This is a genomic window from Niabella yanshanensis (assembly GCF_034424215.1).
GTDB classification, from domain to species: Bacteria; Bacteroidota; Bacteroidia; order Chitinophagales; family Chitinophagaceae; genus Niabella; species Niabella yanshanensis.
Genome location: NZ_CP139960.1, coordinates 4267687 through 4498372 on the forward strand (window position 1 = coordinate 4267687; position 230686 = coordinate 4498372).

203 protein-coding genes, 1 tRNA gene and 1 pseudogene (2 of these 205 running past the window's edge) are annotated in these 230686 nt (G+C 43.1%); 101 read left to right on the plus strand and 104 right to left on the minus strand.

From position 1 onward, the window contains the following. A protein-coding gene (locus U0035_RS17760) for a hypothetical protein (RefSeq protein WP_114791696.1) crosses the window boundary here: on the plus strand, positions 1 to 150 show its 3' portion. It extends 54 nt beyond the left edge of the window; the window shows 150 of its 204 coding nt (coding positions 55–204); its start codon lies off the left edge, out of view; it ends in the stop codon at positions 148 to 150. A gap of 89 nt (positions 151 to 239) precedes the next feature. Here U0035_RS17760 and U0035_RS17765 read toward each other — a convergent pair whose 3' ends face one another. After that, a complete protein-coding gene (locus U0035_RS17765) occupies positions 240 to 1442 on the minus strand; it encodes an NAD(P)/FAD-dependent oxidoreductase (protein WP_114791695.1) in 1203 nt (400 codons plus the stop codon). A gap of 108 nt (positions 1443 to 1550) precedes the next feature. On the opposite strand from U0035_RS17765, the gene U0035_RS17770 reads away from it, so the two are divergent. After that, positions 1551 to 2576 carry a ligase-associated DNA damage response exonuclease gene (locus U0035_RS17770; RefSeq protein ID WP_114791694.1) on the plus strand — a complete coding sequence of 342 codons (1026 nt, stop codon included), beginning with the start codon at positions 1551 to 1553 and terminating at the stop codon, positions 2574 to 2576. After that, positions 2576 to 4165, plus strand: coding sequence for an ATP-dependent DNA ligase (locus tag U0035_RS17775; protein ID WP_114791693.1), 1590 nt, complete (start codon positions 2576 to 2578; stop codon positions 4163 to 4165). The genes U0035_RS17770 and U0035_RS17775 overlap by 1 nt, the downstream gene beginning before the upstream one ends. 238 nt (positions 4166 to 4403) lie before the next feature. Here the strand turns inward: U0035_RS17775 and U0035_RS23020 are convergent, their stop codons facing one another. Further along, positions 4404 to 4700: a transposase gene (locus U0035_RS23020; RefSeq protein ID WP_211316476.1), complete on the minus strand. Its 297-nt coding sequence runs from the start codon at positions 4698 to 4700 to the stop codon at positions 4404 to 4406. A gap of 404 nt (positions 4701 to 5104) precedes the next feature. On the opposite strand from U0035_RS23020, the gene U0035_RS17780 reads away from it, so the two are divergent. The 4 genes from U0035_RS17780 (at position 5105) to U0035_RS17795 (ending at position 9382) form a co-directional block, all read left to right on the plus strand. Next, positions 5105 to 7573: a ligase-associated DNA damage response DEXH box helicase gene (locus tag U0035_RS17780; RefSeq protein ID WP_114791692.1), complete on the plus strand. Its 2469-nt coding sequence runs from the start codon at positions 5105 to 5107 to the stop codon at positions 7571 to 7573. A 70-nt stretch (positions 7574 to 7643) separates the two neighbouring features. After that, positions 7644 to 8279 (plus strand): ligase-associated DNA damage response endonuclease PdeM, encoded by a 636-nt coding sequence (pdeM, locus tag U0035_RS17785; protein WP_114791691.1) that lies wholly within the window; start codon positions 7644 to 7646, stop codon positions 8277 to 8279. Positions 8280 to 8327: 48 nt separating this feature from the next. Continuing rightward, positions 8328 to 8495 carry a hypothetical protein gene (locus U0035_RS17790; protein WP_162817924.1) on the plus strand — a complete coding sequence of 56 codons (168 nt, stop codon included), beginning with the start codon at positions 8328 to 8330 and terminating at the stop codon, positions 8493 to 8495. An 86-nt stretch (positions 8496 to 8581) separates the two neighbouring features. Continuing rightward, complete coding sequence (locus U0035_RS17795; RefSeq protein WP_114791690.1) at positions 8582 to 9382, plus strand: M48 family metalloprotease; 801 nt, start codon at positions 8582 to 8584, stop codon at positions 9380 to 9382. A gap of 54 nt (positions 9383 to 9436) precedes the next feature. Here U0035_RS17795 and U0035_RS17800 read toward each other — a convergent pair whose 3' ends face one another. After that, positions 9437 to 9784 carry a hypothetical protein gene (locus U0035_RS17800; protein ID WP_114791689.1) on the minus strand — a complete coding sequence of 116 codons (348 nt, stop codon included), beginning with the start codon at positions 9782 to 9784 and terminating at the stop codon, positions 9437 to 9439. A gap of 177 nt (positions 9785 to 9961) precedes the next feature. Between U0035_RS17800 and U0035_RS17805 the strand changes: the two genes are divergently transcribed. After that, the gene (locus U0035_RS17805) at positions 9962 to 11260 is read left to right on the plus strand and encodes an HAD-IB family phosphatase (RefSeq protein ID WP_114791688.1); all 1299 of its coding nucleotides are present in this window, start codon (positions 9962 to 9964) and stop codon (positions 11258 to 11260) included. Between the two features lie 24 nt (positions 11261 to 11284). On the opposite strand, the gene U0035_RS17810 is transcribed toward U0035_RS17805, so the two are convergent. After that, positions 11285 to 11941, minus strand: coding sequence for a metal-dependent transcriptional regulator (locus U0035_RS17810; protein WP_114791687.1), 657 nt, complete (start codon positions 11939 to 11941; stop codon positions 11285 to 11287). Positions 11942 to 12040: 99 nt separating this feature from the next. Here U0035_RS17810 and U0035_RS17815 point away from each other — a divergent pair, with 99 nt between their 5' ends. Further along, a complete protein-coding gene (locus U0035_RS17815; RefSeq protein ID WP_245957758.1) occupies positions 12041 to 14332 on the plus strand; it encodes a TonB-dependent receptor in 2292 nt (763 codons plus the stop codon). A gap of 3 nt (positions 14333 to 14335) precedes the next feature. Continuing rightward, positions 14336 to 14812, plus strand: coding sequence for a thioredoxin family protein (locus tag U0035_RS17820; RefSeq protein ID WP_114791685.1), 477 nt, complete (start codon positions 14336 to 14338; stop codon positions 14810 to 14812). A gap of 18 nt (positions 14813 to 14830) precedes the next feature. Here U0035_RS17820 and U0035_RS17825 read toward each other — a convergent pair whose 3' ends face one another. The 4 genes from U0035_RS17825 to U0035_RS17840 all read right to left on the minus strand — a co-directional run bounded on the left by U0035_RS17825 (position 14831) and on the right by U0035_RS17840 (position 22109). Continuing rightward, positions 14831 to 17494: a glycoside hydrolase family 3 N-terminal domain-containing protein gene (locus U0035_RS17825; protein ID WP_114791684.1), complete on the minus strand. Its 2664-nt coding sequence runs from the start codon at positions 17492 to 17494 to the stop codon at positions 14831 to 14833. A 118-nt stretch (positions 17495 to 17612) separates the two neighbouring features. Next, positions 17613 to 20018, minus strand: a complete 2406-nt coding sequence (lon, locus tag U0035_RS17830) for an endopeptidase La (protein ID WP_114791683.1) — start codon at positions 20016 to 20018, stop codon at positions 17613 to 17615. Positions 20019 to 20207: 189 nt separating this feature from the next. Next, complete coding sequence (locus tag U0035_RS17835; protein ID WP_114791682.1) at positions 20208 to 20792, minus strand: porin family protein; 585 nt, start codon at positions 20790 to 20792, stop codon at positions 20208 to 20210. A 60-nt stretch (positions 20793 to 20852) separates the two neighbouring features. Next, complete coding sequence (locus U0035_RS17840) at positions 20853 to 22109, minus strand: metallophosphoesterase (RefSeq protein WP_114791681.1); 1257 nt, start codon at positions 22107 to 22109, stop codon at positions 20853 to 20855. A 295-nt stretch (positions 22110 to 22404) separates the two neighbouring features. Between U0035_RS17840 and U0035_RS17845 the strand changes: the two genes are divergently transcribed. The 6 genes from U0035_RS17845 (at position 22405) to U0035_RS17870 (ending at position 27778) form a co-directional block, all read left to right on the plus strand. Further along, complete coding sequence (locus U0035_RS17845; RefSeq protein WP_114791680.1) at positions 22405 to 23205, plus strand: ParA family protein; 801 nt, start codon at positions 22405 to 22407, stop codon at positions 23203 to 23205. A 77-nt stretch (positions 23206 to 23282) separates the two neighbouring features. Then, positions 23283 to 24200: a ParB/RepB/Spo0J family partition protein gene (locus tag U0035_RS17850; RefSeq protein ID WP_114791679.1), complete on the plus strand. Its 918-nt coding sequence runs from the start codon at positions 23283 to 23285 to the stop codon at positions 24198 to 24200. Between the two features lie 41 nt (positions 24201 to 24241). Then, positions 24242 to 24937: a DUF5683 domain-containing protein gene (locus U0035_RS17855; RefSeq protein ID WP_114791678.1), complete on the plus strand. Its 696-nt coding sequence runs from the start codon at positions 24242 to 24244 to the stop codon at positions 24935 to 24937. Positions 24938 to 24965: 28 nt separating this feature from the next. Next, on the plus strand, positions 24966 to 25682 hold the full coding sequence (gene dapB, locus U0035_RS17860) for a 4-hydroxy-tetrahydrodipicolinate reductase (protein WP_114791677.1): 717 nt from the start codon (positions 24966 to 24968) through the stop codon (positions 25680 to 25682). Positions 25683 to 25835: 153 nt separating this feature from the next. Beyond that, positions 25836 to 26432, plus strand: a complete 597-nt coding sequence (locus tag U0035_RS17865; protein ID WP_114791676.1) for a DUF5683 domain-containing protein — start codon at positions 25836 to 25838, stop codon at positions 26430 to 26432. 20 nt (positions 26433 to 26452) lie between these two features. Further along, complete coding sequence (locus tag U0035_RS17870; RefSeq protein ID WP_114791675.1) at positions 26453 to 27778, plus strand: MutS-related protein; 1326 nt, start codon at positions 26453 to 26455, stop codon at positions 27776 to 27778. Here U0035_RS17870 and U0035_RS17875 read toward each other — a convergent pair. Continuing rightward, complete coding sequence (locus tag U0035_RS17875) at positions 27741 to 28793, minus strand: Mrp/NBP35 family ATP-binding protein (RefSeq protein WP_114791674.1); 1053 nt, start codon at positions 28791 to 28793, stop codon at positions 27741 to 27743. The genes U0035_RS17870 and U0035_RS17875 overlap by 38 nt on opposite strands. Before the next feature lie 101 nt (positions 28794 to 28894). Here U0035_RS17875 and U0035_RS17880 point away from each other — a divergent pair, with 101 nt between their 5' ends. Next, the gene (locus U0035_RS17880) at positions 28895 to 29527 is read left to right on the plus strand and encodes a carboxypeptidase-like regulatory domain-containing protein (RefSeq protein ID WP_245957757.1); all 633 of its coding nucleotides are present in this window, start codon (positions 28895 to 28897) and stop codon (positions 29525 to 29527) included. Positions 29528 to 29669: 142 nt separating this feature from the next. Here the strand turns inward: U0035_RS17880 and ruvA are convergent, their stop codons facing one another. Continuing rightward, entirely contained in the window at positions 29670 to 30257 is a 588-nt protein-coding gene (gene ruvA, locus U0035_RS17885) for a Holliday junction branch migration protein RuvA (RefSeq protein ID WP_114791672.1), read from the minus strand. Between the two features lie 101 nt (positions 30258 to 30358). Between ruvA and U0035_RS17890 the strand changes: the two genes are divergently transcribed. After that, on the plus strand, positions 30359 to 31351 hold the full coding sequence (locus U0035_RS17890) for a beta-ketoacyl-ACP synthase III (RefSeq protein ID WP_114791671.1): 993 nt from the start codon (positions 30359 to 30361) through the stop codon (positions 31349 to 31351). 72 nt (positions 31352 to 31423) lie between these two features. Beyond that, entirely contained in the window at positions 31424 to 31879 is a 456-nt protein-coding gene (locus U0035_RS17895; protein WP_114791670.1) for a GNAT family N-acetyltransferase, read from the plus strand. Between the two features lie 58 nt (positions 31880 to 31937). On the opposite strand, the gene U0035_RS17900 is transcribed toward U0035_RS17895, so the two are convergent. Beyond that, positions 31938 to 33017, minus strand: a complete 1080-nt coding sequence (locus U0035_RS17900; RefSeq protein WP_114791669.1) for an outer membrane beta-barrel protein — start codon at positions 33015 to 33017, stop codon at positions 31938 to 31940. 315 nt (positions 33018 to 33332) lie between these two features. On the opposite strand from U0035_RS17900, the gene efp reads away from it, so the two are divergent. The 4 genes from efp to accC all read left to right on the plus strand — a co-directional run bounded on the left by efp (position 33333) and on the right by accC (position 36418). Further along, complete coding sequence (gene efp, locus U0035_RS17905) at positions 33333 to 33899, plus strand: elongation factor P (RefSeq protein ID WP_114791668.1); 567 nt, start codon at positions 33333 to 33335, stop codon at positions 33897 to 33899. A gap of 187 nt (positions 33900 to 34086) precedes the next feature. Further along, positions 34087 to 34578: an acetyl-CoA carboxylase biotin carboxyl carrier protein gene (accB, locus tag U0035_RS17910; RefSeq protein WP_114791667.1), complete on the plus strand. Its 492-nt coding sequence runs from the start codon at positions 34087 to 34089 to the stop codon at positions 34576 to 34578. A 50-nt stretch (positions 34579 to 34628) separates the two neighbouring features. Continuing rightward, positions 34629 to 35018 carry a four helix bundle protein gene (locus U0035_RS17915; protein WP_114791666.1) on the plus strand — a complete coding sequence of 130 codons (390 nt, stop codon included), beginning with the start codon at positions 34629 to 34631 and terminating at the stop codon, positions 35016 to 35018. Between the two features lie 59 nt (positions 35019 to 35077). After that, positions 35078 to 36418: an acetyl-CoA carboxylase biotin carboxylase subunit gene (accC, locus tag U0035_RS17920; RefSeq protein WP_114791665.1), complete on the plus strand. Its 1341-nt coding sequence runs from the start codon at positions 35078 to 35080 to the stop codon at positions 36416 to 36418. An 87-nt stretch (positions 36419 to 36505) separates the two neighbouring features. Here accC and U0035_RS17925 read toward each other — a convergent pair whose 3' ends face one another. The 5 genes from U0035_RS17925 to U0035_RS17945 all read right to left on the minus strand — a co-directional run bounded on the left by U0035_RS17925 (position 36506) and on the right by U0035_RS17945 (position 40371). After that, the gene (locus tag U0035_RS17925; protein ID WP_114791664.1) at positions 36506 to 37390 is read right to left on the minus strand and encodes a DUF6263 family protein; all 885 of its coding nucleotides are present in this window, start codon (positions 37388 to 37390) and stop codon (positions 36506 to 36508) included. 7 nt (positions 37391 to 37397) lie between these two features. Next, positions 37398 to 38228 carry a DUF2911 domain-containing protein gene (locus U0035_RS17930; protein ID WP_114791663.1) on the minus strand — a complete coding sequence of 277 codons (831 nt, stop codon included), beginning with the start codon at positions 38226 to 38228 and terminating at the stop codon, positions 37398 to 37400. Between the two features lie 110 nt (positions 38229 to 38338). Beyond that, on the minus strand, positions 38339 to 39238 hold the full coding sequence (xerD, locus tag U0035_RS17935; protein WP_114791662.1) for a site-specific tyrosine recombinase XerD: 900 nt from the start codon (positions 39236 to 39238) through the stop codon (positions 38339 to 38341). 3 nt (positions 39239 to 39241) lie between these two features. After that, positions 39242 to 39910 (minus strand): hypothetical protein, encoded by a 669-nt coding sequence (locus tag U0035_RS17940; protein WP_245957756.1) that lies wholly within the window; start codon positions 39908 to 39910, stop codon positions 39242 to 39244. Between the two features lie 104 nt (positions 39911 to 40014). Continuing rightward, entirely contained in the window at positions 40015 to 40371 is a 357-nt protein-coding gene (locus U0035_RS17945; protein WP_114791661.1) for a YraN family protein, read from the minus strand. Between the two features lie 35 nt (positions 40372 to 40406). On the opposite strand from U0035_RS17945, the gene manA reads away from it, so the two are divergent. Next, a complete protein-coding gene (gene manA, locus U0035_RS17950; RefSeq protein WP_114791660.1) occupies positions 40407 to 41612 on the plus strand; it encodes a mannose-6-phosphate isomerase, class I in 1206 nt (401 codons plus the stop codon). On the opposite strand, the gene U0035_RS17955 is transcribed toward manA, so the two are convergent. Further along, complete coding sequence (locus U0035_RS17955) at positions 41593 to 41925, minus strand: hypothetical protein (protein ID WP_162817923.1); 333 nt, start codon at positions 41923 to 41925, stop codon at positions 41593 to 41595. The genes manA and U0035_RS17955 overlap by 20 nt on opposite strands. Positions 41926 to 42016: 91 nt before the next feature. Here U0035_RS17955 and nth point away from each other — a divergent pair, with 91 nt between their 5' ends. Further along, a complete protein-coding gene (nth, locus tag U0035_RS17960) occupies positions 42017 to 42664 on the plus strand; it encodes an endonuclease III (RefSeq protein ID WP_114791658.1) in 648 nt (215 codons plus the stop codon). A 176-nt stretch (positions 42665 to 42840) separates the two neighbouring features. Here nth and U0035_RS17965 read toward each other — a convergent pair whose 3' ends face one another. Together U0035_RS17965 and U0035_RS17970 are read right to left on the minus strand one after the other, a co-directional pair. Then, positions 42841 to 43140 (minus strand): hypothetical protein, encoded by a 300-nt coding sequence (locus U0035_RS17965; RefSeq protein ID WP_114791657.1) that lies wholly within the window; start codon positions 43138 to 43140, stop codon positions 42841 to 42843. A gap of 189 nt (positions 43141 to 43329) precedes the next feature. Beyond that, positions 43330 to 43962 carry an outer membrane beta-barrel protein gene (locus U0035_RS17970; protein WP_114791656.1) on the minus strand — a complete coding sequence of 211 codons (633 nt, stop codon included), beginning with the start codon at positions 43960 to 43962 and terminating at the stop codon, positions 43330 to 43332. A gap of 166 nt (positions 43963 to 44128) precedes the next feature. Here U0035_RS17970 and U0035_RS17975 point away from each other — a divergent pair, with 166 nt between their 5' ends. From U0035_RS17975 to U0035_RS17985, 3 genes are read left to right on the plus strand one after another with little or no spacing between them, the layout of a single operon-like run. Beyond that, a complete protein-coding gene (locus U0035_RS17975) occupies positions 44129 to 44887 on the plus strand; it encodes an N-formylglutamate amidohydrolase (RefSeq protein ID WP_114791655.1) in 759 nt (252 codons plus the stop codon). A 22-nt stretch (positions 44888 to 44909) separates the two neighbouring features. After that, positions 44910 to 46757 (plus strand): peptidase MATCAP family protein, encoded by a 1848-nt coding sequence (locus tag U0035_RS17980; RefSeq protein WP_114791654.1) that lies wholly within the window; start codon positions 44910 to 44912, stop codon positions 46755 to 46757. Positions 46758 to 46766: 9 nt separating this feature from the next. Next, positions 46767 to 47753: a glutathione synthetase gene (locus tag U0035_RS17985; RefSeq protein WP_114791653.1), complete on the plus strand. Its 987-nt coding sequence runs from the start codon at positions 46767 to 46769 to the stop codon at positions 47751 to 47753. Here the strand turns inward: U0035_RS17985 and U0035_RS17990 are convergent. From U0035_RS17990 to U0035_RS18000, 3 genes are all read right to left on the minus strand, one after another. Then, entirely contained in the window at positions 47750 to 48658 is a 909-nt protein-coding gene (locus U0035_RS17990; RefSeq protein WP_114791652.1) for a ferredoxin family protein, read from the minus strand. The genes U0035_RS17985 and U0035_RS17990 overlap by 4 nt on opposite strands. 11 nt (positions 48659 to 48669) lie before the next feature. Further along, positions 48670 to 49851 carry a cupin domain-containing protein gene (locus U0035_RS17995; protein ID WP_114791651.1) on the minus strand — a complete coding sequence of 394 codons (1182 nt, stop codon included), beginning with the start codon at positions 49849 to 49851 and terminating at the stop codon, positions 48670 to 48672. A 109-nt stretch (positions 49852 to 49960) separates the two neighbouring features. After that, a complete protein-coding gene (locus U0035_RS18000) occupies positions 49961 to 50197 on the minus strand; it encodes a hypothetical protein (protein WP_162817922.1) in 237 nt (78 codons plus the stop codon). A gap of 376 nt (positions 50198 to 50573) precedes the next feature. On the opposite strand from U0035_RS18000, the gene U0035_RS18005 reads away from it, so the two are divergent. Further along, the gene (locus U0035_RS18005; RefSeq protein WP_211316470.1) at positions 50574 to 51494 is read left to right on the plus strand and encodes a sugar phosphate isomerase/epimerase family protein; all 921 of its coding nucleotides are present in this window, start codon (positions 50574 to 50576) and stop codon (positions 51492 to 51494) included. A gap of 66 nt (positions 51495 to 51560) precedes the next feature. Here U0035_RS18005 and U0035_RS18010 read toward each other — a convergent pair whose 3' ends face one another. Continuing rightward, a complete protein-coding gene (locus U0035_RS18010) occupies positions 51561 to 52022 on the minus strand; it encodes a DUF983 domain-containing protein (protein ID WP_114791649.1) in 462 nt (153 codons plus the stop codon). A gap of 8 nt (positions 52023 to 52030) precedes the next feature. Continuing rightward, on the minus strand, positions 52031 to 53323 hold the full coding sequence (locus tag U0035_RS18015; protein ID WP_114791648.1) for a UDP-N-acetylmuramoyl-tripeptide--D-alanyl-D-alanine ligase: 1293 nt from the start codon (positions 53321 to 53323) through the stop codon (positions 52031 to 52033). A gap of 86 nt (positions 53324 to 53409) precedes the next feature. On the opposite strand from U0035_RS18015, the gene ispF reads away from it, so the two are divergent. The 10 genes from ispF (at position 53410) to U0035_RS18065 (ending at position 64775) form a co-directional block, all read left to right on the plus strand. Next, complete coding sequence (gene ispF, locus U0035_RS18020; RefSeq protein ID WP_114791647.1) at positions 53410 to 53889, plus strand: 2-C-methyl-D-erythritol 2,4-cyclodiphosphate synthase; 480 nt, start codon at positions 53410 to 53412, stop codon at positions 53887 to 53889. Position 53890: 1 nt separating this feature from the next. Further along, entirely contained in the window at positions 53891 to 54394 is a 504-nt protein-coding gene (locus U0035_RS18025; RefSeq protein WP_114791646.1) for a hypothetical protein, read from the plus strand. A gap of 84 nt (positions 54395 to 54478) precedes the next feature. Then, entirely contained in the window at positions 54479 to 54922 is a 444-nt protein-coding gene (gene dut, locus U0035_RS18030; RefSeq protein ID WP_114791645.1) for a dUTP diphosphatase, read from the plus strand. 33 nt (positions 54923 to 54955) lie between these two features. Continuing rightward, complete coding sequence (gene lolB1, locus U0035_RS18035; protein WP_114791644.1) at positions 54956 to 55744, plus strand: lipoprotein insertase outer membrane protein LolB1; 789 nt, start codon at positions 54956 to 54958, stop codon at positions 55742 to 55744. 116 nt (positions 55745 to 55860) lie between these two features. Continuing rightward, on the plus strand, positions 55861 to 57369 hold the full coding sequence (locus U0035_RS18040) for a murein hydrolase activator EnvC family protein (protein WP_162817921.1): 1509 nt from the start codon (positions 55861 to 55863) through the stop codon (positions 57367 to 57369). A 66-nt stretch (positions 57370 to 57435) separates the two neighbouring features. Further along, a complete protein-coding gene (locus U0035_RS18045) occupies positions 57436 to 58473 on the plus strand; it encodes a flavin reductase family protein (protein ID WP_114791642.1) in 1038 nt (345 codons plus the stop codon). A 152-nt stretch (positions 58474 to 58625) separates the two neighbouring features. Then, entirely contained in the window at positions 58626 to 60872 is a 2247-nt protein-coding gene (locus U0035_RS18050; RefSeq protein ID WP_114791641.1) for a Tex family protein, read from the plus strand. A 233-nt stretch (positions 60873 to 61105) separates the two neighbouring features. Next, positions 61106 to 63391 carry a TonB-dependent receptor gene (locus U0035_RS18055; RefSeq protein ID WP_162817920.1) on the plus strand — a complete coding sequence of 762 codons (2286 nt, stop codon included), beginning with the start codon at positions 61106 to 61108 and terminating at the stop codon, positions 63389 to 63391. Positions 63392 to 63507: 116 nt separating this feature from the next. Then, complete coding sequence (locus U0035_RS18060; RefSeq protein ID WP_114791639.1) at positions 63508 to 63855, plus strand: HesB/IscA family protein; 348 nt, start codon at positions 63508 to 63510, stop codon at positions 63853 to 63855. 14 nt (positions 63856 to 63869) lie between these two features. Continuing rightward, positions 63870 to 64775 carry a class I SAM-dependent methyltransferase gene (locus U0035_RS18065; protein WP_114791638.1) on the plus strand — a complete coding sequence of 302 codons (906 nt, stop codon included), beginning with the start codon at positions 63870 to 63872 and terminating at the stop codon, positions 64773 to 64775. A 17-nt stretch (positions 64776 to 64792) separates the two neighbouring features. On the opposite strand, the gene U0035_RS18070 is transcribed toward U0035_RS18065, so the two are convergent. Next, positions 64793 to 65623 (minus strand): glutaminyl-peptide cyclotransferase, encoded by an 831-nt coding sequence (locus U0035_RS18070; protein ID WP_114791637.1) that lies wholly within the window; start codon positions 65621 to 65623, stop codon positions 64793 to 64795. A 166-nt stretch (positions 65624 to 65789) separates the two neighbouring features. Here U0035_RS18070 and U0035_RS18075 point away from each other — a divergent pair, with 166 nt between their 5' ends. The 5 genes from U0035_RS18075 (at position 65790) to U0035_RS18095 (ending at position 71780) form a co-directional block, all read left to right on the plus strand. Beyond that, positions 65790 to 66260, plus strand: coding sequence for an Lrp/AsnC family transcriptional regulator (locus tag U0035_RS18075; RefSeq protein ID WP_114791636.1), 471 nt, complete (start codon positions 65790 to 65792; stop codon positions 66258 to 66260). A gap of 2 nt (positions 66261 to 66262) precedes the next feature. After that, the gene (locus tag U0035_RS18080) at positions 66263 to 67204 is read left to right on the plus strand and encodes an EamA family transporter (protein ID WP_114791635.1); all 942 of its coding nucleotides are present in this window, start codon (positions 66263 to 66265) and stop codon (positions 67202 to 67204) included. A 55-nt stretch (positions 67205 to 67259) separates the two neighbouring features. After that, positions 67260 to 68279, plus strand: a complete 1020-nt coding sequence (locus U0035_RS18085; RefSeq protein ID WP_114791634.1) for an LLM class flavin-dependent oxidoreductase — start codon at positions 67260 to 67262, stop codon at positions 68277 to 68279. 116 nt (positions 68280 to 68395) lie between these two features. Next, a complete protein-coding gene (locus tag U0035_RS18090) occupies positions 68396 to 70120 on the plus strand; it encodes a phospho-sugar mutase (protein ID WP_114791633.1) in 1725 nt (574 codons plus the stop codon). Positions 70121 to 70685: 565 nt separating this feature from the next. After that, entirely contained in the window at positions 70686 to 71780 is a 1095-nt protein-coding gene (locus U0035_RS18095; RefSeq protein WP_114791632.1) for a DUF3810 domain-containing protein, read from the plus strand. Positions 71781 to 71789: 9 nt separating this feature from the next. On the opposite strand, the gene U0035_RS18100 is transcribed toward U0035_RS18095, so the two are convergent. Then, positions 71790 to 72272, minus strand: coding sequence for a hypothetical protein (locus U0035_RS18100; protein ID WP_114791631.1), 483 nt, complete (start codon positions 72270 to 72272; stop codon positions 71790 to 71792). Positions 72273 to 72355: 83 nt separating this feature from the next. Continuing rightward, on the minus strand, positions 72356 to 72985 hold the full coding sequence (locus tag U0035_RS18105) for a hypothetical protein (protein ID WP_114791630.1): 630 nt from the start codon (positions 72983 to 72985) through the stop codon (positions 72356 to 72358). 205 nt (positions 72986 to 73190) lie between these two features. Here U0035_RS18105 and rpsA point away from each other — a divergent pair, with 205 nt between their 5' ends. Further along, entirely contained in the window at positions 73191 to 75137 is a 1947-nt protein-coding gene (rpsA, locus tag U0035_RS18110) for a 30S ribosomal protein S1 (protein WP_114791629.1), read from the plus strand. Positions 75138 to 75223: 86 nt separating this feature from the next. Continuing rightward, complete coding sequence (locus U0035_RS18115) at positions 75224 to 76228, plus strand: alpha/beta fold hydrolase (RefSeq protein ID WP_211316469.1); 1005 nt, start codon at positions 75224 to 75226, stop codon at positions 76226 to 76228. Here the strand turns inward: U0035_RS18115 and U0035_RS18120 are convergent. The 4 genes from U0035_RS18120 to U0035_RS18135 all read right to left on the minus strand — a co-directional run bounded on the left by U0035_RS18120 (position 76214) and on the right by U0035_RS18135 (position 81945). Next, positions 76214 to 76669, minus strand: a complete 456-nt coding sequence (locus U0035_RS18120; RefSeq protein ID WP_114791628.1) for an RES family NAD+ phosphorylase — start codon at positions 76667 to 76669, stop codon at positions 76214 to 76216. The genes U0035_RS18115 and U0035_RS18120 overlap by 15 nt on opposite strands. A gap of 56 nt (positions 76670 to 76725) precedes the next feature. After that, positions 76726 to 77259: an Xre family toxin-antitoxin system antitoxin gene (locus U0035_RS18125; protein ID WP_114791627.1), complete on the minus strand. Its 534-nt coding sequence runs from the start codon at positions 77257 to 77259 to the stop codon at positions 76726 to 76728. 610 nt (positions 77260 to 77869) lie between these two features. Further along, positions 77870 to 80578, minus strand: a complete 2709-nt coding sequence (locus U0035_RS18130; RefSeq protein WP_114791625.1) for a TonB-dependent receptor — start codon at positions 80576 to 80578, stop codon at positions 77870 to 77872. 245 nt (positions 80579 to 80823) lie between these two features. Then, complete coding sequence (locus tag U0035_RS18135; protein ID WP_114791624.1) at positions 80824 to 81945, minus strand: M42 family metallopeptidase; 1122 nt, start codon at positions 81943 to 81945, stop codon at positions 80824 to 80826. Between the two features lie 138 nt (positions 81946 to 82083). On the opposite strand from U0035_RS18135, the gene U0035_RS18140 reads away from it, so the two are divergent. Next, positions 82084 to 82896 (plus strand): DUF6515 family protein, encoded by an 813-nt coding sequence (locus U0035_RS18140; RefSeq protein ID WP_114791623.1) that lies wholly within the window; start codon positions 82084 to 82086, stop codon positions 82894 to 82896. Positions 82897 to 82973: 77 nt separating this feature from the next. Here U0035_RS18140 and U0035_RS18145 read toward each other — a convergent pair whose 3' ends face one another. The 6 genes from U0035_RS18145 to ilvA all read right to left on the minus strand — a co-directional run bounded on the left by U0035_RS18145 (position 82974) and on the right by ilvA (position 93157). Beyond that, positions 82974 to 83591, minus strand: a complete 618-nt coding sequence (locus tag U0035_RS18145; protein WP_114791622.1) for a hypothetical protein — start codon at positions 83589 to 83591, stop codon at positions 82974 to 82976. A gap of 178 nt (positions 83592 to 83769) precedes the next feature. Then, a complete protein-coding gene (locus U0035_RS18150) occupies positions 83770 to 85275 on the minus strand; it encodes a glutamate synthase subunit beta (protein ID WP_114791621.1) in 1506 nt (501 codons plus the stop codon). Positions 85276 to 85365: 90 nt separating this feature from the next. Next, positions 85366 to 89880 carry a glutamate synthase large subunit gene (gene gltB, locus U0035_RS18155; RefSeq protein WP_114791620.1) on the minus strand — a complete coding sequence of 1505 codons (4515 nt, stop codon included), beginning with the start codon at positions 89878 to 89880 and terminating at the stop codon, positions 85366 to 85368. Between the two features lie 455 nt (positions 89881 to 90335). Further along, positions 90336 to 91172: an SUMF1/EgtB/PvdO family nonheme iron enzyme gene (locus U0035_RS18160; RefSeq protein ID WP_114791619.1), complete on the minus strand. Its 837-nt coding sequence runs from the start codon at positions 91170 to 91172 to the stop codon at positions 90336 to 90338. After that, the gene (locus U0035_RS18165; protein WP_114791618.1) at positions 91156 to 91893 is read right to left on the minus strand and encodes a hypothetical protein; all 738 of its coding nucleotides are present in this window, start codon (positions 91891 to 91893) and stop codon (positions 91156 to 91158) included. Before U0035_RS18165 ends, U0035_RS18160 begins: the two co-directional genes overlap by 17 nt. Positions 91894 to 91903: 10 nt before the next feature. Further along, positions 91904 to 93157: a threonine ammonia-lyase IlvA gene (ilvA, locus tag U0035_RS18170; protein WP_114791617.1), complete on the minus strand. Its 1254-nt coding sequence runs from the start codon at positions 93155 to 93157 to the stop codon at positions 91904 to 91906. A gap of 126 nt (positions 93158 to 93283) precedes the next feature. On the opposite strand from ilvA, the gene U0035_RS18175 reads away from it, so the two are divergent. After that, positions 93284 to 94432: a methionine aminotransferase gene (locus U0035_RS18175; RefSeq protein ID WP_114791616.1), complete on the plus strand. Its 1149-nt coding sequence runs from the start codon at positions 93284 to 93286 to the stop codon at positions 94430 to 94432. 413 nt (positions 94433 to 94845) lie between these two features. Here the strand turns inward: U0035_RS18175 and U0035_RS18180 are convergent, their stop codons facing one another. The 9 genes from U0035_RS18180 to U0035_RS18220 all read right to left on the minus strand — a co-directional run bounded on the left by U0035_RS18180 (position 94846) and on the right by U0035_RS18220 (position 105011). Continuing rightward, on the minus strand, positions 94846 to 96273 hold the full coding sequence (locus U0035_RS18180; protein WP_211316468.1) for an ATP-binding cassette domain-containing protein: 1428 nt from the start codon (positions 96271 to 96273) through the stop codon (positions 94846 to 94848). Between the two features lie 101 nt (positions 96274 to 96374). Further along, on the minus strand, positions 96375 to 97856 hold the full coding sequence (gene ilvC / locus U0035_RS18185) for a ketol-acid reductoisomerase (RefSeq protein WP_114791614.1): 1482 nt from the start codon (positions 97854 to 97856) through the stop codon (positions 96375 to 96377). 51 nt (positions 97857 to 97907) lie between these two features. Then, positions 97908 to 98384 carry a DinB family protein gene (locus U0035_RS18190; protein ID WP_114791613.1) on the minus strand — a complete coding sequence of 159 codons (477 nt, stop codon included), beginning with the start codon at positions 98382 to 98384 and terminating at the stop codon, positions 97908 to 97910. A 9-nt stretch (positions 98385 to 98393) separates the two neighbouring features. Next, positions 98394 to 98981, minus strand: coding sequence for an acetolactate synthase small subunit (gene ilvN, locus U0035_RS18195; protein ID WP_114791612.1), 588 nt, complete (start codon positions 98979 to 98981; stop codon positions 98394 to 98396). 59 nt (positions 98982 to 99040) lie between these two features. Further along, positions 99041 to 99634 (minus strand): O-methyltransferase, encoded by a 594-nt coding sequence (locus tag U0035_RS18200; protein ID WP_114791611.1) that lies wholly within the window; start codon positions 99632 to 99634, stop codon positions 99041 to 99043. A 19-nt stretch (positions 99635 to 99653) separates the two neighbouring features. Continuing rightward, positions 99654 to 101396, minus strand: coding sequence for a biosynthetic-type acetolactate synthase large subunit (gene ilvB, locus U0035_RS18205; RefSeq protein WP_114791610.1), 1743 nt, complete (start codon positions 101394 to 101396; stop codon positions 99654 to 99656). A gap of 74 nt (positions 101397 to 101470) precedes the next feature. Beyond that, positions 101471 to 101965 carry a DinB family protein gene (locus U0035_RS18210; protein ID WP_114791609.1) on the minus strand — a complete coding sequence of 165 codons (495 nt, stop codon included), beginning with the start codon at positions 101963 to 101965 and terminating at the stop codon, positions 101471 to 101473. Between the two features lie 143 nt (positions 101966 to 102108). Further along, on the minus strand, positions 102109 to 103791 hold the full coding sequence (ilvD, locus tag U0035_RS18215) for a dihydroxy-acid dehydratase (RefSeq protein WP_114791608.1): 1683 nt from the start codon (positions 103789 to 103791) through the stop codon (positions 102109 to 102111). 65 nt (positions 103792 to 103856) lie between these two features. After that, the gene (locus U0035_RS18220) at positions 103857 to 105011 is read right to left on the minus strand and encodes a 2-isopropylmalate synthase (protein ID WP_114791607.1); all 1155 of its coding nucleotides are present in this window, start codon (positions 105009 to 105011) and stop codon (positions 103857 to 103859) included. Positions 105012 to 105206: 195 nt separating this feature from the next. Between U0035_RS18220 and U0035_RS18225 the strand changes: the two genes are divergently transcribed. The 4 genes from U0035_RS18225 to U0035_RS18240 all read left to right on the plus strand — a co-directional run bounded on the left by U0035_RS18225 (position 105207) and on the right by U0035_RS18240 (position 110082). Further along, positions 105207 to 106754: a hypothetical protein gene (locus U0035_RS18225; RefSeq protein WP_114791606.1), complete on the plus strand. Its 1548-nt coding sequence runs from the start codon at positions 105207 to 105209 to the stop codon at positions 106752 to 106754. A 142-nt stretch (positions 106755 to 106896) separates the two neighbouring features. After that, positions 106897 to 108090, plus strand: coding sequence for a tryptophan synthase subunit beta (gene trpB / locus U0035_RS18230; RefSeq protein WP_114791605.1), 1194 nt, complete (start codon positions 106897 to 106899; stop codon positions 108088 to 108090). Positions 108091 to 108117: 27 nt separating this feature from the next. Then, entirely contained in the window at positions 108118 to 108885 is a 768-nt protein-coding gene (gene trpA, locus U0035_RS18235; protein WP_114791604.1) for a tryptophan synthase subunit alpha, read from the plus strand. 120 nt (positions 108886 to 109005) lie between these two features. Continuing rightward, positions 109006 to 110082 (plus strand): TlpA disulfide reductase family protein, encoded by a 1077-nt coding sequence (locus U0035_RS18240; RefSeq protein WP_114791603.1) that lies wholly within the window; start codon positions 109006 to 109008, stop codon positions 110080 to 110082. A 56-nt stretch (positions 110083 to 110138) separates the two neighbouring features. Here the strand turns inward: U0035_RS18240 and U0035_RS18245 are convergent, their stop codons facing one another. From U0035_RS18245 to U0035_RS18295, 11 genes are all read right to left on the minus strand, one after another. Continuing rightward, positions 110139 to 111446, minus strand: coding sequence for a DEAD/DEAH box helicase (locus U0035_RS18245; RefSeq protein ID WP_114791602.1), 1308 nt, complete (start codon positions 111444 to 111446; stop codon positions 110139 to 110141). A 182-nt stretch (positions 111447 to 111628) separates the two neighbouring features. Next, positions 111629 to 112915: an amidohydrolase gene (locus tag U0035_RS18250; protein WP_114791601.1), complete on the minus strand. Its 1287-nt coding sequence runs from the start codon at positions 112913 to 112915 to the stop codon at positions 111629 to 111631. A gap of 29 nt (positions 112916 to 112944) precedes the next feature. Beyond that, positions 112945 to 115806 carry a S9 family peptidase gene (locus tag U0035_RS18255; protein WP_114791600.1) on the minus strand — a complete coding sequence of 954 codons (2862 nt, stop codon included), beginning with the start codon at positions 115804 to 115806 and terminating at the stop codon, positions 112945 to 112947. Positions 115807 to 115978: 172 nt separating this feature from the next. Beyond that, positions 115979 to 117415 (minus strand): efflux transporter outer membrane subunit, encoded by a 1437-nt coding sequence (locus tag U0035_RS18260; protein WP_114791599.1) that lies wholly within the window; start codon positions 117413 to 117415, stop codon positions 115979 to 115981. Positions 117416 to 117508: 93 nt separating this feature from the next. Continuing rightward, positions 117509 to 120670 carry an efflux RND transporter permease subunit gene (locus U0035_RS18265; protein WP_114791598.1) on the minus strand — a complete coding sequence of 1054 codons (3162 nt, stop codon included), beginning with the start codon at positions 120668 to 120670 and terminating at the stop codon, positions 117509 to 117511. A gap of 120 nt (positions 120671 to 120790) precedes the next feature. Then, a complete protein-coding gene (locus U0035_RS18270; protein ID WP_114791597.1) occupies positions 120791 to 121966 on the minus strand; it encodes an efflux RND transporter periplasmic adaptor subunit in 1176 nt (391 codons plus the stop codon). A gap of 211 nt (positions 121967 to 122177) precedes the next feature. Next, positions 122178 to 122774 carry a TetR/AcrR family transcriptional regulator gene (locus tag U0035_RS18275; protein WP_114791596.1) on the minus strand — a complete coding sequence of 199 codons (597 nt, stop codon included), beginning with the start codon at positions 122772 to 122774 and terminating at the stop codon, positions 122178 to 122180. 253 nt (positions 122775 to 123027) lie between these two features. Then, positions 123028 to 123918, minus strand: coding sequence for an ACP S-malonyltransferase (gene fabD, locus U0035_RS18280; protein WP_114791595.1), 891 nt, complete (start codon positions 123916 to 123918; stop codon positions 123028 to 123030). A 57-nt stretch (positions 123919 to 123975) separates the two neighbouring features. Further along, complete coding sequence (gene folE, locus U0035_RS18285; RefSeq protein ID WP_114791594.1) at positions 123976 to 124572, minus strand: GTP cyclohydrolase I FolE; 597 nt, start codon at positions 124570 to 124572, stop codon at positions 123976 to 123978. A gap of 33 nt (positions 124573 to 124605) precedes the next feature. After that, positions 124606 to 125019, minus strand: a complete 414-nt coding sequence (locus U0035_RS18290) for a 6-pyruvoyl trahydropterin synthase family protein (RefSeq protein WP_114791593.1) — start codon at positions 125017 to 125019, stop codon at positions 124606 to 124608. 61 nt (positions 125020 to 125080) lie between these two features. Further along, positions 125081 to 125491 carry a 6-pyruvoyl trahydropterin synthase family protein gene (locus U0035_RS18295; protein ID WP_114791592.1) on the minus strand — a complete coding sequence of 137 codons (411 nt, stop codon included), beginning with the start codon at positions 125489 to 125491 and terminating at the stop codon, positions 125081 to 125083. A 160-nt stretch (positions 125492 to 125651) separates the two neighbouring features. On the opposite strand from U0035_RS18295, the gene U0035_RS18300 reads away from it, so the two are divergent. The 5 genes from U0035_RS18300 (at position 125652) to U0035_RS18320 (ending at position 130209) form a co-directional block, all read left to right on the plus strand. Next, positions 125652 to 126791, plus strand: coding sequence for a helix-turn-helix domain-containing protein (locus U0035_RS18300; RefSeq protein ID WP_211316467.1), 1140 nt, complete (start codon positions 125652 to 125654; stop codon positions 126789 to 126791). 149 nt (positions 126792 to 126940) lie between these two features. Beyond that, positions 126941 to 127954, plus strand: a complete 1014-nt coding sequence (locus tag U0035_RS18305; RefSeq protein WP_114791591.1) for an alpha/beta fold hydrolase — start codon at positions 126941 to 126943, stop codon at positions 127952 to 127954. A gap of 15 nt (positions 127955 to 127969) precedes the next feature. After that, entirely contained in the window at positions 127970 to 128653 is a 684-nt protein-coding gene (locus U0035_RS18310; RefSeq protein ID WP_114791590.1) for a hypothetical protein, read from the plus strand. Between the two features lie 45 nt (positions 128654 to 128698). Continuing rightward, positions 128699 to 129358: a futalosine hydrolase gene (gene mqnB / locus U0035_RS18315; RefSeq protein WP_114791589.1), complete on the plus strand. Its 660-nt coding sequence runs from the start codon at positions 128699 to 128701 to the stop codon at positions 129356 to 129358. 44 nt (positions 129359 to 129402) lie between these two features. After that, a complete protein-coding gene (locus U0035_RS18320; protein ID WP_114791588.1) occupies positions 129403 to 130209 on the plus strand; it encodes a 1,4-dihydroxy-6-naphtoate synthase in 807 nt (268 codons plus the stop codon). Between the two features lie 7 nt (positions 130210 to 130216). Here the strand turns inward: U0035_RS18320 and U0035_RS18325 are convergent, their stop codons facing one another. From U0035_RS18325 to U0035_RS18365, 9 genes are all read right to left on the minus strand, one after another. Next, positions 130217 to 131524, minus strand: coding sequence for a cryptochrome/photolyase family protein (locus tag U0035_RS18325; protein WP_114791587.1), 1308 nt, complete (start codon positions 131522 to 131524; stop codon positions 130217 to 130219). A gap of 141 nt (positions 131525 to 131665) precedes the next feature. Next, on the minus strand, positions 131666 to 132496 hold the full coding sequence (locus tag U0035_RS18330) for an aminotransferase class IV (RefSeq protein WP_162817919.1): 831 nt from the start codon (positions 132494 to 132496) through the stop codon (positions 131666 to 131668). A gap of 30 nt (positions 132497 to 132526) precedes the next feature. Further along, the gene (locus U0035_RS18335) at positions 132527 to 132910 is read right to left on the minus strand and encodes a DUF4296 domain-containing protein (RefSeq protein WP_114791585.1); all 384 of its coding nucleotides are present in this window, start codon (positions 132908 to 132910) and stop codon (positions 132527 to 132529) included. A 1-nt stretch (position 132911) separates the two neighbouring features. After that, positions 132912 to 134123, minus strand: a complete 1212-nt coding sequence (coaBC, locus tag U0035_RS18340) for a bifunctional phosphopantothenoylcysteine decarboxylase/phosphopantothenate--cysteine ligase CoaBC (protein WP_114791584.1) — start codon at positions 134121 to 134123, stop codon at positions 132912 to 132914. Between the two features lie 140 nt (positions 134124 to 134263). Then, positions 134264 to 134605, minus strand: a complete 342-nt coding sequence (locus U0035_RS18345) for a DNA-directed RNA polymerase subunit omega (protein WP_114791583.1) — start codon at positions 134603 to 134605, stop codon at positions 134264 to 134266. After that, positions 134580 to 135398: an outer membrane protein assembly factor BamD gene (locus U0035_RS18350; RefSeq protein ID WP_114791762.1), complete on the minus strand. Its 819-nt coding sequence runs from the start codon at positions 135396 to 135398 to the stop codon at positions 134580 to 134582. Before U0035_RS18350 ends, U0035_RS18345 begins: the two co-directional genes overlap by 26 nt. Before the next feature lie 145 nt (positions 135399 to 135543). Beyond that, complete coding sequence (locus U0035_RS18355; protein WP_245957755.1) at positions 135544 to 136218, minus strand: uroporphyrinogen-III synthase; 675 nt, start codon at positions 136216 to 136218, stop codon at positions 135544 to 135546. 161 nt (positions 136219 to 136379) lie between these two features. Continuing rightward, positions 136380 to 137261 (minus strand): DUF4271 domain-containing protein, encoded by an 882-nt coding sequence (locus U0035_RS18360; protein ID WP_114791581.1) that lies wholly within the window; start codon positions 137259 to 137261, stop codon positions 136380 to 136382. 35 nt (positions 137262 to 137296) lie between these two features. Next, the gene (locus tag U0035_RS18365; protein ID WP_114791580.1) at positions 137297 to 139102 is read right to left on the minus strand and encodes a POTRA domain-containing protein; all 1806 of its coding nucleotides are present in this window, start codon (positions 139100 to 139102) and stop codon (positions 137297 to 137299) included. Positions 139103 to 139209: 107 nt separating this feature from the next. On the opposite strand from U0035_RS18365, the gene hemW reads away from it, so the two are divergent. Beyond that, complete coding sequence (gene hemW, locus U0035_RS18370; RefSeq protein WP_114791579.1) at positions 139210 to 140334, plus strand: radical SAM family heme chaperone HemW; 1125 nt, start codon at positions 139210 to 139212, stop codon at positions 140332 to 140334. Positions 140335 to 140354: 20 nt separating this feature from the next. Here hemW and U0035_RS18375 read toward each other — a convergent pair whose 3' ends face one another. The 11 genes from U0035_RS18375 to U0035_RS18425 form a co-directional block, all read right to left on the minus strand. After that, entirely contained in the window at positions 140355 to 141395 is a 1041-nt protein-coding gene (locus tag U0035_RS18375) for an NAD(P)H-dependent glycerol-3-phosphate dehydrogenase (RefSeq protein ID WP_114791578.1), read from the minus strand. Positions 141396 to 141471: 76 nt separating this feature from the next. After that, positions 141472 to 142230 carry an SDR family NAD(P)-dependent oxidoreductase gene (locus U0035_RS18380; RefSeq protein ID WP_114791761.1) on the minus strand — a complete coding sequence of 253 codons (759 nt, stop codon included), beginning with the start codon at positions 142228 to 142230 and terminating at the stop codon, positions 141472 to 141474. Positions 142231 to 142252: 22 nt separating this feature from the next. Further along, a complete protein-coding gene (locus tag U0035_RS18385) occupies positions 142253 to 143047 on the minus strand; it encodes an alpha/beta fold hydrolase (protein WP_114791577.1) in 795 nt (264 codons plus the stop codon). Positions 143048 to 143143: 96 nt separating this feature from the next. Continuing rightward, positions 143144 to 144733: an apolipoprotein N-acyltransferase gene (gene lnt, locus U0035_RS18390; RefSeq protein WP_114791576.1), complete on the minus strand. Its 1590-nt coding sequence runs from the start codon at positions 144731 to 144733 to the stop codon at positions 143144 to 143146. A gap of 101 nt (positions 144734 to 144834) precedes the next feature. Then, complete coding sequence (locus tag U0035_RS18395; RefSeq protein WP_162817918.1) at positions 144835 to 146025, minus strand: TlpA family protein disulfide reductase; 1191 nt, start codon at positions 146023 to 146025, stop codon at positions 144835 to 144837. A gap of 232 nt (positions 146026 to 146257) precedes the next feature. Further along, entirely contained in the window at positions 146258 to 148066 is a 1809-nt protein-coding gene (locus U0035_RS18400; protein WP_114791574.1) for an ABC transporter ATP-binding protein, read from the minus strand. 260 nt (positions 148067 to 148326) lie between these two features. Beyond that, the gene (locus tag U0035_RS18405) at positions 148327 to 149073 is read right to left on the minus strand and encodes an AAA family ATPase (protein ID WP_114791573.1); all 747 of its coding nucleotides are present in this window, start codon (positions 149071 to 149073) and stop codon (positions 148327 to 148329) included. A gap of 1 nt (position 149074) precedes the next feature. After that, positions 149075 to 150121 (minus strand): hypothetical protein, encoded by a 1047-nt coding sequence (locus U0035_RS18410; RefSeq protein ID WP_114791572.1) that lies wholly within the window; start codon positions 150119 to 150121, stop codon positions 149075 to 149077. Then, the gene (locus U0035_RS18415; RefSeq protein ID WP_114791571.1) at positions 150036 to 151583 is read right to left on the minus strand and encodes a YifB family Mg chelatase-like AAA ATPase; all 1548 of its coding nucleotides are present in this window, start codon (positions 151581 to 151583) and stop codon (positions 150036 to 150038) included. The genes U0035_RS18410 and U0035_RS18415 overlap by 86 nt, the downstream gene beginning before the upstream one ends. Positions 151584 to 151655: 72 nt before the next feature. Then, positions 151656 to 151841 carry a Uma2 family endonuclease gene (locus U0035_RS18420; protein WP_114791570.1) on the minus strand — a complete coding sequence of 62 codons (186 nt, stop codon included), beginning with the start codon at positions 151839 to 151841 and terminating at the stop codon, positions 151656 to 151658. Between the two features lie 172 nt (positions 151842 to 152013). Further along, the gene (locus U0035_RS18425) at positions 152014 to 152553 is read right to left on the minus strand and encodes a YceI family protein (RefSeq protein WP_114791569.1); all 540 of its coding nucleotides are present in this window, start codon (positions 152551 to 152553) and stop codon (positions 152014 to 152016) included. Positions 152554 to 152633: 80 nt separating this feature from the next. Between U0035_RS18425 and U0035_RS18430 the strand changes: the two genes are divergently transcribed. The 4 genes from U0035_RS18430 to U0035_RS18445 all read left to right on the plus strand — a co-directional run bounded on the left by U0035_RS18430 (position 152634) and on the right by U0035_RS18445 (position 156476). Continuing rightward, positions 152634 to 153497 (plus strand): UbiA family prenyltransferase, encoded by an 864-nt coding sequence (locus U0035_RS18430; protein WP_162817916.1) that lies wholly within the window; start codon positions 152634 to 152636, stop codon positions 153495 to 153497. A 78-nt stretch (positions 153498 to 153575) separates the two neighbouring features. Then, on the plus strand, positions 153576 to 154670 hold the full coding sequence (locus U0035_RS18435; RefSeq protein WP_114791567.1) for a type III polyketide synthase: 1095 nt from the start codon (positions 153576 to 153578) through the stop codon (positions 154668 to 154670). Beyond that, on the plus strand, positions 154663 to 155346 hold the full coding sequence (locus tag U0035_RS18440; protein WP_114791566.1) for a methyltransferase domain-containing protein: 684 nt from the start codon (positions 154663 to 154665) through the stop codon (positions 155344 to 155346). Before U0035_RS18435 ends, U0035_RS18440 begins: the two co-directional genes overlap by 8 nt. Beyond that, positions 155343 to 156476: an NAD(P)/FAD-dependent oxidoreductase gene (locus U0035_RS18445; RefSeq protein ID WP_114791565.1), complete on the plus strand. Its 1134-nt coding sequence runs from the start codon at positions 155343 to 155345 to the stop codon at positions 156474 to 156476. Before U0035_RS18440 ends, U0035_RS18445 begins: the two co-directional genes overlap by 4 nt. A gap of 128 nt (positions 156477 to 156604) precedes the next feature. Here U0035_RS18445 and U0035_RS18450 read toward each other — a convergent pair whose 3' ends face one another. The 5 genes from U0035_RS18450 to U0035_RS18470 form a co-directional block, all read right to left on the minus strand. Continuing rightward, positions 156605 to 156970, minus strand: a complete 366-nt coding sequence (locus tag U0035_RS18450) for a CoA-binding protein (RefSeq protein ID WP_114791564.1) — start codon at positions 156968 to 156970, stop codon at positions 156605 to 156607. A 132-nt stretch (positions 156971 to 157102) separates the two neighbouring features. Next, entirely contained in the window at positions 157103 to 158764 is a 1662-nt protein-coding gene (locus U0035_RS18455; protein WP_114791563.1) for a pyruvate dehydrogenase complex dihydrolipoamide acetyltransferase, read from the minus strand. Between the two features lie 204 nt (positions 158765 to 158968). Continuing rightward, on the minus strand, positions 158969 to 160771 hold the full coding sequence (locus U0035_RS18460; RefSeq protein ID WP_114791562.1) for a DNA polymerase III subunit gamma/tau: 1803 nt from the start codon (positions 160769 to 160771) through the stop codon (positions 158969 to 158971). A 213-nt stretch (positions 160772 to 160984) separates the two neighbouring features. Then, positions 160985 to 162868 (minus strand): RagB/SusD family nutrient uptake outer membrane protein, encoded by a 1884-nt coding sequence (locus tag U0035_RS18465; protein WP_114791561.1) that lies wholly within the window; start codon positions 162866 to 162868, stop codon positions 160985 to 160987. Positions 162869 to 162902: 34 nt separating this feature from the next. After that, complete coding sequence (locus U0035_RS18470) at positions 162903 to 166118, minus strand: SusC/RagA family TonB-linked outer membrane protein (protein WP_114791560.1); 3216 nt, start codon at positions 166116 to 166118, stop codon at positions 162903 to 162905. Positions 166119 to 166331: 213 nt separating this feature from the next. Here U0035_RS18470 and U0035_RS18475 point away from each other — a divergent pair, with 213 nt between their 5' ends. Continuing rightward, complete coding sequence (locus U0035_RS18475) at positions 166332 to 166712, plus strand: hypothetical protein (RefSeq protein WP_114791559.1); 381 nt, start codon at positions 166332 to 166334, stop codon at positions 166710 to 166712. A gap of 64 nt (positions 166713 to 166776) precedes the next feature. On the opposite strand, the gene U0035_RS18480 is transcribed toward U0035_RS18475, so the two are convergent. The 7 genes from U0035_RS18480 to U0035_RS18510 form a co-directional block, all read right to left on the minus strand. Further along, positions 166777 to 167175, minus strand: a complete 399-nt coding sequence (locus U0035_RS18480) for a hypothetical protein (protein WP_114791558.1) — start codon at positions 167173 to 167175, stop codon at positions 166777 to 166779. A 46-nt stretch (positions 167176 to 167221) separates the two neighbouring features. After that, the gene (locus U0035_RS18485; RefSeq protein WP_114791557.1) at positions 167222 to 168130 is read right to left on the minus strand and encodes a ferritin-like domain-containing protein; all 909 of its coding nucleotides are present in this window, start codon (positions 168128 to 168130) and stop codon (positions 167222 to 167224) included. A gap of 18 nt (positions 168131 to 168148) precedes the next feature. Continuing rightward, complete coding sequence (locus U0035_RS18490; RefSeq protein ID WP_114791556.1) at positions 168149 to 168874, minus strand: ferritin-like domain-containing protein; 726 nt, start codon at positions 168872 to 168874, stop codon at positions 168149 to 168151. 337 nt (positions 168875 to 169211) lie between these two features. Beyond that, positions 169212 to 170024: an anti-sigma factor gene (locus U0035_RS18495; protein ID WP_114791555.1), complete on the minus strand. Its 813-nt coding sequence runs from the start codon at positions 170022 to 170024 to the stop codon at positions 169212 to 169214. Beyond that, a complete protein-coding gene (locus U0035_RS18500; RefSeq protein ID WP_245957754.1) occupies positions 170021 to 170566 on the minus strand; it encodes an RNA polymerase sigma factor in 546 nt (181 codons plus the stop codon). The genes U0035_RS18495 and U0035_RS18500 overlap by 4 nt, the downstream gene beginning before the upstream one ends. Before the next feature lie 86 nt (positions 170567 to 170652). Then, positions 170653 to 171849: a hypothetical protein gene (locus U0035_RS18505; protein WP_114791553.1), complete on the minus strand. Its 1197-nt coding sequence runs from the start codon at positions 171847 to 171849 to the stop codon at positions 170653 to 170655. A 24-nt stretch (positions 171850 to 171873) separates the two neighbouring features. Beyond that, positions 171874 to 173685, minus strand: coding sequence for a L,D-transpeptidase family protein (locus U0035_RS18510; RefSeq protein ID WP_245957753.1), 1812 nt, complete (start codon positions 173683 to 173685; stop codon positions 171874 to 171876). A gap of 229 nt (positions 173686 to 173914) precedes the next feature. Here U0035_RS18510 and atpD point away from each other — a divergent pair, with 229 nt between their 5' ends. The 5 genes and pseudogenes from atpD to U0035_RS18530 all read left to right on the plus strand — a co-directional run bounded on the left by atpD (position 173915) and on the right by U0035_RS18530 (position 177670). Next, a complete protein-coding gene (atpD, locus tag U0035_RS18515) occupies positions 173915 to 175402 on the plus strand; it encodes a F0F1 ATP synthase subunit beta (protein ID WP_114791551.1) in 1488 nt (495 codons plus the stop codon). A 108-nt stretch (positions 175403 to 175510) separates the two neighbouring features. Further along, entirely contained in the window at positions 175511 to 175648 is a 138-nt protein-coding gene (locus U0035_RS18520; protein ID WP_211316466.1) for a four helix bundle protein, read from the plus strand. Between the two features lie 19 nt (positions 175649 to 175667). Then, positions 175668 to 175826 (plus strand): annotated as a pseudogene (locus U0035_RS23025) (four helix bundle protein); the annotation flags it as partial. 40 nt (positions 175827 to 175866) lie between these two features. Beyond that, positions 175867 to 176124, plus strand: coding sequence for an ATP synthase F1 subunit epsilon (gene atpC / locus U0035_RS18525; protein WP_114791550.1), 258 nt, complete (start codon positions 175867 to 175869; stop codon positions 176122 to 176124). Between the two features lie 76 nt (positions 176125 to 176200). Beyond that, complete coding sequence (locus U0035_RS18530; protein WP_162817915.1) at positions 176201 to 177670, plus strand: TlpA family protein disulfide reductase; 1470 nt, start codon at positions 176201 to 176203, stop codon at positions 177668 to 177670. Between the two features lie 915 nt (positions 177671 to 178585). Here U0035_RS18530 and U0035_RS18535 read toward each other — a convergent pair. The 3 genes from U0035_RS18535 to U0035_RS18545 all read right to left on the minus strand — a co-directional run bounded on the left by U0035_RS18535 (position 178586) and on the right by U0035_RS18545 (position 180547). Beyond that, on the minus strand, positions 178586 to 179101 hold the full coding sequence (locus U0035_RS18535) for an RDD family protein (RefSeq protein WP_114791548.1): 516 nt from the start codon (positions 179099 to 179101) through the stop codon (positions 178586 to 178588). A 141-nt stretch (positions 179102 to 179242) separates the two neighbouring features. Further along, positions 179243 to 179965, minus strand: a complete 723-nt coding sequence (locus U0035_RS18540) for a DUF4197 domain-containing protein (RefSeq protein WP_114791547.1) — start codon at positions 179963 to 179965, stop codon at positions 179243 to 179245. Positions 179966 to 179995: 30 nt separating this feature from the next. After that, positions 179996 to 180547, minus strand: a complete 552-nt coding sequence (locus U0035_RS18545) for a YqgE/AlgH family protein (protein WP_170138311.1) — start codon at positions 180545 to 180547, stop codon at positions 179996 to 179998. A gap of 122 nt (positions 180548 to 180669) precedes the next feature. Here U0035_RS18545 and U0035_RS18550 point away from each other — a divergent pair, with 122 nt between their 5' ends. Next, positions 180670 to 182013, plus strand: coding sequence for a sensor histidine kinase (locus tag U0035_RS18550; RefSeq protein WP_170138310.1), 1344 nt, complete (start codon positions 180670 to 180672; stop codon positions 182011 to 182013). Here the strand turns inward: U0035_RS18550 and dcd are convergent. Continuing rightward, entirely contained in the window at positions 182010 to 182546 is a 537-nt protein-coding gene (gene dcd, locus U0035_RS18555) for a dCTP deaminase (protein WP_114791545.1), read from the minus strand. The two genes, U0035_RS18550 and dcd, sit on opposite strands and share 4 nt — an antisense overlap. A gap of 84 nt (positions 182547 to 182630) precedes the next feature. On the opposite strand from dcd, the gene U0035_RS18560 reads away from it, so the two are divergent. Then, complete coding sequence (locus tag U0035_RS18560; RefSeq protein ID WP_114791544.1) at positions 182631 to 183242, plus strand: 4'-phosphopantetheinyl transferase family protein; 612 nt, start codon at positions 182631 to 182633, stop codon at positions 183240 to 183242. A gap of 19 nt (positions 183243 to 183261) precedes the next feature. On the opposite strand, the gene U0035_RS18565 is transcribed toward U0035_RS18560, so the two are convergent. The 6 genes from U0035_RS18565 to cobA form a co-directional block, all read right to left on the minus strand. Further along, positions 183262 to 184482 carry a DUF2130 domain-containing protein gene (locus U0035_RS18565; protein ID WP_114791543.1) on the minus strand — a complete coding sequence of 407 codons (1221 nt, stop codon included), beginning with the start codon at positions 184480 to 184482 and terminating at the stop codon, positions 183262 to 183264. A 114-nt stretch (positions 184483 to 184596) separates the two neighbouring features. Continuing rightward, positions 184597 to 184899: a hypothetical protein gene (locus U0035_RS18570; RefSeq protein ID WP_114791542.1), complete on the minus strand. Its 303-nt coding sequence runs from the start codon at positions 184897 to 184899 to the stop codon at positions 184597 to 184599. Between the two features lie 296 nt (positions 184900 to 185195). After that, on the minus strand, positions 185196 to 185615 hold the full coding sequence (locus U0035_RS18575) for an SH3 domain-containing protein (RefSeq protein WP_114791541.1): 420 nt from the start codon (positions 185613 to 185615) through the stop codon (positions 185196 to 185198). Positions 185616 to 185711: 96 nt separating this feature from the next. Beyond that, positions 185712 to 186203 carry a BON domain-containing protein gene (locus tag U0035_RS18580; RefSeq protein WP_114791759.1) on the minus strand — a complete coding sequence of 164 codons (492 nt, stop codon included), beginning with the start codon at positions 186201 to 186203 and terminating at the stop codon, positions 185712 to 185714. Between the two features lie 108 nt (positions 186204 to 186311). After that, complete coding sequence (locus U0035_RS18585) at positions 186312 to 186941, minus strand: Crp/Fnr family transcriptional regulator (RefSeq protein WP_162817914.1); 630 nt, start codon at positions 186939 to 186941, stop codon at positions 186312 to 186314. A gap of 79 nt (positions 186942 to 187020) precedes the next feature. After that, complete coding sequence (cobA, locus tag U0035_RS18590) at positions 187021 to 187785, minus strand: uroporphyrinogen-III C-methyltransferase (protein WP_114791539.1); 765 nt, start codon at positions 187783 to 187785, stop codon at positions 187021 to 187023. Between the two features lie 195 nt (positions 187786 to 187980). Here cobA and nirB point away from each other — a divergent pair, with 195 nt between their 5' ends. Genes nirB through U0035_RS18620 form a run of 6 tightly spaced genes read left to right on the plus strand, consistent with a single transcriptional unit; the run spans position 187981 to position 197830 of the window. Then, positions 187981 to 190476: a nitrite reductase large subunit NirB gene (nirB, locus tag U0035_RS18595; RefSeq protein WP_114791538.1), complete on the plus strand. Its 2496-nt coding sequence runs from the start codon at positions 187981 to 187983 to the stop codon at positions 190474 to 190476. A gap of 56 nt (positions 190477 to 190532) precedes the next feature. Next, entirely contained in the window at positions 190533 to 190931 is a 399-nt protein-coding gene (gene nirD / locus U0035_RS18600) for a nitrite reductase small subunit NirD (RefSeq protein WP_114791537.1), read from the plus strand. A gap of 11 nt (positions 190932 to 190942) precedes the next feature. Continuing rightward, the gene (locus U0035_RS18605) at positions 190943 to 191350 is read left to right on the plus strand and encodes a hypothetical protein (RefSeq protein ID WP_114791536.1); all 408 of its coding nucleotides are present in this window, start codon (positions 190943 to 190945) and stop codon (positions 191348 to 191350) included. Between the two features lie 49 nt (positions 191351 to 191399). Further along, positions 191400 to 192698 carry a NarK family nitrate/nitrite MFS transporter gene (locus U0035_RS18610; RefSeq protein WP_114791535.1) on the plus strand — a complete coding sequence of 433 codons (1299 nt, stop codon included), beginning with the start codon at positions 191400 to 191402 and terminating at the stop codon, positions 192696 to 192698. 57 nt (positions 192699 to 192755) lie between these two features. Next, on the plus strand, positions 192756 to 196346 hold the full coding sequence (locus tag U0035_RS18615; protein ID WP_114791534.1) for a nitrate reductase: 3591 nt from the start codon (positions 192756 to 192758) through the stop codon (positions 196344 to 196346). Beyond that, positions 196346 to 197830: a rubredoxin gene (locus U0035_RS18620; protein ID WP_114791533.1), complete on the plus strand. Its 1485-nt coding sequence runs from the start codon at positions 196346 to 196348 to the stop codon at positions 197828 to 197830. The genes U0035_RS18615 and U0035_RS18620 overlap by 1 nt, the downstream gene beginning before the upstream one ends. A gap of 54 nt (positions 197831 to 197884) precedes the next feature. Here the strand turns inward: U0035_RS18620 and mobA are convergent, their stop codons facing one another. Beyond that, a complete protein-coding gene (gene mobA, locus U0035_RS18625; RefSeq protein WP_162817913.1) occupies positions 197885 to 198490 on the minus strand; it encodes a molybdenum cofactor guanylyltransferase in 606 nt (201 codons plus the stop codon). A 61-nt stretch (positions 198491 to 198551) separates the two neighbouring features. Between mobA and U0035_RS18630 the strand changes: the two genes are divergently transcribed. From U0035_RS18630 to moaCB, 9 genes are all read left to right on the plus strand, one after another. After that, positions 198552 to 199370, plus strand: coding sequence for an MOSC domain-containing protein (locus U0035_RS18630; protein WP_114791531.1), 819 nt, complete (start codon positions 198552 to 198554; stop codon positions 199368 to 199370). A 2-nt stretch (positions 199371 to 199372) separates the two neighbouring features. Continuing rightward, entirely contained in the window at positions 199373 to 200353 is a 981-nt protein-coding gene (gene moaA, locus U0035_RS18635; RefSeq protein ID WP_114791530.1) for a GTP 3',8-cyclase MoaA, read from the plus strand. A 32-nt stretch (positions 200354 to 200385) separates the two neighbouring features. Then, on the plus strand, positions 200386 to 201564 hold the full coding sequence (locus U0035_RS18640; RefSeq protein ID WP_114791529.1) for a molybdopterin molybdotransferase MoeA: 1179 nt from the start codon (positions 200386 to 200388) through the stop codon (positions 201562 to 201564). A gap of 7 nt (positions 201565 to 201571) precedes the next feature. Continuing rightward, positions 201572 to 202303 (plus strand): sulfite exporter TauE/SafE family protein, encoded by a 732-nt coding sequence (locus tag U0035_RS18645; protein WP_114791528.1) that lies wholly within the window; start codon positions 201572 to 201574, stop codon positions 202301 to 202303. Between the two features lie 18 nt (positions 202304 to 202321). Continuing rightward, complete coding sequence (locus tag U0035_RS18650) at positions 202322 to 202798, plus strand: molybdopterin-binding protein (RefSeq protein WP_114791527.1); 477 nt, start codon at positions 202322 to 202324, stop codon at positions 202796 to 202798. 46 nt (positions 202799 to 202844) lie between these two features. Continuing rightward, the gene (locus tag U0035_RS18655; protein WP_162817912.1) at positions 202845 to 203075 is read left to right on the plus strand and encodes a MoaD/ThiS family protein; all 231 of its coding nucleotides are present in this window, start codon (positions 202845 to 202847) and stop codon (positions 203073 to 203075) included. A gap of 3 nt (positions 203076 to 203078) precedes the next feature. Then, positions 203079 to 204200, plus strand: coding sequence for a HesA/MoeB/ThiF family protein (gene moeB / locus U0035_RS18660; protein WP_114791525.1), 1122 nt, complete (start codon positions 203079 to 203081; stop codon positions 204198 to 204200). Beyond that, positions 204197 to 204640, plus strand: coding sequence for a molybdenum cofactor biosynthesis protein MoaE (locus tag U0035_RS18665; protein ID WP_114791524.1), 444 nt, complete (start codon positions 204197 to 204199; stop codon positions 204638 to 204640). The genes moeB and U0035_RS18665 overlap by 4 nt, the downstream gene beginning before the upstream one ends. Before the next feature lie 138 nt (positions 204641 to 204778). Then, on the plus strand, positions 204779 to 205696 hold the full coding sequence (moaCB, locus tag U0035_RS18670; RefSeq protein ID WP_114791523.1) for a bifunctional molybdenum cofactor biosynthesis protein MoaC/MoaB: 918 nt from the start codon (positions 204779 to 204781) through the stop codon (positions 205694 to 205696). A gap of 2 nt (positions 205697 to 205698) precedes the next feature. Here moaCB and U0035_RS18675 read toward each other — a convergent pair whose 3' ends face one another. After that, positions 205699 to 207672: an ABC-F family ATP-binding cassette domain-containing protein gene (locus U0035_RS18675; protein ID WP_114791522.1), complete on the minus strand. Its 1974-nt coding sequence runs from the start codon at positions 207670 to 207672 to the stop codon at positions 205699 to 205701. A gap of 173 nt (positions 207673 to 207845) precedes the next feature. Here U0035_RS18675 and U0035_RS18680 point away from each other — a divergent pair, with 173 nt between their 5' ends. The 13 genes from U0035_RS18680 (at position 207846) to U0035_RS18735 (ending at position 222382) form a co-directional block, all read left to right on the plus strand. Further along, positions 207846 to 208469, plus strand: coding sequence for a DUF3347 domain-containing protein (locus U0035_RS18680; RefSeq protein ID WP_114791521.1), 624 nt, complete (start codon positions 207846 to 207848; stop codon positions 208467 to 208469). 6 nt (positions 208470 to 208475) lie between these two features. Further along, positions 208476 to 208548 (plus strand) — tRNA-Lys (locus U0035_RS18685). A 313-nt stretch (positions 208549 to 208861) separates the two neighbouring features. Further along, a complete protein-coding gene (locus U0035_RS18690; RefSeq protein WP_114791520.1) occupies positions 208862 to 209377 on the plus strand; it encodes a GNAT family N-acetyltransferase in 516 nt (171 codons plus the stop codon). Positions 209378 to 209575: 198 nt separating this feature from the next. Further along, complete coding sequence (locus U0035_RS18695; RefSeq protein ID WP_114791519.1) at positions 209576 to 210253, plus strand: aspartyl/asparaginyl beta-hydroxylase domain-containing protein; 678 nt, start codon at positions 209576 to 209578, stop codon at positions 210251 to 210253. Positions 210254 to 210666: 413 nt separating this feature from the next. Beyond that, a complete protein-coding gene (locus tag U0035_RS18700; protein WP_114791518.1) occupies positions 210667 to 211779 on the plus strand; it encodes an acyltransferase family protein in 1113 nt (370 codons plus the stop codon). Between the two features lie 81 nt (positions 211780 to 211860). Further along, complete coding sequence (locus U0035_RS18705) at positions 211861 to 213216, plus strand: sigma-54-dependent transcriptional regulator (protein WP_114791517.1); 1356 nt, start codon at positions 211861 to 211863, stop codon at positions 213214 to 213216. A gap of 708 nt (positions 213217 to 213924) precedes the next feature. Then, positions 213925 to 213987: a potassium-transporting ATPase subunit F gene (locus U0035_RS23030; protein WP_407674079.1), complete on the plus strand. Its 63-nt coding sequence runs from the start codon at positions 213925 to 213927 to the stop codon at positions 213985 to 213987. 57 nt (positions 213988 to 214044) lie between these two features. Beyond that, positions 214045 to 215745 carry a potassium-transporting ATPase subunit KdpA gene (gene kdpA / locus U0035_RS18710; protein ID WP_114791515.1) on the plus strand — a complete coding sequence of 567 codons (1701 nt, stop codon included), beginning with the start codon at positions 214045 to 214047 and terminating at the stop codon, positions 215743 to 215745. Positions 215746 to 215754: 9 nt separating this feature from the next. After that, positions 215755 to 217791 (plus strand): potassium-transporting ATPase subunit KdpB, encoded by a 2037-nt coding sequence (kdpB, locus tag U0035_RS18715; RefSeq protein WP_114791514.1) that lies wholly within the window; start codon positions 215755 to 215757, stop codon positions 217789 to 217791. Positions 217792 to 217813: 22 nt separating this feature from the next. Beyond that, positions 217814 to 218374, plus strand: coding sequence for a K(+)-transporting ATPase subunit C (locus tag U0035_RS18720; RefSeq protein WP_114791513.1), 561 nt, complete (start codon positions 217814 to 217816; stop codon positions 218372 to 218374). A 19-nt stretch (positions 218375 to 218393) separates the two neighbouring features. Then, a complete protein-coding gene (locus U0035_RS18725; protein ID WP_114791512.1) occupies positions 218394 to 219470 on the plus strand; it encodes a porin in 1077 nt (358 codons plus the stop codon). After that, complete coding sequence (locus tag U0035_RS18730) at positions 219470 to 220594, plus strand: sensor protein KdpD (protein WP_114791511.1); 1125 nt, start codon at positions 219470 to 219472, stop codon at positions 220592 to 220594. The genes U0035_RS18725 and U0035_RS18730 overlap by 1 nt, the downstream gene beginning before the upstream one ends. Positions 220595 to 220639: 45 nt before the next feature. After that, positions 220640 to 222382: a sensor histidine kinase gene (locus tag U0035_RS18735; protein ID WP_114791510.1), complete on the plus strand. Its 1743-nt coding sequence runs from the start codon at positions 220640 to 220642 to the stop codon at positions 222380 to 222382. 536 nt (positions 222383 to 222918) lie between these two features. Here U0035_RS18735 and U0035_RS18740 read toward each other — a convergent pair. From U0035_RS18740 to U0035_RS18750, 3 genes are all read right to left on the minus strand, one after another. Continuing rightward, entirely contained in the window at positions 222919 to 224064 is a 1146-nt protein-coding gene (locus tag U0035_RS18740) for a PepSY-associated TM helix domain-containing protein (RefSeq protein WP_114791509.1), read from the minus strand. Positions 224065 to 224195: 131 nt separating this feature from the next. Beyond that, a complete protein-coding gene (locus tag U0035_RS18745; RefSeq protein WP_114791508.1) occupies positions 224196 to 226625 on the minus strand; it encodes a TonB-dependent receptor in 2430 nt (809 codons plus the stop codon). A gap of 118 nt (positions 226626 to 226743) precedes the next feature. Then, entirely contained in the window at positions 226744 to 227994 is a 1251-nt protein-coding gene (locus tag U0035_RS18750) for an ROK family transcriptional regulator (protein ID WP_114791507.1), read from the minus strand. Positions 227995 to 228219: 225 nt separating this feature from the next. Between U0035_RS18750 and U0035_RS18755 the strand changes: the two genes are divergently transcribed. The 3 genes from U0035_RS18755 to U0035_RS18765 form a co-directional block, all read left to right on the plus strand. After that, positions 228220 to 229581, plus strand: a complete 1362-nt coding sequence (locus tag U0035_RS18755; protein WP_114791506.1) for a Gfo/Idh/MocA family protein — start codon at positions 228220 to 228222, stop codon at positions 229579 to 229581. 67 nt (positions 229582 to 229648) lie between these two features. Then, positions 229649 to 230380 (plus strand): 3-keto-disaccharide hydrolase, encoded by a 732-nt coding sequence (locus U0035_RS18760; protein ID WP_211316464.1) that lies wholly within the window; start codon positions 229649 to 229651, stop codon positions 230378 to 230380. An 83-nt stretch (positions 230381 to 230463) separates the two neighbouring features. Further along, on the plus strand, positions 230464 to 230686 hold the 5' end (the start) of the coding sequence (locus U0035_RS18765; protein WP_114791505.1) for an SIMPL domain-containing protein. 542 nt of this gene lie beyond the right edge of the window; 223 of the gene's 765 nt are visible here — the first part of the coding sequence; it begins with the start codon at positions 230464 to 230466; its stop codon lies off the right edge, out of view.

Below are 230686 nucleotides of genomic sequence, written 5' to 3' on the forward strand. Positions count from 1 at the left end.
AGTGCCTTTCCTATCAGGTTCACCGGAGATGCAATTCAATACTTATCCGCATCAATGTCCATTAATCTTAACGACTGGAAGTGGCATGAAGAAGAGATCAACGGTCAGAAACATTGTATAATTACAGACCGGTTGTTATCAGATATGTGATAGTGCTCTTATTGGGCCAGTCAGCAAAATGTAATGCTGAATGGAAGTGCGGTTGCAATATTGTTGTAACCGCTTTTTTGCATTTTGAACTATCTTTTAAAGCGATAATAGTAAGATAGTTCGTTGGGCTTATCAGCAAGCATATCTTTTATAATTTGTCTGCCCTGTATGGAAAAGGTAATGCCGTTTCCTCCGAAGCCCAAAACGAACAAAGCATTTTCGAAATCGGGATGGGGACCTATATAGGGTAAACCATCTTTAGTAGATCCGAAAAGACCGGCCCACATAATATCTTCTATGAAATGAATGCCGGGCATCAGCTCCAGCAGCTGCTTCATCAATTCTTTCGATTTCTTTTCCTTGTTTTCTTGCATATAAGTAGCAGAAGTAAACCTGCTGTCGCCGCCACCTACCAGCAGGCGTCCATCATCCGTAGTGCGCATGTATAAATAAGGTGTGCGCGTGTTCCAGAGCAATATATTATTCACTTCTTTGTTGATCTTTATTTTCTCCTCGCTAACACAGGCATAAGTGCTGTGGAGGTCTGCAATACGCTCGTCGAACATATTCACTGTTTCGTACCCCGTACAATAAATTATTTTCTTTGCCTTTACGCGGCATCCATTTTCAAGAGAAATAGTGACGCCCCTATTTTTATGATCGATTTTTTTGATGTCTACCTGGTCGTACACTAGGAGGCCGCGCCGGGTATTGATGCTGATCAGCTCGTGAGCCAGTTTGTAGGCGTCCACACTGGCGGCTACTGATGATAAAATGCCGCCAAAGGACTGTAAGCCATATTTCCTTTTTATTGCCGATGCAGTTAGCCATTTAACGCCTAGCTTATTTTGGTCTCTTGCTTCAAACTCTTTGTATAAGTGTGGGCTGGCAGCTTTGGTGTGAGCCAGGTATAGCGACTGTTTTTTCCGGAAGCCGCAATTGATCTTTTCTTTACTGATCAACTCTTCTAATTCCCTTATCGCTGCTATTCCTGCCTTATAACATTTTACTGCAGCATCAGTACCAATCTTATCTTCCAGTTTATATAAAGGTACATCAATTTCATATTGAAGCATAGAAGTAGTAGCTGACGTACTTCCCAGCGCGATATCATTTTTATCGATCAGGATCGTTTTATAACCTTCCCTTACCAGCATGTCTGCAATCAGGGCGCCGGTGATACCGCCGCCTAATACCACGATGTCGGTAGACAGGTTTTGTTGTACAGAAGGGTAGGTATAAATAAGCCCGTTTTTCAGGAGCCAGAAAGACTCATAAGTTCGTAATCGCATATATGATTTAAATTGTGCTAATAATTAAACAATTATCAATCCAGATTTTTATATAATTGTTATTGGTTTTCAGGAACGATATTTGAAAAGATTAAGCAAAGCAATCATTTGAGCCTCCTGCAATTTACAAACAAAGGAATTTATTGTCAGCAAGGGAACTTCTATATCGATCCCTGGCAGCCGGTAGATTATGCACTGATCACACATGCACATGGTGATCATGCCCGGTGGGGTAGTATGCATTACCTGGCTCACGAGGTATCCAAACCCATCATGCTGGCCAGGTTGGGCGCCGATATCAGTATTGAAACCTTACCTTATGGAACCACTAAAATGATCAATGGCGTTAAAGTGAGCCTGCATCCGGCGGGTCATATTGTAGGTTCGGCCCAGATAAGAATGGAATATAACGGCTTTGTAAGTGTGATATCCGGTGACTACAAAGTGGAGAATGATCATATTTCCACACCTTTGGAAATTGTAAAATGCAATGAGTTCGTAACAGAAAGTACGTTCGGATTGCCTATCTATAACTGGCTCAGCCAGCAGCAGATATTTAACAATATCAAAAACTGGATATCCGGAAATCAGCGCAACCAGCGTACCAGTATTTTTATTGCCTACAGTTTAGGTAAGGCGCAGCGACTGATGAAAGGCCTGGAAGGTATTGCACCTATATTGGTTCATCGTTCAATAGACCGGTTGAATAGAGCTATTGAAAGTGCGGGGATACAACTGCCGAAAACCAGCTTATGGTATGCGGACATGCCAAAGGTTGATGTACAGGGAAATATTGTGATACTGCCTCCTTCACTTTTAGGTACCAATGTTATCAAAAGAATTCCTAATGGTGCCATTGCTATTTGTTCGGGTTGGATGCAGGTGCGTGGCAGCAGGCGATGGCAGAGTGCTGATGCAGGCTTTGCTGTAAGCGATCATGCCGATTGGCGGGGTTTGCTGAACACGATTAAAGCTACCGGAGCGGAGCAGGTATTTGTTACCCATGGCTATACTGCAACCTTTTCAAAGTATTTGAATGAGATCGGTATTAGTGCTAAAGAAGTAATAACCCAATATGGTAATGATGAAGAAGCAGAGGTCACAGGCCCTGAAACAAAAGAGGAGGGTAGGTGATGAAAAATTTTGCAGCACTGATACAATCCCTGGAGATCAGCAACAAAACCAATGATAAGATTGATGCGATTGTTGACTACCTGAAAATAGCTCCCGATAATGATAAGCTATGGCTAATTGCTTTATTTACAGCCAGGCGACCCAAGCGTCCCGTAAAGTCAACATTGATTCGCGAGTGGGCGCTGGAAATTTCAGGATTGCCGGAATGGCTGTTCCTGGAATGTTACAGCAATGTGGGCGACCTGGGAGAAACCATTAGTTTGATATTGCCCCAACCACAAAGCCGCATTGACAAAACGATTTCGCAATGGATGCGCGAGCTGTTGGAACTGGGTACAAAAACAGATGAAGAAAAGAAAGCTTATGTTTTGGAAGCTTGGAATGGACTGGACTATAACCAGCGGTTTATTTTTAATAAGCTGATCGGAGGTGGTTTCAGGATCGGGGTATCTTATAAACTTTTGGTTAATGCACTTTCGAAGTTTAGTGGCACCGATGAAAGTACCATGATGCATAGTATTATGGGCAAATGGGATCCGCTGGAAACGGAGTTTGAGGACTTGATCGGTGGCGTGCATGTTAACGCAGACAATTCAAAGCCTTACCCTTTTTGCCTCGCTTATCCCATTGATAAGCCGGTGGAAGAATTGGGCAACCCTGAAGACTGGCAGGCCGAATGGAAATGGGATGGCATTCGCGGCCAGATCATCAAACGGAATAACGAATTTTTTGTATGGAGCCGGGGAGAGGAGTTAGTAACAGAACAGTTTCCTGAATTACAGTTGCTGGCTCCCCATTTACCGGATGGCACTGTAATAGATGGTGAGATATTGGCGGTAAAGGACGGGCAGGTACTTAATTTTAACCAACTGCAAAAAAGATTGAACCGTAAGACCATCTCTAAAAAATTGCTGGAGGACATACCGGCAGGATTTTATGCCTATGATCTTTTAGAACACGTGGGAGAAGACATTCGTGAAAAAGTATTTGCTGAGCGCAGGCAGTTACTGGAAGAAGTAATGGAAAAAATACCTTTTGGATATGTATTATTGTCCCCGGTGGTGAGTTTTGATCAATGGGGGCAGCTGGCCGCTATACGTGAGGAAGCCAGGGATGTGAATAGTGAAGGTATTATGCTAAAGGCCAGAAACTCGATATACCATTCAGGTCGTAAAAAGGGCGATTGGTGGAAATGGAAGATCAATCCCCTGTCGATAGATGCCGTATTGATCTATGGACAGAAAGGTAGTGGCCGCCGCAGCGCTTTCTATACGGATTATACATTTGCGATCAGGTCGGGTGATCAGCTGGTTACAATTGCTAAAGCATACTCCGGTCTTACGGATAAGGAAATTAAAGAGGTAGATAAGTTTATAAAAGCGAATTCTCTGGAAAAATTTGGCCCGGTACGAACGGTAAAGCCAGAACTGGTTTTTGAAATAGGATTTGAAGGCATTGCTGAAAGTAATCGCCACAAGTCGGGTGTGGCCCTTCGATTTCCCCGTATTCTTAGGTGGCGTAAAGACAAAAAAGTGGATGAGATCAATACGATTGATGATCTGAAAGAAATGTTGACGAAATATGGTTAGGGTGAATGTAATGCGAATTTTGAGTCTTGTTTGGATATAACCTCTCCGATCATCTTGTCGCCGCTTCGAATGAAAAATCTTCCAATTGAATGAGGACTAGCCTTGTTTACCCAGCATAGGGTCTTTTGACAAAGAGAGACAAGGCCACAGGCCTGAATCATTTTGTAACAGCGGAATTTATTCCGGTGATAAAGCATAGCCTCCAATCCGAGTGCCATGGGCACGGTACATGCTTATCCTATTTTAGCTCATGAAAAATATATTGTGTATCATAGCTAATTTTAAATTTTTCAAGTAACTCAAGGTACTCCTCTCTAAATGTTTTGTGCTGATGGTGTTCTTGCTGATTTTGCACGTATCTGAATATTATGTCAACATCCCGCTGGCTATAGGAAAATACGCCATAACCTTCCTGCCACTCAAACCTTTGTTTTGTAAGCGCATGATCATTGATATATTTTGATGACTTGGCTTTCACTATTTTCATCAGTTCTGAAATGGATACTACAGGCTTCAGCCCGAAAAAACAATGCATGTGATCTGCAACTCCGTTGACAAAAATGGTTTTTACATCCTGTTTCGTTTATTAGATTTCCTATCACAGCTTGTATGCTGGTTCGCCATTTATCGTCAAGCATAGCGCTCCGATGTTTAACAGCGAAAACTGTCTCGAGGTAGATTTGGTAATAAGTGTTTGCCATAGGTTTTATATTTTGGCATAAAAGTGTAGTTTTTAGAATGCTTCGAGCTTACGGCTCTCAACCGTAATTTTTGCTTTTTTTTCAACGGACTAAAGTCCATTGTTAAAACAATAGTTCGAGCCTTTGGCTCTGCGGATTGAAATTATAGCATTTCAAAAGGAACCCGTTGCAAAAAAATATTGATAAGTAAGAGCCCGGGTTGTAAATTCGGTAGTTTAAAAGTTCGTCAATCGCAGATATGGTGAAGCGCATTCAATCCACCCCCGGCTACCAGATCGTTGAAGACTGGTTTACATCTTTAGAGAACCGGCCATTCAGTTTCCAGCAGGAAAGCTGGCAGCGCTTTCACGAGGGTAAATCCGGACTTGTGATCGCCCCAACCGGTTTTGGTAAAACTTTTTCTGTTTTCTTTTCAGTAGTGATACACTATCTCAATCATCCCAAAGAATATGGCGATGGGCTGAAGCTGATATGGATCACACCTTTGCGTTCGCTGGCAAAAGACCTGGGCAGGGCAATGTCAGAAGCTTTAGGACAACTGGGGCTGGATTGGGAGGTAGGCGTAAGAAACGGTGATACCTCAACAGCCGAAAGGCAGAGGCAGGTAAAGCGAATGCCCGATGTATTGATTATTACGCCGGAAAGTCTTCATTTACTATTCGCTCAAAAAGACAATACCCGTTACTTCAAATACCTGAAATGTATCGCGGTAGATGAATGGCACGAATTGCTGGGCAGTAAACGGGGGGTGTTAACCGAGCTGGCGATATCGAGGTTGAAGCATATTGTACCTGAACTTCGTATCTGGGGCATCAGTGCTACTATCGGCAACATAGAGGAAGCCCTGCAAGTGCTGATCCCATATGACGATACACCTAAAACCATTGTTAGGTCAAAAGAAAAAAAGAAGACGGAGATTATATCTATCATTCCTGACGAAATAGAAGTGCTGCCCTGGGCCGGGCACCTGGGTACCAAGATGGCTGCGCAACTCATCCCTATTATCAATGAAAGCCGTACCACGCTGATCTTTACCAATACCCGCGGGCAAAGCGAGTTGTGGTACCAGGTTATGCTTTCTGTAGCACCCGATCTGGCCGGCCAGCTGGCCATTCATCATGGTTCTATTGATATGGAATTGCGCAACTGGATTGAAGATATGCTGCATACTGCACAACTGAAAGCAGTGATCTGTACGTCTTCCCTCGACCTGGGCGTTGACTTTAAGCCGGTGGATACGGTGATACAGATTGGATCTCCCAAAGGGGTGGCCCGCTTTTTACAGCGTGCAGGACGCAGTGGACACTCACCTTTTGAAACATCGAAAATATATTTCCTACCCACCCACTCACTGGAGTTGGTGGAAGCGGCAGCTTTGAAAGAAGCGGCTTTAAAAGGTGTGATTGAAAGCCGGCAGCCGTTGGTGCAAACATTCGATGTATTGGTGCAATACCTGGTAACGCTGGCTGTTGGAGAAGGTTTCTTAGAAGAGCATGTATATCAGCAGGTGAAGCAAACCTTTGCTTTTAGTTATATGGAAAGGGAGGAATGGTTATGGGCATTGCGTTTTATTACGCAGGGCGGAGATGTATTAACGGCATATGAAGACTTTCAAAAAGTAATTATAGAAGACGGTATTTATAAAGTAAAGAACCGGCGCATAGCCATGATGCACCGCATGAACCTGGGCGTTATTGTGAGCGATCCGATGCTGAAGGTCAAGTTTCTAAGTGGAGGCTATATCGGGATGGTGGAGGAGTACTTTGTGTCGAAGCTCAATCCGGGCGATAAATTCGGGCTGGCGGGTAAAATACTGGAATTCACGATGATCAAAGACATGACGGTGCTGGTGAAAAAGAGCACTGCTAAACGTGCGATCACACCGAGCTGGCTGGGAGGCAGGCTGCCACTGAGTTCTAACCTGAGTGCTTTTTTACGCCATAAATTCAGCGAGGCATTACACCCCGGCGCCAAAGAATTAGAGCTTCGAAAACTACACCCTCTTTTTGTACAGCAAGAGGCTCACTCTCATATTCCAAAAGAAAGTGAGTTTTTGATAGAGCTGATCCAGACACGCGACGGTCATCATCTGTTCATGTATCCTTTTGAAGGGAGATTGGTGCATGAAGTGATGAGTGCCTTGGTAGCCTATCGCATCAGCCGCATTCAGCCCATCAGCTTTTCTATGGCCATGAATGATTATGGCTTTGAACTGCTAAGTGATCAGCCCATCCCGATGGATAAGATTGATATGAATCAGGTTCTGTCTGCTGAGCATCTTACCGAAGACATTGCCCGTAGTATTAATGCCGCTGAAATGGCAGGACGTAAATTCAGGGATATTGCAGTTATTGCCGGGCTGGTGATGAAAAACTACGCCGGGAAATATAAGACAGATAAAAACCTTCAATCTTCCTCCGGCCTTATTTTCAGGATATTTGAACAGTATGATGCTCAGAACCTTTTAATGCGACAGGCTTTTGAAGAGGTTTTTTACCAACAGCTGGAAGAACCCCGTTTAGCAGCAGCCCTGCAACGCATTCAACAAAGTAAGATCATTATTGTTAATGCTAAAGCCTTCACGCCCCTGAGCTTTCCGATAAAAGTAGATAGCTTGCGGCAGGATTTAAGTAGTGAAGAGCTGGACGCCAAAGTAAAGAAGATGCAGGATGAAGTGCTGCGGAAGGTGGATGGGAGAGGGGAATAGTGAATGGGAAATGTGAGTCGCAAATATTTAAAATAGATTATAAAATAGTGCTGGTTAGTTGTTGATATAAATGGAAATTGTTGTTCAAAATGAAATATTGATATTGTCTGCTTTACGGGCTATATACTGGCCGCGTAAAAAAGCGCTGATCCTGTCAGATATGCATCTGGGCAAGACCGGCTATTTCCGTTCAAAAGGTATTCCCATTCCTTCTACGGTGCTGGCTAATGATCTGCAGAGACTGTCGTTGCTGATCGACACCTATAGTCCGGAAACTATAGTTGTCGCGGGCGATATGTTTCACCATGATTATAATGCAGATATTGATTATTTTCATACCTGGAGACAGTTGTATAATAGCATAGCTTTTATTTTGGTGCCTGGTAATCATGATAAGCTGCTGAATATAGATTACCAGGCATTGAGCATCCAACTGACAGAGAAGAAGCATTGGCTGGAGCCTTTTACCATTATACATGAGCCGGTTGAACGCTCCGAAACCTTTATGATTAGCGGCCACATACATCCCGGCTATACCATGGCTGGTCGCGCCCGCCAAACTTTACGGCTTCCTTGTTTTATTATAGGCCAACGGCAAATAATTCTACCTGCTTTTAGTCTTTTTACCGGATTATATACGGGGCACCAGACCATCGATACGAATAGCTACTATTTGATTGGAAATGATACGATATTCAAAGTATAGCTTTCGTTTCGGCATGATTTTTTAAGCCATTGCTTAAACGATAAGTATATGTCGAAAACAACAAAAAAGTCTACGGATCCTATTGATTCTCCAAAAGAAGTTAAAGAAAGTAAAGATCCAAAAATCGACCAGGACGTTCCGGGCTTTCCCAGTCATCCTTCCAGTAAAGAGGATTTAAAAAAGAAAGATCCGGCTAATAAAACGAATAAAAAATAACGCAAATGTAATTGGGATGGAAGTGGGCAAATCTTTAATTTCGTGGCCAATATTTAAATCTTAAATCCTAAAAAGCATTTTTACTTATGAAAAGAATAGGGCTTTCTTTAATGGCCATCTCTATGTTGGTGGGTGCCGCTAACGCACAGTTAAAAGTTAACACAAAGGCTATCGGGGCGGTTGGGAAAGGTGTAAAAGCAGCTGCGTACAGTGATGCAGATGCAGCGCGTGATGCGGCTGCCGGCGTGAAATGGATGGATGAGCACAATCCTGTAGCGGATGCGAATGATCCGTATACAGTTCGTTTAAACAAAATTTTCGGTAAGCACAAATCTGAAGACGGGTTAAATCTAAACTACAAAGTTTACAAGGTGGTTGATATTAATGCTTTTGCATGTGCAGATGGTAGTGTCAGGGTTTTTTCGTCTTTAATGGACATCATGAGCGATGATGAGTTGCTGGCTGTAATTGGGCATGAAATCGGCCATGTTAGAAACCATGACTCTAAAGATGCGATGAAAGCTGCTTTAACAAGGTCAGCGGTTGCTGATGCTGCCGGTTCTCAATCGGGTGTGGCAGCTTCTCTGACGGATAGCCAGCTGGGCGCCTTAGCCGAAGCAATGATGGACAGTAAACATAGCCGTAAACAGGAAACTGATGCCGATACTTACAGCTACGATTTTATGAAAAAGCATGGTTATAATGTAATGGGCGCTTATAACGCATTTATGACTTTGGCCAGTTTGAGTGAGGGTGGTGCACAGGCATCTAAATTTCAAAAAATGATGAACTCTCACCCGGATAGTAAGCAACGCGCCGAAGAGGTGAAAAAAAGAGCCCAAAAAGACGGGCTTTGGAAAGAGGCTGATATCAAGAAAATAAAATAATCGATATTGTGATGATTGGTAAAAAAGCCAGTGATTTAAATCGCTGGCTTTTTTTTATGCGAATAACTCCTGGTCTTCCCTGTCTTCAGTTGGAATTTTTTTGATGAAATCGTCAAATTCCGGTCCCTCATGGTCGCTGTAGGCGCCGTATGCATCCAGTATGTAGCTGATCTTTCCCTGGGTGTCTTCAACTATATAAAGCACCGAATTATCGCCCGGATCGGAGTCTCCTTCAAACCTGAATGTCTGAAACAGGAGTAAATCCTCCGGCTGATAGATCTTGCCTAATTTTTCAGAAGCCATTTGTTTGTCATGATTTAATTTGATTTCGCTTTCCACACCCTTTTGTCTTAATTTTTCCAATACCTGGCTCAAGGTGGTCATTTCAGTTGGCTGTTGCATTTTGATTAGGTTTTAAAGAGTTATAAAGTGCTACGTTGTATGCGGTGCATAAATTAAGCCAAACTGCACCCGTTCTGCCACGCCAAAATCCTTGTATAGGAGTTCTTAATTCTGCTTACTTTTGCGCTTCTTTTGAATACCGGTCATTTTCATACAAACTGAACTATAGCGCTCTTTATGAAGCAAAAGAATTATTATATTATAGATTTCGACAGCACTTTTACACAGGTAGAGGCATTGGACGAGTTGGTTAGGATTTCTTTAAAGGATAATCCTGATAAAGAAAAAATCTTCAAAAAAATCGAAGAATATACCAACCTGGCCATGGAAGGGCAGCTTTCCTTTTCCGAAAGCCTGGCAGAAAGGGTAAAATTACTGGGCGCCAATAAAGAGCATCTAAAAAAACTGGTAACACATTTGAAAAAGAAAGTGTCTAAATCATTCTCGCGAAATGCACCTTTCTTTAAAAAACATGCAGATGATGTGCTGATCGTTTCCGGGGGGTTTAAAGAGTTTATCACCCCGGTAGTTAAAAAGTTTAATATAAAAAAGGAAAACATCTACGCTAATACCTTTTTATTCGACAGCGAGGGTACTATTATTGGCTACGATACAGCTAATCCTTTAAGCCAGGAAGGAGGGAAGGTAAAGCTGATGAAGGAATTGAAACTGGAAGGAAATCTTTATGGTATTGGCGACGGCTATTCAGACTTTCAATTGAAAGAAAGCGGGCATGTTAAAAAGTTCTTTGCTTACACCGAGAACATTTCCCGTAACAGTGTTACTTCAAAGGCCGATTACATCACACCCAGCTTCGATGAGTTTTTATACCTCAATAAATTACCCGGCTCTATCTCTTATCCTAAGAACAGGATCATTGCCATTGTAGCAGGCAGTGTTCCGGAGGAAAGCGTTGAGCTGCTCAGGCAGGAAGGGTTTACCGTGGTAGCAGAACAGGAGGCAGATGAAAAAACGATTCAGAAAGCAGGGATTCTGCTGGTAGCTGACAAAATTATATTAGACAGCAAGCAAATCAAAAAAGCCACACGTCTTAAAGTGATCGGCTATTTTGGTCATGCACAAACGGAATTGCCGGTATCGTTTTGCACCGAAAAGGGTATTGTTATTTTTGATGCATCTAAAACATCTGCAAAGGGAGCCAATGCTATTTCCCAAAGAATCATAGATTTTATCAACAGGGGATCTGTTCAGCATAGTATTAATTTTCCTTCTCTTCAACTGACTGCGGTAACAAAAACGCATCGCATTATTCACATTCATAAGAATGTACCGGGTGTTATGGCGCATATCAATACAGTACTCGCCGAGCATGCTATTAATATTGATGCGCAATATTTAATGACGAACCCAACCATCGGGTATGTCATCATTGACATCAATAAAGAATACGATAAGCAGCTGCTGAAAGAGCTGAAAGCCATTGAGCATACGATCCAGTTCAGGGTATTGTATTAATAGCCCGTACATCTCCGCTGCAGTTTAGATAACAATAATGTTATCTGAAAATTTCTGGCTTACAGATTTTGTTTCGCCGTTGATTTCGATGGTCATCATGCCGTCGAATGCCTCTCTGGCAATCACTTTGATCTTATTGTTGATGCCCAGGCCCAGGCTTACCACGTATTGGAGGAAGGAAGTTGAATTGTCTTTTACCGCAACCATTTTACAGGAACTGCCAGGCTCTGCTTTGGAAAGGGTTTTCTTGGATTGTTTCTGAAAGACCCCTTTTTCGTTGGGGATGGGATCGCCATGCGGATCATACTCGGGGTATTGAAGAAACTGGTCGAGCCTGTTGATCAGTTTTTTAGAGCGGATGTGCTCCAGCTCTTCTGCTACCTCATGCACTTCATCCCAGCTGAATTCCAGCTTTTCATATAAAAAGGTTTCCCATAACCGGTGCTTCCTGATCACATCAACGGCCAGTTCACGGCCGGTTTTGGTTAGTTTAATTTTCCCGTATTTTTCATAGTTGACCAGCTTTTTGCCCTTCAGCTTCTTCAACATTTCGTTCACAGACGCGGGTTTAACGGACAGGGCTGCAGCCAGTTCATTAGTGCCCGCTTCCTCTGTGGTATTGTCCAGCCCGATCTTAAAAATCGTCTTTAAATAATTTTCTTCTGTATATGAAAAGTCCATTCTTCAATTTTTAGGTTCGATGCCAAAGGTAGAATAATATTTTAAAATAAATTTGTTAGGCATGCCTAACTATTATAGTTTTGCATGGTAAACTTAATCATGAGCATGAAAGATGGATTTGTTCTGATTGCACTACTTTGCTGCTGGCCCTCCCAGCTGATAGCACAATCGGCATCAATAAAAGGAAAGGTGGTTAGCAATGGTAGCGCAGAGTCCTGGGTAAATGTATTCCTGGAGAATACCAACCTGGCAACGGCTACAGATAGTTTGGGCAATTTTAAATTGGACAGTATTCATCCCGGTCAATATAAACTGATTACAAGTCATCTCAGTTATGAGCCCTACATCAAAGAAGTTACAGTTGATGAAGGTCAATCTCTTACAATCAATATAGATCTCAGTGCCCTGGCTAAATCAGGTACATTAAAAGATGTGGTGATCTCCGGGACCATGAAAGCGGTGAGCCGGCTCGAAAGCCCTGTACCGGTAGAAGTATACACGCCGGCCTATTTTAAAAAGAATCCAACGCCCAGTATATTCGATGCGTTGCAGAATATCAATGGCGTAAGGCCGCAACTCAATTGTAATATTTGTAATACCGGGGATATCCATATCAACGGTTTAGAGGGGCCATACACCATGGTGTTGATCGATGGTATGCCAATTGTAAGCTCCCTGGGATCAGTGTACGGCCTTTCGGGTATTCCAAATTCCCTGGTGGAAAGGATTGAGATAGTTAAAGGCCCCGCTTCTTCTCTATATGGGAGCGAGGCCGTTGGCGGGTTGATCAATATTATTACACAAAAACCACAGAATGCGCCGCGGCTCAGTGCAGACCTGATGTCCACCACCTGGGGCGAGTATAATGCCGACCTGGGATTTTCGTTGAAAGCAGGTAAGAAGGCAAGCGTGCTTACGGGCATTAATTATTTTAATTTTCAAAACAGGATAGACCGTAACCACGACCACTTTACCGATGTTACCTTGCAACACCGTATATCCGTTTTCCAGAAATGGAATTTTGAAAGAAAAGAAAATCGCCTGTTCAGTGTTGCGGGAAGATACATGTACGAGGATCGTTGGGGCGGTGATACGCGATGGGATAAGCGATACCGGGGCGGGGATGAGATCTATGGAGAAAGCATTTATACCAATCGCGCCGAACTGCTGGGGAATTACCAGCTTCCTGTGAAAGAAAAGCTGTATTTTTCTTTTTCGCTTATTAACCACGACCAGGATAGCCGCTACGGAACCACTTCTTATATCGCCAATCAGAAAATTGCTTTTGGTCAGCTGGTGTGGGACAAAAAAATGGGTATACACGATTGGCTGGCTGGTACCGCCCTCCGGTATACTTACTATGATGATAATACACCAGGTACAGCCAATGCGAGCGGCAGGAACCAGCCGGAGAAGACCTGGCTGCCGGGTGTTTTTTTACAGGACGAAATGACGTTAGCTCCAAAACATAAGCTGCTCCTTGGTTTTCGTTATGATCATAATAATATTCATGGAAGCATTTATACGCCCAGGATAGCTTATAAATGGTCTGTTAACGATAATAACATAATAAGGCTGAATGCAGGAACGGGCTTCCGCGTAGTGAATTTATTTACCGAAGATCATGCAGCGCTTACCGGTGCAAGGGATGTGATAGTGGAAGATGACTTAAAGCCTGAAAGATCCTATAATGCCAATCTGAATTTTGTGAAGAAGCTGCATTTCAATTCAGGTACCTTCATTGGTTTGGATGCAACTGCTTTCTATACCTGGTTTACCAATCGTATTGTGCCGGATTATGAGTCCAATGTTAACCAGATTATTTATAGTAACCTGAATGGTCATGCAGTAAGTAAAGGCATCAGCCTGAATACGGATATTAATTTCATCAATGGCCTGAAGTTTATTATAGGAGGAACTTTGATGGAGAACACGCTAACGGAGAATGGAAAAACAGAGCAGCAGATACTTACTGAAAAGTTCACGGGTACCTGGGCTGTTTCCTATAAGATACGCCCCTTGCATCTTTCTATTGACTATACCGGGAATATATATAGTCCCATGCGCTTACCCCTGTTGGGAGATCTGGATCCCAGAAACCCCGAATCTCCCTGGTGGAGCATTCAGAATATCCAGTTCACCTACGACGGGTTTAAAAAGCTGGAACTATATGCGGGTGTAAAGAACCTGCTGAACTGGACACCGGCTAAAAGCACACCCTTTCTGATAGCCAGGTCCAATGACCCCTTTGATAAGAATGTAGTGTTTAATGATAACGGACAGGTGGTGGCTACGCCTGATAACCCTTACACTTTAACCTTTGATCCATCTTATGTATATGCTCCCAACCAGGGCATCAGGGGCTTTTTAGGAGTGAGGTTTAAACTGTAATAAATGAAGTGGTTAAAATACATACTCATCACCATTGCCGGCATACTATTGCTTTCACACATTAGCAAAGCGCAAGTAAAAGCTTACTCGTTTGAACAAGTGGAGACGCTTCAGAAAAATGAGAAACGGAATGTGGTTGTGTTTATTTATACGAATTGGTGTCAATACTGCCAGGCAATGAAAAGTACTACGCTGGAGAATGGCCAGGTTCGTAAAATGCTAAACGATCAGTTTTATTATCTTGCATTGAACGCTGAAGAAAAAAAAGATATCCGGTTCAATAACAAGCTGTTTAAGTATAAGCCCAATGGAGCGAATACAGGCGCCCACGAACTAGCCGAGGCCCTGGGCAATATCGACGGGAAGCTGGCATACCCGGCTTTAGTAGTATTAAACAGCAGGTACGAAATTGTTTTCCAGTATAGCGGCTTTTTACATACAAAAGCAATGCGTGCCGTGCTGGACAATACATTACAATAAATGCATTGTTACAATAGCTTACTTTACTTCGAATGCTTCTCTTAGTCGTATATCTTTTGACGAAGCGCCGATCATAATGCGGAATGAACCCGGTTCAATCACAGGTCTTAAGTCCTTATCCAGCATGGATAAATGTTCAGGACATACAACGAATGATAGTTGCCGGCTTTGGCCTCCTTTTAAATGTATGCGCTGAAATCCTTTTAGTTCCATAACGGGGCGGGCCACAGAAGCTAATTCGTCGCGCAGGTATAGCTGAACAACCTCGTCGCCATCCCTTGTGCCGGTATTTTTTACAGTGAGTTGAATGCGGATACTATCTGATGGTTTGATCTGCTTTTTATCCAACACCAGGTTGCTGTATTCGAATTGGGTATAGCTGAGTCCAAAACCAAATGGAAACAGGGGTTGTCCTGAAAGATTATTGTAATCATCACCCCGTCCTGTTGGCTTATGGTTGTAAACTAGCGGTAGTTGCGCTTCATGCACCGGAAAAGTAATGGGTAATCGTCCTGCCGGATTGTAATCTCCAAAGAGCACATCGGCAACGGCTCTTCCACCTTCTTCACCCCCATACCAGGTATGGCCAATGGCTTTTACTTGATCGGCCCATGGTTGCATAGTAATGGCGCTTCCGCCTACCAATAACACTACAACCGGTTTGCCGATAGCCGCTATTGCCTGTATTAAGGCTTCCTGTTTGCCGGGCAAACTAAGCATCGCCCTGTCCAGGAACTCGCCTTCGGTAATGCCTGCTACAATAACGGCCACATCTGCTTTTTGCGCTGCCGCCACCGCATCCTTTATTTTTTGCGAGGTATTATCCGGCTTGCCCTCATCCCATGCCAGCCGGATGCCTCCATTGCCATTGGTTTCATAAAATTCTACTTTAATAGTATATTTTTTACCGGCCTCGAAGCTGTAATTTTTTAATGTAGTATGATAAGATAGCTTTTGCCATTGATCTACCAGCAGCTGGTCATTAATATAAAGCCGGTAACCATCGTTGCCTTCAATGCCTATTTTATAATTACCTGTTCTTGGAGCTGTTAAAGTACCGGTCCAGCGCGCCGCATAAAAGTCGCGATTCAGTTTCGCATCAGGAGCATACAGTGTCCATAAAAAGTCAATTGCAGCATCGGTTCTTACCACGCTGGGTTTTCCTGACATATCTCGTCCTGAAAAATATTCCGCTTTCAGGCCCGGCTTTCCATTATTAGATAAATATTGTCCTGAAATCACCCGGTAGCTGCTATCCTGTCGGTCAACACCTTCTGCATAATATACCTGTGTCTTATTACCCAGTTTCTCTTTAATTGCGTCCAGCATGTTGATCTTTTTAAAGCCTTCCCCTGCATAGCCTCCCAGCCGGGCTTCTATGGCATCGGTTCCAATAATTGCCAGTGATTGTATGTTTTTAGATAGCGGCAATACGCGCTGTTCGTTTTTAAGTAATACAAACGATTTACGGGCCGCTTCCAAAGCGGTTGCCTTACCCTGCCGAAGCAGCTGCAGATTATTGGATGTTTCGGGTATATAGGGGTTTTCAAAAAGTCCCAGCTCAAACTTGGCGCGCAATACCCGTGATACCGCATCGTCTATACGGGACTGGTCGATCTTACCATTTAAAAAGGCGGGCATGAATAATTTATGATGTTCGTAGTCGGTTTGAAAGATCACGTCCAGTCCGCCGTTAATAGCATGAGCGCCGCTTTCTTCATAATCTTTGGCTGTATAATGCAATACGGCTTCACCACCCACCGCATTGGCATCTGAAATAACAAATCCTTTAAAGCCCCATTTTTTTTTAAGTTTATCAATCAATAGCCAATGATTAGATGAGGCTGCGGTTCCGTCAAGCGAATTATAAGCTGTCATTATAGACCGGGCGCCCGCTTTCTTAATAGCGTCAATAAAAGGGGGAAAGTGGATCTCACGCAGGAAACGCTCATTAAAATGGATGGGGTAACTATCCCGGCCTCCATCGCCTACATTGGCCACGAAGTGCTTGGGCGTGGTGATGATACCTTTTTGCTCAAAGGCGCTCATAAAAGCCACACCCATGGCGCTGGTAAGATAGGGGTCCTCGCCATAAGTTTCTTCCGTGCGTCCCCAGCGAACATCGGAGGCTATGTTTACTACAGGCGACAATATTTGCCGGATACCTCTTTCTTTTACCTGGCTGGCAATATCAGATGCTACACGGTGTACCATTGCTGTGTCCCAGGTGGCAGCAAGGGCTATTGCCTGGGGAAAAGCGGTAGACTGGCTTCTTACCAAACCATGTAGTGCTTCATCAAATGCAATCATAGGAATGCCCAGCCGGGTTTGCTCAACGAAATATTTTTGAATGCTGTTGATTTTCCGGATCACCTTAGTGGCATCTTCCTGTGTATTGTAGCTAAGCAATTGGCCAGCTGCATCGCCTTTTGCTTTGGCACTTACCTGGAAGCCGAATAAACCGTTTTTATATTGATTTGGGCCTGCATCATCCAGGTCGCCCGGAATCATGAAGAGCTGCCAGAATTTCTCTTCCGGCGTCATGCGTGCTAAAAGATCGGCAACCCTTTTTTCAACGGGTTGGGTGTTGTCTTTGTATATATATTGCTGGCCATGTACACTAACAATACATGCGAATAGTAAGAGGCAGGAACAGGTAAGCCGGTAACTCGTAATGCTCATAAATAAAATCTTATCTCGCAATGTAAAGAGTATATTTTAGAATTGTATGCGCCGGCCTGCAGTTTTAAAAAGTACGGTAATATGCATGAAAAAGGCCGGCTTGAAGGCCGGCCCAGATTTATTTGTTTTGCAGCGCTATGGTAAGCACTTCCTCCATCTTGTCTACGTAATGAAATTTTAATCCTTTAATAAAAGATGCTTCTACCTCCGCTACATCTTTTTCGTTTTGTGCGCACAGGATAATTTCTTTAAGTCCGGCGCGTTTAGCCGCCAGTATCTTTTCCTTGATACCACCAACCGGCAATACCTGCCCGCGTAAAGTTATTTCTCCGGTCATGGCCAGGAAGGGCTTGATTTTTTTGCCTGTCAGCGCCGACGCAATAGCGGTCATCATGGTAATACCTGCGCTGGGGCCATCCTTCGGAGTTGCTCCTTCCGGAACATGTATATGTATGCTTTTTTTGCCGAAAACAGCAGGATCTATATTATATTGAGCTGCATGCGACTTCAGGTAGCTTAAAGCGGTAGTAGCGCTTTCTTTCATCACGTTTCCCAGGTTACCTGTTAAGCTAAGATCTCCCTTGCCATCGCTCAGGCTGGCTTCAATAAACAGAATATCTCCACCCACATAGGTCCACGCCAGTCCCACGGCTACACCGGGAGTATTTACTGCCTTGTACAGATCGCTGCTATATTTGGGCTTGCCGAGTATCTGTTGCAGTTCCTCCGCCGACAGGGAGGTGTTCAATACTTCTTCCATGGCTATTTTTTTCGCCCTGTTACGCATAATGCTGGCTATCATTCTGTCCAGTTCACGTACGCCGCTTTCCCGTGTATAGTCTGCAATCAGGCGTTCTAATACTTTATCGCCAATTTTGAAGCTGCTTTTAGGGATGCCATGCATTTCTTTCTGCTTGGGCACCAGGTGGCGCTTGGCAATTTCTATTTTTTCTTCAATGGCATAGCCACTCAGGTTAATGATCTCTAATCTGTCTCTTAAAGCAGGCTGAATATTTTGCAGGTTATTAGCAGTGGCAATAAACAATACCTTACTCAGGTCATATTCCAGTTCCAGGTAATTATCATAAAAAGTATTGTTCTGTTCCGGATCTAAAACTTCCAGTAAAGCGCTGCTGGGGTCTCCCCTGAAATCGTTACCCACTTTGTCAATTTCATCCAATACAATCACCGGGTTGCTGCTCTTGGCCTTGCGTAAAGATTGCAGTATACGGCCCGGCATAGCGCCAATATAGGTTTTACGATGCCCGCGTATTTCACTCTCATCATGCAGGCCACCCAGGCTTAAACGGATGTATTTACGTCCCAGTGCGCTGGCGATACTTTTGCCCAAAGAAGTTTTTCCAATACCGGGAGGACCAAAAAAGCATAGTATCGGGCTCTTCATGTCTCCTTTCAACTTTAAAACAGCCAGGTATTCCAATATCCGCTCTTTGATCTTTGCCATACCATAGTGATCATTGTCCAGGGTTTTCTGCGCATTTTTCAGATCATACTGGTCATCGGTATATTCGTTCCACGGCAGGTCCAGCATCAGGTCCACATGGTTGTACACTACTGAATAGTCGGGTGTGCTGGGGTGCATTCTTTCCAGCTTCTCGATCCCTTTCTTGAAAGCTTCTTTAGCAGTAGCAGGCCAGTTCTTAAGTTCTGCCTTTTTCTGCATTTCTTTTATTTCCTGGGAGTTGGAATCACCGCCTAATTCTTCTTTAATACTTTTAAGTTGCTGTTGAAGGAAATATTCGCGCTGTTGTTTATCAAGCTCCGTGCGGGTTTTGTTAGTTACTTTGTTTTTCAGTTCTACAAACTGCAGCTCTTTTTGCAACAGTTCCATCAGGTTTACAGCACGCTGCTTGATATCTGTTAGTTCCAGGAGCTTTTGCTTCTCCTGAATAGAGGTATTGAGGTTGCTGCTTACAAAGTGGATCAGGAAAACAGGGCTTTCAATGTTCTTAAGGATCAACGTTGCTTCGGAAGGCAGGTTGGGCGACTGCTGAATGATATTGGTAGCAATATCTTTTATATTGGATATATAGGCTTCAAAATCCCCGTCAGTAGGTACTTCGTTCTCGGTTACCCGGCTGGTCCTGGCTTTGAAATAGGGGTCTTCAGTAGTAATCTCGTCGATCGAAAACTTACTGCGGCCCTGTATAATAACAGTAGTGCCGCCATCAGGCATTTTGATCAGTTTAATGATTTTTGCGATCGACCCTATTTTTTCCAGGTCATCAATTCCCGGCTCCTCGATATTCGAATCTTTCTGGGCTACCACGCCTACCAGTTTATCACCCTTGTAGGCATCATTTACAGCCTGGATGCTTTTGTCACGTCCAACCGTGATGGGTAAAACTACTCCCGGAAATAAAACGGTATTTCTAAGCGGTAGTATAGCTATTTCGTCAGGAATAATATCCTGGCTGTCGTCATTTTCATTTTCATTAAGCGGAAGTATCGGCATAAAATCCATATCATCTTCAGGCTTCAAAAACACTTTGCTAAAATCCATAATATTTATTTTTGAGACAAACTGTCATATAATAGCTTTATAACCATACCGGTTAAGCTCATATATGAAAGGGTATATTAAGCGGCAATATTAATGCCATGCCGCTTAATACCGAAAACTTGTCGCAGAAAAAAAAAGATTGGCGAAATGTTATAAAAGGAAGACCCGAAGGTAATGGACTGCTACTGCTTAAAAAGCTACTCCCACGCTTAGCTGGAGCGCCTGGTTTTTCCATTGGTCCTGATTGGTTACCTGGCTTACGTCGCTGAGCCCTATTACATAGCGGGCCGCTACTCTAAACGCGCTGATATGAAGGCTGGCGCCGCCCACCATGGAGAAATCGCCTTTTTTAAAGGCGTCCTTACCGTTATCGAGCAACTTTTTATCTTTATTCATGATAATGCCAAATTGCGGACCCGCTTCAATATGTAAAGGGCCAAACAGGCGCATATTAACCAAAATAGGGATAGACAGGTAGTTGAGCTTGGCTTTTAACTGGTCGTTTTTAAAGTTAGGAAGGGTATTCGTAAATGAGGTGTCGGTAGTAGCCGTTGTTTGCGAAAACAGCACCTCAGGGTTAATGCTGAATTTGTCGCCCAGGCCAATTTCGGCAAATCCACCCGCAAGGTAGCTATAGTTAAACTCTTCCTTAAAGCTTTTACCGGTAATTTTTCCGGCGTTAACACCCGCTTTTACACCAATATGAAACTGGGCCTTAACGGACAGGGTGGAGAATAAGGCTACTACAGCAATGATAAAGACACGGTTGGTCATTTGTTTTTAGTTTAGAGGGTGAGGTTTTAAAAAAACAAATGTAAGTTTTTTCGTGCTTGTCTACGCCAGTTCGATTACCGTAATTTCCGGAAGGATACCCACCCTGCCAGGATACCCTATGAAGCCGAATCCACGGTTCACATAAAGTTTTTGTTGCTGCTGTTCATATAAGCCGGCCCAATGTTTATATACATATTGTACCGGGCTCCACCTGAAACCGGGAATTTCAACGCCAAATTGCATGCCGTGGGTATGACCGCTTAAGGTGAGGTCGACATCGGTGAATTTTGTACTTACTTCGGTATCCCAATGTGAGGGGTCGTGGCTCATCAGTATCTTGAATGGGTAATTGCCTGCCCCCTGCATGGCTTTGGCAAGGCTTCCATAGCTGTGGAAACTGCCCCGGCCGCTGATGTTTTGTACTCCAACCAGGCCAATGGTAGCATTGTCCTTTTCCAGGGGCAGGTGCTCATCCAATAACAGCCGCCAACCCATATCCGCGTGTATCTTTTTCAGTGCATCCAGGTTTTCAGCTTTCTCGGTTTGCGTTTTCCATTGTACATAGTCGCCATAATCGTGATTCCCCAATACCGAGTAAACGCCCATTGGAGCTTTGAGGCGGCCAAATATTTTCTGGTATTCACCCACTTCATCACTTTTGTTATTTACCAGGTCTCCGGTAAATAATATCAGGTCGGGGTTCTGGCTCAAAATAAGATCAATGCCTTTGTTTACTGCCTTATAATTGGTGAAGCTGCCTGTATGGATATCGGAAATGTGCACAATTTTTAAACCCTTAAAAGCAGCGGGGAGGTTGGCAAAGGGGATTTTTATATTCTTTACCTGGTAATTGTATTTGTTGCTCAGGCCATAAATAAAAGAAGAAAACATGGTACCGCCGGAGATAATGCCCAGCCAGGTCAGGAATGACGATCTGGATATACGGTCACCGGTTGTACCTGCAATCTCACTAATTTCATTGTTAGGGGAAAATATTTTGCCGGCGATCCATTGCACCGCCCTGCGCAGGTCGTCTACAAAGAAGAATAATGCTCCTATTAATTTGCCCAGGAACAACGCAAATACCAACACAAAAAGAATGCTTCTCAGCGCCTTATGTTGCTCGCTGGCCTGGAAATAGGGTAGCACGAATATTAGTAAAATGAGCGCAATTGCTGAAAAAGCCCAATAAGCCACCGTAAAAATAAACCGGCCTTTGGTGCTGGAAACAAACAGTGACCGAACAGAAAAGAACACGTACAAATCGATCAGTATCATGGCAACTATAAGTATCCACCAGAAAGGCCCATTGCGCATATTGAATATATTATTTTGTCATCAAACGTACATCAAATTTTTTATTCATGAATTACACATAAGATGAACAAAAAATAGGTGGAATTTCTTCCCGGCCAGCAGGCTTACAGGAGAAAATCGCAGAATTATATACTGGTAGACGTTTTAAGAAGGAAATCCCTTTAAATAATAACGAAGAAGTACGATCCGGAGGACACAATCTAATTAACAGTTGACCCAAAAAGTTTACATTTGCGTTTCGCCGCGATCGGTGAGTTTTTTCACTTTATTAATCTTTATTCGCGGGTAAGAAATTATGGCAAAAATAATTGGAGTTGCAAACCAAAAAGGTGGTGTAGGTAAAACCACAACTGCTATAAACCTGGCTGCCAGTTTTGCAGTGCTGGAATATAGAACGTTGCTGGTAGATGCTGATCCACAGGCAAATAGCACCACGGGGGTGGGTTTTGATCTGCAAAATATAACGCAGAGCCTCTACGACTGTATGGCCAATCAAACCCCGGCTCAAAACGTTATACTGAAAAGCGACATTCCCAACCTGGATCTGATTCCTTCGCATATTGACCTGGTGGGAGCTGAAATAGAAATGATCAATTATCCCAACAGGGAAACGGTGCTGAAGGAAATTCTGGCGGCGGTACAGGATAATTATGATTTTATCGTGATCGATTGCTCTCCGTCCTTAGGCTTAATCACCGTAAATGCTTTAACTGCTGCCCAGTCGGTGGTAGTGCCGGTTCAATGTGAGTTTTTTGCCCTGGAGGGACTAGGAAAGTTATTGAATACTATTAAGATCGTACAAAGCCGCCTTAATATGGATCTGAAGATTGAGGGGATATTGATGACTATGTATGATGCCCGTCTGCGTTTATGCAACCAGGTGGTGAACGAGGTACGCCGGCATTTTGATGAATTAGTGTTTAGCACGATTATTCATCGGAATTCCAAACTGAGCGAGGCGCCCAGCTTTGGCAAGCCGGTAATTTTGTACGATGGCAATAGTAAGGGCTCGGTTAACTACTTAAACCTGGCTAAAGAGATCTTACAAAAGAATAACCTTACAAAAATTCCAAACGAGGAGAAAATATTAGAATAAGTTAACAAGTTGAAGGGTTGATAAGTTGAAAAGGATAAACCTGTGAACTTTTAAACCTGTCAACATATCAACTAAAAATGGCTACACAAAAATCGAATAAAGACGCACTAGGAAAAGGTATCCGTTCGCTGCTGGGCAGTATTGACGCGGAGTTGAAAAGTGGTACCGGGGATCTAAAAAAAACAGTAGTAGAGGCAGCAACTAATATTTCCAAGATACCTGTGTCGGAAATAGAGACGAATCCTAAGCAACCGCGTACTGATTTTGATGAGCAGGCATTACAGGAGTTGGCTCAATCGATCAGGATCCATGACATCATTCAGCCGCTTACCGTTTCCAAAATGGCAAACGGCAAATACAGGTTGATTGCGGGTGAGCGCCGCCTGCGTGCTTCAAAAATAGCGGGGTTAAAAGAAGTGCCGGCTTATATAAGGCAGGCCAATGATGCCGAGTTGCTGGAGCTGGCCCTGCTGGAGAATTTACAACGCGAAGATCTCAATGCGGTAGAAGTAGCTTTAAGCTACAAACGTATGATGGACGAGCTGGAATACACGCAGGACCAGGTTGCGGAGAGAATGGGTAAGGACCGGAGCACGGTTGCCAATTTTATCAGGTTGCTGAAGCTGCCGCCCGATATTCAGCTGGCAGTGAGAAGCAGCGTCATTTCAATGGGCCATGCACGTGCGTTGATCAATGTAGATACAGTAGACAGGCAGTTATTCATATATAAAGAAATTAAAGAAAAAGGATTGTCTGTAAGGCAAACCGAAGAGCTCGTAAGAAACCTTTATAAAGAAAGCGGCGCAGCGAAGAAGCCGGCCAAAAGCAGCTTGTCAGCCCCGTTTCAGCGTATTGAGGATAAACTGGCAACTCAGTTTGATACGCGTGTAAAGTTGAAACATAGCTCCAAGGGCAACGGGCAGATTACCTTTGATTATTATTCCGTAGAAGAGCTCAATAAGCTGTTGCAAAACTTTAACGTGTCTATCGACTAACTTTAACGTGTCAATAGATTAATCTGTATTTTATTTGCACCATGCATGTAGTTACAAAACTTTTTCTTTCTGCTTTATTATACACACTATTGCAGGTGGGTGGTGCCCATGCGCAAACTGTTGATACCACAGTTGCACGTCAGTTAATGGCTGCAAAGGACTCTGTACCAAAGCCCACTATTAAAAACCCCGCTTTCAGGGAAACAGATAGCGCCAAGCTAAGAGACCCCAATGCCCGCATCCCGAGGGTAGCGGCAATCAGGTCTGCTATTCTGCCAGGCTGGGGGCAGATCTATAATAAGAAGCTCTGGTATGTAAAAGTACCGGTTATCTATGCCGCGTTGGGTATTACCGGTGGCATATTCGTTAACAATATAACCTGGTATAACCGTACCAAATATGCATACCGGGTCGCCATCAACATACAGCAGGGGAAAGATTCATTGACAGGTGCTGCATATGGCAAGGTGTATGAAAGCCTGAAGCGCGTTTTTTTTGAGGGAAGCCAGGGCATTCAGCCGGAGTATTTACGTACTAACAGGGACTATTTCAGGAAAAATGTGGACTATGCAGCCATCTATTTTGTTATTGCATGGGGCCTAAATGTGGTGGAAGCTGCAGTGGGGGCTCATTTGAGCAGCTTTGATGTATCTCCCGACCTGACGTTTAAAATACACCCCGGCTACAGTGAAATGGCGCAAACAGCAGGCATTAGTTTGGTATTAAAAGTTAAATAAACCCGGCTATAAAATATTAATTGAAATTATGAAGATTGCATTGATCGGCTATGGTAAAATGGGGAAAGCCATTGAAGCCATTGCACTGGAAAGAGGACATGAGATTGTTTTAAAGATAGATGAGAGTAATATCGCAGATTTTAATCAGGAAAATATAGCGAAGGCAGATGTTGCCATTGAGTTCACCGGACCGCATACCGCTTATGAAAATATCAGGAAGTCAATTGAGTTGGGAGTGCCTCTTGTAAGCGGGTCCACCGGTTGGCTGGATCAAATGCCGGAGATTGAACAATTATGTTCAGATGCCAACGGGGCCTTTATCTATGCCAGTAATTTTAGTGTGGGGGTGAATTTATTTTTTGAGCTGAATAAAAAGCTGGCAGCATTAATGCATCCTCATAAAGAATATAATGTGTCTTTAGAGGAAATACATCACACTCAAAAACGGGATGCGCCCAGCGGAACCGCCATTACATTAGCCGAGGGAGTAATGGAGACCTACCAGGCAATGACGAAGTGGGTAAATGATGTAACGCCTCAACCCGGTGAACTGTTGATTGTTAGTAAAAGGATTGATCCTGATCCCGGTACGCATACGATCCGTTATTCTTCAGAGATCGATGATATCACCATTACGCATTCAGCTCATAGCCGAAAAGGATTTGCTCTCGGTGCCGTAGTAGCAGCAGAATTCCTGAAAGATAAAAAAGGAATTTTTACGATGAAAGAGGTGTTGGGTTTGTAAAACATATATTGGCAGAATTGGAAACGCGCTACTTTGTAGGGCGTTTTTATTTTTATTGAAATGATGTTAAGCATAAGACAGTGTTTTGTTAAAGAGCATGGAGGTAAGGCCACTTTAACTTAGCATAAAGTATTTGTACATTTTATTTGTTACATGTACACAAAAACAAGACTAACCCTTACCGTTGTAGCATTGCTACTTCTACCGTATTTGCTAATAGCTCAACACAAAGACAGCGGGTTTAAAACCAAAAAAGAACGCATACCGCATAAGGCGGCCATTCGCTCGGCCATTTTGCCCGGCTGGGGACAGGTGTATAATAGAAAAGCATGGAAGGTGCCGGTTGTTTACAGCGCATTGGGTTTCACCGGCGGTTTGTTGATCTCTTATCTTAACTGGTACAAAAAATTTCAGACAGGCGTTAGGGTTGGTAATTATTTAATGAGTGATGGCAGTTATCGCAAAGATTCAACCGGTTATTTCGCATTGGATCGGGTAGTAAAGTTATATCTGGGTAATGGGCAGGGACTTGAAACGTTAAAAAGTATTCGGGATGATTCAAGGAAGAATATGGTTTATTCGGGTATATACTTTCTAGTTGCCTGGGGGTTGAATGTCGTAGATGCAACGGTTGATGCCCATTTAAGTCGTTTTGATGTATCAGACGATCTTACATTCGGTATACGACCTTCTATTGATATAGCTTCGCGTACTGCAGGTTTGAGTGTAGTGCTGAAAACAAATAACTGATCTATCCAAAACCAAGACTAATGAATGCAATAGAAGATTTAAGCATAGAAAAAGAAATTTTGCCTTTGTTCGATTTTACTGTAAATCATTTTGCAAAAGAACAACTACACGAACTTTTCCGGAAACCGCTGAATTCTGTTGTCAGTATACTGGAGCGGCAAGATATTGTAAAAGGATTTATGACTAATGAGGGCGTGTTAGCCAACTACTCTTACTCGAAGTCGGATTTTTATGAAGTATATGAATTTCTGCATAGCCAGGATAAAGCAGGTCATGCTAATGTACTTTTGCTTAGGATAGGTTTTTCTAAACGAGATACGGGCCGCGCGCGGTCAGCATTGATTCAGCTGGTTACATTGTTCAGAGAAATTGAAGTGTACTATGTAAAGAAGTTGGATACAAAACCTTTCCCCGAAGCTTATAAGACAGAACTTAGAAAACTATATGATTTTTTTACTTCATTTAATCTGAACTATTATGAAGGGCGGATAAAGGAAGACTCTTTTGAGAAAAAAGATCAGAAAGCTTTAGCCCGGATTATTGGGGAGAAGCAGAAGAATGGTGAGATAGAACGCTTTTTTAAACACTTTGCCGTTTTCGAGGCGTATGTATCAATTAGTAAATCTGTATTGAAATATGGATTTTGTTTCCCTGTTTTTGAAGAGCGGGGCCTGGTACTTAAAGGTGTTTATCACCCTCTTTTGATAAACCCTGTGAAGAATGATTTTTCTGGAAAGAATAACGTTTTGTTGCTAACGGGTCCTAATATGTCAGGGAAATCTACCTTTTTAAAAGCAATTGGTATTTGTGTTTACCTGGCACATGTCGGTATGGCTGTTCCTGCAACTGCAGTGCAAACGCCGTTCTACAATTTGATTACGGTCTCTATCAATCATTACGACGATATGATGAATGGTTACAGCCATTTTATGCTGGAAATAGTAAGATTGAAGGAGGTCGTAGAAAAGGCAATCGCAGGTGTAAGATGTTTTGCCATTTTCGACGAACTTTTTAAAGGCACCAATATCGAAGATGCTATTGAGGTTAGTAAAGCTACAATCAATGGACTAGCCCGGTTTAAACCTTCTTCATTCTTAATTTCAACTCATTTACACCAGCTTAAAGATGTAGAGGCTATAGCGGAAAACAACATTGATACCTGCTATGTTGATTGCGCAGTAAACAATGGAATTCCTGTTTTCACCTATCAGGTAAAACCAGGCTGGTCTGATCTTAAAATTGGCCAGCTTCTTTTTGCAAAAGAAGGACTGTACGATCTTTTGCAAACAACTACTACTAAAAATGTTGTCAGGCGCGGCTTTCTACCTCGCTCGCCAAATCCCTGAAAGCTTTTTTACTCACTTCATCATCACTTACCATTACCGGGATGCCGATATCCCCGCCTTCGCGGATACTTTGCACCAGAGGTATTTCTCCCAGGAAGGGCAATTCGTATTGTTCGGCCAGCTTTTGAGCACCCTTTTTGCCGAAAATGTAATATTTATTATCAGGTAGTTCGGCCGGTGTGAAGTAGCTCATGTTTTCTACCAGTCCCAGTATTCTTGCATTTAATTGGGCCTGGCCGAACATGGCAATACCTTTTTTAGCATCCGCAAGCGCTACATCCTGCGGGGTGCTTACAATCACAACGCCCGAAACTTTGATCATTTGAAGCAGGGTAAGGTGTATGTCTCCGGTGCCTGGAGGCATGTCTACGATCAGGTAATCCAGGTTCCCCCAGTCGACGTCGGTAACAAACTGGCGGATAGCGCTGCTGGCCATGGGGCCGCGCCACACCACGGCCTTGCTTTCATCTACTAATAATCCAATGCTCAGGAGCCGGATACCAAATCGTTCCAGCGGAACAATGACTCCTTTGCCATTTACATCTTTCATTAAGGGACGCTCTCCGCGTACGCCAAACATAATGGGAACGCTGGGGCCATAAATATCTGCATCCATGAGGCCTACTTTGGCGCCGGATTCTGCCAGTGCCAGTGCCAGGTTGGCGGATACCGTGCTTTTGCCTACACCGCCCTTACCACTTATCACCGCAATTACCTTTTTTACGCCCGAAAGGGGCGCGTTTTGCTCCTGCTCATAAACGGTATCTGCCACAGGCTTATTTTGAAATGCTACTTTTATGATCGCGTCTTTATTAACCTGTTCTTTAATAGCTTTAATGGCTTCACTCTTAAGCTTTAACCTGAGGTCCGCATCGTTGGTGTCAACAATAAGGCTAAATGAAATATAATACTTTTCGATAGTCAGATCCTGTACAATACCTGCGCTTACAATATCTTTTTCATTGCCAGTATGATATACTGTTTTTAACGCATCCAATACTTTTTCCTTCGTCATTATTAAAGCTTATGTTAAATTCAAATATAAATGCCAAAGTTAAACACCTATGCAGCCAAATTGTTGTCTTTATTAAAAATCATGTACTTAATTTTGGCGCAGTGAAGAAGATATTGTTTTTAGTTAGCTTTTTAATGGGGGTAACCGCGGCAAGCGCGCAATTTGAAAAAGCCCGTGATTCTGTGGTTCAGCTTTTTGGGGTGATCATGACTGCTGATAGCCTGGAAGCAATTCCTGCCGTGAGCGTAACCGTAAAAGGAACCAAAAGAGGAACCATCACTAATAATGAGGGCGTTTTTTCAATTGCAGTACTAAAAGGCGATGTGATCGAATTTTCGCACGTCAGCTTTCTGCCTGGTTCGGTCCATGTTCCCGATACTTTAAAAGGCAGCCAATATAGCATTGTAAAAACCCTGGTACAGGATACTGCATTTCTGCCTGTAGCAATTATCAGGCCCCGGCCAACACCGGAGCAGTTTGCCAGGGATTTCGTTAACGTCCCCATTGCGGAAGATGAATTGGAGATACTCCGGAAGGCCAATACCCCCGAAGCCAGAAGAGCGTATTTAGCCAAATTGCCGCAGGATGGCCGGGAAATGACCAACCGGCAATTGAATAACGTATTTCAACGCGCCCGTTACCAGGGACAGATACCGCCTATGAATATATTCAGCCCGGCAGCCTGGGCCGAATTTATCAACGCCTGGAAGCGGGGGGATTTTAAGCGGAAATAAGGTGAAGGGGAATAGTGAGTAGTTAATAGGCAGTGGATAATAGATAACTCCCGGCGGGAAATTATTATTATCCCGTATTCCCTATACATCTCGTATCTAATATCTGGTATCTAATATCTGGTATCTAATATCCCGCATCCCGTTACAATTCCTTCAATACTTTCTTGATCAGGTCTTCCAAAGCGAGTTCAGGTTCTGCCTGCAGTAGTTTCGACAGGTTTTGTTCTGCCTGTTGGCGGTTGATGCCCAGTGCCAGCAGCGCTTCGAGCGCATCTTGCTTTACAGAAGATACGGTTGATTTACCTGGTGTTATTACAATATCTGTATGCTGTTTGCCTATTTTGTCCTTGAGCTCTAAAACAGCTCTTTCCGCTGTTTTCTTGCCGATGCCTTTGATCCGCTCCAGTGCTTTACTGTCTTCATGTAAAATAGCGGAACTTACTTCTTCCGGCTTCATATAAGACAGGATCAGGCGAGCCGTATTGGCCCCGATACCCGAGACACTTATTAATAATAAAAATATGTCCTTTTCCTGTATATCGCTAAATCCGTAAAGGAGATGCGCATCTTCTTTTATAATAACATGTGTATACAATAAGCCTTTTTCCTGGTTTTGTATTTTCGAATAGGTATTAAGGCTGATGTTAACCTCGTATCCGATGCCGCCAATATCTACGATCGTGGCTGATGGTGTAATATTTACAAATGTTCCTTTTAAATAGCTGATCATTTGTCAAATATCAAATTTCAAATCATAAATCACAAATCATAAATTCCACTACCTTTGGCGTCCCCGAAGGAGTACTTCGGCAAAATATTTTTAAGAAAGCAATGGCGAACAAAATTACAGCGGCAATCACAGCGGTTAACGGCTATGTTCCAGAAGATAAACTAACAAATTTCGATCTTGAAAAAATAGTGGAGACCAACGATGAGTGGATACGTACCCGGACTGGTATCGAGGAAAGAAGGATATTGAAAGGTGAAGGAAAAGGGGTAAGTGAAATGATTGTGCCTGCTGTGAAGGGATTGCTGGAAAAGCGTGGCATTGATGCTACCGAAGTAGATTGTATTATCGTTGCAACCGTAACGCCGGATATGGTGTTCCCGGCAACAGCGAATCTCGTAGCTCATAAAGTAGGCGCAGTTAATGCTTTCGGGTATGATGTGTCTGCGGCATGTTCAGGTTTTTTGTACGCGCTTACGCAGGGGACGGCCCTGATTGAAAGCGGTCGTTACAAAAAAGTAATAGTTGTAGGCGCCGATAAAATGAGCGCCATTGTTGATTATACAGACAGAACTACCTGTATTATTTTCGGGGACGGTGCCGGCGCGGCCCTGTTAGAGCCCAACGAGGAAGGATTGGGTATAAAAGACAGCCTGTTGAAAAGTGACGGGAGCGGAGCTCAGTACTTAAGGATGAAGGCTGGTGGCAGCGCTTATCCTGCCAGCGCCGAAACAGTAGCCAACCGGGAGCATTACGCTTACCAGGAAGGGCAGACTGTATTTAAGTTTGCCGTAAAAGGAATGGCTGATGTAAGTGCAGAGCTTCTGGAAAGAAACAACTTAACCGGTAATGATATTGCCTGGCTGGTACCGCACCAGGCCAACCTGCGTATTATTGATGCGACAGCCAATCGTATTGGTTTGCCTAAAGAAAAGGTAATGATCAATATCCAAAAATATGGCAATACCACGGCAGCTACTATTCCTTTGTGCTTGTGGGAGTGGGAAAGCCGGTTGAAAAAAGGCGATAAGCTGGTACTTGCGGCCTTCGGTGGCGGATTTACCTGGGGTGCTACACTTATTGACTGGGCATATTAAAGCCAATGTTTGTAGTTTAAGGTTCCGGGTTATTTAATTATCACTCATTATTCATTACTTATTACTTACTCTTTGTCATCTGATATAAAAATACGCCCTGCGGAAGCGCCTGATTGTTCACGCATTTTAGAATTGGTGCGGGAGTTGGCCGAGTATGAAAAGGCTCCGGCGGAAGTTACGGTAAGCCTGGACCATTTTTCGGAAAGTGGGTTTGGAGCCAATCCTGTTTGGTGGGGCTTTGTAGCCGAATACGAGGGCAGGATAGTAGCCTTCGCTTTATATTATATAAGGTTTTCTACCTGGAAAGGCCAGGCTATGTACCTCGAGGATATATTGGTTACCGAAGAGATGAGAGGGAAAGGAATAGGAAAGCTGTTATTCGAGGCATTGATTGACGAAGCCCGTAAAAAAGGACTCAGGAGAATGTGCTGGCAGGTGTTGGACTGGAACGAGCCTGCTATCAATTTTTACAAAAAATATAATGCGTCATTTGACGGTGAATGGGTCAACTGCGCCATCGATATTTAAAAAGTAAAACCTCCTGCTCGCAGGAGGTTTTTTTCTATAAGCAGTGTAAAACAAAGTACTAGAATGAATATACTGCAGCCACCAGGACAGATGCAGCACTTTTGGTATCGCTACCATCATTTTTCTTAAATATAGGGTCTTTGGCGCTATCGATCCTGAACTCAGGAATAATAGCCAGACCGCTAACCGGTTTGATGTTAAACGATAAGGTAGCCTGTGTTATTGAAGTTCCCTTGGGATCTACATCTCCATAGGTTCCAAAAACAAGACCTTTATCTTTATCGTCAAAATATTCACCTCTTAGTGTGATGCCAAATTTTTCAGTTGGGTCAAGGTTTAAGTATAAAGCTGATCCCCACCATTTGCCCGAACCGCCGCCTACAGGGTCGATCATTTTAACGGTTCCATCATAACCAAGCGAAAACATATCACTGATCTTAGCTGTTGCCGTAAGGCCTATCTGGTTAATGTTGTTGCCTGCAGTGTCTTTGCCTCCCACATAGTTTAAAAATGCATTCACATGCTCCGATGTTTTGCTAAACTGTGCTATGGCATTCTTTTTTGCGAAGGAAGCCGATAGGAAGTCGGTTGGATTGGCAACACCGGCCATAAGCCCGAATCCGTTTCCTAACGTAAAGTCTGCTTTCAAACCCGTATGTGAAAAAGGCCCGTAGGAAAACATATAGCTCATGCTATAGTTACGGTTGAGTTGCGGGTCCAATACTTCATAGCCCAGGTGAGTTCCCCATTTACCTGCTGATATCCTGATATTATCTGTTGGATTATAAGTTACATAAGCTTGTTTAACAGCTTGTAAAATGCCCGACTCTGCGTACGAGAATTCGGTAGCCCGGGTGCCGAATCCAAGATCTACTACTACGCCGGCTTTTCCTTTGGTGTAGCTGGCTTTTAAAGAAGCCATTCCCAGTTCGATAGAATTTTGAGAATTGGTAAAGCTGGTCTTATTGTTAAACGCGCCTGCCGACTTAGCGTTGGCGAAATTGTAGCGATAGTAGGCATCAACCGATCCGTTAATTTGTAATTCGCCTTTGGGTTCTTCCGTTTCTGGTTCTGTTTGTGCAAAAATTGCAGTAGAGATGAAAAGAGCTTTGGTTGCTAAAAGAAGTTTTCCTTTCATTGACGCTAGTTTAAAGTTTGAAAAATGTTTAAAATGAATTCGTATAGTATTTATATTCAATTTGATATTGTTTGCGGATTTCGTACTTTGTTTTTACTAATTGCATACTTAATTTTCATATTAAATAAATACTAATTAATTGTAAACATAACAATAATTCTATTAAAATTTAAAAAACTGTTGAAATTATATAAATATAATTATATTTAATATGATGTCCAAGCTTGTTTCTTATATCTCTATACCTATATAAACTGCGATTAATTACAGAGGGCTATTGAAAAATGCTATATTTGCGCCCTAAAAAAAATTATAATGGCAAATACTGCAGATATCAGCCGTGGCATGATCATCAAACTGGACGGTAGCCTTTACTCGGTAGTTGAGTTTGGCGAAAACAAAACAGCTCGTGCAGCTGCAAAAGTTTGGGCAAAACTGAAAGGTGTAGACAATAGCAGAACAATCGAAAAAACCTGGAACTCCGGAGATAATATTTTCCCGGTTAGAGTGGAGAAAAGAGCGTATCAATATCTTTACCAGGACGAAACCGGATACAACTTTATGGACAACAGCACATTTGAGCAAATGAGTGTAGCTGAGAGCCTGATTGATGCACCGCAGTTTTTAAAAGAAGGCCAGGAGGTATCCATTGCTATTAACACTGAAACTGAACAGCCTGTAAGCGTGGAATTGCCTGATAAAATTGTTATGCTGGTAACTTACACAGAGCCCGGTTTAAAAGGGGATACCGCTACACGTACTTTAAAACCCGCAACAGTTGAAACTGGTGCTACCGTTAGCGTGCCTTTATTTGTGAACGAAGGAGAGCTGATAAGAGTAAACACCAAGACCGGCGAGTACGTAGAACGCGTAAAAGACTAATTGTAAGGATATTTAAAATGGCTCTGATCGGTACAGGTTGTGGGCCATTTTTAATTATGGCCCTACAGTGCCAAAAATTAGCAGAAATCTGCTGTTTAGTCTTATTGATTACTTACCTTAGATGTTCGTTTCGAGCGCTGTTACACAAAAAATTGTATTAACCCCCAAAGCTGTCAAATTGAAAAGTATGGACTTTAGGCAAATTCAGGAATTGATCAAGATGATCAATAAATCTAATATCGGAGAATTAAATATAGAGCAGAAAGATTTTAAATTAACAATCAAGCAAAAAGAGGAGGCAATTACACAGGTAGTATCAGCCCCTCCTTTTCCTGTTCAGAGTTTACCGGTTCAGGTAGCGCCTGCACAAATAACAGCACCCCAAACTCCGGCAGCAGCAGCTTCTGCTGAAAAAGTAAAAGCGGAGCCTTCAAGCAATAATACCATTGTTAAAAGCCCGATGATAGGAACCTTCTATCGCAGACCATCGCCTGATAAATCAAATTTCGTAGAAGAAGGAGATATTATTACGCCCGGAAAAGTATTGTGCGTAATAGAAGCCATGAAGTTGTTTAACGAAATAGAAAGTGAAATCAGCGGAAGGATCGTGAAAATATTAGTTGAGGATGCTTCTCCGGTTGAGTTCGATCAGCCTTTGTTTGAAGTGGAGACAGCATAATAATGCGATAATGAGCTGATTTGCTAATATGCTAATCAAAAAAATGGTTTATGCAAAAAGACCTTATAGAGAAAAATCCGATCCTAAAGCTGAGTTTCGAGTTTTCTTTATTAATTATTGATTACTGTGGCAAATTGGACCAGGACAAAAAGTTTGCAATAAGTAAGCAGTTATTTAGATCAGGAACTTCTATTGGAGCCAATGCATTTGAAGCTCAGAATTCTGAAAGCAAGGCAGACTTTATACATAAGATCAAGATATCTGCCAAGGAAGCAGATGAAGCCCAGTACTGGCTTACATTATGCGATTACTCGAAAGAATATCCTTCAGCATCTGACTTACTCATAAAATTGGAGGAGATTGGTAAAATTCTGAATAAGATTCTGTCGACATCCAGAAAGAAAAATCCTTTTAGTTATATTCCTAGTTTTTTTATATAAATAGATGTGCGGTATCATTATCGTATTAGCACATTATCATATTAGCACATTAAAAAATTATGTTTAAAAAGATATTAATAGCCAACAGGGGTGAGATTGCTTTACGCATTATAAGAACCTGTCGGGAAATGGGTATTAAAACGGTTGCTGTATATTCTACTGCCGACAGCGAAAGCCTGCACGTAAAATTTGCGGATGAAGCGGTTTGTATTGGTCGTCCGGCCAGTTCCGAGTCTTATTTGAATATCCCGAATATTATGGCAGCCATTGAAATTACCAATGCCGATGCGGTGCACCCAGGCTATGGATTCCTGGCTGAAAATGCAAAATTTGCTGATATCTGTAACAAGAGCAATATTAAATTTATTGGTCCTACTGCAGATATGATCAATAAAATGGGGGATAAGATCACTGCTAAGGAAACCATGATCAAAGCGGGTGTACCTGTAGTGCCCGGCGGCGAGGGTTTGCTGGAAAGTATAGAAGAGGCGAAAGAATTAGCTAAAGTAGTAGGATATCCGGTTATCTTAAAAGCTACAGCCGGCGGCGGCGGTAAAGGCATGCGCATTGTTTGGGACGAGAGCGAAATGGAGAAAGCATATGACACCGCTAAGATGGAAGCTGCAGCATCTTTTAAGAATGACGGTATTTATATGGAGAAGTTTGTTGAAGAGCCCCGTCACATCGAAATACAGGTTGCCGGCGACCAGTTTGGCAATGTGTGTCATATGAGTGAGCGCGATTGTTCTATTCAGAGGCGTCACCAAAAACTGGTAGAAGAATCTCCTTCTCCTTTTATGACCGATGAGCTGCGCGCTGCCATGGGGGAAGCGGCCAAAAAAGCGGCTGCTGCTATCGGCTACGAAAGTGTAGGTACCATCGAATTCCTGGTAGATAAACATCGCAATTTCTACTTTATGGAAATGAATACCCGTATACAGGTAGAGCATTGCGTTACAGAAGAAGTAATCAACTTTGACCTTATCAAAGAGCAGATCAAAATTGCGATGGGTGAAAAAATATCCGGCAACGATTACTTCCCTCATATGCATAGTATTGAATGTCGTATCAATGCAGAAGATCCGTTCAACGACTTCCGTCCGTCTCCGGGTAAGATTACCAACCTGCATGTACCAGGTGGTCATGGTGTAAGGGTAGACAGCCATGTTTATGCCGGCTACACCATATCCCCTTACTATGATTCAATGATTGGCAAACTGATTACTGTTGCCCGTACCCGTAAAGAGGCTATTGACACGATGTACAGGGCCTTAAGTGAATATGTAATTGAAGGGGTGAAAACCACGATTCCTTTCCACCTACAGTTAATGAAAAATGAAGATTTCATTAATGGTAACTTCAATACTAAATTTCTGGAAACTTTTCAATTAAAGAAATAAGCAGTCTGGCAATGTAATATATGCTTATACTGCTAATAAAAAATGGGCTTCGATCATCGAAGCCCATTTTTATGCCTGTCATAATAACTATTGCTTTCGCGCCGTAGTCATCGTGATGTCGGAACTTACTGCCATAGGTATTTTTTGACCTCCTGCTTCTATATTGCCTTTCATCTTTTGTTGTATAACGGATTTTAGCGGTATGCCTGTGTCAGTATCAACTTCCGAGCTCCCGGAAAATGTTCCCTCAATAGCAAAGTTTACTTCTATACCATTAGAGGTCATCGACGCACTGCTGTCTGTAGACAGTTTACCTGTAAAATCGATGAATGCTTTCTTGCCTTCTACTTTTACCAATGTGTAGGTGGCCGACCCGGCAATGATATAAGGTTGCTTCAAACTCATTTCCGTTGACCAGGATTCGCCTGCTTTAACCGGGGTCTTTGGGTAAAAACCAAAAGATTGCTCAATCATATTTTTTAAAGCGTCTTCACCAACCACACCCTTTATGGCTTCCTGTTGCTGACCTGCTCCCCCCATTTTATTAAGCATCTCCTCCGCACCTTCGATTCGGAGTACCTTACCATATTCGTTCATTAATAGAGACATACTTTGACCTTTCAGCGCTCTGAAAGCCGCACTTGCCTCATTGGTGGTATCAGTATCTTCACTGCTCATCTTCACCTGCTGTCCCATGATCTGCATATTCATATCGAATTTGTCATAAACAAGGGTCAGCTTTTTATTACTGCCTTCTGTAGCGATGCTATACGTACTGTTAAGGTTATAATCCATATTCATGTCCATATTCTGATCCATGATGTTTTGGATCATTTTGGTTTGGCTAACCAATGCCACTGCATACTGGCTTTCGTCAGGCGGATTAAACTTTAACGTGTATGCTTTCTGAGCCTGAGCTATAGTGGTCAGCGTAAAGCATGTTAACAGATACAACAAAAGATGCTTTTTCATGGGTGATCTATTTTAATGAACTGATCAGTTTGTTATTTAAAGTTACATAATCCTGGTTGTTGGCTGCATTGGCCAATTCCTTTGATTTTAATGCTGCTTCTTTTGCCTCTGCTTTTTTACCCAGTTTAGCTAAAGCGCGCGCCTGCTGGTAGCGGATCCAGAAAGCGTTGGGTTGTGCTTCCACTGCTTTTGCGAACCATGTTTCAGCCTGTTTCAGGTCTTTGCCGCTTTCGAGATAATAAAAGGCCGACTGAAAATAAGCAGGTTTATCAGATTTCATAGACTCTTCGATTGAAGCCATGATCTTCGCATCCACATTAGTTTTGATAGGCAGGGTAACGATTGATTTGTCCCAGCTGATGATCAGGTCGCAGCTTTCGGGCTGAATATTGTCAAACTGGATGGTGAAATTTTCAACGCTTGTACCGGAAGGTTTTACTTTGGCAGCTACTCTTACTACATCCTGTTCCTGTTTATAAGCTGCTGGGCTGGTAACGTCAGTTTGCTTTGTTATAATGAGCGTCCAGCTGGCGGCGCCAGGAATGCTTAACAGCCCATATTTGCCGGCAGGAATTTCTTTACCCCCGATAACTACGTTATCACCAAAAGTAAGGGTAGTGGCTCCGTTGGCCCCGGTGCGCCAAACCGCGTTATAAGGCACCAGGTCGCCAAATATTTTCCTTCCTTTTTTTACGGGGCGGCTGTAAGAAAGCTCGATATTAGATAATCCGAATTCCTGCTTAACCGTTTGCGCCGGGCTGGGAGCGGGCATTTTGATTTGTGCATTGGCATAAGACAATGCGCAGAAGAATGCAACAGACAGTACAATTTTTTTCATGTGTGGTTTGTTTTTTATTTTGACTTGATAAAAGTAGCAAATATCAATGAGCTACATGCTACAGTAAAACATATAACGCACTGAAAGGTTAAGCGTTTCGAAAAAATAAATCAGCGGAAAGAAGGATGAAACTGCTCCAGTGTTTTACGTAGAAATTCTTTGTCCAGGTGTGTGTAGATCTCGGTGGTAGTGATGCTTTCGTGCCCCAGCATTTCCTGAACGGCGCGCAGGTTGGCTCCGCCTTCTATTAAATGAGTAGCAAACGAATGCCGGAATGTATGGGGGGACACCGTTTTGTTAATCCCGGCTTTTTGAACCAGGTCTTTAATGATCAGGAAGATCATCACACGGGTGAGTTTTTGTCCCCGCTTGTTTAAAAAAAGAATGTCCTCATTGCCTGTTTTTACTAAAATAAGGTTGCGTATGTTTTGCCTGTAAATATTGATATACTTAGTAGCAGCGTCGCCAATGGGTACCAGTCGCTCCTTATCGCCTTTGCCGGTTACCCGAATATACCCTACATCCAGGTATAGCTGCGATATGCGCAGGTTAACTACTTCGCTGACGCGTAGGCCACAGCTGTAAAGGGTTTCCAATATGGCTTTATTGCGGCCGCCTTCGGGTTTACTCAGGTCTATTTGCGCGATAATGTTCTCGATCTCCGAGAAGCTTAGTACATCGGGTAAAGTCCGGCGGGTTTTAGGCGCTTCCAGCAAAAGGGTAGGATCTTCAGCTACTATATCTTCTAAAATACAGTACTTGTAAAAGGCCCGGATACCTGAAATAATACGGGCCTGCGAGGTAGCTGTCATTTCCAGTTCGCCAATCCATTGTATAAAAAACTGCAAATCCTGCAGCGTAATAGCTGCAGGATTTTTTTTTATATTTTTTATTTCAAGAAATTGTACCAGTTTATCCAGGTCCCGCAAATATGCTTCTGTAGAATTATCTGAAAGGGATTTTTCTAATTGCAGATAAACCTTAAATCCTTTTTTATAAGATTCCCACATTGTTTACTTAAACGTAAGTGGGTTATTATGGATTACTTCTTTCTTATCAACGTTGAGTTTGGCGTAAATATTAGATTTGGTGATATTTACGGAGTCAATCAGGCCATGTACGTTATTGTAGTCAATATCGGTTACCCCCTGGTCTGTCAGCAATTGTTTTGCGGTTTGACCCGTAGTGATGTCTACAACGTAAATAAATGTATTATCGTAATAAGCCACAAGGCCATCTTCTAATTTGAACTTCGGATCAAAATTGTTGATAGCGCTGGTGTATTTATCGGTGCTGCCTCCGGCTTTTTCAAAGGGGAGTTTAATTAGAAAACCACGTCCGGTAGCACAATCGTTAAATTTAAGCCATGCATATTTTCCTTCAACAATATCGCAGCTGATAAACTGTTTGGACGGTTTAACAGTGTTGGGTATAAACTCGCTGAAAATAATGTCCTTGATCAGGCCCATGCCGCCTTTTTCCCAATGGATAGAATCAATCTGGCAATCTTTAAAATTGATACGGACAAAAGGCTTGCCTGGAGCTTCGGATTCAAATTTAATAGGCTCTGTGAGGCAGGTGGTGTCAGAACAGAAAGGCGCGGAAGCTACTTCTTTACCACCATCCTTACAACTGATCAGGGCCATGGTGGCGGCAATGCAGGCAATGCTTAAAAATTTCATGTTTTTTCGTTTATTATTTTGAGTGAGTTTCAAAGGAAACAAACCTACATAAAATTTCATTCAAACACAACACAATAGGCGGTTTTCTCAGTGGCTTCTGCAATTTAAAGAAATACATCTTCCAGCAGGAAATATTCCGGGGAGCCATCTTTTTGAAACGTGATCGACAGAATATCGTATTGAATCCATTGGTGTCCCGGATTTAAATAAAGGTATTCGTCCGCGGCATTTTTAAGAAATCTGAATTTCTTTTTGGTTACACTGTCTTCGGGGTGGCCAAACAATTCAGAGCTGCGCGTTTTTACCTCTATAAAATGTAGCTTTTTTCCTTTATTGGCAATGATATCAATTTCATAATAGGAGTGCCGCCAGTTTTTACATACAATGGAGTAACCTTTGCTTTGCAGATAAGCAGCAGCGAGAGATTCTCCATTTTTGCCGATGTCGTTATGAATAGCCATGCTTATCTTTACCTGAATTTACTACAAATATTTCTATGCAACAATTAGCGTCTTTAGCCGGGAGTATTAAACATTACGATTGGGGTGGCACTTCTTATATTCCGTCCTTATTACAAATTGAAAATCCTAACCTCGAACCATTTGCCGAGTACTGGCTGGGTGTGCATCCGCAGGCAGATTGTAAAATAACACTTGCCAATGGAACGCAGGTATTGCTACGGGATTATGTTGAACAAGACCTGGCCGCCACGCTGGGTTCAACCGTATTAAAACGTTTTGGTAATCTGCCCTATCTTTTAAAAGTGCTGGATGTAAAAGATATGTTGTCGATACAGGTACATCCTTCCAAAGCGCAGGCTGCTATCGATTTTGAAAAAGAAAATGAGACAGGAGTGCCATTAACAGCACCTGACAGGAATTATAAAGATGCAAATCATAAGCCGGAGTTGATGGTGGCGATGAGTGAGTTTTACCTTTTGCATGGGTTTAAGCCGGAAGAGGAGCTGATATCTGTATTGGATAAAGTGAAAGAGCTGAAAAAATTCAAGGCCGTTTTTAAAAAGAAAGGCTATGCGGGGTTATATAAAATGTCAATGGAAATGCCGCAGGATGAAGTGAATACTTTATTGCAATCACTGTTGGCACGTATCATTCCGTTATATCAAAATGGCCAGCTTGAAAAAAGTAATGAAGACTTCTGGGCGGCAAGGGCTGCTTTAACGTTTGGAAGGCCGGGTGTTATTGACCGCGGAATTTTCTCGGTATACTTCTTCAACCTGGTACATTTAACAACAGGCCAGGCCATCTTCCAGGATGCCGGTGTACCACATGCCTACCTCGAAGGGCAGAATGTCGAAATTATGGCCAGCAGTGATAATGTATTACGTGGCGGATTGACTACAAAACATATAGACACGGTGGAGCTTTTGAAACACACCCGTTGTGAGGCAACACATCCTAAAATACTGAAGCCGGCGAAAGGAAAATCTGTACAATCATACAAAGCGCCTGTTAAAGACTTTACCCTGACTTCTTACCAGCTAAAAAAAGGTGAATCCATAGTAGTAGATATTGCGACCGCAGAAATATTTTTGCTGATGCAGGGAAAAGTTACCCTGCAGTCAAAGAAAATTAAAGTAGCATTAGCGCAACCGAATATTACAGCAGCAGCTTTTGCAGGGGCAGCAGTAACCGTAAAAGCAGTGGAAGATTCCTGGCTGTTTAAGGCTGCAGCTCGTTAGTGTGATGGTCTCTTTGATTCGAGACGGGCGGAGGAGATGTTAGTGAAATAAGCTTATCGTTCCTGAATTCGAGGTAATGTACTTCGTAGGGATTTCCGAGAACAAATTTTATATATTGCAAGCGTTCAATAACCTCGCTGTAGTTATTGGTAAAGAACTCTGTTTTGTAAGGCTTGCCCAGCTGTTCTATTACTGCTTTTTTGCTCATACCTGCTTTTATCCTGGTAGTATCAAACGCAGATTTTGACACAGAGCAGGACAAAAGTGAAAAGAGAGCCAATGATAATAATGCAGCAACCATCAACTTTTTCATAACAGTAGAATTATTTGCTATAATGATGAAGCAACTTGTTGTTCAGTTGCACTAAATACTATCTTTATTCTTATCAATAAAGTATTAATGGATGACAAAAAAAGAACGTTACCAGTTTGTAGTGGATTACTTTTCGGTTCATATGCCCGAGCCGGAGACAGAATTAGTATATGATAATCCGTATCAACTATTGGTAGCCGTAATTTTGTCGGCTCAATGTACCGACAAAAGAGTAAATCTTACGACCCCTTTTATATTTGAAAAGTATCCCGACATCGCGAGTTTGAGCAAGGCAACCGCCGAAGATGTATTCCCATTGATCAGGAGTATTTCTTATCCCAATAACAAGAGTAAGCATCTGGTAGGGATGGCACAAAAAGTAGAGAGTGACTTTAACGGGGAGATACCGATGACGGTTGACGAACTCGTTACGTTACCGGGGGTAGGGCGTAAAACGGCTAACGTAATTACGTCTGTAGTAGAGAAGCAGCCGAATATGGCTGTAGACACCCATGTGTTTCGGGTGAGTAAGAGAATAGGTCTTGTATCGCAAAAAGCTTCAACACCATTGGCAGTTGAAAAAGAGCTGGTTAAAAATATTGATGCTTCGCTTATTCATAAAGCCCATCACTGGTTGATCCTGCATGGCCGGTATACCTGTATCGCCAGAAATCCTAGATGCCGGGAATGTGGTTTGCAGCAGGCCTGTTTATGGTTTCAGAAAAACAGCTTGAATTAAAGAAATACAGAAATACCGACCATAAGGCCAAATGCGTTTGTTGTTTGCTTTTCATTTGCACCTGATATTTCTTTCAGGTGGTTATTAGAGTACTGTATTAACGCATCCAGGGAAATAGCTTTATTTATAAAATAAGCAACTCCTGCAGCTCCATTAAGCGAGAGGCCGCCATATCCCTATACAATATGGTCATCCGCACCAGAGTAGGAATCTTTCTCTTTTAAGAATGCGTACCTGCCCCAACAGATAATACCGGCTTCAATTTTTTCTCTGAGGGAATAGTAGGACAGGGAAGGGACAAGGGCCGTTGTCGTATATATATTATCGCCATAATGTACTGTACCCCCGCCCGGATTGATGTCCATATACCTGGGAGTGCGGGTATAATGGTACTGGTAAGAAGCGCTAATACCCAGGGCAAGATTATCGGTAACAAAATAGCCTATGCCGGGAGCTACGGTTAAATGAGTGTCCATCACTTTTGCCTCCGGACAACCTGCCCTTGTATTTGGTTTGGGTGAAAATGGCGCTTAAATCGGCGCTTCCACTAATAGCGATTCGTCTTTTTTCTGTCTGGCAAAAGGATAGCAATGGCGCTGAAACAACTACGAACAATATCAAAAAATGGTAGCGCATGTTGGGTTGTTGTTGTAAAAAATGGGTATTTAAAAATTATAACGCAGGCCGGCAACACTTTCTACCCTGGTAAGACTTTCTCTGTTATCTCCTTCCAGTTCTGTGGTAGACCCATTTCGGGTTATGCTCGAAAGCGAACCTCCATATAAGTTGATGTCGATTCCCGCCGATAATCCTTTCACAATTTTAAAATCGATCCCGGTAGCCAGAAAGGTACCCACCGAACCGCCTTTGATAGTTCCTTCAACCCGGTCAATCCAGCCCTGATCACGATACCCGATATACCCCACCCCAATACCAGATAACCATTCTGCCTTCTCATTAAAAACCGGTTGTCTGAAATGATAAGAAGCGCCAAAGTAGGCTATTTTTATGTTGCTTAATACACTGGGAGATGCCAGCGATCCCGCAGTACTGAACAATGAATAATCTGCCCCCAGGCCGTGCTTACTGTTGAAAAAGTAAATAAGCCCCGCATTAAAAACCGGCCCCTGGCTAATGTCCCGGAAATATGGATCGCCGGATGGTTTTTTACCGAGCCGGTAGGCATATCCCCCCGAAACAGCCACTCTCAGTTTGGAATAATCAGGTTCAAAAATCTGGGCATGGCTGGGGTAGCAGCATGCTATCGCAATTGTTAGCAGTAAATATTTTTTAGTCATTGGTTAAGCAGCTCCCGTGGTAAATGTTTAGTTGACTATAAAGATAGGATGTTTTTTATTTATTTACGGATTAGCTATACATTTTTAAGGTTGCTTTTTCATAGATAAGCTCCGGGATACCCGTGATAAATTCTCTTGTGGCTTACTTTTTGTTTTTAAGGTAGTTATGAAGGATTTTACTATTGTAAACAGGAAGACTCCTATTCTGGCTTTTGCCTTGCACGATGGTCATCGGATAGATGAGTCCCTGCGTAGCTATCTTTTGTTAGATGAGCAGGGGCGAGCGCGTGAGGAAGATCCCTATACGGGTTATATGATTGCTGATCTCCCGGTAACTACTGTGGCAGTTCATGCGTCGCGTTTCCAGCTTGACCTGAACCGGGTAAAAGAGCAATCGGTTTATGCGAAACCGGAAGATGCCTGGGGCCTGCATGTATGGAACGGGCTTCCCATTGCCGCTATTGAAGAATTAAATACCCGTTACGAAGCCTTCTATACTGAAATCCGGCTTTTAATTGAAGAGGCTGTTAAAGAGCATGGCTACTTTTGTATACTGGATGTTCATTCCTATAATCACCGCAGGGAAAGTCCCTTTAAAGAAGCTGATAGCGAAACGCATCCCGAAATAAACCTGGGCACTTTTTATAATAACAAAAAATGGTTTCCCCTTTGCGACAGTTACAATAGTTTTTTGTCTGACTCGAAAATCCTGGATGCTCAGCCGGATGTGCGCCAGAATATTATTTTTAAAGGAGGGGCTTTTGCCCAATGGGTAACAGGAAATTTTGGCGAAGACGGTGCCGTGCTGTCAATCGAGTTTAAGAAAACTTTTATGGACGAATGGACCGGTATAGCCAATATACCGCATGTCAATAACTTAAAAGAATTATTGCATTTATCAGTAAGCTTTTTACAAAAGAACTAAAAAACAGAGCGGGGAATTAAGAATGACAGATGCCAATCAAAAAATATTGAATCGCCTGCAGGATAAACTTAAAAAGTCGGAGCCCATTCATATAACGTTGCCTGGAAACGGACTTCTCAAAATTGAAAAGCCCGTTCCCTTTCTTCTTGTGTATCGCTTGGGCGAAGGAAGAGATTATTTCCCCAACCGGTTGGGGAAAACAGAGTCGGCTTATTTAATTGCTGAAGATGATGCTGAGGGGCTCATGCGAAGAATTATTCAAATAGTGAGTACGCTATTGGCCGATAGGTTTAATGGTTTTCTCATTGTAGAAACCTGGCTATCTCCCAAAGTGTATCAGTCTCCCTTTACGATCCATATCAGTCAGAAAAGGGCTATAGATACTGCCCGAAAGCTGGATGCAGAACTGAATAAAATACCAATACCTTCCTGGGGTAAAACCTCGGTGCTGAAGAAGCAGCAGGAGCCGGCTGCCCCCACAGATATGCAACCCCTTTTAAAAAAAGATTACATAGACAAGTATGGTATTACTTTTGTCGGACTCGAAATAGCACCCGTATATGTGAATGAAGCAACCGGTAAGCCTTATCCCCTGTTTTTGCGTGAGCTAAGAGCGGGTTACAGCAGAGCCCTGCGTAAAAGCTTTTTTGAATTTATACGCCTGCAGACTTCTTTTATAGCTTCTCATTTTCAGATGTTGGGTACTACTATCATTGACGATAAGGCACGTGAAATAGACCGGGAGCTGGCCGCATATACCAAAATGTTCGATTTTCTGATGCTGGTGACTCCCATTAATGCAGATGCGGCCTGGGAAGAGTTTCAAAATGCCAATTATGCCAAAAATCCTGTATTCCATTACCGGCCGATGCCGGTGGACCCGGAGTTGATAAAAAGGAAAATATATAATCTCCCCATTGAGGATATAACGGATCCTACCATTGCTTTTTTATTTCGTGATAAAAGAAAAGAGATTGACCGCATGCTGAACATGATGCAGGAAAGAGAGAAGCATGATTTTTTACTGAGCAGCTTGCAATTGTTTGGTCCGGTTAGCGAGCAATTGCTGGATGTAGCTAAAGCCTTACTGGTGGCAGTAGATGCAGGGAGTGAAGCCGCCACTGAAACGAAAAGATTAACGGCAGCTGAGTTCGCTTTGATGGCTCAGAAGGAATTGAAATGGTTAAGAGCCCAGGATAGCAGCGTGTCGTCCAATATCCGTATTGCAGATGATATAGAAGGGATATTGGTTTCTAAGGGGGTATTGAACATCAATTCGGGCTTCGGTATTTCAAAAAAAAGAGCGCAACCGCTTCTGCAACACGAAATTGGCACACATGTGGTAACATATTATAATGGCAAGGCACAGCCTCTCGAGCTGTTTTCAATTGGGGTGCCGGGTTATGAAGAATTGCAGGAGGGATTAGCGGTTTTGGCAGAGTATATGACAAATGGCTTAACAGCCAGTCGCATGCGAACCCTGGCTGCCAGGGTAGTAGCAGTGCAGGAGATGATCAGCGGTAAATCATTTGTAGATACGTTTCATTTGCTTTCTGATAAATATACCTTTGCTCCACATTCTGCATTTAATATCTGCATGCGGGTTTATAGGGGAGGAGGACTTACAAAGGATGCCGTTTACCTGAAAGGCTTTTTAAATATTATCGATTATATTAAAAAGGGAAAAGACCTGAAGCACCTGTTGATTGGAAAAATACGTGAAGATTACCTTCCGGTAGTACAGGAGCTGATACATCGCAATATTCTTTTGGAGGCACCTATAACACCCCGTTTTTTACAGGGAGATTTTCTGGCAAAGCTCGAGACGATCAAGAAGGAGGCAAACATTTTTAAAATGATTCAACAATAAAAACGATATATGCGTATAGGTTTTGTTATTAATGATTATGACCGTGAAGAACCGTATTTTACCACCACCCGCCTGGCGCTGCAGGCCCTGCAAATGGGGCACGAGGTGTATTATATAGCGGTGCAGGATTTTAGCTATACAGCATCCGGGCAAATGGGAGCGCATGCAAAAAAAGCGCCGGCAAAGAAGTTTCGTAGCCCGCAGATTTTCATGGAAACCGTTTTCGAGGTCGAGAAAAAACTGATCGAATCCCGAGATCTGGATGTATTGATGCTGCGTAACGATCCTTCTGCGGACCTGGATGATCGCCCATGGGCCCAGTATTCGGGTATTGTATTTGGACAATTAGCCAAAAAGAACGGGGTGCTGGTTTTGAACAACCCCGATACGCTGGCTAAGGCCACCAATAAAATGTACTTTCAATACTTCCCGGAGATCATAAGACCTGAAACAATTATCACCCGCAGTATTACAGAAATTAAAAGCTTTTACGCGGCTCATAAAAAGAACATTGTGTTGAAGCCACTACAGGGGTCTGGAGGGAAAAATGTCTTTCTGGTGAATGAACAAAATCAGAATTTAAACCAGATTGTAGATGCGATTGGCCGCGATGGGTATATTGTTGCCCAGGAATATTTGCCGAAAGCCAGTAAAGGAGATATACGGCTGTTTTTGCTCAACGGAAAACCTATAGAAATTGACGGCAAGGTAGCCGCTATACATCGTACGCAGGCTGGAGGCGATATTCGCAGTAATATCCACCAGGGAGGCGCGGTATCGCAGGCAAAAATAACGCGCAAGATTTTTGATATCGTGGATGCGGTGAGCCATAAGCTGGTTAAAGACGGGATGTTTTTGGTAGGCCTCGATGTGGTGGGCGACAAAGTAATGGAGGTGAATGTATTTAGTCCGGGTGGTATGGGACATGCCTGTCGCCTGAACGACGTTAATTATTTTGAAGAAGTCATTAAAGCGATTGAGCAGGAACTGGATTAAGATATTGCTGGTATTACTTCGAGTTTTGCCAGTTTGAACTTAGAGATATTTTCCTGCTTTTTCGCTTTACAGGTAAGAAGATGGGGGTAGTCGATCTTTACTCTTTCCAGGTCCATAATATAATGGCCATTATTACTCGTAGTTACATCTACCTCGTAATGATCTCCTTCATGCTTCAATAGATGAGTATGAATTTCAAAGTCTATATCATAGTTCTGCAGGTGTTCACGTAAATGACATTCAATAGCCTGCTCATAAAATGACCGGCGCGATACACCCCTGAATTTATTTTTATAGATTTTCCGTAAAAGCGTTCTTACCATAATGTGGCCTACGTCTTCAACTGCTACATGACCATAATAAATACCAAAAGGCATGGCGATAACATTGGCCGCAAAGCGGTCACCTCCCACATGGGTGCATTCCCACACATTAACATTGGCATTAAAAGATTCAAAAAATTTGAATACGGGGAAACCAAATTTAGCACAACATTTATCTTTTTTGCCATTGGTACAGATCACGAAAAAGGGATCGGTTTGCCATTGTGTATCGGCTGAAGTGATATGGTCCGATAGATGAACAGAGCTGATTTCATCAACAGTTGTTTGAATGGTAAAATACCGGCCGGCTTTATTATCCACAAAGGAGATCCTGCATTCTTTGAAATTGGTTTTTTTATTACGGATAAGTAATACCTTACCGCGCAAACTTTTAGCTAGCTGCTGAATCTCCCTTAGCCATTCTTTATCAAAATGGGCCTCTATTATTTTTTCAGGAAAAGGATTGGCATGTTCAATTAATATGAACGCGCCGGCATTAGCTGCAGTGCCGGCTAACTGTTCTTTAAAATACCTCGACGCGGCACTGCAGAAAAACACCTCTTTTTTAATATCGTTGTCCAAATAATAATACTTTACAATTCGTCAATATAAACAACACCTTCCCTGATTAGTTGCGTAATCAGCCCGTTTACAGCTTCTGTCTCTCCAGGCAAATCTTTTAAAGTAAATTTCTTTTGGCTGAAAATATAATCAACTGCAGGCTTCAGTACCTCAGGAAACAGGATGGCTTTACCCAGCAAATGTAGTTCATACCCCGGTTCTTTTTTTACAAACTGGTAAATTATACCCCCATTAAGGGCTAATGCGGTATCGGGCAATAGCTTATCAATATTCCTGATGCTTTCAAAATAATTATGAACGGGCTGGGGCTGTGCTGAATGATAGCTTTTATTGAGGCGCTCTATGCCTTTATCAAAGTTAAGCCCCGACAATTTCTGACGCAGGGTTTCTGTTTTTTCCTTGATCAGCTCTGTCAGGTCGCCTCTCCAGAAAGGAACAGCTTCCCTGAACTCCTTAAATTCTTCCAGCTGCGGGAATATTTCGTTGAAGTACCTGGCCCAGGTAAATGAAAGTACACCAATAGTGATATGAGACGAAATGCCATCGTCGGCCATAGCATCATGTACATAGCCCCGCGGCACATATAAAAAGTCACCCGGACTGAGCTGTATGGTTTGAGTAGGCTCTTTATTATAATCCTTGCTTACAAAAGACTGGTTCTTGGTGGGTAATTCTTTTTCAAATCCGTATAAATGCCAGGTTTTAGTACCTGATATCTGCAACACAAAAACATCATGCGTGTCCCAGTGAGGATTAAAACCCTGTGATTTATTAGGCGTAATATACAAATTGGCCTGTACGGGGGAATTGAATTTTTGAGAAAGTTCCAGGCTGCAGTGAGACAGGTTATTAAAGTAACGTTGTCCGGCCTGTATCACAAATGTAGCGCCGTTATTAAAAAGGGAAAAAGCCTTATCGGTATTGATGATACCATCTTTACGGTGATGACCAATTGGCGTACTTTTTAATGTATACTCGCCATTAGGAATTTCCTTCCCGTTTTTTACGATGCGAACCGAGGGGTAAAAAATGTCCTGGCGTTCGAGGTAATCTGATATTTCCCGGGGTGTTAGAATGTCCTGGTAGTACTGTTCATCATTTCTTTTAACATGCAGGATTTCTTTCTCATGATAGGTATTGAAAAAATCATCAACGCTATAGGGGGCTACAATTTTATCGAAAAAATAGTTCATCGTGTTTAATTAGGGATACGCCCGTCTGAATAGCACAATCGGGCAAAAAAAGCCGCAGAAAATATACATTCACTGCGGCTTGAAAAATGTTCGTTTTTAATCGGGAAGATTAGGCGCCTGTTGTTCCGTCAGCACCACCATCACCATCTGCACCGCCATCGCCATCACCATCGGCTCCACCGTCGCCGTCAGCGCCACCATCACCATCAGCACCATCACCGCCGTCAGCGCCACCATCTCCGTCACCGTCTCCATCGCCATCATAAGCACCTTCAGTGGTATTTACTTCATCTAATCTTGTTACTAATAAATCTTCCTGGTTGAATTCAATATTTGTTGTTTCCATAAAACGATTTTGAGGTTTAATAAAAATAATGTTTGCTAAACTAAAGTAGCGAATCTTTTTGATTTGCCGAACAAACAGTGTGCAATTTTTTCTTTATAAAATGATTAACAAGATTGATTGAACATTTAGTCGTTTCCTGTAAAATAGTGTTAAGCTTTTGTAGCGTTGCCGGTAAGCCTGGCGACTCAAACAAATGGGGGATACTTCTTTAAAAATGGTCAAAAACCGGATGATGAAATAAGATATGAAAGAATTATCTTTCAGGGCTGTTAAGCCCCCCGATTGTAAGTCATGTGTCAGGCAATGAAGCATACATGTCATTATTAGAAGGGGTGATGACAAGCCATACATTTTTTTTAAAGTATAAAATATCCATATGAACCGAAAAGTTTTTCTTAGAAATGCTTCAGCAATAGCTGCGGCCTGCGCTGTAATGCCTGCATGGGGGAAAGAGCTCATCTCCGCGAAAAAGTCTTTTTTCGAAATATCCCTGGCCCAATGGTCCTTACACAAAAAGCTTTTTGCGAAGGAAATAGACAATCTGGATTTCCCCGCGATTACAAAAAAAGAGTTTGGTATTAGTGTAGTAGAATACGTGAATGTTTTTTTTAAAGACAAAGCAGAAAATACGCAATACCTTAATGAATTATTAAAGCGTTGTAAAGATAACGGTGTAAAAAATCACCTGATTATGTGCGATGGAGAAGGAGATTTGGGAAATACTGATGCTAATGCGAGGATAAAAGCGGTAGAGAATCATTACAAATGGGTAAATGCTGCAAAGTACCTGGGGTGTGCCACGATAAGGGTTAACGCCGCGGGAAGGGGTACGGCTACAGAGGTGTCAGATGCTGCTGCAGAAGGATTAGCCAGGCTCGGTGCCTATGCCGCTAAGGAGAAAATAAATGTGATCGTGGAAAATCACGGCGGATATTCTTCCGATGGAAGCTGGTTAAGTGGCGTAATGAAAAAAGTTAATAAATCTAATGTAGGGACTTTGCCCGATTTCGGCAATTTTTGTATAAGGCGTGATGGCAATACATGTGCGGAGGAATATGACCGCTATAAGGGTACTAAAGAGCTTATGCCTTTCGCAAAAGGCGTGAGTGCCAAGAGCTATAACTTTGACGATAAGGGTAATTGTGTAGAAACGGATTATGAAAAAATGCTTAAGATCGTAAAAGAGGCAGGCTTTAACGGTTATGTAGGGATAGAATATGAGGGAAGTGCTTTGTCGGAGAGCGAAGGTATACTTAAAACAAAGGCTTTATTAGAACGCATACAAAAAGCGATATAAATTAGAATGCGAATACTAACCCGGATGGCTATAGTATTCGCATTTTTTTATTTTTTAATGCAGCAACTACCAGTTATTACCCTGGTCTTCATTAATCCTTTCAGAAACATCCCTGGGGCCACGGGTTCGCCAATTGGGATCATACTTTACAAACCAGGAGAGCCAGAGGCTACGCGAAAAACGCATCAGCCAGGGTTGCAAAACCACCAGGAGGATAGCGTTGAAAATGATCCAGTAAACAAAGCGGTTGTCCTGTAAGGAAAATCCAATCAATACCCACCAGGCAACAGCACTGGCTACGCTAAGTGCTACGGCAAGCATATAACTAACATAGCTGGTTCCGTAGAAAAAGCCTACTTCAATTTCTGTGGGTTGCCCGCAAACCGGGCAGGCCTTATTCATTTTCATAAAACCGCTCAGTTTTAAGGTGAGTGGTTTTTCAAATAGTTTTCCCTCGCGGCAACGGGGGCAATAGCAGCCCAGCACCGTGCCTAAATAACTCCTCCTGGCTTTCTTATTGTTTTCCATAACAAAATTTATTGAGTTATTGCCGTTAATATTTTTTCCATCTGAGAGCTCCTGCTTCCTTTGATCAGTATATAAGCATTTTCAAAATGCTGCTGTTGGGCCCAGTTGGCAGCATCGGCAGAATTGTCAAAGTAAACGAAGTCTTTACTGTATGGAAGGAAAGGGTTGCCTACCAACACTACCTGGTGCCAGGTGCTTTTTTTAACCTGGTTAATCAACGTTTCGTGTTCAATGGCGGTTTCATCACCCATTTCGGCCATGGCACCGATCATTAATATTTTTTTATCGGCCTGAATAGCCGCCAGGTTTTCAACGGCCAGCTTCATGCTGCTGGGATTGGCATTATAGGCATCTAATATAATTTTATTGCTACCCGCTTCCACCAGCTGCGACCGGCTGTTGGAGGGTTTATAATTTTCAATGGCCTGTTTTATCTGATTGGCCGGAACATCAAATTCGTAGCCAAGCGCGACAGCAGCCAATACATTCGGTAAATTATAATCGCCTACGAGCTGTGTAGCTATAGGAAAGGCTGCTCCGTTAACGGTTACTTTAACGGCCAGTAACTCACCTTTTGTTTCAGGCTTTCCGGTGATCATGGCATCATGAGTGCCATAGGTGACAATATGAGCAATACCCTTGCTCATATCCTGCAGGTAATCATAATCCTTCATAATAAAGGCCATGGCATCCTCACGGGTACGGAGATAGTCAAATAACTCTCCCTTTCCCTTTCTAACACCCTCCAGGCTACCAAATCCTTCGAGATGGGCCTTGCCGCAATTGGTGATCAGCCCGTGTGTAGGTTCTGCTACCCGGCAATAGCCTTCTATTTCGTGCAGGTGGTTGGCGCCCATTTCCACTACTGCTAATTCGGCATCGCTTTTTATTTTAAGCAGGGTTAGCGGAATCCCTATATGATTATTGAGATTGCCTTCTGTAGTGTATACCTTATATTTTGTACTAAGCACTGCATGTATCACCTCTTTGGTAGTGGTTTTACCATTGCTGCCTGTAATAGCAATAAACGGGATGTTGAACCGCCGGCGATGGTAATTGGCCAGTTGCTGCAAAGCAGTCAATACATCCTCCACCAAAATGGTCCTCCCCGGAATTTCAAACCCCTGCTCATCGATAACTGCGTAAGCCGCCCCGGCATCCAGCGCCTGTTGCGCAAACAGGTTGCCGTTGAAATTGGGACCTTTAAGTGCAAAGAAAATATCGCCTGTTTGCAGTTTCCTGGTATCTGTTTGTACGTTTGGATATTGTAAATAGATCCCGTAAAGTTCCTGTATGTTCATAGTTGCAAAAATAAACAAATGGAGGGAGTTAGCTATATTCGCAGGAACAGATACAGATATTATTACTTATAAGAAATAAACAAATTATGAGCTTTAGAATAGGAAGCGGCATCGATTTTCATCAGATGGTAGAAGGACGTGATCTTTGGATTGGCGGTATTTTAATTCCCCATACAAAAGGGGCATTGGGACATAGCGATGCCGATGTGTTGCTACACGCGATCTGCGATGCATTATTGGGCGCCTTAAGCCTGGGTGATATTGGTGTGCATTTCCCCAATAATGATGAAAGGTACCGCGATATCGACAGTAAGATATTGCTGAAGCATTGTATGAAGCTGATACAGGAAAGAGGATATAAAGTAGTTAATATTGATTCCACGCTGACCCTGCAGGAGCCTAAAATAAAACCTTTCGTTCCTCAAATGCAGGAGACCATCGCTGGTATTTGTGAAGTACTGATTGAGGACGTGTCCGTAAAAGCAACCACTACCGAACATATGGGCTTTGTGGGCAGGGAAGAAGGCCTGGTGGCCTACGCAACTGTACTGCTACAGAAGATATGATATGAATGTCCTGTTTCATACAGTGTCGGCTATTGGAGTGGTGGCCATGGTGACTGACACCAGCGTTATTAAATCAGGCAATTCGCGTAAAGCAATAGTACCCGCTGCAATTGCATTTTTTTTGGCTGTGTTTTTTCATGGTATTTTAGACTACATGCCCCATTGCTACCCGGTTCAATCCAGGTGGGACGTCATTCTTGGGCTTTGTATTATGGTAGCCGGCACTTTGATGGCCAGAAGGCCCTATCAATTAATTGTTGCAGCAGCTTTTTGGGGTTGTATTTTACCCGATATTATTGACTTACTTCCGGCCATTTTAAATAAATACCTGGGATGGAAGATCCCTGTAATTCCAAAACTATTTCCCTGGCATTGGAAAGAAAACTCAGGATCTATTTATACCGGTAATTGCAAAACCTCACTTATCAATCATTGGTCTGTATTGATTTTCGCCTTATCAATAGTTTACGCGCGGCGGCGGGATCTGAAAATGATCCTGAAATAACCTCCCTCCTGCAACATTTTGTTAAATATCGGCTCTCGTTAAAACAGCTTTCCGCTTTAGCGGCAAGAGGCTATCTTTGTCGCTATGACCCAGTTACAAGTTAAAATCGTTAATAAATCGCAGCATGCGGTGCCGGCCTATGCCACTTCCGGTGCATCCGGTATGGACTTAAAAGCGTCTATAAATGAAGATATAGTTTTACAACCCCTGGAAAGGACTTTGGTGCCAACCGGTTTATTTATTGAATTACCCGAGGGTTTTGAAGCCCAGATAAGGCCGCGTAGCGGTTTGGCTATTAAGCAGGGATTAACCTGTCTCAATACGCCTGGCACAATTGATGCAGATTACAGGGGAGAAATAAAGGTGATTTTAATTAACCTGTCTAACGAAGCTCAAACCATCCACAATGGCGATCGCGTGGCCCAGATGGTGATACAAAAAGTAGAGATCATAAGCTGGGTACCCGTTGAAGAACTGGGTGAAACCGTAAGGGCGGCGGGAGGTTTTGGACATACGGGAAAACAATAATGGATAGCATATCCATTACATAAAAACAAAAACATGAAACAATTAGTATTAATTATAGCTGTAGCTGCACTAGCATCATGCGGTGCAAGTAAAAAAGCCGCAAAAACACCTTCGGTGGATACAAGCCAGCCACCACCGGTAGCTACGGTGGAAAATGAAGGTCCGTCTGTTGTACTTTCCAGGCTCAATAAAATTGACTTTAAAACTTTTTCGGGCAAGGTTGATGTGGATTTTGATGATGGAAAAGGCAATGGTAAAAGCGTAAGCGCCAAGCTGGTGATTAAGAAAGATGAAGCGATCTGGATGTCGGCTGGTTTGTTAGGCTTTGAGGGAGTAAGGGCCTTGATCACCAAAGATTCGGTAAAGATCCTCAATAAATTACAGAAAGAGTATATAGCTTCCAGCCTTTCTTATATCCAGGAAAAAATAGGATTGCCCGTTGATTTTGCAACTTTGCAGGATCTGTTGATTGGTAATGCCATTTTTGTAAATCAGGATAATGCATCTCTCACCAGAGAGGGGAGCGGTTATGTAATAACTACCCAGGATGAGAACTTTAAAAACCTGCTCACCGTACTGTTACCAGGCTATTTGCCTGCTGCGAGTAAGTTGAGCGATGTAGATGCTGCTAAAAACAGGAGCGCCGAATTAGCTTACAATAATTATAAGCAGGTAGCAGGTAGAAATTTCTCCACTTCGAGGGACATTCGGGTTAATTATAAGAGCAATATCACCATAAAATTAAATTTCCAATCTCACGATTTTGACGGAGAAGTAGCAGTGCCTTTTTCGGTACCCTCAGGTTATAAAACAAAGCAATAATCCGGTAAATATTTATGCTCCAGGCCCCAACACTACTGTATTCCTTATTAAAACAACCTGTTCTGTTTTTAAACAAGCGGGAAAAGGGATATATAAAGCTTTTATACTTGCTAATTATGGTTGGTAGTGCTTTCGCCTGCAACCAGGCTGTAGCACAAAAAACAAGCGATAAAACAGCAATGGAGGAAGAGCGCAGGAAATTACAGCAGGAGTTGAGACAGATTCAGCAGGCTTATGATGCAGTTAAAGGAGAAAGTAGAAATAACCTCCACCAGTTAGCTGCGCTGAACAAAAAAATTGAGGTACAGAACCAGTATATCAATAATATTGGTAAAGAGATACGGCTTATAGATGATGATATTTATTATAGCGCCATCGAAATTAAAAGACTAAAAAAGCAGATGGATACGTTGAAGGTGCACTATGCAAGAACGGTAGTGTATGCCTATAAAAACAGGAGTAACTACGACTACCTGAATTTTATTTTTTCTGCCAATAGTTTTAATGACGCGATCAAACGCGTAGCTTACCTGAAAAGCTATCGTAATTACCGGGAGAAGCAAATGGAAGACATCGTTAAGACTAATAGTTTGATTGATAAGCGTTATGCACACCAGGTAGCTAGTAAAAAGCAAAAAGAAGGAGCGCTGGCTAGCAGAACCAATGAATACTCTGTTCTTGATAATCAGCGGACAGAAAAGGATTCTGTGGCAAAATTACTGCAGTCCCAGGCGGGATCGTTGCAAAAGCAGATTGCAAAAAAGCAGCAGGAAGACAAACAATTAAAATCGGACATTGCTGCGGTGGTAAGAAGGGAGATAGCTGAGGCAAAGAAAATTGCACAGGAAGATGCTAGGCTAAGAGCAGCCGCAGAAGCTCAAGAAAGGCAGGAAGCCTGGGCCCGCGAACGGTTGCTCGAAACGGAGAAAGCGCTGGCAGGTGCAACCCCCACAACTATATCCCCCGGTGCTGTACCAGTTGCTCCGCCGCCAGCTCAGGAAGTAGCTTCGGCCCCTTCCAGGGAGTTGAAATTTGACCCCGTTGGGGCAGGTAAAACAACTACGGTGAGAGCGGTTCCTAAGTCAGATAATTCCATTGTAGCGAATACGGGTCCAATTACGGTGAGAAAAAATACGCCTCCGCCGCCGGCTCCGGTAGTGGAAAACAAAGCTCCGGCAGGAGGATATCTGAATTATAAAGCCGATGATATTGCATTAAATAGCGATTTCTCGCAGAACCGCGGCAAATTACCTTCACCCGTTGATGGCGTGATAACACTGGGATTTGGCCGCTATAAAATTGAGGGGGTCGGTCCGGATATCGTAGGCGATAATCCTGGTGTGACCTACACCGCACAGGTGGGCGCTCCGGTGCGGGCAGTTTTTGGTGGGGAGGTTGTCAGTGTCTCCAAAGTGGGCGGAACCTCGTTTGTGGTACTAAGACATGGAAAATATTTTACGGCTTATAGCAATCTTGCGTCAGTAGCTGTGAGCAAAGGCGCTGCCGTAGCGCGCGGACAGGCTATTGGTACTGTGGGCGCCGACGAAGAAACCAGTGGCGGAAAACTCGATTTCATCCTGATGATCGAAGAGAAAAATGTAGATCCACGCGCCTGGTTAAGATAAATGCCGGCATACCCGGTTAAAGATCCCGGCAATGAATACCGCGGATATGATTAATTTTTAATCGATATGGAGAGCGGAATTATCAAAAGGCTTGAAATCGTTTCGGTACAAGCTAATACGCCCGATTCGCGAACCCTGGTATTAAAGCCACTGGGCTGGAAAGCTCAATATAAAGCAGGACAGTTTCTAACATTGGTGTTCTACACGCAATCGGGGGAACAACGCCGTTCCTATTCGATATCCTCTTCGCCTGATGCGGGTGAGCCGCTGTCTATTACCATAAAGAAATTGGATAATGGGGAGTTCTCCAGGAAGCTGGTGTACAAAGCGAAACCAGGAGATGTACTGCTTACATCTGGTATTGGTGGCTTTTTCGTGTTGCCGGAGAAAACAGGATATTCTACATTTTGTTTCCTGGCGGCTGGTAGTGGTATCACGCCCTGCTTTTCGCTGATCAAAACCTTACTTCTCACCACACAACAGAAAGTGTACCTCTTTTATAGTAACAGGAATGAGCAGCAGGCTATATTTTATGAACAACTAAAGTCTTTGAAGGAAGATCATAAAGATCGCTTCCATATTCATTTTATGTTTAGCAACCGGCTGGATGTTTATTATAGCCGCCTGAGCCATTGGTTGCTGAGCAGGTTATTGAATGAACATTTCACTGAAATTCATAAAAAAGATATCCTGTTTTATGTCTGTGGTCCCTTTGATTATATGTTAATGTCGGCAATCTCCCTACGTAATAACGGGATCACCAATGCGCAGATCATCAAGGAAGATTTCAATCCGCTTCCGCCGGCCAGGCTTCCCCGGCCGCCGGATACAGCCATGCACCAGGTAACGGTACACCTCGCGGAAAATGTCCATGTTCTGAATGTTCAGTATCCGCAAACCATTGTAGCAGCAGCAAAACAGGCGGGAATTTCGGTTCCTTACAGTTGTGAAGCCGGCCGTTGCGGCAGCTGTGTGGCTACCTGTACCTCCGGTAAAATATGGATGGCTTACAACGAAGTGTTATTGGATGAGGAAGTAGCTAAAGGGAGGGTACTCACCTGCCAGGGTTACCCGGTTGAAGGGGACGCTACTATTGTGTATTGATCAAAATGATTCTCCCGGCTGATATTTTTTACGTAAACCAGCAGATTATTCAGAGCCGCTTTTTAAAACAAAACTGTTTATAAAAAATATTTTTTTCTTTTTTTACCCCACCTACATTTGCATCCCGATAACCGGGAAGAATAAAAATTACTATGGATTTAAAGTATATACAACAAATAGCGATAGAACTTTCGTTGCCTGTAAAAAATATTACCAATGTGCAGCAAATGCATACCGAGGGTGCGACTATTCCTTTTATCAGCCGATACCGTAAAGAAGCTACCGGCAATATGGATGAAGTGCAGGTAGGAAATGTGATTGATAAAATCAAATATTATGATGAGTTGGAAAAACGGAAAGAAACCGTTTTAAAAACCATAGAAGCAGCTGGTAAATTAACACCGGAATTGAAGTTGCGTATCGAAAACTGTTTAAACGCAACAGAACTGGAAGATATTTACCTGCCTTACAAGCCTAAGCGCAAAACCAAGGCAACAGTGGCCATAGAAAAAGGACTGCAGCCTTTAGCGCAATTGCTGTTTGACCAAAGCCAGCCGGTTTCAGACGAACAGATCGCTGCTTATATCAACGAGCAGGTGAAAGATAATGCAGACGCTTTACAGGGGGCGCGGGATATTATCGCGGAATGGATATCAGAAAGCGAACCCGCCAGAACCACCGTGCGCTCTATATTCCAGGAAACATCTGCTATCTCGGCAAGAGTGCTTACCACTAAAAAAGAATCTGAAGAGGCCCAGAAGTACAGGGATTATTTTGAGTTTAAAGAACCTTTGGCCGACTGCCCCTCGCATCGGCTCTTAGCCATCCGCAGGGGAGAAAAGGAAGGCTTCCTGATCATGGATATTGGCATAGAAAAAGAATCAGCAATTGGCGAGTTAAAGAACGTGTTTGTAAAGACTTCGAACAGCGCGGGAGAGCAGGTAGCACTGGCAACGGAGGATGCTTACAGCAGGTTGTTAAAACCGGCTATCGAAACTGAGTTCCGCATGAGCAGTAAAGCGGCTGCTGATGAGGAAGCTATCAGGGTGTTTGCCGAAAACCTCCGTCAATTACTATTAGCCTCACCTCTTGGAAGCAAACGCGTACTGGCAATAGATCCGGGCTTCAGAACCGGGTGTAAAGTGGTTTGTTTGGATGAGAGTGGAACCTTCCTTAAGTATACCACCATCTTCCCGCACCCGCCACAAAACGACTGGAGCGGGGCTGCGGCAACGCTGAAGGAGCTGGTGAACAGGTATGAAATTGAGGCAATCGGTTATGGTAACGGCACCGCCAGTAAAGAAACAGAAAAGCTGGTGCGTAATATAGATTTTGGAAAACCTGTTTCCATCTTTATGGTCAATGAAAGTGGCGCTTCTATTTATTCGGCAAGTGAAGTAGCCCGCGAAGAATTCCCTGAAGAGGATGTTACCGTTCGTGGTGCTATCAGTATCGGCCGCCGCCTGTTAGATCCCCTGAGTGAGCTGGTTAAAATTGACGCGAAAAGTATCGGTGTAGGACAGTACCAGCATGATGTGAATCAAAATCGGTTAAAAGACAGCCTGGACAATGTGGTGCAAAGTTGTGTAAACTATGTGGGGGTGGATGTGAACACGGCCAGCAAGCACCTGTTAACCTATGTTTCAGGTTTGACAGCCACTACCGCTAAAAATATTGTGGAGTATCGCAGTAAAAACGGCGCGTTTAAATCTCGCAGCGAACTATTGAAAGTTTCGATGCTGGGCCCCAAAGCTTACGAACAATGTGCAGGCTTTCTAAGAATACCCGGTGCAGAAAATCCTTTGGATAACTCAGCAGTGCATCCCGAGAGTTATAGCGTCGTAGAAGAAATGGCGCAAAAAATGAGTTGTTCTGTAAATGATATTATTGCCAAGCCGGATATCAGAAAGCAGATCAACGCGAAAGATTTTATCAGCGAAACGGCCGGCGCGTACACCATCGAAGATATTTTAAAAGAACTGGAAAAGCCAGGCCGTGATCCCCGGGATGTGATTGAAGAGTTCCGGTTTGCTGAAGGAATTGCTACTATGGATGATTTAAAGCCAGGGATGAAGCTGCCGGGTATTGTTACCAATATTACCAACTTTGGTGCTTTTGTAGATGTAGGTGTAAAGCAGGACGGATTGGTGCACGTTTCACACCTGGCCAATAAATTTGTAAGCGACCCCAATGAAGTGGTAAAGCTCAATCAAAAAGTAATGGTTACAGTGGTTGAAGTTGATGCTTCCCGGAAACGCATTGCGTTGAGTATGAAAGATGAAAATAAAACGGAGTCGTCGCGCCCCCGTACCCATACGCCGAAAGGAACGCCGGTGAGCAATAAACCTAAAAATAGTTTTCAGTCGAGCCTGGATGCTTTGAGAAAGAAATTTGACTGATTGTTTATTAAGCAACTGAAAAGTCTCGCCGGTTTAGAATCAGCGGGGCTTTTTCGTACGATCACACTTTAAAAAATTCCGTATTTCACATATCGAAATTCCCGAATTCGTAAATATACCGACCTCCCTGGAAACTACTTTTGCCGAAATTTTTAGTTATGGGTAGTCAAGCCAGGGCTTTCTTACTGCGTTGCTCTTTTATAATATCGTTTCTAATTGCATGCCTGATAACAATGGCTGATGACGGGGGCGGAATAATAAAAGGAAAAATAGTTGATGCAGATCAGAACCCGGTGCGGGGCGCCAGTATTGGTTTGTTGGAAACGCCATATGCTACGTATAGCGATGCAGGAGGTAATTTTGAAATAAAGGGATTGGCAACGGGCAAATATGTTATTAGGGTGACATTTGTTGGCTTTAAACCCTATGATGAAGCTTTGCAGGTAAACAGTGAAAAGGTGACTTTTGTAAAGATCAGTTTACAAAAAGAAGCGGAGAGCCTTTCTGAAGTTACCGTGGTATCCGGTATCAACCGGTTCAACAAAAAAGAAACCGATAATGTAGCCCGCCTGCCTTTACGAAATATAGAGAATCCCCAGGTGTATTCAGTAATTCCCAAGGAGATCATTGCTGAGCAGGTATTGGTTGATTATAACAGCATCTTTAAAAATATTCCGGGTGCCGCTGTTCCGGTGGTATATAACCAGGGACGAAGCGCTATGTTATCGCGGGGATTTACCACAGCCAATTTCATCCGTAACAGTATTTCAGGTTTTGTGTACACTAATATTGATCCTGCGAACCTCGAAGTGTTGCAGGCTATCAAAGGACCATCAGGGACTTTATTTAATAGCGGGCAAATTTCCTTTGGAGGCTTATTCAACAGGGTTACCAAAAAACCGTTAGAGAATAATAAAACAGAGATCGCATTTACCGGCGGTAGTTATAATTTAAACAGGCTTACCTTCGATGTCAACAGGCCGTTAACCAACGATAAGCAGGTATTGTTTCGTATCAACGGTGCCGTACATACTGAGAAAAGCTTCCAGGACCAGGGCTTTAGCAGAAATATAATGCTGGCGCCCAGCTTTATTTATAAGCTGAATGATCGCCTGGATTTTCTTTTAGACATTGAGGCTTCGATGTATAACGCAACGTCTCCTATTCGTTTTGCTCCTTCCGTAACAGCTACCTCTGTAAAGAACATACGAGATCTTGGTATGGATTATAAACGTTCCTTCCTTACCAACTCGCTGGATTATAACACCCAGCAGGTAAATTTTTTCGGACAGATCAATTATGCTTTATCTGGTAACTGGAAATTGCAAACTAATATTACCCGAACTTTTTCAACAACAAAAGGCTATGTAACGCAGCTGATTGGAGTAAATGACAGTATGTTGCGCCAGCGTGCTCAAAAAGAAAATTTCCCTTATAACGGCGTGGAGCTGCAGCAAAACCTTATCGGCGATTTTGAGATAGGGACATTGAGAAACAGAATTGTAGTAGGTATTGACTATTACAACCAACGCAGTGACAGAAATACACCTACAGTTACGCTACCTGCTATCAACTTTAAAAAACCTGGTACAGCTTATGCCAATTTCAATGCTGATAAGGTTGACTCGGCTGCTGCCCGTGTTGTTCCTGAAACCTATGCTACCAATGTTTCCAACTATAGCGCCTATGTATCCAACGTTTTGAATATCACATCCCGGTTTAATGTAATGCTTAGCTTAAGACTCGATCACGTAGATAATAAAGGCCGGTATGATGTAGCTACCGCTGTGTCCACCGATGCGTTCAACCAGGCAGCCTTGTCGCCCAAACTGGGTATCGTATATGAAATGATAAAAGATAAATTATCGTTGTTTGGTAACTATATGAATGGGTTCGATTATAATGCCGGGTCAGATTCTGCAGGTAACCCGTTTAAGCCACAACAGGCCAACCAGTGGGAGATAGGCTTCAAAACCGACCTGTTCCATCACCGGCTCACCGGCACCATTAGCTACTACGATATAGCCGTTAAAAATATTTTAAGACTGGCTCCCGGAGGTGTCTTTAATATCCAGGATGGCATGCAGATCAGCCGCGGTTTTGAAGCCGAGATAATTGCCAATCCGGTTGATGGACTCAACCTTATCACTGGTTATACTTATAACGACAGTAAACTAACCAATGCCGCTGCCCATGTAGATGGTTTAAGACCCGCCGCATCGGGTCCCATGCACCTCGCCAATTTCTGGATCAGTTACCGCATTGTTTCAGGTAAAGCTAAAGGGCTGGGCGCCGGGTTGGGAGGTAATTACGGCAGCGCATCTTATCAAACCAATACGCATAAATTTAAGTTTGAAATACCTGCCTATACCGTTTTTGATGCTACCGCATTTTATGATTTTGTAAAATGCAGGGTAGGGCTGAAACTGGATAATCTTACCAATGAGCAGTATTGGTCCTTCCGCCTGGCACCCCAAATGCCAAGAAGGTTGTCTGCAAACCTGGTATTTCGGTTCTAAAAAACAGGTTTTTGGCTGGCATGAGGCGAAGAACGGCCCTACCAGGTGTAACAAGCTTTGATCAGGTTTAACTACCTCATGACATCTTTTAATCAGCTTTTGTTTAATTTTGCAATATGGAAACAATTATAGCATCCAGCCCGGTTACCTTAACACCCGGTGCGGTGAAAGAAATAAAAAGACTGATCAGTGAGCCCGGATTTGATGCCACGCAATTGTTGCGCATTGGCGTAAAAGGGGGAGGATGTAGCGGAATGAGCTATGTGCTCGGCTTTGATCATAAAACGGAAGCCGATAAAGAATTTGAAATAGAGGGGGTTTTGTGCATTATCAACAAATCGCACGAATTATACCTGGCAGGTATGGAAATAGACTGGAGCGACGGTCTCGACAACAGGGGATTCACATTCTCTAACCCTAATGCAAGCAGCACCTGTGGCTGTGGAACCAGTTTTGCTGTATAATCCTTCACATTCAAATGCCTGATATACATTATTCTTTTTGCCCGGTTTGCCAATCGGATAACCTACAGCGCGTCTTCAACGTAAAAGATTATACCGTTAGCGGTAAAGAGTTTGAAATAATTCATTGTAATGCCTGTACCGCAAGGTTTACACAGGATGTTCCGGGCCTGGACGATATAGGGTTTTATTATAAATCGGAAGATTACATCTCCCACACCAATACCAGCAAAGGGCTGATCAACCAGCTGTATCAACGGGTACGGGTACGCACCATGAAACAAAAAGCTGCCATTATTAAGAGACATACAGGGCTGAAGAGCGGAAAGTTGCTTGATATTGGTTGCGGCACGGGTACATTTTTGCATACCATGCAGCAGCAGGGATGGGAGGTGGCCGGATTAGAGCCCGAATCTGATGCAAGGGCCATTGGTAAAGAAGAATACGGTATTGATGCCCGCCCTTCTCATGAACTTTTTTCATTGCCCCCGCAAAGTTTTAATGCCGTCACTTTATGGCATGTACTGGAGCATGTACATACTTTACATGAATACGTGGCCCAGATAAAAAACCTTTTAGCGACTGATGGGTATCTATTTATTGCAGTACCTAACTATACGGCCAAAGACGCAAAAGTTTACGGTTCTTACTGGGCTGGTTATGATGTGCCCAGGCATTTATACCACTTTTCACCCAAAGCAATGGGGCAGCTGGTACAACAACATGGCCTGGAGATTGATGAAATGCTCCCAATGTGGTTTGATAGCTTTTATGTAGATATGCTCAGTAGTAAGTATAAGAGTGGTAAGATTAATTATATAAGTGCAGGTCTGCATGGATTAGCTTCCAATATTAACGCCATGGGTAATACCAAAGAGTGTTGTTCTGTTATTTATGTAATAAAAAACAAGGCAACGGTTTAAACCGTTGCCTCATAATATTATTGGCCCAATTGCACTTCATACAACTCCGGCCATTTCTTACCGGTGATATATACTTTCTTCGTTTCGGTATCATAAGCGATTCCATTAGGTACTTCGTCCGGATCCCTGCTATTAATGCGTTGCCAGATATCCGAAACGTCGATTTTTCCTACGATGAGCCCGTTGTTGGGGTCAATTTTCAAAATATAAGGCTGTTGCCATACATTGGCATATACAAAGCCGTCTATATATTCCAGTTCGTTTAAATTATAAGCCAGCTCCCCGTTATGGGTAACCGATTGCGTATGTAATAGCTGAAAAGTGGAGGGGTTATAGAAGTATAAATTGCCGCTGCCATCTGTTACAATAAGTTCTTTGCCGTTATTGGTAATGCCCCAGCCATCGGTATTAAAATTAAACTCTTTCACTTTTTTAAGGTCGGGAAGGGTATATACAAATACTTTTCTTTCTGTCCAGGTAAGTTGGTATACCGTATCATTTAGTACAGTAATACCTTCTCCAAAATCATGATCATTTAGTGGAACTGACTTTTCTGCTTTCCCTGTTTGCAGGTTTACCTGTAAAAGATGAGAGTTCTTACTGCTTACAGGATTGTCGGCATCTCCGCCGGTTCCCTCATACAATTTTCCCTTGTAAATAACCAGGCCCTGGGTAAAAGAAGAAGTGTCGTGAGGGTAGGTTTTTACCACGGATAAGCTGATATTGGGAATAGGCGCAGCTGTAGTGCCCGGCTCTGTCGTCGTGGGAGGGGTAGACGTGTTGTCGCCGCAGCTAAAAAGTAAAGCTGATAAAGATACCGCTATCAATAAAGAGAAAAGTTTGTTCATGCCTTAAAATAATTGGCTACAAAAGTAGGTAACTGAATTTCAAATAAATCATAAAACCATGAAGGTGCTGATGGAATATTGATAGAATATTATTCGTTTATTTTTATTTTATAAGAATATTATTCGTTTATTTTATTATTTTCAGAATAATATTTAAATTTAGGCCATGGCACCAACGGATACCGGTTTAAATGATATCGATAAGGCGATTTTGAAATTAATGCAGGACGATGCGCGCATCACCAATGTGGCCATCTCCAAAAAGCTTAAAATGGCTCCTTCGGCGGTGTTGGAACGGGTACGAAAGCTGGAGGAACGGGGAGTGATCAAGGGATACACCACCAATATCGATCCTTCTGCGTTAAACAAAGAGTTGCTGGCATTTATCTTTATCAAATCTGCCGATGGCTTTGGTTGCGACACTTCAGCAAAAGCATTTGCTGCTATCCCGGAAGTGCAGGAAGTGCATAATATAGCAGGCGATGATTGTTACCTGGTTAAAGTACGCGTAGCCAACACACAGGCATTAATGGATTTGCGACGAAAGAAGTTTAGTAAGATCGCCAATATTCTCTCCATGCGCACCACCATTGTAATGGAAACTGTAAAAGAAACACAAACTATCTCAATTACCTGATCATGACACTTAAAAAACAGCCCTCTGTAGCATTAGTAATACTCGCTTTTGCTGCTGTATACCTGATTTGGGGTTCTACTTATTTTTTTATTGAAATGGCAGTGAAGCATATCCCGCCAATGGTTTTAGGAGCCATACGCTTTATTATTGCCGGTATTATTATGATGATATGGGTAACTATCAAAGGAGAACGTATCTGGCAACGGGCAGCTATTGTTCCCGCGGCAGTCAGCGGCTTGCTCATGCTGTTCCTGGGGAATGGAGCAGTGATCTGGGCAGAGCAATTTTTGCCCAGTTCATTTGTGGCTATTTTCCTGGCGTCAGCGCCACTTTGGTTTTTATTGCTGGATAAGGTAAACTGGAAACAGAACTTCAACAATAAGTACATGATTATGGGAGTAGCCATAGGCTTGCTGGGAGTAGTTGCCTTATTTTATGAAAAGATAGTTGCCACCGGGTATGGCAATAGTTTGTTGCCCCTCATTATTTTATGCGTGGCAAATATCAGTTGGGCGCTCGGCTCCCTATTTTCGAAATACAAGGTAAAAGGCACTTCGGCCTCTGTTAATTCCACCTGGCAAATGTTGGCGGCGGGTATGGCTTTTACGGTTGCGGGCGCTTTCAATAAAGAGTTTGTGTCGGTAGACTGGGCTGCAATACCTCCTAAAGCCTGGGCCTCATTGGCTTACCTGGTAGTATTCGGGTCCATCATCGGCTATAGTGCCTATGTGTTTTTGTTAAGTGTAAGAAGCGCTACACAGGTGAGTACCTATGCGTATGTTAACCCGCTGGTGGCGGTTTTGCTGGGTGTATTGATCAACCACGATAAGCTTACTCCAATGCAATTAGGCGGATTGGCCATTATTTTATGCAGCGTATTTTTTATCAACCTGGCCAAAAAGAACCAGTTAAAAGTAAAAGCCCGTTTGAAAGCGCAAGCCTGATTTTTTTCAACTATTTGCCGCGTCATGCGTTTATAAAATACATAAGCGACAAATAATGAGCGATAGCGTTTTTAACGGATTGAAATATTCCGTACTGGACCTGGCTACGGTATGCCAGGGCGATTCTTTACAGGAAACATTTGCCAGAAGCCTGCAGACTGCCCGGTTTGTTGAACAGCAGGGCTATAACCGGTATTGGTTTTCTGAACATCATAATATGGAAAGTGTGGCCAGTGCCGCTACTTCGGTTTTGATCGGCTATGTAGCGGGCGGCACTAATACGATACGCGTTGGTTCGGGTGGGATTATGTTACCGAATCATTCTCCTTTGATCATCGCCGAGCAATTTGGAACGCTGGGCTCTTTATATCCCGGCAGGATTGACCTGGGACTGGGCCGTGCACCGGGAACTGATGGTTTAACGGCTATGACGATCCGTAATAGCCCACTCAATATACCCTACGATTTCCAGAAGAATATTGAGCAGCTACAGGTTTATTTTAGTAAGGAAAATGCGCATGCAAAAGTAAGGGCATTGCCGGGTGAGGGTGTAGATATTCCTATTTGGGTATTAGGCTCAAGTACAGATAGCGCTTACCTGGCTGCGCAAATGGGCTTGCCTTATGCCTTTGCAGCTCATTTTGCTCCTACTCATATGATGCAGGCTTTTGCTATTTACAAAGAATATTTCAGGCCGTCTGAGATGCTGGAAAAACCTTACGCGATGGCTTGTGTAAACATTATTGCTGCAGACACAAACGAAGAGGCTGCTTTTTTAGCTACCTCCATGTATAAAATGTTCCTGGGTATTTTTACCAATTCAAGAGAGCCGTTACAGTCTCCGTTTGATCCGGCCGGATTGTCAGACTTATGGACGCCGGAGCAGGAATATGGCGTAAAGCATATGCTGTCGCATGCTTTTATCGGGGATAAACCCACTATCGCAAAAGGACTGAAAGGCTTTGTAGAAAATACCGGTGTACAGGAGATTATGACGATTTCCCAGATTTTTGATCAGTCCAGAAAAGAATATTCCTTTCAACTGTTTAAAGAAATAATGACCGGTAACAGCTAGGCTTTTTTTATTGAACAAGGTTAATTTTCATTTCAAATATTCTATCTAACAAAAGTTGGGGCGCCTTCGCTGTTGGTACACCTAAATTAGTATCTTCAGGCCCTAAATAAACTTTTATGGATAATGCAATTCAACAAAAAGTAGATCAATGGTTGCAGGGCAATTATGATGAAGAAACAAAAAAGGAAATTCAGAGATTGCAGTCTGAAAATAGTAACGAGCTTGCAGATTCTTTCTATCAAAATCTTGAATTTGGAACCGGTGGTCTTCGTGGGGTCATGGGGGTAGGCACCAATCGTATGAACAAGTATACGGTGGGTATGGCTACGCAGGGCTATGCAAATTATTTAAAACAATCCTTTCCCGGCGAAGTGAGGGTAGCCATTGCTCATGACAGCCGTAATAACAGTCGTTTTTTTGCGGAAACAACAGCCAATGTTTTTGCGGCCAACGATATAAAAGTCTTTTTGTTCGAAAGTCTGCGTCCGACTCCCGAGCTTTCTTTTGCAATAAGAACATTGGGGTGCCAGGGCGGTGTGGTATGTACAGCTTCTCATAATCCCAAAGAGTATAATGGATATAAGGCATACTGGAATGACGGAGGACAATTGGTACCACCCCATGATAAAAATGTAATAAAGGAAGTAGAGAAAATTCAATCGGTTGAAGATGTGAAATGGAACGGAGGAGAAGCTAATATTACATTGATCGGAAAAGAACTGGATGAGCAATACATCCGGATGGTTAAAGGGTTGAGTGTATACCCCGAAGTGATCAAAAAGCAGGAAGACTTAAAAATTGTTTACACGCCTGTACATGGTACCGGTATTATGCTGGTACCGCAGGTGCTGGAAGCATTTGGGTTTAAAAACGTACATATTGTAGAAGAGCAGCAAACTCCCGATGGTAATTTTCCTACCGTAGCGTATCCCAATCCTGAAGAAAAAGAGACCATGAGCATTGGTTTGCAAAAAGCCAAAGACCTGGATGCCGATATTTTGTTAGGTACGGATCCGGATGCAGACCGCGTAGGTATCGGCATTAAAAATAACAAAGGTGAGTGGGTATTAATGAACGGTAACCAAACAGCTGTGCTGGCGTTTAATTATTTATTGGAAGCCCGGAAAGAAAAAGGTATTGCGCAGGATAACGATATGATCATTACGACTATCGTAACAACGGGTATGGTTGATGATCTGGCAAGAGGTAATGGCGTTACCTGTTACAGGGTACTGACCGGCTTTAAGTGGATTGCAGAAATGATCAGGTTAAAAGAGGGTAAAGAAAACTATGTAGTAGGTGGGGAGGAGAGCTTTGGATTAATGATCGGCGATAAGATAAGAGATAAGGATGCGATAAGTGCTGTAGCGCTCCTTTGCGAAATGGCATCCTACGAAAAAGAAAAAGGGAACACTTTATTTGATAAACTGGTAGAACTATATATTAAATACGGGTTTTATAAGGAGGACCTGATCTCCATCACTAAAAAAGGAATGGATGGACAGCAACAGATAGCAGCCATGATGCAGGAGTATCGTAATAATCCACCTCAGACCATTAATGGATCGAAGGTGACGGCTGTACTGGATTATGACAACGGCTTAGCTACGAATGTGCAAACACGTGATGTTAACCCGATCGATCTGCCCCGTTCAAACGTGTTGCAGTTTATAACAGAAGATGGGTCGCTGATCTCTGCCCGTCCCAGCGGCACGGAGCCCAAAATTAAATTTTATTTTAGTGTGAAAGAAGCGCTGGCCAGCGCGGATCAGTTTGATGAAGTGAATGCTAAACTGGATGATAAAATAAAAGCGATTATTAAGGATATGAAATTGGGCTAAAACGTAACTTTAAGAATAAACAGTAGCCGCCCCGTCCCTAAAGTCGGGGCGACTTTATAATTGGAAAGATCACCGCCACCATAAACTATGGGTACCATTGACCATTAGTCCGGCTTAGGAGCACATGAATAACAGGTGAAGAATTGAATTGATAAACGTACAGTTGTAGTTTGATCAGTTCCCTGGAAGGCTGTTAGTGATAGTTTAGTAAGGATGTTTGCTGCTATGATAAATGGTACATCGCGTAATAGTCAAAAAACTCATTTTTTATAACGATCCTCTTTTTTCTAAACAAAATTCTTTTTACAGCGTGGATGCAGGACGTAAATATAGATCTCAATATGTTAACAAATCTGGCTTTCATCGTGTGTGATGTATAGGTTTAAGTTTACTAATAATGTTTACAAGGCGAATGTATGCTACAAAAGAGGGACTAAATTAGGGTATTTTTCCCGTCTATCCGGCCGGCAGGATTAAATGTGGAAAACATTCACGAATGAGGTAATGAAATTTTAAACTGCTGCTGTTTTTGCTTTGAACATCAATTATTTACTTTTGAACAGCTATGCGAACGATCAATCTGAAAAGACGACTAGGCTGGATAATACTTCTTGTACTGGCTGTTATTATTAAAGTAATCTCCGTTAACCCCGAATGGGTGGAACGTTATTATACCTATGGTGTGTATCCTGTAATTGCAACCGTACTAAGGTTTTCATTAGGGTGGATACCCCTCAGCATCGGAGATATACTTTACATCGTTTTAATGATATGGCTGGGATATAAGATTGCCCGGCTGATAAGGCGGATCAGGAAAAAGCAGTTTTCAAAATCATATGGATATGGCTTTATCAGGAGAACAATTTTTTTAATATTGTTTGTATACGTGGTATTCTATGGATTGTGGGGGCTTAATTATTCGAGGCAGGGAATTGCAAGTCAGTTACAACTGAAGGAGCAGCAATCTACCACTGCCGACCTGGATACTTTAGTGCGACTGCTTCACAGCAAGCTTAACGATCAGGCTCAGTTGCTGACTCCTGCTATGCGCGACTCTTTTAAAAGTAAACGGAATCTTTTTCTAAATGCTTCCCTGCTCTATCAAATAGCAGGAACAAAATATGCCTTTCTTTCTTATAAAGGCTATTCGGTAAAGCCATCCTTGTTCAGCTATATCGGCAATTACCTGGGCTTCCAGGGATATTATAATCCATTTACCGGCGAAGCCCAGGTAAATACTACCGTACCGGCATCCGTTGAGCCTTTTGTGGCATCGCACGAAATAGCTCATCAGCTCGGTTATGCAAAGGAGAGTGAGGCTAATTTTGTAGGTTTTCTAGCCTGCCGCCTGCATCCGTCCGTCAATTTTAAATACTCCGTATATTTCGATATGTATCACTATGCGATTCGAGAACTGGCTTTTGCTGATTCGCTCAGAGCCAGAAGTTATGATAGCTCCTTAAACCTGCGTGTAAAAAAAGATATCGCCGATTACATCGAATTCTATAAGAAATATAAGAATCCCATTGAGCCATATATCGATAAAATGTATAGTTATTTTCTAAAGGCTAATAACCAGCCAAAAGGCAAGCGGTCCTATAATGAAGTGGTTACCTGGCTGATTGCTTATTATAAAAAATATGGGAAGGATGTAATTTGAGCGGTCCGGTTATTTTTTCTCAAAGCCTAACACTTTCATATCGGTAAAAACAACTGATTTTGTAGGATCATACACGTAATCTATATAAAACCTCACCCTGTCGCCATTTTTCAGGTTGCGGATAAATTTTACATAGTTTAAACTGTAATCAGTTTTGTAGTAGTCGCTTAAATGCAGGCTAAAACTCGAGAGTTTCTCATTACCGCCCTCTCCATTTACTAAGAATGTTTGATAGGCCGTAACCTCAAACCTGGCGTATTCGCCCGATGCACCACAGGTTTTTGGGCACGCCGTGGTCAAAGCCATGCAAGTATAAAACTCTGTTTTTCGCAGTTTTGCCTCAAAAATATGCGTAGAGGTGTAGGGCTTTTTTTCTACTGATGCGGGGGGAGGTATTTTGATGCCTTCGGTCCATCCCTCAATCGAAACCTTTTTGTTGCAGGCGCAAATAAAGATTAATAATATAACCGGGAAAAAAAGTCGTTTTTTCATAATGTAAGTTTTGAGATTATAGTGAAAGCTTCATTCTTTGATGTAAAACGATTTTATAATCTCCATCGCAACATTAAGCCATATTATTTTGTACGAATAACAGGAATATGCAGGTGCTTTTGAGCAATGACATCTAAAAAGAAGCGTAGTTTTTCATCCAGGAAAAATGATATGTGATGCTTTTGATGGTGATAGGTTTCTAAGGTAATAGTGATGCCATAGCTTCTCCCGCTTTTGAATCTTTTATAGCTGATCTCCATAATACCGGAGTAGGGTACACGGTTTATCTTTAATAATTTAGGAATGATAATGTCATTCTCAGCAAAAAGATAGGGAGCTATATTGGCTGATAGCCGGGGTACCGCTTTTGTATATTGTTGGTATAGCAGCAGGTGCCCGGCATCTAGTTCAAACAGCAGTTGAATAAAGCGGTTCACCCGGTAGCTGGTAAATAGAATGATCGGAAGGAATACCAGGAATAAAAGCAGCAACACTCCCAATAGCGGCAAAGCAAATTCAAAAAAGGTTTTATTCCGTATATCACGTTCGATGAAATTCATGTATACGGCGTACACCATATAGGTGAACAACCCCAATGGAATCAATACAAAAATGCCTGCGAGGAAATTTCTCAGGCGCTTCAATCCACGGATTTCCTTTTGTTGGAACTCTTTCAGGTGGCTGGTTCCCGTTGCAGATGGGTGTGGAATCATCAGGGCAATTTAATGCGGATTCCCAAAAAACGGGCAAATAATGGCCGGAGATATCATTCATGGGAAATTTTTTAATTTTAATTTGCATAACATGTTTACAGTCAACGTGTTGCGGGGATTCTAATTCCCGGCGCTGAAAAATACGGATACCGGGATAAATAACGTACCTTTGCAGTCCGAATTTTTAAAACCCTTCGGATTTTTTATGAATTTTTATTTTAAACAATTAAACGCTGATGCACAGGAGAACGCTGGCGCTACCGAACCGGTAGAGGAAGCTTCTGCAGCGACAACAAACGCACCTGAGGCACCTGCTAAAGCTCCCGTAGCTGAGGTGGTGGAAACTGCGCACGATGATTTCGATTGGAGCGTAGACAAACGTAATGTTTCTTCTTATTCTAAAGAAGAAAAAGAAAAGTATGACAAAGTTTACGACAACACTTTCATCCAGTTGAATGACGGTGAATTAGTAAACGGTACCGTTGTAGGTCTTACTAATACTGATGTTGTATTAAACATTGGTTTTAAAAGTGATGGCCTTATCTCTTTGAACGAATTCCGTGATATCCAGGGCCTGAAAATTGGCGATGAGGTAGAAGTGATGATCGTTGAAAAAGAAGACAGGGACGGACATCTGAACCTGAGCCGCAAGCAAGCCCGCACTACCCGTGCATGGGAAAAAATTGTTGAGGTTAACAAAACAGGTGAAGTGGTTACCGGTTTGGTTACTTCTAAAACTAAAGGCGGTCTTATTGTTGATGTATTTGGTATGGAAACCTTCCTGCCAGGTTCTCAGATTGACGTTAAGCCTGTTACAGATTACGATCAGTTTGTGGGCAAAACAATGGAGTTCAAAGTGGTTAAGATCAACGAAACCATTAAGAATGCGGTTGTTTCTCATAAAGCGCTTATCGAAAGCGATATGGAAGCTCAACGTGCTGAGATCATTGGTAAACTGGAAAAAGGTCAGGTATTGGAAGGTACCGTTAAAAACATCACCGACTTTGGTGCATTTATGGACCTGGGCGGCTTAGACGGCTTACTATATATCACAGATATTTCATGGGGACGTATTTCTCACCCGAACGAGGTGTTAAAAATGGATCAGAAACTGAACGTGGTGGTATTGGATTTCGACGACGAGAAAAAACGTATCAGCCTTGGTTTAAAACAATTAACGCCACATCCTTGGGATGTATTACCGGCAGATATTGCTGAAGGTAATACCGTAAAAGGTAAAGTAGTTAATATCGAAGACTACGGTGCATTCTTAGAGATCTATCCAGGTGTTGAAGGTTTAGTACACGTAAGTGAAATTACATGGGCTAACACACCAATCAATGCTAAAGACTTCTTCAAATTAGGCGATGAGCACGAAGCGAAGATTGTTACTTTAGATAAAGATACCCGCAAAATGAGCCTTTCTATCAAGCAATTGACAGAAGACCCATGGAACGATATCGAAAGCAGGTTTGCTGAAGGTACCAAGCACGAAGGCGAAGTGAAAAACATCACTAACTATGGTGTATTCGTTGAGCTGGCGCAGGGTATTGGCGGTATGATCCACATCAGCGACTTAAGCTGGTTAAAACGTTTCAACCACCCGGGTGAGTACACTAAAGTGGGCGAAAAAATCGACGTGATCATCTTAGGTATCGACAAAGAAAACCGCAAGCTGCAGTTAGGACACAAACAACTGGAAGAAGATCCCTGGAACACCCTTCAGGATACATTTGCTATCGGCACTGTACATGAAGGAACCATCACCCGTAAAGATGACAAAGGTGCTACCATTCAACTGCCTTACGGCTTAGAAGGTTTTGCTCCTAACCGTCACCTGAACACAAAAGATGGCAAATCTTTAGGTTTGGATGAAACTGCAGAGTTTGTTGTAATTGAGTTCGATCGCAATGAAAAACGTATTGTGGTATCTCATGCACGCGTGTGGGAACAAGAACAATATGCAGAGCGTGAAGGCGTGAAAAAAGCAGAACGTGCAGAAGCTGAAAAAACCAAGAAAGCAGTAAAAACCATCCAAAGCAAAGTTGAAAAAGCGACTTTGGGTGATTTAGGTGTATTGGCTGATCTGAAGAAGAAAATGGATCAGGAAGCGAATGCAAAACCTGCATCTGACAGCGAAGAAAAAGCATAATCATTTTTCTTTTAATAGCAATGCCCTGGATTCAACTCCGGGGCATTTTTTTTGCAGGTATGTTCCATAATAAAATGATCCTTTTTATGCTTAAATTTTACGTAGCCACTTTTATGATGTTAACTACATTGCAATTGTGGAGCCAATCAGAGCGGCTCAAAGCACTTGATGTAAATCTTGAAAATTATGAATACCCGTTTGTAGTATCCTATATCCATCTTTCAACACAGCAACAGTCGCTAAAGATGGCCTATATGGACGTAAAGCCGGAAAAACCCAATGGCAAAACGATGGTGTTGCTGCATGGCAAAAATTTCAACGGCGCTTATTGGAGGCAAACGGCCAATGCCCTGTCGGATAAAGGTTTCAGGGTAGTGATTCCCGACCAGGTGGGTTTTGGCAAATCATCGAAGCCGCAACACTTTCAATATACATTTCAGCAACTGGCACAGCATACGAAAGCGTTGTTGGATAGCCTGGGAATTGGGAAAGCAGCGATATTGGGTCATTCTATGGGAGGCATGCTGGCTACACGTTTTGCATTAATGTATCCCGAAACAACATGGAAGCTGATATTGGAAAACCCGATAGGACTGGAAGACTGGAAATTGAAAGTACCCTATCAATCGGTAAATGACTGGTACAAGCGGGAGCTGGGACAGTCTTACGACAGAATAAAAAACTACCAGTTGAAGAGCTATTATGATAATCAGTGGAAGCCCGCTTACGACGAATGGGTGAACCTGCTGGCTGGCTGGACCGTGAATAAAGACTATCCTTTAATAGCCTGGAATGCGGCACTTACCTATGATATGATCTTTACGCAACCCGTGGTTTATGAGTTGGATAAAATAAAAACCTCCACCTTACTGATCATCGGCACCCGCGACCGAACAGCATTAGGAAAGGAACTGGCTTCTCCTGCCGATCAACCAACAATGGGTTTATACAATAAACTGGGTAAGCAAACGGCAGCCAAAATAAAGGGGGCGGTACTGAAGGAGTTGGACAATGTGGGGCACCTGCCGCATATTGAAAGCTTTGACAGGTTTATTAAGCCCCTTTTGGATTTTCTTTCAGCTCCTGAATAAACGCTCATCAACACGCAATTGCCGGGTGTAAACAACCATGATCTTTTTAAATAGCGGATGTGCCGGGTTCAACAAGACATTAAATTCTTCAGGCATTACAGCCGATGGAATTTGAAGTGCCAGGTAATCGCCGTCCTGAATAAATTGATCGCCTATATATTTGAGATGATCCGGTGGCGGGCTGGTAAACCAGTTCTCTGGTAATTGCGTGCCTGAAAGTTCTGTTATGCTGATCTCCGGAATTTCAAGACAAACCATGCAAAGCTCAATTTTGGGCAGTGTTGTAATATGTACAATGCTTTCCAGCATGGCAAGTGAGGGTGAGGCTGCGGTGTATAAAATATAGGTTCCCTTATTATGCCAGCGGCCGGGAAACCGGGAAGCGCCCGTGCCGCTCAGGTCATCTATGTATTTACATTTGCTGATGCGGTAAACTTTCATTGGGTAAATGATCAATCGTTTTATAACGCAAACTTTGTTTCCAATTCCTGGATTTTCTAGGCAAAAATGCCGTGTTCTATACGGCCCAGCTCTTCGGTTAGAAACTGGATACCCATAGATGTGTCTAAAAAAGTTTTAGGCTTTTGATTTCCGAGGGCGCCGATAGGGGAATCCATCCATATTTTAAATTGCTCAAGATCTTCAAAAACTGCTGCACCTTTTGAGTATAAGAGCGCCAGCTCTATAATCCGTTCGGTTTGTTCGGTGTTCAGTTTTTGGCCGGGTGTGTAGCGTCTTAAAGTTCTTTCTGAAGTGTGTACCATTGATGCTATTTCAGCGCTCGTGAAGCCTGCTGTTTCTGCAAGATGGTCTAATGCTTTTTTAGGAATTCCTTTGCGTATATAGCTAATAACAGATAACGTATTCTTTGCTTCATCCAAATCATCGAGCTCGCGTTTGATACCCAGGATTTCGAAAGGATTAGTTTTGCTGCCGGCACCAGCAGCGGCGTTATAAGCTACAGCTGCTTCCTGCAGTATAAACGCGTTATTTTCTTCGCTGCTATCATATTTGTCTTTCCGTGCTTTCATGTCATTGTTATCTGTCCTAAAGTTACGGTCATTTGTCCGTATTTGAAAATTTACTTTTCCACCCCGAAAATGAAGACGCTGGGTAACGGCAGGCTATTGAGCCAGTATTACTTTTTCATGCGTACATAGGTTGTAATGCCGCCATCTTGCCAGCAGGGTGGTATAGAGATGATAAGGGTATCTTTTGAAAGCCGTACTTGATTATGGCCACCTGATTCGTATTCAATCGCCCAATAGTTGGTGGTTTCCCATTTACAGGATGTAATATTCCGTTTAGTAATTTTAAAGCCCTGGGAAGATTTTAATATCGCGTTTTCGTATCGATTTATTGTTCCATCAGCTTTCAATTCTATATAGGTGCCGTTACCAGGTTCAAAACTTTTCTCTCAGGAGGTTCGAAACTCACCGACGATCGTATTTCCCAGCTGCCGTAAAACCGGCTTGTGTTTATATTATCTTTTTTACAGGAGCTTATAAGCAAGGTAAGTAAAGCTGAGAGTAGAATGGTTTTCATTATAGTGTTTTTTATATGGACGTGGATGATAGCGTGAACGCAACCGGTGATAAAAAAAACCGGCCCGAGGCCGGTTTTTTTATTTTATGTGGTGTATTAGAAAGTATATCTTAAAGTTAAAGCCCATGTACGACCCAGGCCAAAATAAACCTGATTGGCATCTGCTATACCTTTGTACAATCGACCTGTAGATTCGTAAGTTCCTTTACTCGGATCATTTGCAACTATGTTGTCTGTTGCTTTAATAACAGTAGTGGCATCTGATAAATATATGGAATGAAGCAAGTTGTTGACATTAAATCTAAGACGTAGGTTTTTATTATTCTTCAAAAAGAACTTGTAAGATAGACCCGCGTCCATGATGTTGTAAGCTGGCAATTCTAAATTATCCTTTACAACTCTCGTAGCATAGTTATTGGCATAATATCTCCAGTCTGCATCTACTGATAATCCTTTTACTATGTCATACTTACCGCCTAAACCAAATGTTGTTTGAGCCGAACCCCCAACTTTACCTCCATCTACATCTGTGCGGCTTTCTTCGAGAAATTCCAGCCCTTCGTTTCTCAAAGTAGCTAATACATCTCCGTTATATTCCCAGTTACCTAAAGAAACAAAACCGGTGATGTTCAATTTATTTATCGGTCTTAAAACAAAGTCTAGTTCAACACCTGTATGTACCTGTTCTACACCCTGGTTAGATGTATATACAAAATCTCCGGCAGGCACAGTAATGCCACTACCATATGTTTTGTCTGCACTTAATCTTGTAGAAGTTGTGGTAACTCTGTCGCTCCATGAGGTCCTGTATGCGTTAACCGAAGCAGTAAAAATCGGAGACGTAAAACTATACCCTAATTCCAAGCCTAGAATCTTTTCGTTTGAGGTTAAGGGGTTTATTTCATTGGTGAAATTAAGGTAGATGTTGTCATGGTAGGGTTGGCGTGAGTAGTATCCGGCATTTGCATAAACTATGTGATTTTGCGCAGGTTTGTAACTAGCTCCTCCTTTAACGTTAAAGCCCATGTTGTTTACTTTGTCAGCATCTTTAAACTCCGGTAAATAGTCATAAATGTCTTGTCTTTTATGAGATTGAGTAGAAACTGCACCTTGGAAAAAAGTTGAGAATACATCTGTAGCATATTCTAATTGGCCAAAGAGGCCGCCATATGTAATATTTTCACCATAATCATAGTCAATTTTTTGATTATCGTCTATTGTATTGAAGAAGGCCTTCCATGGATCAGCCTTCATTGACTGATTTACGGTATTCATTGTTAATTGAGAAGCAGGTGAATGATCTGCGCCTCTCAGTCCTCTTCCTTCTGTCCATCCTTCCAATCCCAGAAAGTTTTCAACTTGTCTGTAGTGAGATCCTTTGTAGGTTCTCAGATCCATACCTACATTTAATTTCAGATTTTCGCTTAGCTTCTTGCCTAAATTTGATACAACTCCATACCATGCATGATTATTCATGGAGGAACGGATGAGGTAGTTCCCCTTTGCCTGACTGCCGATTCCATCTGGTGTACCGGTGGTGTTTTTGGCGTAAACAGAATCAAAAAGATACTGCCCGTTAGCATCTACTTTTCTAGGCCCATTGCTACTACTGTTGCCATAGTTGCCGGTTCCCCCACCTCTACCCCAGGAAGCATAAACAACTGTGGATAAATCGGTTGTTGAATTAATATTGAAGTCCCAGTTGAAGTTTGCAACTGGTTTGTGATAAAAGTTTCTTCTTTCAGAGAGGTATTCTCCGTTCAGGTAACCCCAGTTCCCATTATATTTACGTCCATATTTCTGATAGTCAGTGATATTGTCCGCGAAATTTTGGTCATGCCATTGAGGTGCTCCAGTTAAAAGGAAATTGAAGTTATGCCTATCAGAAGGTTTGTACCCGATTGATAAGAAATAGTTTTGCCCTTGTCCTCTTGTTCCATCATTATAGCCATCGCCCTGCCAGTGAGAAAGCATAATACTTGCCCCCCATCCATTTTTGCTTAGCCCCGTATTGTACCCGATGGCGCCTTTATAATAGTTATCGTTTGCGATACCAAAGGAAGCAAAACCTCCCTGCCGCATCTCGGTTGCTTTAGTTACAAAGTTCACAGTACCGCCAACAGAAGAGATTGCTAATTTTGATGAACCCAAACCTCTTTGTATCTGAATGGCATTAGCGATATCTGACATACCTGACCAATTCGACCAATAAACCAAACCATCTTCCATACCGTTTATAGGTTGACCGTTTAATAAGTAAGCTGTATTGTCCTGGCCGAAACCGCGTACAAATACACGCGAGTCTCCAAAACCGCTAGCTTGATTACCTATGTAAACCGAAGGCGTATTAACCATCGCCTGGGTAACATCTCCGGTTCCTATTTTGTCTTGTATATCGGTTCCCTTAATTGTTGATACAGCTATTGGAGTGGCTCTGTCTCTCGCCAAGTCAATAACCCCTTTACCCACTACAACTATTTCTTCAAGACTTGTAGACTCGGTTTTTTTCAAAAGTATGGTTCCTAAGTTAGATACAGTTCCGTTTTCTGCAATTTTAAATGTAAGAGTCTGCGGATCGTAACCCACATGGGAAAGTTTAATATTACCTGACTTTTGTGTTACTGCGGCTGTGAACGTTCCGTCCTCTCCAGTTACAGCTCCTGTGCCTGACGATGGTGTAACCGTAACGCCGAGTACGGGTTGATTTGTTTCAGCATCTAATACTTTTCCAGTAACAGATTGTGCCTGGACTATTGCGGCCGATAAAAATACCAGCGCAATAAAAAGGAAAATTTTCTTTAGCATAGAAAAAATAGTTTTAAGCCGCAAAGAAACGCAATAAATTTTAACATTTTAGAGGCTTATGTTAACAAATTGTAACCTCGCTTTAACATATTTAGATATTGATTAACATCAAGATTAGAGGAATTTCAAGGGCTTATCGATGCTGGGTTAACAATTATTTAATGTTGTTAACTCCGTTTTATACAAAAACGAAAAAACCTGTCAAATATTTGACAGGTTGAAAAGAACTTGAAACCCGGAATTTTTTACAAATAGCTAAGATTTGTTTTGGGCGTTAGCTCCAGAAGGGTTTCATACATCAGTTTGATCGTATTTTCAATATCATCTTTGTGAATCATTTCCACGGTGGTATGCATATACCGTAATGGCATGGATATTAAAACCGACGGACAACCATCATTAGCGTATGCAAATGAATCGGTATCGGTGCCTGTGCTCCGGCTTAATGCCCGCCACTGTACAGGAATTTTTTGATCTTCTGCTACTTTTTCTACAAAAGCCAGCAACTTATTATGTATAGCCGGTCCGTATGCCAATGAAGGTCCCTTGCTGCAGGCCACATCACCTTCTATTCGTTTATTGATCATAAAATGACCGGTATCGTGCGTTACATCCGTAACAATGGCTACATCGGGTTTAATGCGGCGGGCAATCATCTCCGCGCCACGCAGGCCGATTTCTTCCTGTACCGCATTGACTACATATAAACTATAAGGTAGTTTTTTCTTGTTTTCCTTTAAGAGGCGTGCTACTTCGGCAATCATAAAACCGCCAATACGGTTGTCAAAAGCACGACCTACATAAAAATCGTTAGCCAGTTCATCAAAACCATCCTGGTAAGTAACCACAGCGCCCACATGGATGCCCAGGCCTTCTACTTCTTTTTTACTTCTTACCCCGCAATCAATACATACATTTTCAACCTTGGGCTGGGTTTCGCTTTCCTTGCCAATACGGGTATGAATGGCCGGCCAGCCAAATACGCCTCTTACGACACCTTTTTTGCCGTGCACATTTACTCTTAGCCCGGGTGCAATCTGGTGATCTACACCGCCATTACGTTTCAGGAAAATAAGGCCATTATCAGTAATATAATTAACAAACCAACTGATCTCATCGGCATGGGCCTCAATTACCACTTTAAAAGGCTGACCAGGGTTAATGATACCTACCGCAGTACCATAAGGATCCACAAATTGTTCGTCAATATAGGGCTCCAGGTATTTCAACCAGAGCTTTTGCCCCCAGGTTTCAAACCCTACCGGAGAAGCATTATTAATATAGTCTTTCAAAAACGCCATGGACGCACCGGTAATTACCGGCCTGGCTTTCTCTTCTTTTTTCTTTGTATTCTTTGCTTTAGCCATAATAACAGTATTAGCTTCAAACGTACAAGAAATTTTTCATTCATAAAACCTCCAATCCTTGTCTCCCTGTAAACCTTTCAACTAATCTCCGTGCAGCTTTTTTACGAAAACACTCGTCTGATAAAGAAAGAGAGTCAAATGAAGCGATTTTTGTTACCTGTTATTTTAGCAGTTGCCTTATTTTTAGTAGATAATGTGGCACAGGCACAACGGGGACGTATTTATCGTGGTTACCCGGTGTATCGTAGCAGGCCCATGGTTTCGGTGGGTATCGGGGGCGTATTGGGCGGATATTATGGGCCGGGGGGTTGGAGAGGTTATGGCTGGGGACCAAGGGTGGGTGTAAATGTAGGTGTGTTAATACCACCGCCCGGCTCGTCCGTAAGAGGATTACCTCCGGGGGCTGTAAAAAGAGAAATTAACGGCATTACCTACTATTACCGGAATGATCTATATTTCCGCGAGTTGCAGGAGGGAGGCTTTGAAGTAGTAGAGGCTCCTATAGGAGCAACGCTCTATAGAATTCCTCCTGGCGCTGAGCTTAGAAAAATAGAAGGCAAATACTATTATGAAAGGAATGGTACTTTTTACGCAAGAGAGACGGACAGGGATGGCCGTGTATGCTATACAATAGTTGGTAAAAATGGCACTTTAGGCAACGATACACCATACGATGATGATACGTACAACGAACCGATTGAACGGGATAATGTTTACGACGATAACCGCCAGGAAGCTCCGGTGGTGAAGAATGGCAACGAGGCGCGCGAATCGGGAGAAGGCGCTTATTCTGTGAGGCCGCAGGTGGGTGACCGGTTTGAGCAATTGCCACGTGATAGCCGGGAAGTTAACAGGGACGGCAAAAAATTATTTGTTTCTCCTAACGGGGTTTATTATAAAGAAGTAAAAGAAGAAGGGGCTATCGAATATGAGGTGGTAGATGTAAAATAAGTGAATATCCGTTGATTGTTTTTATTGTTAATTGTAACCGCCTGATGAAGGCGGTTTTTTTACGGCTAAGTGATCTCCTATCTGAGATTCATTCTTGCACTTACCAGCACCTGTGCGGGGCGAAGCGTAAAGCGGGTGATATTGGTTTGAATAGCATTGATCAACACCTGCTCGTATTCTTTGGTATTCAGTATATTCATCCATTTTAACTCAAGATCAATTTTTCGCTTGCCTACCGTATGCCTGTAAGAAGCATCTACGAATTGATTATTGAATTGTTGCTGTGCTATGGTATAGCGATTCCGGTCTCCTGACAGATTGAAAGATCCCTTTTCGGAAAGATAAAGACTGAGTTTAGCAGCCTGGGAAAGGGTATGGCTTAGGTTGTCGGAACCCCTGTCAACCCGCTTTGCATACCCATAGGCCATATTATAACCGGCTATCAGCCAGCTTAAAGAACTGTTCTCTATTTTGAGACTGGCGGTTTGATTGTGGTTGACGGCGGTAAACAGGTTATTATTCAAGAGGTTCATCACTTCTGAGCCTGAATAATTATAAGCTACTCCGATATTAGTGGCAGCATCCTTTATATACTTGCTGAAATTCAAAAAGAGTGCATGGGTATTGCCTGAATTATCCTGCAGAACAGCTGTGGATACCTGCTGCCCATTATCTGTAATTTGTCGCGATAACATGATATTAGAATTGTTATGGGCGTAGTTGTACCCCGCATAGTAAATTCTTGTAGGCAATACGGCCACCGGCGAAGATTTACGTACGAAATGTCGTAAATCTATTGAATGGTCAAAAATGTTTGCATAAAAAATGGTGCAGTTGCCCGCACCATTCTAAAACTCAAAATATGAACATTCTTTATTGAAAAGACATCAGGATAGAGCTTTCCTTGCTTTCGAGCATGGATGAGCCCATTAAATATTCATCTACTTTTCTGGCGCACTCGCGGCCTTCGCTGATTGCCCAAACTACCAGGCTTTGCCCCCTACGCATATCACCTGCGGAGAATACTTTTGCCACATTAGTGGCATACTTACCTTCTTCTGCCTTTACATTCCCGCGGTTGTCAAACTCTACGCCCAGCTCTTCCAGTAAACCGGCCTGTTGCGGATGTACAAATCCCATAGCTAATAAAGCCAATTCACAAGGCAGTTCTCTTTCGCTGCCAGCTACCTCAGTGAATCTGGCAGGTTGCCCCGGAGCCGGAGTCGTCCATTCCAGGTCTACTACTTTTAATGCTTTGAGATTACCCTGGTCATCACCAATAAATTGTTTGGTAGCAATGCTCCAATGTCTTTGTGCGCCTTCTTCATGACTGGTGGTGGTTTTTAACAACATAGGGTAGGTGGGCCATGGCATGATATCGGTTCTGTCTTTAGGAGGCATAGGCAATAATTCGAACTGTGTAACAGATTTAGCTTTATGCCTGTTGCTGGTTCCAACACAATCACTACCAGTATCGCCACCACCGATCACTACTACATTTTTACCTGTTGCTACAAGTTCTTCTGATAAAATATTACTTTCTATATCTGCGTTGGCTAAAAAGTCTTTGCCTGCAACACGTTTGTTGTTTTGTTTCAGGAAGTCCATTGCAAAATGAACGCCTTTTAGTTCACGGCCCGGAACGGGCAGGTCGCGTGGCACGGTACTGCCACCGCTCAGAACAACCGCATCAAACTGACGCATCAGGTCGCTTATTTTTACGTTCTTGCCTACGTTAGCATGGCACTTAAAAGTAATGCCCTCCTCCTGCATTAATGTAATACGCCTGTCGATCACCCATTTCTCCAGTTTGAAATCGGGGATACCATAGCGTAATAATCCGCCGGGTTGCTCATCACGCTCAAATACGGTAACCAGGTGACCGGCATAATTAAGCTGGGCCGCTGCGGCAAGGCCTGCGGGGCCGCTACCAATAACAGCCACTTTTTTACCCGTTCTTACATTGGGCGTTCTTTTCGTAACAAATCCTTTTTCAAAGGCTATTTCTATAATGTGCTTTTCTATTTCTTCGATAGCTACCGGCGGCTGATTGATACCTAACACACAACTCATTTCACAAGGCGCGGGGCAGATACGACCAGTGAACTCGGGGAAATTATTGGTAGATGCCAGTATCTCATAAGCTTCGCGGTATTCTTTGCTGTAAACCGCATCGTTAAATTCGGGAATAACATTTCCTAAAGGGCAGCCGCTATGGCAAAAAGGAATGCCACAATCCATACAGCGGGCAGCCTGGTTATTTAGTTTTTCCTCTGGAAAAAGTTGTACGAATTCGCGATAGTGCTCTAATCTTTCTTCCACTGGTTTTTTGGAAGGCAGTTCTCTTGTAAATTCTAAAAATCCTGTTGGTTTACCCATTTCTTATTTTAAAGTTTAGGTTCGAAGTTTAAAGTTTAAAGATTGCAAAGTAGGATGACCTTGAACCTTAAACTTTAAACCTTCAACTATTTACGCAATTTGTTTTTGTTCAATTTTAGCCTGCATGATCTTTTTATACTCGCTAGGGTAAACCTTTACGAAATTTTTAAGTTGGTTGTCAAAATCATCCAGTACAAATTTGGCTACAGTGCTGTTGGTATATTGGAAATGTTTTTCTACTTCCTGTTGTAAGAATGCTGCATCAGCACTATCCAGCGGATCAAGTTCCACCATTTCCATATTGCAGTTGCCTGCAAATTTCTGCCCTGCATCGTAGATATAGGCAATGCCACCACTCATACCGGCAGCAAAGTTGCGGCCTGTATCTCCTAAAATAATCGCGCGGCCACCAGTCATATATTCACAACCATGATCTCCTACACCCTCAACAACCATGGTAGCACCGGAGTTACGTACAGCAAATCTTTCGCCCGCTTTACCCCGTATGTAAGCGCTACCGCTGGTGGCACCATAGAAGGCCACATTACCTATAAGGCTGTTATCTTCCGGTACAAACCCGGCTTTCTTATCAGGGTATATGATCAGTTTCGCACCACTTAAGCCTTTACCAAAATAGTCATTGGCATCACCTTCCAGCTCCAGGGTAATCCCCTTGTTACAGAATGCGCCAAAGCTTTGACCTGCGGTACCTTTTAATTGTAAATGAATTGTGTCTTCAGGCAATCCTGCGTCACGGTATACTTTCGTTAACTCATGTGAAAGCACAGTACCCGCTGCACGGTCTGTATTCACAATATCAAAGGATGCTTTGACTGGCGTACCATTCTCTAGTGCAGGTTTTGCAGCTTCAATAAATTTCCAGTCAATGATGGTATCTAATCCGTGATCCTGCTCTTCGTAATTGTAAATGCCTACGCTTTCATCAGCCGGTTCTTTGTAAAGAATTGGAGAAAGGTCTAAACCTTTATATTTCCAATGATCAATACCCTCTCTGATTTTCAGCTCATCTACCTGGCCTACCATTTCATTCACCGTTCTAAAGCCCAACTCTGCCATTAATTCGCGCATTTCCTGAACAATGAACTGGAAGAAGTTTACGACCGCATCTGCGGTACCGGAGAAACGTTTTCTCAGGTCCGGATCCTGTGTGGCTACCCCTACCGGGCAGGTATTCAGATGACATTTACGCATCATAATACAACCTTCAACCACCAGGGCCGCTGTTGCAATACCCCATTCTTCGGCACCTAATAAAGTAGCGATGACAATGTCACGACCCGAACGCATCTGGCCATCGGTTTGTAAAACCACGCGGCTGCGTAATTTATTTTTAACCAGGGTTTGCTGCGCTTCTGCCAAACCTAATTCCCATGGTAAGCCTGCGTGGCGGATAGAGCTTAAAGGAGAAGCTCCGGTTCCTCCATCATGACCCGCAATCAATACTACGTCTGCTTTAGCTTTGGTAACACCTGCAGCAATAGTACCTACTCCTGCTTTACTCACCAGTTTTACGTTGATACGTGCATGGCGGTTCGCATGTTTCAGGTCAAATATTAATTGTGCTAAATCTTCAATTGAATAGATATCGTGGTGAGGTGGAGGAGAGATCAAACCAACACCCGGTGTAGAGTGCCTGGTGCGACCGATCCAGTCATCCACCTTGTCTCCCGGAAGCTGTCCGCCTTCCCCTGGTTTTGCACCTTGTGCCATTTTAATCTGTAACTCATCGGCTTCTGTAAGATACAGGCTGGTTACACCAAAACGTCCGCTGGCAACCTGTTTGATAGCGCTACGCATGCTATCACCATTTTCCATGGGTTTATATCTTGCTTCATCTTCACCTCCTTCACCGGTATTGCTCTTGCCACCCAGGCGGTTCATGGCCACAGCCAATGTGGTGTGCGCTTCCCAGCTGATGGAGCCAAAGCTCATAGCGCCGGTTGCAAATCTTTTATAGATATTTTCTGCCGGTTCTACTTCGTCAATAGAAATGGAGGGGCGGGAGCGTTTAAAATCAAACAGGCTGCGAATGGTGATCGCTTTTTTACCCTGCTCGTCAATAACTTTCGTGTATTTTTTAAAGGTGTTGTAATCGCCCATTCTTGTTGAATACTGCAACAGGTGAATGGTTTGCGGGTTGAACATATGGGCTTCCCCTTTGCGTTTCCACTGGTAAAAACCACCGGTAGGTAACTGGTCAACCGGTAATTTCTTGCGGGTAAAGCTGAACTGGTGTTTCGCCAGTGCCTCGCGCGCAATTTCATCCAGTCCCATACCTTCGATACGGGAAGTCGCATTGGTGAAGTAAGTGTTCACTACTTCTTTATTTAAACCAATGATCTCGAAGATCTGTGCACCCTGATACGACTGCAGGGTAGAAATGCCCATTTTTGAGAACACTTTCAACAGACCGTCGCTTACTGCTTTGATGTAATTTTTATTAAGCTCCTCGATTGATTTATCGGTTTTGATTTTACCTGTTTCCTGCAGTAATTTAATGGTGGAGAAAGCCAGGTAGGGGTTGATGGCTGTGGCTCCAAAACCCAGCAGGCAGGCAAAGTGATGCACTTCCCACACATCGCCCGCTTCTACCACAATACCTACTTTGCCGCGCAGGCCTTTTTTAATAAGATGGTGATGTACGGCTGAAACCGCTAATAGTGAAGGTATTGCAGCGTGATCGCCATCTATCGCTCTGTCCTGTAACACCAAAACTTCGAAGCCATCATTTACGGCATCCTCCGCATAACGGCAGAGTCTTTCTAATGCACGACGCATAGAACCGGCTTTCCCATCGGCTACAAAATAGCACTGGATGGTTTTTGCCTGGAAGCTGCCCGTATCAATACTTCTTAATTTTTCTAATTCGTAGTTGGTCAACACCGGATGTTTCAGCGCTACCACATGGCAGTCCATTTCATCTTCAATTAATAAGCTGCCGTTATTGCCTACAAATGTAGCCAGTGACATTACCATTCGTTCCCGGATAGGATCTATAGGAGGGTTAGTTACCTGCGCAAATAATTGTTTGAAATAGTAGCTTAAGTGCTGTGGCTGGTCGCTCAGGATGGCTAAAGGTGTATCAACACCCATAGAGCCGATCGGCTCTTTACCACCGGTAGCCATTGGAAGAATGATGTTCTCTATATCTTCTGATGTGTAACCAAAAGCTTTTTGATATTTAAATATCTGGTCTGCACCCAGGTCGCTGAACATTACGCGGGGCTCAGGCAGTTCAGTCAGTTTAATTTTATACTGATTCAACCAGTCTGCATAAGGTCTTTGGTTGCAAATATTGTTTTTTAATTCATCATCGCTGATGATGCGGCCTTGTTCCATATCTACGAGGAACATTTTACCGGGTTGTAAGCGGCCTTTTTCGATAATAGTGCTTTGGTCAACCGGTAATGCGCCTGTTTCAGAGCCCATGATAACCCGACCATCGGTAGTAACGCAGTAGCGCGAAGGGCGTAACCCGTTTCTGTCGAGTGTAGCCCCGATCATTTTACCATCAGTAAATGAAATAGAAGCCGGGCCATCCCATGGCTCCATCAGGCAGGCATGAAACTCGTAGAATGCTTTTTTAGCCGGGTCCATTTCTTCGTTACCGTCCCATGCTTCAGGAATGAGCATCATCATAACGTGCGGCAGCGGGCGACCTGTTAATGCCAGCAGCTCGATCATATTATCCAGGCAGGCCGAGTCACTTTGGTCGTTGCTTACAATAGGTACCAGCATATCCATCTCCTCATCGGTAAATAAAGGAGATTCGAAGCTGGATTCAGCAGAACGCAACCAGTTCAGGTTACCTTGTAACGTATTGATCTCTCCGTTATGCGCGATAAAGCGGAACGGTTGTGCCAGCCTCCATGAAGGGAACGTGTTAGTAGCAAACCTGGAGTGTACCAGGCCGAAAGCACTAACTGCACGTTTGTCAGACAGGTCGTCATAATACTCACGCACCTGGTGGCTGGTGAGCTGACCTTTGTATATTAAAGTACGGCAGGATAATGAAGTGATATAAAACCCTATTGGATCTTTTTTCACCGCGTTGCCTGTAATATGTGTGGCATATTTTCGTAAAACAAACAGCTTTCTTTCAAATTCGATGGCTGTTTTTACATTGGCAGGGCGCTCAATAAAAACCTGCTCAATGGCCGGTTCTACATTTAACGCGCTTGGACCGATATCGGAATTGTTAACCGGAACCGAGCGCCAGTGTATGACGCGCATACCCATTTTTTCAGCTGCGCGATTAAAAATATCCCGGCACTCTTCACGCACCCTTAATTCTTTGGGAAAGAAAACCATACCTACGGCATACTCTTCGATTGCAGGAAGTGTAATGCCTAAATGTAATAATTCATCATAAAAAAACTCATGAGGAATCTGGATCATGATACCTGCACCGTCGCCGGTATTGGTTTCGCAACCGCAAGCACCCCTATGCTCCATATTTTCGAGAATGGTCAGCGCATCGGAAATGGTTTGGTGATTCTTGTTGCCTTTAATATTGGCAACAAAACCAATTCCGCATGCATCGCGCTCAAAAGATGGGTCGTAAAGACCTTTGTTTTCTGTCATAGTTCCTTATAAAAGTTTTACAAAAAATTTTGGTCCGCCCGGATGAACTTTTCACCAGAACCTGTTCTGGTTAGGTCCGCGTTCGGACGGGCTTTTCAATATGGGGAAGGCAATCGAGAGCCGTGTAAATTAATTAAAAAAGTTGATAATTTGACAAAGCGACTGCTGAGGCCATGTAAAATTATTGTTTGTTTAAAAAATAAAATAAAGTATTAGATATTTTCTAATGAATAGCCCAATTGTTAGTGGCTGTCTATTGGTCGGATAGTTTAATGGAGGCACGGTTTTCTAACCGCAAATTAATAATAAATGGTAGTACTGACAATTATTATTTTAACAAGGTGCAGGTGCTTTATTAAGCAGTTTTTTATGAGTATTTTATGTATTGCCTCATATTTTAATTTTTCTGCGAAAGGCATGGTTAAAAGCAAAAACGGCGTTTGAAAAAGAGATTTTCAGCGTATACTTTTTACCACCCTGAAACCCTGGTTACTGAAGGATGCATGTGGATTTACAGAACCGATATCTTTGGTATTGAAAAAGCTGCAGGCGTTGGCGCTGCACCACCAGGAGCCGCCGCGGGCATGGGCTACTTTTCTACCATTGTCGCGTGGCAGGGAGCCCGAGCAAAATTCAAACACATTGCCCAGCACATCATAAAGCCCCAGCGGGTTGGGTTTGAAGCTAGCCACGGGAGCTGTATAAAGAAATCCATCAGTATGATCGGGTTGCAGGTGATCGTAGCCATGCCAGATATTGGCGTAGCGCCGGATATTGGTTTTGGTTACTTTTCTGAAATATTTGGAAGGAGTGCCGGCTGTTGCCGCAATTTCCCATTCTTCCAATGTAGGCAGTCTTACACCAGCCCATTTGCAATAGGCCAGGGCGTCGTTAAAGCTAATGCAGGTTACCGGGTGATCCATTTTCTTTTCAATACCTCCCCGCATTATTCCATTTGGATAACGCCAATAGGCTGTACTGTCGGTGAGCCACCTGAATTCTTTCAGGCCCGGCTCAAAAACGAGTGCATTTTTATACCGCTCTGCTTCAGTGATGTAACCGGTGGCCTGTACGAATTTTTCAAATGCACTGTTGGTTAGCTCATGGGCCGCTATATAAAAAGAGTTGATACTTATTTTCCTTAACGGATTTTGCGTGTGATTTTTTTGACCTACCTGGTAAGTGCCACCGGGTACGCAAACGAACAGGCTATCCTGGCTGAATAGCGTTGGCGAATAACTGATTGAGTTTATCAGCGTTAATAGAATATACCGTTTAATTGGTTGGAGCATCCGGCTTCTTTGAATGGAAGTAGGCCTGCGCCCGCTGTAGGGTCAACGCTTCGTTCGCCTTATTAAACGTCATGGATGATTCATAGTTATCTGCTACCCCATATAAATTTTTGTAGGATTGTGATTTAACGAAATCAGCATAGTTGCCTTTTTTCATCAACAACATCAGTGTCGTTAAAACGTCTTTGTCCTTTTTATTTTTTTTGTAATAGGAGATCAGGAAAGGGATCATTTCCCAGGCGTTGATCTCTACAAGCGCGTCTTTGTAATTCACACCCATTCGTTTACTTCGGGTAACAGATTCTTTGATGATAGCCATGACCGAGTCCCGGTTTTTTTCAAGGAATTCCAGTTGCCGGTTGCTCCAGGTTTCCTCATTCATCCAGGATATCAGGTAGCCGAATATTTTTTGATCTTCCTTAGCCTGGGGAACAAAGATGGCGCAGTTTTGAGCGTACATTTCGGGATGTATCATCGCGTAGGTAAACTTCTCCCGGAGAGACAGTGCATCGTAGTCTTTTGTGGAGAGCGGGCTGATGCCCATATCAGAATTATCCTCGTCTGATTGAGGTTTGATTTTGCTGATCAGCGCTTTTATTTTTGGAAGACCATAGGGGGGTACTGATGGCTGGGCACGGAACTCCCGATAGGCGTCCATCTGCGAATAGGCGGGTGTATTAACAGCCAGAAAAGCAATTGTCAATAACAAAATATATCTCATAATATCTTATTTAAACCAGGTAAGCAAATAGCGCGTTGTCCTTATTCAGCTCTTTATACTGAACATTATACTGGTTCATTCTTTCCATCAGGCTATAGTAATCAATTTTTGCTTTTAGCTCAATACCTACCAATGCAGGCCCGCTTTCCTTATTGGTTTTTTGCATGTATTCGAAGCGGGTGATATCGTCATCAGGCCCCAATACATTGCTTACAAAATTCTTTAATGCGCCTGGGCGTTGCGCAAAATCGATCAGGAAATAATGTTTTAGTCCTTCATACTGAAGGCTGCGTTCTTTGATCTCCTGCATGCGGTCGATATCATTATTGCTTCCACTGACAATGCAAACTACATTTTTGCCTTTAATGCTATCTTTCATCAGGCCAAGCGCAGCAATGGATAAAGCTCCTGCAGGTTCTACGACGATTGCGTCTTTATTGTACAGCTCCAGTATGGTGGTGCATATTTTTCCTTCCGGTACCAGAACAACTTTATCCAATACTTCTTTACACATGCTAAAAGTCAGGTCGCCTACTTTTTTAACGGCAGCGCCGTCCACGAACCTGTCGATACTGCCAAGTTCTACCGGATGCCCCGCACTTAGCGCTTCCGTCATGGAAGGCGCTCCCTCCGGTTCGGTGCCTATTATTTGCGTTGAAGGGCTGGCCAGCCGTACGAAGTTTCCAACACCCGCGCATAAACCGCCTCCGCCAATGGGGAGTATTACATAATCGATATGATCTAATTGTTCGCTGATCTCCAGTGCTACCGTAGCCTGTCCTTCGATTACTTTCATATCATCAAACGGGTGAACGAAGGTCATGTTGTTTTGTGCGGTAAATCTCTTGGCAGCATTAGCGCAATCGTCATAGGTGTCGCCGGTTAAAATAACTTCGATATTGGTTTCGCCAAACATTTTTGTTTGGGTTATTTTTTGTTTGGGTGTAATGGAAGGCATAAAAATAGTGCCTTTAATATTCAATGCTTTGCAGCTGTAGGCAAAACCCTGTGCATGGTTGCCCGCACTGGCGCATACAACGCCTCCTTCCAGTTCTTCCGGGGAGAGGCTCCTCATCATGTTATAAGCACCCCGTAATTTATAAGAGCGTACTACCTGGAGGTCCTCCCTTTTTAAATAGATATTCGCTCCAAACTGTTTGCTTAATGTTGCGTTTAACTGCAAAGGGGTTTTCGATACCACTTGCTTTAACCTGCTTGCAGCTTCCTGCACTGATTCAACGGATAGGGTACTATGAAATGACATGTTGATTGATTCTGAATCTTCAAATTTACAAGGATTTTTCGGGCTATTATCAACAGGGCGCCGATCTCTTTTTGACGGGAACTATTTCTTTATTAAGTTAGCAAGATCGATATACAACTTTTGTTCATGAGCTTACGCAATAAACACACTGCATCTCCTGTAAATATATTTACCGTGATGACCAACCTGGCCAGGCAGGAAAATGCCTATAACCTGTCGCAGGGATTACCGGACTACCCGATAGCTTCTGAGTTAAGTGAGTTATTGCGGGAGGCCGTTACGGAGGGCTTTAATCAATATGCGCCCATGCAGGGACTGGTTCCGTTAAGAGAAAATATATCCTGCACTTTGAATGACCGGTATAACACCGGTTTTTGTTCACCGGATACAGTTACCATAACACCCGGCGCTACCTACGGTATTTACACAGCGTTTGCCGCGATTATTGAAAAAGGTGATGAAGTTATTTATCTCGAACCAGCTTTTGATTGTTATCTGCCGGCTATTGAGATTAATGGAGGTGTTCCCGTGAGCGTTACCCTTGAAAGTCACAATAATTTTGCTATCGACTGGGAAAAGATACAAAATGCGATCAGTGCTAAAACAAAAGCTGTTCTCATTAACACACCGCATAATCCTACGGGTTATGTATGGAGTCAAAATGACTGGGACCAGCTGGCCGCTATTATAGATGGAAGAGATATTTATGTAGTATCGGATGAAGTGTACGACAGTATTGTGTTTGACGGGCAGCGGCATATCCCCGGATTTTTACAGCCTTTATTCAACGACAAGATTATTTCGATCTATTCCTTTGGAAAGGCTTTCCATATCACCGGGTGGAAAGTAGGCTATTGTGTTGCGTCGAAAGCCATTACAGAGGCGTTCCGCTCTATACATCAGTATCTTACTTTCAGTGTTAATACGCCTGCTCAATATGCGCTGGCGAAATACCTGGAGCTATATGATGCCGGGGAAGCGGGGCGTACTTTGCAAGTCAAAAGAAATCTTTTAATTGATGGATTAAAACCTTCACCATTAAGACCGCTGGCGACCAGTGCGGGTACTTATTTTCAGCTATATGACTATTCTGCTATAAGTGATTTAAATGATGTTGAGTTTGCCCAATGGCTGACCACAGAGCATAAAGTAGCGACGATACCTTTGAGCGCTTTCTATAAAACGCTGCAGAAAGACCGGATCGTGAGGTTTTGCTTTGCCAAAAAAGATGAGGTGATAGAAACAGCCACGTCCATCCTGCGGCATATTCGTTAAAGCTCAATGGTTGTAGTATTGATACTTTTCTTTATGAATTAGTATTATATTTAAGCAGCTAATTACTTCAATATGAGAAATACGATGCTAATTTGCCTGCTTTGTATCATCTTAATTTGCTGTTCTAAGAAAGAAGAAATAAACAACGATGACATGCCCCCGGGATATTCCGGCATGGTTACAAGTGAAGATCGCTGCTATACAGAAAGAAGAACATAGTCAATTATATGTTGTAAGCGAGTACCGGATCAGCGGAGAACATTTTATAACATTACAAAACCCGTTAACTCATGCATGCCTTGTGAATTATATGATGTAAAAGGAATACGGTCCAATATTGCGTTGAACGAACAAACAGAAGTGAAACCGGTAAGGGTAATATGGCCCGTTACGCCTTAGAAAGGAACAGGTTTTTAAATTCCGGGAACTTTTTTACCGTTTTTTAAAACCAGTTTATGAGTAATTGATGAGGGTAGTTGTGTTTCAAAATGACCTACATAAATAATAGTTACACCATTTTTACTGATCTCATCTACCAGTTTATTAAAGTACTGTGTTTGTTGTTGATCCAGGCCCTGGCAGGGTTCATCCAAGACCAATAGTTGCGGATTTTTGATAATGGTGCGGCCCAGTAATGCCAGTCTTTGTTTGCCCAATGGCTGGGTACTTAATAGTTCGTTTTTAACATCCTGCAGATCCAGGAACTGAAGTAGCTCCTCTAACTGTTGCTTTTGGGTATAGCGCAGTTGCCTGTACAAACCATTACTGTCAAAGAAACCGGAGGCTAAACTTTGCAGGACAGTAGCATTGGCATCAAAATACCAGTGCATTTCGGGAGATATCATCCCGATCCGTCTTTTGATATCCCATATGCTTTCACCGCCACCACGTTGCACACCAAAGAGTTTAATATCGTTAGCATAGGCCTGTGGATGGTCTCCTGTAATTAAACTGAGGAGTGTAGATTTACCGGAACCATTGTGGCCTTGCAATAACCAGCGTTCACCGGCATTCACCTCCCAGTCAACACCAGATAATACTTCTTTCTGATCGTACCTCACACGGATGTTTTTCATAGAAATAATGTTGTGCGAAGTATATTGAGGACGCTGCAGCAGAAAGGAAGGGAGGGGCTTCAGCTCCTTTTCATGTAAATTCAGTGGCGTATTGCTATTTATAAGTGTTCCATCCTTCATAAAGATGGCGCGGTTAATGCTATCAGGCAGTTCTGTATCATTGCTGATAAGGGTTAATGTACCTCCTTTTTCAACATAATTATTGAGTACCTGGTTAAGGTGCGCACGCGCTTTAACATCAAGCCCGGTATAGGGCTGATCGATGATTAATAGCTGCGGACTTAGCCATAAGGCTTTGATCAATTGCAATTTTTTATGCTCGCCGCTGGAGATTTCAAAGAGCTGTTCGTCCAGCACTTTTGCGTAACTAAACGTAGTGATCAGTTCGTTTAATGCAGCAATATCTAATGAGTGTTCCTTTCCATATAATTCCAGCTCACGGGCAATAGTAACCGTATCTCTTTTCTGCTGGTGATTGTAGCGTTGCTGGTAATAAAAGTTTCTGTCGCCTTCAAGATTTGTAAACCGGTACCAGCTTTCCACGAAATGCACGGCGGGTTTGAGCGCTGAGGCCGGTGAGAGGTGAATGTTTAGTTCTCCTGTATATTTTACCAGCCCTGCAATGACCTTCCCCAGCGTGGTTTTGCCGCTTCCGCTTTCACCTCTAATTACATAATTTTCCCCGGGTTGTATGGAAAGGGAAATATTGTGTAAGACGTTTTTTGCCTCGTACCGGGCGGAAAGGTTTTTTATATCTACAATCATACAGTTAAGAATAAAATGATCTGATCAAAAAAGACCCGACAGGTGTAAGCCTGTCAGGTCTGCATAAGGTTAAAATGATATTTACTAGTTCAATAACAGGATTAAGCGGTTTTAATGGCTTTCATCGCCGTCATTGCTTTACGCAATACAGTACCTACTTGTTCTACTTCGTGAGAACGGATGGCTTCGTTTATTTCAACCAGCTCATGGTTATCAACAGATCCGTCTTTGCCTTCGTTGAAATTTTTACCTACCAAATCGGTATCTACTGTTTTCATGAAATCGGCCAGTAATGGCTTACAAGCCTGATCGAATAAATAACAACCGTACTCTGCAGTGTCAGAAATGACGCGGTTCATTTCAAACAGTTTTTTACGTGCGATGGTATTGGCGATCAAAGGCGTTTCATGCAATGATTCGTAGTAAGCAGATTCCGGCTTAATGCCCGCTTCAACCATTGTTTCAAAAGCTAATTCTACACCGGCTTTGATAAAAGCAACCATCAGTGTGTAGTTGTCGAAATATTCCTGTTCGCTGATTTTTATATCACCGGCAGGCGTTTTTTCAAAGGCAGTTTCGCCAGTTTCTGCTCTCCATTTCAACAGGTTGGCATCGCCATTGGCCCAGTCTTCCATCATAACACGGCTAAACTCGCCGCTCATAATATCGTCCTGGTGCTTTTGGAATAAAGGACGCATGATGGTTTTTAATTCTTCCGCAACTTTGAATGCCTTAATTTTAGCAGGATTGCTTAAACGGTCCATCATACCTGTAACACCGCCATGCTTTAAAGCTTCAGTAGTAACTTCTACACCATATTGAACCAGTTTGGAAGCATAACCAGGGTCGATTCCTTTCTCCACCATTTTGTCGAAAGAAAGGATAGAGCCGGTTTGCAGTAAACCACAAAGAATGGTTTGCTCGCCCATTAAGTCTGATTTTACTTCAGCAACAAAAGAGGATCTTAAAACGCCTGCACGATGTCCGCCTGTACCTACGCAATAAGCTTTTGCCCAATCCAAACCTTTTCCTTCCGGGTCGTTCTCTGGGTGTACTGCTATCAGGGTAGGAACACCGAAGCCACGCAGGTATTCTGCTCTTACTTCGCTACCCGGACTTTTAGGAGCCACCATGATAACGGTTAAGTCTTTACGGATCTGCATGCCTTCTTCAACAATATTGAAACCATGCGAGTATGATAAAGTAGCGCCTTGTTTCATCAGCGGCATTACTGCGTTAATAACGCTTGTGTGTTGCTTATCGGGAGTTAAGTTTATTACCAGGTCAGCAGTTGGAATTAATTCTTCGTAAGTACCTACTTTGAAGTTATTGTCGGTCGCATTTTTCCAGCTGGCTCTTTTTTCTTCGATTGCTTCTTTACGTAACGCGTAGGAAACATCCAAACCGCTATCTCTCAGGTTTAATCCCTGGTTGAGGCCTTGAGCACCACAACCCACAATTACCACTTTTTTACCTTTCAATGCATCAACGCCGTCTAAAAATTCGTCGTTGCTCATAAATTCGCAAACACCCAGTTGGTTTAGTTGCTCTCTGAGAGGTAGTGTGTTAAAGTAATTTGCCATTGTTTATTGTTGTTTTTGTTTTTTACTTTTTAGTAAGATTTATTATCTGTTTTAAACGATCCTGCTTAAAGACTTGGCAATACCATAGTGCAGGCTGTCGTGCATTGCAATAGTAGCAATAATCTCATCAATATCCGTCATGGGGATACCGTATGTGGCCGTTGTGTAGGGGGTAATAGTTGCATTGCTAAATTCATTGCCGGTCAGGCTTTCCTTGATCATACTGATTGCAGTTACGGCATAATCTTTCAAAGCCCGCAATTCTTCTGCATCAATGTCTGTTTCGGGCCTGGTTCCTTTTCCATATTCTTTAAAATAGGGGATTTCGATGGCTGGTTTCACTCCCGATGCTTTAAAAGCCAATGCCAATGCCGATACGGAGATATGGCCAAAGTTCCAGGCGATGTTATTGTTAAACCCCGGGGGTATTTTGTTGAGCTGCTCAATTGTTAATCCTTCTGTAAGCTCAATAAAGCCCTTTCTGGCTGCCTCTATACAATGAATAATATATTTCTGTGTTTTTGTCATTGCCTTTTATTACATGGTGAATATTTTCTCACCTTTTTCCAGGAATTCGTTTTCAATTACTTCTTCGCCCGGTTCTTTGTACTCAAATTCTTTCAGTCTTTTATGAAAACCTTCGCTTTCTTTCATAATAGCCACTCTTGCACCACGCACAAATTCAACCAGGTTGTATTCGCTTAATTTTTTTACCAGTTCTTCAGTGTCTTCAGTGTGCCCCGAAGATTCAAAAACGGTGAAGTCTGGCCGAACACAAACTACGCGGGCTCCATATTTTCTCAATATTCTTTCTACTACCATTTTCTCCGCCACTTCTTTGGTAGGTACTTTATACAGCGCCAATTCCTGCCAAACAATCTCGTCATTGGTATTGTAAAAAGCTCTTAGTACCTCAACCTGCTTTTCTATTTGCTTTACCAGTTTCTTTACTACTTCTTCTGTTTCATCTATCAGAATATTGAAACGGTGTATACCGTCAATTTCTGAAGAGGAAGTATTAAGGCTGTCGATATTTATTTTTCTGCGGGAAAATATGATGCAAATACGCGAAAGCAAACCTATATGGTCTTCTGCGTAAACGGTGATGGTATATTGCTGTTTCATTGTGTGAATTGTGATTTATGAACTATGTTTTATGATTTGCCCGATTCATATATCTGAAATCATAATTTATTAATATCTTCTGTTTTAACTATGATGATGATTCCGGTTGACCAGTTGAGTTTTGTCAGGGTCAGATCGCTTCTTTGGCCTAACATTTCGACAAAGCCTTCGACTCGCTCTGCATGTCCTTCGGGCCAGTTGGGCTGAGGAAGCATGTCATCTATAAAATAGATCCCTCCTTTTTTGAGGAAAGAAAATGTTTCTTCAAAAAGATCATATTTGCCCGGCATTGCGTCAGCAAATATGAAATCAAATGGCGCTCCCTTATAATCTTTTAACCATTCGTAACCATCTGTCAGAACAAAATTTATCCGTGGATCAGCCAGGTTTTGCGTAGCCACCTCATGCAACAGCGCATTATTATCGATAGTCGTAAGCTGCGCTGTGCTATCCATAGCCTGCAATATCCATGAAGTAGATAGGCCACTGCCCGTGCCAAGTTCAAGGATGTTTGCGCCGGGTTTTGATGCTACCAATGTACTTAATAAGGAGCCTGTTTGCAAATCGGAAGCCATGTCAAAAGATAGCTTGCGGGTTGCAACCAGAATACTGTTGTATTGCGCGGGAATGTTATTGAAAGCCTGGTCTTGCATGAATGTTATGACTCTGATATTATTTTAGTCTGATTTCGCTTACGCTGCATCCCTGTGGCACCATTGGAAATACGTTGTTTTCCTTACCTACCATTACTTCCAGTAAATAACTTCCGTCGTGATCCAGCATTGTTTTCAGTGCAGCTTTCAGATCATCACGTTTATCTATTTTCTGACCTGATATGCCGTATGACTGAGCCAGCATAATATAGTTGGGGCTGGTAATATTTACAAATGAATAACGCTTATCATGGAATAATTGCTGCCATTGGCGTACCATGCCCAGGAACTCATTATTTAATATCAGGATTTTTACAGCTGCTCCAAACTGCATAATAGTGCCTAATTCCTGTAAAGTCATCTGGAATCCGCCGTCTCCGATGATAGCTACCACGGTTCTGTCGGGAGCTCCATATTTGGCACCGATAGCAGCAGGGAGTCCAAAGCCCATCGTACCCAATCCACCGCTGGTAACATTGCTCCGGGTTTGATTGAATTTAGCATAGCGGCAGGCCACCATCTGGTGTTGTCCTACATCGGTAACAATTACAGCATCGCCATTCGTTAGTTCGTTTAAAGCATTTAACACTTCAGCCATACTCATCACATCTCCTTCAGGATTCATCTCGGGCTGTATACATTGCTCAAGTTCTTCTTTGGCGTATTCTTTAAATTTGTTCAGCCATGCAGTATTGTCTTTTTCTTTTAATAAAGACGTAAGAAGAGGTAATGTTTCCTTGCAATCACCCCAAACAGCTACAGTTGCCTTTACATTTTTATCTATCTCAGCCGGATCAATGTCCAGGTGAATGATTTTCGCTTGTTTCGCATATTTATCCAGTCTTCCGGTAACCCGATCATCAAATCGCATACCTACCGCGATCAAAACATCGCACTCATTGGTGAGCACATTAGGTCCATAGTTACCATGCATGCCCAGCATACCCACTCCTAAAGGATGGTCAGAAGGGATAGCGCTTTCGCCCAGGATGGTCCAGGCCGCTGGCAGGTTACCCTTTTCAATGAAGTTGGCAAACTCTTTTTCAGCTTCTCCCAGTATTACCCCCTGCCCGAATAGTACAAACGGTTTTTCTGCGTTATTGATCAGTTCAGCAGCTTCTTCAATATATTCTTTTCGAACAATAGGCTTGGGGCGGTAGCTGCGTACATGCGTGCATTTTTCATAACCGGGAAACTCAAATTGTTGAATTTGCGCATTCTTGGTAATGTCTATTAATACCGGCCCCGGGCGACCACTACGTGCTATATAGAACGCTTTGGCCAATACACTTGGAATTTCATTGGCGTCTGTAACCTGGTAATTCCATTTGGTAACAGGGGTGGTTATATTGATTACATCTGTTTCCTGGAAGGCATCTGTACCTAAAAGATGCGCGAATACCTGGCCTGTAATACAAACCAGTGGTGTTGAATCGATCTGCGCATCGGCTAAACCAGTTACCAGGTTGGTTGCCCCCGGACCACTGGTAGCGAAAACAACGCCCACACGGCCACTGGTGCGCGCGTAGCCTTGCCCGGCATGAATTCCACCTTGCTCGTGACGAACCAATATATGTTCCACTTTGTCTTTATAATCGTATAGGGCATCATAGATGGGCATGATGGCGCCACCCGGATAACCAAATATAACTTCCGTGTCTTCTGCCAGCAGGCACTCAATTACCGCCTTGCTGCCCGACATGGTTTCAGTTTTTTTTGTTGGGATAGAAGTAGCTTCTTTCTGTATTTCAAGAGTATTCATAACTCAATGTTTATTTCTTTAAATGACTGTAACTGTTATACTATGTTCTTTTCTTAGATCATGGAGCTTACTGATCAACGGTTCTGGTAGTAGATCATCAGGTCTGTTGCCTGCAAATCTGAAAAACCAACCTGTCGAAGCATGGTAACCAATTGTCCTCTGTGATAGGAGGCGTGATTGACGGCATGCGCAAAAAGCTGGTACCAGGGCATTGAATAGGCTTCACCATTTAATCTCTTAAATGCTAAAGGTTCGTTCAGTTTTGCCTCATCAAAAGCATCGATAAATTCTTTTAATGCAGTTGATGTCTTTCTCCAAAGAGCTAAATGTTCGTCTTTTGTTCCGTTAAACGTAGCCTGCAACCAGTCTACCTTTTCTTTTTTATGAAACCGTTGTAACCAGGCGTTTTCGGCGCTTATGATGTGCAATACAGTTTCTCGGATACTATTAAAGCTACTGACGACATGCTGCCTCCAATACTCATCGCTTAACTGTTCCAGCCATCCGCAGGCAATATTGTTGGCCCACAGATTATAATCTGCCAGTTCTTTAAAGTATTCTTTTGTCATTTCTCAGTTTTAAAACCAATTCGCTCTCTATTCTCCCATTTTCTTTCAGCCGCTTTGTCGTCCAGTAAATTTTCAAGGGCATCGTAGACCCGCCTGCCGGCCGGTCAGGTCCTGTTTTGTATGGACTGAATTACCTGCATGCTTTAATCTTCATCCGTTACACAACCCTGTGAAGCATCTTTAACCAGTTTGGCATATTTATATAATACACCATTGGTTACTTTCAATGCCGGTTGTTTCCAGTTGGCTTTTCTTTTAGTGATTTCTTCTTCAGATACTTTTAATGTAAGCTTGTTATTAACGGCATCTATTTCAATGATATCATCATCCTGAACAAAACCGATCAAACCTCCTTCGAAAGCTTCAGGTGTTACGTGGCCTACCACGAAGCCGTGGGTGCCTCCGCTAAAACGGCCATCTGTAATCAATGCTACTGATTTACCTAATCCGGCACCAATAATAGCTCCTGTTGGTTTCAGCATTTCAGGCATACCGGGTGCTCCCTTAGGGCCTTCATTTTTAATAACCACTACATCTCCGGCTTTTACCCGGCCTTCCGCCAATCCTGCAATTAATTTCTTCTCACCATCAAACACGCGGGCAGTGCCTTCAAAACGTTCGCCTTCTTTGCCGCTGATCTTTGCCACACTACCTTTTTCGGCCAGGTTGCCGTATAAAATCTGTAAATGACCTGTTTTCTTTAAAGGATTTTCCAAAGGATAAATGATATCCTGTGTTGTAAAATCGAGATCAGGAACGGTTTCCAGGTTTTCAGCGATGGTTTTGCCGGTTACAGTTAACTGGCTGCCATCGATCAATCCATTCTTTAATAAATATTTCATTACAGCAGGTACACCGCCTTTTTCATGCAGGTCCTGCATCAGGTATTTACCGCTTGGTTTAAAGTCGGCCAATACCGGAACTTTATCGCTGATCGCCTGTATATCATCCTGCGTTAAAGAAACGCCCACGCTTTTGGCCATTGCCAGCAGGTGCAGTACAGCGTTGGTACTTCCTCCTAATACGATAATAACAGTAATGGCATTTTCAAAAGCCTTGCGTGTCATGATATCGCGGGGCTTGATATCTTTTTCCATTAATACACGGATGTATTTTCCGGCCTCTTCACATTCTTTTCTTTTCTCTTCGCTCAATGCCGGATTGCTGCTGGAGTAGGGAAGACTCATGCCCATCGCTTCAATGGCAGAAGCCATGGTGTTAGCGGTGTACATACCGCCACAGGCGCCAGCTCCCGGGCAGCTGTTTTTTACAATGCCCTGGAAATCGGCTTCGTCAAGATTACCCGCAATTTTTTGACCTAATGCTTCAAACGCTGATACGATGTTCAGATCCTGCCCTTTGTAATGACCTGGAGCAATAGTACCTCCGTAAACCATTATGGAAGGGCGGTTAAGACGGCCCATTGCCATTAATGAACCTGGCATATTTTTGTCGCAACCCGGTACAGTGATCAATGCATCATAATATTGAGCGCCGGCAACTGTTTCAATAGAATCCGCAATTACATCGCGGCTTACTAATGAATAACGCATTCCATCTGTTCCGTTGCTCATGCCATCACTTACGCCAATGGTATTAAAGATGAAGCCCACCAGGTCGTTCCCCCATACACTCTTCTTTACATCTGCCGCTAATCCGTTCAGGTGCATATTGCAAGGATTGCCATCGTAACCCATGCTTACAATACCCACCTGGGCTTTTTTCAAATCTTCTTCAGTTAGTCCCAGTGCATACAACTGCGCTTGCGCTGCCGGCTGCGTAGGATCCTGCGTAATAGTTTTCGAGTATTTATTTAATTCGCTCATGATATAATATAGTTGTTCGAGTTTGTTTGTGAATGGTCAATAATCAATGGTCAATAGACTATCTCTTAACTGCTTACCTTCTCCGCCATTTCTTTCAGATCGCTATCCTGCACTTCTTTCTTAGCATCCGCCACATTTAAAAATTGCTGGTATAATTCATCTACCTGGTTGCGGTCGAATTCATATCCCAGGTTTTTAAAACGGTACGCTAATGCACTGCGGCCGCTGCGGGCAGTCAGCACAATTTTAGAAGTATCCGCACCTACTTCTTCAGGAGCGATAATTTCGTAGGTGGTGGCTTCTTTCAAGAACCCATCCTGGTGTATACCTGAGGAGTGTGAAAATGCATTATCACCGACGACGGCTTTATTAGGTTGTACCACCATGCGCATGGTGTCTGAAACCAGGCGGCTCATGGGTAATAGTCTTGTTGTGTCGATATTAGTGTAAAGACCTAATTCGGGATGTTTCTTAATGATCATCGCTACTTCTTCCAGCGAAGTATTACCAGCTCTTTCCCCAATACCATTAATGGTACACTCAATTTGACGGGCACCGCCAATAGCGCCGGCAATGGAATTAGCTGTAGCTAATCCCAGGTCATTATGACAATGGCAGGAAAGAATAGCTTTATCGATATTCGACACATTATTGATCAGGTATTGCATTTTTTCCTGGTACTGGTGCGGGAGGCAAAAACCGGTAGTGTCCGGAACGTTTACCACTGTAGCACCAGCCTTGATCACAGCTTCTGTAAGTTGTGCCAGGAACTGGAGATCTGCACGGCCTGCATCTTCCGCATAAAACTCCACATCGGGAACCAGGTTGCGTGCCAGCTTCACCGCAGCTATAGCGCGCTCAATGATATTCTCCCTGGTGGTATTGAATTTGTACTTTATGTGATTGTCGGAAGACCCGATACCTGTATGAATACGGGGACGAACTGCCGGTTTTAAAGCTTCCGCAGCTACCTCGATATCTTTTTGTACCGCACGGGTAAGACCTGTAACGGTAGCATTTTTAATTACTTTGGAGATTTCATTTACCGAAGCAAAATCGCCCGGACTGGATACAGGGAAACCTGCTTCGATGATATCTACTCCCAGGGTTTCCAATTCAAGAGCAAGTTTTATTTTCTCTTCTGTATTAAGCTTGCAGCCCGGAACCTGCTCGCCATCTCTCAAGGTCGTATCAAAAATAAAAACTTTGTCTTGTGCCATAATTTAATTTGAATCGTTATGATGAATTAATTTTACGGATAATAAACCGGCAACGGCCAGATAATATCTGTCTATAAAATTAAACATTCCTATATTGTGAATGAAACTTTATTGGCGGGAGATTTACACCATATAAATTTTAATATTTTTTCTTATTTTATTGATAACCAATAAATAATATTCATTTAAATTACAATGCCCAGTAGAAGTACCGATGCGCTTTTTCAGTTGATCAAATCCCTCGAAAAGTCGGAAAAGAGAAATCTGAAGCTTTTTGTGAACCGAAATTCCGGTTCGGAAAACCTGAAGAGCATCCTGCTGTTTGACGCATTGGATAAAATGGCTGAATATGACGAGGCGCTTTTGCTGAAAAAAGTTCCCAGTGTGAGCAAACAACAGCTTTCCAATACAAAAGCTTTATTGTACCGCCAGATACTAAGTAGCTTACGTGTGTTGAAAGATGATCGGAATGTGGATATGCAGCTGCATGAAATGATGGATAATGCACGATTGCTATATAACAAAGGCTTATACCACCAGACGCTAAAGGTTTTAGAACGTTTGAAAGAAGTTGCCAGGACCAATCATCAATATACTTACCTGCAACAGGGGTTGTTTTTCGAAAAAAAGATAGAAGCACTATACATTACACGTGGACTAACCAGCCGTGCGGATGAATTGATTGCAGAGGCAACCGAAGTAAGTCGAACCATTGATCATATCAATGATTTGTCTAATCTTAATTTGAAACTATACAGCTGGTATATACAGAACGGGCATGCTCGAAATCAGAATGATATGAAAACCGTGCAGGCTTTGATGGATCATGAGCTTGTTAAAAATACTGGAGCCAGCTTTTATGAGAAAGTGTATCTCTATCAGTGTTCCGTTTGGTATGCTTATATCAAACTGGATTTTTTAATGTATTACCGGTATTGCCAGAAGTGGGTGGATATTTTTGAGCAATATCCCAAAATGATTGAGACAGAAACGGCGATGTATGTAAAAGGCATGCACAATCTGATGTCAGCTCATTTTAATTTGCTCAATCATGAAAAACTGGCTTCCAGCATCAGGAAATTCAAGCGCTTTGCCCAAACTGAGTTGGTACAAGACAATGATAACAACCGTATCGTAACTTATGTATATCTCTACACCGCGGTAATAAACCTGCATTTCCTGGAAGGAGCTTTTCACAAAGGAATTAAGATGGTACCCTTTTTAGAAGAGATGCTGGTGAAATATGGACGCTATCTCGATCGTCACAGAGTAATGGTGTTTTATTATAAGATTGCCTGTCTTTACTTTGGCAGTGGGGATAACAGCAACGCCATTGACTATCTCAATCGTATTATTAATCAGAAAGACGACCTGCGTACAGATTTGCAGTGCTATTCCCGTTTATTACATTTAATAGCGCATTATGAATTAGGTAATTACAATTTGCTTGAGTACCTCATCAAGTCGGTTTACCGCTACATGGCCAAGATGGAGAATCTCAGTAAGGTGGAGGAGGAAATGTTTAGCTTTTTGCGGAGGGCTTTTAAATTTAACGAGAAAACGATCAGGGCAGAATTTGAAAAGCTGTTAAATAAGCTGAAAAAGTACCAGCATAACCGCCTGGAAGCAAGAGCTTTTGCGTACCTGGATGTGATCAGCTGGCTGGAAAGTAAGATTTCGGGTATACACGTGGAAGATGTGATCCGTAAAAAATATTTAAGAGAACGAATGCAAAAAGTATAAATTGAGTTATATTTGTTGCTCATGAAATGTTCTGTTTCAAATACATCCTTTCGATGGTGGCGTTAACGCTACTGATCTTCTATGCCAGTACAGGCAGTTTGTTTTCTTATCTTTACATCCCTTACTTAAATAAATTAGATTAATGCAGGCAACTTATAAAGAGCCCGATGAATTGGGTTATTATGGCGAATTCGGTGGCGCTTATATTCCCGAAATGTTATACCCAAATGTTGAGGAATTGCGCTCTAATTATCTGGACATTATTAACAGCGAATCTTTTCAGAAAGAATACCGGTTTTTATTAAAAGATTATGCAGGTCGTGAAACGCCTTTGTATTACGCGTCCCGCTTATCGTCAAAATATAATACCAATATTTATCTGAAACGGGAAGACCTGTGCCATACCGGTGCACACAAGGTGAATAATACCATTGGACAAATACTGGTAGCAGAACGGCTGGGTAAGAAAAGAATTATAGCTGAAACCGGCGCCGGCCAGCACGGTGTAGCCACTGCTACCGTTTGTGCATTAAAAGGGTTGCAGTGTATTGTATATATGGGGGAGAAGGATATTGAGCGACAGGCGCCCAACGTAGCGCGCATGAAAATGCTGGGTGCCACGGTAGTACCAGCGACCAGTGGCAGCAAAACATTGAAGGATGCCACCAATGAAGCCATCCGCGATTGGATCAATCATCCCCAGGATACTTTTTACATCATCGGCAGCGTAGTGGGGCCCCATCCTTACCCCGATATGGTAGCGCGTTTTCAAAGTGTGATCAGTAAAGAAATACGCTCACAGCTAAAAGAAAAAACAGGTACTGAGCTGCCCAAAGCGGTGATAGCCTGCGTAGGCGGGGGAAGCAACGCTGCGGGAACTTTTTATCATTTCCTGGATGAGCTTTCGGTAGATATTATTGCGGTAGAAGCTGCAGGCTGTGGGGTTCAATCCGGTATGAGCGCAGCCACCACACAATTGGGCAAGCCGGGGATTTTACATGGCAGCAAAAGCTATGTAATGCAAACTGCCGACGGACAGGTAGTAGAGCCGCATAGTATTTCTGCAGGCCTGGATTATCCGGGAATCGGCCCTATCCACGCTAATTTATTTGCTACCGGGCGGGGGCGATTTTTGTCGGCTACGGATAAAGAAGCTTTGGAGGCGTCTTTTGAACTGGCGAAACTGGAAGGAATTATCCCTGCTTTAGAAAGCGCTCACGCACTGGCAGCTTTAAAACAGCTGAAATTTGAAAAAGCTGACAACGTGGTAATTTGTTTGAGCGGCCGGGGCGATAAGGATATGGAAACCTACATGCAGGAATTAAACAAAAAATAAAAGACTCAACTATCAAGTATCCAAATAATGAGCAGACTAAGCCAAGTATTTCAATCGGGGAAGAAAATTTTAAATATATATTGCACAGCGGGCTATCCTAAACTGGATAGCACATTAACAGTAATGAAGGCCTTACAGGATAGTGGCGCAGATATAATTGAACTGGGTATGCCTTATAGCGATCCATTGGCTGATGGAGAAACCATTCAAAAAAGTAGCGCGATTGCCCTGGATAACGGAATGACCATGCAGGTTTTGTTTGAACAATTGGCCGGCATGCGTCAGCAGATCAATATCCCCGTAGTATTAATGGGCTATATGAATCCTGTATTGCAGTACGGCTTTGAGCAATTTTGTGCTGACGCTGCTAAAGCAGGTGTTGATGGTTTAATACTGCCCGATCTGCCGCAACATGAATTTGAGAAAACCTACAAAGCCATCATGGAAAAATACAATCTTAATTTTATTTTCCTGGTTACTCCTGAAACTTCTGAGGAACGGATTAAAAAGCTGGATCAACTGAGCAGCGGCTTTCTTTATGCTGTTTCTTCTTCTTCGACAACTGGCGGGGAAAAGGATTTTAACGAGGTGGAGCTTTACCTGAAAAGGCTTCAGGGCTACGGATTGAAGAATCCTATATTAGTCGGTTTCGGCATCAGGGATAAGAAAACATTTTATGGCGCTTGTAAATATGCACAGGGAGCCATTATAGGGTCAGCTTATATTAAGATCATACAGCATGCACAGTCGCCCGAGGCCATTACCCGAAGTTTTGTACAAAGTATTCTTAATTAACAAATGAATTTACAGTTGCCCGTTATTTTTGCAACCTGCAACAAATTTCGATCATCTGTGTTAAGTTCTGAGCACCGGTGTTAGATACTGGTGCTTATTTTTTATCCGTAAAGTTTTTAAATGAAATTAGTTTTATCAGCAGCTCTTCTGTTTTTATTGCCGGTTTGGGCAATGGCTCAAAAGCTTACGCTTAGCGGCACAATAGCCGGTTTGGCAGATAACAGCACGATAGTGTTAACCGATCTTGAAAATCCGGGCACCCCTCTTGCTGAAAGTAAGTCCACAGGGGGAAAGTTTACGCTTTCAACACAACTCGAAGCGCCGTCTTTGTTGGGGTTAGGTGTAGGCGATAGTATTAAAACGGCTGTTTTCCTGGGTAACGAAGTGGTAAGCGTTACAGGCGCTGTTACTCAGAAGGTTGATGAATGGAAATTTTCGGGCTCAGCCATACAAAATAGTTTTACAGAGTTTCAGAATCTCTTTGTACCTAAGTTCAGCAGGTTAAGCGCATTGATACAGCAGTTACAGTCTGGTGATGGAAGTGATGCGGTAAGGACGGGATTGGACAGCGCGACCAACGACATTCAGGTATCCCTGGACAATTTTATTGCAAAAAATCCAGCGTCGCCGGTAAGCACATTGGCGATTTTGTCAACCATCAATCTAACAGAAGATGTCGCCGTGCTGGAGAAAAGAATGAATAGTTTAAAGCCTGCTGCTTTGAGCAATGTCTTTGGCGGACAGTTAAAGCAGGCGGTTGTTAATGCTAAATTTAATTCGGTGGGAAGTATTGCTTTAGATTTTTCGCAGACTGACACCACTGGAAAGCAGGTAACCCTTTCGCAATTCAAAGGCAAATATGTGTTGGTAGATTTTTGGGCCAGCTGGTGCGGCCCCTGCCGGAAAGAGAACCATTTTCTGGTGAAGACATTTAATAAATACAAGGACAAAAACTTTACCGTACTGGGCGTTTCTTTAGATGAAGAAAAAGAGGAGTGGCTGAAGGCGATTGCTAAAGATGAATTGAAATGGACTCAGGTGAGTGATTTGAAGGGATGGGAAAATGAAGTAGCCCAGAAATATAAGATTACCTCTATTCCCCGTAATTTACTGGTGGGTCCTGATGGAAAAATTGTTGCGAAGGATTTACGTGGTGATGCCCTTGATGAAAAGCTGGAAGAGATACTGGGTAAATAGGTTAATATAAATATTATAAAATAGCCCGTGGTTTTAGACTGCGGGCTATTTTTGATTTAGGCCCGGTCTCTTTTGCCGTACCATTTTTTCTTATGTCTATTTTCGGTGGCCGCTTGCGGTCTTTGCGGCTTCGCCGGATGATTGTTGTTTACCCCTTTAAAACCATTTTTGCTTTCTATGCCTCGTTTCTGGCGGGGCGGGCGTTCTGATTTTTTGGGGATTTCGAAAACTTCCATTGGGTAGGGATGGTCATTGATAACCGGTATTTGCTGCCTGGTTAACTTTTCGATATCCTTTAAAAAGGCTTTTTCTTCATAATCGCTGAAGGATATGGCCTGCCCGTCCTTACCGGCTCTCCCCGTACGGCCAATACGGTGTACATAGGTTTCAGAAACATTGGGTAGGTCATAATTAATAACCAGTTCCATTCCTTCCACATCGATACCCCGGGCTGCAATATCAGTGGCTACCAGCACCCTTATATCCTTACTCTTGAAATTGCTGAGCGCCCGTTGACGGTTATTCTGACTTTTATTCCCATGAATGGCATCCGATTTAATTCCGTATTTACTAACATGGCGAACAATTTTATCGCAGCCGTGCTTGGTTCTGCTAAATACCAGCACTGTTTCTGCGGCGGAGTTGTTGAGTATATCTACCAGCAAATCATTTTTGTTGCCTCTGTCAACAAAATACACCGATTGAGATATTTTTTCAACGGTAGAAGAAACAGGTGTTACTTCCACTTTTACCGGGTTTCTTAAAATAGCGTTTGCAAGGGTTAAGATCTCGGGCGCCATGGTAGCTGAAAAAAACAGGTTCTGGCGGTTAGACGGTAATAGTTTCAATATTCTGTTTACATCGTGAACAAACCCCATATCCAGCATACGATCGGCTTCATCCAGCACAAAGAAGTCTATATGATCAAGCCTTATAAATCCCTGGCTGATCAGGTCTAATAAACGCCCGGGTGTAGCAACCAGTATATCTATACCGGCGGCAAGCGCTGTTATTTGTTTGTTCTGATTAACACCTCCAAAAATAACCGTATTTCTTAAATGCAGATGCCGTCCATAAGCATCCAGGCTGTCGCCTATCTGGATGGCCAGTTCACGTGTAGGTGTAAGAATCAGCGACTTGATGTTTCGTTTACCTTTTTCCTGCTGCCTTTTAGAAAGTATCTGTAACATAGGAATGGAAAAAGCGGCTGTTTTGCCGGTTCCGGTTTGCGCGCAGCCTAGCACATCCCTGCCTTCGAGCAGTAATGGAATGGCCTGTGTTTGAATGGGAGTAGCTGTTGTATAACCTTCTTCTTCAATTGCCTGTAATATAGGGGCAATTATATTTAATTCTTTAAAATTCATCTTGTTGTGTACCTGACCAGCCTGTAAATTATGGGGTGGGATAGGATTTGTTATTAGTTGGATTGTGGATCGAAATCCTGCAAAGATACTGGTTTCTAAGCTTATAATGCGTTTGAGCTCGCAATGATTCCCAGGCCACGGTTTAAACAGTGGCCTGGGAAATCTAAACAGTATTATATTTTCTACAATTTCCCGTATTCAAACACGATGTTGCAGAATATTTTTACACCGTTTTGCAACAGGGCATCCGAAACAATAAAATCTGGTGTGTGATGGGGTGGAGCTTTTGCCGGATCGTTGCCTTTGGGCAAGCCTCCATAGTACAGAAATACGGCGGGAGCTTTGGCTCCATAGTAAGAAAAATCTTCGGCGCCTGTTACCCATTTGGTTTCCTGTACATTTTCTTTACCCACTGCTTTTTCTAAAACGGGTACGATCTTACGGGTCAGGTCAATATTGTTATAAGTAACGGGCGTGTTTTTATTAATACTCACTTCAACAGTAGCATTATTGGCAGCCGCTACATTTTCTGCAATGTGTTTTAACCGCCTGTGAATGTCTTCCTGCATAGCGGTGTCAAACGTACGGATAGTACCCGCCATCTCCAGTTCTTCGGGAATGATATTGTTGCGTAAGCCTGAGTTGATCTTACCTACTGTAAGTACCACCGGTGCTTTGGTGAGATCTTGCTGCCGGCTTACAATTTGCTGAAGACTGTTGATGATCTGCGCTCCCGTAACAATAGGATCTACACTTGACCAGGGTTGTGCGCCATGACTTTGCTTCCCTTTTACTTTGATCGTAAACCAATCGCTGGCGGCCATAAAGGGTCCGGGTTTATAAAAAACCTTTCCTTCTTCAATCCAGCTTTCAATATGTAAGCCAAATACGGCATCTACCCGGGGGTTATCCATTACGCCCTCTTTAACCATAAGCGCTGCACCGCCTTCTTCACCGGGAGGAGCCCCTTCTTCCGCGGGCTGAAATATAAATTTCACAGTGCCTGGTATATCTTTCTTCATAGATGCCAGTACTTCTGCGGTGCCCATTAATATGGCTACATGCGCATCATGGCCGCAGGCATGCATTACGGCTACTTCCTTTCCCAGGTATTCACCTTTTGCGGTTGATTTATATGACAGGTCATTTCTTTCCAATACAGGCAGCGCGTCCATATCAGCTCTCAATGCAAGCACAGGCCCCGGTTTACCTCCTTTTAATATGCCTATTACACCTGTTTTGGCCAATGTGTCAGTTTGAATGCCGAGCTTTTTTAAATGAGCGAGCACATATTGCTGTGTTTTAAATTCCCGGTTGCTTAATTCGGGATTCTGGTGGATATGTCTGCGCCATTCTACCAGCCTGGGTTGTACCGCCTGCGCTTTAGTAGCTATTGACTGTGTATAGTTTTGCCCTATGATTACCGTGGTGCAAAAGAAAAGGGCAACGGAAAATATAATTTTTCTCATTGCCCTAAGTTAATTCAAAAATTGTTGCTTTAATGCACCGTTTCCAGCCCCCAGCTATTTCCTTTATCTACAGCCGGTACGCCTTCTATCAGCCATTTGGCCGGTTTGTCGCCTTTGAGCAACCAGTCAAAAAACTGCTGCTCCCTGATTTGTATGTCCTTGCGGTTCTTTCTCTGCATCAGGTTGTGCTCTTCGCCGTTATAATTCAGCATCCAAACCTGTTTGCCTAAACGACGCATGCCTGTAAACAATTCAATGCCCTGGTACCAAGGCACTGCGCCATCATTATCATTAGCCATGATCACCATCGGAGTATTCACTTGAGGCAGATGGAATAGCGGGGAGTTTTCTATATATAACTCCGGTTTGTCCCAGAGCGTAGCGCCAATGCGGCTTTGGGTTTTTTCGTATTGAAATTGGCGGTTCATTCCTGTTTGCCAGCGTATACCTCCGTAAGCGCTAGTCATATTGGCAACGGGTGCACCTGACCAGGCTGCGGCAAACATGTCTGTCATGGTTACCAACTGCGCCACTTGTATTCCACCCCAGCTTTGGCCTTGTATCCCCATATGCTTACTGTCTACCCAACTGTTCTTTGCCAATGCCTGCGCGCCACTTACGATATAGTCATAAGCGCTTTTGGCCGGATAGCCAATGGTATAAGATATGTCGGGTGTCATCACGATATATCCGCGGCTTACAAAGAAAGAGATGTTCAAGCGGCTGGGAGTAGGCGCCGGCGGAATATATTTATACAGGTTATCGGAAAGCTTTTCGTAGAAGTATAATATAACGGGGTATTTTTTAGTGCTGTCAAAGTTCTCAGGTTTATAAATAATTCCTGTGGCGGGTTTGCCTGAGAAGGTTTTCCATTGGTATAAGGCTGCTGTTCCCCAATTATAATTGGCTTGCTGTGGATTAATACCCGATAATTTTCTCTCGCTACCAGCCTGCTGCAGGTATAAATCCGGCGACTGCGTATAGCTTTCTTTCGTGTAGGTATAAACAGGCTCATTTTTCGCTTTATTGACCTGGCTTATATACAATGGCTGTAGGGGCTGTAAGGAAGTGGATAGCTTATTATTTTCAAGAATAGCGAGCCCGCTTTGTTTGCTGGTATTATCAAAAATACTCAGGACAGTTTTGTTAGCAGCTTTTATAAAATCCTCTTCTTCGTCTGTTGGCATATACCTGTAAGTGATTTTGTTTTTTCTTCCATTCACCGTCAGGTTTACCGGTGTGGTTCTTCCTGTAGGATCAACTGCCCATATATCGTATCGATCATAAATAAGTATCCGGGAGTCTCCATCCTGCCAGCCCATTACACCATAAGGAGAAGGGGCATCGGGTACGTCATTCTCCTCGTCATATAATGGTACTTTAATGCCGGCAGAAATGTTAAGTGTAGTATGGCCGTCAAACACCTGGTAGTGCCGTTTGGTGTTGTCATACCAAAGGATGTATTTGCCGGAAGGGGAAATCCAGGAAGCCCTGATATCGCCGTCCAGATTGAGGATAGCCGGGATATATTGGTTGTTCGCTACATCTACTTTATAAACATCTTTCCTGGTATTGCCCGCCCATTGAGATGCAATGCGCCTGCCCGTATCAGTAATGGCAACGTAATATCTTGCATCCGCCAGCGTACCTTCGTATACAGCCGGAAGATTATTGCTGCCAACCGGCATCATTCGTTGCAGGTTAAAGTCGTAAACGGCAGTGTAGCTTCTTTCCCGCTCTCTTTTTTGATTTTGCAATTGGTAGGGTTGCAGGTAATCATCTTTATAGTTCCAGATATCGACGTTTACTTTATCTATGTCCAACAGGCTGGTATCTTTCGGTGGGCGTGCCGGCCCCGTTGCAAACTGCAATCGCTCACCCGATCTGCTAAAACTCACTTTGCCATATTCACTGATACGATCACCACTGCGGAAATTGGGTGTAAGTGTGTCAACCAGTATACGGGCGCTATCCATGCCTTGTTTAAAATGCCAAAGTGTATAATATTTGGTCAGCGCTTTTGCTTTGGCACCTCTCTGCGCTACAAATGCAGCCTGGCTGCCGTCGTCAGAAAGGGCAAGGCTTTTAAAATCATTACCACCTCTTAATAAGGTATCTGTTTTTTTTGTCAGCAGGTGATAGAGAACGATACGCGAAGTTATGGCGGTGTCTTTCAGATCAAGGGTTTGCTCGAGTAATAAATCAGTTCCTTTTTTATTGAAAATGTATTCGCTGACATTTTTAAATGTTAACGATGTGCCGGTAGCCGTATTGAAAAGCAGCAGCTTATTATTTCTGCCATGATCGGTGATACTGTCTTTTCCCTCTCCCTTTGCGGGAGCCAGTGAACCAATTACATATTGCAGCGAATCAATGATTTGTTTAAGGCTGTCTTTGGTTTTATCCGATTGATATTTAGGTTTGCTAACCGGCTCGTTTTTAAAAAGACCAGCGACCCATATATTGGATTCTTTTGGTGTTTTGAGAGAAATGAGATTCGGATACTTTTCAATCTTTCCTGTGGCTAAAGTTAGTAGCGCAAAGCTGTCGCGGGGCATTTCATCAGCTTTCTTTTTCTTGATTTTTGCATTACGGATATCCTGAAACAAAGGCTTTACTTTAAATATCAACGTTGCATTATCGCTGGTAAAGCCGGCTTCATATCCTCTGGGAATAACTGTTTTACTATTGTTCACTGTAGATTGAACCACCAGCTCATCATCGCCTTCCTGAACGGTAATGATGTAAGCAACCCATTGCCCGTTATTACTAATTATTGTTTTACCAATCGATTGCCAGCTGTCGTAAACCGAATGGTCAAGTGGTTTCTTTTGCGCAATACAGGTAATTACTCCTGCCAGCATAGCCAACAGCAAGATCAACTTCTTCATTAGCTTTATTTTAGACTAAAGTATCAATATTTTTTGAAGTGATAAAGTTCCGGGTTGATTAAACAAGCTGTATGTCTTATGAAGTATAAAGCGTTGCGTTCGCCAATGATCGTAATAAAAAAAGAAGGCTTTATAAAAACCTTCTTTCTAATTGAGTCCAATACCTTGCGATTTATTTCCATCCACCTCCCAGTGAGCGATAAAGATCAACTGCGGCACTTAGCTGCAATCGGTGAATATTGGCAAGGTTCAACTCTGCCTGTAATACATTGGCCTGTGCGGACAATACTTCTAAGTAATTAGCCATGCCGCTTTTGAATAAAAGGCGTGCATTTTTAATGGCATGCTTCAGCGTATCCGATTGAGCTGTTGCTATTTGTTTTTGTTCTTTTAGTTTTTCTGTAGAAATGAGTGCATCCGATACTTCGCCCATTGCCCCTAAAACCGACTGCCTGAATTCCAGAACGGATTGTTCCCTCTGAATTTTTGCAATTTCCAATTGCGTTTTTAACTGGCGTTGCTGAAATACAGGTTGCGTAACGCCACCCAATACAGTACCGAACAGCGAAGCAGGTATATTAAACCAGTTATTGGCCAGGTAAGAGCTCAAGCCCCCTTGCGCACTAATAGATAAGCTGGGGTACATATTCGCCTGGGCAATGCCGGCTTTTGCATTGGCGGCTACCAACTCCAATTCCCTGGCGCGTACATCAGGCCTCCGGCTTAGGATGGCCGATGGAATGCCCGGTGAAAGCCACTCGGGTATATGAGCCTGGAAGAGTCCTTTGCTACGGTCTACAGGAGCGGGGAGACTGCCTGTCAGGATGCTGAGCGCATTTTCCTGTATGGCAATGTTTTGCTCCAGTTGAGGAATAAGCAATTCGGTGAGTTGTTTCTGCGCCTCAACCTGCTGTACGGCTAATGTAGTTACTTCGCCCGAATTCCGCTGCAGTCTCGTAAAATGGAGTGTACTGTCCGTCAATCGCAGATTTCTTTTTGCTACGTCCAGTTGTTCATCCAGCATCAGCAGGTTATAGTATCCTTGTGCAATATTAGCTACTACCTGGGTTTGCACTGCTTTGGAAGCTTCGTAAGTTTGCAGGTAATTAGCCATGGTTGTTTCCTGCTGGCGACGAATCTTGCCCCATATATCGGCCTCCCAGGAAAGATTGAAAGCTGCATTGAAATCCTCCACATGTTGTTGGCCGATAAAACTGCCAATGCTTAAACCATTTAAACTGTTATTGGATGGGTTAGTGGTTTGAGCCGTAACACTGAAGCTTACCTGCGGCAATTGCAGGAGCTTTGCCTGCTTTAATGTTTGAACAGATGCAGACACGCGTTTTAATGCGATCTGCAGATCATAGTTATAACTGATGCCCTTGTTGATAAGCGATTGCAGGGCAGGGTCTGTAAAAAAAGTTTTCCATTCTACATCGGCAATGCTGCTGGTATCAGCGGTAGCTACCGCGCGAAATTCCCGCGGAAGGTTTAATTCGGGTTGCGTATAATTTTGACCAACCTTACAGGAGGATGCACCAATAAGCATCATCAGCAAGGGCGTTAAATAATATAGCGTGCGTTTATTTTTCATTTCAATAAAGTTCATTTGTTATCCATTTATGGTTGACTGTAGTGCTTCCCTGTTGGGTATTTACATGCCGAAGCATTGTTACTATGTGTGCTTACACCTACGGTATCATTATTCCAATTCCCAATTTTCTTCAACTGCTTTTGGCGCTACCAGTCTTTCCTGCAGGTACTGGAAAATGATATATAGGACAGGAATGAGGAATACACCCAGCAATACACCGGTAAGCATCCCGCCTACCGTGCTGTAACCAATTGAATGATTACCGATAGCCGAAGCGCCTTTCGCAAATATGAGCGGCAGCATACCAACGATGAAGGCAAAGGAAGTCATTAATATCGGGCGTAGCCTTAATCTCGAAGCTTCCAGCGCAGAGGCTACCAGGCTCATCCCTCTCTTCCGCCTTTGAACTGCATACTCCACAATCAGGATGGCATTCTTGGCTAAAAGCCCAATCAGCATGATTAGCCCAATTTGCACATAAATATTGTTTTCAAGTCCGGCAAAACCGATAAACATGAACACGCCCAGTATACCCGCCGGAACCGTAAGGATAACTGCCAGCGGCAGGATATAGCTCTCGTACTGTGCGGCCAGCAGGAAGTATACAAAGATGATGCTGAGCAGGAAAATATAGATCTGTTGGCTACCGGCGCTTCTTTCTTCGCGGGTGATACCCGTCCATTCATAAGAGTAGCCTCTGGGCAGGGCTGTTTTTGCAGTTTCCTCAATGGCCCTGATCGCATCGCCGGTGCTAAAACCAGGTTTGGGAACACCATTAATGGTAACCGCATTAAAGAGATTATTGCGGGTTACGGTTTCCGGACCAAATACACGTTTCAACGTAACAAGCGTTTTAACCGGTACCATTTCGCCGAGATTATTCTTTACAAAAATGCCATCCAGTGAGGCAGCGTCCTTGCGGTAAGGAATGTCAGCCTGGGCCATTACACGGTAATATTTACCAAAGCGATTAAAGTCAGATACAAAGCTGCTACCGAAATAGATCTGCATGGTTTGCATCAACTCGCTTACCGACACCCCCAGTTGCTTGGCTTTGATAAAGTCTGTCTCAATAGCGTATTGTGGGTTGCCCGCAGCAAACGTAGTAAAGGCATATGCTATTTCTTTACGCTGCATCAGGGCTCCTATAAAAGCGCCTGCAGTATTGCCTAATTTGTCCAATGGGCCGTTGGTGCGGTCCTGCAGCATAAATTCAAAGCCGCTTACATTACCAAATCCCTGTACCGTAGGGAAATTGAAGAAGAAGGTATTGGCATCTTTTACGGAGGTTACCTTACCTGTCAATGCTGCCGCAATCTCATCCGGATTTTTTAAATCGCCACGTTCATCCACATCTTTTAACCTTATAAAACCTGCCGCGTAGGGAGATGCGCTGGCATTGCTGATAAAGTTCAATCCATCTGCTACCCAAAGATTATTAACAGAAGGCTCTTTTTTGATGATTTGATCAATGGCTTCTGTGGCTTTATGAGTACGGTGCAAAGAACTTCCGGGCGGTGTATTTACTGCATATAATACAAAGCCCTGGTCTTCGGTGGGAATAAACCCGGTGGGCGTTGTTTTGATGAGCCAGTAGCTGGCCCCTGAGATCAGTATGAGCGCTCCGATCGCCACCCATTTTCTGCGAATGAGGAACCGGAGACTGGTCACATACCGGTTGGTTAAAGAACGGAAGCCTGCATTGAATGCCGTAAAGAAACGGGCCAGGAAACCTTTTTTCTCATGTGGGTGTCCTTTCTCTCCCGGGTGGTGAGGGTTCTTTAAAAACAGGGCACAAAGAGCAGGGCTCAATGTTAACGCGTTCACTGCTGAAATCAGGATGGCGATCGCTAGTGTAAAGGCAAATTGCCTGTAGAATACACCTGCCGGACCCTGCATGAAGCCAACGGGCACAAACACGGCAGCCATAACCAGGGTAATTGAAATGATGGCCCCGGAAATCTCGTTCATAGACTGAACTGTGGCCTTGCGTACCGGCATGTCTTTATGTTCCATTTTAGCGTGTACTGCCTCTACTACTACTATAGCATCGTCCACTACAATACCAATCGCCAATACAAGCGCAAACAGTGTCAGCAGGTTGATCGTAAAACCAAATAGTTGCAGGAAAAAGAAAGTACCTACAATGGCCACCGGTACTGCAATAGCGGGTATCAGCGTAGAGCGGAAATCCTGCAGGAAGATAAACACCACAATAAATACCAGTATGAACGCGATGATCAGCGTTTCACGCACCTGGAAAATGGACGCATCCAAAAATTCCTTGGAATTGTACATGGTAACAGGTTTGATACCTTTAGGCATAGTGGTATATAATTCCTCCAGTTGTTTCTCCACTTCTGTAAGAATTTCATTGGCGTTGGAACCTGCCGTCTGCAATATCGCAAACCCGGCAACAGGTTTCCCGTTTAAACGGTTATTGGCATTATAGGTAAAAGCGCCAAACTCTACGCGGGCCAGGTCTTTCAGTTTCAATACCGAGCCATTGGCATTTGCTTTGATCACTATATTTTCATAATCTTCATGCTGGTTCAACTTGCCTTTGTACTTCAATACATATTCAAATATTTCATCGCTGTTCTGACCCAGGCGACCTGGAGCGGCTTCCAGACTTTGATCCCTGATAGCACCCAATACATCCTGGGGAGAAAGGTTATTCGCTGCCAGGCGGTCGGGTTTGAGCCATATACGCATAGAGTAATCCTTGGCGCCAAATACCTGTGCCTGTGCTACTCCGGGAATGCGCTGTATTTGCGGAATGACATTGATCTTGAGAAAATTTTCCAGGAACAATTCATCATATTGGGCACTATCCTCACTGTAAAGCCCGGTAAACATGATAAAGCTGTTTTGTACTTTCTGAGTGGAAATACCGGATTGTACTACTTCCTGCGGAATCTGGTTGACCGCCTTTGATACCCTGTTTTGTACGTTCACCGATGCGATATCCGGATCAGTGCCCTGTTTGAAAAATACAGTAAGGGTCATAGTACCGTCGTTACTGGAGTTGGAGGTCATATAGGTCATATTCTCTACACCATTAATGGCCTCTTCAAGAGGCGTGGCCACCGAGCGGGCTACCACTTCTCCATTGGCTCCCGGATAAGTTGCTGTCACCTGCACACTTGGAGGCGCAATATCTGGGAACAGTGTAACCGGAAGCGCAAAGAGAGACAGTATACCCAGCAAGAGCAGGATAATGGAGATTACTGTTGATAATACAGGTCGTTGTATGAATTTTTTTAGCATGATATGTAGTTGTATGGAGCTTACTTAAATAGTAGGGATAGGACTCCCTGAAGTGACCATATTGCCACTTTCATACCGCTGTTTTTACAGCGGTATGCCGGTTGTATTAATTAAGCATTGTTATATAGGGTTGGCCTTTAGAACACTGTCTGCCGACACCCACTGTGGTTGAATTTGAGCACCTTCTTTTAAATTGCCTGTACCCGAAAGCACAATTTTTTCACCGGAGGAAAGCCCTTTGTTTACAAAATAATAATAAGAATTTTTGCCGGAAAGACTAATAGGCTTACTGGCTACCTTGTTGTTATTGTCCACCGTAAATACAAAAACTTTATCCTGTATTTCAAATGTGGCTTCCTGTGGCACTACCAATACCTGGTTGAACAGTTGTGGCAGACGGATCTTTCCTGTGTTGCCGCTTCTTAGTACTTTATTCGGGTTGGGAAATGCAGCACGGAACGTAATAGCACCCATAGTTTTGTCGAATTGTCCCTGCACCAGCTCTATTGTTCCCTGCTGCGGGTAAACCGTATTGTCAGCCAGTAGCAATTCAACGGAAGGAACGTTTTTTAGTTTTTGTTCAATGGTTTCACCAGCGTACTTGTTTTTAAAAGCAATGAAGTCTGGTTCACTCATTGAAAAGTAAGCGTACATCGTATTGACTTGGCTAAGCACTGTCAGGGGTTGTGCTTCTCCTCGTCCTACAAGGCTGCCGGTTTTAAATGGAATACTGCCAATATAACCGCTAACAGGCGCTTTAATTAATGTATAACCTACATTGATCTGGGCATTGCCCGCCATAGCTCTGGCCTGGGCCAGTGCTGCGGTAGCCGCATTGTAATTGGCTTTTGCCGTTTTAAGTTGCACGTCAGAGATTACGGCATTGTCCACTAATGGTTGAAGTCTGTCCAGGTCAACCTGTGCTTTTTGAACGTTGGCTTGTGCGGCTAACACGTTTGCTTTGGCATTGTTGAGTGTTTCATTATACAGTTGACCATTAATTTTAAATAAAGGCTGGCCGGCCGTAACATAAGCGCCTTCATCTACGTAGATCTTTTCCAGATAGCCATCTACCTGCGGACGTATTTCCACATTTACTTTTCCTTCAAGCGATGAGGAAAATTCCTGGTAAACCGTTACGGGAGATATGGGAACGGCCATTACTGGCAATGCCGGTGGCTGGTTTTGCGGCCCGGGATTTGCCGATCCGCTGGTGCAGCTTTGTAATAATGTAAATGATACTATAAGCGCGAGTGCCGATAGGCTCATGAGGGGTGTATGGGTTCTTGTTTTCATTGTAGATTTGATTTTTTTAGTCAAAAAGGTCATTCCTCCGCCGGTTACCTGCCTTCGGAGCGATGCATAGCCTGATGATATCGGGTACAGTGAGCCTTTCAGGGTAATTGAATCCCTGTATACGGAGTGGTAGCTCCATAGCCCCTCATCATTCTTTGCGGGAATGTGTTTAAGAAATTGTTGTTATCTGGATGCTTGTCTTTTTTGGAACTTAAAGGTTTTCTATAATGTTCACTACCATTTGATCCAGTACTGATACGTTCATCGTTTGAGGAACATCAGCACTTCTTGTAATCATGATCGAAGTAAAACCATGTATTGCCGACCAAAAAGCATGTGTTTTATAACACGCAGATTCTATATTGGTTTTCTTCTCAATAATTATTTTTTTTATGATCTCGTAAATAAGATCCTGCAGGGCTTCGAATTCCGTTTTCATCTTGCCTTCTCCACAGCAGGGCATACCGATGCCAAACATGAGTTTGAAGTAGCTGCCATTTTTCAAGGCAAATTTCCAATAACAGTCCACCAGTGCTTTTAATTGATCCTGCGGAGATTTCTCTTTAGAAATGGCTTTGTGAATATTTGCCAATAAGAGCTTAAAACCGTCCTGCGATATTTCAAAAAGGATCGCTTCTTTATTGACAAAATGATCATAGATGACCGGCGCGCTGTATTCAATGGCATCCGCTATTTTACGTATAGACAACGATTCCCATCCTTCATTCTTCACCAGGTGCAATGCAGCATCAATGATCTTTTTACGAACCATTTCCCTGTCTCTTAATTTGCGCTCGGATACACTCATAAATTATTTCGTTTTCCTAACAGTGTTAGCAAAGTTAACGGTGTTATTTGTTAAGTTCCAACTTTTTTTTCTGATAATTAAAAATTAACCTTTTGCCGGAAGAGATTTTGAGTGGGAAAGAGGGGATTTCCGGTCGGACGACCGCATAAAAAAAACTACACTTAACAGGCCCGTTAAGCGTAGTTTCTATAAAGAGTATGTATTACAGGTGGCAGCCAAAGAAGCGAAAGCTTGTAGCTGTTAAGTCATTTAATTAGTTAACGCCTGCTACTTCTACTGTTTTGTCGATTTTCTGTACCAGTCCCTGCAAAACCTTTCCGGGTCCGGCTTCTGTAAATTTGGAAGCGCCGTTGGCAATCATCGCCTGCACGCTTTGGGTCCATCTAACGGCACCGGTGAGTTGAGCAATCAGATTTTCTTTGATCTCGTCTTTGTCTCTTACCGGTTTGGCTACCACGTTTTGGTAAACCGGGCAAACGGGTGTATGGAAGGTGATTTTTTCAATAGCGTCCTGCAATTCTTTTTTGGCTGGTTCCATAAGTGGGGAATGAAATGCGCCACCAACTGGTAATACCAATGCTCTTTTGGCCCCGGCTGCTTTCATTTTTTCACAAGCCACCTCAATACCTTTCAGGCTACCGCTTATGACAAGCTGGCCCGGGCAATTATAGTTGGCGGGTACCACAATTTCCCCGGTTTCTGTTTGTGTTTCAGCACAAAGCTCTTCTACCTTTTCATCAGATAGGTTGATAATTGCTGCCATAGTTGATGGCTGAATCTCACAGGCTTTCTGCATAGCGCCTGCCCGGATGGACACCAGCTGCAATGCATCTTCAAAGCTTAACGTACCATTAGCTACCAGCGAAGAGAATTCTCCTAAAGAATGTCCCGCAACCATATCGGGTTTAGCATCTTCAATAGTTCTGTAGGCGATAATGGAATGCAGGAAAACAGCAGGCTGCGTAACGCGGGTTTGTTTCAGATCTTCTTCGGTTCCTTCAAACATGATATCTGAAATGCGAAACCCCAGTACTTCGTTGGCTTGCTCAAATAGTTTCTTTGCAAATACACTGAGTTCGTAATGGTTTTTTCCCATGCCAACAAACTGAGAGCCCTGACCGGGAAATATAAAAGCATGTTTCATTTTGATAAATTTCTTTGTTTTTCGAGAGTAATAAAATTCAAAGCAGCTTTTCTTTGGTTAATGCAGATCGGCAGTAATCAATTTTAAGAATTCGCTTCTGGTAGAATTTTTTTGAAACTCACCATCAAAAGCTGAAGTAGTAGTTACCGAGTTTTGTTTTTGAACACCCCGCATCATCATGCATAAATGTTTCGCTTCGATAACCACAGCCACGCCTAATGGGTTAAGCGTTTCCTTAATCGCATTCATTATTTGTACTGTCAGCCTTTCCTGCACCTGCAGCCGGCGGCTAAATACATCCACCACCCGGGCAATCTTGCTCAAGCCTGTAATCCAGCCGTTAGGGATATAAGCTACGTGAGCCTTTCCGAAGAATGGAAGTACATGATGCTCACACATGCTGTATAATTCTATATCTTTTACTACAATCATCTCGCTTACGTCTTCATGAAACTTGGCCGAATTAATAATAGCATGGGCATCCAGCTGGTACCCTTGAGTAAGATATTGCATGGCTTTTGCCTGGCGCTCGGGTGTCTTCAACAATCCTTCACGCTCATGATCTTCGCCTAAAAGCTGTAAAGCTTCTTTATAGTTTTTAATGAGACCTGCGGTAGTAGCTTCATCATATGTCTCAATCTTCTTGTAGGACATGGGTATTAGTTAAGTCAATATAATATATTAAAATTATCCATTTGCAGGATAATCTACAAAATTTCTAGGTGTTTCATAAAGACGAACCTGCAAATCCAAAGAAGGCTCTATATGGGGTCTTAAAAGATTATAGATAACAATCGCAATATTCTCAGCGGTTGGATTAAGTGCCCTAAATTCTTCTGTGTCCAGGTTGAGATTTTTATGGTCGAACCTTGATAATACTTCTTTTTTAATAATATCGCTAAGTTCTTTCATATCCATCACAAATCCTGTTTGAGGATCCGGATCACCGGTCACTTTTACGACCAGGTCATAATTATGACCATGATAGTTGGGATAAGCACATTTACCAAATACGGCAGCATTTGTTGCTTCATCCCAATCTGTATGATACAGGCGGTGCGCTGCATTGAAATGTTCCTGTCTGTATACGGATACTTTCATAATAATGACTGGTGAATAATGAATGGTGGGTAATCACCTGCCGGAGGGGGCGTGATGATTACTATTCTCCGAAATACTCCACATAAATACGCGGGGTTTCGTACAGTTTAATACAATGCAAATGTATTCCTGCCGGGATATGCGGTTCCAGTTGTTTCCATATTTCAATGGCGAGGTTTTCCGTACTGCACATTTTTCCCTGCATAAAGTCTACATCCTCATTCAGGTTTTTATGATCCAGTTTTTCCGTAACATGTTCCCGGATGATCGTGCTCAGTTTTTTTACATCAAAAACAAAACCTGTCTCGTAGTTGGGTTTTGCTTTAACGGTCACTAATAAATCGTAATTATGCCCGTGCCAATTGGGATTTGCGCATTTGCCAAACACTGCTTCATTTTTTGCGTCGTCCCACGCCGGGTTGTACAGGCGATGGGCTGCATTAAAATGTTCCTGTCTCGTAAGATATACCATAGAAAATCAAAATTATCGATTTTTTAAAAACTAAGAGGGCTTTATATTGAATCAATACTGTAAAAGCCCCGTTGCATCAGATAAACCGGGTAATGGGAGGTTTGTTTAAGAACCTTGTAAAGTATTTCATGTAATTTTAGGGGCTTCTAAATACATTTTTGTGTCAATCCTTTTTTTAACCGGGATCATTATTACCTTCTTTTTGTCCTCTCTTTTGATCACAAAACGAGGCAAAACCAAAGCAGATTATATTTTAACGACATGGCTTTTCGTTTTGGGTATACATCTTAGTCTTTTTTACATGGTACAAACGCAACAGTACCAGGATTGGCCCTACCTGTTGGGTCTTGAAATTCCCTTACCCCTGGTTCACGGTCCGTTATTATTCTTATATACTACAGCTCTAACCAATCAATTTCCCGGGAAAAATTACTGGATATTTCATTTTATTCCTGTTCTGTTCGTATACATATTATTGACGGGGTTTTTATCCAGATCTGCCACAGACAAAATCTGGGTATATCAAAATGAGGGGGAGGGGTATGAGCAGGCGGCAAGGTGGATATTCGCAGGCATCATTCTATCCGGATTAAGCTATATAGGTGTTTCGCTGTATTATTTAAAAAGGCATAGGCGAAATATTCTTAATGTTTTCGCAGATACAGAAAAGATCAATTTAAACTGGCTGTACTATCTTATAATAGGCATTACAGTTATTTGGGTAGTAGTCATTTGGGGCGATGACAGCCTGATTTATACAGTTGTTGTCTTTTTTATTTTGTTTATTGGCTATTTTGGCATCAAACAGGTGGGTATATTGAACAATGCTATGTTTGTAACATCAATTCCTCCCAACGATAATGAAGCTGTTTTTTTGCCCAGGGACCTGGCCACACAACCGGAACCGGAAGTTGTGAAATATCAGAAATCACGCTTAACAAAATCAGCTATTGAAAAAATACATCGTGCGTTGCTGGAGCTAATGCAAAAGGAACGTCTTTTTACAGATGTGGAACTGACATTGGGCGCTTTGAGTGGAAGATTAGCAGTGCATCCCAATACGCTTTCGCAGGTGATCAATTCAGCAGAGGGAAAGAATTTTTATGACTATATCAATGCCCTGCGAGTAGAAGCTTTTATCAAAGCTTTAAATAACCCGGAAAACAAAAAATATACGCTTCTTTCGCTGGCCTTCGAATGCGGCTTTAATTCCAAGGCTTCTTTTAACCGCAATTTTAAAAAGCATATAGGTGTTAGCCCCACGGCATACCTAAAAAACACAGCAATGACTATAGAGTAGCGTCTCAAACCTCATTAAAAGGGATCTTTCTTCACAACTTTATGATTTTCAATATATATGTTGTTTTAAAAATAAGGTCTCATTATACAGGATGAGCCGTTTCCATCTTTTGTTTCACTCAGTTTTGCGCTGAACTAAAAACGCAAATTATGATAATCAAACAAAGGGGATTCATGATGTCCATTATAGTACTGCTGGCTTATGGCTGTTCTACCAAAGACAGGTCTATTATTGAACCCGGCAACCTGGTTCCCAAAACTGCAGATGAAGATAGCAGCATACCTTCGATCAGGGTCAATGGTTCGCTGCTGCATTCGGAAGCTTTTGGACCTGAAAATGCACCGCTGGTTGTTGCCATTCATGGCGGACCGGGAGGTGATTACCGCTATCTCCTGAATTGTAAGGATCTGGCCTCCAAAGGTTATCGGATTGCCTTCTATGATCAACGGGGAAGCGGGCTTTCACAAAGATTCCCCCGTAAATCTTTTATTTCCCTGGGAGAGGCCGCCGTGGGTTTGATGTACGATGAATTAAGCGCTGTAATTCGCCATTACAAAAAAAGTCCCCAACAAAAAGTGATATTATTGGGACATTCCTGGGGAGGAATGCTTGCTTCCGGCTATGCAGGGCGAAATCCCGAGTTGGTGGACGGCTTGATCGTATGTGAACCTGGTGGCCTGAAATGGGCGGATGTTGCAGACTATGTAAAAAGGTCCAGATCTTTTAATATATGGGGTGAAGCCCTCAATAATGTTACTTATTTCGACCAGTTTATTACTGCCAAAGAAGATCAGCATGCCATTTTGGATTATAAGATGGCGATGCTTTCGTCGAGGAATGAAATTACCGGCGAAGCAGATTTTGACCCCAGTTTTTCCTGGCGCGATGGTGCGGTCATCTCTGAAGCGCTTTACGAAACAGGTGATAAATACAAAACAGATTTCTCGAAAGGAATCCATCATTTCAATAAGCCCGTTCTTTTCTTCTATAGCGAAAGAAACAAAGCTTACCCAGATAGCTGGGCCGCCAAAATAACAACAGCCTATAACACGGTAGAGCAAATAAAAATAGCCGGCGTAGGTCACGATGGAATCATTACCAATACTAACGCATGGCAACAAATGACGCTGCCAGCAATACTTAACTACCTTAAGAAATTCTAATCGAAACTTATTTTCATGAAATCAACAATTTCCTGCATCATATATGTATGCATCGCCTTATGTATACATCACGCATCAGCTCAAACTATTAACTGGGCCAACCCCGCAAAAGCGCATGTTGTAAATGCTCATATTGGAGCGGACTATGGCGTCGTATATGGGATAGGATACGGATACAAAACGGGTGGAAGCTTTCCGTTGGCGGCTAAACTTGGCTTTTCCGTTCCCTCTGGCAAACAGCTTCCTGATGACTTTGCTGCGCAATATGGCATCGAAATGCAGGTGTTGCAATGGCATGACATGCGCGCCACTGCCGAAGTGCAGGGTATCTACAGGCGGTTCCAAAACGACCTGGTCACGGCCAAAAACTTCGGCGCGAAAATGTCAGTATCGCTGGGGCTGTACAAATCCCGTTGGTTTGCAGCAGCAGAAGCTGGCTTTGATAAAGCCATCGTAACACATTTTCAACATTCTGCCAGCTATGAAGAAGAGTTTCCCCAGGTAAAGAACGGCTGGTACCGTCCGCCCACCGGCGGCAATTTTAACTACGGCATAAGAACCGGGCTTTCTATTAAGAGTAACGTGCTGGCGCTTCGTTTGGGTAGTATAGTAGCCGAGGATTTTAAATCCAGACCTATGTTGCCTTTCTATATACAATTAGGCTATAACTATGAGATACCAACTCCTGCGAAACATTAATGATCTCTGCTGATTATTACTCATAAAATAAGAACTTTGCAGCTTATGTGGGACAGTAAACGTATATTGATAGTGGCGGCAACGAAGATGGAGATCGCTTCGTCTCTGCCTGTATTAAAAAAATGGCATATACCTGTTGCCATTACAGGTGTAGGCGCTGCGCCTTCTGTTTATCATATGGTGAAGGCAATAGTGCAATACCAGCCCTCAGTTATGATACAGGCCGGTATTGCCGGTTGTTTTGACCGGAAATATCTGTTGGGAAAGGTAGTTGCTGTAACAGAAGAGCGCTTTGCTGATTTGGGGGTTGAAGAGCATCAACAATGGAAATCTGTATTTGATATGGGATTTATAGCTCCGGGGCAAAAACCTTTTAAAGAGGGCCGTTTAAAGAATCCGCATAAAAAATTACAAGGCATAGCTGGTATAGAAGCCGTGGCCGGTGTTACCGTAAATGAAGTTACTACGAACAAAAACAGAATCCGTTTGTTAAAAACACAGGGCGCTGTAGTTGAGTCCATGGAAGGTGCTGCATTGCATTATGTAGCGTTGATGGAAAAAATCCCATTCCTGCAAATCCGTTCTTTATCAAATTATGTGGGAGAGCGGGATAAAAGCAAATGGAATTTTAAAGATGCTATTGGCAATTTAAACCAGGAGCTGGTTAGGATAGTTCAGCAGATGATCAGCAATTCCCCTTTATAGAGTACAAAGCTCCTATATTATAAATTTTATATTTTTCGGTTGATATGGTTCTGACAATTGGTTTTTCTCCCTGTCCTAATGATACATTTATTTTTGATGCTCTTGTGAACGGTGGTATTGATACGGGTGATATTACTTTCGACCCGGTATTGGAAGATGTGGAAACTTTAAACCGCTGGGCATTGGAGGGGAAGCTGGATATTACCAAACTGAGCTTTCCGGCCTATTTTAAAGCCGCCGATACATACCGGTTATTGAATGCAGGAAGCGCATTAGGAAAAGGCGTGGGGCCGCTATTGATTACTCATGCTGAGCAAAACTTTTCAAATGATGATGTCAATAAAGCATCAATCGTTTTGCCCGGTGTCAATACAACTGCCAACCTGCTCTTTAGCTTTTCGTTCCCCGATGCCACTAATAAAGCGTTCAGGGTATTCCATGAAATTGAAGATGCGGTAGTAAACAAAGAAGCAGATCTTGGAGTGATTATCCATGAAAACAGGTTTACGTACCAGCAAAAAGGATTGCACAAAGTAGTGGATTTAGGACAGCATTGGGAAGAGAAGATGGGGGTGCCCATTCCCCTGGGAGGAATTGTTATCAAAAAGGCTTTAGGGAATGATCTATATGAGCAGGTGAATCAATTGATCTATCAAAGTTTGCAGCAATCATTTAAAAGTTATCCAACAGTATCAAACTATGTGAAGGAGCATGCGCAGGCGATGAGCGAGGATGTAATGCGCCAGCATATTGAGCTCTATGTAAATGATTATAGCCTCGACCTGGGTGAGAACGGTAAGAAAGCCATCGATGTTTTACAAACGGTATTCGAAAGAAACAATAAACAATAATCGAAGCTTACCTCTTCAACGCTTTTGAATACACTTCGAGGCAGCGTTTACGGGCAAAGTCATGTTCTACAATCGGGGCCGGATAATCCTGGCTTTCCAATTCCGGGACCCATTTCCGGATATATTTCAAATCGCCGTCAAATTTTTTTGTTTGTATATAGGGATTAAATACTCTGAAATAGGGTGCAGCATCGCAACCGCTGCCCGCTGCCCATTGCCATCCACCGTTATTGGAAGCCAGGTCATAATCCAGCAACTTCTTTGCAAAGTAGGCCTCACCCCAGCGCCAGTCAATTAACAGGTGCTTGGTTAAGAAAGATGCAGTGATCATACGCACCCGGTTATGCATAAAGCCGGTTTCATTCAACTCCCGCATACCGGCGTCAACAATAGGATAGCCCGTTTGCCCCTTACACCATGCCTCAAATTCCTTTTCATTATTTCTCCACTGTATTTTGTCATACTCTTTTTTAAAAGAAGTATCTACCACATCGGGGAAATGAAATAAGATCATCTGGTAAAACTCGCGCCAGATCAGCTCTTTCAGATAGGTTTGATTCAATTTCCCGGCTCTGGTTGCCAGCTTACGGATGCTAATTGTACCAAATCGCAAATGTACACTTACCCTTGTAGTGCCTTTAATGCCTGGTATATCGCGCGTTTTGTCATAATCTTTGATAAGACCAGAATCAGGGCTCTCGGGCGGAAACGTGGTGTTGGTACTTTTAAATCCCAGTTTTTGAAGCGAAGGGAACTGCATCCCGCGGCACTTATGGAAATGAGCCCAGTACTTTTTAGTAGGGTAGGGCTTCAGAAAAAACGGGGTAACAAGAGACAGCCATTTGTTGGCATAGGGGGTATAGATAGTGTAGGGTTTCCCGTCATTTTTCAGTACCTCATTTTTTTCAAATATTACCTGGTCTTTAAAGCCTTTTACAGCAGTTCCCTTTTCTTTAAAATAGCTATAGATCGTATTGTCACGTTGCCTTGCATAAGGTTCATAATCCTGGTTCAGGAATATACTTTGAATGTCATAGTCTTTTTCCAGGGTTTTGAAAACAGTTTCCGGCTCGCCATGTCGTATATCTAATGTAGCACCCAGTTGTATAAGCTGCTCCTGTATCTGTTCCAGTGCTTTGTAAATAAATGTAACACGTTGATCGGTCTTGTCTTCCAGTTCATCCAGGATATGGGCGTCGAAAATGAAAACAGGTTGTACCGGGGTGCCGCTTTTTAATGCATGATACAACGCTGCATTGTCTTCAAGGCGAAGATCTCTTCTGAACCAGAATATACTTACGGCTTCTCTTTTCAAAGTAATTGATTTCTCCTGTAATTTTTATTGTTTTTGGCCAAAACTAACTCCCATGAAATTTTTATTCATCTTTTGTGTATTTTATGAACGAAAAATTTCATGTACAGTTGATGGCTAAAGTATACAAAAAGCGAACCTCTTTTAAAAAAGTGATTGGATATATTGCTGATGCAGTTCCCTGGAAAGGTTTCCCTTATAATTGACCTCTTCAATGCTTTTTACCCACCGTATACCACGGATAGCATTTGTTAAAAAGACCTCGTCTGCCCCCAGAAGATCTTCTGTACGACAGGGCGTCTCTGTTACGGTTCCGATCTGGTCAATAAGGAAAGACCGCATCACACCATCTACGCAACCTTCGGTTAATGCGGGTGTATATATGCGATTATCTTTTATCCAGAACAAATTGGCAATAATGGTTTCGCAAATATTTTCACGTTGGTTCCATATAATGCAATCGTTCCATTGGTGCAGTCTGCTGTAGTTAGCTGCAACCGTGTAAAGCAGCGCCGAAGCAGACTTAATATTAGCGTAACTATCACAACTTTTCTTTATTTCACGGAAAAAGCCGGTAACCAGGCCATTTTCATTGAAATGATTATTAGCAGGTTCTAAAGGCCATGCCTCAATGATATATTGAAGTTGATCATCTCCATCAAAGAGGCCCCCGTTGCCATGGGAAAAAGAAAGCCGCACACGGGCTGCATGAACGCATCCGTTCTTTTCACAGAGTTGTATTACCTGAGAAAAGATAGGTGTGATACTGAAATGAGCAGGCCTGGCATATTGTAGTATATCCAGGCTCTTTTCAATTCTTTTTTGATGATAAGTCTCAAAAAGAATAGCGCCTTTCCAAACTTTAAGTGTTTCAAAGAAGCCGTCACCATAACGATAGCTTTTGTTACCTGCCCGTATAATAGGCTCTGATTCGTTTTTATAGGTACCGTTGTGACAGATTTTTCGGGCGGTCAAGTTGTTTGAATTATAAGTTAGGATGTGAAATTAAAGCGTCGCTGACCCATCCCTGCTCAATATCGGGGTAGAAGAAGAGCTGGTGTCTTTACCCAAAGTTCGTTTTTGCCTGCTTACAACAGTGTCAATTATAGTCTTTAGCTCATCGGGTCTTTTTTCGTAGTAGTCCAGTGTCTTATTAAATTGTTCCCTGGTGATATGGTGAATTTTAAAAACTTTGTCAAGCATAACATTATTCAGAGCTGCCCTGTTTTGCTCGGGATATTTATAATAAACGTATCCGTTTAACAGTTCACTGCTTTGGGCTACGTCCCACATCACTTTTTCCATTTTTTCTTTTGGAAGTACACTACCCGAATTGCCGCAGGCTACCAGCGTCACCAGGATTGCAGAAATGTATAAATATCGGTGCATACTAAATACTTAAAGTTTTTGAGTGGTCTATTATCGTATTTATGATGTCTGAAGCTACTGCCGTTTTGCTTTTAGAATCGAATGGTATTTCTGTTCCCCATTTTGTAAATATGGTCACCTTATTAACATCACTACCAAATGTGACTCCATCATTCAGAGAATTCAGTACAATAAAGTCGGCATTTTTGGTCTTTAATTTCTCCAGGGCATTAACTTTTTCATTATTGGTTTCCAATGCAAAACCTAATAATACCTGGCTCTCACTTTTAATAGCGCCCAGGCTTTTGAGAATATCTTTTGTTTTAACGAGTTTCAGCTCTGGTGTCGTTTCCCCCGCTTTTTTTATCTTCTGTTCACTAACCGTCTCCGGTTTATAGTCTGCCACAGCCGCCGCCATTAATGCAATGTCAACCTTTTCAAAATGATCGTGACAGGCTTGATACATTTCATCTGAGGACGTTACTTTAACAACTGTAATGCCTGCATATTCAGCAGGTAATGCAACAGGACCTAAAACCAATATGACTTCAGCGCCCCTGTTCCTGCATTCCTTTGCCAGGGCGATGCCCATTTTGCCTGAAGAATGATTGCCTATAAACCGAACGGGATCAATAGCTTCATGCGTAGGTCCGGCAGTCACCAGTACTTTTTTGCCAGCCAGTGAGCCTGCTTCGGTCTTGAAATAACTATTGAGAAAGGCCATAATGTTTTCAGGTTCTTCCATACGCCCATCACCATACAGTCCGCTGGCTAACTCGCCATGGCCGGGCTGTATGATCCTTACACCATCTTTTTTGAGAAGATCAAGATTTCTATGTGTTGATGGATGATGCCACATATCTTCATCCATTGCGGGAGCAGCGATGACAGGGCAGGTAGCGGATAGGTAAACTGATAATAGCAGGTTGTCACAATGACCGTTAGCCATTTTTGCAAGGGTATTGCAACTTAAAGGGGCTATTAACATGACATCTGCCCATCTTCCTAACTGAACATGATTAGCCCAGGTATTCGCTGCAAATATATCCGTCAACACTTCATTTTTGGAAAGTGTTGATAATACTAACGGGGATACAAAATCTTTGGCAGCGGCTGTCATCACCACTTTAACTTCGGCACCCTGTTTCACCAGCAGGCGAACCAGGTGAATGATCTTATAGGCTGCAATGCTGCCCGAAATGCCAATTAATATTTTTTTGTTTTGTAAGCTCATGGTCTTTGGTTCATAGTTTACGGTTGTAGCTATTGACTATCAACCATCTTCCATGAACTTTTTTTGCAAAAATATTTAAAACAGAAAAACCACAGCCATTTAAAATGTTACTGTGGTTCTAATTTTTTATGCCAGGTATACTAGCTGAAAAGTTCGTCTTCTGCTTTTCTAAAGTATACTTTGTCGTCCAGAAACTCGTAAGTTGCCAGTAAAGCAGGATTGGGCATTCTTTCGTATGCTCTTGAAATTTCAATCTGCTCTTTATTTTCATGAATTTCTTCCAACGAATCGGTATGGCTGGCAAATTCATCCAACTTATTGTGCAACTCTTCTTTAATAGAAATATTCACCTGGTTTGCTCTTTTAGCAATAATGGCGATAGATTCATAAAGATTACCGGTTTTGCTTTTAATGCTTCCCAGGTCTTTGGTTTCCACGTTGCTGGGGATGCCGGCGCTAAGTTGTCGTCTTAACTTGCTCATTATTCGTAAATTTTTGTATTTCTGTATTTGATAAAGAGATGTAGCTTTCTACATCTTTACGGTATTTGCTTTCGGGGAAACGCTCAATAAATTCATTCGCTTCATTGATCACGTCCTGGTAACGTTCTGTTTTCTTTGCGGCTGTTGTAAGCCCCGCTGTACGGAAAAAAGACTTCACCGCCATGTATTTATACTCATCAGCAACAAGAGATTCAGGATAGTTATCCAGTAAAGTAGAAAATGTAACGCCTGCTGCTCTGAATTCGCCAATATTGTAATATAGCATTGCAGACTTATAATCTTTACTCTCCAGTTTTTTTCTTAATTCATCAATATACCGGTTTGCTTCTGTAATGCGAACTGACTGCGGGTGCGTATTTACAAAAGTCTGGAGATTGCTGATCGCTTTATAAGTATTGGACTGGTCCAATTCTGCTTTGGGAGACTGCAGGTAAAAAATGTACGCCCTCATATATTCCATTTCCTCAGCCCGGGGACTGTTAGGGAAACTTTCCAGAAAGGTTTTGAACAGGTTTTCCGCGTTTGCGTAATCCTTTTGATTGAAAGTGGTATAAGCGTATTTGTAGTAAATATCCTGAAACTGAGGTGTTGTTTTGTAATAAGGAATTACATCCTCGTAGATCGTATAGGCCTTCATCCATTTTTTCTTTGCATAGAACTGATCTGCCATTTTAAGCTTAAATGCAGGATCCTTACTCTTCAATATCTTGTTCATGCCGGGGCCGCATGATACTAAAGAAGCTACCAAAAAAACAGCGATTACAAATCTCATAAAGTTTGCAAAGTTAACCATAATAGGGCAAATGTTGCTAAAAAATATGACCCGCCTAACTAGGTGACAGTTAAGGTTTTGGTAAAGAATCGTACCCAACTTACTCAAGCGGGCAAAGTTGCAGGACCGCCCCCTTGATAATCAACTACTTTTTGTTAGTGTCCGCCAGGAAATGATCTAATGCAGTGATCATGCTGGGAGTTTTAGGCTTGGGTGCTATAATTTCAGGGTTAAGTCCCAGCTTAACAGCTTCGGCCTTAGTATTGTCCCCAAAAGTACCTACGACCATCCCGTTTTGTTTGAATTTAGGAAAATTGTCGAACCAGCTTTTTATCCCGGACGGTGTAAAAAAGCATACTATGTCAAAGCTTTTCTCACCCACAGTTTTCTTGATGTCGTTGCTTTGAGAACGATACATAAACGCCAGCTCGAAATCGCAATTATTATTTTTTAACCAATTCACAATATCGCTATCCTGCTGGTTTTCGGAGCAAACATAAAGAAAGCTGAGATTTTCTTTGTGTTTGTTCATTACATCAAACAGGCTTTTATTAGTGCCATCGGCTCCGTAAAAGACTTTACGTTTTCTATACAGAATAAATTTTTGAAGGTATAAGGCTACAGCCTCTGTAATGCAGAAATATTTGGTATCCTGGGATACAGTGATTTTATTCTCCTCGCAGGTGCGGAAAAAATGATCAATAGCATTACGACTTGTAAATATGACACCGGTAAAGCGAACAATATTTATTTTTTGCTGCCTGAAGTCTTTACCGGAAATGGGGACTATACTTATCAGCGGCTCAAAATCAAGTTTCACACCATACTTTTTTTCAAGCTCGAAAAAGGGAGATTTTTCGCTCGAAGGTTTTGGCTGTGTAATGAGTATGCGCTCAATCTTGTCTGTTGCAGACTTGATACCGGATTTTTTCACTTCATTTACCATTAGCGATTCCTAAAATTGGATGCAAAAGTACACTATTATTTTAAAATGGATAATATTCCTTTATAGAGGATGATCGTAGGTAAAATTTCAAATGCTCCTACGTACAAAATGAAGTGAAAAAAACTGATGCTGTTATCTTTCCGGACAATACCAACAGCTGATATATAACGATATAAAATAAATCCTGCAATCAGCAACCAGCTTAAGGTCCAGGCAATCGTGCTTACCGGTTTTCCTGATAAAGCAATCACAATAATCAATGGTAAAATAAGAATGGTAAGTACTTTGTTTACCAGGAAGATCAGGAAGATATAATTATCCGTCAATTTACCGATTCTAAAAACCCAGCCAATAAATTTGAGCACAAAATACTTGCCGAGGTAGATCATGCTTATGGCTATTGTTGTATAAATGAACAGTTGCCATAACGGAAGTTCCAATTGAGACAGGTCTATATTCTTTTGTAGGAAAATGGCCACGTAGAATCCTGCGGTTATAACAAATAGTACATTAAATAAAAGAGAGGGCAGCGAGTTTTGAACTACCTGTTGCTTTAACTGGCGTTGCTTAAGACTTCTTCTGAAAAAAAGGTTCATGAGGTCCGTAAAGTACTTGTCGAAGCTTGCCTTAAAGATCGCGAACAGGAGAAATAAACCCGCAACGATATAAAAATAAACTTCTTTGCCCGGCGCGGCTACTTTAACTGTATATGGTGGATATGCGGCCTTTTTTGTAAAATTATAATAAGGATGGCGGCTAAGGATTTTACGGGATAGCTCTATGCTTTTATGAAGGATGGCATTTTTTTCAGCCGCTATGCTATCTGTCCGGTTAACAGTAAGACTATCGTTACCTTGAGCTGTTGTGTCAGATATCCATGAAATGCAAAAAAATAATACTAAAAAAATCCTGGCCAAAAATAGAGTTTTGCTGCAAAAATAGACCTGTGGGGTTAAAAGTAATTAACGAACCCGAAATGAATTTTTGACTGCCGCAGATTGAATTGTGTATCATTTCTTTTGCCAACGGCCCAGGCCAGGTTAAACAGACCTACTTTGGTTTCAAATGCCATCCCAAGTCCTCCAGACAGATAGGTATAATTGATATTGCTCCCCCTGGCTGCATTCTTTCCCCATCCACCGTCGGCAAAGACGTTAAAATACGAGTTTTCACCAATCAGGTAGCGATACTCCAGCGTTCCGATGCCATATTGTGAGAGGAACTGGCTTTGCTCATCAAAACCCCTGAGCAGCCGGTAACCACCAATTTGAAAGAGTTCATTTCTAAATATATTGGAGCCGGAAATGTAACCGCCGTTAATGGCTGTCTTAATCGTGCTCCTTGCCGCTTTGCCTATAGGGAAATATTTTGCAGCCGCCAGTACAGACCTTACCTGGTAAGATTTCGTTTTAACAGTGTCGTATAAGCTTGCGAAATCAAAATCCGGATCATCGGGGTCTTCCAGGTCTACTATCTGATTGTTAGGCTTAATATTCTTATTGCCTACCGAAGTGTTGAACAGCAGTTCCAGGCCACTCACGGGGTTAAAAATATAATTGGTACTGTTTAGTACATACTCAATCCCGAGATTGGTGATTTTTACATCGGCTTCTTCGGGTAATTTCCTGGTAGCAATAACCGCCGATTCACTGATGTAGTTTAAAATACTACTGAACCGCTGCACATATAATTTTACACGTTGCTGCCGGTTTAGTGCCAGCTGTGCGCCCAGCCGGATGTCGAAGTTTAAAAATGCCGAGTCTCTTTTGAGCATATTAAAGCCAAAGTCAACGCCTAACGGAGATTTAAAAAGATAAGGCTGATCGTAATTCATACTAAGCCGTTGCGAAGCAGCCTGAAGCCGTTGCCAGGTGAGGCCAATCGTTTCTCCGGCTCCAAAGGCATTTTTTAAATTGAGCAATCCTTCTCCGGTTATCAGCATTTTACGGTTAGCAGAGGCGTCGCTATTGGGCAGAAAGCCAATAATGATATTCACCTGGCTGCTTTTCTTCTGTTGCAGAAAAACCTCTATGGTGGCCCCTGTACTTCCCCATATGAGTTGAGGGGGGAATTCTTCTGTTACATAATTGAGTTTCTTTAGTTCGGTACTGATTTGCGCTAGCTTCTCTTTGCTATAGATAGATCCGTTTTTAATTCCTAAAAATTGCTGCAGATATTCATTGCTTATTTTGGCGTTGCCGGTAACTTTTATACTATCAATATGATAAAGAGGCCCGGGGTGAACATTCATCCGTCCGGAAACATCCCGGCCATTTATCTGCAGGCTATCCAGGAAGATGCGGGCAAAAGGATAACCATTGTTTTCCATGTATTCCAGCATGCGCTGTTGAAGTGTAACAATTTTATCAGGGTCGTACTGTTGTTGCGTGAGCTGATCGGGAGTCCAGCCCACCCGGCTTAGCCAGTGCCGGGAGGCTTCGTTGGCGTGCACCGAAGCCCATTGATAAATTTCTCCGAAGAAGATATGAACAGTACTGTGCAGGGAATCGGACTGTACAGAGTCGATTGACGCTGTAATATAGCCTTTTGCCTGCAGAGCAGGAATCAGCTGCTGGATATAACCGGCACATTCATCCCGGTTGATGAATTCTTTTTTAGGCTGAATCACCGTTTGTGCAAATGCACTGTCCCTGTCAACCGGCACAACAGATAAGCTATACCTGTTTTGCCCTTGTGTCAGCAAAATATGTAAAAGCAAAAATGCTGTAAGCAGGTATCGTATCTTTGCAGGTTTCAACGGGAGTAAAAATAGTTGAAAAGTTGAAAGGTATAAAAGTTTACAGGGTATAAACACTACATTCTTGTAAACCTGTAAACCTGTTAACTTATCAACCTAAACATCACATGAGCGGTATTTATATCCATATACCTTTTTGCCGGCAGGCCTGTAATTATTGCAATTTTCATTTTGCTACATCTTTATTAAAGAAGGAAGCCATGTTGGCTGCCCTTAATAAGGAAATTTTAATGGTAGCGGCAGAAAACAACTGGCGGGTGAATACTATTTATTTAGGAGGGGGAACACCCAGTCTTTTGGAAGCAGAAGAGGTGTGGACTATGTTAAATACTATTCGATCTGTGCATCAGGTGGACGGAGGAGCTGAAATAACATTGGAGGCCAACCCGGATGATTTGACAGAGGATAAACTAAGAGGTTGGCGGGAGGCGGGCATTAACCGGTTAAGTATCGGCGTCCAGTCTTTTTTTGAGGAGGATCTGCATTGGATGAACCGGGCTCATAACGCTGTTCAGGCTAAAGAAGGGCTGAAACTGGCATTGCAATATTTTGATAATATTACAATGGACCTGATTTATGGAACTCCGGGTCTCACCCATGAGAAATGGCAACGTAATGTAGAAACAGCGCTCGCATTACAAATCCCTCATTTATCTTGCTATGCATTAACGGTTGAGCCGCGCACACCACTGGATAAGCTAATCAGGATGCATCAAAAGGATGATATAAATCCTGATATCCAATCGGAGCAGTTTTTATTATTGATGGGATGGCTGAGGGCTGCCGGGTATGAGCATTATGAAATATCGAATTTTGCAAAGCCAGGTTTCCGGAGCCGGCATAATTCATCCTATTGGCAGGGGAAACCCTATGTGGGCATTGGTCCGTCTGCACATTCATTTAACGGGGCTGAGCGTAGATGGAATGTTGCTAATAACCAACGATATATCGATGCGATAGATAAAGATACGCTTCCGGTGGAGAAGGAATTACTCACTCCTGTGCAACAGATGAATGAAGCTATTATGATCTCGCTTCGTACCATAGAAGGAGTGGACTTAAATCGCTTTTCTGAGGAGGGCGCTCAACAGGTGCTGAAGGCCGCCCGGAGATATATAGACCGGGGGCTTGTTATCAATGAACCGGGCAGGCTACGCCTCACTGATGAAGGTAAATTGTATGCAGATGGCATTGCAGCTGATCTTTTTTTTGACGTTCAGGCAACGGTTTAAACCGTTGCCTGTATGTAGTATTATATCAACACTTTTTCAATAGCTTCGAAACCTTTGGCAGGTGTAAGCTTATCCCATAATATATTGTAGATGTTTTCTGCAATGGGCATTTCAGCCTTAATTTTTTTATTGATATTGTAGATGCATTTGGCGGCATTATAGCCTTCAGCCACCATGTTTAACTCCAGCTGTGCAGCTTTTACCGAATAGCCTTTGCCGATCATATTGCCAAATGTGCGATTGCGGCTGTATAGGGAATAGCAGGTAACCAATAAATCGCCCAGGTACACAGATGCGGCGTAGTTGGCCGATTTTCCACCTGTAACCAGGTTGGCCTCATGTTCGCCTACCACAATATGTTGGGCTCCAAAAGTTCTTAGAAAAGCAGCCATTTCATCGGCGCAATTGGCAATATAAACGCTTTGAAAATTATCCCCATAGTCCAGCCCATGAGCAATACCCGCGCCCAGGGCATATATATTTTTAAGAACGGCAGCATATTGCACGCCAAGGATATCATCGTTCACCACGGTATTAATGGCAGGTGAAGTGAAATATGCTGCAATTTTTTTTGTCATTTCGATATCGGCACCTGAGAAGGTCAGATATGAAAGTTTTTCCGCTGCTACTTCTTCGGCATGACAGGGGCCTAAAACAGCAAAATAGTTTTGCAGGGGGATGTTAAATTCTTTGGTAAGGTACTCATTCAGCAATATATTCTCTTTGGGGAGAATACCCTTTACCGCCGATAATACCTTTTTGTTTTTCAGATCGCCGGGCTCCAGTTCTGATAATACCCCGGTGGTATACGCGGAGGGTACGGCTATGATAAGCACATTAGCGGCCGCTACCACTTTTTTCAGATCTGTCTCTATTTTTAAATGCTTCGTTTTTAAAACTGCTGAAGTAAGGTAATGAGGGTTGTGTGATCTTTTTTTTATATATGACGCAGATGCGTCATTTCTCACCCACCAATTTACCTTATTACCATTATCTGTAATGATCTTTACCAGCGCAGTAGCCCAGCTGCCGCTTCCTATAACACCAAATTTAATCGCCATGTTTTATAATGTCAGACGGGATCTGAAGGGCAGATAACTAATGTTGCTGTGCTCCGATCCCGGTTATCTTAATTATCTATTTCTTAAATGTATAAAAGCTATTGGCCTGTTGCGTACAGGTTACTACCAGGTCGTTAATACAAACGTGCGGCGGCAATCCGGCGCAGTAAAAAATGATATTGGCAACATCCTGTGCAACTAAAGGTTCAATGCCCTCATACACTTTAGCAGCTTTAGCGTCATCGCCTTTAAAGCGAACATTAGAAAATTCGGTATCCGCGGCACCCGGGTGAATGGCAGTAACCTTTATATTAAACTTCAGCAGCTCTATTCGCATGGCCTGACTCAATGCATTCACTGCATGCTTGGTAGCGCAATACATATTTCCCTGGGCGTACACTTCTTTGCCTGAAATAGAGCCCAGGTTAAAGATATGACCGCTTCCCGCATTGATCATAAAAGGTAAAACGGCCTTGGTCATGTAAGCAAGGCCCTTTAAATTGGTATCTACCATTACATCCCAATCGTCAATACTTGCTTCATCAAAATTATCCCTTCCAACCGCCAATCCGGCATTATTAATGAGGATATCCATCTTTTTCCATTCGTCCGGTAGACTGTTCACTGCAGCCAGTACGTCTGCTTTGTTTCTGATGTCAAAAGATAAAGGCAAGGCTTTTACAGAGAACTCTTCCTGTATTTTGTTACAAAGTAATTCCAATCTTTCTTTGCGGCGACCGGTAACAATTACATCGTAGTTATTAGAAGCAAATTTCAAGGCACAGGCTTCACCGAATCCTGATGTAGCGCCTGTAATTAAAACTATTTTATTCATCTTTTCGCTCATTAATGAGGCGTTAAATATCGGATAAAAAATCTTCAATTGCTTTATTCGCCTCTTGGGGTTCTTCTATCATTCCTAAATGACCTGATTTTTTTAAAATATTGACAGATGAAATGGACGGAATGGAGGCTTGCTCAATTGTTTTATCCAGTGGTATGATCTCATCCTGTTTGCCATAAACAAAGAGAACAGGCACTTTTACTTTCCTGAGTATCTCTACACGATCCGGTCTTTGCATCATCGCTTCGTAATAGCTAATTATTGCTTCTTTACTCATTTCGGGCAGGTGGCTCATGAAGTGTTCGTAGCGTTCTTTGTTATCGGTTTTAGTACTGGCTGCAAACATTTTGGGTGCCGTGGTTTCAAGAAAAGGCGCTGCGCCATGTTTGTCTGTAAATTCGATACCTTTTTGCCTGGTAGCCTTCTTCTCATCGTTATCTGCAATGGCGGTGGAATGAAACAAGCCTAACCCCGATAGCAGCTCAGGATATTTTTCTGCAAATGCCAAAGCGATATACCCTCCCAGGCTGTGCCCTATTATTGCGGCCTGTTCTATTTCTTCCGCCTCCAGTATTTCCTTTACAATTGTGGCTACTCCCTCCATGCTTACATTGCCGGTGAATTCCGATACACCGATGCCCGGAAGATCAGGAGCAATAACCCGGTAGCTTTTCTGCAGGTAATTGATTTGCTCTACCCAGGCAGAGCTGTCTACGCCAAACCCATGCAACAGCACAACCGCATTGCCTTCACCGCCAGCCAGATAACTGATCAGTTTGCCTTCAACGGTTATTGATTTTCTATGCATATTTTTATATTTATAGTGTTAGCAGATTAATTTATCAAGCTGGCACTCCATGCGTTTCTTTTAAAAGCCTCGAACCTGATATCGAACAGGTCATCGCTATCCTGAAGTGTTGGGAAGCTTTCTGCTCTTTATTTTTCGAATTATTGTGAGCAACAATAATGCCGCAGCGAGGCCGCTCATGATCTTCGATAAAATGTCTCCGTGCCTGGTGTAAAAAGTGTCGGTGATATAAGCCGGTACTGTTTGCTTTAACACGCCATCTACATTCCAGCCCAGTTGCTGTATAATGTTGCCAAATGGATCAATAAAGCAGCTGATGCCTGTATTGGCGCTGCGGGCTACCCATTTGCGGCTTTCTATAGCACGCAGCCGGGCATAGTTCATATGCTGTTTATAACCCTGTGTATCACCCCACCAGCCATCGTTGGTAATAATGCAAACCAGGTTCGCCCCCTTACGGTTAAATGCAGCCAGGTAATCGCCATAAATGCTTTCATAGCAAATAGCAGGCGTAACCTGGTAGCTATTATTGCTGGTAGTAAATACATGGGTATTCGTGTCTTTAGCATAGCCTCCGCCGGTACCTCCGAATTTCTCGAAGGCAGGGGCCATAAAGGCTAAAAAGCCGGGTAAGACTTCCACGCCGGGCACCAGTCTTGATTTATGATAGATCTGAGCTTTGCTGCTATCCAGCATCAATGCCGTATTATACATTTCGTAATAACCACCGCCGCCTCTGAAAGACTTTGCAAAACGGCTCACCTTAGCAGAGAATTCCCTGTATCCTTCCAGGCCGGTAAGTAAGTTAATGTTTGGATTTTCTCTAAGGAAAGTCCAAAGCGGTGACAAGAAAAAATCATCTCTCAGCTGGTCTTCGTTTGTTTGCTTAGGTATGGCTGTTTCGGGCCATACTACCAATGCTGTATTAGCATCTATCTCTTTCCTGGATAAATGGATCAGCTTTTGCAATTGTTCCTGCTCTGATCCCGTACCAAACTTTTCATAGGGATCCACATTCGGCTGCACTACCACAACATTGTATTTATTATGCAGTAGCGTCAGGTTATTTTTTATTAGAAAAGAAAAAAGAATAGGAGCGAAAAGCAAAAGCAGCCATGCCGCTATGTTCCTGAAATAACGAGGCGTTCTACCTTCCAGGCTATATAGTTTCAACACATGAAAAATGAGAATATTGCTTAACAGTACCCACAAGCTTCCTCCTGAAGTGCCGGTATATTCATACCACTGTACCCATCCCGGATGTGTAGCAAAAGCATTGCCTAATGTAAGCCAGGGCCAGCTCAGGTCCCAATTGTGATGCAGGTATTCAAAAGCCAGCCAATACGCAACTATGGATAAGCTGCCTGTAAATCCTTTTACATATTTTGTCGTAAAACGATACAGCAGCCAGGGCAGGCACATAATAAGGCTATTGGCAAAGAAAGCGCTTACTCCGCCCACAACGCTGGCCTTAGCCACCCACCAGGTGGTGAGTACGTTCCACAGTACCATGTGGATATACGTGTACCCGAAATACTGTCTCCAGCTTAAGCTGCGTTCTGATAAAAAAAGCATGGGAAGCCAGGCTACAAAAATCAACAGGGTCAGCGGTGAGGTAGGCCATGCCGCCCAAAGCAGTATAGCGCCCAATACAGAAGTCAGTAAGTTTTTTGCCGGTAATTGCATGGCGTAAAACTAAGACAATTGCGCATGAAACCGGCTTTAATAATCAGTTAATCTTCATCAGAAAACGGCTGGTTTGGAATCAATGAATACCCCGAAGAGGTTTATTGAATAGAGGCCGATAAACCGGTGAGCTCTTTGACTTTGCTTTTTAAACTTCCGGTTCCGTAACCGGTCCAGCTTGCCTTTACAATACCATCCGGGGCAATCAGCACGTAGTTAGGAATACCTTCTACGCCGTATCGTGCATAAATACCCCTGTTTTCATTCCCGTCACTCAAATTTTTCCAGGTCATCTTAAAGAGATCTGTAGCTTGCCGCCACATTTTCTTATTATCGCTGCTTAAGCCTACAATAGTGAGGCTGTCTTTAAGTTTTTCATGGAGCTCTTTCATTTCCGGAACCGAGGCATGACAAGGGCCACAGCCGAAGCTCCAAAAATCCAGCAAAATGTATTTACCCTTGAAGTCTGCGAGGTGATAGCTGTTGCCGTCTAAATCTTTCAGCAGGGTGTCGAACATCGGTTCACCCGGTTTTACAATGGCAGGCGGATATAGTACTAACGCAATTTCCTGCCCCTCCACACTGTTTTTGAAATCAGAACTTAGCTGGCTGTAGATCTTTGTAACAGCAGGACGAAAAGTTTCAGCTTTGTTCCATTTGATAGCACTGGCTATACCACTTAGTACTTCCATGCGTGTGGGCGTCATTTTATCTTTTTCCAAAAGGTCCAGGTTGTTTTTCCGTATAGTATATTCGATCTTATCAGAAAGATTGTCTACGGAATCTATTTTAGCTTTCAGGCTTGTTTTTTCTGCCTTTGTAGCATCACTTTTACGGTAATCATTTATCAACTCTGAGCGTTGAACCGACAATTGCTGGTATGCATCCCAATGTTGCTTATTGGAGTTCACAAAATAAAGCCATTCTTTTTGTTCAGGAACATTGCTTTTTACGCTCCAGGTATAGATCAGCTTATTATTACCTTCAACCGCAATGGAGCTCCCGGCACTTGCCCATAGTTTCAGGCTCATAGACGGAAAGCCCTTGCCATCGGCCATTATTGAATATTGTTCCGTTTCTTTTGTACCCGGGAGGTAACTGATGCGGAACCGGCCGTTTACTACGCTATCCTTTGCTACCGTAGTGCCTACATTCCCTTCTTTTTTCATAAAGAAAATACGCGTACCTTCTTCAACGCCTGGTATGTTGCCATTGATAATGATGGAATCCTGGGCATTTGCGATATTCAAAAAAAGAGACAGGGTAGCTGTGGTGATTGCCGATAGTGTCATAAGCATGGAAAAATTTACGGTTGAATATAGTTTTTCACTAAGGTATAACCAAAGAATACATGAACTATCAGACAGCCTGATAAAGAAAACTTAAAATTATGACGAACTCATACTTATACTAATATTTCGTAAATCAATTTTTGATCATTATATCCTTATTAATTTCAATATTTTTCAGGTACTTCCAGCGACGGTTTTGTAGGCGTAAATAAATGGCTGTATGGTGTTGTAATTATACTGATGCGGGTTTAGCAACTGTTCTTCTTTCTCCAATCTGCTGTCTCCACATGGCATAATATAATCCCTTTCTTTCTATCAGCTCTTCATGACTTCCGGTTTCAGCTACTTCGCCCCGTTCGAGCACATAAATGCGATCTGCATGCATGATGGTGCTAAGCCGGTGGGCGATCAGCACGGTGATCTGGCTGCCTTTGGACGATACTTCTCTTATAGTTTGGGTAATTTGTTCTTCGGTAATAGAATCCAATGCTGATGTGGCTTCGTCAAAAATAAGCAGGTGAGGATCTCTTAGCAAAGCCCGGGCAATAGCAATACGCTGCTTTTCGCCGCCGCTAAGCTTTAGGCCGCTTTCGCCAATAATGGTATCTACGCCGTTGCCTGCACGTTCCAGCAAAGCCGTGCAGCTGGCTTTTCGTAAGGCGATCTGTAGCTGCTCTTCAGTAGCTTCCGGGTTTACAAACAACAGGTTCTCGCGTATGGTTCCTGCAAAAAGTTGCGTGTCCTGCGTTACAAAACCGATCTGCCTTCTTAGTTCGTCAAAATCAAGATCATCGCCATTAATGCCATCATAATAAATAGCGCCGTCTTTAGGACGATACAGGCCTACCAGCAGTTTAACCAAAGTGCTTTTACCAGACCCGCTGGGTCCCACAAATGCAATGGTTTCTCCTTTTTTTACATCGAAAGAAATATTTTCAAGCGCCTTGAATTGGGCAGTTTGATGCTGGAACGAAACGTTTTTGAACTCCAGCTCTTCCAGAATGCCCAGCTGCCGCGGATGTAAAGGCTTGGGCTCGCTTTTTTTCAACATCAGGTTATGGAAGTTCTGTAAAGAAGCCTCTGCTTCACGATAAGAAAGTATCACATTGCCTATTTCCTGCATAGGACCAAACAGGAAAAATCCATAAAAGCTAAGGGATAAATACTCTCCAGGTGTAATAGAGTCTTTAAAAATCAGCCAGAGCAGGGTAAATGCAATCACCTGCTGCAAAAAGTTCACCAACGTACCTTGTATGAAACTTAGGGACCGTACGCTTCTTACTTTTTTTAATTCCAGCTTAAGAATTTTAAAGGTATTATTATTAAGACGGTTTACTTCCTGCCCGGTTAATCCCAAACTTTTTACAATTTCAATATTACGCAGGCTTTCGGTAGTGGTTCCGGCAAGGGCAGTGGTCTCTTTTACGATGTTTTTTTGGATGTATTTTATTTTTTTACTCAGCAGACTGGTTACCAGGGCAATGAAAAATATGCCCAGGGCGTAAACCGGCATAATGGTCCAGTGTAGGCGAAAGGCATAGATGGATACAAATACAATGCTCACAATGATCACAAAGAATACATTCACAAAGCTGCTGATAAACTTTTCGGTGTCTGTACGAACCTTGGTTAATATAGATAAAGTCTCACCGCTTCGCTGATCTTCAAAATCCTGGTAGGGGAGTCGCATGGAATGCTTCAGGCCATCGGTAAAAATGGTGGCGCCAAATTTCTGAATCACCACATTCACGAAATAATCCTGGAAGGCTTTGGCAATGCGACTAACCATCGCGGTTCCAATCAATAAAAATAAATAAAAGAATACCCCATGGTAGCCATCGCCGCCCCACAGATAACTGCTTTCTGTACGGGGCAATGTTTTTGCCTTATCATAATGGTGTGGATGATTGGCAAACATATCTAGCAGATTCCCGCTGATCATAGGGGCAAATAATGAAAAGATCTGGTTCACCGCCGCTAAAAACAATGCAAAAGCAACCAGCCATTTATAGGGTTTCAGATAGTGGAGTAGTATACGCATAATAAAATCAGTTCCGTTTGGTCAACGGCCATGGTGTAAGGAACAAATATTTTTTGACTTTGTTTAACAATATGCCGTGGCAGGGTATGCCTTTCAAAAATATTTATAAAGAAGTTATCGGCCTAAAAAATCGGGGCTCCACACATCATTATTAAAACAGCTGCCCCCAACGGCGCTCTTCCTGCTTTATATATACCTAAAGTATTATAAGTTTTTTACTGGGAGAGATGAGTAAATAGTTGGTCCTCAATTTATTTGTGTCAGTCAATGCCCAATTCCTTCAACATTTTCGCCGGATCATTAAGAAACACTTTATGAACGATAAATGGTTCCGTATCTGAAAACCTGGTGATTTTATAACCCGAGCCGGATAACTCAATAATTTTTGCATGGGGGTAAGATAAAAGGAGAGGGGAGTGTGTAGCAATTATAAATTGACTTTTCATATTTACGAGTTCATGAAGGCGTACCAGGAAAGCCAGCTGACGCTGCGCTGAGAGAGCGGCTTCAGGTTCGTCTAGTATGTATACGCCGTGTCCGCTGAACCGGTTGGTGAAAAGCGCGAAAAAAGACTCTCCATGCGACTGCTCATGTAACGACTTATTACCATAGGCTTTCAGGGCCTTTTTTTGCGGATCCTCTTTTTGCAGTACATCCAGATAGGACGCTGCATTATAAAAAGACTCAGCTCTTAAAAAGAACCCGTCTTTAGGGGCTATAATGCCCTTACCTAACCGGATGCACTGGGAAAGGGGAGAGTCCGTTCGCTGAGTTGAAAAGGAGAAGTTCTTAGAGCCTCCTTCAGCGTTAAAGCCATACTGTACCGCTAAAGCTTCAAGCAGGGTTGATTTCCCGGTACCGTTTTCCCCGATGATGAACGTTACATTAGGATGCAGCTCTACTTTGGGAATATTTTTTAAAGCCGGTATGTTAAAAGGGTAGGTATTTGGGTCGGTTATTTTCTCCCTTACAATCTCGAAATAGCTGATGTATTGCTTTTCGATCATTTTATATATTAGAATAGCCGGATTTGAAATAGCGGTTGGGCTTTAAATAAACGTGCTGTCTTTTTGCATCGATAATAAGATGAAATCTTTTCAAAATGTCACCTCCAACGATGCTCATTTTCTGCCGGCCTACAGTGCCGGTAAAAAAGCCGACATTGGTATTACTTAACTGTATCTTGCCCAGTTTTAAAGCCGGCAATACCCCCTTTTGAGTAGTTAATACATTGCCATAAGCATCTTTTAATTTTTTCTCGCTGGTGATCTTTATTTTCTGATCGATCTTATGGTTTTGTACAAAGGCATCGTTGAGTAAAATATCACCCCCATAACCTGAATGTAAAAGCAACTCGGCTGTCAATGACTCACTGGCGATTTTCAGATCACCTTTTATAAAAAGGTTGTTTCCTTTTGCGATCAGTTGCAGCTTTTCATATTGCCTCAACCGATGTGGAAGGCTGGGGCCAACAGTGAGTTGCTGCTTTTCAAAATCAAAATCAAGTACCTGGCCGTTGAAAAAATTTAAACCAATCTTGCCATCCGATTCCTGCCCCGAGTTTTGGTCGTCCCATATTTCTACTTTATCCCACTGTAAGCCCGCGATGTTTAAAGTATTGTCTTTGCTATAACGCGAACCATTGCCGCCGCCGCCCCAGCTTTGTACATCATTAACCGACCCCGTAAATTGTATTGTGGCTAATTTCCTGGTTGCTTCTTCGGTGAGCGTAATGTCGCTGGCTGCGGTATGTAACATCAGGCTGACCGTATCACGGCCATTGAGGGCTGCCTTAAGAATAATATTGTTATAGGCAGTCATGCGAAACGGAATGGTATAGTGGTCTTTGCCATTGTTGTTTTTTAATACAGGTTGCGCCTGCAGGTTAAAATTAAAAGAGGTAAAGCATATGAATACAGCAATAAAGCGGAGCATAATGATATTAATTGTTGTGGTTGTTGAAAATAAATTACCCGGCCCATCCTTCACGATCCAGGCTTCGGTATTGGATTGCTTCAGCCAGGTATTCTGGTTTAATTTTTTCTGAGCCTTCAAGATCGGCGATAGTACGTGACACTTTTAAAATGCGGTCATAAGCGCGTGCGGAAAGATTTAGTTTTTCCATGGCTGCTTTTAGCAAAAGTTGCCCCACATTATCAATTACGCAGATCTCCGTCAGCATTTTACTGGTTATTTGCGCATTGGCATAAATACCCGGGTGATTTTTGTATCGTTCTCCCTGCACTTCTCTTGCTTTAATCACTTTATCCCGTATCGTTTCAGAATTCTGCTCTTTTTTAAGCAGGGATAACTCGCTAAAGGGTACGGGAGTTACTTCTACATGCAGGTCTATACGATCTAAAAGAGGTCCTGAAATTTTATTAAGGTATTTCTGAACAGCCCCCGGCGGGCAGGTACAGGTTCTTTCGGGGTGATTATAAAAGCCACAGGGACAGGGGTTCATTGAGGCTATAAGCATAAAGCTCGCGGGGAAGTCGAGTGTTAGCTTGGCCCGTGAAATAGTTACCCTGCGTTCTTCCATGGGCTGGCGCATAACTTCCAGTACCGTTCTTTTAAATTCCGGCAGCTCGTCGAGGAATAAAACACCGTTGTGTGCTAACGATATTTCACCCGGTTGGGGATTGCCGCCACCACCCACTAATGCTACATCCGAAATAGTATGGTGTGGCGAACGAAAGGGCCGTTTAGATATCAATGTGGCGTTTTCAGGTAGTTTGCCTGCTACGGAATGAATCTTTGTTGTTTCCAGTGCCTCCTGCAAGGTGAGTGGAGGAAGAATGGTAGGCAAACGTTTCGCCAACATGGTTTTTCCCGCACCGGGTGGCCCGATCAGGATCGCATTGTGCCCGCCTGCCGCTGCAATCTCCAGTGCCCGTTTGATATTTTCCTGTCCTTTAACATCAGCAAAGTCCAAATCAAAATCATACTGGGAATGAAAGAACTCCTCTCGCGTATTCACTTCGAGGGCATTCAGCCCGGTTTCTCCATTATCAAAAAAATCAATAACCTCTTTTATATGGGTAACACCATATACTTGAAGGCTATTTACCATCGCGGCTTCACGTGCATTAACTTTAGGCACAATGAGACCTTTGAACTCCTGTTTGCGGGCCTGTATGGCAATGGGCAATGCGCCTTTAATAGGCCTGATCTCACCGTCAAGGCTCAGCTCCCCCATAATCACGTATTGCGATAAGGCTTCAATATTTCCTATTTGTTCTGAAGCTGACAAAATACCTATCGCGATAGGGAGATCGAAAGCAGTGCCACTTTTTTTAATGTCGGCAGGTGCCAGGTTGATGACCAGTTTGGTTCGGGGCATATCATACCCATTGGTTTTAATAGTGCTTTCAACCCTTTGCATACTTTCTTTTACAGCACTATCGGGTAGTCCAACCAGGGAGGAATCTTTTCCGCTGGTCATCCAGTTAACTTCGATGGTAATAGGTATAGCTTCAACGCCGTATACAGCGCTGCCGTTGATCTTCACTAACATAGATTGAAGATACTGATTAATACAATAATAATTATCGGGTCAGGCCGGGCCTAATCTAAATTGAAAACATCGTCAAGTGCCATGGTGAAACCCGGCAATACAGGAGTAGTGACCAATATCGCCAAAGGTCGGTAGCCGGGATGGTTGATAATGCCCCGTATCGCCCAGTGTATATTTCATGAAGGTTTTTTCATCAGGGTGTATGATCCAATATTCTTTTACACTGCTTTCCTCATAAACCTCGTATTTGTTCTGCAGCTCTTTAGCGTATTAACCGCGGAGGGCGAGAGACGCGGAGATAACGCAGAGTCGTTTGGATTGTGAACTTTGCCAGAGCTGGGCTATTATACCTCAGCGTATCCTTTATGTCCTCATTTCTCTGCGATTAAAGATGAGCCATGGAGAACCTGAGCGTAGCGATATGTTTAATCTATTTCTTTCCTACAACATCCAGGCTTACTTTTACATTGTCGCCCATGGTCATGCTATTGCCACCAACGCCATATTCTTTCCGGTCCACACTAAACTCAGCTTTAAACTGATAACCGCCCTTTACCGGCGTTGCAGTAAAATCAAACTGGATATTTTTAGATACACCATGCATGGTCAGCACAGCTTTCGCAAAATATACATTGTTGCCTTTGGCTTGTATACCGGTTGTTTTAATACCAATAGTGGGATATTTTTCTACATCGAAAAAGTCATCTTTTTTTAGATGCTCATCTCTGCGTTTATTATCGGTATTGATGGTGTTGACATCAACGGTGACATCAAAATGGCTGGCAGCAATTTTTTTAGGATTAAAGCTCATCTTCCCTTTAAGACCTGTTAAAGAGCCGTCCACATTCACCCCCATATTTTTTATTACAAAAGAAATCTTGCTATCAGCATCAGAGGGGGTAAGATTTTGAGCAAAGCCACTCATATATAAGGATGCCGCCAATAAGATCAAAAAGGTCTTTTTATACATAAAAATTTAATTTAAGTAAAAATGGATATTTTGAGTAAAATTATACAAATTCGAACAATGGCTAAACATTGATTTAAAACTTGCTTCATAAGTCTACCATACAACATTTGAGGTTTGGGTTTTCGCTGTTCCTGATGCCGGTTTTTTGGTTTGCTTTGAGCCAGGCCCCGGTAATTAATTGGGTTAACGCCTGCCTGATCTTTATTATACTTCATTTATTGGTATATCCATCCAGTAATGGTTATAATTCGTATATGGATAAGGATACCGGTAGTATCGGGGGGATCGAAAAGCCGCTGCCGGTTCATAAGGAGTTGTTTTACGTAAGCATGGTGATGGATATTATTGCGTTGCTGCTCTCATGTTTGCTGGGATGGGCTGTTTTAACAGGAGTTGGTGTGTATATCATTGCGTCAAGATTGTATAGCTACCGTGGTGTGCGGTTAAAACAATACCCTGTGACAGGTTATCTTACGGTGATTATTTGCCAGGGAGCTTTGGTGTACTTTATTGTAAGCAACAGTGTGAGTGATGCATGCTTATGGAAAGAAGGTTGGTTGCCGGCTATGGTTACATCTCTCCTGATTGGAGGTACTTATCCTTTAACCCAGGTATATCAGCATCAGCAGGACCTGGAGGATGGAGTGATCACATTGAGCTATAAGCTGGGAGTAAGAGGCACTTTTATCTTTTGCGGGTTGGTACTTTTTGTAGCATTATTATTGCTAACTCTTTATTTTATTAGGACAGGCCAGTGGGGCGCATTGCTGGCCTACGGAGTTGGGATGCTACCCGTTGGCTTTTATTTTACCAGCTGGTGCTTAAAAGTGAAAGAAAGCCCCGGTAATGCGAATTTCAAAAACCTGATGAAGATGAATTATGTGGCTTCGGTTTGCAGCAGCATTGCTTTCATCAGTATTTTAATTATTAACAAGGCAGGATAACTACAGAAGTGATTGAGGTGTGTATGGCTAAGGTAAGGTAGAACTACCTACTCATCACTTATTATTTAGGAATTAAACATGAGTAAAATTACTTCTATTGCAACAGCAGTACCCACATACGGGCAAAGCCAGATGCAGATATATAATGTGGTGCGTGCTATACATGCTGACACAGCGGAAGAAGAACGCGTGTTGCGGTTTATGTATAAATCTAGTGGAATAGAAACACGTTATGCCGCGGTTCCGGATTTCAACCTGGGGAATGGCCGTAGCGAAATCCTGCATTTCGAAGAGAACGGCGTGAATACAAGCGGGCTTGAAGAGCGCTTAAAAATATATGATAAAGCGGCGCTTGATCTTTCTATTGATGTAATCAGGAAATGCCTGCCGGAGGGGATGGAGCCTTCAGGTATTACGCATCTCATTACTGTTAGTTGTACGGGGATGCAGGCTCCCGGACTGGATCTTTCTATTGTGAAGGGGCTGAAGCTAAGAACTGACATTTACAGAACATCTGTGAATTTTATGGGCTGCTATGCAGCTATTCATGGTTTGAAGCATGCCCATTATATTGCAGAAAAGGAATCGGATGCCAAAGTGCTGGTGGTTTGCGTGGAGTTGTGCACCTTGCATTTTCAAAAAGATAAATCCATCGACAATATTACCAGCACAATTATATTTGGTGATGGTGCTGCCGCCGTATTGATAGAGAATTCAGCCGGTAAAAGACCCGGCTGGGAGTTGAAAAACTTTTACAGTGAGATCAACTTTGAGGGTATGGATGATATGGCCTGGAAGATTTCTGCGGACGGCTTCTTAATGACGCTTACCAGCAAAGTGCCTGAGATACTCGAAAAAAAGTGTAAAGGCATTATGGAGAATGCGCTGCAATATTATGGTATCCCATCTGAAAGGGTAGATAGCTGGTGCGTGCACCCGGGCGGTAAAAAAATACTGGAGGCAGTGGAGCGTGGATCTTCAGTTACCCGGGAACAGTTGCAGGAAAGTTATGCCGTGCTAAGGGAATACGGAAATATGAGCAGCCCTACCGTATTGTTTGTATTGGAAAAGATCTTAAGAAAGGCTGAGCAGGACGGCTCCGTTAAAAATATTGTAGGAATGGCCTTTGGACCGGGCCTTACATTAGAAACATTTCATTTAGCCCATGCCTGATTTTTCTACAAGAAGTAGTGAAAAGGAATTGCTGGACGACCCATCGATTCCTTTTGAAGATATCAGGCAAAATATGCGGGAGCTCAACATCATTAATACCTTGTTGGGTGGGCATGCTATTACTAAAAGAGGGTTTAGAAAAATATTGGGCACCCGAAGGGAAATCAGCATTTGTGAAATAGGTTGTGGCGGTGGCGACAATTTATTTGTGATTCATCAGTGGTGTTCAAGAGCAGGGGTTAAAGCAAAGCTTACCGGTGTTGACATTAATGCACATTGTGTTGAATTTGCCAAAGATCGATATGGTCCTCTTGGGATTGAATTTATTTGCAGCGATTACAAAACCAGCGCTGTAGCCCCCGATATAATATTCAGCTCGTTATTCTGTCACCACTTTACCAATGGTGAGCTGGTATTGATGCTGCAATGGATGCAACAACATTGTAAGGTGGGTTTCTTTATTAATGATCTTCATCGCCATCCCCTGGCCTGGTGGAGTATCAAAGGACTGACAAAAACTTTTTCACGTTCCTACCTGGTTAAAAATGATGCGCCATTATCCGTTAGGAGAGCTTTTAAAAAAAAGGAGTGGCAACAGTTATTACAAAAGACCGGGATAGAAGCAGATATTAATTGGCAATGGGCTTTCAGGCATTTAATCCTGTATAAAAAATGAACGTCTATGACTACGATATAGGAATTGTAGGAGGTGGTTTAGCCGGGTTGACAGCTGCTATCCAGCTACGAAAAAAGGGGTACACCGTTTCGTTGTGGGAGAAGAATAAATATCCTTTTCACCGGGTTTGCGGAGAATATATCAGTAAGGAAAGCTGGGATTATTTGCAGCGATGTGGAATTGATTTGCCGGCCTTACAATTACCGGAGATCAACAAGCTGGAGCTGAGTTCCCATGGTGGTTCTGTGTTAAAAGCGAAACTAGACCTGGGTGGTTTTGGCATCAGCCGGTATTGGCTGGACTATTTATTATACGAGGAGGCAAAAAGACAAGGAGTAGCTGTATTTGAAGGCGCTAAGGTCGAGCAGTTGTTCTACAGGAATGGCAGCTTTGAAATACTTGCGGGCAGTAACTCCGTTAAAGTGAAACTGGCCCTGGGAAGTTTTGGAAAGAGAAGCAATATAGATGTGAAGTGGCAGCGCAAATTTGTTGCTCAGAAGCCTGATTCGCTCAATAATTATATTGGCGTCAAGTATCATATAAAAACGGATCTTCCCAATGACACTATTGCACTTCATAATTTCAAGGGTGGATATTGTGGTGTATCTAAAGTAGAAGCAGATCTATATTGTCTTTGTTATCTTACTACTGCATCTAATTTACAGGCAGCGGGAGGTATCAGAGAAATGGAGGAGCGTGTTTTGTTTCGTAATTCTTATCTGCGGAAAATATTTGAGCAAAGTAAGTTTATTTTTACGGCACCGGTTACCATTTCACAGGTGTCTTTTAACCGGAAGGAGCTGATATATGATCAGGTGCCGCTTGCAGGCGATGCATGCGGTATGATCACACCTTTATGTGGGAATGGTATGAGCATGGCCATGCATAGCGGGAAAATTTTTACCAACCTGGCAGACGACTTCCTGCAACAACGAATTTCCCTGGAGGGTATGTTGGGGCGATACGCAAAAGCATGGGACCTTCAATTTTCGGGCCGGCTGCAAATTGGCCGCATGGTCCAGGCTAATTTTGGCAAAGAGTGGCAGACCCATTTATTTATCAGTGCTCTTAAATATTTGCCGGGACTAACCAATCGTATTATCAAGGCCACCCATGGACAGCCTTTTTAGAGGCATGGGGCATGGGGCATGGGGTTTATTTTACAGTTAGCATCAGCAGTATTGCATTTAACTGTGCGCGAAGCCTATAACAATACTATTCACTATTTTCCGGATCACTCATTATTCGTTACTCATCACTAATATTGCCCTGTACTCAACATTACCAGTGTACAGGCCTCTATGGTTTGCACGCCCTGTTGTTCTGCCTTATGTGCCAGTGTATAGTTTTCCGCTCCCGGATTAAAGATGATTCTTTTAGGTTTAAGTGACAATATATAATCCTCGTATTCTTTTTGATTCTGTTCATTCATATACATGGTAACCGTGTCAATACCTTCTTCGTCAGGTTTTGATTTATGGATAACGACATCGCCTACCTGTCCTTCACGGCGACCAATGGCCACCACCTCATGACCATTGGCTCTTAATCTTCTTAAGGCTATATTGCCATAGCGTGAAGTGTTTTCCGATGCTCCCAGAACCAATGTTTTTTTATTTGCCATATAGTGATATTAATGGTTGAATACTGTTCTTGTGGTTGTTGTTACAATATTAATGCCATTAGGCGTTACTTATCTAAAACAAAAAAGCCACAATGTAGTAACACTGTGGCTTATATAAAGTTTCAGGTCCTGTTAAACCAGCATACGCAGTGGTTCTTCCAGGAAGCTTTTTAGTGTTTGCAGGAAAGCGGCTCCCACTGCACCATCGGCTACGCGGTGATCGCAGGTAAGGGTTACTTTCATGATATTTCCAACAGTGATCTGTCCGTCCCTAACCACAGGCACCTGGTTGATAGCACCTACAGCAAGAATGCAGGAAGCAGGTGGGTTGATGATTGCCGTGAATTCCTCAATGCCAAACATACCCAGGTTGGAAATGGTAAAGGTGTTTCCTTCCCACTCTGCAGGCGCCAGCTTCTTTGACTTGGCACGTCCTGCAAGATCTTTAACCTCGCCGGCAATCTGCGACAAAGATTTTGTATCTGCAAAGCGAACTACAGGAACCAGCAGTCCCTGGTCAACTGCAACCGCCACACCGATGTCTACATGGTGATTAACGCGGATGGTATCACCCTGCCAGCTGCTGTTGATATCCGGGTGCTGTTTCAAAGCAAGCGCTGCTGCCTTAATTACCAGGTCGTTAAACGATATTTTATTAGGAGACACTTCGTTGATCTGTGCACGGCTGGCAACTGCTTTGTCCATGTTAATTTCCATGGTCAGGTAGATTTCCGGGGCCGAGAATTTCACTTCAGAAAGGCGTCTTGCGATTGTTTTTCTCATTTGAGAAACAGGAACATCTTCAAAAGAAACCTGTCCTGTAACTGCAGAGCCGGTTGCGGCCGGGGCAGTCGTTGTCTCATTGCCACTTGTAGCCGGTTTTGAAGCTGATGGCTTATAATTATCGATATCTGATTTAGTAATTCTTCCGCCGTCTCCGGAACCCTGTACGCTACCCAGGTCGATGCCTTTTTCGGCAGCCAGTTTTTTAGCCAACGGGGAAGCTTTGATACGGCCATTTTCGCCGGTCGTTACTGCAGGTGCTGATGATGACGCAGGAGCAGCCTCTTTTGTTTCAGGAGCAGTTTCTTCTTTTGCTTCAGCTGTAGGAGTTGGAGCTGCGCCGCCACCTTTTACAGCAGCAACGATCTCATCTACATTAACTTTTCCTTCTTCACCAATAATGCAAAGCAGGTCATTCACCTGTATTTTATCGCCGGCTTTTGCTCCCTGGTATAATAATTTACCGTTTTTATAGCTTTCCAGCTCCATAGTGGCTTTATCAGTCTCTATTTCGGCCAGCAAATCACCTTTTTTTACATCATCGCCAATATTTTTGGCCCAGCTGGCAATAACGCCTTCTGTCATGGTATCGCTCAGGCGAGGCATTAATACTACCTCTTCGAGTTTGGATACATCTATCGTTGAACCAGAAGGAGCAGTGGCTGCTTTTTCTTCAGTTTTAGCTGCTTCTTTAGCAGGTTCTTCTTTTTTCTCTTCTTTAACTTCAGCGCTTCCACCCAATTTCCCGTTCACTAGTCCTGATATATCTTCACCTGCATCACCCACAATTACCATCAGATCATCCACCTGCAGCTTGCCACCTGTATCTGCACCCAGGTACAAAATAGTTCCATCTTTATAGCTTTCTAACTCCATTGTGGCTTTATCGGTCTCAATTTCAGCCAGCAAATCGCCTTTTTTTACACTATCGCCTACTTTTTTATGCCAGGCAGCAATCACCCCTTCAGTCATTGTATCACTCAAACGGGGCATTAAAATTTTATCAGCCATGTATATAAAATATTTCGCCCGAAATTAGTGAATTATAGTGAATGGGCAATAGTGAAATGTCTGCAGCCGCAGATTCCATCATTTATTAATATAATAGTAAAAAAACACAGTATGACGGCAAAAAATTACCGTAATGCTGTGTTTTCTGTTGGCATTTTATGCCTTCGATATCAAGAATATTTGGAATGCTCCGGGCTGCGAACCTTAACGCCCCAGTTCCAGTTTCAGTTTCTCCTTTAATTGTTGTACCAGAGGATATTTCGCGATCATTTTCTGGTATTGTTCTACTACAGATAGGGGCCGCTCTATTACTTCCTGTTGTACCGGCTGCCGGTTGGCATCAATGAGGTTGAAGAGCTGCAGTTGAGTATTCTGCAATTCTGTCTTTAAAAATTCAGCCGCTTCGTTTTTAGTGATCTCTACAAACCGGTTTTCCAGTGGATTGGAAGTGTACACATTAAAAGAATTAGCATCCAGGATCTCAACAGTAGCCAATGAAAAGCTCTGGGCTGCCGGGTTGCGGTTATCTCTTAACAGTTGTGTGAATTTCTGCCAGGCCTCTATCAGAGTAGCTTCCTGCAGCGGCTGATCTTCTTTTTCAGGGGCTATTTCCTTGAATTGCTGCCGGAGCTTCTCCAGGCTGCTCAATTTTTTCCCGGCTGTTGGAGTAGGCGTTGAGCCATGATTAGCTCGGGGTTGCTGATCGATTGTGACTGTTTTCATCGCCGGTTGCTGCGGTATCATAACCGGTTCATCGGCAATGGTTAGTTTAGCCGCGGGAGGGACTACCTGCTGCGATTTAGCGGGTCTTTCCCTTAATAATACCGGCTGAATTTGTTTGAATGCTAACGCTCCTTTTGACTCAATCAGTTTTTTTTTTGACACCGAATTTTCATCCAGTGAGAGCTGCATGGCCTGTTGCAGGTAGCAGAGCTTAATTAAGGTGAGCTCCACATGCAATCTCTTATTACGGGCCGAACGATAATTGATCTCCGACTCGTTTAAAATATTCAAAGCACTAATTAACAGCGCTGTAGGAATTTGTTGAGCAGTAGTAAGATATCTTTCTCTGAAACTCTCCACAGTATCCAGTAGCGCCACTACTTTTTCGTCCTTGCTTACCAGCAGGTTGCGAATAAAAGCCGCCATCCCGTTCAATACCAGGTCACCCTCAAAACCTTTGCGGTTAATATCATCAAATAAAAGCATGGCGCTGGCCAGGTCCTGCTGCTGCATATAGTCCATTAACCGGAAATAATAGTCCTCGTCCAGTATGTTCAGGTGCTCCAGCGTGCTGTTATAGCTTACTTCGCCGTTGCTGAAGCTCACTATTTTATCCATTATACTCAACGCATCGCGCATACAGCCTTCGCTTTTCTGGGCTATGAGCTGTAAAGACGCTTTATCAGCTTTTACCTGCTCCTTGCCACAAATGCTTTCCAAATGTTCTACCGTGTCATTAGTGGTGATGCGTTTGAAATCGAATATTTGACAGCGGCTTAATATAGTGGGAAGAATTTTATGTTTTTCGGTGGTAGCCAATATGAAAATGGCATAGGAGGGTGGTTCTTCCAGTGTTTTAAGGAATGCATTAAAGGCCGCCGAACTTAGCATGTGTACCTCATCTATGATATACACTTTATATTTGCCGGCCTGGGGCGCAAAACGTACCTGGTCTACCAATGTACGGATATCATCTACCGAGTTGTTGCTGGCCGCATCCAGTTCATGAATATTCAGTGAGCTGCCATGATTAAACGATACGCAGGAAGTGCACTCATTACAGGCTTCCCCATCGGGAGTCGCATTTTCGCAGTTGATGGTTTTGGCCAGGATACGGGCACAGGTAGTTTTACCTACTCCCCTGGGACCACAAAACAGGAAAGCATGCGCCAGCTGGTTTTGCTTGATCGCATTCTTTAATGTGGTGGTGATATGCCCCTGACCTACAACGGTATCAAAATTCTGGGGCCTGTACTTGCGTGCTGAAACTATAAATTTATCCATGATTACTCCTCGTGACAAAAGTAACGTATTGCAGCCTGATTTGTTGGGCGAGGAGACTGTTGTGGAAAAAATGGATCAAGAGCCTGCCGCGTGCTTGCTATGCACAGTTGAAGCGGGGAATAAGGCGGCGTATTTTTAAAAAGGTTCGCCCAACCCAATAGTTGTCAGGCGAACCTTTTAAATAAGTGTTATGTTATCAAAACCCGGATTAGGCTAGTATCCAGGGTTTTGTACCAGTGCTGTATTTTTATTCATCTCGTCGCGTGCAATAGGCGCAAAGTACATCTTGTTCACCCATTTCCGGTTTTCATGGGCCTCATCCGTTACAGGTGTGTAGGTATAGGTATACACATCCTCATCGTGCTTATAAGGGCTGGATTGCTGTTTGCCTGTTTTAAAAGTGCCTGTTATATTAATGAAGGTCACCTTTCTGCCAAGTGTTTCGGGAGCGATCAGCCAACGACGTGCATCATGATACCGTTGTTCCTCAAAGCTCATTTCTATTCGCTTTTCATGGCGATACCGGTCTTTGAGTGCCTGTCCCGTTTCGCTTGCCGGAATGGCCGGCATACCTGAACGAAACCGGATCCGGTTCAGCCAGGTTCGGGCAGCAGCTTCATCTCCAAGCTCCAGGCTGGCTTCTATAAAATTAAAAACAACTTCAGTATACCTGATAAAGGGCCATGGAATTAATTGTTTGGTATTGGCTTCCGCAATTTTAGGGTCGGGGTCTGTAAATTTTCTTACATAATACCCTGTACGACTACCGTTCCAGTCTTCTATTGAACTGCTTCTTGTATCCAGCCCGTTAAAAGTTATTTTATTCCCCCCCTGCATCAGGTCATATTTACCGGTCTGTATCTGGTTAGCCGGGTCCACGTTGCCCGACACCAGGTTCCTTGGCTTCCAATCTGCACCGTCATAAAGAATCGTAGCATAAAAGCGGGGATCACGGTTTTTGTAAGGTGCAGCCTTGTGTGCTGCGTTACTCCAGCTAAATGAAGTGCCATCCTCCATTTCAAAATCATCTACAAAAACACCTATCGGCGTATTGCCCGCCCAGTTATGATATCCATTTGGTCCGTTGTATAAACCAATGCTTACACCTGCCCCGGTATTTACGTTCAGATTATAATAACGCCCCCAAATGATTTCGGAAGCAGCATTGGCATCCAATCCTAGCGCTTTACTATACCCGGCCATAGCTATAGACATATAATTTAGTTTGCCTTGTTCGGCCGGCACTTTAGCGGCAAGGTCGAGTTTGTAACCAGTGCCCTGGCTCATAGCCTCCTGTGCTGCCTGTCTGGCTTTTTGCCATCTTTCTGTACGATTACCTCCTGCATAACCAAATAGCTCTGGTTTAGGATGGTTAGCCAGCTCGGGAATTTTGGTTGTAGCCAAAGGCAGATAATGGAGGTCGCTGGCTGCATACAAAAGCACACGTGATTTCAGTGCAGCAGCCGCCAGGCCACTGGTAAGGCCTTTGGCCATTTCCTTGTCATTAATAAGCCAAACAGCAGAGTCGCAGTCAGCCACTATATAATTCACACACTCCTCGTAAGTATTTCGAGCAGCGCTGTAGTCTTCATCAAGTCCGTAAGTTTGGGTTATCAGCGGTACACCCCCGTAATATCTTAGTAATTGCTGGTAAAAAAAGGCTCTTAAAAAATGTGCTTCCCCCTTCAACCGGTTGGCGAGCGCTGTATCAATTTTTGGATCAGCTAATTTTTCAAGGGTAATATTAGTAGCCCTGATCCCATTGTACAGGTTTTGCCACTGGTAACTTACCGGTACAGACCCTACGGCACTGGGACTGGCGCTTCCCTCATTTACGGTATTGATATTACGGCCGGTATGGGTAAAAACAGCTTCATCGCTAAAGCTGGCCAGCATTTCTTCGGTAAACCCGCCCACACCCAGGTATTGGTTATATATGCCGGTTACAAAGGCTTCGGCCAGCGCCCCGTCTTGCCAGGTGGTTTCAGCCGGTACCTGGTCGGTTGGATTAATGTCAAGAAAGTCCTTTTGACAGCTGGTAATTCCTGTTAATATCAGTATCGCTGCCGAACAGCATTGAATTATATATCGTTTCATTCGTAAAAGTTTATTGTTGGTGAGCAAATGGACCTTAAAAAGTTACGGTTGCGCCTATGTTAAAAATCCTGGATTGGGGGTAGTATTGGCCATTGGTACTGGTGGCTTCCGGATCCCATAATTTCATTTTATCCCAGGTGGCAATATTTTGCCCGTTGGCAAATATCCTTATGTTGCTTATCACATCTCTTATGCGTTCGGGCATATTAACTGAGTAACCCAGCTCCAGGTTCTTAAGTCGCAGGTAGTTGCTGCTGCGGAGGAAATAAGTGTTTCTTGCAGCGCCTCCACCGGTGTAATAGGTGTTTCCCCGGCTGGCAATGCGCGGATCAACACTGCTTTGATTATCAACGGTCCACCTGTGGTCAAAAGAGTATTGCAGGTAATTGCCTATGTCGCCAGACTCTGTGCCAAAGAACAGCATACCACCCGCGGCGCCCTGAAACATAAAACTAAAATCAAGGTTACGATATCGCAGGCCTCCGTTAAAGCCCCCTGTAAATAACGGGTCGCGTGTTTTATCCAGGGCAACCATATCGTCTGCAGTTATTTTATTATCGCCATTATAATCTTTCAGTCTCATGTCGCCAGGCCTGAGATTATTGGTAAGTGCCGAATAGTCGATCGTGTTGGCTTCAACAGCCGCCTGATTTTCGAAGACGCCATCATACAGGTAAGCAACTATAGTATAACCACTGGTTCCATAGGGCTTACCCGTAGTGCGCTGCCACTCAGGTACGCCGGCCGGCTCGCTGGAGTAGAGCACTTTGTTTTTGGCATAGCCTCCATTAATGCTCAGGTTATAACTGATGTCCCCAATATTATCGCTCCACGATACTTTAAATTCACCGCCCCGGTTAGACATTTTTCCTTTATTGGTAGGAGGAAGCATATTGGCAATACCGCTGCTTTGCGGCACCAGTCCCGTTTCAGCTATAAGAGCCCGCTCCCTTAAGTTATAAAAATAATCCAGTTCTATGGCTAAGCGGTTATTTAAAAATGCGGCATCTAAGCCAATATTAGTGTTGTTGCCAATTTCCCATGTAAAGTTTTGGTTGGCTACCCTTGTTTCGTAAAGCGCCTGAACTACTGCATCGTTCAGCACATAATTGATAAACGGATAAGAAGATATGAATTGATATTCAGCCAGGTTACCGCCAAAATAAGGTTCGGCGCCCATCTGGCCCCAGGAGCCGCGTATCTTCAAATTGTCGATAAATGGCACATGTTCTTTGAAGAATTTTTCTTCCGAGATACGCCAGCCGGCAGTTACCCCGGGGAAAAAGCCGAAGCGTTTGTTAGGTGGAAAGATATAGGAGCCGTCATAACGCCATAGAAACTCAAAAAGATACTTCTGCTGATAATTATAACCAACACGTCCAAAATAGCTTAAACGGGCTCTTCTGTAAGAACCTCCGCCATTATTTTTTTCCAGGTCACCCCCTGCAGACATGACGTCGATGGAGTTGGAAAGAAAATATCTTCTAAAAGCGTTGAATCCTTCGTAGTCTTCTGTTTCGCGTTGTACACCGGCAAGAAAATTCAGGGTGTGATCGCCAAATGTACGATCATAATTTAACAACCCCGAGAGGTTGATGTTCAGCGTGTTTTCTGTCCACTGGTTCAACCTTGGGTCTGTAAAAGGCGAACGCAATTCTTTGGTGAGTTGGGGTGTAACGCCATCTGATTCATAAGATGATTTATCCCAGGAGTATAGATACCAGGGTGTTTCAAAGCGTTTTTGATTTTTGAAATATTTATCTACTGCAGCAGTACCGGTCAGCTTCAATCCTTTAACACCGGGGATCAGAATTTCCAGCTTGCCTGTAGACTGAATATAGTCGCGCTTATCGCGGTCATAACCGGTTTGATTGGTGGCAATCACTACGGGGTTCTGACCATACTCAATATCTCTTCCGGGTAATCCATTCGGCCAGACGGCCGGCTCATTGGGTTTGCCCCGCATCAGCATACGGAAGATGTCTCCTGCTGTTTCAGTAGGGAAAAACCGGTACTCTTCCCGGCCTACGATACCCAGCTGAAGGTTCATGTATTTATTGATCTTCGCGTCAAGATTTAATCTAAGGTCATATTGTTTATATCCTGTTGCCGAATTTTTATAATAGGCATCCTGGTTCTGATAACCAAGAGAGCCCAGGTATTTTACATTTTCAGATCCACCCGAAAGTTGAACATAGTGGCGCGATTGGGGCGACCATTTCTTAAATGTTGCATCAAACCAGTTGGTGTTCGGATGTCCCCAGGGATCTGAACCGTCACGGTACTTTTGCATGTCTTCCGGAAAAAAGCCTGTAGGAGAGTTGATGACTGCGTTATTATCCGGCCTGGTGTAGGTGCCGGTATTGATCAGCGCATCGTATGCCGCTTTCCATTGATCGGGCGGCAGGCTGTTTTCATATACAGCCAGCTCATTTCTAAGTATTCCGTACTCAACGGCATCGGTTAATTTGGGAATCACAGTAGGCTGCGCCCAACCCTGGTTAAATGTATAAGACAGGTTAGGCTTACCACTTTTTCCTCTTTTGGTTGTAATCAATATAACACCATTGGCAGCCCTCGATCCATAGATAGCTGCAGAAGCATCTTTAAGAACCGACATGCTTTCAATGTCATTGGGATTCAGGCGTTCCATACCGCCTTCCCGGTCGGGTACTCCGTCAATTACAACGAGTGCAGATGAATTACCTATCGAATTGGTGCCCCTGATCCTTATGGTGGACCCGTCATACCCCGGTTCCCCGCTGCCGTTTAAGGCTGTAATACCAGGCAATCTTCCGGCGAGGGAGTTGGTAAGATTAAGTGTGGGCGTTTTGGCTAATTCTGAACCTTTTACATCAGCTACAGCACCCGTAAGGGTTACTTTTTTTTGCGTGCCGTAACCTACAACTACTACTTCGTCCAGGTTGGCCGCCAAGGGTTCCAAGTCAATGGTGATGTTGGTTTGACCATTAACAGGTACTTCTTTTTTAAGATAGCTCACATGCGAAATTTCCAGCACGCTTTCTGCAGTAGCTTCAATGGAAAAACCACCGCTACTATCTGTTGCTGCAGTTGTTGCCGCTCCTTTTATTTTAACTGAAGCGCCTATAACGGGCTGACCCTTGGATGTTACCCAGCCTTTAACTGTTTGAGCGTTTGAACTAAAAGAACATAAGATAAGAAGGATTAAAATAATAGAACCCCTGGGGCATAAGGAGTTGCCCCGCATAATGCAAGTTTTTCGTTTCATGAAACAAGCTGTTTTCGTTTAAAAATGGTTTAGATACTCATGTAATTGGAGCAACGGCAGCAAACATTTATCCGAACTGGATATTTTAAAGAATTGTTTTCTTAAAAAAAAGTGAATATTGTTGGCGGAGTTTATTAATACCGGCAGGCATGTTTTGGTACGGGGTTTGTTTAGACAAGTGTGAATTTATTTTTTAATCAAATCCCGAATCTTATGAAATCAATTTTGAAAATGCTTGGTGTGGTGCTTTTTGCATCTTTTGTATTTACGGCGTGCAGCAAAGACGATGATCCTGCCGACAATCGCTTTTTTGTAGGTACATATAACGGAAAGGTTACCTATACTGGTGACGGTGATGATGTATCTAATACGAATGGTTCAGTTACAGTGGTAAAAGGCGGTTCTGCAACAACTTATAATTTCAAGTTTTCTGATGGAATACCTGATATTAATAATGTAGAATTCAGGCAGAGCGGCGATAATACCTGGGTTAGTACAGGTGAATTAGCCGGCCTGATTAATGTTACTAATAATAAGTTAGTTATTGGCGTTACTAAAAACGGTAATACATGGACAGCCGATTGTAGCAGATAGAAATTTTAATATTGTTAAAAGCCCGTGACTTGAAATCACGGGCTTTTTTGCTATAGCGCCTATGCTACTTATTCGTCCAAAGGGTCCATTTTTTATCAAACTTGTACCACTTACCGTCACTTCCTTCCCATTTCCATTCGGGTACTTCACTCCATTGTGTACCATCTGTACTCCAAACCAATTTGCCTTCGTGAATCTTTAGCCATTTGCCGTCCTTATCAGTCCAGCTTTGACTTTCAACTTCAGCCCATTTGGTTCCGTCGGTGCTCCACCATAATTTAGCTGACTTGTCCAACTTATACCAGTAGGTGTTGTCTTCAATGGAGCCTGCCCAGGTTTGCGTTTTCGATTTTACCCAATCGGCGCTTACTTTATATACAACAGGAGTAGTGCTTAAATCAGCGGCCTGCGCGACAGTAGTGATACCGCCAAGAAGAGCCAGTGCGAAAAATATTCTTTTCATTGCTTGATATTTAAAAAGTTAATAAGAGATGTGCTTTAGATTATAATTATAATCTAAAGGCAGGTTTAAGAAACAGGTTGGCAATAGTAACCACATTCGCAGTAGCCAGTGGCTCGTCAAAGCTCTCTGCCGCTGCTGCCTGGGTAACGCCTGCAGCTATATTGGTAATAGGTACGGTTGCCTGTGTTGTATTTTGCTCGCCTGCATAAACCGCATCTGCAGGTGCAACGCCCGTATCATTGCCATTAGCGGTATAAGTGATCCATGGCTTAATAGTAAGGCCTGCTCCGGCGGCCATCTGGCGTAAATGAGAGGCGTGGCGTGCTTCAACGGCATGTATTTGCAAAGCCGCTGTCAGTACCACCTGGTTGCCTTTCAGAAATCCTGCCTGGCCTTTGTAAGCACGTACTCCTGTATCTTCAAATGCTGTCGCAACTTTGAGAAAGGTTGCATAATTGGTATATACATCTGCAAAGGTTCCGCCCGAGTTGTAGCTGTTATTCGCATTATAAGTACCGCCTGCTCTGAAGTCAAAATTGGTATAGGCCAGCTCAGGTCGTGCCGCACTACCTAATACCGCCTTTAAAAAATCGACATGTGCTTTTTCGTGATCGCGGATCGTAGTGATTGCCTGTAATGCAGCAGCACTTGGAAAATTAAATGTAACATCTTTTACCGATGAAGCAGGGTCTTTGCCTACAACAGTATGGTTGTAAAAATGAAATTCGAGGTATTCCAACGTCAAGGCAAAGTTCAGCACATCGTTCACGCTTCTGTTGCCTGACTGCCCATAGGCTTTTGTAAACATCGAACTTAATGCAAGTGGTAATGCGGCCAGGGATATTTTCCGGCCAGCATTGTAAAAATCTTTCATTATGCGTCTGCGCGGACTAAGCCTGTCATAGATGTCTTCATCTACTTTTTCAATTTCGCTTAATATATTCAGGATATTCATGATTGTAAGGTTTTAAGGTTAAAAAACATTTTTAACATCGATCTTGGTTTTGATATAAGTGGCCGCAATAGGAAGCACTTTGCTGGGAGGCAATGCGGCGTCAAGTCCCTTTGAATTATCTGCGCCCAAAGCGGTTAAACTATTAAGGTCAGAGAAAGATCCGTTCGATATCTGGTCTCTGATCCATGCAGCATGCCTGGCTTCCACGGAAACGATCTGGCCTGCTATTACCAGGTAAGCTTCCGTCATTATTTTATAGCCTGCTCCATTGTAGGCAGCTACGCCCAAATCTTCAAATGCTTTTGCAGTAGCCAACACACTGTCTTTGCTGGAAAAATTAACTGACGAGAAATCAACTTCGAGATTTCCGATAGCATTGCTACCTAACGCCTTTTTAAAGAATTCGCGGTGCGCAATTTCGTGGAGTTTAATGTCATTAAAGAAGGCGTTTTGAGAAGCACTAAATACGGAAGAAGACTTGGCTACTACTTCCGTATAAAAAGCGGCTTCCAGCTGTTCCAGCGCGTAAGCATAGTTAAGAATACCTATGTCATCTTTAAAGTCCAATGTAGCACCTCCATTTTTATTACCATCTCTAAACTGGTCGTACCAGTCATTATGGCCGCAGGAAGAAAGAACTGCTGCACCCGCGGTTCCCAAACCCAGGGCAGAAAGAAATTTTCTTCGGTTGTAACCTTCTTTACCGGAACCGGCAGTGGTAAGGTTTGCTTGTTCTGATTTCATAATATTTGATTTTTGATTGGGGAATGGTTTTGGGTACTTACAGGTGCCCTTTCATAAGTAAATACGAGATGTTATGAAATGCGGATTTCTTTTTTAAGAAAATATTTAAGAGGGAATAGTGAATAGGTAATAGAGAGAAGAGATAAGGAATGGCAGTGAATAGTTCCAGCAGACAGGACTAACTAAAACTTAAATGCGAACCGATTGATATTAAAGATTGGTGTGGCAGCCTTATAAGAAAAGGGGCTGCCCAAACCTGCAGCCCCAATACTGATATGTCACTCTTACCATGACCGATATTATCTACGGGAAATAAAAGGAAACGGATTCGGAAAAATTAAATTTTGCCCATTACATATAACTGCTCCAGGTTAGGAGTGGGGCTTCCGCCTTCATTTTCGAGCGTAATGGCGAATGCCTGGGCGTTTTGTATATTTTTCAGTTTGCAAACAGTATTACAATCTCCCAGTACGCCGGCGTCTATAGGCTTTCCATCCATTAAAGCCCAAAGCTGGTACTGCTTGCCCTTAGGCGCCTGGGGCAGGGCTTTGGCTACCAGGTAAACGTCCTTGCTATTCTTGTTCCAATATACTACAGCCTGACTTGATTCTTTGCCGGCAACGCCGCTCAGGGCCACCTTTAGCATATCAGGGCCTGAGATCAGCTGCATGTTTTTATCCAGCTCATCGAGCCTGGTTTGAATAGTATTATTGTTAGCGTACAGCTGGTCGCGCTGCAAAGCTAACTGGCGATTTTCGGCTTCGAGATTTTTGTATCGGTTATAAGTGTAAATATTAAATCCGGCACTGATTACAAAAAGGATTACAGCCGCCGCGGCCAGGTATTTGATCAATGGCGTTTTGCCACCACTTTCAGGTAGTACTACTTTCGGATCTTCAGTTATCGGTGCAGGTTCAGCATTCGGTTTTAAACCCAGCTTATCAAATAAGTTAGCCTTAATATCGGAGTGCACAGGCACAGCGTTTTGTGTAGCAGACCTTTCCAGCTCCTGCTCAAACAAGCTTATTGCTTGTTCAATCTCAGGGTGCTGCATACGAAGTTGTTCCAGCTCGGCTCTTTCCTCAGCATCTGCCAGGCCTAACACATAACTTTCAATTATGCCACTTTGTATGTACTCCTTTATGTTCATGTATTACTGATCCTGCTTCTTAATTCAATTAAAGCTTTACGTAACCTGGTTTTTACTGTTCCCAAAGGTATACCGGTTGTTTCGGCAATATCGTTTTGGGTAAAGCCGTCGAAGTAGCACATCTCCACCACCGTTTTATACTCTTCCCTCAAGCTGTTCACAACCTTTCGCAAACCAATAGCATCTATATTTAAGAGATTGTCCGCGGCTATTTCGTTATTCCTGTCCGTAAGTTCCACATTCTGCCTGGAGTTTTTCCAGTCTTTACTTCTCAGGGTATCTATAGCGGTATTGCGAACTATTGACGACATCCAGGTAAACAGCCGGCCACGTATGCTATCAAAAGTACTGGCCTGGTTCCATATTTTTACGAAACTATCCTGTAAAACACTATTCGCTAACTGTTCATCAGGTATAAAGCTACGTACGATACTGTTTAATGCAGCGGCATAGTTATCGTACAGATAACTAAACGCATTTGCGTCACGCTGTTTTAATAACGCAACCAGCTCCTGTTCCGTATATTTTTGTATGGCTTTCAATAGAGGAATTTCACATCAGTACCAGATGTACGAAAATTATACCAACATGGTTTTACTTTTTTTAATATTTTTTTCATTAAGTGATATCAGCCTAATATCGGGTGCGCCTTAAACTCCTTTTCCCGGTCGAACTGATATCTGTAAGTAGTAAGCATACGGCTTCTGTGGGTGCCGAGGGATTCGGCCACATTGATCATTTTGGGGTTGAACTCACCAATCCACTGCATCTCGAAATGGTCGTAAATAGGTTTGCCCAGCTCATACTTGCCATTTTCAATTTTCAGGTTCTGGATCAGCCGGCATCCTTCTATGATCATGTAAGCGTCAACGCCTTTTCCCTGGAACTCCGGTACAATGCCAAAAACAAGTCCTACAAATTTATCGCAGGGCTTTGTTTTCTTATACCATAAAAATTTCAGTTTATCTAATAGCCCAAATTTTCCGTTTAGATATTTGAACCATTGGTTCAAATCCGGGAGGTTCACCCAAATGCCGATGGGCTCATTTTTATAGTAAATGATCCAGTTGACCCGCTCATCCATAACCGCCTTCATCGATTGAAACATTTTCAATACAGTTCTTTCGTCCAGTTGTTTCAATCCGCCATGCCCCGCCCAGGCTTTATTATAAGCTATAGTGAAGTCTTTGGCATATTTGGGCAGGTTGTTGGTTTTGATATTGTCGGAAGAATAATTAGGGTCTTTAGCCAAAGCGGCGTGTCGCTCGTAAAATTTCTCCTGTATACGGCTACCTACATTCAGGCTAAAGCATATCTGGTTGAAAAAGGGCTGAAAGCCATAACCTTCCAGCAGGTCTTTATAATAGGCCGGGTTATAGTTCATCCGGTATAGAGGTGGTTCAAATCCTTTTACCAGTAAACCCCACCAGGTATCGCGTTCTCCAAAATTAATGGGCCCGTCCATGGCAGTCATGCCTTTGCCGGTGAGCCAGTTTTTTGCGGCATCCAGTAACAGGCTGGCCGCAGCCGGGTCGTTGATGCAATCGAAAAATCCCATACCACCCACGGGCCCGTCATCGCCTTTCGATTTATATTTCTTATTAACAAAAGCAGCAATACGGCCAATAAGCTGTCCCTGGCTATTTCTTAACACCCAGCGGATCGCTTCCCCGGAACGAAAAGTTTTGTTTTTTTCTTTGTCGAAAACGTCGTTAATGTCTTTATCTAACGGACGTATATAATTCGGATCGTTTTGATTGACCAAAACATTCACCTGGATAAAGTCTTTTGCAAGCGCGGGGGTATTGACTTCAATAAGATTCATGCTACAAAAATAGGCGGCGGTACATTATGTGCCGGATGTTTTCTTCTTCCGGGCTGCAGCAATGCTATCCTGTTTTCTTTTTAGCTCTATTGCCTCATTTTTGCGGGCTATAGAATCCTTTTTCTTTTGTTCCTTCAGTTTTGCCAGGTCTTTTACTTTTTGAATACTGTCTTTAATCGCTTTTTGCCTGCTATAGCTGGTGCCTACACTATTCAGGAACATTTTTTTCGCGATGATGGCATCATGGCCATAAATATCCTCCCTGAAGTTTAAAACGCTGCTGTCATTTACCCAGGAAGTAAAATAAGTGATCAATACCGGGATCGGTTTTTTAACCCTGACATATTTTTCTTTATAGGTATGCATCAGGCTGTCCACCTTTTGGGCGCTATACCTTGCCGTATCATTCAAAATATATTCGGCCAGCCTCGCAGGCTCTTTCAGGCGGATACAGCCATGACTATAACTTCGTTTATCCCTGTTAAACAAGCTTTTGGCGGGTGAGTCGTGAAAATAGATATTGTAGCTATTTGGAAATAGAAACTTTACCAGCCCCAGGGAATTCCAGGGACCAGGCTTCTGCCTTACGCGTCCTTTAATAACCTCCATGTGGTTACGCGCCAGGTAAGCTGCGCTGGGTGCTCCATTCATTTCGTTCTTAACAATGCTGGTGGGCACGTTCCAGTAGGGGCTAAACACAATATTACTCAGGCGCCCGGTAAATACAGTTGTATTGTTGCCTTCCTTTCCTACCACTACATCCATATCCCAGGCCGGCTGACCGTATTCATATACGTGTAGTTTAAACTCAGGAATGTTAACCATTATCGAGCGACCGCTGTCTTTGGTATTACCAGGCAGCCAGCGCATACGTTCCATATTAATTAATATCTGTTGTATCCTTTCTTCTACCGAAATATTCACATCTTTCAAAAAAGTTTTACCGGCAGTACCGTCCGGTTTATAACCGTAGGTTTTTTTGATTTCGTTCACCGCTTCAGCCAGTTCGCTGTCGTACTCATTCGTAAATGTGCTGTCTTCCCCAAATAAAAAGCCTTCCGCTTTTAATCTTTTCTTGAGGGTCTTTACAGCGGCATCGGTATAGCCCTTCTTCATGATCTCCACCTTACTGTTTACGTTAGGCCACCCCCCGGCATCTTTAATTTGTTTGTATTTTGCCAACTGGTCTTTTAATCTCAGGTACTGCGGGTTTTGAGGGGCATATTCATCAGCATACTGTCCATGCCCGGTCAACACCGAGTCCAGCATCGCCTCAAGTGTGAGTTTTTTCTTGGGAATATACCATTCCAGCGATTTTATGCTAAAGTCCGGATCTGACCCAAAAGCATGATCAGCGTAGGTGTAAAAGTATTTCGTAAGCAGTATTTCTACGTTCTGGTATAAGGAGTCATTCTTCGGGCGGATCCGTTCCAGCCGGATCAGGGTTTCCATCTTGTCTGTCAGCCATTTGTTGTAAACGGTGGAGTCTTTAGAGTAATTGAGGTAGTTTTTCAGCAGGTTCCAGAAAGAAACGGTGTGCTCAGGTAAGCCTTCCTTTGAAAACCAGGCATACTGGTAATTCCGGCTGTTGTAAAAGCTGGTCAGGCGATTTATCAAAGTGTCATTGAGCTGATTGGCTGCTAAAATACCCCTGACCTCGGCAGTGTCTATAAAAAGAGAATTAAAGGAGTTGCTGGTATCAATAGTAACATCTACTTTGGTAATGATTTTTTCCCGCTCTTGTTTTTCTTCCTCCTTTGTTTTCTCAAACAAGTTACAGGAGGATAGCAAAAGCATAAAGAAAGCTGTTGTAAGCAGGGATAGTCTAAAATTCATAGATAGGTACGAATAGGAGTATAAGATTTAGCGCAAAATTAGCTGGAAAAAAGAATAAAAACCGGCAGCGCAGTGATATATTATAGTATTTTTTAGTATGAAGCGTGTTTAACGCTGTTTTAAATGGGTTTAGGAAAGCCGAAATGTGAATAATTTGTAAAGCCGTTGTACCATAATACGCAGAGAAGCCTTACTTTTGCAGCCACAAAAATAACCACACCTCAATAATATGGCAAAAGTTGGTAAAATTAAACAAGTTATTGGAGCGGTAATCGACGTTCAGTTCGGCGAATCCCTCCCGGAAATTTATAACGCGTTGGAGCTGACAAAAGAGAATGGCGAAAAGCTTGTACTGGAAGTTCAGCAACATTTGGGAGAAGATAGCGTTCGTACCATTGCGATGGACGGAACTGAAGGTCTTGTTCGCGGCACAGAAGTACGCGATACAGGAAAAGCAATTGCAATGCCTACCGGTGATGCAATTAAAGGACGTCTTTTTAACGTTACAGGGGACCCCATCGATGGATTACCTGCTGTATCTAAAGAAAATGGCCGTCCTATTCACGCAATGCCTCCGGCTTTTGAAAACCTGAGCACTGCTTCTGAAGTTTTATTTACAGGTATTAAGGTAATTGACCTGATTGAGCCATATGCAAAGGGTGGTAAAATTGGTTTGTTTGGCGGTGCTGGTGTGGGTAAAACAGTATTGATCCAGGAGTTGATTAATAATATTGCCAAAGGTCACGGTGGTCTTTCGGTATTTGCCGGTGTGGGAGAACGTACACGTGAGGGAAATGACCTGATGCGTGAGATGATTGAAGCTGGTATCATGAAATATGGTGAGGGCTTTAAACATAGCATGGAAGAAGGTGGCTGGGATCTGTCTAAAGTAGATGCTACTGAACTGGCAGATTCAAAAGCAACTTTCGTATTCGGACAAATGAACGAGCCTCCGGGTGCGCGTGCGCGTGTGGCTTTGAGTGGTTTAACAATCGCAGAATATTTCCGTGATGGTGAGGGCGATGGAAAGGGTAAGGATATCCTGTTTTTCGTTGATAATATCTTCCGTTTCACCCAGGCAGGTTCTGAGGTATCGGCGCTGTTAGGTCGTATGCCATCAGCGGTGGGTTACCAACCTACACTGGCTACAGAAATGGGATTAATGCAGGAACGTATTACTTCAACCAAAAACGGTTCTATTACCTCTGTACAGGCGGTATATGTACCTGCGGATGACTTAACGGATCCGGCTCCGGCAACAACATTTGCTCACCTGGATGCGACAACGGTATTAAGCCGTAAAATTGCGGATTTAGGTATTTATCCTGCGGTGGATCCATTGGATTCTACTTCACGTATCCTGATGCCTTCTGTAGTGGGTGAAGCCCATTACAATTGCGCAAACAGGGTGAAATTAATTTTACAACGTTATAAAGAGCTCCAGGATATCATTGCCATCCTTGGTATGGATGAATTGAGCGATGAAGATAAAATGACGGTATCGCGTGCACGTAAAGTACAGCGTTTCCTTTCTCAGCCTTTCCACGTAGCAGAAGCCTTTACCGGTCTGAAAGGGGTATTGGTACCTATTGATGAAACGATCCGTGGCTTTAACATGATCATGGATGGTGAAGTAGATGAGTATCCGGAAGCAGCCTTCAACCTGGTAGGTAATATCGAAGATGCTATTGAAAAAGGTAAGAAGTTATTAGCGTAAACCTGGTACGGAGATTATTAGTACTTAGTACTGTGATTTCCAACTATATACTGAAATAGTTTCCATGGGAATGCATAACTATAGAGAGTTGAAATATAGCAACGCTCAATGGATTTTGTAACCCAGGTATATGAAATTTGTGCTTTATTTCCGGTGGAAGAAAAATTCGGATTAACGTCGCAACTCAGAAATTGTGCTATTTCAATTCCAAGTAATATTTCGGAAGGTGCGGGGAAGAGGTTCTAATAAGTAGTTTAAGCGTTTTCTCGAATTTTCAATGGGTTCTATCAACGAAGCGCAAACTCAAATAGAACTGGCTTTCAGATTCAAATATATAGATCAGGACCAGTTTGACTCGTTGATCAATGAGGCATTACAGATTTATAAAATGACCTTGACATTCTATAATGGTCTGCAGGATTAGAGAATTCTGAATACTAAAATCTACAAATCTTAATACTATCATGAAATTAAATATTTTAACTCCTGAGGGAAGTATTTTTAGCGGTGAAGCTTACGGCGTTCAAATGCCGGGTGTAACCGGATCTTTCGAGGTGCTGAACAGGCACGCTCCAATGATTGCTGCGCTGGGAGAAGGTAAACTGAAAGTATTACAAAGCAGCCTTACAGGTCCTGCCACTTTCTATACTATTCAGGGTGGATTTGTTGAAGTGCTGAATAATAATGTAACCGTATTGGTTGAAGGAGCTAAGAAAGTATAGTTAAAGAATCTTTAATAAGAGAAGCCCGTGATAGTTAATGTCACGGGCTTCTTTATTTTTGAGAAAACAATTGCTTATGAGAACCGCACTGTTAGCTGCATCAATACTGGTTTTCTCAACTTTTTCCTATGCCCAGGGTTTTGGCGATCAGGGCACCATTTTTCTAAAAGGAAACGTCAAAAACTTTAAGAGCAAATATTTTGAGTTTGCACAAACCGGTTTTCTAAAAAACGAGTCTTCCTCTTTACTGGTGGATGAAAAGGGCAATTTTGAGCACCGGTTCATCATTGAAGGAAAGAGGCAGGACTGCTACCTGTATTTAAATAATGACGCTATTACATTTACAGTAGAGGATGGTGATACAATATATATTAACTGGGATCATAGTCGTTTCAGGGAAACTTTTCAAATCAGCAATACTAAAAAAGACAGGAACGATGCTTTAGGCATTCAATGGCAGCAGTATTTGAAATTCAGAGATCCTTTTGGGAAATTAGGAGATGAGTTGTATAATAAACGAAAAAGCCTGTCTTTACAAGATAAGTTTTCATTGGTAAATACGCTTTTTAAACAGGAGTTTGAGTTGCTCGCGAAAATGGCTCATCAATGCAAGGAGTCTGTCTTCTGTTCCAGTTATCTTGATGTCTATTTTAAATACGTGAATATTCTGCGCAGTGAGAACTTGTTGAGCGTTTCCACTTTACAAACTGATACAGAGTTATTAAACGATCAAATTTCAAAGGAACAGAATGAACGACTGAAAGATTTAGTGAAACAGATACATTATAAGGGACTTCGAGACCGGTGGTTTTGGATGTCTGATCAATACCGGGAGTTTTTATATAATTACCCCAGGTTCTCCAGTCTCTTTAATTCTTTTTCAGGCATTATAGATGAGTTTGATCCCACTTTAAGAAATTATTACAGGGCCAAAGCTGAGATACCTGTCAAAATCATCAGGGAATGGTTTGTTAGCAAGAACATATTGAATGATTTTAACTGGTATCGATTTAAAAATGTAGAACAGGTTTATCAGCTGTTTGTTAAAGAACTTACTGATTCGACCTTGAAAGATCGGCTCACTCAGGGCTACCAGGCCGCAGCAACATTGAAGCCAGGGAATATGGCGCCGGAGTTTACTTTAAAAGATGATGAAGGAAATAGGGTGTCCTTATCTCAATTTAAAGGGAAAGTGGTATACCTGGATTTTTGGGGTGTGGGTTGCGGGCCTTGTATCTATGATATTGAAAACTATTCGAAAAAGTTTCACGAACGGTATAAAGGCAAAGACATTGTATTCGTGTCGGTTTGTGTAGATGCGAACGAAAAACAATGGAAGAGTGCCCTGGCTAAGTATAAGATGGAGGATCAGGTAAACCTGATAGCAGAAGGGTGGACCGAACATCCGGTTTGTAAGCTATATAATGTGGCAGGCATCCCCCACTATTTTTTAATCGGTAAAGACGGTCGGATCATTAATAATAATGCAGGCCGTATGAGTGAATTGCTGGCGCAGGAGCAAAATGAAATTGATAAAGCGCTTTAGATATAAACGTTTTAACAGAGTAATTACCGGTTATAAAAATGGGAACTACAAGCTCATGTTAAACTGAAGTAAGCAACTTCGTTTTTCATCAGACTTATTGAAACTAATTCATATGAAAAAAATACTGATAGCAATGCTGGCCTTGTTGGTGCAGCAGCTACACTACAGTGCGACTTCTTTTCCTGCTTATGTTTGATAGGACAAGATGGCCGGGTTTTCGACAATCATGCTCCAACAATGGGAGAATTGTTGAAGGAGCGTTCAAATATTATCGACAGGGCACTCATGGTATACGACGAGTATTAGGTTCCCATTAATTAGAGCCAGGTAGCAACATTCTTGTAAGCGCTATGCTAAATTTATGCCCCGTAAAATGGAGTGCCGGTTGTTTATTCTGGCATCGCATGCTACCCAGCCATACGCCGGTGTGAAAGCAAGGCCATTTTTAAAGGGGCCATTTTCATATACAAGGTTCTTAAAACCAATTGCCCACTTTTGAGTTTAGGTTCCGGCTTCCCAAATCAATGCATAATGCCGTAGTGTTTCCCATGTTTTTCGAAAATGCGGATGGAACGGTTTTTCCGGTTGTGCCATATACCGGTAATATCATAGTCTGAAGGAGCACAAAAATATAGAAGCAGTGTAAATAAGAGGATCGTCATAAGTAAAATAAGATGCTGGTTTATAAAGGAAAAGCAGGTGAGAATTTCTTATCAACAACAATCTTTTATGGCTGTATGCATAAATTAGTCTATTATAAAGCAGACTAATTGGAATATAAAATTTTCTCTTAATGCTTAGGTCAGAGTAGAAGTTAAAAGCAGCTTAGCATGTACGCTGGTAAGCATCACTACTACCAGCCAAAATAAAGCCCCGCTATAGAAGCGAGGCCTGAATAAATTTTAAATGAGAGTTTTATTTCCCTTTTACCACCAGCGTGCCTGCCAGTTTATCGTGCAGGGTTTGTTTCTTATCATCCCATAACATCATGAAATATCCTATAAGTAAGATAATTGTTGATAGTATAGTGGCAAAATAGCGGCCAGTAGCGTTTAAGAAAGATATACGTTCACCGTTTAAGCTGGTAACCTTAATGCCTAAAGCTCTTTTACCCAGAGTAGCCTGCCAGGGACCAGAGATCATCAGGGCCATGTATAGCCAGTTAATTACTAAAGAAAGTAAGTTCGATGTGCTGAAATAAGCCGCCGACATCGTGGATCCAAAACCTTCATTCTGACTCATAGCCATCAGTTCTTCGGTATCAGGGGCTCCAATTATCATTTGTATCACGCGGCCTATTGCGTATAAGATGATTCCATCGATAAAAATAGCGGCAAATCTTTCCCAGAATCCTGCATAAACAACGGTGGGGTGAGTATTGAACAGGTTAGACTCTCCCTGGTAGGAGAAATTGCTTGTTGGTTCGGTCATAGTTGTAAAGTTTGTAGTTAATATTTATTCTAAACTAGAACAAGTTTTTTAAATCAGCAACATAATTGTGTAAAAATAATGGCATCCTTTGATGGGATGCCATGGATGACTTATTTATGTGATGGGTAGTGTTCCTGACGCTTAATTCGTTGTAGCACGATTTCCTGCCTGCAAGTCGGCATAGCCGAAAACCCGCTGCAATAACGGGGTAGTACGCGCCGAAAGATTGGACCGGATATCTGCTTCCTTATCAGCTACATAAAGAAACATAGCATCTACCGCCCTGGCCGCAATAAACTCATTGAGGCTGGGTTCCAGTTTTTTGCTGATCAATGGAATAGAATTGTACGCTTTTGCTAAAGTGTTGTATTCATTTCCAGCCCCGGTGGTACGTACCGTACTATCTACAATCGGGCGAAAGGCTGTCATGAGTTGTGGACTCATAGCGCTTTTGAAATACTGGGTGGCTGCATTTTTGTTCCCGCTTAATAAAATGCCCGCAGCATCTCCTATACTCATGTTTTTTACTGAGTTTAGAAATATAGGTTTGGCTTTTTGCACCGCCAGTGACATGGCATTGGTGTACTTGGCCGTTACATTATTCACTACCTGTGTCAGTCCCAGGTCGCGCAAGGTCTTTTCAATTTTTGCGGCTTCGCCGGGAAAAGCAAAACGAACCAATGCATTACCCTGGTTAGGATTGGCAAATGCATCAAAGCCACTAAACAGGCCCTGCGTTAAGGCTTCTTTTAAACCCTGTGCTATTTCAAAATTGGAAAGTGTACCGGCTACATTTTTCAATGTGTCACAGCCGGAAAAGAAAAAAGTGCTGCTCAGCGCAAAAACAAATAATAGTCTTCTCATGTTTAATCTGTTGTAATTATTCCCGTAAAATTAATTCATTCTGGGGTCAAGAGGAGCATTAATGATCAACTCATATTCACCACCCAGGTCTTTCAGCACATCTTTCCACAATTCTTTTTCATTACCGGAAAAAATAAATTTGGCGGGAGCGGGGGCAACAATCCAGGTTCTCTCTTCCATCTCAGCCTGTAACTGGCCGCCACTCCAGCCGCTATAGCCGAGAAAAAATCTTATTTTATTAAGGTCGGCGGTACGTGAGTTGATCAATTCGATTACTTTATCAAATTCTCCACCCCAAAAAAGCCCTTCCCCTATTTCTTTGCCGCCCGGAATAGCATCAGGGTATTGATGTAAAAAGTGCAGCGTGTTAAGCTCAACAGGCCCTCCCTCGAAAACAGGTATTTTAAAGTCTTCCAGTTCCGGTACCAGCTCCTCTATGGCATAATCTAATTTCCGGTTCAGCACAAACCCAAAACTGCCTTCTTCACTGTGCTCACAAAGAAATACAACTGTTCTTAAGAAGTTGGGATCGTCCAAATGCGGATTCGCTATTAATAATGTTCCACTGGCGGGTTCTATCATGCAACCAATATAGGGATTTTTTACTAAATCTTTGGCCCGCGGGGACTTTTATAAAAAGTTAAATATAGGGTGCTTTTAAGGTATTCATGTTAAGCTTCGCTGCTATTATTATATTTGCTTTTGTGAAAAGATTATTCTCGTCCATAACTGTCTTAATTACGCTGTCTTTAGTGGGTATTATTGTGATGCAGGTGTCGTGGTTAAAGAACCTGATTACACTTCGTGAAGACCAGGTAAAACAGGAAATCGATAATGTATACCAGGCGCTCAGTAATGAGTTTGGACAAAAGCGTGATCAATTGATTAGCGAAGCCAGTCAGAACTATAGCAACCTTTTTTCCCAAAGAAATTTTTTTGATCCCTTTAAAACTATTTCAATTGGCGCTAAGCTGAGCACAGTTGAGATTGAAAAAATTGTACAGCGCGAGCTGGAAAAAGCCGGCTTAGGGAAAATGAAATATGAGTATGCTTTTTTATCTGGTTTAACCGGACGGCCGAATATAGAGAAACAGTCTCCTGATTTTTTATTGGCTATGGAAGATAGTCTGCATAATTATAGCCCGAATTATAGCCTAATCCGATCCCAACCAGGATCAGCATCTGATGGGATTACTAAAGACGAAGCTTTTGCATTGATTATTCTCAACTGGAAGTCGCATGTTACGCAATCTATTGTCTGGAATCTTTTAATGGCGATACTGTTTACCCTGGTTATAGTTGCTGCATTTTATCTTACTGTTTACACCATGCTGCGGCAGAAAAAGCTGGGCGAGATAAAAAATGATTTCATTAATAATATGACCCATGAGTTTAAAACGCCTATTGCTACTATTTCGCTGGCAGTGGATGCTCTGAAGAATGAACGGGTAATGGGGGATAGGGATAAGCTTAATTATTTCAGTGGTATTATTAAGGAAGAGAACCAGCGAATGAATAAACAAGTGGAAACTATTTTAAAAGCATCACAGTTTGAAAAGCGGGAGGCTGAAATAGATTTAAAGCCCTTGCATGTACATGAGGTTATTGAGAATGTAGTGGATAACTTCCAGTTACAGTTGCATGAGAAAAACGGGGATTCGGTTCTCAGCCTTGAAGCTACCAAAGACCTGATCGATGCCGATGAAGTACATTTTACCAACCTGGTTAATAACCTGATCGATAATGCAGTTAAGTATTCCAAGGACAATGTTCCGATACAGCTAAAAATATCTACCTCCAATACCTCTAATGGTATTGTGATTAAATTCGAGGATAATGGAATCGGGATGAGTCGTGAAACTCAAAAACGTATTTTTGAGAAGTTTTATCGCGCTCATACCGGTAACCTTCACAACGTGAAAGGCTTTGGTTTGGGGCTGAACTATGTTAAATCTGTAGCCGATTCCCATAACGGAACCGTAAAAGTGGATAGCGTTTTAGGCAGAGGGTCTGTATTTACCGTAGAATTTCCTTTGGCGAAAAATTAGAACCTGTTTTTCCACATCATGCTTTCCACCGGCTTTTCGGGCTGGCTGCTATACTTCGCGTTTTTCTTTTGGTTATATTTTATTTCAATATCCCCTTCCACAGGGAAATAAATTAATTGCCCCACTGGCATGCCTTTGTATACTTTCACCGGTTGCTTCACAGATATTTCCAGCGTCCAGTGCCCGCAAAAACCTACATCGCCCTTGCCGGCAGTAGCATGAATGTCTATGCCCAAACGTCCGGTAGAAGACTTTCCTTCCAGGAAGGGAACATGCGCGTGCGTTTCTGTATATTCAAGTGTTACACCCAGGTAAAATATATGCGGATATAGAACAAATCCCTCGTCGGGTATTTCGAAGTATTCTATTTCATTGTGCTTTCTGGCATCTAATACATGTGCCCGGTAGGTAGCCAGCCATTTACCCAGATGGATATCATAGCTGTTACTGCCGAGGCACTCCCGGTCATAAGGCTTAATAACGATGGTGCCTTTATTCATTTCCTCTTGTATCCTGATGTCTGAAAGAATCATTTTTTTTGATTGACTGTTGGCGAATGCCCATGGACTTACCGGCCATCGACTATATTTGTGCAATATAAAATTAATAGCCGCACTATGCCTGTTTTTTTTCAACAAGATATTAATGAGCATACACGACTGGGTATCTGGAAGATAGACGAGGAGGAGGCTTATTTTAAGCAACTGGTACCTCTGCATCGCGAAGTGACACATCCTCATAAACGATTACAGCACCTGGCAGGACGGTTTTTATTGAAGTATCTTTTTCCCGATTTTCCTTCGCAGCAAGTGAAAATAGCCGATACCAGAAAACCCTTTTTAAGTGATGAAGCTTACCATTTTTCTATATCTCATTGCGGCGATTATGCTGCGGCCATCGTGAGCAAACATAGCAGGGTGGGTATTGATATAGAAATTCCCACTGACAAGGTATTGCGGGTAGAGCATAAATTTATAAGACCTGATGAGCAGGAATGGCTGAAGCCTTTAACGCTGGAAAAGGCCACGCAGGTATGGAGCGCCAAAGAAGCCGTATACAAATGGTATGGAGAGGGATTGGTAGATTTTAAACAGCATATTCAGCTAAAGGGCTACAAAAGCGCCAGTGTGTTTAATTGTTATTTTAGTAAGAATCAAACGGCAATGGATATTCACCTGGCCGTATTGCCTCCGCTTTGCCTGAGCTTTATATACTGCACATCATCCTGAAAAAGATAGGGTTTGTCTGCTATAGTGGTTCGTCGAAATCTAATAGGTTAAGGTCTACATTTTCCAGGCCGCTAATACCGTCAATGGAACCTCGTATATGTGTAGCATTGAGCAGTACTTTTTCCAGCTGTTTTTCTCTTGCTTTCCACAATCGTTCCATCGCATCTCTTTCTTTCTGAATACTCATTTTCATGCTCAGAAATCCTTCCCGTATCGCCTTCCATTGTTCTGCAAATTCCGGACTGGTTAAATAGCTATACAGCATATTCATCTTATCACCCTTGTTTTCCTGGCTTTTGGAAGCGTTGTAAATTCTAAAAATACCGTCCCGTAAAACCGATGCCAGGGCCCTGGCTTCCGAAAAACTGCAGATCCACACGCCATCTTTTTCTCCAAAGCAATCCATTTCTTTAGGGTAGCGGCGGGTTACTAAAATGGCCATGTCTGCTCCCAAAGATCGCATATCTGCCTTTAGCTTTTCGATCCACTCACCCCCAAAGTTTTCAGCGCGTTTGCTTTCCCAGATGATGCGCCCGCATTCAGCGCCCAGGTTGTTTCGAACTACCTGTATACAGTCTGCGCCCCGCACGCCTTTGCCTACTTCCTCAATCCGGTCAAATGGAAAAGAAGTGCTGAGCAATTCTTCGAGCGCCAGCTCCTGGCTTTCTCCCTGCAATTGCATGGAGCCCTGTTCCGCCTTGCGTTTCATTTCATTGGCCAGCTTTTTCTGGTCTTCCAATTGCTTTTCCAGTTCCCTCAATTTGAGCTGGTATTCTGTTTCTTTTTGGGCCGACTTATCTGCTTCTATTTTTCGCAGGCTTTCGGCCAGTCTTTCTCTTTCTTCTGTCAGTTTCTTTTGAAGCGTTAGTTCCAGTTCGGCTTCCTTATTTTTTAATTCCTGCTGTTGTTTCAAAAATTCAGTTTCGCGCTGCCTGGAAAGCTTTAATTTCTCTTCATTTTCCTCGTTGACTTTTTGAAGCAGGGATAGTTTGTTTTCAAAATCACCGCTTACACTCTTCGTTATTTGTTCTTCGAGTTGTTTTTGCAAAGAGGTTTTCTCTGCCTGCAATTTTTGCAGCCATTCGGCTTCTTTCTTCTGAAGCTCAACCTGGTGCTCTTCGGTTTTTTTTCGTTGCCAGTCCGTAACCTTTGCACGAAGTTCCTTTTCCACTTCTTCCCTGATCGCTTCGTTGGGTTCAAATTCGCTGCCGCAGCTGGGGCATTTTATTTTTGTAGACATTGATGCAATTTCAATAAATTATTGATAATAGAGAAATTCAAAATTGTCTTGCATAAAAACAATAGCCATCCCGTTGAGGATGGCTATTGCAACTAGCTAAAACAGTGGTACTGATTAAGCTTCGTTTTCTTCTTCCGTTTTTAAATCATACTGCTTTGCATTCAGCAATTCTTTATTAGTTGCTGCGTAAAATGTATTTACATACCTGCCTATGGCGCTCGTAAGCGATGCTGCCTGTTCTATATTTGTTTTAGATATTGTTGTAGTGTCTGTCGGAACGCTTGTTGTATCTGTCGGAGTGGGCGTTTCCGTTGTATCAGGCACAGGCGTTTTTGTTGTGTCTGTCTGAGCCATGGCCGTTCCTAAAATAAAAGTAGAAGCTGCTACCAGTACAAATTTTGTTGCAATTTTTTTCATGATATAAAGGTTTTAAAGTTTAATAATGATCACTTAGCTGTCTGGTTAGAGGAGCAAGTGTCTTCGATTAATAAAACGCAATATTGATACCATTATATACAAAGGTTTAGTTAATAGAAACTATAATATTTCTAAAAGAGGGGCTATTTTTTTAGAAATATTAAATGGGTCCATCTAGTAATGTTTTATACTTTCTAAAATAGATCTTTACGCATGATTATTAATTGTCTTTATACCGTTGTTAAAAAGAAAAGCCCCACATTTAGTTGTGGGGCTATAACTATAAGTTTTATTATTTATGCCAGCGGTTCAAGGTATTGAGCATACGCATATCCCTCTTCTCCGTCCTTAGTGCGAACCGACCACCAAAGATCGTTGGCTTTACTTACTAAAGTGATGATTTCATCTTTAGCGGCTTTGCCAACAATAGGCTGATCGGTGCCGGGTCCTTTCCTGATATTCAGGTTCGACTCCTGTGTAATAACACGGGCCTGGCTGCCGGCTTCTGCCCTGGCATTCACATTTAGTATTAAATCTCCGCTTGCATAATTAGGGTCGATCTGGTTATAAACGTCCCAAAGCTGGTCTTTAGCTGCTCCGCTTGGAGCATCGCCGTCAATATATAGTACGCCATCCTGCTCTCTGACAGCTAGGTTGCTTACACCTGCTGCATTGGCAGCGTCAATTAATGCCTGGTATTTGTCCTGAAGTGCCATAATATTTTTTTGATTTGTTAGGATTGTGATTCAATAAACAAGTAGCGGATAATGTTGCATAGGTGTATTCCTGTAACATCTCCATCAGCAATCTACTTATTTTACAGTTAAGCTTTTGCTTTCAACTTTTTTAGGCTTAGTGGACTGAACTTTTTGCATCAAAGTTTTCAAGTCGTTTTTCGCAATTTCGCCTGTTAGCGTAACCACTCCGTCAGTTACAGATGCCTGTACGGTAGGATGGTCTTTGATAGCATCGGTGATAGCAGTTTTTAAAGAATCGTCAGCTGTGATAACTACCGGGGCAGGAGGAGGTGGTGGAGGTGCAACTGAAGTTTGATTTTGCACACTTTTAATTCCTTCAACGCCTTTAACGGCAGATTCTGCAGCAGCCTGGGCCGCCGGATCTTTCAATTCACCAGAGATCGTTGCTACGCCATCTTTTACTTCTACCATTGCGCCTGTTAAATCAGGATTTGCGCTGATGGCGGCTTCAGCAGCAGTTTTAAGATCGGCGTCGCTTTTGCCTTTGCAGGAGGGCAGGGCAAACGAGAATGCAACAATGGCAATAATGGCCAGAATTCTTTTCATTTTCATTGAGATTTTAGTAGTTATTAAAAAAAAATGCTAAGCGAATATAATCGAAATCGATGCCAGTTTTCAGCCACCAGGGCTAATATTTTTATTATTATTGTAATATTAACACACGGCATTCTTTAAGGCTTCTTTGTCCGTTAAAGCAATCGCTTTGGCATCTGTCTTAATAAAGCCTGATTCGATAAATTCATTTATGGTCTTATATACTGTTTCATAAGCGGTGCCCACATAAGCGGCTATATCCTGCCGGCTGGCGACAAAGGCGATAAATCCTTTTTCGTTGATCCCGAATTTGTTTTCCAGGGCCAGCAATGCATTGGCTAATCTGGCCCTCACTGTCATATGAGCCAGGTTACGCATCCTTATTTCAGAATGCATCAGCTCATCAGCCATGAACATCATAAACTGGTAAGCAAAAAGGTGATTGGTTTTGAAAGTAGCTTCAAAAAAATCAAGGGTAATATATATCAGTGTTACAGGTGTGAGGGCGGTAGCTGTAATAGGGTATTGGTTAGTGGAGCTGCTTAATCCGCGGTGTCCGAGTATGTCCTGGTTATGGGCAAACCTAAGAATCAGCTCTTTTTCCTGGTCCCATAATTTATGCACTTTAACAACACCGTTCAGCATAAAGTAAATACCACTTACCGGGGCGCCTTCCGTAAAAATAATTTCTCCTTTTTTATAGTGATGTACCTGTGTATGGGTGTCGAGCGCCGGCCACCACTCCTTCATACAATATTGATGTAGAAAAGAATATTGTGTCTCAACGGTTTTTTTTATACGCATAATCAATAAAGATATATCATCTTCTTTATTTATGCGCGTGGTGTAAGAACTGGTGTACCTGTTTCTGAACGGATAATTCGGTAGCCAGGTTTACCACTTCACCGATAATAATAATAGCGGGGTTTTCCAGTCCTGCATGTTGTGATCTGAAATAGATGTCTTTTACTTGTCCTGTTATCATCTTTTGATGGGGCAAGGTACCGTTTTGTATAATAGCAGCCGGAGTCTCGCCTTTCCCGTGTAGGGCGAAGAGCTCTGTAATTTGCTCCAGCTTGCTCATGGCCATTAATATAATAACGGTAGCGCTTGATTGGGCTGCTAATTGAATATCTGACGAAAGGTCTCCGTTTCTGGTGGTGCCGGTAACCACCCAAAAGCTTTCGTTGGTGCCCCTGGCTGTTAGCGGTATCATTTGTGATGCAGGCACGGCCAGGGCGCTGGAGATGCCGGGTACTACTTCAATCTCAATTCCTGCACCTTGTGCGGTTTCTATCTCTTCCCAGGCGCGTCCGAATACAAAAGGGTCGCCTCCTTTCAATCTTACAACACATTCACATTTTTGTGCATATTCTAATATAAGGTTATTGATCTCTGACTGGCTTAAAGCGTGGCAACCAAATCTTTTGCCCACAAACTGCCTTACACAGCGGGGGTTACTGTAAGATAGCAGTTCATCATTGGCCAGGGCATCATATAGTATTACATCAGCCTCACGCAGTTTCTTTATTGCTTTTACGGTGATCAGATCCGGATCTCCCGGACCTGCGCCGATTAAAATTAGTTTGCTCATAATGTATTATAAATAAATATATGTAATATTATTTTATTAAAAGTACAAAATATTATTGTTATTGTATTATATTTGATATATAAAATTATTAATTATTTATTCTTTTTTGAACTGATTTCTTGAAAATAGTTTATATAGTTTAAATGTTAATATAAATATTGCCTGCCATTTTTCTTAAATCACAAAACGACATTTATGAAAGTTGTTGTTATTGGTAATGGTATGGTAGGCCAGAAATTCTGCGAAAAACTGCTCTCTAAAGGGATTCCGGATTTACAACTAACTGTTTTTGGTGAGGAAACCCTCGCTGCTTACGACCGCGTACATCTCAGCTCTTACTTCGCCGGGAAAACGGTGGAGGATCTGACACTTCAGCCGGTTAAATGGTATGAAGAAAACGGGATAGACCTGAGGTTGGGTGACCCGGTTCAGGAAGTAGATCGTTTGAAAAAAAACGTGACATCGTTTGAGGGGCTTAGTATTGCATACGATTACCTGGTATTTGCTACCGGCTCTGCTGCATTTGTACCGCCCATCCCGGGAGTAGATAAGCACGGCGTATTTGTGTACCGTACAATAGAGGATTTGAATATGATCTGGCGCCATGCGGCTACCGCAAAAACGGCGGTAGTGATTGGCGGCGGACTGTTAGGCCTTGAAGCGGCAAAAGCCTGCCTCGATCTGGGTATTAAAGATACGCATGTCATAGAGTTCGCACCCCGCCTGATGCCCAGGCAGATTGACGAAGCAGGCTCCGAAATATTGATCCAGAAGTTGAAAGAGCTGGATATCACCACCCATACGGGGAAAAATACAGCAGCGATCCTGGGCAATGAAACCATCAAGGGAATGATCTTTACAGATGGTACTATTTTAAGTACCGATATGCTGGTAATATCTGCAGGTATAAAGCCCAGAGATGAGCTGGCCCGCGCCTGTGGACTGACTGTTGGTCCCAGGGGTGGTATTGTAGTAAATGATCATATGATTACCAATGATGAGCACATTTTTGCCATAGGAGAATGCGCTTTACATAACTCGATGATCTATGGACTGGTAGCTCCCGGATATGAAATGGCGGATGTAGTGGCTACGCAACTGGCCGGTGCTGCCAAACAATTCCCGGGATTTGATATGAGCACCAAACTTAAGCTGATCGGTATTGATGTGGCCAGCTTTGGTGATCCTTTTATCTCAGGCGACGAAGCCAGAACTATTGTATTCCGGGATAATCACCGCGGTATTTATAAAAGGATCAACTTCTCGAATGATGGCAAAGAGTTATTAGGTGGTGTTCTGGTAGGAGATGCGGAAGCTTATAATATGTTATTGCAGATCTGTAAAAACAAAATGGCCCTGCCTCCCGATCCGATGGACCTGATCATCAAAGCAAAAGAAGGAAGCGCAGATGCGGGAGCCGGCGTTGTGGCTTTGCCCGATGATGCTCTGATCTGCAGCTGTGAAGGCGTAACCAAATCAGATATATGCAATGCGGTTACTGAACAGGGGTGTGAAACCGTTGATGCCATCAAAAAGTGTACGAAAGCTGCTACCGGTTGCGGAGGTTGCGCACCAATGGTGAAGGACATTATGGTACACACCATGAAGCAGCAGGGCAAGTTGGTGCGTAATGTACTTTGCGAGCATTTCGGTTATTCCAGGCAGGAATTATACGACCTGGTTAAATTGAGAGACCTGCATAGTTTTGATGAGGTGCTGGATACTTTGGGTGAGGGTGATGGCTGTGAGACCTGCCGCCCGGCGATAAGCTCTATATTAGCCAGCTTATGGAATGAGCTGATCGTTAAAAAAGAGAGCGCTACGTCTCAGGATACCAATGATCGTTTCCTGGCGAATATTCAAAAAGGAGGGACCTATTCGGTTGTACCGCGTATTCCCGGTGGAGAAATAACCCCCGATAAACTATTGGTGATTGCCCAGGTAGCAAAGAAATACAATCTATACACCAAAATAACCGGTGGCCAACGTATTGATATGTTCGGTGCCCATTTAAATGATCTGCCTTCCATCTGGGAAGAGCTGATTGAAGCGGGCTTTGAAAGCGGACATGCTTACGGGAAATCACTGCGTACCGTTAAGAGCTGTGTGGGCAGTACCTGGTGTCGGTTTGGTTTGCATGATAGCGTGAGTTATGCTATACGCATTGAAGAACGTTATCGCGGACTTCGTTCTCCTCATAAATTAAAGTCGGCCGTATCCGGTTGTATAAGGGAGTGCGCAGAGGCGCAGTCAAAAGACTTTGGTATCATTGCTACAGAGAAAGGCTGGAACCTGTATGTATGCGGAAATGGTGGCTCCAAACCGCAACATGCTTTACTATTGGCAACCGACCTTGATTCTGAAACCTGTATTCAATACATCGACCGTTTCCTGATGTTTTATATTAAAACCGCTGACCCGCTGACCCGTACCGCCACCTGGCTGAACAAAATGGATGGTGGTATCGACTACCTGCGTAATGTAGTGGTGCATGATAGTCTTGGAATAGGCGCCGAGCTTGAAAGGGAGATGCAGCTATTGGTAGACGCCTATCAATGCGAATGGAAGAACGTGGTGGAAACACCAGAGCTCAGAAGTCAGTTTACTCATTTCATAAACGCCCCCAAAGAAAAGGATCCTACCGTACAATTTGAAGCGATGCGGGATCAGAAAAAAGCTGCCACCTGGTAAGCGCTCCGGAGCACGACTTCTTTAATCATCTAACAACTATCTCAAAACTATTATCTATGTCCAATCAAAATTGGTTTCACGTATGTAGTGTGCAGGATATGCCACATAATGGTGGTGTATGTGTAAAATATGGCGAGCATCAGATAGCACTGTATTATTTCACGCACCGTAACGAGTGGTACGCTTCTCAAAACCTCTGTCCTCACAAACAGCAAATGGCATTGAGCCGTGGTATGTTAGGCTCCCAGCAGGGTGAACCCAAAGTGGCTTGTCCTTTTCATAAAAAAACCTTTTCCTTAAAAGACGGGCACTGCCTTAATGATGAGGCTTGTAGCAGTATCAAGGTATACGATGTGCGGGTTAAAGGCGGAGAGGTTTATATCGATGTAAAGGATATGGATCAACAGGCAATGGTGCATGCACATCGGCAGGAAACAGTTTCTCCTAATATCTAAACCCCAAGCAGATGAGAAAATTACTGAAACCACTAACAACATTAACATTAACACTTAGTCTTTTTAACGCTGGCTGGTCGCAAAATCCTTCCGCCAGGCCGGTATTGGCAGTATGGGATGGTATGGTAATCGCCGGCTATGTTGATAAAGGTGCATTTGTCAACTTCGGAGGACCTTGTATTAAATTTGCCAGCAAACCTTATGTTATAACGCTGGGAATGTTACCCTCGTTCCGCATTAAAGAAGATAAGGTGGCCGCGGGTGCAAAAAAGAATTCGCCGGTTACGCCCAATTTGGGTGCAGGGGTAAGTTTTGCTTATAAGCACCTGGCGTTGCAGGTTCCCGTGTATTATAATGCTAAAACAACTGCAGCGGACGGCCGATGGCATGTTGGTATAGGGGCAGGTTACCGCTTCTGAAATAAAAACCTCTTAACTCTATTCTATTTAATTAATAAACCGATTGATTATGAGCTCAGTTAATACAAAACCCCTCAATAAGTTGAACGTGTTTTCTTTTAAGGGAATACAGATGCGTACTTTTCATATTACCTGGTTTACCTTTTTTGTTTGCTTTTTCGGATGGTTTGGGCTGGCGCCTTTAATGCCTACGATTAAAGAAAATTTGCAACTCGATAAATCGCAAATTGGCAATATTGTGATCGCTTCTGTTTCGGGAACCATAGTTGCCCGTTTATTGATAGGCCGCTTATGTGATACCTGGGGTCCGAGAAAAACGTACACTGCATTACTGCTGATTGGCGCCATACCGGTAATGTGTGTGGGCTTGGCCGAAAGTTATACCAGCTTCCTTTTATTTCGCCTGGCTATAAGCGTTATCGGAGCTTCCTTTGTGATCACACAGTTTCATACGTCCATGATGTTTGCGCCCAGCATTAAGGGAACGGCTAATGCTGTTGCAGGTGGTTGGGGTAACCTCGGCGGTGGAGTTACTAATATTGTAATGCCGTTGATATTTGCGGCTATTGTAGGCGCCGGCTACACCGGTAATGAAGCCTGGCGCCAGGCTATGATCTTTCCTGGCCTGATGATGTTAATTGCCGCCTTTCTTTATTTTAAATATACCAAAGACACACCTGCCGGAAATTTCGACGAAATTGAAAGGGTTAAAGAAAAAGGAAAGACAGACTATAGTGTATTAAAAGACTGGCGGATCTGGGCTTTGACATTGGCTTATGCTATGTGCTTTGGAATGGAGATCACCTTCGATAATATAGCAGCGCTGCATTTTGTGCAGGAGTATCAACTGGATCAACGTTCTGCAGGTTTCTGGGCTGGTGTATTTGGATTAATGAACTTATTTGCACGGGCACTGGGCGGTATATTTGCAGACAGGATTGGTAAATCTTATGGCATGCGTGGCAAGGGTATATTGCTGGCGGGCGTATTATTACTGGAGGGCATTGGGTTGATACTATTTGCCCGGGCAGGATCACTGCCTTTGGCGATCATATCCATGCTGTCTTTTGCCTTGTTTCTTAAAATGGCCAATGGCGCCACTTATGCGATCACCCCTTTTATCAATGAAAAAAATGTGGGACTTGTAAGTGGTGTAGTAGGGGCCGGCGGAAATTTAGGCGGCATGCTCTTTGGCTTTTTGTTTAAAAGTCCTTCCATCACCTATAGCCAGGCCTTTAGGTATATTGGTATTATAGTAGTGCTGGTAGCCTTTATTGTTTTGCTGACCCGCTTCGCAAAAGTGAAGCCTGCTGCTGAGCCGGTAACTGTATTGGAACCGGTAGCCTGATACCGCATAGAACCTGCCTGACCTCTGACGATTGCTGCATTTAAACTGATAAACGTAATGAGCAACCTTACCATTCATTCTCCCGGTGAAAATAGCAAGGGTATCACAACTACCTGTTGTTATTGTGGTGTGGGCTGTGGAATAGAAGTGGCCAAGGATAAGCTGGGACGGGTAATCGTAAAGGGAAACGAAAATCACTCCGTAAATAAGGGAATGTTATGCAGTAAGGGTATGAACCTGCATTATACGGTAAATGATACCAGCGACCGGTTGCTTTACCCTGAAATGCGCTATGCACGTAACCAGCCCCGGCGGCGGGTTTCTTGGGATGCGGCCCTCGAACGTACTGCAGCCGTCTTTAAAACCTTTATAGAAAAATATGGTCCGGATTCAGTTGCCTTCTATGCTTCGGGGCAGTGCCTCACGGAGGAATACTATGTAGTCAATAAGCTCATCAAAGGGTTTATTGGCAGTAACAATATAGATACCAATTCCAGGTTATGCATGAGCAGTGCCGTGGTAGGGTACAAAATGAGTTTGGGCGAGGACAGCGTACCCGTGAGCTATGATGACCTGGAGATAGCCGATGTTATTTTTGTGGCGGGAGCCAACCCTGCATGGTGCCATCCGATACTATGGCGCAGGGTTGAAGCTGCCCGTGAAAAAAATCCACAGCTTAAAATTATTGTAAGTGATCCCCGTAAAACACAAACCTGCTCCGCGGCCAATGTGCACCTCCAGCTGAACCCTGGAACGGATATTACGCTGCATCATGCCATTGGCAGGGCATTGATCGAAAATGGCGATATCAATTCAGATTTTGTTAAACAGCATACCGAGGGATTTGAAAAATACCGCGATATTGTTTTTGAAAGAACGGTCGCAGAGGCCGCTGCTATCTGCGGCGTTGAAGAGGCGCTGATATGGGAGGCGGCTTCCTATATCGGTAATGCAAGAGGTTTTATCACCATGTGGACCATGGGGCTGAACCAGAGCGTTGTGGGGGTTAATAAAAACCTTTCGCTGATCAATTTAAACCTGATTACTGGTCATATCGGGAAACCGGGTTCGGGTCCCTTGTCTCTTACCGGTCAACCCAATGCTATGGGAGGCAGGGAGGTTGGCGGGTTGTCTAACCTATTGCCGGCGCACCGCGATTTAACGAATGAACAGCATAGAGCCGAAGTAGAGGCATTTTGGGGGGTGCCTAAAGGCCGGATCCCTGCAAAGCCGGGTCTTACGGCTACCGAAATGTTTGAAGCCCTGGAGGACGGGAGGCTGAAAGCTATATGGATACTATGTACCAATCCGTTGATCAGTTTGCCTGATGTAAGACGGGCTGAAGCAGCGTTAAAGAAAGCAAAATTTGTAGTGGTGCAGGAGGTGAGCAATAAGCCGGAGACCCTGCAGTATGCTGACGTTATTTTTCCGGCAGCTGCATGGACTGAAAAAGAGGGCACGATGACCAATGCCGAACGCAGGGTGAGCTACCTGAATAAAATCACAGCAGCACCAGGTGAAGCCTTGCCTGATGCTGAAATTATTTGCCGTTTTGCCCAAAAAATGGGCTTTGCCGGTTTTGATTATAGTAACGCTGCGGAGATCTTTGCAGAGCATGCCGCATTGACCAGGGGTACTAATATAGACATGAGTGCGCTGAATTACAGCATCCTGAAAGAGAAACTAACGGTGCAATGGCCTTACACAGATGTTCATGCAAAAGCACAGAATGATGATGAAGCTTCCCTGGGAACGAAAAGATTGTTTGCTGACCGTCAGTTTTATACCACCAGTAAAAAAGCGATCATTCACTCTTTTGAGGATGTAAATAAATCGGAGGCGCTAAGTGCTGATTTTCCGCTAATCCTTACTACAGGCCGCATCCGGGATCAGTGGCATACCATGAGCAAGACGGGGAAGGTAAATAAGCTGAAACAGCATATATCAGCTGCCTTCCTGGAAATACATCCTGATGATGCCTTGCAGAGAGGTATCCGGGAAAATGCGCTGGTCGTTATTAAAAGCCGGCGTGGTGAAGTGCAGGTGAAAGCGAAACTTTCGGGGGATATTAAGAAAGGGGTTGTTTTCCTGCCTATGCATTGGGGGAAGGTGTTGAACAGCGATTTGAACCGGGCTAATAATGTTACCAATAACCTGCTCGATCCGAAGAGTAAAGAGCCGGATTTTAAATTTACAGCCGTTGAGGTCAGTCCTTTCAAAAAGCCCCAACAAAAAATAATTGTCGTAGGTGCCGGGGCGGCAGCCTGCGGTTTTGTAAAATCTTACCGGAATATAAATACCGAAGATGAAATAGAAGTATTTAGTAAAGAGGCTTTTCCTTTTTATAACCGGGTGCTATTGCCGGACTATATAACCGGGACCTTACAGTGGGATAACCTGGTTAAAATGACCGATGCTGAAGAGTATGCTTACCAGGTAAAATTGCATCGGGGTGTCAGTATAATATCCATTGACCGGGAAAATAAAACAGTTACCGATAGCGATGGAAGGGTGCATGCTTATGATATATTGGTCCTGGCAACCGGTAGCCGCTCTGCCATGTTGCGTGATGTGCCGGATATGAAAGGCATTTTCACGATGCGTAACCGTTACGATGCGGATCGCTTTTTAGAACATACCAAAGAGACTCCGGGAAGAGTGGTGATTGTAGGTGGTGGACTGCTGGGGATAGAGTTGGCCACATCTTTAAGAGAAATTAATGTAGCATCAACGGTAATTCAACGTACTTCCCGTTTAATGAACCGGCAGTTAGATCCATTGGGCAGCCAGCTACTGCATGAGGAGTTAGCAGATAAAGGCGTGGAGGTTTATTATAATGATGAAATTGAGCGATTCCTGGGTATGACAGCTATTACAGGACTTAAGCTTAAAAGTGGTTTGACGATCCATTGCACTACTGTGGTAATAGCTATTGGTACTACGCCTAATATAGAGATAGCCCGGGAAAGCAACTTGCAATGTAAACGCGGAGTGGTGGTGAATGATTATTTGCAAACCAGTGACCCATCTGTTTTTGCGATAGGGGAGATTGCGGAATTCAAAGGTGCATTATATGGCATCACCGCAGCTGCAGAGCAGCAGGCAGAAATAGTAGCCAGGTATATGAATGGTGATATTGCGCAGTTTTACCAGGGCTCTTTGCTGATGAATATCCTGAAAATTCACGGAACAGATCTTTGCTCTTTAGGAGAGGTAGAGTGCCCGGATGATCCTGCTTATGAAGAAGTGGTGTTTATTGATAAAGCAAAGCGGTATTATAAAAAGTGTATTATTCATAATGATCGTTTGATCGGGGCTATCTTAATTGGAGATAAGAATGAGTTCCTGGAGTACCGGAGTTTGATTGAGAATCGGATAGAGTTGAGTGAAAAGCGACTTCAGCTGCTTCGTTCCGGTAAAGGGGCCGAGCCGGTTATTGGTAAACTGGTATGCAGTTGTAATAATGTAGGTGAAGGTAACCTGGTGAACAAAATTAAGGAAGGCTGTACCGATCATTTACAATTGTGCCAGCTGAGTGGCGCAGGCATGGGATGTGGCAGTTGCCGGCCGGAAGTAAAAGCGATCCTTGAAAGGACGTTGGACCTGGTGCCTGCAGACAGTAAGAAGATTCAACAAATAAGCGCTTAATGAAAGGCTATCATACCATAAAGATCAATTGTAAGGGAGGAATTATATCTCCCGGTGAGCTGCTGGATATTTTGAATGTAGTCTCACAGGCGGCTGTGAAGCAGGTGGGATTTGGTTTGAGACAACAGCTGCTGATCGATGTGGAAGAAAACCTGGTCGGTAAGCTGGCGGAAGGATTGGGACTTTTAGATATTGCTTACGAAGTTGATAGGGATGAGCATCCTAATATAGTAAGTTCTTACCCCGCTGAAGAGGTTTTTATTAACAATAGCTGGTTGAGCGAAGGGGTGTATAAAGATATATTGGACGAGTTAGACTACCGGCCCAGGTTAAAGATCAATATCTCAGACAGCAATCAGAGTTTTACACCTTTACTTACGGGTAATATCAATTGGGTAGCTTCCCCGCGTAATCCCCACTTCTGGCATCTTTTCATTCGCTTTCCAAAAACCAATAGTGTATTTGAGTGGAACGAAATGGTATATACCAATGATGTTGCCCGGATCTCGCGTGATATTGAAAACATTATTTATAATGATACTGCGGCATTTGTTCATAACCCCTCTGCTGATGGAGGAGCGCTGTTTGATGTTGTTAAAAAGGGTACCTACATAACGCGAACCGCAAATGAACGTATGGTATTGCCTGCTTTCAATCTTCCTTATTACGAAGGATTTAACCGTCATAATAATAAGTACTGGCTGGGTGTGTATAGGAGAAACGAAATGTTTGCGGTATCATTTTTAAAGGAACTCTGTCAGCTGTGCTTAAGTACCAAGCTGGGGCAGCTTTGTTCAACACCCTGGAAATCGATCATTATAAAAGGGATTGACGAAAAGGATAAGCATTGGTGGAGCAGCCTGTTGGATCAACATGAGATCAACATGCGTCATGCCGCCAATGAGCTGAATTTCCAGGTGGAGGATAATGATTATGGCGCTAAACGATTAAAGACATGGCTGGTGCGTAAGCTGAATGCAATGGATGCCCGCACTTTTGGTATTTGTATAGGAATCAAAACGCGTAAGGGGAGTGAGATATTCAGCAGTATTCTCATTAAGCGAAAACCGCTGGTAAAAGTGCTGGGTAAAGGGTTCTTTTATGTGTACGATATTTTATGCTCCAAAGATTTTAATCCTAATGAGCGCACGGAAACGGTATTTATTAGCAATATTACCCGCTGGCACCTGGCGTCTGAGTTGCAGAACGCGGTTTTATGGTATTATAAGAGGAAGACAGAGCAGCGGGTAGCGCCACCCCAACCGGTTCCGGCTACCGTTAAGCCTGTAAAAGAGCCGGGAGAATGGCCTTATCAATGTACACATTGTTTAAGTGTTTATGATAGTATATATGGAGATCCGGACCAGGGAGTGGTAGCTGGTATTGCATTCCGGCAATTGCCGGATACTTATTGCTGTCCTACCTGCGAAGCACCAAAAAAGGATTTTAAGCGGATTTCATTGGAGTTTGTAGGTGAGCTGTGAATGGTCCCCATAGATGTAGCGATGATCCATGAACTATGAACCATGATCCCGGATCTACAGCCCATTCAGGTCGGCATGTGCGTTGAAGTTACGGAAGTATTTTTTTTGCTCCTCTTTAAGAGGTAAAGTGGCAAGCCGCAGATGATCCAATGTGAATTTCATGCTGAACTTCTTTAGTTGTCCTTCGCGCAGCATGGTCATTATTTGATGAAGCGCGGCAGCAGTATATATTGCGCACAGCGGTTCTGCCTCGCCTTCATTGGTATATAAAAAAACCTCAGCATCCTGTTTTTGATACAGGGTATACAGTTCTTTGAGTAAAAATGTTTCCATCAGGGGCATATCGCAGGCCAGTATAAACAGGTCTTCTGTGGGATTGGCGATGTGCGCACTTAGAAGCCCGAGTAGTGGTCCTTTTACAGGAAGGACGGTATTATCGGTTATTAATTCAACACCCGGCAGGCTATGAGCATAACTGTTTTCCTGTAAAGTGTTGATAGACGCTTTCACAGGTATGCCGAGGTCTTGTAATTTCCGGGCGGCATCAGTGGCCCAGTTGGCGACATCCGTTCGTAGTAGCCCCTTATCGCTGCCCATCCGGGAGCTCAGGCCTCCGCAAAGTATAATTCCCGTCATATTGCTTAAAAAATGATGTGTCATAAAATTAGTCATTCTTTTAAACAAAGCTTATCTGTAGACGAGAAAAGTGTACTTTCATAGTATGCTATCAATAAGTCACTTGTATGTATATCCTGTTAAATCCCTGGGAGGTATTCTGCTTGACCAGGTAAAGTTATCCGACCGGGGACTGGAGCATGACCGGAGATGGATATTGGTCGATGATAATAATCGCTTTATTTCCCAGAGGGAAGTGAGCAGGATGGCATTGCTGCATACTGTTATATGCGGCAGCCAATTGATCATTTTTGAAAAAGGGCATAGCGCCGACGTATTAGGGCTGGATTTGATTCCTGCCAACGGCGATAGGGTGAGAATAGAGCTATTTAAAGACGAAAGTGAAGGCGTAGTTGCCGAAGAAAGGGTTAATGACTGGTTCTCAAAAAAACTGGATTTAAATTGCCGGTTGGTGTATATGCCGGATACCATAAGAAGGGTAGTCGACCCCGTGTATGCCCATGACGGAGAGATAACGGCGTTTTCTGATGGATTCCCATTGCTGTTGATTGGCCAGGCATCTTTGAATGATTTGAATAACAGACTGGATCAATGGCTGCCCATGAACCGTTTCCGGCCCAATATCGTTTTTACCGGTGGAGCGGCTTTTGAGGAAGATACCATGAAAGAAGTGGTGATAAACGATATCAGCTTTTCGGCGGTAAAGCCATGCGCAAGATGTGTGGTGACCACTATCGACCAGGAGACCGGTGTTAAAGGAAAGGAGCCTTTGCGGACGCTGAATAAATACAGGCAGCTCAATAACAAACTTTATTTTGGACAGAATATTTTATACAAGGGTGAAGGAGTCTTAAGAATAGGAGATGAACTGAAAGTAATGCAGCGACAGCCTTATTTATTGTAACCATGCTTATTGATCGATACAACCGTGTTCATGATTATCTGCGTTTATCACTTACAGATAATTGCAATTTCAGGTGCTTTTATTGTATGCCTGAAGAGGACTATGCCTTTTCGCCAAGAGAAGCCTTAATGCAGGCCGGCGAAATAGAGCAGATCGCTCAAACCTTTGTCAGATTAGGTGTGAAGAAGATCCGGTTAACCGGTGGCGAACCACTGATCAGAAAAGATGCCGGTGTGATCATCAGGTCCCTGTCCCGCCTGCCGGTACAATTGGCGCTCACTACCAATGGCGTCAGGCTGCACGATTTTGCAGCAACTTTTAAAGAGGCCCGGCTTGGTTCTGTTAATATTAGCCTTGATACCTTACAGGCAGAGAAATTTCAAATGATTACCCGGAGAGACAGCTTTCGGCGAGTGATGGATAATATAAGCCTGATGCTGGATGATGGTGTACATGTGAAGATCAATGTAGTGGTGATGGCGGGTTTGAATGATAATGAGCTGCTTGATTTTGTAGCGTGGACAAAGGATACACCTGTACATGTGAGGTTTATAGAGTTCATGCCCTTTGCCGGTAACCGTTGGACCAGTAATAAAGTATTTACCTGGCAGCAAATACTGGAACGTATTTCTGAGGGATATTCTTTTCTCCCCTTAAAAGTAGATGCGCATGAAACCGCAAAAGCGTATATCGTACCGGGGCATGCAGGAACATTCTCGGTCATCAGTACCATGAGCGCTCCGTTTTGCAGTAGCTGCAATCGTATCAGGCTGACTGCCGATGGTAAATTGAAGAACTGCCTGTTTGCCCGGGGGGAAACAGATATTTTGTCTGCCCTGCGAAATGGAGGGGATATTGAAGCGCTCATCAAACAAAATATAGCCGCCAAGGCCCTTGAACTAGGGGGGCAGCTGAATAAGGATTTCGAAACGCTGAATGGCGATGAGGTTCTCAACAGGAGTATGATCGCTATAGGCGGCTGATCCGGTTTTTGATTATTGTACAAATAGAAATAATGATTAGTGTAGCAACCGCCAGGGAGTTGGTAACAGATAACACGGTTTGTTTGGCACCCGTTACCATTCCATTAAAAGATAGTTTAGGGAAAGCCCTGGCGGGTGATATAATTGCTCATGCCGATGTACCAGCTTTTGCACAATCGGCTATGGATGGTTATGCATTTTCTTTTGAGGATTGGCACAAAGAGAGTGCTCTGAAAATCAGCGGAGAAATGGCTGCGGGCGCCGGCGAAGAAAAGTTGGTAGCAAAAGGTGAAGCGATTCGCATCTTCACAGGTGCGCCGGTTCCTTCATCAGTCAATACAGTGGTAATGCAGGAAAAAACCCGTATGGTTCCAGACGGATTGTTGATTGAAGACGAGTTGCTTATCAGGGGAGCCAATATAAGGCCGGCAGGATCTGAAATTAAAAAAGGAGAACTGGCATTAAAGGCAGGCAATCAGCTTACGCCTGCCGCTATCGGATTTTTAGCTGGCATAGGCCTCAGCCGGGTGACTGTCTATCCGGACCCCGCGATCACAGTCATCATAACAGGCGACGAATTACAGGAGCCGGGCGAACCATTAGGGTATGGCCAGGTGTACGAATCGAATTCCTATACACTGTCAGCCGCCTTAGCCAATGTAGGTTTATCCGATGTGCAGGTAGTGCAGGTAAAAGATAATGCGCAGGAGCTAACATCGGCAATGGAGCGTGCATTGAAGGGGTCTGACCTGGTGCTGCTCACCGGTGGTGTAAGTGTAGGGGATTATGATTTCGTAATAAAGGCAGCAGCAGACTGTAAGGTGCAAACAGTATTTCATAAAATAAAGCAAAGACCTGGCAAGCCCTTGTTTTTTGGTAAAAAAGGCCCTGCAATAATATTTGGCTTACCTGGCAATCCCTCTTCGGTATTGACCTGTTTTTATATGTATGTGCTGCCTGCTTTGGAGCTGCTTACACAACGCCCCCTCAGTTTAAAAACGCGTCAGGTGCCACTCGTAAATAGCTATACCAAACAACATGCGCTTACCCATTTTTTAAAGGGTTGGTATGATGGGGCAGGGGTACGGATATTAGATGCGCAGGAGTCTTATCGCTTAAGCTCCTTTGCGCAGGCTAACTGTCTGGCAGAGTTGGGTGTCGAAGCGCGTTTGTATAGCGAAGGAGAAGATGTTGTTATTCATCTGTTATAATTACTATATGGACTTAATGTATTTGTTTTACCTGAGTTTGTTCGTAGTGGCATTTCTTTATGCCTCTATTGGCCATGGGGGTGCCAGTGGTTACCTGGCATTAATGGCTATTTTTGGAGTGGCTGCTGAAGTAATGAAACCCACTGCCCTGCTGCTCAACCTCTTTGTGTCGCTGGTGTCTTTTGTTCAGTTTTACAGGGGTGGGTATTTTAAAATGAAGTTGTTTGTACCACTGGCGCTGGCTTCCATACCCTTTGCTTTTTTAGGCGGGCTCATCACAGTCGACGCTTCTTTCTATAAAAAAATATTGGGTCTTTTATTACTGATTCCTATTGCCCGGTTTCTTTTTTTCAGTAACCTGAAGTTTGAAGCCACAAAGCAATATCAGTTAGGGCTGGCTATTCTGATCGGGGCCGCAATCGGGTTCTTGTCCGGTCTTATCGGTATTGGCGGCGGCATTATTCTATCTCCTGTTCTGCTGTTACTCCGGTGGGCTAATATGAAAGAGTCGGCCGCCGTCAGTGCTATCTTCATTTTTGTTAACTCAGTTGCCGGGCTGGCGGGACAACTAACTAAAGGCATAGAATTTACAGCAGATATGTACGTGTATGTAGTCGTAGCTTTCTGCGGCGGTTTGCTGGGTGCTTATTTCGGATCTCTTAAGTTTAGGCAGGAGGCGTTAAAGTATATACTTTCTCTTGTTTTGTTAATGGCGGCATTTAAGTTGTTTTTCGTATAATAAAATAAATTGGGTTGGATGCGTTTGCGCTTATTATGTTTTTTATCGATATTGATCGTTAATCAGGCTTTTTCGCAAAAGAGCATTACGCCTACTGATCAGTTGGTGATTGAAGGAGAGGTGGAGCAAAGGTTGCCTGTTTCTTTAACAGATTTGGGCAGGTACAGGACCTACACCATAGATAGCTTCCGCATTAAGAATCACCTGAAAGAACCCCGGTCGTTAATGAAAGATTTGAAATTGGTTTTGTTGAAAGATGTTTTGGCAGAAGTTAAAATCAAAACCCCGGGACCAAAACAGCTAAGCGAATACTATTTTATTGCTGAAGCCAGTGATGGATACAAAGTAGTGTTTTCATGGAATGAATTGTTTAATACCAAAATAGGAGATGAGGTATACCTGGTAGTGGAATATGATCAACAGGCAGGTGTACAAATGCCGGACAGGATTGCATTGCTCTCTGCGGGCGATGAGGCATTGGGAAGAGATATGTAAAAAGGTTAAAGAAAGTAATCATCAAAAGGGTTCGTTAAATTTGCTTATGGCGATACAGGTTTTATTTTTTGGTCAGCTTGCGGAGATTGCGGGAAACATAGTAGGGATGCCCGTAGCCCCAACCTTGCGAGGGCTGGAACGGGGATTGTGGGAACAGTTTCCTTCACTCAAAGAAAAGAAATATGCGTTATCTGTTAATCAGAAAATGGTGGCAGGAGATATCTCATTAACTGACGGAGATATAGTCGCCCTTTTACCTCCTTTTTCGGGAGGATAGTTTATGAGCCTACAGGAATTTAATACGAGATATCAGCGACAGCTCATTCTAAAAGACTTTGGAATGCAGGCCCAGCAAGGGTTGCAGGCCGCAAGTGTTTTAGTGGTGGGAGCCGGCGGATTGGGCTGTCCCGTACTACAATACCTGTGCGGTGCAGGTGTTGGGACGATCGGTATTATTGATGACGACCTGGTATCGCTTTCGAATTTACACCGGCAGGTGTTATACCGTACAGGCGATATAGGTCAGGCAAAAGTAACAGTAGCAGCAGCGCGTTTGCAGGAACTTAATCCCCTTATCAATATTAAAGCTTATAGAGCACGCCTGTCTAATAAAAATGCATCCGATATTATTTCAGGCTACGATATCGTTGTAGATGGTTCCGATAACTTTCATACCCGTTACCTGGTAAATGACGCTTGTGTGCTGCTAGGAAAACCTTTGGTATATGGCGCTATTACCCAATACCAGGGGCAGGTTTCCGTTTTTAATTATCAGGTTGAAGAAGGCAGCAACAGGTCGCTGCATTACCGTGATCTTTTTCCGGAGCCGCCGGGTAAAGATGAGGTGCTTAATTGCAGCGAGGCTGGCGTGTTGGGCATGCTACCCGGAGTGATCGGTACAATGATGGCAGCCGAAGTCGTGAAAGTTATTACAGGTATTGGAAAGGTGAGCGCCAATGAATTGATTACTTATGATATGCGCGATCACCAGGTGTATAAAGTTTTGATGACGCCCAATCCGGGTAAAATTCAGATGCCCGAAACCATAGCCGCGTTGCAGAATTTTATATATGAGGAGCAATGTCTTGCGGCTGATCCCCTGGAAATAACGGCGGAGTTTTTCACACAATGGATGCAACGCAATGATGTGATCTTCGTTGATGTGCGTAATATTGATGAAGAACCACGGATAAAAAACTTTTCACACCTTAATATTCCTTTGCCCGAACTGACAGAAAGAGCGGATGAGCTAAAGCAGCGCAACATTGTCTTATTTTGTGCTTCGGGCAAGCGAAGCCTGGCTGCGGCCCGCGTGCTATTGCAATGGAATGATCAATTAAAAGTATATAGTCTGAAGGGCGGCATTCATCACTGGCTGCAAACTCAGTCTTCTGTATTATGAGCGAAAAGAAAGTAAAAAATATTTTTGTAGAGGGCCCCATTAGCGCTGCTTTTATAGCAGATAGCATTCAGAAGCATGCGGTCAAGACCAGTATTGGTGCGCACGATATTTTTTTAGGGCAGGTAAGGGCTGATATTATTGATGGCCACCTGGTAGCCGCCATCGAATACACAGCCTATGAAGATATGGCCCTGCAAAAAATGCAGGAAATACGGGAAGCTGTTTTTGATAAATATGCACTTACCTGCATGCATGTGTATCATAGCCTGGGCAGGGTAAATGCCGGGGAGTTATGCCTTTTTGTATTTGCATCGGCTCCGCACCGGCGGGCGGCTATAGACGCCTGTGGCGAACTGGTAGAGCTGATCAAGAATGAATTGCCGGTTTGGGGAAAGGAACTTTTTGAGGATGAAACACACCAGTGGAAGGTGAATAGGTAGAGAAAGAAGTTGATAGTTGACAGATAAGAGTTGACCAGGTATCGGCAGGCTTCGATGGGTGTCTTCACCAATCGGGGTATTTATTGTATTTGAATGCCACATGAAGAATTATAAATTTGTGATCTGATTTTTTTTAGTATGGTTGATATTACCTTTAAGTCAAGCAGTTTGAGGAAAGCCGTTGCTGTAGCAATCTTAACGGTGTCGAAGCAGGAAACTATTGAAGCTATTCATAACAGAACGATTCCTAAGGGAGACGTTTTTGAATTCTCGCGTGCTGCGGGCTTGCTGGCTATTAAAAAAACCAGCGATGTAATTCCCGATTGTCATCCTCTGCCGGTAGAATATGCAGCTATCAGTCACCAGGTTGAAGGGCTGGATATTATAATCAGCGTTACGGTGCATACTATTTATAAAACCGGTGTGGAAGTGGAAGCGATGCATGGCGCGGCTATTACGGCGCTGACCATGTATGATATGCTAAAGCCGGTTGATAAGGAAGTATCTATTTCCAATATAAGGCTGGAAGCAAAAAAAGGCGGGAAATCTGATTTTAAAGATGATGCGGGAGGCATCAAATGCGCGGTGGTGGTTTGTTCTGATAGTGTAGCTTCGGGTAATAAAGAAGACCGCAGTGGAAGGGCTATTTTGAAAAAGCTGCAACAACATAAGGTCACGGCCGCGGCTTACGAGATCATAGCTGATGAAGAGGAAGTTATAGCACAACGAGCTAAAGCGCTGGCAGGGGAGGGGTACCAGTTGATATTATTTACAGGAGGTACAGGGCTAAGTCCCCGGGATGTGACACCTGATGCGATACAGCCTTTGCTGGACCGGGAAATACCCGGTATTATGGAGGCAGCCCGTAACTATGGACAGCAAAGAACGCCCTATGCCATGCTATCAAGAGGGGTAGCTGGTTTTATCAGCGATTCATTGGTGATTACGTTGCCAGGCTCTACCCGCGGTGCCGAAGAAACTATGGATGCCTTATTTCCCTATGTATTACACCTGTTTAAAATAGCAAAGGGAATGCGGCATGACCAGGCTGGGTGATATTACCCTGCGTGCTCCTCCAGTTCCATTAACAAGTTAAACACGGCTTCGTATTTTTGTTCCAGTTGTTTATTTTCTTCTGCAGCCTTTTTATATCCCTGCTCGGCTTCAAGAAACTTGTCTTTATCTGCATAAATAGCCGGGTCGGCCAGTTGTGCTTCCAGGGTTTTCAATAAGGCTTTGTTTTTATTTAATGCCTCCTCTGCCTGCTGAAACTGGCGCTGTTGTTTTTGTAATTCCTTTTTTTGCTCTTTGTTAATGGCCTGGTTTTTCGGAGCAGCTTCTACCGGCTTTTCTTTCACAACAGGGGCGGGAGCAGGTGCTGCATTAGCTTTTTGCTCCCCTTTTTTTGAGGAAGCTACCTGCTTTGCCTGTGCGGCCATTCTTTCATTCCAGGCTACCCATTCATCATATCCACCTTTAAATTCTTTGATCTGGTGATCCACTATCTCCCAGATCTTATTAGCTGTTTTAGAAATAAAATGACGGTCGTGGCTTACGATCACCAGGCTGCCCTCATACTTTTTTAGCGCGTCGATCAGCAGGTCGCAGCTATGCATATCCAGGTGGTTGGTAGGCTCATCCAGCATCAGGAAATTGGCCTTGCTGACAATGGTTTTAGCCAGGGCAACACGTGCTTTTTCTCCTCCACTCAATACCTTTATCTTTTTATCAGCATCGTCTCCGCTAAACAGGAAACAGCCTAGGAGCGTCCTTAATTCAGCATCGGTCATTTGCGCGCCGCAGCTGCGCATTTCATCCAGTATTGTGTTATTGAGGTTCAGTGATTCCAGCTGATGCTGCGCATAAAAGCTTTCATCTACATTATGCCCCCATTTGCGTTCTCCCTCTATGGGTTCAATACCTGCAATAATTCTTAATAAGGTTGATTTTCCCTTTCCGTTTGCTCCAATCAAAGCAATCTTATCACCCCGCTCAATTTCCGCCTTGGCATGATCCAGTATCACTTGTTCTCCAAACGATTTGGAAATATTATCCAGTTCCACCAATACTTTTCCGGGTGTTTTATCCACCCTGAAATTGATCCGGATATTGGGTCTTTCCACGCTTACGTCTTCTATCCGGTCCAGTTTGTCCAGCTTCTTCATGATACTCTGAGCCATTGCGGCTTTGCTGGCTTTAGCACGGAATCTTTCCACCAGGCGTTCGTTCTGCCGGATATAATCCTGCTGGTTCTCAAAAGCCTTTTGCTGCATTTCTATACGTATTTCTTTCTCCGTTTCATAAAACTCGTAGTTACCGTTATATACATGCAGCTCTTTTTGATACAGCTCAATGATCTTGGTAACCATTCGGTTCAGGAAGTATTTATCGTGACTCACTATTACCACCGCACCCTGGTAATGTTGCAGGTATTTTTCCAGCCATTCAATAGACGGAAGATCAAGGTGGTTGGTAGGCTCATCCAATAATAGCAGATCCGGTTTGGCCAATATCATTTTAGCCAGCAACACGCGCATACGCCATCCTCCGCTGAATTCTTTATAAGGCCGGTGCAGATCGGCATTGGAAAATCCTAAACCCTGCAGCACTTCCTCTGTTGTGTGGTGGATATTGTAGCCATCTAAGGTGTCCATTTCGTGCAGCTTGTCCGAATACTCATGCAAAGTTTTTTCATCGCCGGTACGTTCCAGCTCTTTACCCAGTTCTTCAATTTCTTTTTCCAGCTGTATGACTCTTTCAAAAGCGCCTAATGCCACTTGCAGGATAGACTCATTCGTGTCAAAACTTAACAGGTCCTGGTGCAGGTAACCAATAGTTGTATCCCGGCTTTTTTCAACGGTGCCCTTCGAAGGGCTGAAGCCGCCCGTGAGTAATTTCAGCAGGGTAGACTTTCCTGTTCCATTATACCCGATTAACCCGATCCTTTCATTAGGTTGAATGTGCCAGGTAGCATCTTTCACAATTACTCTTGCGCCAAATTCAAACGTCACATTTTGTAAGCCTGCCAGCATAATCTATAATTTTTACTATTTTTGATCTATTGAGCCTGCAAAATTAGCAAAAGCAGGTAGTAACTTAAGCCTTATCATGAAATAAACATAAAAATTATCGGGCTAATTTATTTCGCAGTGATGATAATTTTTATCGTTTATACTATGTGGCCAAAAGCAATAAAGAATCCTACATGAAAAAACTATTTTTGGTTATTTTAGTGCTACTAGCAGCTTTTTTGGTGTATAAATATGCTTTTAAGAAGGATGAGCCTAAAAAGGAAGCGCCTAAGTCCCTGCCGGTAAGCGTACATAGCGATATTTTTAACCAGTCGGTAACAGCAGTTTTAAACAGCTATTACACGCTGTCCGATGCTTTTGTTAACTGGGATTCAACTGCAGTGAATAAGGCCGCCGCCGATTTACAAACGGCTATTAGCAATTTTAAAATAGATGAGCTGAAGAAAGATTCCAGTATCTATGAAACGGCCCTTTTCCCGCTCGATAACAGCAGGAACAGTTTGACGGCCATCCAACAAGGTGCTGGCTGGGAGGAGAAGAGAAGGGCATTGCAGGATCTTTCTGAAAACCTGCGCATGTTGCTGATCACCATCAAATACGACCAGGGTGTAGTATATTGGCAGGAGTGCCCCATGGCTTTTGGAGAAAATACTATAGGGAACTGGTTGAGCGCGGAAGAAAAAGTGATCAATCCTTATTTGGGCGCCAAGGATCCTAAATACGGCGCTACTATGTTAAATTGTGGCGAAACCAAGGAAAAAATTAATTTTTCGGTACCTGATACAACGGTTAAGTAATAAAATGTCTCCGTAGCTCAGTTGGTAGAGCAGCTGACTCTTAATCAGCGGGCCCAGAGTTCGAGTCTCTGCGGGGACACAGGAGCGGCTTCAGGCCGCTTTTTCTATGCATAGACTATAGCCATCCGAACATGGCTACAGGAGTTTGATCTGTCCCGGCAGGTGCTGTATTTAAATGAGTTTTTTTAAGACAACTGCTTCCTTATAAAAGATGTCTCTCATTTTTTCTTTATTTTCGGTCAGGATTTTACTTCCTTTCAATTGGAGCGTATGATAGATATGGTATTGCAGTAATTACCTCCCGGTATTACATCTTTTAATGGATCTTATTTTAAAAGCCTCTGCACTTTCGTGCAGGAGAAGCATCCTTATTTATTTAATTCTATCAAATAATGCACAAACACAATTATATTATCAGAAGAGAAGCATCTTCTGATATCCAAGCTATCGATCAGGTAACAAAGGCTGCGTTTGCCTCCGCAGCGTACAGCAGTGGGACGGAATCTTTTATCATAAAATCCCTGCGCGCCAATGACCGGCTTACCATTTCCCTGGTGGCAGAGGAGGAGGGCTTGCTGATAGGTCATATTGCTATATCGCCTGTACTTATTTCTTCAGGAGGTAAAGGCTGGTTTGGGCTGGGACCTGTATCAGTGATCCCTTCCCGGCAGGGATCTGGCATAGGTTCAGGCCTGATCAGGGCGGCCATTGATGCGTTGAGAGAACTGCAGGCCGCGGGCTGCGTGGTGCTGGGCGAACCTTCTTATTATGGCCGGTTCGGATTTAAAACCGATGCCCGTTTGCGGTACCTGCATGCTCCGGCAGCGTACTTCCAGGTACAGTCTTTTACAGGTAAAATACCGGAGGGTACCGTAGAGTATGATGATAGTTTCAACGTCACCGGTTGAATTTGATCAGGAGTAATAAAAGGGCTGTCTCAAAAGGACAGCCTTTTTTGTAAGTTTTCTTGTTCCCTTTCCTGATCAATACCGGCCTGAAGAAATAAAAGACTGATCCTGGTGGTTGGCCGCGGCATTAGTTTGATAAAGCACCCTGAACAACCACACCATCCTTTTCTATTTAAAAAAAACTTTAAATTCGTTTGAATGATCTGTTTTGCCAAAATACCGCTTATAGCTCCCCATTCCATAGCAACAGAGTTGGCCAGCTATCCATCCGACTGGAAGGCACATTTCAATACCTTACATTACCAGGGAGAATGGACCGTATTGCCGCTGCGCGCACCAGGCGGAAAGGATCATATTGTACCAGAGCTCATGGGGGAGCAGAGCTATGCCGCTACAGAACATATGCGATACTTTCCCTCCGTTGGATTGTTGCTCCGCTCTTTTGGTTGCCCGGTACAATCTGTTCGTTTTTTAAATCTGAAAGCGGGAGCCTGCATTAAGCCGCACCGCGATCAGGAACTGGCATTTGAGATCGGTGAAGCACGGCTCCACTTTCCAATATGCACCAATCCTGATGTGGCTTTTTGGGTGGAGGATCATCGGCTGAATATGCAACCGGGAGAATGTTGGTACATCAACGCCAACCTCACGCATCATGTAAGCAACAACGGGAACACCGACCGGGTGCACCTGGTAATTGATTGCCTTGTAAACGATTGGTTGCGCGAACTTTTCAGTCGTTCAGATAAACATACAAAAGCCGATATCGTCGATTTTGAACGGCAAAAACAAATAATTGAAGCATTGAGGTTACAAAACAACCCCACTGCAACGCAGCTCGCCGACCAACTGGAGCGCGAGCTTGGTATTTTATAAGCCTTTGCAATACAATGAGGCTGGTCGTTTCCTTTTTAGTTTATTGCAACAAAGCCTGCGTTTGTTGCTACGCATTCAAATAAACCTTTTCCTGCGCCTTTGCTCCAATAGACTACTCTTAATGGATACGTTTCTTATTTCATTTAAGCGATGTTTCAACCAGGTGCCCGCTTAATTACCTGGGAAAAATGAGACGATCTGACCTTATTATGGTACGATTTGATCAAGTTCTAATTAGTAATCTGCTTATTTTCACCCCTTATTAAAATAGCATTTGCAACGATTGAATGGTGATAGGAAGGCGATCTATTCCGGCCATTGATTCCTTTTAAGATCAGGCTGCTTATTCACTAAAACCATGCAAGTAACTCTAAAAATTTAAACATTTTTGGTAGGCTCTTATTCGAAGATCAATGAACAATAATAACCTTTCAACTAAACCGCACTACCCTATACTCGACGGTTTACGCGGTGTTGCTGCCATCATAGTAGTAACCTTTCACCTGGCTGAACCGTTGGGGACCGGGCACCTGGATATACTGGTTAATCATGGTTACCTGGCGGTAGACTTTTTCTTTTTATTGTCAGGATTTGTCATTGGCTATGCTTATGACGATCGCTGGAATAAAATGACCGTTAGTTCTTTTCTAAAACGACGTGTTGAAAGGCTTCAGCCCATGGTAGTGCTGGGCATGACCTTAGGTGCTATCGGTTTTTATTTTACCGATTCAGCTATCTGGCCGGATATTCATACCGTTCCGCTCTGGAAAATGTTGCTGGTGATGTTGATTGGTTATACAATCCTGCCTATCCCTTTGTCAATGGATATAAGGGGTTGGCAGGAAATGCACCCGCTGAACAGCGTAGGCTGGTCCTTATTCTTCGAATATATTGCCAGTATCCTGTATGCTATTGGCATCAGGAAATTTTCGAATACTGCATTAAGTGTTTTAGTAGTGATAGCGGCCGTGGCCTTAGCCCATTTAGCCATCACAAGTCCGAATGGTGATTTGAGTGGTGGCTGGACACTCAACGGCGAACACATGCGCATTGGTATTACACGCACGATGTACCCTTTCTTTGCAGGGTTATTACTTTCAAGAGTAGCTAAACCCACCCGTATCAAACATGCTTTTTTATGGTGCAGTCTCCTGGTAACTCTTATTTTGTATATGCCGCGCATTGGCGGCGCCGACAATCTTTGGATGAACGGCATTTATGAATCGGTATGCATCATTATTGTTTTTCCATTGATTGTTTATATGGGTGCCAGCGGTGTAATTGATGGTACGCGGGAACGGAAGATCTGCAAATTCCTGGGCGATATATCCTACCCGCTTTACCTCGTCCATTATCCCATTGTTTATTTTTATGTAGCCTGGATCAATGATAATAAGGGGATCACTTTTGTACAGGCATGGCCTTATGCGGTATTGATTTTGACAGGCAGCATTATTTTAGCCTATGTAAGTTTGAAATGGTATGATGAGCCGGTCCGCAAATGGCTGAAAAAAAAGTGGGGATAGGAGCAGTCGGGTATATATAGACGGAATGAAACTTTGTGTGAAATAGCCATCGTTTCCTGAACTATATTTGCGTTTTCTATTATGTCCAGTAAAGTATTGATCATAGATGACGAAGAGAAACTTCGTTCGCTTTTAGCCCGTATTATAAGCATTGAAGGTATTGAAGTGCTGCAGGCACCCAATGCCAAAGCCGGTTTAAGGAAGCTGGAAACAGAAGGTATTGATATCGTGATCAGCGATGTAAAACTACCGGATGCGCACGGTGTGGAGCTGGTGCAAACCATCAAAGAAAAATATAAAACGGTTGAAGTGATCCTGCTGACCGCCTACGGCAATATCCCTGATGGGGTACAGGCCATTAAGAACGGCGCATTTGACTATATTACCAAAGGAGACGATAATAATAAGATCCTGCCCATGCTCAGCCGGGCTGCTGAAAAAGTAGCTTTAACCAAAAGGGTATTACAGCTTGAAAAGCAATTGGAGAAAAAATACTCCTTTGATACTATTTACGGTAAAGCCAAATCAATAGTAGCAGCGGTGGATGCGGCCAGGAAAGTAGCCGCCACTGATGCTACCGTATTGCTCACCGGCGAAACCGGTACGGGTAAGGAGGTTTTCGCGCAGGCAATTCACAACGGCAGCACCCGTGTGAAATTCCCTTTTATAGCAGTAAACTGTTCTACCTTTAGCAAAGAGTTGCTGGAGAACGAATTGTTTGGTCATAAAGCCGGTGCTTTTACCGGGGCCATCAAAGATACCAAAGGCATTTTTGAAGAAGCGAACAACGGAACCGTGTTTCTGGATGAAATAGGGGAAATGCCTTTAGACCTGCAGGCGAAACTGCTGAGGGTATTGGAATCTGGTGAGTTTTTAAAAGTGGGTGATAGTAAAACCACGAAGATCAATGTGCGGGTGATCGCCGCTACTAACCGAGATCTGCAAAAAGAAATTGAAGCGGGCCGGTTCCGGGAAGACCTGTTTTATCGTATCGCGGTATTTAACATTGCATTGCCCGCGCTAAGGGAAAGGGTTACTGATATTGAGGCCCTGGCGCAGTTCTTCCTGCAATTATTTGCAAAGAAGATCGGCAAAAAAATATCTTCCCTGTCTGCTGATTATATCGTCGCTTTAAAGCAGCACGGCTGGAAGGGAAATATACGCGAGCTGAGAAATGTTATCGAAAGAAGTGTGATATTGACGGAGGGAAATGAATTGGATACGGACAGCCTGCCGGCTGAGTTTCAAATCTCAGCTACAGGTTCAACAGCCGACGGTAGGAAACCCTTATCGGCATTCGATTTGGCTACTGCAGAGCAATTGCATATCCGGAAGGTAATGAACTATGCCAACGGTAACAAAACAGAAGCTGCCCGGCTTTTAAACATAGCGCTAACTACACTATATCGAAAACTGGATGAGTACCAGATCAAATAAGCCTTTCAAATGATAACGCCACTATTTTCAAAACGCCACGCTTTTATTATTAGTTTTTGCTAAGCCTGTGACGAAATTGGTGAGTGTCAATCATAGCGCTAAATACTCCTGTGCGGCATATAATTGGCCGGTTGGTATCCAACCAATCAATACAATTATGAATCAATATGAAGCGGCCGACGAAGTAGCGAAGATTGTGCCCGGTGCAACTCCCGGCATATGCGATGCTATGAAAATAAAATCCTTTTAAAACCATCGGCATATTCGGCTAGCATTTTAAAACTACAGTAGACGCGCACAACCTGCCCGTGGCTGAAATATCTCCGGGTGATGGGGAAGGTTTACACTGAATGATCTTTATCCCGAATCTTATCGAAATGATAAAGACCCTTTCAAAATGAAAGGGTCTTTTTAGTAATGTAAAATAGGAGTATAAGTATTATTGATTTGTTGATCAATGTTTTAGCATGTTTTTTAGAAGATTGGAATACGAATTGACTTTAGGATGGCATACTAAATATTCAAAAATGGATCGTAGTCATCAACAATCAATCAGAGAACTTCCCAGGGTATTTTTAAACCACATCTTAATATCCGAACTTCTAAATCTGACTCTATGACAGCTGTTTTAATCCTGGCAGGCTTCGCCCTGTTTGCGTTGTTCTTTGCTTTCATTAAATACTTTGAAAAGATATGATCACCTTATTTATGATCGCCATTGCAGTGTTTATATACATCTGTTATGTGCTGATCAAACCCGAGAAATTTTAAAAGCAAACAGGAATTTCCTGTTCGTTCCAGTCAATCAAAAATTATCAAAAAATAAAAATGAATACAGAAATTTCCGGAGTCATCCTGATGCATACCCTGGTGATCGTGATCGCGATCCCGTTGGGAAGGTACATCGGTAAAGTTTTCAGTAATGAGTCCACATGGCCCGACCGGCTGTTCAATCCCATCGACCGGGTATTTTATAAACTGGCAGGCGTTGACCCGTCCAGGCCAATGACCTGGAAGCAGCACCTGCTATCTTTACTAACCATCAACCTGGTATGGTTTATACTGGGCATGTTCGTTTTAATGAACATGAGCTGGCTGCCATTGAACCCGGATGGCAATCCTTCTATGAGTGCAGACCTGGCTTTTAATACCGTTACCAGCTTTATTTGTAACACGAACCTGCAACACTATTCAGGTGAAACCGGGATGTCGCACCTGGGACAACTGGTATTGATGCTGTTCCAGTTTATCAGCGCTGCCAGCGGTATCTCGATAGCAGCAGTGCTGTTTACAGCAATGAAAGAGCGCACTACTACACAGCTTGGCAATGCTTATTTCCTGTTTGTGCGTACCTGTACGCGTATCCTCTTTCCGATGGCATTGATTACAGCCTTTTTGTTACTGTTGAACGGTACGCCAATGACTTTTGAAGGTAAGGACACCATCACCAGTCTCCAGGGAGACACCGTACAGGTAAGCCGAGGACCGGTAGCTGCTTTTGTACCCATTAAACATTTGGGCACCAACGGAGGTGGTTTTTTCGGACCCAATTCTGCACACCCGCTGGAGAATCCTGATTATGTTACTAACATGATAGAAATGGTGGCCCAGATGGTCATTCCCGTTGCCCTGATCTTTACGCTGGGTTATATATTAAAAAGAAGAAGGTTTGCCTGGATGATCTTTGGTGTAATGACCATTGGCTTCCTGCTACTGGTTATACCTGCCATTGTGCAGGAGGTGAATGGTAACCCTGCTATCGGGCGTATGGGTATTACGCAACCCATGGGTAATATGGAAGGTAAGGAAGTCCGGTCCGGACCTGTGGCTTCGGCGTACTGGAGCATTGCCACCACGGTGATATCTACCGGTAGCGTCAATTCCATGCACGACAGCTTTATGCCCTTAAGCGGCATGAACCAGCTGCTGGGAATGATGGTGAATTGTTTTTACGGAGGGGTAGGTGTAGGGCTGCTGAACTTTTACATCTTTATCATACTCGCCGTGTTTATAAGCGGATTAATGGTGGGGAGAACACCCGAATTTATGGGTAAAAAAATTGAAGCAAGGGAGATGAAAATAGCCATGATCATAGCTTTGCTTCACCCACTGTTAATACTGGCAGGCACTGCTATTGCCAGTCATTTATACGCGGGTAATCCTGAAGCTTATGCCAGTTGGTTAAATAACCCGGGTTATCATGGCTTTAGTGAAATGCTTTACGAGTTCACCTCGTCGAGCGCCAATAATGGTAGCGGCTTCGAGGGGCTGGGCGATAATACCCCTTTCTGGAATATTGCCTGTGGTACGGTGATGATGATGGCACGCTACCTGCCTATTATTGGACCGATAGCGATTGCCGCAAGCCTGGCAGCTAAAAAGTATATACCTGAAAGTGCGGGAACACTAAAAACCGATACGTCCACTTTTGGGCTGATGATATTTGCTGTAATCGCAATCGTTGCGGCCTTATCCTTTTTTCCTGCATTGGCTTTAGGACCTATTGCAGAATACTTCTCACTCTATTAAGATAATAAAATGAAATCCAATAATAAATTGTTTCAGGCCAGCCTGGTGAAAGAAGCCCTGAAAAAATCCTTTATCAAATTAAGCCCGGCAAAAATGTTTCGCAATCCTGTGATGTTTACCGTATGGGTAGGTACTCTGGTAATGACCGGGGTTTGTATATGGATCGCAACGGGAGAGCAAAGCCAGGGCAGCCTGACCTATAATATAGTGGTTACGGCGGTACTCTTTGTTACACTTCTGTTTGCCAACTTCGCAGAAGCTATAGCAGAAGCAAGAGGTAAGGCACAGGCTGATAGTTTGCGTAAGACCCGGGAAGAAACACCTGCACGGTTAATACAGCCGGTGGGAGAGATGTATGTGAATGAAGTGAAAATAGTTTCGTCTTCCCAACTCAAAAAGGGCGATGTCTTTCTTTGCGAAGCAGGAGATATTATTCCCTCAGATGGAGAGATCATTGAAGGATTGGCTACTATTGATGAAAGCGCCATTACAGGTGAAAGCGCGCCCGTGATCAGGGAAGCAGGTGGCGACAAAAGCAGTGTTACAGGTGGCACCAAAGTATTAGCGGATAAGATCAAAGTAAAAGTAACTACAGAGGCAGGAGAAAGCTTCCTGGACAAAATGATAGCCCTGGTGGAGGGTGCCAGCAGGCAGAAGACACCTAATGAGATTGCTTTAACTATCCTGCTGGCTGGCTTTACCCTGGTGTTTGTCATCGTAACTGTTACTTTAAAACCATTTGGCGATTACGCACAAACACCTATCACGATAGCGGCTTTTATTTCCCTCTTTGTATGTTTGATTCCTACTACCATTGGTGGTTTATTGTCTGCAATTGGTATTGCCGGTATGGACAGGGCCTTAAGAGCTAACGTGATCACCAAAAGTGGTAAAGCAGTAGAAACAGCAGGTGATATCGATGTATTGCTGCTGGATAAAACAGGAACCATCACCATCGGTAACCGGAAGGCTACACATTTTCACCCGGTTGATGGTGTAACAAAGGAGCAGTTTATAAAAGCAGTTGTATTGAGTTCTGTGGCTGATGAAACGCCTGAGGGTAAGTCGATTATTGAACTGGCGGGTGTTGATGTGAAAGCATACCAGGTGCCTGATGCACGGTATATACAGTTCACTGCAGAAACGAGGAGCTCAGGAATTAATTATGAAGGAAACCAGATCCGTAAAGGCGCTGCAGATGCGATCCGTAAACTGGTAGAGAAAGCTGGCTATTCATTTCCCGGCGATGCAATAAAAAATGTACAGATGATATCCGGTAACGGTGGAACTCCGTTGGTGGTTGCTGAGAATAACCGTGTAGTGGGGGTAGTAGAATTGCAGGATATCATTAAGCCCGGTATACAGGAACGTTTTGAACGTTTACGCAAAATGGGTATTAAAACCGTAATGGTAACCGGTGATAACCCTTTAACGGCAAAGTATATTGCTGAAAAGGCAGGCGTTGATGATTTCATAGCAGAAGCGAAGCCGGAAGATAAAATGAATTATATCCGGAAGGAGCAGTCAGAGGGCCGGTTGGTAGCCATGATGGGTGACGGCACCAATGATGCGCCGGCATTGGCACAGGCAGACGTAGGTGTAGCGATGAACAGCGGTACCCAGGCGGCGAAGGAAGCCGGTAATATGGTGGACCTGGATAATGATCCCACTAAACTGATCGAGGTAGTTGAAATAGGAAAGCAGCTTTTAATGACAAGAGGTACATTGACCACCTTTAGCATTGCCAATGATGTGGCCAAGTATTTTGCTATTGTCCCCGCCTTGTTTATTGCTTCTATCCCGGCATTGCAGGGGCTGAATATCATGAACCTGCATTCTCCTGAAACCGCGATACTTTCAGCGGTGATCTTTAACGCCATTATTATTCCCCTGTTGATACCATTAGCGTTAAGGGGTGTTGCTTATAAGCCTATCGGAGCGAGTGCCCTGTTGAGAAGAAACCTGCTGGTATACGGCCTGGGCGGCATCGTTGTTCCGTTTATAGGTATTAAACTGATCGATATGATCGTTTCCATCTTTATCTGATAATTCTCTAAATAATTATACAATGAAAGAAAATATAATGCCTGCTATCAGGCTTACGTTGGTGTGTCTTGTTTTTTTCTGCGGTATTTATACATTGCTGGTTTTAGGACTTGCGCAGCTTACGCCCGGTAAAGGTGGCGGAGAAACAATTAATGAGAATGGTAAAAGATATTATGCCAACGTTGGACAAAAATTTACAGATGACCGGTACTTCTGGTCAAGACCTTCTGCTGTTGATTACAACGCCGCAGGTGCAGCTGGAAGCAATAAGGGTCCCTCCAATCCTGACTATTTAAAAACGGTTCAGGAACGTATCGATACTTTCCTGGTGCACAATCGGGGTATCCGGAAAGCAGATATACCCTCGGACCTGGTTACAGCCAGCGGAAGCGGTCTTGATCCGCATATTTCCGTTCAGGCGGCCCAAATACAGGTGAAGCGGGTAGCGGCCGCTCGCCGAATGGATGAACGCAGGTTGCAGCAGCTGGTGACCCAATACACGGAGAAGCCATTGCTGGGTTTGTTAGGAGTAGGGAAGATAAATGTATTGCAATTAAATATTGCATTAGATCAATTAAAATAAAACAGGAAGGATACATCAGATGAAAAATATTTTAATGGCCGGCATGCTGCTGGCTGGTATGGATGGATTTGCTCAGGATGATAGCACCCGGTCCTCATTGACAGTTAGCGGATACCTGGAAGGTTATTATACATACGACCTGGGGCGTCCTTCCCATCACAACAGTCCCTCGTTTGTATACTCGCATAACCGGCATAATGAAGTAAACCTGAACCTGGGTTTAATCAAGGCTGCCTATCAAAAAAGTAATGCGAGGGCAAACTTCGCTTTGGCAACCGGAACCTACATGAATGCTAACTATGCCACCGAGCCTGGTGTGCTGAAGCATATTTATGAGGCCAATGCGGGTATTAGATTAGCCAGGCGCAAAAATATATGGATTGATGTAGGTGTGCTGCCGTCGCACCTGGGTTTTGAAAGCGCCATAGGTAAGGATAACTGGACCTTAACCAGGAGTCTTTTTGCGGAAAACTCGCCTTACTTTGAAACCGGTGCGAAACTATCCTATGCTTCTGATAATGGAAACTGGTTGGTAAGCGGACTGGTATTGAACGGCTGGCAGCGGATCCAGAGGGTGGACGGCAATAATACCCCGGCGTTTGGACATCAGGTAACTTACAAACCCAATAGCAGGGTTACTTTTAACAGCAGTTCTTTTATCGGTAACGATAAGCCGGATAGTATAAAGCAGATGCGGTACTTCCATAATCTCTATGGTATATTCCAGCTAACAGATCAGTTAGGTATTACTGCTGGTCTGGATATAGGGGCAGAACAAAAAGCAAAAGGAAGTAACGATTATAATGCCTGGTATACACCGGTTATGATTATTCAACTGAGCCCGGCAGCGAAACATAGTATTACAGCCAGGGGGGAATATTACCAGGATAAAAGCGGCGTAATCATTGCAGCTGATACACCTGATGGTTTTAGAACCTGGGGCTATTCGCTCAACTATGATTTTTGGGCATTACCTAATGCGATATGGCGGGTAGAAGCACGGGGTTTTTCATCAAAGGATAAGATCTTTAAAAAAGGAACAGAACCATCGGCAACCAATTATTTTCTCACCACTTCAATAGCTGTTGCCTTTTAATGGCCGATACGAATCATACCGCTCAGCGTTTTCTCGATCTCATCAGGAAGTCGAGGAAGGGGAAGTTTAAGGTATATATTGGCATGAGTGCCGGTGTAGGTAAAACTTACCGGATGCTGCAGGAAGCGCATGCATTGCTGAGAAACGGGGTAGATGTTCAGATCGGGTATATTGAAACCCATAACAGGCAGGAGACTCATGCTTTGTTGCAGGGACTTCCCCTGATTCCGAGAAGGAAACTCTTCTACAAAGGGAAGGAATTGGAAGAGCTGGATATGCAGGCAGTGATCAACCTTCGTCCGGAGGTAGTGATTATCGATGAGCTGGCGCACACTAATATAGAAGGAAGTAAAAACAGCAAGCGCTGGCAGGATGTAACGGATATACTGGATGCGGGCATTAACGTGATCAGTGCGGTGAATATTCAGCATATAGAAAGCCTTAACGATGAAATAAAGGAGATCACTAATATAGAGGTAAAAGAACGTATACCAGACAGCGTATTAAACCGGGCTGATGAGGTAGTGAATATAGACCTCACTGCCGACGAGCTGATCACCCGGCTTAAAGAAGGAAAGATATATGAAGCTGCAAAGATCGAGGCGGCGTTGAATAACTTTTTCAGGAACGATCATATATTGCAGTTAAGAGAGCTGGCCTTGAAGGAAGTGGCATCACACGTGGAGCATAAGGTGGAGAGCGAAGTAACCAAAGTGAATGCCTTGCGTCATGAACGGTTTATGGCTTGTATAGGCACCAATGAGAAAACAGCCCGGCTGGTCATTCGTAAAACAGCCCGGCTGGCTAATTATTATCACAGTAAATGGTTCCTGTTGTATGTACAAACACCTCGCGAGAGCGCTGACAGGATTGCGTTAGATAAACAGCGGCATCTGATCAATAATTTTAAACTGGCTACTGAGCTGGGGGCCGAAATCATCAGGGTGGAGGCAAACAATATAGCAAGGGCAATTATGGGGCAATGCGAGGAACGGCAGATTACAACGGTTTGCATTGGCAAGCCCCATTTCTCTTTGTTCAGTATTATTATTTCTACAGGTACTTTCCAGGCTTTGTTAAATAAGTTGTCCTGCAACAATATCGATCTTGTAATTTTATCATAATTCTTGAGCGTTCATCTTGCAAGGTGAATATAAAAATAAATACGGATGAGAATTAAGGCCAAGTTGACCATCGGTGTGGGGCTGTTATTCCTGATGATACTGTTGTTGGCATTGATCAGTGGCAGGTATGTGTACCAGTTGAAAGCTGATACAGCCAATATATTGAAGGCCAATTACAATACATTGGAGTATGGGCGTAATATGCTGCTGGCGCTTGAGGATGTAAGCATGGATACCACGGCGCTGGTAGCTTTTGGCCGCAACCTGCGGGATCAGCAAAAAAATGTAACCGAGCCGGGTGAAAGAGAAACGACACAGCGCATTGCTGATCATTTTGTGCAGTTGCAAAAGAATCGGGGTGAAGAAGATCTGAAGTCTTTGATACGGAAAGATATTTCGGAGCTGATGCGGTTGAACATGGAAGCCATCGGGCATAAAAGTAAGCTGGCTACTGGCACTTCTGAAAATGCCATTGTGGTTATTTCGGTGGTGGGCACGCTCTGTTTTATTATCGCCTTTGTTTTATTGATCAACCTTCCGGCTAATATCGCCAATCCTATTAAAGCTTTAACTGCCAGCATCCGGCAAATCGCCGACCAGCATTATGACCAGCGCCTGCATTTTGATAAAACCAACGAGTTCGGAGAACTGGCGCAGTCATTTAATATAATGGCAGAAAAGTTACAGGAATACTCAGATAGTAAGCTGGACAAAATACTGAAAGGAAAGAAGAGAATTGAAACGCTCATCAATAATATGCATGATGCGGTTATTGGAATTAATGAAAAAAGAAAGGTTCTATTTGCCAATGATGAAGCGCTTACGCTAACAGGTCTGAGGCGGGAGAACCTGGTCGGGAAAAATATCCAGGATGTTGCGGTTCAGAATGACCTGGTGAGGTTGATTGCCCAGGCTATCCTGCAGCCCGGAAGGCCTGGCGCTAATAATGCACCGATTAAAATATATGCCGATCAAAGGGAAAGTTATTTTGAAAAAGAAATTGTTGATATTAATATTACGCCAACGGGCGAAACAGAACCCCAGTTTATAGGCCAGGTAATTATTTTAAAAAATATTACGTCCTTTAAAGAGCTTGATATTGCCAAAACCAACTTTATCGCAACGGTATCGCACGAGCTGAAAACACCCATCTCTTCTATCAAAATGGGACTTCAGTTATTGGGTAATAAGCAGGTTGGAGCGTTAAATGACGAACAGCAGTCGTTGGTGGATGGCATCGGGGAAGATGCGGGGCGGCTACTTAAAATAACCAGCGAACTGCTTAATATAACACAGGCTGAAACTGGAATGATTCAGATGACGATGGGAGCTACAATGGTAGAAGAAATTGTTCAATATGCAGTACAGGCAACTAAGGCGGCAGCCGATCAAAAACAGGTTAAGATAGAACTGCTATCTGTAAATGGCTTGCCGCCTATTATGGCTGATGGTGAAAAAACTGCATGGGTATTAACTAACTTATTGTCTAATGCTATTCGTTATACGCACACCAGTGATAGCATTCAATTATGCATTGAACAGAGAGATCAGCAAATGATTTTTTCGGTAAAAGATCACGGACCGGGTATTGCTCCTGAATTTCTAGGAAAAATATTTGAACGCTACTTCCGCATGCCAGGTGAAAATACGGAGGGCACGGGCCTGGGACTAACTATATGCAGGCAGTTTATTGAGGCGCAGGGAGGCGCTCTTTCAGTGAGCAGCGAGTTGGGTACAGGAAGTTGTTTTGCATTTACACTCAATATAGCCGAACCACAACAGGTCTGATCACTTCTTTGCCGTTGGCTTTGTCCCTCTAATAGCAGTCGCAGCAACCCCTGGCTGCCTTAATTCCCGCAGTTTAAAAAAATATGCACAGATCTTAATCTGAATACAAAAAACATCATATATTTGTCTACCTAAATTATAGACTAATAGCTGTTAACCACCGGCAGCTGGTATCTAAACTGAAATTGAATGAATAAGCTAATATGCTTTGTAATAAGCGTGCAAAGCGGGTATATCTTATACCGGGTGGAATCTTTCTACAATAGAATTTTTACTGGGAGTTGTTGTTAATCAATAATGTCAGTTGATTGCTTTTCCCGGGTTGTAATTATGTTATAGCCTGCAAAAGGTATCTCCAGGCCTGCTCACTATAATCGGTGGTTGGTTACGGGGGCGGGCCGGAGTGCCTTTTGCAGTATTATATCAGGGATCTTTTTTTAGTGGAATAAGAAGTATCCCTTACAGGGGATGTAAACAGGAAATAGCTACTGGTAGCGTATCAGTGCCTACTTGAGAATAAACAGGTCGCTTCTTTTTTAAGAAACCTGTTGTATTACAGGTCTTCGCTTTTTTTGGTTTTTCTTTCTTCCCCTCCATATCAGAAACCCGGTGATCGGCATGCTGGTGGCAATTAAACTGGCAAAGAAAGCCAGGAATTTCCCTGGTAAACCCAGTACGGCACCTACATGTATATCATAATTCATACGGGCTATTTTGTCAGATAGCGGGGCTGTTTCAAACTTACCTGCATATACCCCGTGGGTAGGTAGTTCTTTGCCGGTATATTGGTCATAGTGATAAAAATCTGCATTGAAATAGCTATCCAGGTTGTGATTGACATAACCTTCCAGGGCGTCGGCATTATCATGTGGAAATACAATGCCTACTTTATTGTCGCTTTTTTTCTGTTTCATTAAATTCATCCAGACGGTATTAACCATTTGCTGTTTGTTCACCGATCCGGCGAGGGTGCTATCAGAAAGCGGATGTACATGCTCAGGCATGGTTTTGCCGCCGGAGGTGACAAAATAAACTGATTTAGAGAACCATTCGAATCCCATCACAAGGCCGGTTATAGCCAGGAAAATAGCAACCCAGGTCATATAGAAGCCCAGCACATTATGAACATCGTAATTTTTCCGGCGCCATTTAGTGGTAGGTTTCCATTTAAAGCGGAAGCGCTGGCTGGCTGCCGCCTTGTTTTTAGGCCACCAGAGTATAATGCCGGTGATCATCATGATCAGGAAGATAAGCGTAGCGATAGATATGATCATCCTTCCGGTTTGCCCCAACCAAAGTTCGTAATGCCCCATGGTGATTACCCTGAAGAAATCACGGCTCATGTCTTTTACCTTCTGCACCTCACCGGTGTAAGGGTTTACAAATATCTGGTAGTATATTTCTTCATCATAATAGTAGGCCAGGGCAGCATCGCGGGCGCCCAGGTACTCGATAGACACGGTTTCTTTACCGTTCAGGTATTTATCTACAGAGTCTTTTAATACGGTAGGAGGGAGATAGGAGTTGCCTGTTTTATTGATAAACCTATAGGCCTGGGTGGCATGGCTGATCTCTCTTTCAAAAGCCAGGATGCAGCCGGTAATGCCTAGCCATACTACAATGATACCTGAAGCGAGACCCAGCCACAAGTGCAGCTTTCCGATAGTTTTCTTAAGCGTCATATAGTTTCTTAAACGTAACTGAGGCTGTCCATCGCAGGCAGCCTCAGTTACACTAATTATTATAAATTATACCGGTCCATTCCGATCAGCTCTCACACTGCTGTTCAAATTTAAATGTATTCACCGGATGATTAAAAAGAATAAGTAACCGATAGTCTCGCATTTCTTGGAGGTTCTGCCTGGTAATAGTAGGCTTCAGCAGACGTGCTCCAGTCTCCCGGTACTGTTGGACTGGCCGAATAAGAGCCGGAGAACAGGTATTTGTCCAGTATATTGAAAACATTCAGCGTTATCCTGTATTTGTTTTTAGAGTAAAAAATTCCTCCATCCACTTTAAAATAGTCTGGTAGTTGCTGACCTTCGGTAGACCAGCCTGTATAACGGTCAATTAAAGAAGTGAAACCTCCGCTAAGACCTAAGCCTTGCAGACCTCCTTTTTGAATTTCATAAGATAGCCAGGCATTTGTTGTATGCTTCGCATAGCCGGGAAGCAGCTGTCCCACAGTGTAACCCACAGCTCCCTCCGCAACCTTGGTAACCTCTGCGTCCGTAAATGCATAGTTGGCAATAGCCGTAAATCCGGGCACAATAGTACCCCTCGCATCAAATTCAATACCCCTTGCTACTTTTTCACCTAATACCATACTGTAGCCCTGGCTGGGTGAGCTGTTTACCGGGTCGCCGGTTAACTCATTTTGTTTTAAAATGCGATATACAGACAGGGTGGTGGACCATCTGTCCTCAAACCAGTTCTTTTTTAAACCCAGTTCCCAGTTGTTACCTGTGATGGGTTTTATCTTTCCGCCATTAAACAGCCGTCCGGCCTGTGGCGTAAATGCCTGGTCGTACAAAGCATAGGCTGAAAATGATTTATTGATGGAGTAGCTTAAGCCAACCCGGGGTGTAAAGCGTTTTGCTTTGGAGTATTCAACATCCACGCCATATACCTGGCTTACATCGGTGTAGCGACCTGCCAATGTTAGGCGAAGCTTCTCCTGGAAAAAAGCTATTTCATCTTGAACATAAATGCTCGAATAACGCTGCTTTTGAATACCTCCTGCTGCTACGGCCCGTTCTTCAATGGGTTGGGTACGGTCAAAAACAGGATAGCCATTTACCGGTGGGCCGTAAGTGGGGTTGTATGGATCAAAAAGGGAGCCTATGGTGTCTAAATCGTGACTTTGCCCCCAATCGGCATAGTAGTTTTTATTAGCGGCGTCAATACCCGCCAAAACACGATGCCGGATAGTACCCGTGTTAAATGTACCGTTTAAAAATACCTGGCCCATGGCCATTGTGCTCTTGGCGTCCCATAAGCCGATATTCCGGATAAGGCTGTCACCGGAAGGAGCAACATATGAGGGCCATGAGCTCATCCCTTTCTGATCATATCCAAAATAAGAGCCCTGCGCGGTGAGTTTCCAGTTGTCCGAAAAATTATGTTCAAATGTCAGGTAGCCACTATGATCGTTGATTTTTGTGGGTGGCAATCCTGGATTGGTATATGTGAAATGCGTCGGAAAAGTACCATATCCTTTCCTGGAAAAAACATAATAGGAACCTACTTCTGTCATGCGCGCAAACTGGCCATTGTATTCCAGCGTCAGTTTTGACCTTTCGTCAAGCTGGTAAGAAATAACCGGGGCTATCACGAAGCGGTTGTTATATTCATAATCACGCTGTGAGCCCCTGTTCTGCGCCGCAACATTAAGGCGGTACAACAGTTTCTTGTTCTTGCTTAAAGCTCCATCCAGGTCAAGACTACCCCTGTACAAGTCAAAGCTCCCTAAAGTGAAATTCACTTCACCCCTGGTCTCTCCCGTAGGTTTTTTGGTAACCACGTTATATAAGCCGCTCGGGTCCCCGTTGGCCAGCATAAACCCTGCAGGACCTTTTACAAATTCGATCCTGTCTACAAAGCTCATGTCTTCGGTTAAAGGTCCCCAGTAAGAAGCCACTACGTTCATGCCGTTTCTAAAAGCCTGGATCTGAGAACCCCTGGCGACGATATTGGTATACAGGTCGCCCCAGTGTTCTGAACGCGCCGTTCCGCTTACATTTCGGATCAATCCGTCGCTCATGCTGATGACTTGCTGGCCGGCTAATACCTTGGAAGTTACTACCTGTACATTTTGCGACAATTCTATCAGCGGGGTTTGCACACGCAGCGAATTGGAAGCTGTATTAACATGGATGCCATTTTTATGCCCCACCACAATAACTTCGTTCAGGTTGGTAGCGCTAATGCTTAGCTGGAGTTCAATTTTGCTCGTTTGTCCTGCTGTCACAGTTACCTGTTTTTCTGTGTCGTCGTGACCTATCAGCGAAATACGCACTGTGTAATCACCCGGTGCCAGTCTGTTAAAACTAAAATATCCTGATTCATTAGTAATCGTGGACTGCCCTGTGCCAGCCAACTCTACGGTAACGCCTTGTGCTTCATCGTTATCGCTGGTAGTTATTTTCCCGCTTATTTTCCCCGTTCCCGGTTGGGCCAGGGCTGGGGTGGCGCTTGTAAGCAATACGAATATTGCCGCCAGTAATGATTTGATCGCTGTCATATAAAAAATTTCGACCGCGAAAGTACTGGTGATACGGAAAAAACATTTTCGAGATGCGGAAAAACTTATAACAACGTTTTTTTATGACTTTTCCATGATAGAAGGTTTGAATAACAGGCTAGCTGCCTGCACCATCAATAGAAGCATCAAGAAAGGCTTCGATGGCATTTGTAGCGTAGCCAAACATTCTGAAATGCTCAGGATGATTAGCAGAAATGATCTTTGTTTTTTCTCTTACCTGGGTCATACAATAGGTATTAATAGCTTGCTGCATCGGCAGGGTTATATATTGTTTGGCTTCAGCTATTTTCCCGCTGAGTATGATCAGTTCGGGGTTAAACAATTGAATAAGGGTAGAAGTGCCTTTGCCGATATTTGCCCCAATGTCGGAGAGTAACTGTATGGCATACTGATCACCTTTGTTGGCCGCATCTATGATATGACTGGGGGCCAGCTCCTGTATGTCTTTGGATGATAGCTTACCTAAGATCGAGGTGGTGCCGGTGGATATATCCTTTCTGGCTATTTTAGACAATGCCAGTCCCGACGCTACGGTTTCCAGGCAACCTCTTTTACCACAATAACATAAGTCGCCGTTTTCTATAAAAGGAATATGACCGATCTCCCCCGAAAAGCCCCAGCTGCCTTGTCTTATTTCGCCGTCCATAATGATGCCCAATCCAACGCCCCAGTCCATCAGCAGTACCAGTACGTTTTGCTTTCCCCTCGCCAGGCCATACCGGAGTTCTGCCAGCGCTGCGCCTTTCACATCATTTTGTAATACTACCGGTAATTGAAGTGTTGTCTCCAGATCCTTTTGCAGCGGCTGTTCGGTTTGGTCAAGCAGGTAGGTATAATTCTCACCCAGCCCCTGCGAAATAAGTCCCGGCATACCGATACTGCAGGCTATGATCCGCTCCCTGGGTATTTTTACAGAACCAAGTAGCGCCTTCACTGCACTATGGATATGATTGCAAAAGTCTTTGCGGCTATTGCCCAGCTGGAGCGTAATATTTTTAATGCTGGTTACAATGTTAAAGTTATTATCTACAATGGCCAGTCTTGTTGTAAACAGCTCTACGTCTATACAGATCGTAAAAAATGACTGATCCCGGCAGGCATAAAGATCTGGCTTTCTGCCCCCGATAGAAGCTCCCTTACCCTTTTTTTCAATCCATTTTTCTTTCACCAGGCGGGAGAGCATAGCAGCTAAAACAGGGGTGCTGATGTCCAGGGCTTTGGTTAACGCAGTAACCGGCATCGGTCCGCTGATATGCAAAAGCCGCAATAACTTAAAAGAAATAAGTTCCTGCTTGCTAACCCGCGTCTTTTTTACTAATGGATTTTTGGCAAGTAGATCAATATTCATTTGATAAAATATTTATTATCTAACAAAACTTTATATAATTATTTATAAAACAAAATTATTTAATAAAAAAAATATATGAAGATGATTTTGTAGTTTGATTTATTTGGTAATATTGTTGCCGTTTGCGATACATATGTTTTTTGTAATAAAGGTCCTGGGGGCATTTTAAATGCTGTTCTGCGATCAGTAATTCCGGCTATCTACTAACTATAATGATAATTAATTATGAGCAATCATTCGAACGAAGCACGCCGCAGTTTTTTAAAGAAGCTGATGTTGACATCCGGTGCTGTTGCCACAGGTGGTTACCTGAGCGCTTCTGAAACGGAGACGAGGAAGATTATAGGTCTTACACGCAATAGTACCTTTGGCGCTAACGATAAGGTCAATGTCGCATTAATCGGCGCCGGTAGTATGGGAAGCGGCGATCTGAATACTGCGTTACAGGTACCAGGGGTGAAAATGGTAGCTGCCTGCGATTTGTACACCGGCAGGCTGGAGACAGCTAAAAAGAAATGGGGTAATGAAATATTTACTACTAAAAGTTATAAAGAGATATTAAACCGGAACGATATAGACGCTGTTATTATCGCCACGCCCGATCACTGGCACCAGCAAATATCGATAGATGCTATGAATGCGGGTAAGCATGTGTATTGTGAGAAGCCTATGGTACATAGTGTAGAGGAAGGCCCTGCTGTTATTGCAGCACAAAAGAAAACGGGCAAAGTATTCCAGGTAGGAAGCCAGGGTGTATCCTCTCTGGGAAATGAAAAAGCTAAAGAACTATTGAAGGCTGGTGCGATTGGCGAATTAAATTATGCAGAAGGCTTTTGGGCCCGGAGAGACCCTCTTTCTGTCTGGCAATATCCTGTTCCTGCCGATGCTTCGGAGCAGACGGTAGAATGGGACGCTTATATTAGCAATACCACTAAAAGGCCTTTTGATAAGTTGCGCTTTTTCCGATGGAGAAATTACAACGATTACGGCACGGGTATGGCCGGCGATCTGTATGTGCATTTATTTTCCAGCCTTCATTTTATAACAGATTCCTTCGGACCTGACCGTATCTATTCAACCGGAGGTCTTCGTTTCTGGGATGATGGCCGTGAATGCCCGGATATGCAGCTCGGTGCTTTTGATTATCCCAAAACAGCAGTTCACCCCGCTTTTAATTTATCACTGCGATGCAACTTCGTTGATGGTACCAGTGGTAATACTTACCTGAAACTGGTAGGCAGCGAAGGCTCTATGGATGTTACCTGGGATAGTGTTACATTAAAGAAGAATAATTTTTCAGATAGCGGAGATCCTTTTCTTCAGAAGCAAAAAGGTTCGGGCGAAGAACCCCGCAAAAAGATCCTGCCTCCTTTGGTTACAACCTATAAGGCAGAAGAAGGGTATAAAGGTGGTCCCTACGATCATATGGTGAATTTTTTTACCGCTATTCGTAAAGGCAGTAATAAGGGTATTGCTGAAGATGCAGTTTTTGGGTATCGCGCAGCTGCTCCCGCTTTATTGTGTAACGATAGCCTGAGAGAAAGAAAGCCGCTTCAATGGGATCCGGTTCATATGAAGAAGGTGTAATTATCGTATAAAAGAGATACTAAACCCGCTTGCCGCATATATCGGGCAGGCAACAAAAAATAAACAGATGAAGTTATTATTATTGAGTACGATCGCTATCACTTCAGGTATTATGGTTAATAATGAGCCCGCTCCCGTAAAAAAGATAGAGTATACAAATGTAGTTCCGCCTGCAAAAGGCAAATGGCAAACTTTGTTTGATGGTAAAACCCTGAAAGGCTGGCATGGGTATAATAAGGGAAATGCAAAAGTAGGCAACTGGATCGTTGTTGACGACGCCCTGGTTTGCCTGGGCGCATCGGCTCATGATACCGGAGGTGATATTGTAACGGATCAGCAGTATGAAAATTTTGAGCTGGAATGGGACTGGAAAGTAGATAAGGGTAGCAACAGCGGGGTGATGTACCATGTGGTAGAAGATCCTAAGTTTAAAGGTCCTTATGAAACGGGTCCTGAATACCAGATCATTGATGATGTAAATTTCCCCGGGAAGCTGGAAGACTGGCAGCAGGCAGGTGCTGACTATGCGATGCATACGGCCAACGCCAATAAAAAACTAAAGCCGGTAGGAGAGTGGAATCATAGCAGGATCATTTTTAATAAGGGACAGGTAGAACATTGGCTGAACGGTAAAAAGATTGTGGCGTTTGAAGCCTGGACAGATGAGTGGCATCAAAAGCGCAGTACCGGTAAATGGAAGACCTATCCTGATTATGGAAAAGCAAAAAAAGGGTTGATCGCTTTACAGGATCATGGTAATAAAGCCTATTATAAAAATATCCGGGTTAGAGCGCTGTAGCAAGTGTTAAAAGATCATGAAGGCCTGTTTCATTGCTGTTTTTACCTTAATTTCAGGAAACTTTTAAACATTCCCGAATAGTTATGGAGCAGCCGCAGATTAAAAACAGGAACACTGGTGTTTATCTTTTAGGTTTAGGATTGATTGCCATTGCAATGGTAATAGGTGCTTATGTGCTCGCGGGAGCCTATAAGTATAAATTCAAAAAACAGGAAACCATAAGAGTTACGGGCAGTGCCGGTAAAGATTTTATCAGTGACCTGATTGCCTGGAATGGCAGTTATAGCCGTAAGGCCTTTGACCTAA

Bases quoted from the DNA above. Each gene is read 5' to 3' on its own strand.
- U0035_RS18720 (WP_114791513.1), top strand. From the start codon at position 217,814: ATGAAAGAAAATATAATGCCTGCTATCAGGCTTACGTTGGTGTGTCTT.
- U0035_RS18105 (WP_114791630.1), bottom strand. From the start codon at position 72,985: ATGATTCCACACCCATCTGCAACGGGAACCAGCCACCTGAAAGAGTTC.
- U0035_RS18120 (WP_114791628.1), bottom strand. From the start codon at position 76,669: ATGAAAGTTTACCGCATCAGCAAATGTAAATACATAGATGACCTGAGC.
- lnt (WP_114791576.1), bottom strand. From the start codon at position 144,733: ATGCAATTACCGGCAAAAAACTTACTGACTTCTGTATTGGGCGCTATA.
- U0035_RS18565 (WP_114791543.1), bottom strand. From the start codon at position 184,482: ATGTCTACAAAAATAAAATGCCCCAGCTGCGGCAGCGAATTTGAACCC.
- U0035_RS18415 (WP_114791571.1), bottom strand. From the start codon at position 151,583: ATGTTAGTGAAGATCAACGGCAGCGCTGTATACGGCGTTGAAGCTATA.
- U0035_RS17930 (WP_114791663.1), bottom strand. From the start codon at position 38,228: ATGAAAAAAATTGTACTGTCTGTTGCATTCTTCTGCGCATTGTCTTAT.
- ilvD (WP_114791608.1), bottom strand. From the start codon at position 103,791: ATGAGCGAATTAAATAAATACTCGAAAACTATTACGCAGGATCCTACG.
- U0035_RS18180 (WP_211316468.1), bottom strand. From the start codon at position 96,273: ATGATTGTAGATATAAAAAACCTTTCCGCCCGGTACGAGGCAAAAAAC.
- U0035_RS18160 (WP_114791619.1), bottom strand. From the start codon at position 91,172: ATGCTCCAACCAATTAAACGGTATATTCTATTAACGCTGATAAACTCA.
- U0035_RS18425 (WP_114791569.1), bottom strand. From the start codon at position 152,553: ATGTATAAAAAGACCTTTTTGATCTTATTGGCGGCATCCTTATATATG.
- U0035_RS18060 (WP_114791639.1), top strand. From the start codon at position 63,508: ATGGAAACAATTATAGCATCCAGCCCGGTTACCTTAACACCCGGTGCG.
- U0035_RS18605 (WP_114791536.1), top strand. From the start codon at position 190,943: ATGAGAAAATTACTGAAACCACTAACAACATTAACATTAACACTTAGT.
- manA (WP_114791660.1), top strand. From the start codon at position 40,407: ATGCAACAATTAGCGTCTTTAGCCGGGAGTATTAAACATTACGATTGG.
- ruvA (WP_114791672.1), bottom strand. From the start codon at position 30,257: ATGATCAGCTATTTAAAAGGAACATTTGTAAATATTACACCATCAGCC.
- U0035_RS18760 (WP_211316464.1), top strand. From the start codon at position 229,649: ATGAAGTTATTATTATTGAGTACGATCGCTATCACTTCAGGTATTATG.
- U0035_RS18190 (WP_114791613.1), bottom strand. From the start codon at position 98,384: ATGACAAAAACACAGAAATATATTATTCATTGTATAGAGGCAGCCAGA.
- U0035_RS18480 (WP_114791558.1), bottom strand. From the start codon at position 167,175: ATGAAAAGAATATTTTTCGCACTGGCTCTTCTTGGCGGTATCACTACT.
- U0035_RS18495 (WP_114791555.1), bottom strand. From the start codon at position 170,024: ATGAACATAAAGGAGTACATACAAAGTGGCATAATTGAAAGTTATGTG.
- U0035_RS18615 (WP_114791534.1), top strand. From the start codon at position 192,756: ATGAGCAACCTTACCATTCATTCTCCCGGTGAAAATAGCAAGGGTATC.
- U0035_RS18680 (WP_114791521.1), top strand. From the start codon at position 207,846: ATGAAAAAACTATTTTTGGTTATTTTAGTGCTACTAGCAGCTTTTTTG.
- dapB (WP_114791677.1), top strand. From the start codon at position 24,966: ATGAAGATTGCATTGATCGGCTATGGTAAAATGGGGAAAGCCATTGAA.
- U0035_RS18305 (WP_114791591.1), top strand. From the start codon at position 126,941: ATGATAATCAAACAAAGGGGATTCATGATGTCCATTATAGTACTGCTG.
- U0035_RS18350 (WP_114791762.1), bottom strand. From the start codon at position 135,398: ATGAGATTTGTAATCGCTGTTTTTTTGGTAGCTTCTTTAGTATCATGC.
- U0035_RS18610 (WP_114791535.1), top strand. From the start codon at position 191,400: ATGAGCTCAGTTAATACAAAACCCCTCAATAAGTTGAACGTGTTTTCT.
- U0035_RS17875 (WP_114791674.1), bottom strand. From the start codon at position 28,793: ATGACGAAGGAAAAAGTATTGGATGCGTTAAAAACAGTATATCATACT.
- U0035_RS18730 (WP_114791511.1), top strand. From the start codon at position 219,470: ATGGCCGATACGAATCATACCGCTCAGCGTTTTCTCGATCTCATCAGG.
- U0035_RS18460 (WP_114791562.1), bottom strand. From the start codon at position 160,771: ATGGATAAATTTATAGTTTCAGCACGCAAGTACAGGCCCCAGAATTTT.
- U0035_RS18705 (WP_114791517.1), top strand. From the start codon at position 211,861: ATGTCCAGTAAAGTATTGATCATAGATGACGAAGAGAAACTTCGTTCG.
- U0035_RS17925 (WP_114791664.1), bottom strand. From the start codon at position 37,390: ATGAAAAAGCATCTTTTGTTGTATCTGTTAACATGCTTTACGCTGACC.
- kdpA (WP_114791515.1), top strand. From the start codon at position 214,045: ATGAATACAGAAATTTCCGGAGTCATCCTGATGCATACCCTGGTGATC.
- U0035_RS18520 (WP_211316466.1), top strand. From the start codon at position 175,511: ATGGATTTTGTAACCCAGGTATATGAAATTTGTGCTTTATTTCCGGTG.
- U0035_RS18065 (WP_114791638.1), top strand. From the start codon at position 63,870: ATGCCTGATATACATTATTCTTTTTGCCCGGTTTGCCAATCGGATAAC.
- U0035_RS17900 (WP_114791669.1), bottom strand. From the start codon at position 33,017: ATGAAAGGAAAACTTCTTTTAGCAACCAAAGCTCTTTTCATCTCTACT.
- U0035_RS18620 (WP_114791533.1), top strand. From the start codon at position 196,346: ATGAAAGGCTATCATACCATAAAGATCAATTGTAAGGGAGGAATTATA.
- moaA (WP_114791530.1), top strand. From the start codon at position 199,373: ATGCTTATTGATCGATACAACCGTGTTCATGATTATCTGCGTTTATCA.
- dcd (WP_114791545.1), bottom strand. From the start codon at position 182,546: ATGATTCTTTCAGACATCAGGATACAAGAGGAAATGAATAAAGGCACC.
- nirB (WP_114791538.1), top strand. From the start codon at position 187,981: ATGAAAGTTGTTGTTATTGGTAATGGTATGGTAGGCCAGAAATTCTGC.
- U0035_RS18050 (WP_114791641.1), top strand. From the start codon at position 58,626: ATGGATTTAAAGTATATACAACAAATAGCGATAGAACTTTCGTTGCCT.
- U0035_RS18380 (WP_114791761.1), bottom strand. From the start codon at position 142,230: ATGAATAAAATAGTTTTAATTACAGGCGCTACATCAGGATTCGGTGAA.
- U0035_RS18570 (WP_114791542.1), bottom strand. From the start codon at position 184,899: ATGAAAAAAATTGCAACAAAATTTGTACTGGTAGCAGCTTCTACTTTT.
- U0035_RS17790 (WP_162817924.1), top strand. From the start codon at position 8,328: ATGTCGAAAACAACAAAAAAGTCTACGGATCCTATTGATTCTCCAAAA.
- U0035_RS18025 (WP_114791646.1), top strand. From the start codon at position 53,891: ATGAATGTCCTGTTTCATACAGTGTCGGCTATTGGAGTGGTGGCCATG.
- U0035_RS17810 (WP_114791687.1), bottom strand. From the start codon at position 11,941: ATGGACTTTTCATATACAGAAGAAAATTATTTAAAGACGATTTTTAAG.
- U0035_RS18275 (WP_114791596.1), bottom strand. From the start codon at position 122,774: ATGAGTGTATCCGAGCGCAAATTAAGAGACAGGGAAATGGTTCGTAAA.
- U0035_RS18485 (WP_114791557.1), bottom strand. From the start codon at position 168,130: ATGAATATCCTGAATATATTAAGCGAAATTGAAAAAGTAGATGAAGAC.
- U0035_RS18505 (WP_114791553.1), bottom strand. From the start codon at position 171,849: ATGAATCTTATTGAAGTCAATACCCCCGCGCTTGCAAAAGACTTTATC.
- atpC (WP_114791550.1), top strand. From the start codon at position 175,867: ATGAAATTAAATATTTTAACTCCTGAGGGAAGTATTTTTAGCGGTGAA.
- U0035_RS17765 (WP_114791695.1), bottom strand. From the start codon at position 1,442: ATGCGATTACGAACTTATGAGTCTTTCTGGCTCCTGAAAAACGGGCTT.
- U0035_RS18210 (WP_114791609.1), bottom strand. From the start codon at position 101,965: ATGACAAAAGAATACTTTAAAGAACTGGCAGATTATAATCTGTGGGCC.
- U0035_RS18140 (WP_114791623.1), top strand. From the start codon at position 82,084: ATGAAGCGATTTTTGTTACCTGTTATTTTAGCAGTTGCCTTATTTTTA.
- U0035_RS18665 (WP_114791524.1), top strand. From the start codon at position 204,197: ATGAGCGAAAAGAAAGTAAAAAATATTTTTGTAGAGGGCCCCATTAGC.
- U0035_RS18295 (WP_114791592.1), bottom strand. From the start codon at position 125,491: ATGGTATATCTTACGAGACAGGAACATTTTAATGCAGCCCATCGCCTG.
- xerD (WP_114791662.1), bottom strand. From the start codon at position 39,238: ATGTGGGAATCTTATAAAAAAGGATTTAAGGTTTATCTGCAATTAGAA.
- U0035_RS18395 (WP_162817918.1), bottom strand. From the start codon at position 146,025: ATGACACTATCGGCAATCACCACAGCTACCCTGTCTCTTTTTTTGAAT.
- U0035_RS18260 (WP_114791599.1), bottom strand. From the start codon at position 117,415: ATGAACTTTATTGAAATGAAAAATAAACGCACGCTATATTATTTAACG.
- U0035_RS18200 (WP_114791611.1), bottom strand. From the start codon at position 99,634: ATGCAAGACCAGGCTTTCAATAACATTCCCGCGCAATACAACAGTATT.
- U0035_RS18540 (WP_114791547.1), bottom strand. From the start codon at position 179,965: ATGAGAAGACTATTATTTGTTTTTGCGCTGAGCAGCACTTTTTTCTTT.
- U0035_RS18690 (WP_114791520.1), top strand. From the start codon at position 208,862: ATGCACAAACACAATTATATTATCAGAAGAGAAGCATCTTCTGATATC.
- U0035_RS17815 (WP_245957758.1), top strand. From the start codon at position 12,041: ATGAGCATGAAAGATGGATTTGTTCTGATTGCACTACTTTGCTGCTGG.
- U0035_RS18345 (WP_114791583.1), bottom strand. From the start codon at position 134,605: ATGAGCAAGTTAAGACGACAACTTAGCGCCGGCATCCCCAGCAACGTG.
- U0035_RS18470 (WP_114791560.1), bottom strand. From the start codon at position 166,118: ATGAAACGAAAAACTTGCATTATGCGGGGCAACTCCTTATGCCCCAGG.
- U0035_RS18675 (WP_114791522.1), bottom strand. From the start codon at position 207,672: ATGCTGGCAGGCTTACAAAATGTGACGTTTGAATTTGGCGCAAGAGTA.
- U0035_RS18040 (WP_162817921.1), top strand. From the start codon at position 55,861: ATGGTTGGTAGTGCTTTCGCCTGCAACCAGGCTGTAGCACAAAAAACA.
- cobA (WP_114791539.1), bottom strand. From the start codon at position 187,785: ATGAGCAAACTAATTTTAATCGGCGCAGGTCCGGGAGATCCGGATCTG.
- U0035_RS18125 (WP_114791627.1), bottom strand. From the start codon at position 77,259: ATGAAAGCACGGAAAGACAAATATGATAGCAGCGAAGAAAATAACGCG.
- U0035_RS17865 (WP_114791676.1), top strand. From the start codon at position 25,836: ATGTACACAAAAACAAGACTAACCCTTACCGTTGTAGCATTGCTACTT.
- U0035_RS18435 (WP_114791567.1), top strand. From the start codon at position 153,576: ATGAGTAAAATTACTTCTATTGCAACAGCAGTACCCACATACGGGCAA.
- U0035_RS17805 (WP_114791688.1), top strand. From the start codon at position 9,962: ATGAAGCAAAAGAATTATTATATTATAGATTTCGACAGCACTTTTACA.
- U0035_RS17775 (WP_114791693.1), top strand. From the start codon at position 2,576: ATGAAAAATTTTGCAGCACTGATACAATCCCTGGAGATCAGCAACAAA.
- U0035_RS18080 (WP_114791635.1), top strand. From the start codon at position 66,263: ATGACACTTAAAAAACAGCCCTCTGTAGCATTAGTAATACTCGCTTTT.
- U0035_RS17855 (WP_114791678.1), top strand. From the start codon at position 24,242: ATGCATGTAGTTACAAAACTTTTTCTTTCTGCTTTATTATACACACTA.
- U0035_RS18100 (WP_114791631.1), bottom strand. From the start codon at position 72,272: ATGAAAAAACGACTTTTTTTCCCGGTTATATTATTAATCTTTATTTGC.
- U0035_RS18640 (WP_114791529.1), top strand. From the start codon at position 200,386: ATGATTAGTGTAGCAACCGCCAGGGAGTTGGTAACAGATAACACGGTT.
- U0035_RS17795 (WP_114791690.1), top strand. From the start codon at position 8,582: ATGAAAAGAATAGGGCTTTCTTTAATGGCCATCTCTATGTTGGTGGGT.
- U0035_RS17965 (WP_114791657.1), bottom strand. From the start codon at position 43,140: ATGGACACTCATTTAACCGTAGCTCCCGGCATAGGCTATTTTGTTACC.
- U0035_RS18530 (WP_162817915.1), top strand. From the start codon at position 176,201: ATGAGAACCGCACTGTTAGCTGCATCAATACTGGTTTTCTCAACTTTT.
- U0035_RS18265 (WP_114791598.1), bottom strand. From the start codon at position 120,670: ATGCTAAAAAAATTCATACAACGACCTGTATTATCAACAGTAATCTCC.
- pdeM (WP_114791691.1), top strand. From the start codon at position 7,644: ATGGAAATTGTTGTTCAAAATGAAATATTGATATTGTCTGCTTTACGG.
- U0035_RS18445 (WP_114791565.1), top strand. From the start codon at position 155,343: ATGAACGTCTATGACTACGATATAGGAATTGTAGGAGGTGGTTTAGCC.
- U0035_RS17850 (WP_114791679.1), top strand. From the start codon at position 23,283: ATGGCTACACAAAAATCGAATAAAGACGCACTAGGAAAAGGTATCCGT.
- U0035_RS18270 (WP_114791597.1), bottom strand. From the start codon at position 121,966: ATGAAAACAAGAACCCATACACCCCTCATGAGCCTATCGGCACTCGCG.
- accB (WP_114791667.1), top strand. From the start codon at position 34,087: ATGGACTTTAGGCAAATTCAGGAATTGATCAAGATGATCAATAAATCT.
- nirD (WP_114791537.1), top strand. From the start codon at position 190,533: ATGTCCAATCAAAATTGGTTTCACGTATGTAGTGTGCAGGATATGCCA.
- U0035_RS18580 (WP_114791759.1), bottom strand. From the start codon at position 186,203: ATGAAAAGAATTCTGGCCATTATTGCCATTGTTGCATTCTCGTTTGCC.
- U0035_RS18740 (WP_114791509.1), bottom strand. From the start codon at position 224,064: ATGACGCTTAAGAAAACTATCGGAAAGCTGCACTTGTGGCTGGGTCTC.
- U0035_RS17985 (WP_114791653.1), top strand. From the start codon at position 46,767: ATGCGTATAGGTTTTGTTATTAATGATTATGACCGTGAAGAACCGTAT.
- U0035_RS18400 (WP_114791574.1), bottom strand. From the start codon at position 148,066: ATGCGTATACTACTCCACTATCTGAAACCCTATAAATGGCTGGTTGCT.
- folE (WP_114791594.1), bottom strand. From the start codon at position 124,572: ATGTCCTACAAGAAGATTGAGACATATGATGAAGCTACTACCGCAGGT.
- moeB (WP_114791525.1), top strand. From the start codon at position 203,079: ATGAGCCTACAGGAATTTAATACGAGATATCAGCGACAGCTCATTCTA.
- ilvN (WP_114791612.1), bottom strand. From the start codon at position 98,981: ATGAAACAGCAATATACCATCACCGTTTACGCAGAAGACCATATAGGT.
- U0035_RS17995 (WP_114791651.1), bottom strand. From the start codon at position 49,851: ATGAACTATTTTTTCGATAAAATTGTAGCCCCCTATAGCGTTGATGAT.
- U0035_RS18440 (WP_114791566.1), top strand. From the start codon at position 154,663: ATGCCTGATTTTTCTACAAGAAGTAGTGAAAAGGAATTGCTGGACGAC.
- U0035_RS17940 (WP_245957756.1), bottom strand. From the start codon at position 39,910: ATGAAATTTTTAAGCATTGCCTGCATTGCCGCCACCATGGCCCTGATC.
- U0035_RS18175 (WP_114791616.1), top strand. From the start codon at position 93,284: ATGAGCTTACGCAATAAACACACTGCATCTCCTGTAAATATATTTACC.
- U0035_RS18055 (WP_162817920.1), top strand. From the start codon at position 61,106: ATGGCTGATGACGGGGGCGGAATAATAAAAGGAAAAATAGTTGATGCA.
- U0035_RS18385 (WP_114791577.1), bottom strand. From the start codon at position 143,047: ATGCATAGAAAATCAATAACCGTTGAAGGCAAACTGATCAGTTATCTG.
- U0035_RS18150 (WP_114791621.1), bottom strand. From the start codon at position 85,275: ATGGGTAAACCAACAGGATTTTTAGAATTTACAAGAGAACTGCCTTCC.
- ilvA (WP_114791617.1), bottom strand. From the start codon at position 93,157: ATGTCATTTCATAGTACCCTATCCGTTGAATCAGTGCAGGAAGCTGCA.
- U0035_RS18000 (WP_162817922.1), bottom strand. From the start codon at position 50,197: ATGGAAACAACAAATATTGAATTCAACCAGGAAGATTTATTAGTAACA.
- kdpB (WP_114791514.1), top strand. From the start codon at position 215,755: ATGAAATCCAATAATAAATTGTTTCAGGCCAGCCTGGTGAAAGAAGCC.
- lon (WP_114791683.1), bottom strand. From the start codon at position 20,018: ATGGATTTTAGCAAAGTGTTTTTGAAGCCTGAAGATGATATGGATTTT.
- U0035_RS18090 (WP_114791633.1), top strand. From the start codon at position 68,396: ATGGATAATGCAATTCAACAAAAAGTAGATCAATGGTTGCAGGGCAAT.
- U0035_RS18695 (WP_114791519.1), top strand. From the start codon at position 209,576: ATGATCTGTTTTGCCAAAATACCGCTTATAGCTCCCCATTCCATAGCA.
- U0035_RS18375 (WP_114791578.1), bottom strand. From the start codon at position 141,395: ATGGCGATTAAATTTGGTGTTATAGGAAGCGGCAGCTGGGCTACTGCG.
- U0035_RS18475 (WP_114791559.1), top strand. From the start codon at position 166,332: ATGAAATCAATTTTGAAAATGCTTGGTGTGGTGCTTTTTGCATCTTTT.
- atpD (WP_114791551.1), top strand. From the start codon at position 173,915: ATGGCAAAAGTTGGTAAAATTAAACAAGTTATTGGAGCGGTAATCGAC.
- U0035_RS17955 (WP_162817923.1), bottom strand. From the start codon at position 41,925: ATGAAAAAGTTGATGGTTGCTGCATTATTATCATTGGCTCTCTTTTCA.
- nth (WP_114791658.1), top strand. From the start codon at position 42,017: ATGACAAAAAAAGAACGTTACCAGTTTGTAGTGGATTACTTTTCGGTT.
- U0035_RS17800 (WP_114791689.1), bottom strand. From the start codon at position 9,784: ATGCAACAGCCAACTGAAATGACCACCTTGAGCCAGGTATTGGAAAAA.
- U0035_RS17825 (WP_114791684.1), bottom strand. From the start codon at position 17,494: ATGAGCATTACGAGTTACCGGCTTACCTGTTCCTGCCTCTTACTATTC.
- U0035_RS17835 (WP_114791682.1), bottom strand. From the start codon at position 20,792: ATGACCAACCGTGTCTTTATCATTGCTGTAGTAGCCTTATTCTCCACC.
- U0035_RS18320 (WP_114791588.1), top strand. From the start codon at position 129,403: ATGGTTCTGACAATTGGTTTTTCTCCCTGTCCTAATGATACATTTATT.
- U0035_RS18335 (WP_114791585.1), bottom strand. From the start codon at position 132,910: ATGCACCGATATTTATACATTTCTGCAATCCTGGTGACGCTGGTAGCC.
- accC (WP_114791665.1), top strand. From the start codon at position 35,078: ATGTTTAAAAAGATATTAATAGCCAACAGGGGTGAGATTGCTTTACGC.
- U0035_RS18245 (WP_114791602.1), bottom strand. From the start codon at position 111,446: ATGAATTTTAAAGAATTAAATATAATTGCCCCTATATTACAGGCAATT.
- U0035_RS18585 (WP_162817914.1), bottom strand. From the start codon at position 186,941: ATGAAGGAGTGGTGGCCGGCGCTCGACACCCATACACAGGTACATCAC.
- U0035_RS17780 (WP_114791692.1), top strand. From the start codon at position 5,105: ATGGTGAAGCGCATTCAATCCACCCCCGGCTACCAGATCGTTGAAGAC.
- U0035_RS18085 (WP_114791634.1), top strand. From the start codon at position 67,260: ATGAGCGATAGCGTTTTTAACGGATTGAAATATTCCGTACTGGACCTG.
- rpsA (WP_114791629.1), top strand. From the start codon at position 73,191: ATGAATTTTTATTTTAAACAATTAAACGCTGATGCACAGGAGAACGCT.
- lolB1 (WP_114791644.1), top strand. From the start codon at position 54,956: ATGAAACAATTAGTATTAATTATAGCTGTAGCTGCACTAGCATCATGC.
- U0035_RS17945 (WP_114791661.1), bottom strand. From the start codon at position 40,371: ATGGCTATTCATAACGACATCGGCAAAAATGGAGAATCTCTCGCTGCT.
- U0035_RS18455 (WP_114791563.1), bottom strand. From the start codon at position 158,764: ATGGCTGATAAAATTTTAATGCCCCGTTTGAGTGATACAATGACTGAA.
- U0035_RS18240 (WP_114791603.1), top strand. From the start codon at position 109,006: ATGAAATTAGTTTTATCAGCAGCTCTTCTGTTTTTATTGCCGGTTTGG.
- U0035_RS18130 (WP_114791625.1), bottom strand. From the start codon at position 80,578: ATGCTAAAGAAAATTTTCCTTTTTATTGCGCTGGTATTTTTATCGGCC.
- U0035_RS18070 (WP_114791637.1), bottom strand. From the start codon at position 65,623: ATGAACAAACTTTTCTCTTTATTGATAGCGGTATCTTTATCAGCTTTA.
- ilvB (WP_114791610.1), bottom strand. From the start codon at position 101,396: ATGAATACTCTTGAAATACAGAAAGAAGCTACTTCTATCCCAACAAAA.
- U0035_RS18005 (WP_211316470.1), top strand. From the start codon at position 50,574: ATGAACCGAAAAGTTTTTCTTAGAAATGCTTCAGCAATAGCTGCGGCC.
- U0035_RS18725 (WP_114791512.1), top strand. From the start codon at position 218,394: ATGAAAAATATTTTAATGGCCGGCATGCTGCTGGCTGGTATGGATGGA.
- U0035_RS18010 (WP_114791649.1), bottom strand. From the start codon at position 52,022: ATGGAAAACAATAAGAAAGCCAGGAGGAGTTATTTAGGCACGGTGCTG.
- U0035_RS18650 (WP_114791527.1), top strand. From the start codon at position 202,322: ATGCGTTTGCGCTTATTATGTTTTTTATCGATATTGATCGTTAATCAG.
- U0035_RS18145 (WP_114791622.1), bottom strand. From the start codon at position 83,591: ATGTTATCGCGACAAATTACAGATAATGGGCAGCAGGTATCCACAGCT.
- U0035_RS18115 (WP_211316469.1), top strand. From the start codon at position 75,224: ATGCTTAAATTTTACGTAGCCACTTTTATGATGTTAACTACATTGCAA.
- U0035_RS17870 (WP_114791675.1), top strand. From the start codon at position 26,453: ATGAATGCAATAGAAGATTTAAGCATAGAAAAAGAAATTTTGCCTTTG.
- U0035_RS18045 (WP_114791642.1), top strand. From the start codon at position 57,436: ATGGAGAGCGGAATTATCAAAAGGCTTGAAATCGTTTCGGTACAAGCT.
- U0035_RS18405 (WP_114791573.1), bottom strand. From the start codon at position 149,073: ATGATCGAAAAGCAATACATCAGCTATTTCGAGATTGTAAGGGAGAAA.
- trpA (WP_114791604.1), top strand. From the start codon at position 108,118: ATGAGCAGACTAAGCCAAGTATTTCAATCGGGGAAGAAAATTTTAAAT.
- U0035_RS18750 (WP_114791507.1), bottom strand. From the start codon at position 227,994: ATGAATATTGATCTACTTGCCAAAAATCCATTAGTAAAAAAGACGCGG.
- coaBC (WP_114791584.1), bottom strand. From the start codon at position 134,123: ATGAGCTTACAAAACAAAAAAATATTAATTGGCATTTCGGGCAGCATT.
- ispF (WP_114791647.1), top strand. From the start codon at position 53,410: ATGAGCTTTAGAATAGGAAGCGGCATCGATTTTCATCAGATGGTAGAA.
- U0035_RS18755 (WP_114791506.1), top strand. From the start codon at position 228,220: ATGAGCAATCATTCGAACGAAGCACGCCGCAGTTTTTTAAAGAAGCTG.
- U0035_RS17915 (WP_114791666.1), top strand. From the start codon at position 34,629: ATGCAAAAAGACCTTATAGAGAAAAATCCGATCCTAAAGCTGAGTTTC.
- U0035_RS18465 (WP_114791561.1), bottom strand. From the start codon at position 162,868: ATGAAACGATATATAATTCAATGCTGTTCGGCAGCGATACTGATATTA.
- U0035_RS18015 (WP_114791648.1), bottom strand. From the start codon at position 53,323: ATGAACATACAGGAACTTTACGGGATCTATTTACAATATCCAAACGTA.
- U0035_RS17840 (WP_114791681.1), bottom strand. From the start codon at position 22,109: ATGCGCAATGGGCCTTTCTGGTGGATACTTATAGTTGCCATGATACTG.
- U0035_RS18655 (WP_162817912.1), top strand. From the start codon at position 202,845: ATGGCGATACAGGTTTTATTTTTTGGTCAGCTTGCGGAGATTGCGGGA.
- U0035_RS17980 (WP_114791654.1), top strand. From the start codon at position 44,910: ATGACAGATGCCAATCAAAAAATATTGAATCGCCTGCAGGATAAACTT.
- U0035_RS17820 (WP_114791685.1), top strand. From the start codon at position 14,336: ATGAAGTGGTTAAAATACATACTCATCACCATTGCCGGCATACTATTG.
- mobA (WP_162817913.1), bottom strand. From the start codon at position 198,490: ATGACACATCATTTTTTAAGCAATATGACGGGAATTATACTTTGCGGA.
- U0035_RS17975 (WP_114791655.1), top strand. From the start codon at position 44,129: ATGAAGGATTTTACTATTGTAAACAGGAAGACTCCTATTCTGGCTTTT.
- U0035_RS18310 (WP_114791590.1), top strand. From the start codon at position 127,970: ATGAAATCAACAATTTCCTGCATCATATATGTATGCATCGCCTTATGT.
- U0035_RS18490 (WP_114791556.1), bottom strand. From the start codon at position 168,874: ATGAAATCAGAACAAGCAAACCTTACCACTGCCGGTTCCGGTAAAGAA.
- U0035_RS18225 (WP_114791606.1), top strand. From the start codon at position 105,207: ATGCCCAGTAGAAGTACCGATGCGCTTTTTCAGTTGATCAAATCCCTC.
- U0035_RS18560 (WP_114791544.1), top strand. From the start codon at position 182,631: ATGCCTGTTTTTTTTCAACAAGATATTAATGAGCATACACGACTGGGT.
- U0035_RS18165 (WP_114791618.1), bottom strand. From the start codon at position 91,893: ATGAGATATATTTTGTTATTGACAATTGCTTTTCTGGCTGTTAATACA.
- U0035_RS18645 (WP_114791528.1), top strand. From the start codon at position 201,572: ATGGACTTAATGTATTTGTTTTACCTGAGTTTGTTCGTAGTGGCATTT.
- U0035_RS18630 (WP_114791531.1), top strand. From the start codon at position 198,552: ATGCTATCAATAAGTCACTTGTATGTATATCCTGTTAAATCCCTGGGA.
- gltB (WP_114791620.1), bottom strand. From the start codon at position 89,880: ATGACAGAAAACAAAGGTCTTTACGACCCATCTTTTGAGCGCGATGCA.
- U0035_RS18075 (WP_114791636.1), top strand. From the start codon at position 65,790: ATGGCACCAACGGATACCGGTTTAAATGATATCGATAAGGCGATTTTG.
- U0035_RS17890 (WP_114791671.1), top strand. From the start codon at position 30,359: ATGGCGAACAAAATTACAGCGGCAATCACAGCGGTTAACGGCTATGTT.
- U0035_RS23020 (WP_211316476.1), bottom strand. From the start codon at position 4,700: ATGCATTGTTTTTTCGGGCTGAAGCCTGTAGTATCCATTTCAGAACTG.
- U0035_RS18700 (WP_114791518.1), top strand. From the start codon at position 210,667: ATGAACAATAATAACCTTTCAACTAAACCGCACTACCCTATACTCGAC.
- hemW (WP_114791579.1), top strand. From the start codon at position 139,210: ATGAGCGGTATTTATATCCATATACCTTTTTGCCGGCAGGCCTGTAAT.
- U0035_RS18535 (WP_114791548.1), bottom strand. From the start codon at position 179,101: ATGACCGAACCAACAAGCAATTTCTCCTACCAGGGAGAGTCTAACCTG.
- U0035_RS18510 (WP_245957753.1), bottom strand. From the start codon at position 173,685: ATGAATTTTAGACTATCCCTGCTTACAACAGCTTTCTTTATGCTTTTG.
- U0035_RS18135 (WP_114791624.1), bottom strand. From the start codon at position 81,945: ATGGCTAAAGCAAAGAATACAAAGAAAAAAGAAGAGAAAGCCAGGCCG.
- U0035_RS18575 (WP_114791541.1), bottom strand. From the start codon at position 185,615: ATGGCACTTCAGGACAAATACCAGGCATTAATTGACGCTGCCAATGCA.
- efp (WP_114791668.1), top strand. From the start codon at position 33,333: ATGGCAAATACTGCAGATATCAGCCGTGGCATGATCATCAAACTGGAC.
- mqnB (WP_114791589.1), top strand. From the start codon at position 128,699: ATGTGGGACAGTAAACGTATATTGATAGTGGCGGCAACGAAGATGGAG.
- dut (WP_114791645.1), top strand. From the start codon at position 54,479: ATGACCCAGTTACAAGTTAAAATCGTTAATAAATCGCAGCATGCGGTG.
- U0035_RS18450 (WP_114791564.1), bottom strand. From the start codon at position 156,970: ATGGCAAATAAAAAAACATTGGTTCTGGGAGCATCGGAAAACACTTCA.
- trpB (WP_114791605.1), top strand. From the start codon at position 106,897: ATGCAGGCAACTTATAAAGAGCCCGATGAATTGGGTTATTATGGCGAA.
- fabD (WP_114791595.1), bottom strand. From the start codon at position 123,918: ATGAAACATGCTTTTATATTTCCCGGTCAGGGCTCTCAGTTTGTTGGC.
- ilvC (WP_114791614.1), bottom strand. From the start codon at position 97,856: ATGGCAAATTACTTTAACACACTACCTCTCAGAGAGCAACTAAACCAA.
- U0035_RS18290 (WP_114791593.1), bottom strand. From the start codon at position 125,019: ATGAAAGTATCCGTATACAGACAGGAACATTTCAATGCAGCGCACCGC.
- U0035_RS18545 (WP_170138311.1), bottom strand. From the start codon at position 180,547: ATGATAGAACCCGCCAGTGGAACATTATTAATAGCGAATCCGCATTTG.
- U0035_RS18735 (WP_114791510.1), top strand. From the start codon at position 220,640: ATGAGAATTAAGGCCAAGTTGACCATCGGTGTGGGGCTGTTATTCCTG.
- U0035_RS18255 (WP_114791600.1), bottom strand. From the start codon at position 115,806: ATGAAGAAGTTGATCTTGCTGTTGGCTATGCTGGCAGGAGTAATTACC.
- U0035_RS17845 (WP_114791680.1), top strand. From the start codon at position 22,405: ATGGCAAAAATAATTGGAGTTGCAAACCAAAAAGGTGGTGTAGGTAAA.
- U0035_RS18095 (WP_114791632.1), top strand. From the start codon at position 70,686: ATGCGAACGATCAATCTGAAAAGACGACTAGGCTGGATAATACTTCTT.
- moaCB (WP_114791523.1), top strand. From the start codon at position 204,779: ATGGTTGATATTACCTTTAAGTCAAGCAGTTTGAGGAAAGCCGTTGCT.
- U0035_RS17970 (WP_114791656.1), bottom strand. From the start codon at position 43,962: ATGACTAAAAAATATTTACTGCTAACAATTGCGATAGCATGCTGCTAC.
- U0035_RS18220 (WP_114791607.1), bottom strand. From the start codon at position 105,011: ATGGCACAAGACAAAGTTTTTATTTTTGATACGACCTTGAGAGATGGC.
- U0035_RS18250 (WP_114791601.1), bottom strand. From the start codon at position 112,915: ATGAGAAAAATTATATTTTCCGTTGCCCTTTTCTTTTGCACCACGGTA.
- U0035_RS18745 (WP_114791508.1), bottom strand. From the start codon at position 226,625: ATGACAGCGATCAAATCATTACTGGCGGCAATATTCGTATTGCTTACA.